This window comes from Sphaerotilus sp. (genome assembly GCF_034519685.1).
Taxonomy (GTDB): Bacteria; Pseudomonadota; Gammaproteobacteria; order Burkholderiales; family Burkholderiaceae_C; genus Sphaerotilus.
Genome location: NZ_JAXHOF010000006.1, coordinates 1,593,778 through 1,823,716, shown reverse-complemented (window position 1 = coordinate 1,823,716; position 229,939 = coordinate 1,593,778). Strand labels below are relative to the sequence as shown.

General features: G+C 68.8%; 193 protein-coding genes, 2 tRNA genes, 2 pseudogenes and 2 riboswitches (2 of these 199 running past the window's edge). Of the genes and pseudogenes, 89 read left to right on the top strand and 108 right to left on the bottom strand.

Features of this window, described 5'->3' with window-relative positions; all coding sequences use genetic code 11:
- A protein-coding gene (locus U5O44_RS19225; protein ID WP_322590005.1) for an NADH-quinone oxidoreductase subunit B family protein crosses the window boundary here: on the top strand, positions 1-446 show its 3' end. It extends 562 nt beyond the left edge of the window; 446 of the gene's 1,008 nt are visible here — the last part of the coding sequence; its start codon lies off the left edge, out of view; it ends in the stop codon at positions 444-446.
- Here the strand turns inward: U5O44_RS19225 and U5O44_RS19220 are convergent.
- Entirely contained in the window at positions 439-1,005 is a 567-nt protein-coding gene (locus tag U5O44_RS19220; protein ID WP_322590004.1) for a PadR family transcriptional regulator, read from the bottom strand. The genes U5O44_RS19225 and U5O44_RS19220 overlap by 8 nt on opposite strands.
- Positions 1,006-1,113: 108 nt before the next feature.
- On the opposite strand from U5O44_RS19220, the pseudogene U5O44_RS19215 reads away from it, so the two are divergent.
- The 5 genes and pseudogenes from U5O44_RS19215 to gcvP form a co-directional block, all read left to right on the top strand.
- Positions 1,114-3,132, top strand: a pseudogene (locus tag U5O44_RS19215) (oxidoreductase); the annotation flags it as partial.
- Between the two features lie 111 nt (positions 3,133-3,243).
- Positions 3,244-3,630, top strand: a complete 387-nt coding sequence (locus U5O44_RS23085) for a nuclear transport factor 2 family protein (RefSeq protein WP_416222224.1) — start codon at positions 3,244-3,246, stop codon at positions 3,628-3,630.
- Positions 3,631-3,652: 22 nt separating this feature from the next.
- A riboswitch (glycine riboswitch) is annotated at positions 3,653-3,758 on the top strand.
- A 10-nt stretch (positions 3,759-3,768) separates the two neighbouring features.
- A riboswitch (glycine riboswitch) is annotated at positions 3,769-3,904 on the top strand.
- Positions 3,905-3,961: 57 nt separating this feature from the next.
- Entirely contained in the window at positions 3,962-5,101 is a 1,140-nt protein-coding gene (gene gcvT / locus U5O44_RS19210) for a glycine cleavage system aminomethyltransferase GcvT (RefSeq protein ID WP_322590003.1), read from the top strand.
- 68 nt (positions 5,102-5,169) lie between these two features.
- Positions 5,170-5,541 (top strand): glycine cleavage system protein GcvH, encoded by a 372-nt coding sequence (gcvH, locus tag U5O44_RS19205; RefSeq protein ID WP_322590002.1) that lies wholly within the window; start codon positions 5,170-5,172, stop codon positions 5,539-5,541.
- Between the two features lie 113 nt (positions 5,542-5,654).
- Positions 5,655-8,567: an aminomethyl-transferring glycine dehydrogenase gene (gcvP, locus tag U5O44_RS19200; protein ID WP_322590001.1), complete on the top strand. Its 2,913-nt coding sequence runs from the start codon at positions 5,655-5,657 to the stop codon at positions 8,565-8,567.
- Here gcvP and U5O44_RS19195 read toward each other — a convergent pair.
- The 3 genes from U5O44_RS19195 to U5O44_RS19185 are packed head-to-tail and all read right to left on the bottom strand — an operon-like array spanning position 8,507 to position 10,422.
- On the bottom strand, positions 8,507-9,424 hold the full coding sequence (locus U5O44_RS19195; RefSeq protein ID WP_322590000.1) for an anti-sigma factor family protein: 918 nt from the start codon (positions 9,422-9,424) through the stop codon (positions 8,507-8,509). The genes gcvP and U5O44_RS19195 overlap by 61 nt on opposite strands.
- 2 nt (positions 9,425-9,426) lie before the next feature.
- Entirely contained in the window at positions 9,427-9,996 is a 570-nt protein-coding gene (locus U5O44_RS19190; RefSeq protein ID WP_322589999.1) for an RNA polymerase sigma factor, read from the bottom strand.
- Positions 9,997-10,017: 21 nt separating this feature from the next.
- Positions 10,018-10,422, bottom strand: coding sequence for a COG4315 family predicted lipoprotein (locus U5O44_RS19185; protein WP_416222198.1), 405 nt, complete (start codon positions 10,420-10,422; stop codon positions 10,018-10,020).
- Positions 10,423-10,578: 156 nt separating this feature from the next.
- Here U5O44_RS19185 and U5O44_RS19180 point away from each other — a divergent pair, with 156 nt between their 5' ends.
- The 5 genes from U5O44_RS19180 to U5O44_RS19160 all read left to right on the top strand — a co-directional run bounded on the left by U5O44_RS19180 (position 10,579) and on the right by U5O44_RS19160 (position 14,036).
- Positions 10,579-11,658, top strand: a complete 1,080-nt coding sequence (locus tag U5O44_RS19180; RefSeq protein ID WP_322589998.1) for a threonine aldolase family protein — start codon at positions 10,579-10,581, stop codon at positions 11,656-11,658.
- A gap of 40 nt (positions 11,659-11,698) precedes the next feature.
- Positions 11,699-12,397 (top strand): esterase, encoded by a 699-nt coding sequence (gene ypfH / locus U5O44_RS19175; protein WP_322589997.1) that lies wholly within the window; start codon positions 11,699-11,701, stop codon positions 12,395-12,397.
- Positions 12,398-12,508: 111 nt separating this feature from the next.
- Positions 12,509-13,375, top strand: a complete 867-nt coding sequence (locus U5O44_RS19170; RefSeq protein ID WP_322589996.1) for an HlyD family secretion protein — start codon at positions 12,509-12,511, stop codon at positions 13,373-13,375.
- Between the two features lie 20 nt (positions 13,376-13,395).
- Positions 13,396-13,785: a response regulator gene (locus U5O44_RS19165; protein WP_322589995.1), complete on the top strand. Its 390-nt coding sequence runs from the start codon at positions 13,396-13,398 to the stop codon at positions 13,783-13,785.
- Complete coding sequence (locus U5O44_RS19160; RefSeq protein ID WP_322589994.1) at positions 13,776-14,036, top strand: STAS domain-containing protein; 261 nt, start codon at positions 13,776-13,778, stop codon at positions 14,034-14,036. The genes U5O44_RS19165 and U5O44_RS19160 overlap by 10 nt, the downstream gene beginning before the upstream one ends.
- A gap of 26 nt (positions 14,037-14,062) precedes the next feature.
- Here the strand turns inward: U5O44_RS19160 and aroC are convergent, their stop codons facing one another.
- On the bottom strand, positions 14,063-15,172 hold the full coding sequence (gene aroC, locus U5O44_RS19155) for a chorismate synthase (protein WP_322589993.1): 1,110 nt from the start codon (positions 15,170-15,172) through the stop codon (positions 14,063-14,065).
- Positions 15,173-15,445: 273 nt separating this feature from the next.
- On the opposite strand from aroC, the gene U5O44_RS19150 reads away from it, so the two are divergent.
- Positions 15,446-15,922: a chemotaxis protein CheW gene (locus tag U5O44_RS19150; RefSeq protein WP_322590532.1), complete on the top strand. Its 477-nt coding sequence runs from the start codon at positions 15,446-15,448 to the stop codon at positions 15,920-15,922.
- 157 nt (positions 15,923-16,079) lie between these two features.
- Complete coding sequence (locus U5O44_RS19145) at positions 16,080-16,640, top strand: HAMP domain-containing protein (RefSeq protein ID WP_322589992.1); 561 nt, start codon at positions 16,080-16,082, stop codon at positions 16,638-16,640.
- Here the strand turns inward: U5O44_RS19145 and U5O44_RS19140 are convergent.
- Positions 16,631-17,110, bottom strand: a complete 480-nt coding sequence (locus U5O44_RS19140) for a CBS domain-containing protein (protein ID WP_322589991.1) — start codon at positions 17,108-17,110, stop codon at positions 16,631-16,633. The two genes, U5O44_RS19145 and U5O44_RS19140, sit on opposite strands and share 10 nt — an antisense overlap.
- 137 nt (positions 17,111-17,247) lie before the next feature.
- Between U5O44_RS19140 and U5O44_RS19135 the strand changes: the two genes are divergently transcribed.
- Positions 17,248-18,558: an O-acetylhomoserine aminocarboxypropyltransferase gene (locus U5O44_RS19135; RefSeq protein ID WP_322589990.1), complete on the top strand. Its 1,311-nt coding sequence runs from the start codon at positions 17,248-17,250 to the stop codon at positions 18,556-18,558.
- Positions 18,559-18,562: 4 nt separating this feature from the next.
- Complete coding sequence (locus tag U5O44_RS19130) at positions 18,563-19,405, top strand: alpha/beta fold hydrolase (protein WP_322589989.1); 843 nt, start codon at positions 18,563-18,565, stop codon at positions 19,403-19,405.
- Here the strand turns inward: U5O44_RS19130 and U5O44_RS19125 are convergent, their stop codons facing one another.
- Both U5O44_RS19125 and U5O44_RS19120 read right to left on the bottom strand, forming a co-directional pair.
- On the bottom strand, positions 19,406-21,046 hold the full coding sequence (locus U5O44_RS19125; protein WP_322589988.1) for a methyl-accepting chemotaxis protein: 1,641 nt from the start codon (positions 21,044-21,046) through the stop codon (positions 19,406-19,408).
- Positions 21,047-21,193: 147 nt separating this feature from the next.
- A complete protein-coding gene (locus tag U5O44_RS19120; protein ID WP_322589987.1) occupies positions 21,194-22,417 on the bottom strand; it encodes a YihY family inner membrane protein in 1,224 nt (407 codons plus the stop codon).
- A gap of 37 nt (positions 22,418-22,454) precedes the next feature.
- On the opposite strand from U5O44_RS19120, the gene U5O44_RS19115 reads away from it, so the two are divergent.
- Both U5O44_RS19115 and U5O44_RS19110 read left to right on the top strand, forming a co-directional pair.
- Positions 22,455-22,856 carry a DUF2069 domain-containing protein gene (locus U5O44_RS19115; protein ID WP_322589986.1) on the top strand — a complete coding sequence of 134 codons (402 nt, stop codon included), beginning with the start codon at positions 22,455-22,457 and terminating at the stop codon, positions 22,854-22,856.
- Positions 22,857-22,914: 58 nt separating this feature from the next.
- On the top strand, positions 22,915-24,375 hold the full coding sequence (locus U5O44_RS19110; protein ID WP_322589985.1) for an FAD-binding oxidoreductase: 1,461 nt from the start codon (positions 22,915-22,917) through the stop codon (positions 24,373-24,375).
- Here U5O44_RS19110 and U5O44_RS19105 read toward each other — a convergent pair.
- The 28 genes from U5O44_RS19105 to U5O44_RS18970 all read right to left on the bottom strand — a co-directional run bounded on the left by U5O44_RS19105 (position 24,356) and on the right by U5O44_RS18970 (position 50,732).
- Positions 24,356-24,862: a DUF1178 family protein gene (locus U5O44_RS19105; protein WP_322589984.1), complete on the bottom strand. Its 507-nt coding sequence runs from the start codon at positions 24,860-24,862 to the stop codon at positions 24,356-24,358. The genes U5O44_RS19110 and U5O44_RS19105 overlap by 20 nt on opposite strands.
- Before the next feature lie 10 nt (positions 24,863-24,872).
- Positions 24,873-25,496: an NUDIX hydrolase gene (locus U5O44_RS19100; protein WP_322589983.1), complete on the bottom strand. Its 624-nt coding sequence runs from the start codon at positions 25,494-25,496 to the stop codon at positions 24,873-24,875.
- 52 nt (positions 25,497-25,548) lie between these two features.
- The gene (locus U5O44_RS19095) at positions 25,549-25,848 is read right to left on the bottom strand and encodes a DUF2818 family protein (protein ID WP_322589982.1); all 300 of its coding nucleotides are present in this window, start codon (positions 25,846-25,848) and stop codon (positions 25,549-25,551) included.
- Complete coding sequence (gene nuoN, locus U5O44_RS19090; RefSeq protein ID WP_322589981.1) at positions 25,848-27,329, bottom strand: NADH-quinone oxidoreductase subunit NuoN; 1,482 nt, start codon at positions 27,327-27,329, stop codon at positions 25,848-25,850. The genes U5O44_RS19095 and nuoN overlap by 1 nt, the downstream gene beginning before the upstream one ends.
- A 19-nt stretch (positions 27,330-27,348) precedes the next feature.
- Positions 27,349-28,821, bottom strand: a complete 1,473-nt coding sequence (locus tag U5O44_RS19085) for an NADH-quinone oxidoreductase subunit M (RefSeq protein WP_322589980.1) — start codon at positions 28,819-28,821, stop codon at positions 27,349-27,351.
- Positions 28,822-28,837: 16 nt separating this feature from the next.
- On the bottom strand, positions 28,838-30,862 hold the full coding sequence (gene nuoL / locus U5O44_RS19080) for an NADH-quinone oxidoreductase subunit L (RefSeq protein ID WP_322589979.1): 2,025 nt from the start codon (positions 30,860-30,862) through the stop codon (positions 28,838-28,840).
- Between the two features lie 21 nt (positions 30,863-30,883).
- The gene (gene nuoK / locus U5O44_RS19075; RefSeq protein ID WP_179634872.1) at positions 30,884-31,189 is read right to left on the bottom strand and encodes an NADH-quinone oxidoreductase subunit NuoK; all 306 of its coding nucleotides are present in this window, start codon (positions 31,187-31,189) and stop codon (positions 30,884-30,886) included.
- Positions 31,186-31,842, bottom strand: coding sequence for an NADH-quinone oxidoreductase subunit J (locus U5O44_RS19070; protein WP_322589978.1), 657 nt, complete (start codon positions 31,840-31,842; stop codon positions 31,186-31,188). Before U5O44_RS19070 ends, nuoK begins: the two co-directional genes overlap by 4 nt.
- An 84-nt stretch (positions 31,843-31,926) precedes the next feature.
- Positions 31,927-32,424, bottom strand: a complete 498-nt coding sequence (gene nuoI / locus U5O44_RS19065) for an NADH-quinone oxidoreductase subunit NuoI (protein ID WP_322589977.1) — start codon at positions 32,422-32,424, stop codon at positions 31,927-31,929.
- A gap of 24 nt (positions 32,425-32,448) precedes the next feature.
- Entirely contained in the window at positions 32,449-33,510 is a 1,062-nt protein-coding gene (gene nuoH, locus U5O44_RS19060) for an NADH-quinone oxidoreductase subunit NuoH (RefSeq protein WP_322589976.1), read from the bottom strand.
- 19 nt (positions 33,511-33,529) lie between these two features.
- The gene (gene nuoG / locus U5O44_RS19055; RefSeq protein WP_322589975.1) at positions 33,530-35,845 is read right to left on the bottom strand and encodes an NADH-quinone oxidoreductase subunit NuoG; all 2,316 of its coding nucleotides are present in this window, start codon (positions 35,843-35,845) and stop codon (positions 33,530-33,532) included.
- Positions 35,838-37,190: an NADH-quinone oxidoreductase subunit NuoF gene (gene nuoF / locus U5O44_RS19050; RefSeq protein WP_322589974.1), complete on the bottom strand. Its 1,353-nt coding sequence runs from the start codon at positions 37,188-37,190 to the stop codon at positions 35,838-35,840. The genes nuoG and nuoF overlap by 8 nt, the downstream gene beginning before the upstream one ends.
- Before the next feature lie 20 nt (positions 37,191-37,210).
- Positions 37,211-37,708 (bottom strand): NADH-quinone oxidoreductase subunit NuoE, encoded by a 498-nt coding sequence (nuoE, locus tag U5O44_RS19045; protein WP_322589973.1) that lies wholly within the window; start codon positions 37,706-37,708, stop codon positions 37,211-37,213.
- A gap of 32 nt (positions 37,709-37,740) precedes the next feature.
- A complete protein-coding gene (locus U5O44_RS19040) occupies positions 37,741-38,994 on the bottom strand; it encodes an NADH-quinone oxidoreductase subunit D (protein WP_322589972.1) in 1,254 nt (417 codons plus the stop codon).
- 31 nt (positions 38,995-39,025) lie between these two features.
- Positions 39,026-39,625, bottom strand: coding sequence for an NADH-quinone oxidoreductase subunit C (locus U5O44_RS19035; RefSeq protein WP_322589971.1), 600 nt, complete (start codon positions 39,623-39,625; stop codon positions 39,026-39,028).
- A gap of 13 nt (positions 39,626-39,638) precedes the next feature.
- Entirely contained in the window at positions 39,639-40,115 is a 477-nt protein-coding gene (locus U5O44_RS19030; protein ID WP_012346532.1) for a NuoB/complex I 20 kDa subunit family protein, read from the bottom strand.
- Positions 40,116-40,151: 36 nt separating this feature from the next.
- On the bottom strand, positions 40,152-40,511 hold the full coding sequence (locus U5O44_RS19025) for an NADH-quinone oxidoreductase subunit A (protein ID WP_322589970.1): 360 nt from the start codon (positions 40,509-40,511) through the stop codon (positions 40,152-40,154).
- A gap of 169 nt (positions 40,512-40,680) precedes the next feature.
- Positions 40,681-40,765: transfer RNA gene (locus U5O44_RS19020), tRNA-Leu, on the bottom strand.
- A gap of 168 nt (positions 40,766-40,933) precedes the next feature.
- Complete coding sequence (secG, locus tag U5O44_RS19015; protein ID WP_322589969.1) at positions 40,934-41,332, bottom strand: preprotein translocase subunit SecG; 399 nt, start codon at positions 41,330-41,332, stop codon at positions 40,934-40,936.
- Between the two features lie 16 nt (positions 41,333-41,348).
- Positions 41,349-42,095: a triose-phosphate isomerase gene (gene tpiA, locus U5O44_RS19010; RefSeq protein WP_322589968.1), complete on the bottom strand. Its 747-nt coding sequence runs from the start codon at positions 42,093-42,095 to the stop codon at positions 41,349-41,351.
- 66 nt (positions 42,096-42,161) lie between these two features.
- On the bottom strand, positions 42,162-43,148 hold the full coding sequence (locus tag U5O44_RS19005) for an NAD(P)H-quinone oxidoreductase (protein WP_322589967.1): 987 nt from the start codon (positions 43,146-43,148) through the stop codon (positions 42,162-42,164).
- A 27-nt stretch (positions 43,149-43,175) separates the two neighbouring features.
- Positions 43,176-45,461, bottom strand: a complete 2,286-nt coding sequence (gene pnp / locus U5O44_RS19000; RefSeq protein WP_322589966.1) for a polyribonucleotide nucleotidyltransferase — start codon at positions 45,459-45,461, stop codon at positions 43,176-43,178.
- Positions 45,462-45,652: 191 nt separating this feature from the next.
- Positions 45,653-45,922, bottom strand: a complete 270-nt coding sequence (gene rpsO / locus U5O44_RS18995) for a 30S ribosomal protein S15 (RefSeq protein ID WP_322590531.1) — start codon at positions 45,920-45,922, stop codon at positions 45,653-45,655.
- Between the two features lie 108 nt (positions 45,923-46,030).
- Entirely contained in the window at positions 46,031-47,200 is a 1,170-nt protein-coding gene (locus U5O44_RS18990) for a pyridoxal phosphate-dependent aminotransferase (protein WP_322589965.1), read from the bottom strand.
- A gap of 31 nt (positions 47,201-47,231) precedes the next feature.
- Positions 47,232-48,509, bottom strand: a complete 1,278-nt coding sequence (locus U5O44_RS18985; RefSeq protein WP_322589964.1) for a branched-chain amino acid ABC transporter substrate-binding protein — start codon at positions 48,507-48,509, stop codon at positions 47,232-47,234.
- Positions 48,506-49,588 carry a tRNA (adenosine(37)-N6)-threonylcarbamoyltransferase complex transferase subunit TsaD gene (gene tsaD, locus U5O44_RS18980; protein WP_322589963.1) on the bottom strand — a complete coding sequence of 361 codons (1,083 nt, stop codon included), beginning with the start codon at positions 49,586-49,588 and terminating at the stop codon, positions 48,506-48,508. The genes U5O44_RS18985 and tsaD overlap by 4 nt, the downstream gene beginning before the upstream one ends.
- Positions 49,585-50,406, bottom strand: a complete 822-nt coding sequence (lgt, locus tag U5O44_RS18975; RefSeq protein ID WP_322589962.1) for a prolipoprotein diacylglyceryl transferase — start codon at positions 50,404-50,406, stop codon at positions 49,585-49,587. Before lgt ends, tsaD begins: the two co-directional genes overlap by 4 nt.
- 77 nt (positions 50,407-50,483) lie before the next feature.
- A complete protein-coding gene (locus tag U5O44_RS18970) occupies positions 50,484-50,732 on the bottom strand; it encodes a TIGR04438 family Trp-rich protein (protein WP_322589961.1) in 249 nt (82 codons plus the stop codon).
- A 180-nt stretch (positions 50,733-50,912) separates the two neighbouring features.
- Between U5O44_RS18970 and U5O44_RS18965 the strand changes: the two genes are divergently transcribed.
- Complete coding sequence (locus U5O44_RS18965; RefSeq protein ID WP_322589960.1) at positions 50,913-51,218, top strand: c-type cytochrome; 306 nt, start codon at positions 50,913-50,915, stop codon at positions 51,216-51,218.
- Positions 51,219-51,227: 9 nt separating this feature from the next.
- Here U5O44_RS18965 and hpaI read toward each other — a convergent pair whose 3' ends face one another.
- The 3 genes from hpaI to U5O44_RS18950 form a co-directional block, all read right to left on the bottom strand.
- Positions 51,228-52,028, bottom strand: coding sequence for a 4-hydroxy-2-oxoheptanedioate aldolase (hpaI, locus tag U5O44_RS18960; protein ID WP_322589959.1), 801 nt, complete (start codon positions 52,026-52,028; stop codon positions 51,228-51,230).
- Complete coding sequence (hpaH, locus tag U5O44_RS18955; RefSeq protein WP_322589958.1) at positions 52,028-52,831, bottom strand: 2-oxo-hept-4-ene-1,7-dioate hydratase; 804 nt, start codon at positions 52,829-52,831, stop codon at positions 52,028-52,030. The genes hpaI and hpaH overlap by 1 nt, the downstream gene beginning before the upstream one ends.
- Positions 52,832-52,955: 124 nt before the next feature.
- On the bottom strand, positions 52,956-53,657 hold the full coding sequence (locus U5O44_RS18950; protein ID WP_322589957.1) for a GntR family transcriptional regulator: 702 nt from the start codon (positions 53,655-53,657) through the stop codon (positions 52,956-52,958).
- A gap of 136 nt (positions 53,658-53,793) precedes the next feature.
- Between U5O44_RS18950 and U5O44_RS18945 the strand changes: the two genes are divergently transcribed.
- From U5O44_RS18945 to U5O44_RS18925, 5 genes are all read left to right on the top strand, one after another.
- The gene (locus U5O44_RS18945) at positions 53,794-54,654 is read left to right on the top strand and encodes a fumarylacetoacetate hydrolase family protein (RefSeq protein WP_322589956.1); all 861 of its coding nucleotides are present in this window, start codon (positions 53,794-53,796) and stop codon (positions 54,652-54,654) included.
- Between the two features lie 68 nt (positions 54,655-54,722).
- The gene (locus U5O44_RS18940) at positions 54,723-55,685 is read left to right on the top strand and encodes a tripartite tricarboxylate transporter substrate binding protein (RefSeq protein WP_322589955.1); all 963 of its coding nucleotides are present in this window, start codon (positions 54,723-54,725) and stop codon (positions 55,683-55,685) included.
- Positions 55,686-55,726: 41 nt separating this feature from the next.
- Positions 55,727-56,311: an amino acid synthesis family protein gene (locus tag U5O44_RS18935; protein WP_322589954.1), complete on the top strand. Its 585-nt coding sequence runs from the start codon at positions 55,727-55,729 to the stop codon at positions 56,309-56,311.
- Positions 56,308-57,300 (top strand): zinc-dependent alcohol dehydrogenase family protein, encoded by a 993-nt coding sequence (locus U5O44_RS18930; protein ID WP_322589953.1) that lies wholly within the window; start codon positions 56,308-56,310, stop codon positions 57,298-57,300. Before U5O44_RS18935 ends, U5O44_RS18930 begins: the two co-directional genes overlap by 4 nt.
- 14 nt (positions 57,301-57,314) lie before the next feature.
- Entirely contained in the window at positions 57,315-57,866 is a 552-nt protein-coding gene (locus tag U5O44_RS18925; protein WP_322589952.1) for a VOC family protein, read from the top strand.
- On the opposite strand, the gene U5O44_RS18920 is transcribed toward U5O44_RS18925, so the two are convergent.
- The 9 genes from U5O44_RS18920 to U5O44_RS18880 are packed head-to-tail and all read right to left on the bottom strand — an operon-like array spanning position 57,855 to position 67,792.
- Positions 57,855-58,802: an electron transfer flavoprotein subunit alpha/FixB family protein gene (locus tag U5O44_RS18920; RefSeq protein ID WP_322589951.1), complete on the bottom strand. Its 948-nt coding sequence runs from the start codon at positions 58,800-58,802 to the stop codon at positions 57,855-57,857. The two genes, U5O44_RS18925 and U5O44_RS18920, sit on opposite strands and share 12 nt — an antisense overlap.
- A 1-nt stretch (position 58,803) precedes the next feature.
- The gene (locus U5O44_RS18915) at positions 58,804-59,553 is read right to left on the bottom strand and encodes an electron transfer flavoprotein subunit beta/FixA family protein (RefSeq protein WP_322589950.1); all 750 of its coding nucleotides are present in this window, start codon (positions 59,551-59,553) and stop codon (positions 58,804-58,806) included.
- A 14-nt stretch (positions 59,554-59,567) separates the two neighbouring features.
- Entirely contained in the window at positions 59,568-61,013 is a 1,446-nt protein-coding gene (locus U5O44_RS18910) for an aldehyde dehydrogenase family protein (RefSeq protein WP_322589949.1), read from the bottom strand.
- Positions 61,010-61,972, bottom strand: coding sequence for a fumarylacetoacetate hydrolase family protein (locus U5O44_RS18905; RefSeq protein ID WP_322589948.1), 963 nt, complete (start codon positions 61,970-61,972; stop codon positions 61,010-61,012). The genes U5O44_RS18910 and U5O44_RS18905 overlap by 4 nt, the downstream gene beginning before the upstream one ends.
- Positions 61,969-62,904 carry a DODA-type extradiol aromatic ring-opening family dioxygenase gene (locus tag U5O44_RS18900; RefSeq protein WP_322589947.1) on the bottom strand — a complete coding sequence of 312 codons (936 nt, stop codon included), beginning with the start codon at positions 62,902-62,904 and terminating at the stop codon, positions 61,969-61,971. The genes U5O44_RS18905 and U5O44_RS18900 overlap by 4 nt, the downstream gene beginning before the upstream one ends.
- 23 nt (positions 62,905-62,927) lie before the next feature.
- Positions 62,928-64,403: an aldehyde dehydrogenase family protein gene (locus U5O44_RS18895; protein WP_322589946.1), complete on the bottom strand. Its 1,476-nt coding sequence runs from the start codon at positions 64,401-64,403 to the stop codon at positions 62,928-62,930.
- Positions 64,404-64,416: 13 nt separating this feature from the next.
- Positions 64,417-65,403, bottom strand: a complete 987-nt coding sequence (locus U5O44_RS18890) for a Bug family tripartite tricarboxylate transporter substrate binding protein (RefSeq protein WP_322589945.1) — start codon at positions 65,401-65,403, stop codon at positions 64,417-64,419.
- Complete coding sequence (locus U5O44_RS18885; protein ID WP_322589944.1) at positions 65,400-66,851, bottom strand: FAD-binding oxidoreductase; 1,452 nt, start codon at positions 66,849-66,851, stop codon at positions 65,400-65,402. The genes U5O44_RS18890 and U5O44_RS18885 overlap by 4 nt, the downstream gene beginning before the upstream one ends.
- A gap of 2 nt (positions 66,852-66,853) precedes the next feature.
- On the bottom strand, positions 66,854-67,792 hold the full coding sequence (locus U5O44_RS18880) for an MBL fold metallo-hydrolase (RefSeq protein WP_322589943.1): 939 nt from the start codon (positions 67,790-67,792) through the stop codon (positions 66,854-66,856).
- Between the two features lie 142 nt (positions 67,793-67,934).
- On the opposite strand from U5O44_RS18880, the gene U5O44_RS18875 reads away from it, so the two are divergent.
- Positions 67,935-68,852 carry a LysR family transcriptional regulator gene (locus U5O44_RS18875; protein WP_322589942.1) on the top strand — a complete coding sequence of 306 codons (918 nt, stop codon included), beginning with the start codon at positions 67,935-67,937 and terminating at the stop codon, positions 68,850-68,852.
- Between the two features lie 98 nt (positions 68,853-68,950).
- Here the strand turns inward: U5O44_RS18875 and acs are convergent, their stop codons facing one another.
- Positions 68,951-70,936, bottom strand: coding sequence for an acetate--CoA ligase (gene acs, locus U5O44_RS18870; RefSeq protein ID WP_322589941.1), 1,986 nt, complete (start codon positions 70,934-70,936; stop codon positions 68,951-68,953).
- Positions 70,937-71,164: 228 nt separating this feature from the next.
- On the opposite strand from acs, the gene U5O44_RS18865 reads away from it, so the two are divergent.
- The gene (locus U5O44_RS18865) at positions 71,165-71,800 is read left to right on the top strand and encodes a TIGR00645 family protein (protein WP_322589940.1); all 636 of its coding nucleotides are present in this window, start codon (positions 71,165-71,167) and stop codon (positions 71,798-71,800) included.
- A gap of 31 nt (positions 71,801-71,831) precedes the next feature.
- On the opposite strand, the gene U5O44_RS18860 is transcribed toward U5O44_RS18865, so the two are convergent.
- A complete protein-coding gene (locus tag U5O44_RS18860) occupies positions 71,832-74,993 on the bottom strand; it encodes a transglycosylase domain-containing protein (protein ID WP_322589939.1) in 3,162 nt (1,053 codons plus the stop codon).
- Between the two features lie 332 nt (positions 74,994-75,325).
- Here U5O44_RS18860 and U5O44_RS18855 point away from each other — a divergent pair, with 332 nt between their 5' ends.
- The gene (locus U5O44_RS18855; protein WP_322589938.1) at positions 75,326-76,849 is read left to right on the top strand and encodes a fumarate hydratase; all 1,524 of its coding nucleotides are present in this window, start codon (positions 75,326-75,328) and stop codon (positions 76,847-76,849) included.
- A gap of 120 nt (positions 76,850-76,969) precedes the next feature.
- Here U5O44_RS18855 and U5O44_RS18850 read toward each other — a convergent pair whose 3' ends face one another.
- Positions 76,970-77,527, bottom strand: coding sequence for a DUF2062 domain-containing protein (locus tag U5O44_RS18850; RefSeq protein ID WP_322589937.1), 558 nt, complete (start codon positions 77,525-77,527; stop codon positions 76,970-76,972).
- 91 nt (positions 77,528-77,618) lie between these two features.
- On the opposite strand from U5O44_RS18850, the gene U5O44_RS18845 reads away from it, so the two are divergent.
- Positions 77,619-77,861 (top strand): cysteine-rich CWC family protein, encoded by a 243-nt coding sequence (locus U5O44_RS18845; RefSeq protein WP_322589936.1) that lies wholly within the window; start codon positions 77,619-77,621, stop codon positions 77,859-77,861.
- On the opposite strand, the gene U5O44_RS18840 is transcribed toward U5O44_RS18845, so the two are convergent.
- The gene (locus U5O44_RS18840) at positions 77,834-80,698 is read right to left on the bottom strand and encodes a putative bifunctional diguanylate cyclase/phosphodiesterase (protein WP_322589935.1); all 2,865 of its coding nucleotides are present in this window, start codon (positions 80,696-80,698) and stop codon (positions 77,834-77,836) included. The two genes, U5O44_RS18845 and U5O44_RS18840, sit on opposite strands and share 28 nt — an antisense overlap.
- Positions 80,699-80,940: 242 nt before the next feature.
- Between U5O44_RS18840 and U5O44_RS18835 the strand changes: the two genes are divergently transcribed.
- Positions 80,941-83,142, top strand: coding sequence for a GGDEF/EAL domain-containing response regulator (locus U5O44_RS18835; protein WP_322589934.1), 2,202 nt, complete (start codon positions 80,941-80,943; stop codon positions 83,140-83,142).
- 29 nt (positions 83,143-83,171) lie between these two features.
- On the top strand, positions 83,172-85,025 hold the full coding sequence (locus U5O44_RS18830) for a sensor histidine kinase (RefSeq protein WP_322589933.1): 1,854 nt from the start codon (positions 83,172-83,174) through the stop codon (positions 85,023-85,025).
- Here the strand turns inward: U5O44_RS18830 and U5O44_RS18825 are convergent.
- Positions 84,994-86,325: a mechanosensitive ion channel family protein gene (locus tag U5O44_RS18825; RefSeq protein WP_322589932.1), complete on the bottom strand. Its 1,332-nt coding sequence runs from the start codon at positions 86,323-86,325 to the stop codon at positions 84,994-84,996. The two genes, U5O44_RS18830 and U5O44_RS18825, sit on opposite strands and share 32 nt — an antisense overlap.
- An 89-nt stretch (positions 86,326-86,414) precedes the next feature.
- On the opposite strand from U5O44_RS18825, the gene U5O44_RS18820 reads away from it, so the two are divergent.
- Positions 86,415-87,074, top strand: a complete 660-nt coding sequence (locus tag U5O44_RS18820) for an RluA family pseudouridine synthase (protein WP_322589931.1) — start codon at positions 86,415-86,417, stop codon at positions 87,072-87,074.
- A gap of 28 nt (positions 87,075-87,102) precedes the next feature.
- Here U5O44_RS18820 and U5O44_RS18815 read toward each other — a convergent pair whose 3' ends face one another.
- From U5O44_RS18815 to U5O44_RS18805, 3 genes are all read right to left on the bottom strand, one after another.
- On the bottom strand, positions 87,103-87,270 hold the full coding sequence (locus tag U5O44_RS18815) for a DUF3149 domain-containing protein (protein ID WP_322589930.1): 168 nt from the start codon (positions 87,268-87,270) through the stop codon (positions 87,103-87,105).
- A gap of 298 nt (positions 87,271-87,568) precedes the next feature.
- Positions 87,569-88,075, bottom strand: a complete 507-nt coding sequence (locus tag U5O44_RS23080; RefSeq protein ID WP_416222197.1) for a serine acetyltransferase — start codon at positions 88,073-88,075, stop codon at positions 87,569-87,571.
- Positions 88,076-88,087: 12 nt separating this feature from the next.
- On the bottom strand, positions 88,088-89,293 hold the full coding sequence (locus U5O44_RS18805; protein WP_322589929.1) for a glycosyltransferase: 1,206 nt from the start codon (positions 89,291-89,293) through the stop codon (positions 88,088-88,090).
- 254 nt (positions 89,294-89,547) lie between these two features.
- Here U5O44_RS18805 and U5O44_RS18800 point away from each other — a divergent pair, with 254 nt between their 5' ends.
- The 5 genes from U5O44_RS18800 to U5O44_RS18780 all read left to right on the top strand — a co-directional run bounded on the left by U5O44_RS18800 (position 89,548) and on the right by U5O44_RS18780 (position 95,643).
- Complete coding sequence (locus U5O44_RS18800; RefSeq protein WP_322589928.1) at positions 89,548-90,924, top strand: O-antigen ligase family protein; 1,377 nt, start codon at positions 89,548-89,550, stop codon at positions 90,922-90,924.
- Between the two features lie 132 nt (positions 90,925-91,056).
- Complete coding sequence (locus tag U5O44_RS18795; RefSeq protein WP_322589927.1) at positions 91,057-92,244, top strand: hypothetical protein; 1,188 nt, start codon at positions 91,057-91,059, stop codon at positions 92,242-92,244.
- A gap of 4 nt (positions 92,245-92,248) precedes the next feature.
- Positions 92,249-93,460, top strand: coding sequence for a glycosyltransferase family 2 protein (locus U5O44_RS18790; RefSeq protein ID WP_322589926.1), 1,212 nt, complete (start codon positions 92,249-92,251; stop codon positions 93,458-93,460).
- 78 nt (positions 93,461-93,538) lie between these two features.
- The gene (locus U5O44_RS18785) at positions 93,539-94,636 is read left to right on the top strand and encodes a Gfo/Idh/MocA family protein (RefSeq protein WP_322589925.1); all 1,098 of its coding nucleotides are present in this window, start codon (positions 93,539-93,541) and stop codon (positions 94,634-94,636) included.
- Complete coding sequence (locus U5O44_RS18780; protein WP_322589924.1) at positions 94,633-95,643, top strand: NAD-dependent epimerase/dehydratase family protein; 1,011 nt, start codon at positions 94,633-94,635, stop codon at positions 95,641-95,643. Before U5O44_RS18785 ends, U5O44_RS18780 begins: the two co-directional genes overlap by 4 nt.
- 15 nt (positions 95,644-95,658) lie before the next feature.
- On the opposite strand, the gene U5O44_RS18775 is transcribed toward U5O44_RS18780, so the two are convergent.
- The 5 genes from U5O44_RS18775 to U5O44_RS18755 all read right to left on the bottom strand — a co-directional run bounded on the left by U5O44_RS18775 (position 95,659) and on the right by U5O44_RS18755 (position 100,022).
- Positions 95,659-96,165 carry a hypothetical protein gene (locus U5O44_RS18775; RefSeq protein WP_322589923.1) on the bottom strand — a complete coding sequence of 169 codons (507 nt, stop codon included), beginning with the start codon at positions 96,163-96,165 and terminating at the stop codon, positions 95,659-95,661.
- A complete protein-coding gene (locus tag U5O44_RS18770; RefSeq protein ID WP_322589922.1) occupies positions 96,162-96,431 on the bottom strand; it encodes a hypothetical protein in 270 nt (89 codons plus the stop codon). The genes U5O44_RS18775 and U5O44_RS18770 overlap by 4 nt, the downstream gene beginning before the upstream one ends.
- 252 nt (positions 96,432-96,683) lie before the next feature.
- Positions 96,684-98,528: a ferrous iron transporter B gene (gene feoB / locus U5O44_RS18765; RefSeq protein ID WP_322589921.1), complete on the bottom strand. Its 1,845-nt coding sequence runs from the start codon at positions 98,526-98,528 to the stop codon at positions 96,684-96,686.
- Positions 98,525-98,806, bottom strand: coding sequence for a FeoA family protein (locus U5O44_RS18760; protein WP_322589920.1), 282 nt, complete (start codon positions 98,804-98,806; stop codon positions 98,525-98,527). The genes feoB and U5O44_RS18760 overlap by 4 nt, the downstream gene beginning before the upstream one ends.
- Positions 98,807-98,900: 94 nt before the next feature.
- Positions 98,901-100,022: a glycosyltransferase gene (locus U5O44_RS18755; protein WP_322589919.1), complete on the bottom strand. Its 1,122-nt coding sequence runs from the start codon at positions 100,020-100,022 to the stop codon at positions 98,901-98,903.
- 72 nt (positions 100,023-100,094) lie between these two features.
- On the opposite strand from U5O44_RS18755, the gene U5O44_RS18750 reads away from it, so the two are divergent.
- From U5O44_RS18750 to U5O44_RS18740, 3 genes are all read left to right on the top strand, one after another.
- A complete protein-coding gene (locus U5O44_RS18750) occupies positions 100,095-101,789 on the top strand; it encodes a right-handed parallel beta-helix repeat-containing protein (protein ID WP_322589918.1) in 1,695 nt (564 codons plus the stop codon).
- 150 nt (positions 101,790-101,939) lie between these two features.
- Positions 101,940-103,607 (top strand): right-handed parallel beta-helix repeat-containing protein, encoded by a 1,668-nt coding sequence (locus U5O44_RS18745; RefSeq protein WP_322589917.1) that lies wholly within the window; start codon positions 101,940-101,942, stop codon positions 103,605-103,607.
- 376 nt (positions 103,608-103,983) lie between these two features.
- On the top strand, positions 103,984-105,762 hold the full coding sequence (locus tag U5O44_RS18740) for a right-handed parallel beta-helix repeat-containing protein (protein WP_322589916.1): 1,779 nt from the start codon (positions 103,984-103,986) through the stop codon (positions 105,760-105,762).
- A gap of 12 nt (positions 105,763-105,774) precedes the next feature.
- On the opposite strand, the gene chrA is transcribed toward U5O44_RS18740, so the two are convergent.
- From chrA to U5O44_RS18720, 4 genes are all read right to left on the bottom strand, one after another.
- A complete protein-coding gene (chrA, locus tag U5O44_RS18735) occupies positions 105,775-107,115 on the bottom strand; it encodes a chromate efflux transporter (RefSeq protein WP_322589915.1) in 1,341 nt (446 codons plus the stop codon).
- Positions 107,099-107,593 carry a hypothetical protein gene (locus tag U5O44_RS18730; protein ID WP_322589914.1) on the bottom strand — a complete coding sequence of 165 codons (495 nt, stop codon included), beginning with the start codon at positions 107,591-107,593 and terminating at the stop codon, positions 107,099-107,101. The genes chrA and U5O44_RS18730 overlap by 17 nt, the downstream gene beginning before the upstream one ends.
- 162 nt (positions 107,594-107,755) lie before the next feature.
- Positions 107,756-108,523, bottom strand: coding sequence for a LytR/AlgR family response regulator transcription factor (locus tag U5O44_RS18725; RefSeq protein ID WP_322589913.1), 768 nt, complete (start codon positions 108,521-108,523; stop codon positions 107,756-107,758).
- Between the two features lie 24 nt (positions 108,524-108,547).
- Positions 108,548-109,576: a sensor histidine kinase gene (locus U5O44_RS18720; protein WP_322589912.1), complete on the bottom strand. Its 1,029-nt coding sequence runs from the start codon at positions 109,574-109,576 to the stop codon at positions 108,548-108,550.
- Between the two features lie 74 nt (positions 109,577-109,650).
- On the opposite strand from U5O44_RS18720, the gene argH reads away from it, so the two are divergent.
- The 15 genes from argH to U5O44_RS18645 all read left to right on the top strand — a co-directional run bounded on the left by argH (position 109,651) and on the right by U5O44_RS18645 (position 125,244).
- Positions 109,651-111,081 (top strand): argininosuccinate lyase, encoded by a 1,431-nt coding sequence (gene argH, locus U5O44_RS18715; RefSeq protein WP_322589911.1) that lies wholly within the window; start codon positions 109,651-109,653, stop codon positions 111,079-111,081.
- 105 nt (positions 111,082-111,186) lie between these two features.
- On the top strand, positions 111,187-112,125 hold the full coding sequence (locus U5O44_RS18710; protein ID WP_322589910.1) for a hypothetical protein: 939 nt from the start codon (positions 111,187-111,189) through the stop codon (positions 112,123-112,125).
- A 17-nt stretch (positions 112,126-112,142) separates the two neighbouring features.
- Positions 112,143-112,763 (top strand): PilN domain-containing protein, encoded by a 621-nt coding sequence (locus U5O44_RS18705; RefSeq protein ID WP_322589909.1) that lies wholly within the window; start codon positions 112,143-112,145, stop codon positions 112,761-112,763.
- Positions 112,760-113,413 (top strand): hypothetical protein, encoded by a 654-nt coding sequence (locus tag U5O44_RS18700; protein WP_322589908.1) that lies wholly within the window; start codon positions 112,760-112,762, stop codon positions 113,411-113,413. Before U5O44_RS18705 ends, U5O44_RS18700 begins: the two co-directional genes overlap by 4 nt.
- Entirely contained in the window at positions 113,413-113,949 is a 537-nt protein-coding gene (locus tag U5O44_RS18695) for a hypothetical protein (protein ID WP_322589907.1), read from the top strand. The genes U5O44_RS18700 and U5O44_RS18695 overlap by 1 nt, the downstream gene beginning before the upstream one ends.
- Entirely contained in the window at positions 113,949-115,637 is a 1,689-nt protein-coding gene (gene mshL, locus U5O44_RS18690) for a pilus (MSHA type) biogenesis protein MshL (protein ID WP_322589906.1), read from the top strand. Before U5O44_RS18695 ends, mshL begins: the two co-directional genes overlap by 1 nt.
- 15 nt (positions 115,638-115,652) lie before the next feature.
- Positions 115,653-117,374: a GspE/PulE family protein gene (locus U5O44_RS18685; protein WP_322589905.1), complete on the top strand. Its 1,722-nt coding sequence runs from the start codon at positions 115,653-115,655 to the stop codon at positions 117,372-117,374.
- Between the two features lie 7 nt (positions 117,375-117,381).
- The gene (locus tag U5O44_RS18680) at positions 117,382-118,659 is read left to right on the top strand and encodes a type II secretion system F family protein (protein WP_322589904.1); all 1,278 of its coding nucleotides are present in this window, start codon (positions 117,382-117,384) and stop codon (positions 118,657-118,659) included.
- 140 nt (positions 118,660-118,799) lie between these two features.
- On the top strand, positions 118,800-119,189 hold the full coding sequence (locus U5O44_RS18675; RefSeq protein ID WP_322589903.1) for a type II secretion system protein: 390 nt from the start codon (positions 118,800-118,802) through the stop codon (positions 119,187-119,189).
- A gap of 35 nt (positions 119,190-119,224) precedes the next feature.
- Positions 119,225-122,560, top strand: coding sequence for a LamG domain-containing protein (locus tag U5O44_RS18670; RefSeq protein WP_322589902.1), 3,336 nt, complete (start codon positions 119,225-119,227; stop codon positions 122,558-122,560).
- A 24-nt stretch (positions 122,561-122,584) separates the two neighbouring features.
- Positions 122,585-123,073 carry a pilus assembly FimT family protein gene (locus U5O44_RS18665; protein ID WP_322589901.1) on the top strand — a complete coding sequence of 163 codons (489 nt, stop codon included), beginning with the start codon at positions 122,585-122,587 and terminating at the stop codon, positions 123,071-123,073.
- A 10-nt stretch (positions 123,074-123,083) separates the two neighbouring features.
- Positions 123,084-123,533: a type IV pilus modification PilV family protein gene (locus U5O44_RS18660; RefSeq protein ID WP_322589900.1), complete on the top strand. Its 450-nt coding sequence runs from the start codon at positions 123,084-123,086 to the stop codon at positions 123,531-123,533.
- The gene (locus tag U5O44_RS18655) at positions 123,523-124,422 is read left to right on the top strand and encodes a type II secretion system protein (RefSeq protein WP_322589899.1); all 900 of its coding nucleotides are present in this window, start codon (positions 123,523-123,525) and stop codon (positions 124,420-124,422) included. Before U5O44_RS18660 ends, U5O44_RS18655 begins: the two co-directional genes overlap by 11 nt.
- Positions 124,419-124,874: an MSHA biogenesis protein MshP gene (locus U5O44_RS18650; RefSeq protein WP_322589898.1), complete on the top strand. Its 456-nt coding sequence runs from the start codon at positions 124,419-124,421 to the stop codon at positions 124,872-124,874. Before U5O44_RS18655 ends, U5O44_RS18650 begins: the two co-directional genes overlap by 4 nt.
- Before the next feature lie 34 nt (positions 124,875-124,908).
- Entirely contained in the window at positions 124,909-125,244 is a 336-nt protein-coding gene (locus U5O44_RS18645; protein ID WP_322589897.1) for a YkgJ family cysteine cluster protein, read from the top strand.
- A 30-nt stretch (positions 125,245-125,274) separates the two neighbouring features.
- On the opposite strand, the gene U5O44_RS18640 is transcribed toward U5O44_RS18645, so the two are convergent.
- The 4 genes from U5O44_RS18640 to U5O44_RS18625 are packed head-to-tail and all read right to left on the bottom strand — an operon-like array spanning position 125,275 to position 127,764.
- Positions 125,275-125,631 (bottom strand): translation initiation factor Sui1, encoded by a 357-nt coding sequence (locus U5O44_RS18640; RefSeq protein WP_322589896.1) that lies wholly within the window; start codon positions 125,629-125,631, stop codon positions 125,275-125,277.
- A gap of 5 nt (positions 125,632-125,636) precedes the next feature.
- Entirely contained in the window at positions 125,637-126,464 is an 828-nt protein-coding gene (locus U5O44_RS18635; RefSeq protein WP_322589895.1) for a peptidoglycan DD-metalloendopeptidase family protein, read from the bottom strand.
- A complete protein-coding gene (locus U5O44_RS18630) occupies positions 126,461-127,030 on the bottom strand; it encodes a hemerythrin domain-containing protein (RefSeq protein ID WP_322589894.1) in 570 nt (189 codons plus the stop codon). Before U5O44_RS18630 ends, U5O44_RS18635 begins: the two co-directional genes overlap by 4 nt.
- A complete protein-coding gene (locus U5O44_RS18625) occupies positions 127,027-127,764 on the bottom strand; it encodes a hypothetical protein (protein ID WP_322589893.1) in 738 nt (245 codons plus the stop codon). The genes U5O44_RS18630 and U5O44_RS18625 overlap by 4 nt, the downstream gene beginning before the upstream one ends.
- A gap of 150 nt (positions 127,765-127,914) precedes the next feature.
- Between U5O44_RS18625 and U5O44_RS18620 the strand changes: the two genes are divergently transcribed.
- Positions 127,915-128,769 (top strand): AAA family ATPase, encoded by an 855-nt coding sequence (locus tag U5O44_RS18620; RefSeq protein ID WP_322589892.1) that lies wholly within the window; start codon positions 127,915-127,917, stop codon positions 128,767-128,769.
- Positions 128,770-128,785: 16 nt separating this feature from the next.
- A complete protein-coding gene (locus U5O44_RS18615; RefSeq protein WP_322589891.1) occupies positions 128,786-129,382 on the top strand; it encodes a GNAT family N-acetyltransferase in 597 nt (198 codons plus the stop codon).
- 13 nt (positions 129,383-129,395) lie between these two features.
- On the opposite strand, the gene U5O44_RS18610 is transcribed toward U5O44_RS18615, so the two are convergent.
- Genes U5O44_RS18610 through U5O44_RS18580 form a run of 7 tightly spaced genes read right to left on the bottom strand, consistent with a single transcriptional unit; the run spans position 129,396 to position 135,840 of the window.
- Entirely contained in the window at positions 129,396-129,812 is a 417-nt protein-coding gene (locus U5O44_RS18610) for a type IV pilin protein (protein ID WP_322589890.1), read from the bottom strand.
- Positions 129,809-130,177: a hypothetical protein gene (locus tag U5O44_RS18605; protein ID WP_322589889.1), complete on the bottom strand. Its 369-nt coding sequence runs from the start codon at positions 130,175-130,177 to the stop codon at positions 129,809-129,811. Before U5O44_RS18605 ends, U5O44_RS18610 begins: the two co-directional genes overlap by 4 nt.
- 5 nt (positions 130,178-130,182) lie before the next feature.
- Entirely contained in the window at positions 130,183-133,176 is a 2,994-nt protein-coding gene (locus tag U5O44_RS18600) for a pilus assembly protein (RefSeq protein ID WP_322589888.1), read from the bottom strand.
- A gap of 7 nt (positions 133,177-133,183) precedes the next feature.
- Positions 133,184-133,741 (bottom strand): pilus assembly PilX family protein, encoded by a 558-nt coding sequence (locus tag U5O44_RS18595; RefSeq protein ID WP_322589887.1) that lies wholly within the window; start codon positions 133,739-133,741, stop codon positions 133,184-133,186.
- Positions 133,728-134,801, bottom strand: a complete 1,074-nt coding sequence (locus U5O44_RS18590; protein WP_322589886.1) for a PilW family protein — start codon at positions 134,799-134,801, stop codon at positions 133,728-133,730. The genes U5O44_RS18595 and U5O44_RS18590 overlap by 14 nt, the downstream gene beginning before the upstream one ends.
- Positions 134,798-135,331, bottom strand: a complete 534-nt coding sequence (gene pilV / locus U5O44_RS18585) for a type IV pilus modification protein PilV (RefSeq protein ID WP_322589885.1) — start codon at positions 135,329-135,331, stop codon at positions 134,798-134,800. The genes U5O44_RS18590 and pilV overlap by 4 nt, the downstream gene beginning before the upstream one ends.
- Positions 135,322-135,840, bottom strand: coding sequence for a GspH/FimT family pseudopilin (locus U5O44_RS18580; protein WP_322589884.1), 519 nt, complete (start codon positions 135,838-135,840; stop codon positions 135,322-135,324). Before U5O44_RS18580 ends, pilV begins: the two co-directional genes overlap by 10 nt.
- A gap of 183 nt (positions 135,841-136,023) precedes the next feature.
- On the opposite strand from U5O44_RS18580, the gene U5O44_RS18575 reads away from it, so the two are divergent.
- From U5O44_RS18575 to U5O44_RS18545, 7 genes are all read left to right on the top strand, one after another.
- Positions 136,024-137,205, top strand: coding sequence for a vWA domain-containing protein (locus U5O44_RS18575; protein WP_322589883.1), 1,182 nt, complete (start codon positions 136,024-136,026; stop codon positions 137,203-137,205).
- On the top strand, positions 137,202-139,079 hold the full coding sequence (locus tag U5O44_RS18570; RefSeq protein WP_322589882.1) for an autotransporter assembly complex protein TamA: 1,878 nt from the start codon (positions 137,202-137,204) through the stop codon (positions 139,077-139,079). The genes U5O44_RS18575 and U5O44_RS18570 overlap by 4 nt, the downstream gene beginning before the upstream one ends.
- Before the next feature lie 56 nt (positions 139,080-139,135).
- Positions 139,136-143,353 carry a translocation/assembly module TamB domain-containing protein gene (locus U5O44_RS18565; protein WP_322589881.1) on the top strand — a complete coding sequence of 1,406 codons (4,218 nt, stop codon included), beginning with the start codon at positions 139,136-139,138 and terminating at the stop codon, positions 143,351-143,353.
- Positions 143,344-143,418: transfer RNA gene (locus tag U5O44_RS18560), tRNA-Arg, on the top strand. The genes U5O44_RS18565 and U5O44_RS18560 overlap by 10 nt, the downstream gene beginning before the upstream one ends.
- Before the next feature lie 87 nt (positions 143,419-143,505).
- Positions 143,506-144,165, top strand: a complete 660-nt coding sequence (locus U5O44_RS18555; protein WP_322589880.1) for a tyrosine-type recombinase/integrase — start codon at positions 143,506-143,508, stop codon at positions 144,163-144,165.
- A gap of 156 nt (positions 144,166-144,321) precedes the next feature.
- On the top strand, positions 144,322-144,501 hold the full coding sequence (locus U5O44_RS18550; RefSeq protein ID WP_322589565.1) for a type II toxin-antitoxin system HicA family toxin: 180 nt from the start codon (positions 144,322-144,324) through the stop codon (positions 144,499-144,501).
- A 21-nt stretch (positions 144,502-144,522) separates the two neighbouring features.
- Positions 144,523-144,918 carry a type II toxin-antitoxin system HicB family antitoxin gene (locus tag U5O44_RS18545; protein WP_322589879.1) on the top strand — a complete coding sequence of 132 codons (396 nt, stop codon included), beginning with the start codon at positions 144,523-144,525 and terminating at the stop codon, positions 144,916-144,918.
- 48 nt (positions 144,919-144,966) lie between these two features.
- Here U5O44_RS18545 and U5O44_RS18540 read toward each other — a convergent pair whose 3' ends face one another.
- From U5O44_RS18540 to U5O44_RS18525, 4 genes and pseudogenes are all read right to left on the bottom strand, one after another.
- Entirely contained in the window at positions 144,967-145,119 is a 153-nt protein-coding gene (locus U5O44_RS18540) for an integrase core domain-containing protein (RefSeq protein WP_322590530.1), read from the bottom strand.
- 47 nt (positions 145,120-145,166) lie between these two features.
- Positions 145,167-145,316 (bottom strand): annotated as a pseudogene (locus tag U5O44_RS18535) (transposase); the annotation flags it as partial.
- A 274-nt stretch (positions 145,317-145,590) separates the two neighbouring features.
- Positions 145,591-146,916: an IS4 family transposase gene (locus U5O44_RS18530; protein ID WP_322588457.1), complete on the bottom strand. Its 1,326-nt coding sequence runs from the start codon at positions 146,914-146,916 to the stop codon at positions 145,591-145,593.
- 103 nt (positions 146,917-147,019) lie between these two features.
- Positions 147,020-147,838, bottom strand: a complete 819-nt coding sequence (locus tag U5O44_RS18525) for a LysR family transcriptional regulator (RefSeq protein WP_322589878.1) — start codon at positions 147,836-147,838, stop codon at positions 147,020-147,022.
- 101 nt (positions 147,839-147,939) lie between these two features.
- Between U5O44_RS18525 and U5O44_RS18520 the strand changes: the two genes are divergently transcribed.
- The 3 genes from U5O44_RS18520 (at position 147,940) to U5O44_RS18510 (ending at position 150,421) form a co-directional block, all read left to right on the top strand.
- Complete coding sequence (locus U5O44_RS18520) at positions 147,940-148,710, top strand: type 1 glutamine amidotransferase domain-containing protein (protein ID WP_322589877.1); 771 nt, start codon at positions 147,940-147,942, stop codon at positions 148,708-148,710.
- A gap of 78 nt (positions 148,711-148,788) precedes the next feature.
- Entirely contained in the window at positions 148,789-149,433 is a 645-nt protein-coding gene (locus U5O44_RS18515; protein WP_416222223.1) for an NADPH-dependent F420 reductase, read from the top strand.
- Between the two features lie 10 nt (positions 149,434-149,443).
- The gene (locus U5O44_RS18510; protein WP_322589875.1) at positions 149,444-150,421 is read left to right on the top strand and encodes a low temperature requirement protein A; all 978 of its coding nucleotides are present in this window, start codon (positions 149,444-149,446) and stop codon (positions 150,419-150,421) included.
- A gap of 47 nt (positions 150,422-150,468) precedes the next feature.
- Here the strand turns inward: U5O44_RS18510 and U5O44_RS18505 are convergent, their stop codons facing one another.
- From U5O44_RS18505 to U5O44_RS18475, 7 genes are all read right to left on the bottom strand, one after another.
- Positions 150,469-151,824: a GGDEF domain-containing protein gene (locus tag U5O44_RS18505; protein ID WP_322589874.1), complete on the bottom strand. Its 1,356-nt coding sequence runs from the start codon at positions 151,822-151,824 to the stop codon at positions 150,469-150,471.
- A gap of 83 nt (positions 151,825-151,907) precedes the next feature.
- Positions 151,908-153,008 (bottom strand): OmpA family protein, encoded by a 1,101-nt coding sequence (locus U5O44_RS18500; protein ID WP_322589873.1) that lies wholly within the window; start codon positions 153,006-153,008, stop codon positions 151,908-151,910.
- Between the two features lie 5 nt (positions 153,009-153,013).
- Positions 153,014-156,361: a TonB-dependent receptor gene (locus U5O44_RS18495; protein ID WP_322589872.1), complete on the bottom strand. Its 3,348-nt coding sequence runs from the start codon at positions 156,359-156,361 to the stop codon at positions 153,014-153,016.
- Positions 156,358-163,461, bottom strand: coding sequence for an SdrD B-like domain-containing protein (locus tag U5O44_RS18490; RefSeq protein WP_322589871.1), 7,104 nt, complete (start codon positions 163,459-163,461; stop codon positions 156,358-156,360). The genes U5O44_RS18495 and U5O44_RS18490 overlap by 4 nt, the downstream gene beginning before the upstream one ends.
- 394 nt (positions 163,462-163,855) lie before the next feature.
- Positions 163,856-164,464 carry an SCO family protein gene (locus U5O44_RS18485; protein WP_322589870.1) on the bottom strand — a complete coding sequence of 203 codons (609 nt, stop codon included), beginning with the start codon at positions 164,462-164,464 and terminating at the stop codon, positions 163,856-163,858.
- 4 nt (positions 164,465-164,468) lie between these two features.
- Positions 164,469-164,924 carry a hypothetical protein gene (locus tag U5O44_RS18480; protein ID WP_322589869.1) on the bottom strand — a complete coding sequence of 152 codons (456 nt, stop codon included), beginning with the start codon at positions 164,922-164,924 and terminating at the stop codon, positions 164,469-164,471.
- A complete protein-coding gene (locus U5O44_RS18475) occupies positions 164,921-170,266 on the bottom strand; it encodes a discoidin domain-containing protein (protein WP_322589868.1) in 5,346 nt (1,781 codons plus the stop codon). Before U5O44_RS18475 ends, U5O44_RS18480 begins: the two co-directional genes overlap by 4 nt.
- Before the next feature lie 153 nt (positions 170,267-170,419).
- Between U5O44_RS18475 and U5O44_RS18470 the strand changes: the two genes are divergently transcribed.
- Positions 170,420-172,822, top strand: a complete 2,403-nt coding sequence (locus tag U5O44_RS18470) for a UvrD-helicase domain-containing protein (protein ID WP_322589867.1) — start codon at positions 170,420-170,422, stop codon at positions 172,820-172,822.
- A gap of 18 nt (positions 172,823-172,840) precedes the next feature.
- Here U5O44_RS18470 and U5O44_RS18465 read toward each other — a convergent pair whose 3' ends face one another.
- Positions 172,841-174,409 (bottom strand): methyl-accepting chemotaxis protein, encoded by a 1,569-nt coding sequence (locus U5O44_RS18465; protein ID WP_322589866.1) that lies wholly within the window; start codon positions 174,407-174,409, stop codon positions 172,841-172,843.
- Positions 174,410-174,459: 50 nt separating this feature from the next.
- Entirely contained in the window at positions 174,460-174,927 is a 468-nt protein-coding gene (locus U5O44_RS18460; protein ID WP_322589865.1) for a cache domain-containing protein, read from the bottom strand.
- A 546-nt stretch (positions 174,928-175,473) separates the two neighbouring features.
- On the opposite strand from U5O44_RS18460, the gene U5O44_RS18455 reads away from it, so the two are divergent.
- Positions 175,474-176,067: an HNH endonuclease gene (locus tag U5O44_RS18455; RefSeq protein WP_322589864.1), complete on the top strand. Its 594-nt coding sequence runs from the start codon at positions 175,474-175,476 to the stop codon at positions 176,065-176,067.
- A 10-nt stretch (positions 176,068-176,077) separates the two neighbouring features.
- Here U5O44_RS18455 and U5O44_RS18450 read toward each other — a convergent pair whose 3' ends face one another.
- A complete protein-coding gene (locus tag U5O44_RS18450; protein ID WP_322589863.1) occupies positions 176,078-176,284 on the bottom strand; it encodes a hypothetical protein in 207 nt (68 codons plus the stop codon).
- A 156-nt stretch (positions 176,285-176,440) separates the two neighbouring features.
- Here U5O44_RS18450 and U5O44_RS18445 point away from each other — a divergent pair, with 156 nt between their 5' ends.
- The 7 genes from U5O44_RS18445 to U5O44_RS18415 all read left to right on the top strand — a co-directional run bounded on the left by U5O44_RS18445 (position 176,441) and on the right by U5O44_RS18415 (position 189,562).
- Complete coding sequence (locus U5O44_RS18445; RefSeq protein ID WP_322589862.1) at positions 176,441-178,672, top strand: PhoX family protein; 2,232 nt, start codon at positions 176,441-176,443, stop codon at positions 178,670-178,672.
- A gap of 148 nt (positions 178,673-178,820) precedes the next feature.
- On the top strand, positions 178,821-180,278 hold the full coding sequence (locus U5O44_RS18440) for an efflux RND transporter periplasmic adaptor subunit (protein WP_322589861.1): 1,458 nt from the start codon (positions 178,821-178,823) through the stop codon (positions 180,276-180,278).
- Positions 180,279-180,292: 14 nt separating this feature from the next.
- Positions 180,293-182,473 carry a PqqD family peptide modification chaperone gene (locus tag U5O44_RS18435; protein WP_322589860.1) on the top strand — a complete coding sequence of 727 codons (2,181 nt, stop codon included), beginning with the start codon at positions 180,293-180,295 and terminating at the stop codon, positions 182,471-182,473.
- A gap of 12 nt (positions 182,474-182,485) precedes the next feature.
- On the top strand, positions 182,486-184,231 hold the full coding sequence (locus tag U5O44_RS18430; RefSeq protein WP_322589859.1) for a preprotein translocase subunit SecA: 1,746 nt from the start codon (positions 182,486-182,488) through the stop codon (positions 184,229-184,231).
- Positions 184,228-185,067, top strand: coding sequence for an efflux RND transporter periplasmic adaptor subunit (locus tag U5O44_RS18425; RefSeq protein ID WP_322589858.1), 840 nt, complete (start codon positions 184,228-184,230; stop codon positions 185,065-185,067). Before U5O44_RS18430 ends, U5O44_RS18425 begins: the two co-directional genes overlap by 4 nt.
- On the top strand, positions 185,064-187,967 hold the full coding sequence (locus U5O44_RS18420) for a cadherin-like domain-containing protein (RefSeq protein ID WP_322589857.1): 2,904 nt from the start codon (positions 185,064-185,066) through the stop codon (positions 187,965-187,967). Before U5O44_RS18425 ends, U5O44_RS18420 begins: the two co-directional genes overlap by 4 nt.
- Positions 187,964-189,562, top strand: coding sequence for a GGDEF domain-containing protein (locus U5O44_RS18415; RefSeq protein WP_322589856.1), 1,599 nt, complete (start codon positions 187,964-187,966; stop codon positions 189,560-189,562). The genes U5O44_RS18420 and U5O44_RS18415 overlap by 4 nt, the downstream gene beginning before the upstream one ends.
- On the opposite strand, the gene U5O44_RS18410 is transcribed toward U5O44_RS18415, so the two are convergent.
- Together U5O44_RS18410 and U5O44_RS18405 are read right to left on the bottom strand one after the other, a co-directional pair.
- On the bottom strand, positions 189,542-190,180 hold the full coding sequence (locus U5O44_RS18410; protein WP_322589855.1) for a glutaredoxin domain-containing protein: 639 nt from the start codon (positions 190,178-190,180) through the stop codon (positions 189,542-189,544). The genes U5O44_RS18415 and U5O44_RS18410 overlap by 21 nt on opposite strands.
- Before the next feature lie 42 nt (positions 190,181-190,222).
- The gene (locus U5O44_RS18405) at positions 190,223-190,921 is read right to left on the bottom strand and encodes a retropepsin-like aspartic protease family protein (protein ID WP_322589854.1); all 699 of its coding nucleotides are present in this window, start codon (positions 190,919-190,921) and stop codon (positions 190,223-190,225) included.
- Positions 190,922-191,142: 221 nt separating this feature from the next.
- On the opposite strand from U5O44_RS18405, the gene U5O44_RS18400 reads away from it, so the two are divergent.
- Positions 191,143-191,511: a tetratricopeptide repeat protein gene (locus U5O44_RS18400; RefSeq protein WP_322589853.1), complete on the top strand. Its 369-nt coding sequence runs from the start codon at positions 191,143-191,145 to the stop codon at positions 191,509-191,511.
- A gap of 12 nt (positions 191,512-191,523) precedes the next feature.
- Here the strand turns inward: U5O44_RS18400 and U5O44_RS18395 are convergent, their stop codons facing one another.
- The 7 genes from U5O44_RS18395 to U5O44_RS18365 form a co-directional block, all read right to left on the bottom strand.
- The gene (locus tag U5O44_RS18395) at positions 191,524-192,720 is read right to left on the bottom strand and encodes a toxic anion resistance protein (protein ID WP_322589852.1); all 1,197 of its coding nucleotides are present in this window, start codon (positions 192,718-192,720) and stop codon (positions 191,524-191,526) included.
- Complete coding sequence (locus U5O44_RS18390; RefSeq protein ID WP_322589851.1) at positions 192,717-193,424, bottom strand: hypothetical protein; 708 nt, start codon at positions 193,422-193,424, stop codon at positions 192,717-192,719. The genes U5O44_RS18395 and U5O44_RS18390 overlap by 4 nt, the downstream gene beginning before the upstream one ends.
- A gap of 8 nt (positions 193,425-193,432) precedes the next feature.
- Positions 193,433-195,091, bottom strand: coding sequence for a vWA domain-containing protein (locus tag U5O44_RS18385; RefSeq protein ID WP_322589850.1), 1,659 nt, complete (start codon positions 195,089-195,091; stop codon positions 193,433-193,435).
- Complete coding sequence (locus U5O44_RS18380; RefSeq protein ID WP_322589849.1) at positions 195,088-196,221, bottom strand: substrate-binding domain-containing protein; 1,134 nt, start codon at positions 196,219-196,221, stop codon at positions 195,088-195,090. The genes U5O44_RS18385 and U5O44_RS18380 overlap by 4 nt, the downstream gene beginning before the upstream one ends.
- Before the next feature lie 118 nt (positions 196,222-196,339).
- On the bottom strand, positions 196,340-197,137 hold the full coding sequence (locus U5O44_RS18375; RefSeq protein WP_322589848.1) for a LamB/YcsF family protein: 798 nt from the start codon (positions 197,135-197,137) through the stop codon (positions 196,340-196,342).
- A 17-nt stretch (positions 197,138-197,154) separates the two neighbouring features.
- Positions 197,155-198,195: a 5-oxoprolinase subunit C family protein gene (locus U5O44_RS18370; protein WP_322589847.1), complete on the bottom strand. Its 1,041-nt coding sequence runs from the start codon at positions 198,193-198,195 to the stop codon at positions 197,155-197,157.
- On the bottom strand, positions 198,180-198,998 hold the full coding sequence (locus U5O44_RS18365; RefSeq protein ID WP_322589846.1) for a 5-oxoprolinase subunit B family protein: 819 nt from the start codon (positions 198,996-198,998) through the stop codon (positions 198,180-198,182). The genes U5O44_RS18370 and U5O44_RS18365 overlap by 16 nt, the downstream gene beginning before the upstream one ends.
- A 72-nt stretch (positions 198,999-199,070) precedes the next feature.
- Here U5O44_RS18365 and U5O44_RS18360 point away from each other — a divergent pair, with 72 nt between their 5' ends.
- Positions 199,071-200,168, top strand: coding sequence for an MBL fold metallo-hydrolase (locus tag U5O44_RS18360; protein WP_322589845.1), 1,098 nt, complete (start codon positions 199,071-199,073; stop codon positions 200,166-200,168).
- A gap of 109 nt (positions 200,169-200,277) precedes the next feature.
- Here the strand turns inward: U5O44_RS18360 and acnB are convergent, their stop codons facing one another.
- The 4 genes from acnB to U5O44_RS18340 form a co-directional block, all read right to left on the bottom strand.
- A complete protein-coding gene (acnB, locus tag U5O44_RS18355; RefSeq protein ID WP_322589844.1) occupies positions 200,278-202,872 on the bottom strand; it encodes a bifunctional aconitate hydratase 2/2-methylisocitrate dehydratase in 2,595 nt (864 codons plus the stop codon).
- A 180-nt stretch (positions 202,873-203,052) separates the two neighbouring features.
- Positions 203,053-203,481 carry a hypothetical protein gene (locus tag U5O44_RS18350; protein ID WP_322589843.1) on the bottom strand — a complete coding sequence of 143 codons (429 nt, stop codon included), beginning with the start codon at positions 203,479-203,481 and terminating at the stop codon, positions 203,053-203,055.
- A 157-nt stretch (positions 203,482-203,638) separates the two neighbouring features.
- Positions 203,639-204,667, bottom strand: a complete 1,029-nt coding sequence (locus U5O44_RS18345; RefSeq protein WP_322589842.1) for an HpcH/HpaI aldolase/citrate lyase family protein — start codon at positions 204,665-204,667, stop codon at positions 203,639-203,641.
- A 147-nt stretch (positions 204,668-204,814) separates the two neighbouring features.
- The gene (locus tag U5O44_RS18340) at positions 204,815-205,801 is read right to left on the bottom strand and encodes a malate dehydrogenase (RefSeq protein WP_322589841.1); all 987 of its coding nucleotides are present in this window, start codon (positions 205,799-205,801) and stop codon (positions 204,815-204,817) included.
- Positions 205,802-205,973: 172 nt separating this feature from the next.
- Between U5O44_RS18340 and U5O44_RS18335 the strand changes: the two genes are divergently transcribed.
- The 9 genes from U5O44_RS18335 (at position 205,974) to U5O44_RS18295 (ending at position 214,732) form a co-directional block, all read left to right on the top strand.
- Positions 205,974-206,753, top strand: a complete 780-nt coding sequence (locus tag U5O44_RS18335; protein WP_322589840.1) for a GntR family transcriptional regulator — start codon at positions 205,974-205,976, stop codon at positions 206,751-206,753.
- A 92-nt stretch (positions 206,754-206,845) separates the two neighbouring features.
- The gene (gene sdhC / locus U5O44_RS18330; protein WP_322589839.1) at positions 206,846-207,268 is read left to right on the top strand and encodes a succinate dehydrogenase, cytochrome b556 subunit; all 423 of its coding nucleotides are present in this window, start codon (positions 206,846-206,848) and stop codon (positions 207,266-207,268) included.
- Between the two features lie 61 nt (positions 207,269-207,329).
- On the top strand, positions 207,330-207,695 hold the full coding sequence (gene sdhD / locus U5O44_RS18325; RefSeq protein WP_322589838.1) for a succinate dehydrogenase, hydrophobic membrane anchor protein: 366 nt from the start codon (positions 207,330-207,332) through the stop codon (positions 207,693-207,695).
- Positions 207,695-209,521 (top strand): succinate dehydrogenase flavoprotein subunit, encoded by a 1,827-nt coding sequence (gene sdhA / locus U5O44_RS18320; RefSeq protein ID WP_322589837.1) that lies wholly within the window; start codon positions 207,695-207,697, stop codon positions 209,519-209,521. The genes sdhD and sdhA overlap by 1 nt, the downstream gene beginning before the upstream one ends.
- Before the next feature lie 36 nt (positions 209,522-209,557).
- The gene (locus U5O44_RS18315) at positions 209,558-210,262 is read left to right on the top strand and encodes a succinate dehydrogenase iron-sulfur subunit (protein WP_322589836.1); all 705 of its coding nucleotides are present in this window, start codon (positions 209,558-209,560) and stop codon (positions 210,260-210,262) included.
- Between the two features lie 53 nt (positions 210,263-210,315).
- On the top strand, positions 210,316-210,582 hold the full coding sequence (locus tag U5O44_RS18310) for an FAD assembly factor SdhE (protein ID WP_322589835.1): 267 nt from the start codon (positions 210,316-210,318) through the stop codon (positions 210,580-210,582).
- A gap of 68 nt (positions 210,583-210,650) precedes the next feature.
- Positions 210,651-211,961: a citrate synthase gene (gene gltA, locus U5O44_RS18305; protein WP_322590529.1), complete on the top strand. Its 1,311-nt coding sequence runs from the start codon at positions 210,651-210,653 to the stop codon at positions 211,959-211,961.
- A 197-nt stretch (positions 211,962-212,158) separates the two neighbouring features.
- A complete protein-coding gene (locus U5O44_RS18300) occupies positions 212,159-212,917 on the top strand; it encodes a 3-hydroxyacyl-CoA dehydrogenase (protein ID WP_322589834.1) in 759 nt (252 codons plus the stop codon).
- Positions 212,918-212,929: 12 nt separating this feature from the next.
- Entirely contained in the window at positions 212,930-214,732 is a 1,803-nt protein-coding gene (locus tag U5O44_RS18295; protein ID WP_416222196.1) for a gamma-glutamyltransferase family protein, read from the top strand.
- Positions 214,733-214,742: 10 nt separating this feature from the next.
- On the opposite strand, the gene U5O44_RS18290 is transcribed toward U5O44_RS18295, so the two are convergent.
- Genes U5O44_RS18290 through U5O44_RS18280 form a run of 3 tightly spaced genes read right to left on the bottom strand, consistent with a single transcriptional unit; the run spans position 214,743 to position 218,221 of the window.
- On the bottom strand, positions 214,743-215,801 hold the full coding sequence (locus tag U5O44_RS18290) for a ParA family protein (RefSeq protein WP_322589832.1): 1,059 nt from the start codon (positions 215,799-215,801) through the stop codon (positions 214,743-214,745).
- Positions 215,798-216,982 (bottom strand): RNA-binding domain-containing protein, encoded by a 1,185-nt coding sequence (locus U5O44_RS18285; protein ID WP_322589831.1) that lies wholly within the window; start codon positions 216,980-216,982, stop codon positions 215,798-215,800. The genes U5O44_RS18290 and U5O44_RS18285 overlap by 4 nt, the downstream gene beginning before the upstream one ends.
- 45 nt (positions 216,983-217,027) lie before the next feature.
- Positions 217,028-218,221 carry an anion transporter gene (locus tag U5O44_RS18280; protein ID WP_322589830.1) on the bottom strand — a complete coding sequence of 398 codons (1,194 nt, stop codon included), beginning with the start codon at positions 218,219-218,221 and terminating at the stop codon, positions 217,028-217,030.
- A gap of 171 nt (positions 218,222-218,392) precedes the next feature.
- On the opposite strand from U5O44_RS18280, the gene U5O44_RS18275 reads away from it, so the two are divergent.
- The 4 genes from U5O44_RS18275 to U5O44_RS18260 all read left to right on the top strand — a co-directional run bounded on the left by U5O44_RS18275 (position 218,393) and on the right by U5O44_RS18260 (position 225,688).
- Positions 218,393-219,976 (top strand): ATP-binding protein, encoded by a 1,584-nt coding sequence (locus U5O44_RS18275; protein WP_322589829.1) that lies wholly within the window; start codon positions 218,393-218,395, stop codon positions 219,974-219,976.
- On the top strand, positions 219,973-222,039 hold the full coding sequence (gene dnaG, locus U5O44_RS18270; protein ID WP_322589828.1) for a DNA primase: 2,067 nt from the start codon (positions 219,973-219,975) through the stop codon (positions 222,037-222,039). The genes U5O44_RS18275 and dnaG overlap by 4 nt, the downstream gene beginning before the upstream one ends.
- A gap of 235 nt (positions 222,040-222,274) precedes the next feature.
- On the top strand, positions 222,275-224,617 hold the full coding sequence (gene rpoD, locus U5O44_RS18265; protein WP_322589827.1) for an RNA polymerase sigma factor RpoD: 2,343 nt from the start codon (positions 222,275-222,277) through the stop codon (positions 224,615-224,617).
- 135 nt (positions 224,618-224,752) lie between these two features.
- Positions 224,753-225,688, top strand: a complete 936-nt coding sequence (locus tag U5O44_RS18260) for an adenylate/guanylate cyclase domain-containing protein (RefSeq protein ID WP_322589826.1) — start codon at positions 224,753-224,755, stop codon at positions 225,686-225,688.
- A 15-nt stretch (positions 225,689-225,703) separates the two neighbouring features.
- On the opposite strand, the gene U5O44_RS18255 is transcribed toward U5O44_RS18260, so the two are convergent.
- Together U5O44_RS18255 and U5O44_RS18250 are read right to left on the bottom strand one after the other, a co-directional pair.
- Entirely contained in the window at positions 225,704-227,248 is a 1,545-nt protein-coding gene (locus U5O44_RS18255; protein ID WP_322589825.1) for a sensor domain-containing diguanylate cyclase, read from the bottom strand.
- A gap of 35 nt (positions 227,249-227,283) precedes the next feature.
- Positions 227,284-229,939: the end of a cadherin domain-containing protein gene (locus U5O44_RS18250; RefSeq protein ID WP_322589824.1), read on the bottom strand. Its footprint extends 17,045 nt past the window's final position; only the last 2,656 of its 19,701 coding nucleotides appear in the window; its start codon lies beyond the right edge, outside the window — the gene reads right to left on this strand; it ends in the stop codon at positions 227,284-227,286.

Below are 229,939 nucleotides of genomic sequence, written 5' to 3'. Positions count from 1 at the left end.
ACGACCTCGACCCGCTCGGCCGCCCGCGCTTCTATGCCGACCAGCTCGTCCACCACGGCTGCACGCGCAACGAGTTCTACGAGTTCAAGGCCAGCGCCGAGAAGCCCTCGGACCTCGGCTGCATGATGGAGCACCTGGGCTGCAAGGGCACGCAGGCCCACGCCGACTGCAACACCCGGCTGTGGAACGGCGACGGCAGTTGCACACGCGGCGGCTACGCCTGCATCAGTTGCACCGAACCGGGGTTTCAGGATCCAGGCCACGCCTTCCACGCCACGCCCAAGATCGCCGGCATCCCGATCGGCCTGCCGACCGACATGCCCAAGGCGTGGTTCGTGGCGCTGGCCTCGCTGTCCAAGAGCGCGACGCCGAAGCGCGTGCGCCAGAACGCCACCGCCGACCACCTCGTCGTGGCGCCGCAGGTCAAGCGCACGCGGCTCAAGTGAGCGGCGGGCGGTCCGCGGTGTCCGCCGGGGTGTCGAGCAGCGCCAGCACCTCCTCGCACCAGCGCAGGCTGCCCTCCTCGTAGCGCAGGCCTTTCTGCAGGATCATGTGCTGCAGCGCCGCCGCCCGACCGAGCGGGCGGCCCGGCGGAAAGTCGCGCTGCGCCAGCATGCGGTAGAGGTCGAGCCGCTCGGCATGGCTGGCGATGCGCTGGCGCAGTTCGGCGCGCAGGTCGATCTCGCCGAGTGCGGCCTCCGCTCGCAGCTTGACCGAGAAGTCGTCGCGCAGGTCCGGCGGCGGTGTCGACTCGGCCGCCCAGCGCGCCAGCTCGGCACGCCCCGCCGGCAACACCTCGTACAGCCGCTTGCGCGTCAGGCCCGCGTCGGGCGCGGGCTGCGACACGATCCAGCCGGCCGCCTCCATGCGCGCGAGTTCGCGGTAGATCTGCTGGTGCGTGGCGTGCCAGAAGTAGCCGATGGACTTGTCGAAGCGCCGGGCAAGGTCGTAGCCGGACGAGGCCTTCTCGATCAGCGAAGTGAGCACGGCGTGGGACAGGGACATGCGGCGCAGTCTACGGGCCCCGGGAAAACCATGCAACCCGTTGCATAGTCACGGCGGCCTGCCTACACTGCGCCATCCATGCAACTGGTTGCATAGCAAGGACACGCCATGACGACGACCACCGCCTATCCCCACCTGCTCGCCCCACTCGACCTCGGATTCACCGCGCTGAAGAACCGCGTGCTCATGGGTTCCATGCACATCGGGCTGGAGGAGGCCAAGGACGGCTTCGCCCGCATGGCGGCGTTCTACGCCGAGCGCGCCCGTGGTGGCGTCGGCCTGATCGTCACCGGCGGCATCGCGCCGAACGACGCTGGCCGGCCGATGCCCGGCGGCGCCTGCATGACGACGCAGGCCGAGGCCGACAAGCACAAGGTCGTGACCCAGGCCGTGCACGACGCGGGCGGCAAGATCGCGATGCAGATCCTGCACTTCGGCCGCTACGCCTACCACCCCGAGCTGGTCGCGCCCAGCGCGCTGAAGGCGCCGATCAGCCCCTTCCGTCCGCGCGCCCTGACCGGCGAGGAGATCGAGCAGACCATCGAGGACTATGTCCGCGCCGCAGCGCTGGCCCAGAGCGCCGGCTACGACGGCGTGGAGATCATGGGCTCCGAGGGCTACCTCATCAACGAGTTCATCGCCGCGCAGACCAACCAGCGCGACGACGAATGGGGCGGCGCCTATGAAAACCGCATCCGCTTCGCGCTGGAGATCGTGCGCCGCACGCGGGCGCGGGTGGGTGCCGCGTTCATCCTGATCTTCCGGCTGTCGATGCTGGACCTGGTCGAAGGCGGCTCGACGCAGGACGAGGTCGTGCAGCTCGCGCAGGCGCTGGAAGCGGCCGGCGCCACCCTCCTCAACACCGGCATCGGCTGGCACGAGGCGCGCATCCCGACCATCGCCACCAAGGTGCCGCGCGCTGCCTTCGCCTGGGTGACCCAGGGGCTCAAGGGCAAGGTCGGCATCCCGCTGATCACCACCAACCGCATCAACACGCCCGAGGTCGCCGAGCGGGTGCTGGCCGATGGCATGGCGGACATGGTGTCGATGGCGCGGCCCTTCCTCGCCGACGCCGACTTCGTGCGCAAGGCCGCCGAGGGCCGCGCCGACGAGATCAACACCTGCATCGGCTGCAACCAGGCCTGCCTCGACCACACCTTCGGCGGCAAGATCACCTCCTGTCTGGTGAACCCGCGGGCCTGCCACGAGACGCTCCTGATCGAGCGCCCGGCCACGGCGAAGGCGCGGGTGGCGGTGGTCGGCGCGGGGCCGGCGGGGCTGGCGTTCGCGACGACGGCGGCGCGGCGCGGCTTCGACGTGACGCTGTTCGACGCGGGCCGCGAGATCGGCGGGCAGTTCAACATCGCCAAGCAGGTGCCGGGCAAGGAAGAGTTCTACGAAACCTTGCGCTACTTCGGCAAGCAGATCGCGCTGACCGGCGTGACGCTGAAGCTGAACCAGCGCGTCGCGGCGCAGGATCTGGTGGACGCTGGCTTCCAGCATGTCGTGCTCGCCACCGGCGTCACGCCGCGCACGCCCGACATCCCCGGCATCGACCACCCGAAGGTCGTCGGCTACCTCGACGTGCTGCGCGACCACTGCGCCGTGGGGCAGCGTGTGGCGATCATCGGCGCGGGCGGCATCGGCTTCGACGTGGCCGAATACCTGCTGCACGCGGGCACCAGCCCGAGCCTCGACAAGGCCAAGTTCTTCGCCGAATGGGGCGTGGACACGGCCTACGCCCAGCGCGGCGGCCTGACCCCGGCGCAGATCGAGCCGAGCCCGCGCCAGGTGACGCTGCTGCAGCGCAAGGCGAGCAAGGTCGGCGACGGCCTGGGCAAGACGACCGGCTGGATCCACCGCACCTCGCTGAAGAACCGGCAGGTCGAGATGGTGCCCGGCGTGACCTACCGGCGCATCGACGACGAGGGCCTGCACCTCACGGTCGGCGACCGTGAGATGACACTGCCGGTGGACACCGTCGTGGTGTGCGCGGGGCAGGATCCGCAGCGCGAACTGCAGGCCGCGCTGCAGGCGGCGGGCTGCAGCGTCCACCTGATCGGCGGCGCCGACGTGGCCGCCGAGCTGGACGCCAAGCGCGCCATCAAGCAGGGCACCGAGCTGGCGCTGGGCTTCGATCCCGCCGCCGCCGAGGCCCGCGTGCAGGCGGCGCCGGTCGCCACGCTGACCGAGCGCCTGCCGGCCGCCGTGGCGAAGAGCCTCGCGCACTGGCACACGATGGTGGCCCAGGGCGACCTGAGCGAACTCGGCGCGATCCTGCACCGCAAGGCGGTGTTCCGCTCGCCGATGGCGCACACGCCCTACCCCGGCGCGCAGGTGGTGCAACTGATCCTGTCCACCGTGGCCAAGGTGTTCGAGGACTTCACCTACCACCGCGAGATGGCCAGCGCCGACGGCCTGAGCGTGATGCTGGAGTTCAGCGCCAGCGTCAACGGCAAGTCGCTCAAGGGCGTGGACGTGATCCAGTTCGACGCCGAGGGCCGGATCACCGAGTTCGAGGTGATGGTGCGGCCGATGAGCGGGCTGCAGGCGCTGGGCGACGAGATGGGGCAGCGGCTGGCGCCGTACCTGGCCGCTTACAAAGCCGCAAAACCCGCGCCCTGAAACCGCGCAAGTGCGGTTAAACTGCACGCCGCCAGGAGAGAGCCGCGCCCCCGAGCCGGCCGCCGAAGGCGCAGAGGCCCCGTGAAACCGGGTTTCGAACGCTCAGGCAAAAGGACTGGCAAACGCCCCCGCAAGGGGCGTCACCTCACTGGAGAGAGGCCGCGCGGCGCTGGAGTCCATCCACACCGATCGTGGTCCACCGAAGGGGCAAGCGCGCCACCGGCACCACCGGGTTCGCGTCAATCTCTCAGGTAAAGCGGACAGCGAGGGCACCACCACCGTCATCGGTGGACCGATCCGTTCAAGATCCGTTGCCTTCGAGAGCCTGCCCATGTCCGCTGACACCCTGTCCACCACGCCGTCCCCGCTGCTGCAGACGCCGCTGCACGAACTCCATCTGGAACTGGGCGCCCGCATGGTGCCGTTCGCTGGCTACGCGATGCCGGTGCAGTACCCCGCCGGGATCATCGCCGAGCACCGCCAGTGCCGCGGGTCGGCCGCGCTGTTCGACGTGTCGCACATGGGACAGTTGCGCCTGGTCGGCCCGGACGCCGCCGCCGCGCTGGAAACGCTGGTGCCGCAGGACATGGTCGATCTGGGCCTGCTGAAGCAGCGCTACGCCTTCTTCACGAACGACCAGGGCGGCCTGCTCGACGACCTGATGGTCACGCGCCGCCCGGACGACCTGTTCGTCGTCGTCAACGCCGGCTGCAAGGACGCCGACACCCGCCACCTGATCGAGCGCATCGGCGCGCGCTGCGAGGTGATCCCGATGCCGGACCACGCGCTGCTGGCGCTGCAAGGCCCGAAGGCGGTCTTCGCACTGGAACGGCTGAACAAGGGCGTAGCGGCGCTGACCTTCATGAGCGGCGGCGCCTTCACGCTGGCCGGCGCCGACTGCTTCGTCACCCGCTCGGGCTACACCGGCGAGGACGGTTTCGAGATTTCCGTGCCGGCCGCGCAGGCCATCGCACTGGCGCGCGCGCTGCTGGCCGAACCGGAAGTCGCGCCCGCCGGTCTGGGCGCGCGCGACACGCTGCGCCTGGAAGCCGGGCTGTGCCTCTACAGCCACGACATCCACGAGCTGACCACGCCGGTCGAGGCCGGCCTGACCTGGGCGATCCAGAAGGTGCGCCGCCCCGGAGGCGCCCGCGCGGACGGCTACCCCGGCGCGGCGGTGATCGGCGCGCAGCTCGGCCAGGGCGCAGCGACGAAGCGCGTCGGCCTGACCGGGCGCGAGCGCACGCCGGTGCGCGAAGGCGCGGTGCTGGTCGATGGCCAGGGGCAGCCCGTCGGCCGCGTCACCAGCGGCACGGTCGGCCCCACCGTCGGCCAGCCCATCGCCATGGGCTACGTCGCGGCGACACTGGCCGTCACCGGCACTGAACTCTTTGCCGAAGTGCGCGGCAAGCGCGTGCCGATGCAGGTCGCGCCGATGCCCTTCGCACCTCACCGATACTTCCGCGGCTGAGGCGCTTGCGCTGCAACCGCCCCGCCTTTGATTTCAATCTTGATTGCCTTTCCCCAGGAGCCCTGACCATGTCCCTCAAGTTCACCGCCGACCACGAATGGATCAACGCCGACGACACCGCTGCGGCCGTGGTCGGCATCACGGTCCACGCCCAGGACGCCCTCGGTGACGTGGTGTTCGTCGACCTGCCCGCCGTCGGCGTCAGCTTCGCCCAGGGCGATGTCGCCGGCGTGGTCGAGTCGGTCAAGGCCGCCGCCGATGTCTACGCCCCGCTGTCGGGCGAAGTCGTCGAGGTCAACGAAGCGCTGCGCGACGATCCGTCGCTGGCCAACACCGACCCATTGGGCGCCGGCTGGTTCTTCAAGATGAAGCTCTCGGACGTGTCGCAGCTCGACGCGCTGATGGACACCACCGCCTACGACGCCCTCACCCAGGGCTGATCCACCACCGGTCTCACCCGGTCCCACCCCGATGCCCACGCCTGTGGCCGCGCGAAACCCGCCCGGCCCAGGCTGCGCCTTTGCCTGAACCGCCGCTCCGACACACCGCCGCCATGCCCCACACCGCCCTGCCCCGCCTCGCCGAGCTGGAGAACGCCAGCGAATTCACCGCCCGCCACATCGGTCCGGACGCGGCCGACGAGGCGCGCATGCTGGCGGCCATCGGCCCGGCCAGCCGCCGCGCGCTGATCGACGCCATCATCCCGCGCTCGATCGCCCGCCCCGCGCCGATGGACCTGCCCGCCCCGCTGACCGAGGCGCAGGCGCTGGCGGAGCTGAAGGCGCTCGCGGCGCAGAACCGCGTGCTGACCAGCCACCTCGGCTGCGGCTACTTCGGCACGCTGACCCCCGGCGTCATCCTGCGCAACGTGCTCGAAAACCCCGCCTGGTACACCGCCTACACGCCCTACCAGGCCGAGATCAGCCAGGGCCGCATGGAGGCGCTGGTCAACTTCCAGACGATGGTGACCGACCTGACGGGTATGGCGATCGCCAACGCCTCGATGCTGGACGAAGCCACCGCCGCCGCCGAGGCGATGACGCTGGCCGCCCGCGTGGGCAAGTCCAAGGCCACCCGCTTCGTCGTCGCGCACGACGTGCTGCCGCAGTCGCTTGAAGTCATCCGCACCCGCGCCAAGCCGCTGGGCATCACGGTCGATCAGGTGCATGCCACCGAGATCGCCGCCTCGCTGGCCGCCGCACCCGCGTTTGCGGTGCTGCTGCAATACCCGGGCGTCAACGGCCAGATCCGTGATCTGAAGCCGATCATCGACGCCGCGCACGCCGCCGGCGCCCTGGCCATCGTCGGCGCGGACCTGCTGGCGCTGACGCTGCTGGTCTCGCCGGGCGAGCTGGGCGCCGACATCGCCTTCGGTTCGACGCAGCGCTTCGGCATGCCGGTGGGCGCCGGCGGCCCGCACGCCGCGTATCTGGCGACGCAGGATGCGTTCAAGCGCTCGCTGCCCGGCCGGCTGGTCGGCGTCAGCGTGGACAGCCACGGCGCGCCCGCCTACCGCCTCGCGCTGCAGACGCGCGAGCAGCACATCCGCCGCGAGAAGGCCACCTCGAACATCTGCACCGCGCAGGTGCTGCCCGCCGTCGTCGCCAGCCTGTACGCCGTCTACCACGGCCCCATCGGCCTGAAGCGGATCGCGCAGCGCGTGGCCGTGCTGACCGCCATCCTCGCGGAGGGGCTGAAGGCGCTGGGCTGGACGCTGCTGCACGACACGGCGTTCGACACGCTGCACGTGGCCGTCGGCGACCAGCGTGACGCGCTGATGGCCGCCGCCGTCGCGGCCGGCCGCAACCTGCGCGCCGCCAGCGCCGACACGCTCGGCATCAGCCTGGACGAGACCAGCACGCGCGCCGATGTCGAGGCGCTGTGGGCCGTCTTCGCACAGGGCAAGGCCACGCCGACCATCGACCAGTTCGCCGACACGATGACACCGATGATCCCGGCCACGCTGCAGCGCAGCAGCGATTACCTGACACACCCGGTCTTCAACGCCCACCACAGCGAGACCGAGATGCTGCGCTACATCCGCATGCTCTCGGACAAGGATCTGGCGCTCGATCGCAGCATGATCCCGCTGGGTTCCTGCACGATGAAGCTCAATGCGACCTCGGAGATGATCCCGATCACCTGGCCCGAGTTCGCGAACGTCCACCCCTTCGCGCCCGCCGAGCAGCTTGCTGGCTACGCCGCGCTGAACACGCAGCTCACCGGCTGGCTCGCCCAAGCCACCGGCTACAGCGGCATCAGCCTGCAGCCGAACGCCGGCTCACAGGGCGAATACGCCGGCCTGCTCGCCATCATGGGCTGGCACGCCTCGCGCGGCGACGCCCACCGCAGAATCTGCCTGATCCCCGAAAGCGCCCACGGCACCAACCCGGCCTCGGCGCAGATGGCCGGGATGCAGGTGGTCGTCGTCAAGTGCGAGGCGGGCGGCAACGTCGATCTGGACGACCTGCGCGCCAAGTGCGCCAAGCACGCCGCCGACCTGGCCGCGATCATGATCACCTACCCGTCCACCTACGGCGTGTTCGAGCCGCGGGTGCGCGAGCTGTGCGAGATCGTGCATGCGCACGGCGGGCGGGTCTACGTGGACGGCGCGAACATGAACGCGCTGGTGGGGCTGGCCGCACCGGGCGAGTTCGGCGGCGACGTGTCGCACCTGAACCTGCACAAGACCTTCTGCATCCCGCACGGTGGTGGCGGGCCGGGCGTCGGGCCGGTCTGCGTGGTCGAAGACCTGGTGCCGTTCCTGCCGGGTCATGCGACGGCCGGTGAAACCCGCCCCGGGGGTGTTGGCGCCGTGTCGGCCGCGCCGCTGGGCAACGCGGCGGTGCTGCCGATCTCGTGGATGTACATCCGCATGATGGGCGCGGACGGCCTGAAGTCGGCCACTGAAATCGCGATCCTGAGCGCCAACTACATCGCCGCCCGGCTGGCCGACCACTACGACATCCACTTCAGCGGCGGCATCGACGGCGTGAAGGGCGGCGGCGTGGCGCACGAGTGCATCCTCGACCTGCGCCCGCTGAAGGACTCGTCCGGCGTCAGCGCCGAGGACGTGGCCAAGCGCCTGATCGACTACGGCTTCCATGCCCCGACGCTGAGCTTCCCTGTGGCCGGCACGCTGATGGTGGAGCCGACCGAGAGCGAGCCGCTGGCCGAACTGGACCGCTTCTGCGACGCGATGATCGCCATCCGCGGCGAGATCGCGCAGGTCGAATCCGGCGCCTGGCCGCGCGAGGACAACCCGCTGAAGAACGCCCCGCACACGGCGGCCAGCCTGCTCGCCAACGACTGGGGCCACGCCTACGCCCGCGAGACCGCCGCCTACCCGCTGGCGAGCCTGCGGCGCGGCAAGTACTGGGCGCCGGTAGGCCGCGTGGACAACGTCTATGGCGATCGGAACCTGTTCTGCTCGTGCTTGCCGGTGGGGGAATACGCAGGCGAGTGAGCCGGGGGCGTGGTGGCGGTGAGCTGGTGGTAGACCCCCTCGGCCACCGCCTGCAGTTGCCGCCGCCCGACCCGACCGGACAGCGCGTAGCCAAAGCCGTCCTCGACCCAGTAGAAGACCTCGACATCGCCTTCCCGGGCGACCTGGAAGGCGGTCAGCGTCTCGGCCGGTTTCGCACTGGCGGGCGCATCGCGGCGCACGTAGAGCGTCAGCCGCACGCCGGCCGCGTCCTGGTACATGAACTGCGCGACCGGCCCTTCCCCGGCGGCGAGCAGGCGACCGCCGAGCAGCTCGTAGCCGAACGCGGCGAGCTGCGGTGCGTGCAGCGGCGTGCCGAGCCGCTTCGACAGCCAAGCGACGAGGTGGTCGGCCTGCCGGGCGTCCACCTCGACCGGGTGGCGCTGCTCGGGCGTGTAGACCGCGTGGGCCAGCGCCGCGTCACGCGCCAGCCTCGGCCCGGAGGGCGCAGCAGCGGCGGCGAGCCGCGCGGTCTGCTGCCCGTCCTGCTGCCCCAGCCGATACCCCGCGCCACCCGCCAGCAGCCCCACCACGCTGCACACCAGCGCCGCCGTGGCCCAGCCGGGCACGCCACGCCGCCGGACCGGCGGCACGGGCGGCGCAGCCGGCGTCGGGCGCACCGGCCCGCGCGCCGCCGCGACCAGATGCAGCGGCAGCGGCTCGTTGAGCACATCGTCGAACCCCAGGTGCAGCGCGCGGTTCAGCGCCTGCCAGTCGCCCACCTGCGCCGCCGCGTCCGGGTGTGCGGCCAGCCACGCCTGCACCGCCAGCCGGCGCTCGGCCGGCAGCCGGCCGTCGGCGTAGGCCTGCAGTTCGTCGGGATCAATCTCGGCGTCCATCGTCACTTCACCACCCTCAGGGCACTCACGGTTCCAGCGCGTGCAGCCGGGTTTGCCAGCGCATCGCGCATCGCCGCCCGGGCGCGCGACAGCCGGGACATCACGGTCCCCACCGGCACGTCCAGCACCGCCGCGGCCTCCGCATAGCTGAATTCTTCCAGGCCGACCAGCAGCAGCACCTCGCGCTGCGCGAACGGCAGCCGCGCCAGCGCCGCCTCCAGGTCGCGCAGGCCGAGCGACTCCAGTTGCCCGCCGCTGACGGGCTGCGCGGCGAGCCGGGCGCCGGGGCCGTCCTCGTCGTCCAGCGAGTCGATGGGCGGCAACTGCCGGCGGACATGGTTCAGGTGAACGTTGTGCATCAGCGTGAACAGCCAGGCCCGCAGCCGCTCGGACGGGTCCGCCGGATCGCCCTCGGCCGGGGCACGCCACTGGTGCAGCCGCGCCCAGGCGCGCTCCAGCGTGTCCTGCACCAGGTCGTCGGCGCTGGCTGGATCGCCCGTCAGCGCCCGCGCATACCGCCGCAGGCGCGGCAGGTGGGCGATCAGGTCCGGCGGGTCGGCGGGCACGGGCATCGCGGCTCAGGGCCGTTCAGCTCACGGGCGGGCGACGCGCCAGACGTTGTTGAAACCGTCGCCGGTGGTGTCACCCGCCTTCATGTCCTTGACCCAGGTGTAGAGCGGCTTGCCCTTGTAGGCCCACTGGCGGCTGCCGTCATCACGGGTCACGACGCTGTAGTCGGCGGGCGCCTTGGCGTCGGCGGCGGCCATGAGCGGCGGCCAGTTCTGGGCGCAGGGACCGTTGCAGGCGCTGCGGCCGGCGGCGTCCTTGTCGAAGGTGTAGAGCGTCATGCCGGCGGCGTTGGTCAGCACGCCGCCTGCAGTCATGGCCGGCGCCGGCGGCGCCATCATCGCGCAGGCGCCCAGCGCCAGCGTCGCCACGACAGTGGCGGCCAGGCCGGCACGGCGGAAGGACAGAGGGGAAACGGACATCGAGGTCATGGCACGGACTCCAGGGTCAAGGTCAGGGGTCAGGTTGAGCGGGCTTGCCTCAGGGTGAACACAGCATGGCCGGGTTTCATTCCCTGCAACGCCAAAAAAAGCGCGCGACAATCCCCAGCCGACTGCTCCAGCCGACCGCCCCAGGTGCCCACGCCCATGATCCCGACCCCCACCCCCTCGCCCACCCGACAGCACTTCGCCAGCGACAACTACGCCGGCATGTGCCCGAACGCCGCGCGCTGGTTCATGGAGGCGCAGACCAGCGGCCACGAGCCCGCCTACGGCGACGACCGCTGGACCCTGCAGGTCTCCGAGGCGCTGCGGGATCTGTTCCAGACCGACTGCGACGTCTACTTCGTCTTCAACGGCACGGCGGCCAACTCGCTGGCGCTGGCCTCGCTGTGCCAGAGCTACCACTCGGTGATCTGCACGCCGGTCGCGCACATCGAGACGGACGAATGCGGCGGGCCGGAGTTCTTCTCGAACGGCTCGAAGCTGCTGGTGGCCGAGAGCGACAGTGCGGCCGCCCGGCTCGGCAAGCTCACGCCGGACGCCGTCGAGACGCTGGTCACCAAGCGCAACGACCTGCACTACCCCAAGCCCAAGGTCGTCAGCCTCACCCAGGCCACCGAACTCGGCACCGTCTACAGCGTCGAGGAGGTGCGCGCCATCGCCGCCATCGCCAAGCGCCGCCACCTGAAGGTGCACATGGACGGCGCCCGTTTCGCCAACGCGGTCGCCACGCTGGGCTGCCACCCGAGCGACATCACCTGGCGCGCCGGGGTGGATGTACTGTGCTTCGGCGGCACGAAGAACGGGCTGCCGATCGGCGAAGCGGTCGTGTTCTTCGACCGCGCGCTGTCCGAGGACTTCGCCTACCGCGTCAAGCAGGCGGGGCAGCTCGCCTCGAAGATGCGCTTCATCTCGGCGCCGTGGCTCGGCCTGCTCGAACACGACACCTGGCTGGCCAACGCGCGCCACGCCAACGCGATGGCGCTGCGGCTGTACCGGGCGCTGGACGGCGTGCCCGGTGTCCAGCGGCTGCACGAGCCGCAGGCCAACGCCGTGTTCGCCCGACTGTCGCCCGCGGTCATCGCCCGGGTCCAGGCGCAGGGCTGGCGCTTCTACCAGTTCATCGCGGGCGGTGGCTGCCGCTTCATGTGCTCGTGGGACACGACGCCGGAGTCGGTCGATGCCTTTGCCGCCGACATCGCCCGGGCCAGCGTCGGCGCCTGAATCCCCGCCACCCCATCCTTCCCACATTCCGAGAACTGCCATGACCGCTCGACTGCTGCAGAGCCTGCCCGACGCGGGCGCCCCCGCTCAACTCTTCATCCTGCTGCACGGCGTGGGTGCCTCGGCCGATGATCTGGTGCCGCTGGCCAAGGTGCTGCGGCAGTCGTTCCCGCAGGCGGCGCTGCTGCTGCCGGACGGCTTCGAGCCTTTCGACGCGGCGCCCACTGCGGCGGGCCGGCAGTGGTTTTCCATCGCCGGGGTGACCGAGGAGAACCGCGCCGCGCGGGTGCAGGCGGTCGTGCCGGGGCTGATCGACTGGGTGCGCGGCCACCAGGCGCGGCTCGGTGTCGGCGCCGCCGCCACCGCGCTGGTCGGCTTCTCGCAGGGCAGCATCGTCTCGCTCGAAGCGGCGACGGCCGCGCCGGACCTGGTCGGGCGGGTGCTCGCCTTCTCCGGCCGCTTCGCGCAACTGCCCGCGTCCGCGCCCGAGCGCACCACCTTCCATTTCTTCCACGGCGGTCAGGATCCAGTCATCCCGGCGCAACTATCGACGGCTGCATTCGAGCATGTGGCGGGGCTGGACGGCGGTGACGCCACACTCGACATCGCCGACGAGGTGGGCCACGAACTGCATCCGGCGCTGCTGGAGCGGGCCATCTTCCGCCTGACCCACCATGTGCCGCCCCGGCTCTGGCGCGAGGCGCTGAGCCAGGCTGGCGCGCCCACCGGATCTGCGTGAGCGTGTCGACCCGGGACGAACTGCGCGTCAATCCGCACTGAATTTCGGAGATTGCGCAAGCGGGACAAACGCGACAGTGCGGGCTCTGCCCTCCACTTTTTCCGCCCGCCCATGCCGCTGCCCCCCCAGTCCGACCGCGATGGCACGCCCCAGCAAGGCCACGCCCTGCTGGCCGAAGGCCCGCGCATGATGGTCACCGAGGTGGTGCCCGTATGGCAGCGCCATGTCGAGGCGTCCCGGATCGCGGTGGAAAGTGGCGTCGGCGATCTGCTCGAATCGTTTGCACGCCTGTGCGATGGCGTGATGGCGGCCAGCCGGCGCGGCCCCGTCGTGTCGGGCCAGGGCCAGGGCCAGCTCCCCGAGCGTTCTGCTGCAAGCGAAGCCCACCGGGAGCAGGTGCTGGCGCAGCTGCTGGCGGCCGTCGACATCACCCACCAGCGCCGCGAACAGCTGCTGGCCCAGCTCGCCGAATCGCTGGTGCAGCTCGACGCGATCGAGGCCGATCTGCGTGGTGCCCTGCCGGAACACGCCCCGCCCCTGCAACGCCTGGACGACACCCGCTCGGCATTGGCCCTGCTGTCGCAGCAGGTGGCCGCGGACACGCGCAGCGACCATGCCCGGCAGGACCGGGCCCTCGCCCAGGCACGCCAGTCACTGGCCGAGCTGGGCGTGGAGCAGGTCGACCCTGACATCGCGGCCTGTGCGCTGCAGTCGCTGAGCGTGCGCATCGAGAAGGATCTGGAGCGGGTGCTGCTGGGCATGCAGTTCCAGGACCGGCTCGACCAGACCCTCACCAATGTCGCCCGCGACATGCAGCGTTTCACCGAGTGGATGCGCCGCAACGAACACGCCAGCCACGCCGACGCCATGCGCTGGCTGGCCGAACTCGAACGCTCCTACACGATGCAGGAGCAGCACACGCGCCACTGCGGTCTGCCTGAAGGACCGACCCAGGCTGGCAGCGTCGAGTTTTTCTGAACACGACCGAGGCCTTGCCCATGACCACGCCCCACACCCTGCCGCCTGGCAAGACCATCCTGGTGATCGACGATTCGAGCAGTTTCCGCACGGTCGTCAAGCTGGCGCTGCAGAAGGCCGGCTACTCGGTGGTGGAAGCCGTGGACGGCGAAGACGCCGTCGCCAGGCTGGACACCCACCCGCCGGCGCTGATCGTCTGTGACGTCAACATGCCGCGCATGGACGGATTGAGCTTTGCCCGCCACGTCAAGACCACCGCCCACCACCGCTTCACCCCCATCATCATGCTGACCACCGAGTCGCAGGAGGCGAAGAAGGCCGAAGGACGCGCGGCCGGCGTGCGGGCCTGGATCACCAAGCCGTTCCAGCCCTCGCAGCTGGTGGACGCGGTGGCGCGGCTGTGCCCGTGATCGACGGCGACCTGACCATTCGCCACGCCGCCAGGCGTCAGGCGCAGCTGCTCGACTGGCTGGCACTCGCCGGCCCGGACGACACGCTGGATGTGTCGCAGGTCGGCGCCTGCGACACCTCGGGGCTGCAGCTGCTGCTGGCACTGCGCCGCAGCCGCATCGAGCAGGGCCGCGGCCTGCGGTTGCGTCAACCTTCAGCGGCGATGTCCGAGGTGCTGCAGCGCAGCGGTCTGGGCGATCTGCTGCGCTAGACGCCCCCCTGACGACCCGAACGGTTTCAGTCTGCCGCAGGCGTGCTGCCTGGCAGTGGCCCGATCGGCAGCACCACATCGCCGCACTGCGCCCGGTGCCGCAGCACATGGTCCATCACCACCAGCGCCAGCATCGCCTCGGCGATCGGCGTGGCCCGGATGCCGACGCAGGGGTCGTGGCGGCCGAAGGTCTCCACCGTGGTCGGCTCGCCAGCCCGGTTGACCGAGTCGCGCGGGGTGCGGATCGAGCTGGTCGGCTTGATGGCGATCGACACCACGAGATCCTGCCCGGTCGACAGGCCACCGAGCACGCCGCCGGCGTTGTTGCTGCGAAAACCCGCGGGGGTCATCTCGTCACCGTGCTCGGTGCCACGCTGGGCCACCGACGCGAAACCGGCACCGATCTCGACGCCCTTGACCGCATTGATGCCCATCATGGCGTAGGCCACGTCCGCATCAAGCTTGTCGAACAGCGGATCGCCCAGCCCGACCGGCATGCCGCGTGCGACGACCTGGATGCGCGCGCCGCAGGAGTCGCCCGCACGGCGCAGCTCGTCCATGTAGGTCTCCAGCGCCTCGATCTGCGAGATGCCGGGGGCGAAGAAGGGGTTCTGCGGGATCTGCGCCTCGTCCTCGAAGGGGATCTCGATCGGGCCGAGCTGGCTCATCCAGCCGAGGAAGGTCGTGCCGTGCTGCGCCTGCAGCCATTTCTTGGCCACCGCACCGGCCGCCACCATCGGCGCCGTCAGCCGTGCCGACGACCGCCCGCCGCCACGCGGATCACGCAGGCCGTACTTGCGCCAGTAGGTGTAGTCGGCGTGGCCCGGACGGAAGGTGTCGAGGATGTTGCCGTAGTCCTTGCTGCGCTGGTCGGTGTTGCGGATCAGCAGGGCGATCGGCGTGCCGGTGGTCAGCCCCTCGTAGACGCCGGAGAGGATCTCGACCTGGTCGGGCTCGTTGCGCTGGGTGACGTGGCGGCTAGTGCCGGGACGGCGGCGGTCCAGGTCGGGCTGGATGTCGGCCTCGGACAGCGCCAGTCCAGGCGGGCAGCCGTCGATGACGCAGCCGATGGCCGGGCCGTGGCTTTCGCCGAAATTGGTGACGCGAAACAGGAGGCCGAAGGTGCTGCCGGACATGGTGCGAGGGGGTGCGATGGGGGGATGACAGCTCCCGCGAGGGGAACGAAGCGAACGAGACGAACGGCTGGATTGTAGGCGGCGGTCTGCGCTGCGAACTACGCCCCCTATCCCCCGCTGCTTCAGCCATTGCACGCGCTGCAGCCCGTGAGAATTCAAGCAAATCGCACATCAAGGACCAAGATGAGCACGACCCTTCAGCACCAGACCCCCTCCCGCACCGCGGCCAGCGCCAGCAATGCCCCCACGCAACGCCCCGGAGCGGCTGGCCAGATGGCCGCCGACACCAGCCACCTGCGAGGCGAGTACCTGACATTCCGCCTGGGACAGGAGGAATACGGCATCGACATCCTCAAGGTCCAGGAAATCCGCTCCTACGAGGCGCCGACCCGCATCGCCAACGCAGCGTCCTGCTTCAAGGGCGTGGTGAACCTGCGCGGCGTGATCGTGCCGATCGTCGACCTGCGCATCAAGTTCGGCTGCGAGAGCGCCGAGTACAACGGCTTCACGGTGGTGATCGTGCTGAACATCCGCGGGCGGGTGGTCGGTGCCGTGGTGGACTCGGTGTCCGATGTGCTGGAGCTGCCCGGCGAAGCCGTGCGCCCCGCTCCGGACATGGACACCCGGCAGGACACCAGCTTCATCACCGGCATCGCCAGTCTGCAGGACCGGATGCTGATCCTGCTCGACATCGAACGCCTCATGGGCAGCGCCGACCTGGGCCTGAGTTCCTCGGTGTCCGACATGTGAGCCTGCCCCACCGATTCCAGCCGCGGGTCCGCCAGTGACCCGTTTCAGGCACGCGCCCTTAAGGGTTGCGTGCCTTTTTTGTGGCATGGTGCAAATCAAACATTTTGTTACTTCGCACCCTACGGGAGGCGCAAGGAACCAACGGAGGAATCGCACCATGGAACACCACTTTCGGCAGATGTCCATCCGCGCTCGGCTTGCCTTCGGCACCATGCTACCGCTGGCGCTGGCCACTGGGGCGCTGATGCTGGCCTGGGCGGCAATCGGTGAGGGCCCTGCGGCGAGCAAGAGCTTCGCGCTGCTGTCAGGCGCCTTGATGTGCCTGGCGATCGGCAGCGGATGCGTCTTGCACCACATCAATGCCCGCAGCGTGCTCCGGCCACTGGACAAGGCACGCCAGCTGACACAGGCACTGGTCCGCGGTCAGTACGGCGAACGTGTGCGCATCGACCGGCTGGACGAGGCAGGGCGCCTGCTGGTGGCGCTGGAGGAGCTGGGCGACTATCTGGCCGTGGTGCTGCCGGAAGAGTCGACCCGCAGCGCCAGCCCGTCCCAGCCTTCGCGCAACGTCCCCCGGGACTCGCTGGAGCGCATCGCCGAGCAACTTCGCCAGAGCGGCGAAGCCTTCGCTGCCCATGCCGAACTGCAGACCACGGGCAGCGCACCAGCACAGCCCCGTGCCGGCACGCACCTGCGTCTGGTGGTCCGTCAGGCCTGATCGCGCACCGGGTCGGTGGCCGTCGGCTCGGTCGCATCGGCTGGCCAGTCGCGGATGTAGGCCTTGAGCATGCGGTTCTCGAAGTCCTGGCTGTCGACCACGGCCTTGGCCACGTCGTAGAACGAGATCACGCCCATCAGCATGCGCGCGCTCATCACGGGCATGTAGCGCGCATGCCGCTCCAGCATCATGCGGCGCACTTCGTCGATCTCGGTCCCGGGGGTGCAGGTCAGCGGATGGTCGTCCATCACGCCACGCACCAGCATCTTGCCCACCACGCCGCCATTGCGCACGATGGCCTGGATCACTTCGCGGAAGGTCAGCATCCCGGCCAGATCGCCATGCTCCATCACGACCAGCGAACCGATGTCGTTCTCGGCCATCGCCGTGATCGCTTCGGCCAGCGGGTGGTCCGGGGTGACGGTGAAGAGCGTGTTGCCCTTCACGCGCAGGATGTCGCTGACTTTCATGGTGACCTCTTGATCTTGAATCTGGATGCTGCAGGGAAAACTGGAACCTGGAATGCCGCAACGGATGCAGGCATGACAGGAGTTGTTGCGTCAATATAGCCCACAATGCGCGCAAAAATCACCCTGAGGAGCCCCTGATGGCCGGATACGCCGCCCCCGGATTCGACACGCTTGCCCTGCATGCCGGCAGTGCCCCCGACCCGGCCACCGGTGCGCGGGCGGTCCCGCTGCACCTGAGCACCTCCTTCGTCTTCGAATCGGCCGAACACGCCGCCTCGCTGTTCAACCTGGAGCGACCGGGCCACGTCTACAGCCGCCTCTCCAACCCGACCACGGCGGTGCTGGAGGAGCGCATCGCCGCGCTGGACGGTGGTGTCGGCGCGCTGGCCACCGCCAGCGGGCAGGCGGCGCTGGTGCTGGCCATTACCACCTTGGCTGGCGCGGGGGACCACATCGTCGCCAGCAGCGCGCTCTATGGCGGCTCGCACAACCTGCTGCACTACACCCTGCCGCGGCTGGGCATCCAGACCACCTTCGTGCGGCCGGGTGACCACGACGCCTGGCGCGCAGCGATCCGGCCCGAGACGAAGCTGCTCTTCGGCGAAACGCTGGGCAACCCGGGGCTGGATGTGCTGGACATTCCCACGCTGGCCCAGCTCGGCCGCGACCACGGCCTGCCGCTGCTGGTGGACGCCACGCTGGCCACGCCCTGGCTGCAGCGCCCGATCGCGCTGGGCGCGGCGCTGGTGCTGCATTCGGCGACCAAGTTTCTCTGCGGCCACGGCACGGTCGTCGGCGGGCTGCTGGTCGATGGCGGCAACGTTGACTGGGACGCCGCGCATGCTCAGCACGGCCGCGCCGCGACGCTGTGCACCCCCTACGACGGCTTCCACGGCATGGTGTTCACCGAGGAAAGCTCCGTCGGCGCCTTCGGGCTGCGCGCCCGGCGCGAGGGGCTGCGCGATCTGGGTGCTTGCATGAGCCCGCACACCGCCTGGCTGATCCTGCAGGGCATCGAGACACTGCCGCTGCGCATGGCGCGCCATGTCGAGAACACCCGGCAGATCGTCGAGTTCCTGGCCACCCAGCCGATGGTGGGCACCATCCGCCACCCCTCGCGCCCCGACCATCCCGACCACGCCCTGGCCAGTCGCTTGCTGCCGCGTGGCTGCGGCGCGGTGTTCAGCTTCGATCTGCAAGGCTCGCGCCGACAGGGGCAGGCCTTCATCGAGGCGCTGGAGCTGTTCTCGCATCTGGCCAATGTGGGCGATGCCCGCTCGCTGGTGATCCACCCGGCCTCGACCACCCATTTCCGCATGGACGACGCGGCGCTTGCGGCCGCTGGCATCGGCCCAGGCACGGTGCGGCTATCGATCGGCCTGGAAGATCCCGCCGACCTCATCGACGACCTCCAGCGTGCGCTCAAGGCCGCACAGAAAGCCGCGTGACGCCATGACCACGCCACTGACCATGACCCCGCACGCGCCGCTGTACGCCTACACCGGCGGTCGGCCCTTCGACCCTGCCCTGCCCTGCATCGTCTTCGTGCATGGCGCCCTGAACGACCACAGCGTCTGGACCCTGGCCGCACGCTGGTTCGCGCACCACGGCCACGGCGTGCTGGCCATCGACTTGCCCGGACACGGCCGCAGCGCCGGCCCGGTGCTGCCGGACGTCGAGTCGATGGCCGACGCCGTGCTGGCGCTGCTGGCCAAACACCAGGTGCAGCGCGCCGCACTGGTCGGCCACAGCATGGGTTCGCTGATCGCGCTGGAAGCCGCCAGCCGCGCCACACCCGGCGCCATCAGCCACCTCGTCATGGTGGGCACGGCCTACCCGATGCGCGTCTCCCCGGCCCTGCTGGAGCTGGCGGCCCGGACACCGCTGGCGGCCATCGACCAGGTGGTGACCTTCTCGCACGCCTCGATGGGGGCCAAGCCCTCGTACCCCGGTCCGGGCGCCTGGCTGCATGGCGCCAGTCAGGCGCTGATGCGCCAGGTGCTGGCGCGCGGCGAGGGGATCGCCGGCATCGAGCACAACCTGTTCCACCACGATTTCAGCGCCTGTGACCGCTACGCCCATGGTCTGGGGGCGGCGGCGCAGCTGCGTGCCGCCTCCAGCACACGCTGCAGCCTGGTGCTGGGTGGCCGGGACCGCATGACCGTGCCGCGGCAGGCCCTAGCCATGGCGCAGGCGCTGCAAGCCGAGGTGCACACGCTGCCGAAGGCCGGCCATGCGCTGATGCAGGAAGACCCGGACGGGCTGCTCGCCGCCCTGCGCCGCGCGCTGGCCTGATCAGTGCGCCGGGGCCGACTGCGCCTGCTTCATCCGGCGGCGCAAGGCAACGGCAGAGGTGTCCGCCGCATGCGCATGCGCATGTGCGTCGAGGCGGAAGATGCGCACGGCCTCGGACACCATCTCCGCCTGCGTGCCGACCGAGTGGGCCGCGCCCGTCAGCTCCTGCACCAGCGTGGCGTTCTGCTGGGTCAGTGTTTCCATGTTGGCCACAGCCTCGTTGATCTGCGAGATGCCCACCAGCTGCTCGGCGGCGCCTGAGCCGATGCCGCCCACCAGCTGGCTCATCTGGCGCACGGCGGCGAGGGTCTCGTCCATCGTGGTGCAGGCCAGATCGGTCTGGGCCGTACCGGTCTCGACCTTGGCGGCGGCTTCCTCGATCAGCTGCTTGATCTCCTGCGCGGCGACCGAGGTGCGCTTGGCCAGCTGGCGCACTTCGCCCGCGACCACGGCGAATCCGCGCCCTTGCTCTCCGGCACGCGCCGCTTCCACCGCCGCGTTCAAGGCCAGCAGATTGGTCTGCAGGGCGATGCCGTCGATGACCTGCACGATCTCCTGGATGCGCTGCGAGGACTGGCGGATCGTCTGCATCGTGTCGGTGACACGGTGGACGGCCGCCGTGCTGCGCGAGGTGATCTCGGCTGCCTGCAGGGCCATACCGGCCACACCGTGCGCACTGTCGGCACTCTGGCGGACGGTGCCGGTGATCTGGGTCATGGAAGCGGAGGTCTCGACCAGGCTGGACGCCTGGGATTCCGTGCGCCCGGCGAGGTCCAGATTGCCGCGGGCCAGTTCGCTCGCCGTGCCGCGCAAGGCCTCCACACCCGCCCGCGTGTCGCCGACGATGGCCAGCAGATTGACGGACAGCTGGTTCAGCGCGCGCTCCAGCTGTCCGGCCAGCCCGGCCTGGTCGGCGGGCAGGCGGTGGCGCAGATCTCCCGCGGCCATGCGGTTGGCGAACTGCAGCAGCCGCGCCATCGGCTCCAGGCTGCTGCTGCGGATGCGCCAGGTGGCCCAGGCGGCCGACCCGGCGAGCAAGGTGGCAGCGGCCAGTCCGCCCGCCAGCCCGGAGTCGCCCGACAGCCCCTGTCCGGCACCAGCCCCGACCACCGCACAGCCCAGGCAGAGCAGGAACAGCCGCTTCGACGGCGACACCGCCAGCCGGCGCTGGACACGCGCCCAGGCGGTGTTGCGCTCGACGCGGCCGCTCTGCAGGCGGTGCAACAGCGCGCCGCCGGCTTCCTGTTCAGCGCGCATGGTCGCGTAGAGCTGCTCGGCAGCCTCGATCTGCGCGCGGCTGGCCTCGGTGCGGACCGACATGTAGCCGATGGGCTGATCCCCGTCGAGCAGCGGCGTGACATTGGCCATGACCCAGTAATGGTCGCCATTCTTGCGGCGGTTCTTCACCAGCCCGGACCACGGCGCCCCTGCGGCGATCGTCTCCCACATGTCCCGGAAGGCTTCCTCGGGCATGTCGGGGTGCCGGATCAGGTTGTGGGGCTGCCCCAGCAGTTCCTCGCGCACGAACCCGCTGACTTCGATGAATGCGGGATTGCAGTAAAGCAGACGGCCCTGCAGATCCGTGGTCGAGACCAGCGCCCGTCCGCTCGGGAACGGATATTCGGACTGGGTGACAGGCAAGTTGACGCGCATTCGATACCCCCCGGTACTGCACTTCGGTGAATTCCGCCAGACGACGGACAAGCGAGAGGGTAGAGGGCCACGGGCGCGCCGAACTGCGCAATACCGCCGGGGATACGCCGCTGTTCGGAAGCAGTTCCAGCGGTTTCAGGCGCCAGGGGCGGCGCGAAGGTCGAGCGCATCGGCCAGCCGCATCTGCGAAAGACCGGTGTTCTGCCAGAAAGGCTCGTCCTCGCTCCGCACCGACAACAGCAGCGCCTGCACCAGCGGCGCCACAGGTGTATGCGCCGGGTCGACCAGCAGCACATGGCGCGCCAGTCCCGGCTCCTGCAGCACGCCAACCCAGTCCAGCCGCTGCAGCTGCGCCAGCACCGGCTCGACCTGCAGGGGATCGAGCCGCAGCCGCTCGCACAGCTCGACCACCGCGACGCCCCGTGCCGGCCCCTGTCGGGCTTGCGCCAGCTCGCGCAGCAGCGTGAGGGCGAACAGGAAACGCCAGCCCGGCGTGACCGCCTGGCGCACCACGCGCATCTGCAGGCTGGGTGCGTAGGCCGCGATCACGGCCCCCAGCAGCACGATCACCCAGCCCAGATAGATCCAGCTCAGCAGGATCGGCACCGTGGCAAAGGCGCCATAGATCGTCGTGTAGGTCGGCGCCAGCCCGAGGTACCAGGCCAGACCCCGCTTGGCCATCTCGAACCCGATCGCCACGAACACCCCGCCCAGCGCGGCATGGCTCCAGCGCACCTGAGTGTTGGGCACGAACTTGAACAGCGCGGACACGCCAAACGCCATCAGCCCCAGCTCGACCAGCCCGAGCAGCAGCGACACGCCCCCCGGCAAGGCCTCGTTCAGATCGCTGGAGACCGACACCGCGTACGAGGTGGTCAGCGACAGGCTCACGCCGAGCACCAAGGGCGCCAGCGTCGCCGTGGCCCAGTACACCAGCACCCGCTGGGCAAGCGACCGGGTCTGGCGGACACGCCAGATGGCGTTCAGCGAGCGGTCGATGGTCAGCAGCAGCGCGATCGCGGTGAGCACCAGCACGACCAGCCCCACGGCGCCCACCTGGCTGGCCTTGCTGGCAAAGAGCGTGAGCTGCTTGAACACGGGCCGGGCGATGGCGTCGGGCACCAGGTTCTGCAGGAAATACACCTCCAGCGCCTTGCGGAAACTCGCGAACATCGGAAACGCCGTGAACAGTGCGAAGGTGACCGTCAACAGCGGCACCAGGGAGACCATGGTGGTGAAGGTGAGGCTGCCAGCCGTGACGCCGAGCCGGTCTTCCCGGAAGCGCTGGCGCAGGGTGCGCAGGGTGTCGAGCCAGGGCCAGGCCTGAAAGGCCGCCCATCGACTGCTGAATAGGTGCATGTGGCTATCATGCCAAAGCTGAAACGATTGCCCCGAGATGACCGAAGCCCACGCCACCACCGTCCCCACCCCCGCCGTGCAACGCAGCCGCTGGCTCGCCTTCGGCTCCTGTCTGGCGCTGGCGGTGCTGGGCCTGCTCTGGGAGCTGCACCTGGCGCCGACGGGCTCCGGTTCGCTGGCGATCAAGGTCATCCCCCTGCTGCTGGCGCTGCCGGGCCTGTGGCGCATGAAGCTCTACACCTACCGCTGGATGAGTCTGGCCGTGTGGCTCTACGCCGCCGAAGGTGCTGTGCGCGTCAACAGCGCGCCCGGACCGGAGGTGACGCTGGCCGCCATCGAGCTGGTGCTGTCGGTGCTGTTGTTCTCGGCGTGCGCCTGGCATGTCCGGGCTCGGCTGGCTGCAGGCCGGCAGGCGACGGCCATCACCAGCGCGGCTTGAGCGCATCCGCTGTCCTGGCCCAGGTTTCCCATCCCATTCCAATCCCGTCTAGATCACCATGAACCCTGTCGCCGACCACGCCCCAGTGCTGGCAGACCTGCGCGCCGCCATCGGCGCCAGCCACGTGCTGCAGGACGGTGACCTCAGCGCCTACGAGCGCGACTGGCGCAAGCGCTGGCACGGCAAGGCCCTGGCCGTGGTGCGCCCCGGCAGCACGGCCGAAGTCGCCGCGGTGATGCGCGTGTGTGCCCGCCACGGGGTCGCCGTGGTGCCACAAGGCGGCAACACCAGTCTGGTGGGAGGCTCGGTGCCGGACGGCTCCGGCACACAAGTGCTGCTCAGTCTGGGCCGGCTGAACCGGGTGCGGGCCATTGACGTGGCCAACCTGACGATGACGGCGGAGGCCGGTTGCGTGCTGCAGGCGGCGCAGCACGCCGCCGAGGAAGCCGGTCTGCTGCTGCCCTTGAGCCTGGCGGCGGAAGGCAGCTGCACCCTCGGCGGCAACCTGGCGACCAATGCAGGTGGCACGCAGGTGCTGCGCTTCGGCAATGCGCGCGAACTCTGCCTCGGGCTGGAGGTGGTGACGCCGGACGGCGAGATCTGGGAAGGCCTGAGCGGGCTGCGCAAGGACAACACCGGCTATGACCTGCGCCACCTCTACATCGGCAGCGAAGGCACGCTCGGCGTCATCACCGCCGCCGTGATGCGCCTGTATCCGCAGCCCGCGGCGTCGATGACCGCGCTGGCCGCCTGCGCATCGGTCACGCAGTGCGTGGCGCTGCTGCAACTGGCGCAGACCCGCGCCGCGGCGTCGCTGACCGGTTTCGAAGTGATGGGGGCATGCGCACTGTCGCTGGTGCGCAAGCATTTTCCGCAGATCCCCCAGCCCTTGCCGCCGTCACCGTGGACCGTGCTGCTGGAAGTGTCTGACGCGGAAAGCACGGAGCACGCCCGCACGGTCTTCGAAGGTCTGCTGGAAGCCGCACTGGAGGCTGGCCTCCTCACGGACGCGGTGGTCGCGAACTCGGTGGCCCAGTCTCGTGCGATGTGGCACCTGCGCGAATCGATCTCGATGGCCCAGGCCGAAGAAGGCCTGAACATCAAGCACGACATCGCCCTGCCCGTCTCCCGGATTCCCGCCTTCGTGGCCAGCACCGATGCCGCGCTGGAGCGGGCATTCCCGGGTGCTCGGCTGGTGAACTTCGGTCACCTGGGGGACGGGAATCTGCACTACAACGTGCAGGTGCCGCCGGGCGGCTCGGCCGCCGACTTCCTCAGGGAACACGAACACGCGGTCAACACACTGGTCTACGACGCGGTGCAGGCCCATGGCGGGTCGATCTCCGCCGAGCATGGCATCGGTGCGCTGAAGCGGGAGGAGCTGGCACAGCGCAAGTCACCCGTGGCACTGGGACTGATGCGCGCCATCAAGCAAGCACTCGATCCGGCACGGCGCATGAACCCTGGCCGCCTGCTCGATGCCGACGCGCCGGCACGGCCTACTGCAGCGGCCCCTTGAGTGCGTCGGGAATCGGCAGCCGCAACACCTCGATCCCCTCGTCGCGCAAGGACTCGGCCTCGGCCGGGCTGGCCTCGTCGCGGATGTTGCGCGGCTCGGCCTCGCCGTAGTGCATGCGCCGGACCTCCTCCACGAATGCCGGACCGACATCCTCCGTGCTGGCGAGGACATGGCGCATGGCCTGCAGCAGGACGGCCTCGGCTTGCGCGCGCTCCGGCGTCAGCCGGACGGGTGGCCGGGCAGACGGCGGCCGCTGCGCACCGGCCGGTGCTGCCGTCGGTGCAGTGGAAACGGGGGATGGTCCTGCAGGGGCTTTGGCGCCCGACAGGTTCAGGCGCGGCGCGGACGGCAAGCGTGCCACCTCGGCATGGCCACACAGCGGGCAGACCAGCAGCCCGCGGGCCTGCTGCGACAGGTAATCGTCTTCAGAGCCGAACCACCCTTCGAAGGCATGGCCGACCGCACACTGCAGGTTGAGTACTTTCATGGCCGACCGATTATCGGTCGCAGCCCCAGGCTTCCGCAGGTTTCCAGGTCAAAGCCCAACGGCCTGCACGCCATTGCTGCAGCCAGAGCAAGGCGATCATGGTCTTGGCATCGGTGACGGAACCGTCGGCCACCCAGCCCGCCAGCTCGTCCTCGGAAGCCGCGAACACATCGAGGAACTCGCCAGCGTCCAGCTGGCGTGTACCCGCCACCAGACCACGCGCGAACCAGACCTCGATGCGCTCGCTGGAGTAGGCAATCGCGTTGTGCAGCTCGCCGGCGTAGGCCCACTCCACCGCACGGAACCCGGTCTCTTCGAACAGCTCCCGCACACCGCAGACGATGCCCGGCTCGCCAGACTCAAGCTTTCCAGCAGGAAACTCCAGATAGGCGCGGTGTGTCGGATAGCGGTATTGCCGCTCCATCACCAACCGGCCGTCGTCCAGCACAGGCACCACCATCACCGCACCGGGATGGACGATGTACTCGCGGTACGAGACGCTGCCATCGGGCAGGGACACATCGTCCTGGCGAACCTGAAGGAAACGGCCCCGGTAGGCCTCGCGCGACTGCACACACACCTCGCGCAGATGCGCATCGTCGGAGGGCAACTGGTGGAGTTCGGGCAGGGCCATGGCGGCGGGATGGCTGGACGGCTGAAACGGGTGGGAACGGGGCTGGATGCGCTCAGTGCCGGCGGCGCAGATAGCGCCACACGAACCCCGGAAAAGCCAGCGTCAGCATGACACAGCCCACCACCGCATAGAACTGCCAGCCCTGGTCCGCGATCTGGCTGTTGCGGCCTTCCAGCCAGCGCCCGACACCGATGGTCAGCGCGGTGTACAGCAGCAACTCCAGCAGGCGCACGGCAAAGCCCTTGTGCGCCCGGGCCGGACCGACGGCGAAGACCCGTTCATTGAAGAAGGGCAGATTGGCCAGTACCACTGCGCACAGCAGCACCAGCCAGACCGATGCAGACGAGGACATCAGGTACCCAGCGCCTTGACGATGGCCTGCGCGCACATGGCCATCAGACCGCCGGGCAGGATACCCAGCACCAGCACCGCTGCACCATTGAGCGACAGCACCGTGCGGGCGCCGGTCGGGGTGACGATCGGCGAGGTGTCGGTCGGCTCGTCGAAGTACATCACCTTGACGATGCGCAGGTAATAGAAGGCGCCGATCAGCGACATCACCACGGCGAAGATCGCCAGGTACAGATGCAGCGAGTCATTGGTCGAGATCAGCGCCTGCAACACCGCCAGCTTGGCGTAGAAACCCACCATCGGCGGCACACCGGCCAGCGAGAACATGAAGATGCCCATCACGGCGGCCAGCACCGGGCTGCGGCGGTGCAGACCCGCCAGGTCGGTGATGTTCTCCGCTTCATGTCCGGCACGGGCCATCAGCATGATCAGACCGAAGGTGCCCAGCGTCGTCACCACATAGGTGATGACGTAGAACATCGCCGAACTGTAGGCGTTGGCAGCCGACAGCGTGTTGCCGTTGACCACGCCCGCCAGCAGGCCGAGCAGCAGGAAGCCCATCTGCGCGATGGTCGAGTACGCCAGCATGCGCTTGAGGTTGGTCTGCGCGATGGCGGCCAGGTTGCCGACCAGCAGCGAACACACCGCCAGCACGATGAACATCTGCTGCCAGTCCACGGCCAGACCGAGCATGCCATCGACGAGCAAGCGGATGGTCATGCCGAAGGCAGCGATCTTCGGAGCGCCCGCGATCAGCAAGGTGGCCGCGGTGGGCGCACCCTGGTACACGTCCGGCAGCCACATGTGGAAGGGCACGGCCCCCAGCTTGAACGCCAGTCCCGAGACGATGAACACCAGACCGAACACCAGCACCTGGCGGTTGACTTCACCCTTGCCGATGGCTTCGAAGATCCGTCCCAGGTCGAGCGAGCCGGTCGCGCCGTACATCATGGACATGCCGTAGAGCAGGAAACCCGAGGCCAGCGCACCCAGCACGAAGTACTTCATCGCGGCTTCGGTCGACTGCGCATGGTCCCGGCGCAGCGCCACCAGCGAGTACAGCGACAGGCTCATCACCTCCAGGCCGAGGTACAGCGTCAGCAGGTTGTTGCCCGACACCATGATCGAGATGCCGAGCAGCGAGAACAGGCTGAGCGAATACAGCTCGCCCTTGAGCATCTCGCGGCTCTCGGCGTAGGGGCGGGCATAGACCAGCGTCACAGCCACCGCGATGGTCGCGAACAGGGCCAGCAGATGCCCCATCGGGTCGGTGACCACCATGCGGTTCATCGCATAGTAGGTCTGGCCCTCGTGGAAGGACACCCAGTGCATGCCCGCCAGCGCAACCAGCGTCAGCAGGGTGAGCACATGCGTGGGCGTGCGCTTCGGGTCGGTCACGAACAGGTCGGCCAGCGCAACGACGCAGGCCATCACCAGCAGGAAGATCTCGGGATACACCGCGAGCCAATTCATTGCAGTCATGGGGTGCAGCGCTCCAGGATCACAGTTTCGACACGCCGACGTGGCGGATCAGCTCCGTCACCGACACGTGCATCACATCGGTGAAGGGCTTCGGATAGAGGCCCATCGCCAGCGTGCAGACCGCCAGCACAGCCAGCAGCATGAACTCGCGGGGATTGATGTCGCTCAATTCGCGCACATGCTCATTGGCGACTTCGCCGAAGTAGACGCGCTTGACCATCCAGAGCGTGTAGGCCGCACCGAAGATCAGCGCCGTCGCGGCCAGCAGACCGATCCAGAAGTTGTACTGGACAGCCCCCAGGATCACCATCCACTCGCCGATGAAGCCAGCCGTGCCGGGCAAGCCCGCATTGGCCATGCCGAAGAACACGGCGAAGGCGGCGAACTTGGGCATGGTGTTGGCCACGCCACCGTAGGAGGCGATTTCACGCGAGTGCACACGGTCGTAGAGGACACCGATCGACAGGAACATCGCGCCCGAGACAAAACCGTGCGAGATCATCTGCACCAGACCGCCCGAGATGCCCAGTTCGCTGAAGAAGAAGAAGCCCAGCGTGACGAAGCCCATGTGCGCGATGGACGAATACGCCACCAGCTTCTTCATGTCGGTCTGCACCATCGCGACCAGACCGATGTAGATCACCGCGACCAGCGACAGCGTGATCAGCAGGCCCGACCACTCATGCGAGGCGTCCGGCGCGATCGGCAGCGAGAAGCGCAGGAAGCCATAGGCACCAAGCTTCAGCATGATCGCCGCCAGCACGATGGAGCCCCCCGTGGGCGCCTCGACGTGGGCATCCGGCAGCCAGGTGTGGACCGGCCACATCGGCACCTTCACCGCAAACGCAGCGAGGAAGGCGAAGAACAGCATCGTCTGCGCACCGATCGGCAGCGGCAGCTTGTGCCAGGTCTGGATGTCGAAACTGCCACCCGACTTGTAGTACAGAAAGATGAGCGCGAGCAGCAGCAGCAGCGAGCCGGCCAGCGTGTACAGGAAGAACTTGATCGCGGCGTAGACGCGGCGCGGTCCGCCCCAGATGCCGATGATGATGTACATCGGGATCAGGGTCGCTTCGAAGAACACGTAGAACAGCATGCCGTCGGCGGCCGAGAACACGCCGACCGTCAGGCCGGACATGATCAGGAAGGCACCGATGTACTGGTGGGCACGGTCGGTGATGACTTCCCAGCCGGCCAGCACGACGATGATCGAGATGAAGGCCGTCAGCAGGACGAACCACACCGAGATGCCATCGACGCCCAGGTGGTAGCGGATGTTGAACCGCGGAATCCAGGCGAAGTTTTCCTGGAACTGCAGCGCAGCGGTGGTGGTGTCGAAGCCGGTGATCAGCGGCAGCGTCACCGCGAAGCCGATCAGCGCACCGATCAGCCCGATCCATCGGGCTGCCTGGGGCTGGTCATCCCGTCCGATGGCCAGCAGCAGCACGCCGAAGGCAATCGGAATCCAGATCGCAAGAGAGAGGTAAGCCATGTTGTCGTCCCTCCGCTCAGCGGTACTGCCACACGAACCACGACATCAGCGCGAAGACGCCGACGAGCATGACCAGTGCGTAGTGGTAGATGTAGCCGGTCTGGAACAGCCGCACGAGCGACCCGATCCAGCCCACCAGACGTGCAGAGCCATTGACAGCCAGACCGTCAATGATCGTCACGTCGCCGATCTTCCACAGACCGCGGCCCAGCAGGCGAGCGCCTGCCGCGAAGATGTTCTCGTTGATCCAGTCCATGTAGTACTTGTTTTCCATCACGGTCACCAGCGGTGCCAGCGCACGGCCGAAGAAGGCCGGGACCGCCGGAACCAGCATGTAGAACACGTAGGCGGTGACCACGCCTGCGACCGCCAGCCACAGCGGCAGCGTCTGCAGCGAGTGCATGGCCATGGCGGCAGCACCGTGGAAGTGCTCGCCAAGCTGGGCCATCGCCGGATGGCGCGCGGCATCGACGAAGATCGCGTCTTTCAGGAAATCACCGAACAGCAGCGGCTGGATCGTCAGGTAGCCGATCACGACCGAGGGAATCGCCAGCAGCAGCAGCGGCACGGTCACGACCCAGGGAGACTCGTGCGGCGTGTGCGCATGGGCATGGCCGTGGTCGTCTTCGTCGTGGTGGTCATGCTCGCCCGGGAAGGGCTTGTGGTGGAAATGCTCCTTGCCGTGGAAGACCAGGAAATACATCCGGAACGAGTAGAAGGCGGTCACGAAGACACCCACCACCGCCGCCGTCAGGGCGATCGGTGCAGCCGACAGGTTGCTGGCGCCCAGGGCCAGGATGATCGAGTCCTTCGAGTAGAAACCCGAGAAGAACGGCGTGCCGATCAGCGCGAGCGAGCCCAGCAGCGACGTGATCCAGGTGATCGGCATGTACTTGCGCAGGCCGCCCATGTTGCGGATGTCCTGGTCATGGTGCATGCCCATGATGACCGAGCCGGCACCCAGGAACAGCAGCGCCTTGAAGAACGCGTGCGTCATCAGGTGGAACACCGCGACCGAGTAGGCCGACGCACCGAGCGCGATCGTCATGTAACCCAGCTGCGACAGCGTCGAGTAGGCGACCACCCGCTTGATGTCGTTCTGGATGATGCCCAGGAAGCCCATGAACAGCGCCGTGATGGAGCCGATGATCAGGATGAAGTTCAGCGCGGTGTCCGACAGCTCGAACAGCGGCGACATGCGCGCCACCATGAAGATGCCCGCGGTCACCATCGTCGCCGCGTGGATCAGCGCCGAGATCGGGGTCGGGCCTTCCATCGAGTCCGGCAGCCAGACGTGCAGCGGGAACTGCGCCGACTTGCCCATCGCGCCGATGAACAGACAGATGCAGATCACGGTGATCAGCATCCAGTCGCCGCCCCAGGTGTCATACGGGAAGACGATCTTCGAGAGTTCGTCCGCCTTGGCGAAGGTTTCGGTGTAGCTCAGCGTGCCAGCGTAGGCGGCGATCAGGCCAATGCCCAGGATGAAGCCGAAGTCACCGACCCGGTTGACCAGGAACGCCTTCATGTTGGCGAACACCGCCGTCGGCTTCTTGAACCAGAAACCGATCAGCAGGTAGGACACCAGACCCACCGCTTCCCAGCCGAAGAACAGTTGCAGGAAGTTGTTGCTCATGACGAGCATCAGCATCGAGAACGTGAACAGCGAGATGTAGGAGAAGAAGCGGTTGTAGCCGGGATCCTCTTCCATGTAGCCGATGGTGTAGAGGTGGACCATCAGCGACACGAAGGTGACGACGCACATCATCATCGCGGTCAGGCCGTCGACCATGAAGCCGACTTCCATCTTCAGTCCGCCGAGCACCATCCATTCATAGAGGGTCTCGTTGAAGCGGGCGCCGTCCAGGGCAACCGCCTTGAGCGTGATGACCGACAGGATGAAGGCGATCAGCACGCCCAGGATGGTGGCGACATGCGAACCTGTCCGTCCGATGGACTTGCCGAAGAAACCCGCCAGCACGGCGCCTGCGAGGGGCGCGAGCGGCACGGCCAACAGCATCGATTGCGAGAGCTGAGACATTTTCTGTTGTTCCCCTTGGCGTCAGCCCTTCAGCGAGTCCAGCTCATCGACATTGATCGTGGCACGGTTGCGGAACAGCACGACCAGGATGGCCAGACCGATCGCAGACTCGGCCGCCGCCACTGTCAGGATGAAGAACACGAACACCTGGCCGGCCATGTCCCCCAGGTAATGGGAGAAGGCCACGAAATTCAGATTGACCGCCAGCAGCATCAACTCGATGGCCATCAGCAGCACGATCAGATTCTTGCGGTTCAGGAAGATACCCACCACGGAAATCGCGAACAGGATCGCGCCCAGCGTCAGATAGTGTCCGAGCGAGATCATGCTTTTCCTTTCGGGGCGGTGTCGGCTGCAGCAGCCGGGGCCACGGGCTGGGATGGCTGCTCGCGCACGGCGTCCATCTTCACGATGCGCAGGCGATCAGCCTTCTTGGCCTTGACCTGCTCTGCCGGATTCTGGCCACGCACGTCCTTGCGGCGACGCAGCGTCAGGGCGATCGCGGAGATGATCGCCACCAGCAGCAGGACGGCAGCCACTTCCAGCGGGTACAGATAGTCGGTGTAGATCTCGATGCCCAGCAGCTTCGTGTTGGGCATGCCAGCGGTGCCTTCCATCGGCTTGGCCACGGTGGTGTTGAAGCCACGCTGCAGCACCCAGGCCATCTCCAGCGCGATGACCACACCCACCAGCGCAGCCACAGGGAAGTGTTTCCAGAAACCCTGTTTCAACTGTGCGATGTTGATGTCGAGCATCATCACGACAAACAAGAACAGCACCATGACAGCGCCGACATACACCAGTACCAGCGAAATCGCCAGGAACTCGGCATGCAGCATCATCCAGATGCACGAAGCGCTGAAAAAGGCCAGCACCAGGAACAGCGCGGAGTGAACCGGGCTGTTGGCCGTGATGACTCGGAACGCCGAGAGCAGCAGCACGGCGGAAAAGACGTAGAAGAGCGCGGTGGTCGTGTCCATGTCGTAGTCGGGTACGCGGTTGTTGCAAGCCCGAACCCGCAGAACAGTCAGGAAGACTGCGGCCGCGAGTGTGAGCGCCTTGCCTTACCGGTACTTGGCGTCCGCCTCCTTGTTGGCTGCAATCTCTTTTTCGTAGCGATCGCCGACGGCCAGCAACATGTCCTTCGTGAAGTACAGGTCACCGCGTTTTTCGCCGTGGTATTCGAAAATGTGCGTCTCGACGATCGAATCGACCGGGCAGCTTTCTTCGCAAAAGCCGCAGAAGATGCACTTGGTGAGGTCGATGTCGTAGCGCGTCGTGCGGCGGCTGCCGTCGGCGCGCACATCCGATTCGATGGTGATCGCCATCGCCGGACACACTGCCTCGCACAGCTTGCAGGCGATGCAGCGCTCTTCACCGTTCTCGTAACGGCGCAGGGCATGCAGACCGCGGAAACGCGGCGACAACGGCGTCTTCTCTTCCGGGAACTGCACAGTCACGCTGCGCTGGAAGAAGTGACGCCCCGTCAGCTTCATGCCCTTGAGCAACTCAAGCAGCATGAAACTGGAGACAAAATCCTTGACACTGGCCACGGCGGACATGGTTTCTTTCCTCGCTCGCTCGGGTTATTTCCAGATGTTCCAGGGCGACTGGATCCACAGACCCACCACCACCAGCCACACCAGCGTGATCGGGATGAAGATCTTCCAGCCCAGGCGCATGATCTGGTCATAGCGGTAGCGCGGGAAGGTGGCGCGCACCCACAGGAACATCGTCGCGACACAGAAGGTCTTCAGGCCCAGCCAGATCCAGCCCGGCAGGAAGGACAGCGCGGCAATCGGCGCATCCCAGCCACCAAGGAACAGCAGCACCGCCAGCATCGACACCAGGATCATGTTGGCGTATTCGGCCAGGAAGAACATGGCGAACGACATGCCCGAATACTCGATCATGTGCCCGGCCACGATTTCCGCTTCGCCTTCCACCACGTCGAACGGGTGGCGGTTGGTCTCGGCCAGACCGGAGATGAAATAGACGATGAAGATCGGAAACAGCGGCAACCAGTTCCACGACAGGAAATTCAGCCCCATGTCGGCGAACTGCCCCTTGGTCTGGCTGACCACGATGTCCGTCATGTTCAGGCTGCCGGCCACCATCAGCACGACGACGAAGCAGAAGCCCATCGCGATTTCGTAGCTGACCATCTGAGCCGACGCGCGCATGGCGCCGAGGAAGGCGTACTTCGAGTTGGAGGCCCAGCCGGCGATGATCACGCCGTAGACTTCCATCGAGGTGATCGCCATCAGGAACAGCAGGCCGGCGTTGACGTTGGCCAGCGCGACTTCCGGTCCGAACGGCACGACCGCCCAGGCGGCCAGCGCCGGCATGATCGTCATGATCGGACCCAGGAAGAACAGGCCCTTGTTCGCGGCGGTCGGGGCGATGATCTCCTTGAAGATCAGCTTGACGGCGTCGGCGATCGGGGTCAGCAGGCCCCACGGACCCACCCGGTTCGGGCCGGGTCGGATCTGGGTCCAGCCGATGGCCTTGCGTTCCCAGAGCGTCAGGTAGGCGACGCAGCCAAGCAGCGGCAGCAGCACGACCACGATCTTGAGCAGCGTCCAGACCACGGTCCAGGCGGTCGGGCCCAGCGTGGAAGCGCCGACGGTTTGCAGGGTGTCCAGCATCATCAGGTCCTTCTGCGGCTCAGGCGCGTTCGATGCTCAGGGCACCGAACACGGCGCCCAGTGCAGCGGTGGAGGGGTGCCCGGCGCTCACGCGCACGGTGTTGGCCGCCAGCGAAGCATCCAGCGCAGCGGGCAACACGACGCTGCCTTCGCTCTGCTTGACGCGCACCTTGGCGCCGTCCTGCAAGCCCAGCTGGGCCCAGAGCGCGGCGTTCAGCGCCACCAGCGGCGCGTTGGCGTCGGCCGTCTGCTGCAGCGACGGGGCACGGCGCACGACCGAATCCGTGGCGTAGACCGGCACGTTGGCAATGCGCTGCAGCCCGGCCGGCGCGGCCACGATCTGCGGCGCGGCGCTGCTGCGGTTGGACAGGCGCGCATTCACCTTGGCGGCATCGTTCAGGCCAGCCGCCGCGCGAACGTCCTCGACCGATTCCTGCGCGAAACCATTCAAGCCCAGCAGGTTGCCCAGCACGCGCAGCACCTTCCAGCCCGGACGGGTGTCGCCCAGCGGACGCACGACACCGTGGAACGACTGCACGCGGCCGTCGGCGTTGACGAAGCTGCCACCGGTTTCGGTGAACGGCGCGATCGGCAGCATCACGTCGGCGAACTCGACATTCGCCTGGAACGGACTGAAGGCGATGACCATCTCGGCCGCTGCCAGCGACTTGGCTGCTTGAGCAGCGTTGGCCGCGTCCAGCACCGGCTCGGTGTTGAACAGCAGGTAGGCCTTGAGCGGCTTGGCCAGCATCTGGGCGGCATCGAGACCGCCCTGCCCTGGCTGCGCGCCGACGAGCTGTGCGCCGACGCCGTTGCCCGAGTCACCCAGGTAACCGCAGCGGGCACCAGCCTGCTCGGCAATCCAGTTGGCGATGGCCAGCAGCTCGGCCGCCTGCGGGTGTGCTGCTGCGGCATTGCCCAGCAGCACCGCCTTGCGCTCACCCGAAAGCAGCGCGTTGGCGATGGCCTGCGCCTGCTCGCCCGGCGTCACCGACAGCGGCGCGGTCACGCCCTTGGCGGTGGCCACGGCAGCAGCGACTTCGATCAGCACCGACAGCCAGTCCGACGGTGCGGCGACGATCTCGCCCGCGACGTTCATCGCCCAGTCGTCCGACTGCGCGCCAATGCGCATCACCTTGGCACCACGGCGGCTCGCCTGACGCAGGCGCTGCGCGAACAGAGGATGGTCCTTGCGCAGGAAGGAGCCGATCACCAGCGCGCGGTCCAGCGTGGACAGCTCGGCGATCGGCAGGCCCAGCCAGCGCACGGCACCGGCTTCGGTGCGGAAATCGCTGTGGCGCAGGCGGTGATCGACGTTCTGGCTGCCGAGGCCGCGCATGAACTCGCCCAGCAGGAACAGCTCTTCGCTGGTGCTCATGGCCGAGGCCAGCGCACCGATCGAGGCCGCGCCGTGCTGCGTCTTGATCTGCTTCAGGCCGTTGGCGACGTATTCGAGCGCCGTGGTCCAGTCCACCGGCTTCCACTGGCCGCCCTGCTTGAGCATCGGCTGCGTCAGGCGGGCGTCGCTGTTGAGTGCTTCGTAGCTGAAGCGGTCGCGGTCGGCGATCCAGCATTCATTGACGGCGTCGTTTTCCAGCGGCACCGCGCGCAGCACCTTGTGGTTCTTGACCTGCACGATCAGGTTGGCACCGGTCGAGTCGTGCGGGCTGACGCTCTTGCGGCGCGACAGCTCCCAGGTGCGGGCGCTGTAGCGGAAGGGCTTGCTGGTGAGCGCACCGACCGGGCAGATGTCGATCATGTTGCCCGACAGCTCCGAGTCGATCGTGCGGCCGACAAAGGTCGTGATCTCGGAATGCTCGCCGCGCTGGAGCATGCCCAGCTCCATCTGGCCGGCGATTTCCTGGCCGAAACGGACACAGCGCGTGCAGTGGATGCAGCGGCTCATTTCTTCCATGGAGATCAGCGGGCCGACCTCCTTGTGGAAGACAACGCGCTTTTCTTCCTCGTAGCGCGAGGCCGACTTGCCGTAGCCCACGGCCAGATCCTGCAACTGGCACTCGCCGCCCTGGTCGCAGATCGGGCAGTCCAGCGGGTGGTTGATCAGGAGGAACTCCATCACCGACTGCTGGGCCTTCAGCGCCTTGTCGCTCTTGGTGCGCACGATCATGCCTTGCGTCACCGGCGTCGCGCAGGCGGGCATCGGCTTGGGCGCCTTTTCCACGTCCACGAGGCACATGCGGCAGTTCGCCGCAATGGAGAGCTTCTTGTGGTAGCAGAAGTGCGGAATGTAGGTCCCCGCTGCTTCGGCCGCATGCATCACCATGCTGCCTTCAAGCACGGACACCTTCTTGCCGTCGAGTTCGATTTCAACCATGTTGGTTCGTCCCGGCCATGCAGGTCTTGTGTTCGATGTGGTGGACGAATTCGTGGCGGAAATGCTTGAGCATGCCGCGCACCGGCATCGCTGCCGCGTCCCCCAGCGCACAGATGGTGCGGCCCATGATGTTCTCGGCCACGTTGTCGAGCAGCGCCAGATCGTCCGGACGACCGTGACCGGTCTCGATGCGATCGACCATCTTCGACAGCCAACCGGTGCCTTCACGGCACGGCGTGCACTGGCCGCACGATTCGTGGGCATAGAAGTAGGACAGGCGCTGCAGGCTCTTGACCATGCAGCGGGTCTCGTCCATCACGATGACGGCGCCCGAGCCGAGCATGGAGCCCGCCTTGCTGATGGAGTCATAGTCCATCGTGCAGGCCATCATCACGTCCGCCGGCAGCACCGGCGACGACGATCCGCCCGGGATCACCGCCTTGAGCTTCTTGCCACCCTTGACGCCGCCAGCCAGTTCCAGCAGCTTGGAGAACGGCGTGCCCATCGGGATCTCGTAGTTGCCGGGACGCTCCACGTCGCCGACCATCGAGAAGATCTTGGTGCCGCCGTTGTTCGGCTTGCCACATTCGAGGTAGGCCTGACCACCGTTGCGGATGATCCAGGGCACGGCCGCGAAGGTTTCGGTGTTGTTGATCGTCGTCGGGCGACCGTACAGACCGAAGCTGGCAGGGAACGGTGGCTTGAAGCGCGGCTGGCCCTTCTTGCCTTCGAGCGACTCCAGAAGCGCGGTCTCTTCACCGCAGATGTAGGCGCCGAAGCCGTGGAAGGCATGGAGCTGGAAGCTGTGTTTGCTGCCCAGGATGTTGGCCCCGAGGTAGCCAGCAGCACGGGCTTCTTCCAAGGCCTCCTCGAAGCGCTCGTAGGCTTCGAAGATTTCACCGTGGATGTAGTTGTAGCCGACCGAGATGCCCATCGCGTAGGCGGCGATGATCATGCCCTCGATGACGATGTGCGGGTTGAAGCGCAGGATCTCGCGGTCCTTGCACGTCCCCGGCTCGCCCTCGTCCGAGTTGCACACCAGGTACTTCTGCACCGGCAGCGCACGCGGCATGAAGCTCCACTTCAGGCCCGTCGGGAAACCCGCACCGCCTCGTCCGCGCAGACCCGAGGCCTTGACGTCGGCGACCACCTGGTCGGGCGTCATGCCTTCGCCCTCGACCTGGGACAGGATCTTGCGCAGCGCCTGGTAACCACCACGGGCTTCGTAGTCCTTCAGACGCCAGTTGCTGCCATTCAGGCCGGCCAGAATCTGCGGACCGATGTGGCGGTCATGGAAACAGGTTTCAAAACCCGTCGCCTGGAATTTGGAGAGATCAAGAGTCATGTGCTTGTCCGCCCCTGGGGTCAGTTGGCCGCGGCCTTGGCCTGCGACTTGAGCATGGTGACCAGCTCATCGAGGCGGTCGTTGCTCATGTAGCTGATCATCTGGCGGTCATTGACCAGCATCACCGGCGCATCGGCGCAGGCCCCCAGGCACTCGCACTTCTGCACGGTGAACAGCCCGTCGGCCGTGGTGCCACCGTCCTCGACGCCCAGCTTCTTGCACAGGTAGTCCATCGCCTGCTGACCGTTGCGCAACTGGCACGGCAGGTTGGTGCAGACGTTCAGCTTGAACCGGGCAACCGGACGCTGGTTGTACATGTTGTAGAAGGTCGTGACCTCGCGCACCGCAACCGGCGCCATGCCGAGCACGCCCGCAATGGCTTCTTCAGCCTCGGGCGAAACCCAGCCCAGCTCCTGCTGGGCAATCGACAGACAGGCCATCACGGCCGACTGCTTCTGGTCGGCCGGGTACTTGGCAACTTCGCGCGCAAAACGCGCCAGGGTGGCTTCACTGAACATGGGGTTCGTCGCTTCCGGATAGCAGCGGTCGGTCAGCGGTCGATCTCGCCGAACACGACGTCCATCGTGCCGATGATGGCCACGGCGTCCGCGATCATGTGGCCGCGCGACATCTCGTCGAGACCGGCCAGATGCACGTAGCCGGGCGGGCGGATCTTCATGCGGTAAGGCTTGTTGGCACCGTCGCTGATCAGGTAGATGCCAAATTCGCCCTTTGGATGCTCGACGGCGGCGTAGGCCTCGCCTTCGGGCACGTGGAAACCTTCGGTGAAGAGCTTGAAGTGGTGGATCAGCTCTTCCATCGAGGTCTTCATCTCGACGCGCGACGGCGGCGCCACCTTGTGGTTGTCGGTGATGACCGGGCCGGGGTTCTTGCGCAGCCAATCCACACACTGCTGGATGATGCGGTTGGACTGGCGCATTTCCTCGACACGCACCAGGTAGCGGTCGTAGGTGTCGCCGTTCACGCCCACCGGGATGTCGAAGTCCATGCGGTCATAGACTTCATACGGCTGGTTCTTGCGCAAATCCCAGGCAATGCCCGAGCCGCGCAGCATCGCGCCGGTGAAGCCCAGGTTCAGCGCACGCTCCGGTGTGACCACGCCGATGCCGACGGTGCGCTGCTTCCAGATGCGGTTGTCGGTGAGCAGCGTCTCGTACTCGTCGATCAGCGTCGGGAAGCGGGTCGCGAAGTCTTCGATGAAGTCCAGCAGCGAGCCCTGGCGGTTCTCGTTCAGACGCGCCATCGCCTTGGCGTTGCGGATCTTGCTGTGCTTGTACTGCGGCATCGTGTCTGGCAGGTCGCGGTAGACGCCGCCCGGACGGAAATAGGCCGCGTGCATGCGCGCACCCGACACCGCTTCGTACATGTCGAACAGGTCTTCCCGCTCGCGGAAGCAATAGATCAGCATGTTCATCGCGCCGCAGTCCATGCCGTGGCAACCCAGCCACAGCAGGTGGTTCAGCAGGCGGGTGATCTCGCTGAACAGCACGCGGATGTACTGCGCCCGGATCGGCACGTCGACACCGAGCAGCTTCTCGATCGCCAGGCAGTAGGCATGCTCGTTGGCCATCATCGACACATAGTCGAGACGGTCCATGTAGGGCAGCGACTGGATGAAGGTCTTGCTTTCGGCCAGCTTCTCGGTGGCGCGGTGCAGCAGGCCGATGTGCGGATCGGCGCGCTGGATGACTTCGCCGTCCAGCTCCAGCACCAGGCGCAGCACGCCGTGCGCGGCCGGGTGCTGCGGACCGAAGTTCAGGGTGTAGTTCTTGATTTCAGCCATGGATCAACCTCAGGTTGGGCGCTGCGCCAGCTCAGTGCAGGCCGCCGTAGTTGTCTTCGCGGATGATGCGCGGCGTGATCTCGCGCGGCTCGATCGTGACCGGCTGGTAGATGACGCGCTTCTGCTCGGGGTCGTAGCGCATCTCGACGTGGCCGGTGACGGGGAAGTCCTTGCGCATCGGGTGGCCGATGAAGCCGTAGTCGGTCAGGATGCGACGCAGGTCGTCGTGGCCATCGAAGACGATGCCATACAGGTCGAAGGCTTCGCGCTCGAACCAGTTGGCAGCCGACCACAGCGGAGTCAATGCCGGCACCACCGGGAAATCGTCGTCGGCCGCGAACACCTTCAGCCGCAGGCGCCAGTTCAGGCGCACCGACAGCAGGTGCGTGACCACCGCGTAGCGCAGACCCTCGTACTGGCCGTCCTTGTAGTCGCTGTAATCGACGCCACACAGGTCGATCAGCTGCTCGAAGCCCAGGTCGGGGTGATCACGCAGCGTCTTGGCAACGGACAGGGAGTCAGCGGCCTTGACGGTGATCGTGATCTCGCCACGGGCACGCACCAAGCTCACCAGCCGGTCAGCAAACACCCGCTCCAGCGCGGACTGCAAGGTATCGAGTTTCTGGGTCATGCGGTCTACCTGCTCAGCGGGCGATGGTGTTTTCGCGACGGATCTTGGCCTGCAGTTGCAGGATGCCGTAGAGCAGCGCCTCGGCCGTGGGCGGGCAGCCCGGCACATAGACGTCCACCGGCACGACACGGTCACAACCGCGAACAACCGAATAGCTGTAGTGGTAGTAGCCACCACCGTTGGCACAGGACCCCATGCTCAGCACCCAGCGCGGCTCGGCCATCTGGTCATAGACCTTGCGCAGTGCGGGCGCCATCTTGTTGCACAGCGTGCCGGCCACGATCATCAGATCGGACTGCCGCGGACTCGGCCGGAACAGCATGCCGAACCGGTCGATGTCATACCGGGACGCCCCGGCATGCATCATCTCGACCGCGCAGCACGCCAGACCGAAGGTCATCGGCCACAGCGACCCGGTCTTCGACCAGTTGATCAGGGTATCGACACTGGTCGTGACGAAACCTTCCTTCAATACGCCTTCAATGCCCATGGTGTGCTTCCGTGGCTCTCGTGGTTTGGATCGAATTCATTCCCAATCGAGGGCGCCCTTTTTCCATTCGTAGACAAATCCGACCACCAGGATGCCCAGGAAGATCATCATCGCCCAGAAACCTGTCGCCCCGATTTCACGCAGCGACACCGCCCACGGAAACAGGAATGCAATTTCCAGATCGAACAGAATGAAGAGAATCGCCACCAGGTAGTAGCGCACATCGAACTTCATGCGCGCATCCTCGAATGCCTCGAAGCCGCACTCGTAAGGGGAATTCTTGGCCGGATCCGGACGATGAGGCCCCAGCAACGCGCCCAGCAACTGGGGAGCCACGCCGACTCCGATGCCAACCAGAATGAACAGAATGACGGGGAGGTAGGATTCCAGATTCATGTCAATCGCCTCATCAGCCGATCATGCGGCAAAAATAAAGCGCGCCGCGCGCGGAAGCACCAAAATGCCCAACCGCGTGCCTAGCGCGCCCACCTGTCCCTGCGCCTAAGTATTTGCCAGGGCGCCAGACCAGTCACTTGAAAGCTTCCGATCTGCATGTCATTTTGCATGGTGCCGACGGCGAGACTCGAACTCGCACAGCTTTCGCCACTACCCCCTCAAGATAGCGTGTCTACCAATTTCACCACGTCGGCACGTGAAAACCTATTTTACGACCAGAACAAACGCCGCATCCCTGCAGATGACCACACATGACGCAATGTTTGCACTGATCTGCTACAGGTATTACCTTGCAGCACAGCCTTGAATTCTAAGGCCAATGAGGGTTTGCCTCAAGTACCAAGCCAGCTTTTTCGCGCAAATCAGCGCGATGCAGGCACCGAAGCAGCGACCGCAGCGCCAGACGCAGCGGGGGCCTGAACCAGCCCCGGGATCTGCGCAGCCACCGGTCCGCTGGAGGCCGCAGGGGCAGCAGGCGTTGCGGCACGGTCCAGAATGCTGCCGCCAGCAGCATCAGCACTCGGGAGATTGCCGAAGTAGGCCAAGGCCAGAGTGCAGACAAAAAACAACGTTGCAGCAACTGCGGTCGACCGAGACAGGAAGTTCGCACTTCCTGTTGCGCCAAACAGACTACCGGACGAGCCACCACCAAAGGCAGCCCCCATGTCGGCACCCTTGCCCTGCTGCATCAGCACCAGCCCGATCATGGCGACGGCCGCCGCCAGCTGCAGCAGCAGCACCAGGTTCATCATCACTTGCATGGAAAACTCCGTAGATTCAACCCGCCGCGCGGGCCACGGCGACAAAATCTGCCGCTTTGAGGGCCGCACCGCCGATCAGGCCACCGTCAATGTCGGCCTGTGAAAAAAGAACAGCCGCATTGTCCGGCTTGACGCTGCCGCCATACAGCAGCTTCATGTCGGCCGCACGGGGCGTGGCCGCTGCCAGCTGGGCGCGCAGCACAGCATGCACCGCCTGCGCCTGCTCCGGCGAAGCCGTCCGGCCAGTGCCGATCGCCCACACCGGCTCATACGCCACGACCACTTCGCCAATGCACTGACCGAGGGTGTGGATCACCGCCGAAAGCTGGCGTTTGACGACCGCTTCGGTTTCGCCTGCTTCACGCTGCTCCAGCGTCTCGCCGACACAGACGATCGGCGTGATGCCCTTGGCCAGCGCGGCCTTGGCCTTGTCGGCGACCAGCTGATCCGACTCGCCGTGGTAGGCGCGGCGCTCCGAGTGGCCGACGATCGCGAACCGGCAGCCGAACTCGGCCAGCATTGCCGCCGACACTTCGCCGGTGTAAGCGCCATGCGCGTGCGCCGAGACGTCCTGCGAGCCCCAGGCCACGCTGCTGTTGGCCAGCGTCACCGCCACTTCCGACAGGTAAGGAAACGGCACGCACACCGCCACCTCGCCCACGAAGGGACGCGCGGCCAGCACACCCTGCAGCAACTCGGCGTTGGCCGCGTGGCTGCCATGCATCTTCCAGTTACCCACCACCAGCTTGCGACGTGTCGTCATGATGAAAACTCTCTGATCAAGTTGAACAAATACTGTCAGGTACAAGGCGGGCGTCGGACGGCACCCTCACCAGGTCAGCACGATCTTGCCGACGTGCTGGTTGGACTCCATCAGCGCATGGGCCTGCGCGGCCTGCGTTGCCGGCAGCACGCTGTGCAGCACCGGGCGGATGCGCCCTGCGGCGATCAGCGGCCAGACCCGCTCGCGCAGGGCGGCAGCGACAGCCCCCTTGAACGCCACCGGGCGCGGGCGCAGCGTCGAGCCGGTCACGGTCAGGCGGCGACGCAGCACGAGGCCGGCGTCGAACTGCGCCTTCACGCCGCCCTGCACCGCGATGATGACCAGCCGGCCATCCTCCGCCAGCGCCGCCACCTCGCGGGCCACATAGTCACCGGCGACCATGTCGAGGATCACGTCCACGCCCCGCCCGCCCGTGAGCCGACGCGCCTCCTCGGCGAAATCGGCCGTGCGGTAGTGGATGGCATGGTCGGCACCAAGGTCGAGGCACGCCTGGCACTTGGCATCGCTACCGGCCGTGGCGATCACGGTCGCGCCCAGCGCCTTGGCCATCTGGATCGCGGTGACCCCGATGCCGCTGGTGCCGCCCTGGATCAGCAGCGTCTCGCCCGGCTGCAGCCCGGCGCGCATGAACACGTTGGACCACACCGTGAAGCAGGTCTCGGGCAGGCTCGCCGCCTCGATGTCGCTCAGACCGTCCGGCACCGGCAGGCACTGCACGGCCGGCGTCACACACAGCTCGGCATACCCGCCCCCCGGCGTCAGTGCGCAGACACGCTGTCCGATCGACAGCCCGGCCGTCGCCATCGCTTCGGCATCGCCCGCCACGATGACACCAGCCACTTCCAGCCCGGGCAGGTCGGAAGCGCCCGGCGGCGGCGGATAGGCGCCCATGCGCTGCAGCACATCCGGGCGGTTGATGCCGCTGGCGGTGACACGGATCAGCACCTCACCAGCGCCGTGCACCGGATCCGCGCGGTCGACCAGCGTCAGCACGTCCGGGGCACCCGGGCGAGAGATTTCAATGGCTTTCATGCACGGACTCCTACGGATGCACAGGGATCAGGACTGCGACGGCTCCGAACCGGCTTCCGGTGCAGCCACCGGAGCGGCCGATTCCGGCGCAGCAGCAGGCTGCTCGCTGCGCGGCGGGCGCTCGCTGCGCTCACGGCGCGGACCGCGGTCGCCGCGGTCATTGCGGTCCCCGAACTCGCGGCGCGGCGCGCGCTCGAAGCGCTCTTCTTCCATGCCCTCCGGACGATCCAGCAGCGCCTTCATCGACAGCTTGATGCGACCCTTCTCGTCCGTCTCCAGCACCTTGACCTTGACGATTTGGCCTTCGGTCAGGAAGTCGGTGACCTTCTCGACACGCTGGTGGGCGATCTGGCTGATGTGCAGCAGGCCATCCTTGCCCGGCAGCACGTTGACCAGCGCACCGAAGTCCAGGATCTTGACGACCGGGCCTTCGTAGACCTTGCCGATCTCGGCTTCGGCGGTGATGTCGGCGATGCGCTTCTTGGCGACATCGGCCTTGGCGCTGTCGGTCGAGGCGATCGTGATGGTGCCGTCTTCGTCGATGTTGATCTGGCAGCCGGTCTCTTCGGTCAGTGCACGGATGACCGAGCCACCCTTGCCGATGACGTCACGGATCTTTTCCGGGTTGATCTTCATCGTGTACAGGCGCGGTGCGAAGTCGGAGACCTCGGTGTTGGCCGTGCCCATCGCGTCCACCATCTTGCCCAGGATGTGCAGACGCGCTTCCTTGGCCTGCGCCAGCGCGACCTGCATGATTTCCTTGGTGATGCCCTGGATCTTGATGTCCATCTGCAGAGCGGTCACGCCGGTGGTCGTGCCGGCCACCTTGAAGTCCATGTCGCCGAGGTGATCCTCGTCACCCAGGATGTCGGTCAGCACGGCGAATCGGTTGCCGTCCTTGATCAGGCCCATGGCGATGCCAGCGACATGCGCCTTCATCGGCACGCCGGCGTCCATCATGGCCAGGCAGCCGCCGCAGACGGAGGCCATCGACGACGAACCGTTGGACTCGGTGATCTCGGAGACGACACGGATCGTGTAGGCGAAGTCCTCGCGGTTCGGCAGCAGCGGCACGAGCGCGCGCTTGGCCAGGCGGCCGTGGCCGGTCTCGCGACGCTTGGGCGTGCCCATGCGGCCGGCTTCGCCAGTGGCGAAGGGAGGCATGTTGTAGTGGAACAGGAAGGTGTCGCGGAAATCGCCGGCCAGCGCGTCGATGCGCTGGGCGTCCTGGTCGGTGCCAAGGGTGGCGACGACCAGAGCCTGCGTTTCACCACGGGTGAACAGCGCCGAGCCGTGGGTGCGCGGCAGCACGCCAGTGCGGATCTCGATCGGGCGCACGGTGCGGGTGTCGCGGCCGTCGATGCGCGGCTCGCCGGCGAGGATCTGGCCACGCACGGTCTTGGCTTCGATCTCGAACAGCAGGTTGTCGACTTCCACGCCGTCGAACTCGACGCCATCGGCCTTCAGCGCGGCCTTGACTTCAGCGTAGGCGGTACGGCAGGCGTCGGTGCGGGCCTGCTTGGAGCGGATCTGGTAGGCCGCTTCGATCTTGGCCAGGCCGAACTCGGCGACCTTGGCGATCAGCGGCTCGTTCTTGGCCGGTGCCTGCCAGTCCCATTCCGGCTTGCCGGCGTCGCGCACGAGGTCGTTGATCGCGGCAATGGCGGCCTTGGCCTGCTCGTGGCCGTAGACCACAGCACCCAGCATGACCTCTTCGGTCAACTGGTCGGCTTCGGACTCGACCATCAGCACGGCGGCTTCGGTACCGGCGACGACGAGGTCCATCTGCGACGACTTGAGCTGCGTCGGGCCGGGGTTGAGCACGTACTCGCCGTTGACATAGCCCACGCGGGCCGCACCCACCGGGCCGTTGAACGGGATGCCGGAAATGGCCAGCGCGGCGCTGGAGCCGATCAGCGCGGCGATGTCGGCCGAGGCTTCCGGGTTCAGCGACAGGACGTGGATCACGACCTGGACTTCGTTGTAGAAGCCTTCCGGGAACAGCGGACGCAGCGGGCGGTCGATCAGGCGGCTGGTCAGCACCTCCGACTCGCTCGGCTTGGCTTCACGCTTGAAGAAGCTGCCCGGGATCTTGCCAGCGGCGTAGGTCTTCTCGATGTAGTCGACCGTCAGCGGGAAGAAGTCCTGGCCGGGCTTGGCTTCCTTGCGGGCCACCACGGTGGCGAGCACCACGGTGTCATCCATGTTGACGATCACCGCACCACTGGCTTGCCGGGCGACTTCACCGGTTTCGAGCGTGACGGTGTGCTGACCCCATTGGAAGGTCTTGGTGACTTTGTTGAACAGACTCATGGTTTTTCTTTCTTCGAGGTGGCCGGTCACCGCGGCGGGATGCCATTCCATCCGGACCCGCGACACGGGGACCGGCCCAGGAAATCAGGATGGAATGACACAGCAGCGCCCACGCGTGGCCGTCAAGACAAAGAGCCTGTGCTGGAGGGTCCAGACAGGCTCTTCACAGGCATGCCGAGATGGCGTGCGAATTACTTGCGCAGACCCAGCTTCTGGATCAGCGAGGTGTAGCGGTCGGCGTCCTTGGCCTTCAGGTAGTCGAGCAGCTTGCGACGGCGGCTGACCATGCGCAGCAGACCGCGACGACCATGGTGGTCCTTCTTGTGGGTCTTGAAGTGCGGGGTCAGGTGGTTGATGCGGGCGGTCAGCAGGGCGACCTGCACTTCCGGCGAGCCGGTGTCGCCAGCGGAGCGGGCATTCGAGGCGACGACGTCGGCCTTGTTGATTTCGGACATGACAATTTCCTTGGGGTTTCGGGGTTCACTTGCGGTCGTGGGGGAAACCGCCCCGCGCCGTGTACGCGCCCATGCGCGTGTCATCGCCACCAGAAACAGCGGCGAAGCCCGCGATTATAGCGCCAAGGCGTGCGCCAGCCGCTCCGCCCCCTGGAGGAGCCGCTGCGGCTGGCGTGACGCAAAGCACCAGCGCAGCCAGCCCTCGGCCTCATCACCGAAGGCGGCCCCCGGCGCAAGACCGAGTCCGTGGTCGGTCACCAGCCGCTTGGCCAGCGCCAGCGAGTCGCCTTCGCCCTCGATGCGCAGGAACGCATACATCGCCCCGGGTGGCATCGCCAGCTCGACCCGTGGCAGCGCCTGCAGCGCGCCGACCAGCGTGTCCCGACACACCCGCAGCCGCGCCTGCAGCGCGGGCACCGACACCGGCGCATCGGACAGCGCCGCCAGCCCCGCCCGCTGCACGAACACGGGCGCGCACGAGGTGTTGAACTCGATCAGCTTGCCGAGCTGCTCGGTGAGCGCAGCGGGTGCCACCAGATTGCCCAGGCGCCAGCCCGTCATCAGGAAGGACTTCGAGAAGCTGTGGACCACCGCTACCCGATCGTCCGGATCGGCCAGATCGAGGAAGCTGGGCGCACACACGCCCTGCCCCGGCAGCGGCGCGGGATCGGGGTAGTACAGCCGCTCGTAGACCTCATCGGACACGATCCAGGTGCCGGTGCGGCGGCAGTGGTCGAGGATCACCTGCTGCTCGGCGCAGGTCAGCGTCCAGCCGGTCGGGTTGTTCGGCGAGTTGAGCACCAGCACCCGCGTGGCCGATGTCACCGCTGCCAGCAGCTCGTCCATGTCCAGCCGCCAAGCGCCCGCGCCAGCCCGCAGGCTCACGCGGCGCACCCGCGCGCCCATGATCGCCGGCTGCGCCGTCAGGTTCGGCCAGACCGGCACGACCACCACCACCTCGTCGCCCGCGTCCACCAGCGCCTGCTGCGCCAGCATCAGCGCATTCACGCCGGATGAGGTGACCGCGATCCGCTCCACGCCCACCGGGCGGTGCAGCGACGAGATGTAGCCCGACATGGCCTCGCGCAGGACCGGCAGGCCGAGGTTGTGGGCATAGAAGGTCTCCCCCGCCTCGATCGACGTCACCGCCGCATCGCGCACCGGCACCGGCGTGATCTCGTCGCTCTCGCCGAACCAGAAGGCCAGCACGTCGCTGCGCCCCAGGCCGGCGTTGGCCACTTCACGAATGCGAGACGCCGACAGATCGGCAATCACCTGACGCATGAACACCCCACTCAGAACAGATCCGCAAGGATCAGAGGGGGGCCATCTTGCACGAATGTGGCTGCGTCGTCTGCTCGGCGGTCAGATAACGGACGGTGCGGAACCCGTAGCCCGAGCCCTCGACATCGAAGCGCACGCCGTCCGTGCCGGCCTTCTGCATCGTGCTGACGTAGAGCGGCTGGATGAACTGGTGGTCCCCCGCGCGCATCAGGCCGGCGCCGAGCCCGCCCAGCGCCCGGCCGTCGTAGCGTGCGCCCGACAGCGCCTTGGCCACCGCCGTGGCCTCGGTGCTGCGGGCGCGCTCCATCGCCTGCGCCAGCATCTCGACCATCACCTGCATGCGCACATGGAGATAGTCATCCTCGGGGCGGGGAAAACGCTGGCGGAAGCTGGACACGAATGCCTCGGTCGCCTTGCCGCCTGCATTGGGATGCCACTCGGCCACCGCCACGACACGCCCCACGCCGGCATCGCCCAGCGCGCCCGGCACGCCCAGCGCATTGCCATAGAAGGTGTAGAACTTGCCCTCGAAGCCGACATCCCGCGCCGCCTTGACCAGCAGCGTCAGGTCATTGCCCCAGTTGCCGGTGACCACCGCCTGCGCGCCACTGGCCTTGATCTTGGTCGCGTAGGGCAGGAAGTCCTTGACGCGGCCGACCGGGTGCAGCTCCTCGCCGACGAACTGGATGTCCGGGCGCTTGGCCGCGATCATCGCCCTGCCCTGGCGCACGACGTGCTGGCCGAAGCTGTAGTCCTGGCCGATCAGGTAGACACGCTTGATCGCGCTGTCCTGCTGCAGCACATCGGTGAGGGCCGCCAGACGCATGTCGGCGTGGGCGTCGAAGCGGAAATGCCATGGGCTGCACTTCTCGTTGGTCAACGAGGGCTCGACCGCGGAGTAGTTGAGGAACAGGGCGCGGCGCTTCGGCTCGCGGTCGTTGTGCTTGTTGAGGGCGTCGATCAGTGCGGAGGCAGTGGCCGAGCTGTTGCCCTGCAGCACGACCGGAATCGACTGGTCGGTAGCGCTTTTCAGCACAGACAGGGCTTCTTCGGTGTTGCCCTTGCTGTCCATGCGGACCAGTTCGAGCGGCCGGTTGCCACCAGGCAGCTTCACGCCGCCGCGGGCATTCACGCGCTCGATCGCCCAGGTGATGTTGCGGGCCACCGCTTCGCCTGCATTGGCGAAGGGGCCGGACAGACCCTCGATCAGCGCGATGCGGATGGGCTCGGCCGCCTGGGCTGCAGATGCACCGAACGCAAAAGCGCCCGCCAAGGCGAGCGCAGGAAAGGAAGTGGGATGTGTTTTCATGGATTTTGAATTATGCATTGCGCACCACAAAGATCCCACCTCGGCCGGACATCAAAGGCATAGTCCCGGCTCGGCTCGGCCTGACCGCTCTGCAGCCGCATCGCGCCGGCCAGCGCGATCATGGCGCCGTTGTCGGTGCACAGGTGCAGCTCCGGATAGTGGACCCGCACACCACGCCGGCGGCACTGCGCGTCCAGCTGCGCCCGCAGCCGCCGGTTCGCCCCGACGCCGCCCGCCACGACCAGCCGCTGCAGACCCGTCTGCTTCAGTGCCAGCAGCGACTTCGCCACCAGCACATCCACGATCGCCGCCTGGGTCGAGGCGGCGAGATCCGCCCGCGCCTGCGCGGCGTTCGGCGCAGCGGCGTCGAGCTTGTTCAGCTGCGTCCAGACGGCCGTCTTCAGCCCGGCGAAGGAGAAATCCAGCAACTCGCCGCGCAGCAGCGGTCGGGGCAGCTTGAACGCCGTGTCATCGCCCTGCTCCGCCAGACCCGCCAGCGCCGGGCCGCCCGGATAGCCCAGGCCGAGCATCTTGGCGGTCTTGTCGAAGGCTTCGCCGGCCGCATCGTCGATGGTCTCGCCGAGCATCGTGTAACGCCCGACCCCATCGACCCGCATGAGCTGCGTATGCCCGCCCGACACCAGCAGCGCGACGAAGGGGAACTCCGGCGGATCGGCCGACAGGAACGGCGACAGCAGATGCCCCTCCAGGTGGTGCACGCCCAGCACCGGCCGGTCCAGCGCCATGCCCAGCGCGCAGGCCATGCCGGTGCCGACCAGCAGCGCGCCCGCCAGCCCCGGCCCGCGCGTGTAGGCGACGACATCCACTGCGTCCAGCGCCAGCCCCGCACCCGCCAGCGTCTCGCGCAGCAGCGGCACGGCGCGGCGGATGTGGTCCCGCGAGGCCAGCTCGGGCACCACGCCGCCATAGGCTTGGTGCATGTCGATCTGGCTGTGCAGCGTCTGCGCCAGCAGCCGCGGCGGCGCAGACCCACCCACGCCTTCGGGCAGCTCGACCAGCGCGACGCCGGTCTCGTCGCACGAGGACTCAATGCCCAGCACCCGCAGCGGCCCGCTCATGCGCGTCTCCCCGCCCAGGCCCAGAGGCCCATGCCCGCGAGCACCATCGGCACGCACAGCCACTGCCCCATGCTCAGGTTCAGCGCCAGCAGGCCCAGGAAGCTGTCCGGCTCGCGGAAATACTCGGCGATGAAGCGGAACGCCCCATAGCCGATCAGGAACATGCCCGACACACGGCCCCAGACCGGCGTGCCGTCCGCCCGGTGGTGGGCCGAGCGGGACTTGCCGTAGAACCACAGCAGCACGAACAGCAGCAGCCCCTCCAGCAGGAACTGGTAGAGCTGCGACGGATGGCGCGCGATCTCGGTCCCCGACTGCGGGAACAGCATCGCCCACGGCACGCTGGCATCCGCGGCGCGGCCCCAAAGTTCGCCGTTGATGAAGTTGCCGAGCCGCCCGCAGGCCAGTCCGGTCGGCACACACGGCGCCACCAGGTCGGTGACTTCGAAGAAGCGCTTGTTGCGCATCCGGGCGAACACCGCCATCGCCACGATCACGCCCAGCAAGCCGCCGTGGAAGGCCATGCCCCCTTGCCATACGGCCAGGATCTCGGCCGGATTCTGCAGGTAATAGGCGGGCTTGTAGAACAGCACATAGCCGAGCCGGCCGCCCAGGATCACGCCCACGACGCCGTAGAACAGCAGGTCTTCGACTTCGCGCGGGGTCCAGCCACCGCCGGCATACGGCGCCTGCTGGATCCGGCGGGTGGCGAGCCAGTAGAACAGGCCGAAGGCGGCCAGATAGGTCAGGCCATACCAATGGATCTGGATGAAACCCAGGTTGAGTGCAACCGGGTCGAATTGGGGATGCACGAGCATCGGCAGCACTCCGTGGGAGAGGGGAACAGGGGAAGAGGGGCTGGATTGTCGCCGTTGCGGCGAACAGCCCTGCCGCATCAGCGGCGTCTGGGCAGCGGCGTCTTGCGGCCGAGCGACTCGACGGTATTGCGCCGGCGCTGTTCGCGACGCACATCCTCGCGTTTCTGGCGGGCCCGGGCCGTGAACCCCATGGCGTCAGAAAAGGCCCACCACACCACCGCCACCAGAAACGGCGACAGCACCGCCCACCACGACCACTGGGCGACCGGGCCGATCTCCAGCCCTTTCAGCACCAGGGCGAGCACACCCAACCAGACGAATGCCATGCGAACTCCTCCATGCAGCAGCTGTGCAGCATACCGCCAGGAAGGCGACATTCCGCACGCCAGCAGACCGCCACGGAGTCAACGGCAGCGCTTCTACAATCGTTGCGCGTTGCGGACATGCGCGCGGCGACCTCGCCGCCAGGTGCCCCGATGCCCAACCGACCCAACGGAAACCACTCCATGAAAACCCTGTTCGCGCTGGCCGCCCTGGCCATCACCACCCTCTCCAGCCCCGTGTTCGCCAATGCCGAACTGGCCCAGAAGAAGAACTGCATGGCCTGCCACGCCGTGGACAAGAAGCTGGTCGGCCCGGCTTACAAGGACATCGCCGCCAAGTACGCCGGCCAGAAGGACGCGGTCGCCAAGCTGTCCGAGAAGGTCATCAAGGGGGGTGTCGGCGCCTGGGGACAGATCCCGATGCCGGCCAATGCCGTGACGCCGGATGAGGCGAAGACGCTGGTGACGTGGGTGCTGGCGCAGAAGTGAGCCAGCGGATCAGTACGAACCGCCTCCCGCCGTCCCCTCGCGCGGCCCCTTGAACCGCCCCGCCAGCTCCCGGGTCACCCGCGCCAGCATCGTCGCCTCAACCCCCACCGCCACGAACCGCGCCCCCAAAGCGATGTAGTGGCGGGCCAGGGTCTCGTCGACCGACAGGATGCCCGGCGCCTTGCCGGCGGCCAGGATGCGCGCAATGCCGCTGTCGATCGCGGCCTGCACATCCGGGTGACCCGGATTGCCGAGGTGGCCCATCGACGCCGACAGGTCGGCCGGCCCGATGAACACGCCGTCCACCCCGTCCACGGCGGCGATCTCGTCGAGCTGCGCCAGCGCCGAGGCGGTCTCCACCTGCACCAGCAGGCAGATGCCGTCATCGGCTTCGTGCAGATAGCGCGGGTAATCGCTCCAGCGCGATGACCTCGCCAGACCGCTGCCCACCCCTCGGACACCCCGCGGCGGGTAGCGCGTCGCGGCCACCAGCGCCCGCGCCTGCTCCGCCGTCTCCACCATCGGCACCAGCAGCGTCGTGGCGCCGATCTCCAGCACCTGCTTGATCAGCGCGGCGTCACCCTGCGGAATGCGCAGCACCGGGTGGGCGGGGTACGGCGCGACCGCCTGCAGACTGCCGAGCATGGAGCGCAGGTCGTTCGGGCCGTGCTCGCCGTCGATCAGCAGCCAGTCGAAGCCTGCGGTCGCACAGAGTTCTGCCGCGTACGGATCGGCCAGACCGAGCCACAGACCAATCTGGGCGCCCGGCGACGCGATGGCTTGCTTGAAGGCATTGGCGGGTGTCTTCATCAGATGAACCTCAAGGAAATCGAACCGAGCGGGCCGTAGTCTGCGTGGAAAGTATCGCCCGCGGCGCAGGCCACCGGACGGGTGAAACTCCCCCCCAGCACGATCTCGCCCGCGGCCAGGCTTTCTCCGTAAGGAGCGAGCTTGTTGGCCAGCCACGCCACGCCGTTGCCAGGGTGGTTCAGCACCGCCGCCCCCAGCCCCGACTCCTCGATCACGCCGTTCTTGAACAGCAGCGCGCCCGCCCAGCGCCAGTCCACCGCGTCGGGGCGCATCGGCCGGCCGCCCAGCACGATGCCGGCGTTGGCCGCGTTGTCGGCGATGGTGTCGAGCACCTTGCGCGGCGCCTTGGTGTGGCGGTCGAACTGCTCGATGCGGGCGTCGATGAGTTCGAGCGCGGGCACGACGTAGTCGGTGGCATTGAGCACATCGAACAAGGTGACGCCCGGACCAGACAGGGGACGCGCCAGGATGAACGCGAACTCCACCTCCAGCCGCGGCAGGATGAAGCGCGCCGCCTCCACCTCGCTGCCGTCGCGCAGCACCATGCTGTCGAGCAGCGTGCCGTAGTCGGGTTCGGTGATCTGCGACGAGATCTGCATCGCGCGCGAGGTCAGGCCGATCTTGTGGCCCACCACCTGCCGGCCGGCTTCCCGCTGCAAGCGCACCCATTCACGCTGGATCGCGTAGCTGTCGGCGATCGTCATCTCGGGGAAGCGGCGCGAGAACTGTTCGACCTGCACGCGGGTGCGCTCGGATGTATCCAGCTCGTGTGCGAGCGCCGTGTGTTGGCTTGTCTCCAGCATGGTGTTTCGATCCTCGGGTGGCAAAACAAGGCGCCGAGTCTGGTCGCGGCGATTGGTGGCGACAAGCAATGGATTCGGCACCACCATCAAGCCAGGCTTGACAACGAACCCCGCAGCGACGCCGTCATTGCAGGCCGTTGGCCGCCTTGTTGACCAGCGCCGCCGCCACCAGCTGCTCGGTGTGCAGGATGTGCCGCCGCAGCAGCTCGGCCGCACGCTCCGCGTCGCGCGAGAGGGCGGCATCGAGCAGTTGCTGGTGCTCATCGTGCTTGCGCCGTGGTGTCTGGCGCCAGCGGGCAGCCCAGCGGCGGTAGCGCTCGGCGTTGTCGAACAACACATCCGCCATGTCCAGCAGCAGCGGCGACGTGCACCCGGCGTACAGGCCCAGGTGGAAGGCGCGGTGGCGGGCGGACCAGTCGTCGTCCAGTGTCTGGGGCTTGTCACCCAGGCGGCGCTCGGCCAGCCCCAGCGCATGCCCCGCCGCCACGGCCTGCGACTCCCAGGCATCCGAGCCATGGACGATCGCGTCCCGCAAGGCTTCGCATTCGACCAGCGTGCGCACACGGGCCAGATCGCTGACCCCCGCCGCCGTCAGCGGTGCCACGCGGAAGCCGCGGTTCTCCAGCGCACGCACAAGGCCCTGCTCGGACAGACGGTTCAGCGCCTCGCGCACGGGGCTGCTGCTCACCGAAAAACGCCGGCTGATGTCCTCGACGCGCAGCCGCTCGCCGGGCTCGAACTCGCAGCGCACGATGGCCTGCCGCAAGGCGCGATAGGCGCGCTCGGCCACCGGGGTCTCTGGGCTGTCATCAAGGTCTGGGGTCACGCGGAAATTATGCCTCCACGCCAGACCACCCTTTTCCGGGTTTGTGCCCATATCCTGTTTTATGCATAAAAGACAGTATTGTGCCCATCACTGACCTCGACACGGGCACCCACCCCGCCACTGCACGGAGATCCACATGAAACTCTTGTCCTACCTTCAAGACGGCCGCGAAACCTGGGGCACCGTCGTCGGCGATGGCGTCGTGTCGCTGGCCGCACGGACCGGCCACGCGACGCTGGCCGACTTCCTGGGCAGCCCCGATTTCGATCGGCGCGATGCGCTGGTGCAAGGCCTGACCGCCGAATTGCCGCTGGAGGGGCTGCACTTTCTGCCGGTCATCCCGCGGGCCGAGAAGATCGTCTGCGCCGTGCGCAACTACATGGACCACCACCAGGAGGTGATCGCCGCCGGCATGCAGCGCGAGCTGTCGGACGAGCCACCGATCTTCCTGCGCGTGTGGCGCTCCCAGGTCGGCCACGGACAGCCGGTGGTCTTTCCGCGTGTGTCCGACACGCTGGACTGGGAGGGCGAACTGGCGGTGATCATCGGCAAGCCCGGCCGCGACATCCCCGCCGAGCAGGCCTACGAACACGTCGCCGGCTACTCGGTCTACAACGACGTGAGCGTGCGCGAGTGGCAGTTCCACGCCAAGCAGATCGCCTCCGGCAAGAACTTCGAGGGCACTGGCCCCTTCGGCCCGTGGATGGTCACCGCCGACGAGATCGCACCGGGCCGCAACCTGAAGCTGGTCACCCGGCTGAACGGCGAGACGGTCCAGGACAGCCACACCGGCCACATGATCTTCTCGATCCCGCGCCTGATCGCCTACGCCTCGACCATCTTCACGCTGGTGCCTGGCGACGTGATCGCCACCGGCACGCCGGCCGGGGTGGGCTGGAGCCGCCGGCCGCAGCGCTTCATGAAACCGGGCGATGTGGTCGAGGTCGAGATCGAAGGCATCGGCCTGCTGCGCAATCCGGTGGTGGCCCAGGTCTGACGCGACACGACATGACGTGACCTGAACCGCCCGACCTTCCCCACCCGAAGTACGAAGGAGACAACCCCATGCAACGTCGCCACTTCACGCTCGCCGCGCTCGGCGCGGTCTGCCTGCCGCATGCGCAGGCCCAATCCTGGCCGCAGCGGCCCGTCAAGGTGCTGCAGGGCTTCGCGGCCGGCGGCAACGCGGACGCCATCGCCCGGCTCGTGGGCACCGAGATGAGCAAGGGCCTGGGCCAGCCCTTCGTGGTCGAGGCGCTGGCGGGGGCTGGCGGCACGCTGGCGTCCGGGGCCGTCGCGCGGGCCGCCTCCGACGGCTACACGATGCTGCTGGCCACCGGCGGCCACGCGGTCGCGGGCGCCTTGTACGAGAAGCTGCCCTACCAGACGGTCACCAGCTTCCAGATGGTGTCCACCATCACCTTCTTCCCCTTCCTCCTCGTCACCCAGGCCGACAGCAAGTACCGCACCCTGCGCGATGTGCTGACCGCCGCCAAGGCCACCAAGGGCGGCATCGCTTACGGCAGCGCCGGCGTCGGCTCGACCCACCACCTGGTGGGCGAGCTGCTGGCGAAGATGGCCGGGGTCGAGTTCCTGCATGTGCCTTTCCGTGGCGATTCGGCCTCCATCACCGCTCTGCTGGGCGGCGAGATCCCGTTCATCGTCGCGCCCCCGACGGCCGTGCTGGGCCAGTTGAAGGCCGGCAAGCTGCGGGCGCTGGCGGTCACGGGCGCGCAGCGCTGGACCGGCATGCCCGAGGTGCCCACCGTCGCCGAGCAGAGTGTCGCCGGCTTTGATGTGCGGTCCTGGGCCGGCTGGATGCTGCCCGCAGGCACGCCGCGCACCATCGTCGAGCACCTGCACGCCGAGACGCAGAAGGCGCTGCAGGTGCCCGCCGTCAAGGCCCGGCTGGAAGAGATGGGCGGCGAGGTGCGCGGCAGCACGCCGCAGGAAATGACCGCCATGGTCGCCGCAGAACTGCAGAAGTGGACCCAGGTGGTCGCCGACGCCAAGATCCCGCGCCTTTGAACATCGCCAAGCACCTTCAAGGCACCTCCAGGAGTTTCCCCATGTCCACATCGATGATCCAGGTCCGCAAGCGACAGCTCACGGTCGAAACCATCCACCACGAGGGCGGGCCCGTCGCGGCCGTGCCGCTGCGCATGGCCGCCGCGCTGGCCGTCGTCCGCAACCCGTTCGCTGGTCGCTATGAAGCCGACCTGCTGCCCTTCATGGCCGAGCTGCGCACGCTCGGCACCGAGCTGGCCGAAGAGCTGGTCGGCGTGCTCGGCAAGGACCGCGTCGAAGCCTATGGCAAGGCGGCCATCGTCGGCGTCAACGGCGAGCTGGAGCACGGCGCCGTGTGGCACGAGGCCGGTGGCTGGGCGATGCGCGCCGCGCTCGGCGAGCCCAAGGCCATCGTGCCGGCGGGCAAGGCGGTCGCGAACGCGGGCTACCGACTGATGGTGCCGCTGCACTACATCCACGCGGCCTATGTGCGCAGCCATTTCAACAGCATGGAAGTGGGCGTGCAGGACGGCCCGCGCCCGGACGAGATCGTCTTCGCCCTGGTGATGGCGGACGGCGGCCGTGTCCATGCGCGCCTGGGCGGCCTGCGCAAGGACCAGGTCCAGGTCGGCGACGGTCAGCGATGAGAGCCGTCCTGGTCCGAACGCCCGGCGGCGTTGACGCGCTGGAAGTCGCCGAGGTCGCCCATCCTGTCCCCGGTCCGGGCGAGGCCCGTGTGCGCGCCGTGGCCATCGGCGTCGGCCGGCCCGATGTGCTGATCCGCCAGGGCAGCTACAAGTGGATGCCGCCGCTGCCCGCCATCCCGGGCAACGAGGTGGCCGGTGTCGTCGATGCGGTCGGCCCGGGGGTGAGCGCGGTGCAGGTCGGCGACCGTGTGCTGCTGAGCGCACGCGAGCTGCCGCAGCGCGGTGGCGGGTACGCGGAGTTCGCCTGCGCGCCGGCCGAGGCGCTGTACGCGCTGCCCGACAGCCTCGACTTCGACGCCGCCGTGAGCCTGCCCAACTTCCAGCTCGCGCAGGCGCTGCTGTTCGGTGGCGGCAGCGCGGTGCCGCTGCAGTCGGTGTTGGTCACCGCGGCGGCCGGAGGCGTCGCGTCTGCCGTGGTGCAGACGGCACGGGCCCACGGGCTGAACGTCATCGCCACCGCCAGCACCGAAGACAAGCGCCGCTTCGTGCTGGACAACGGCGCCCGCGCGGCCCTCGATCCGCGTGACCCCACGCTGGTCGAGCAGGTGAAGGCCCTGACCGACGGCCGCGGCGTGGAGCTGGCGCTCGACCCCACGGGCGGGGCGCTGTTCATCGCCTGCCTGCACGCGCTGGCCCCGCTGGGCATGGCGATGTCCTACAACATCCTGGGTGGCCCGCCGAGCGCGGACGTCTTCACCGAACTGCGCAAGCTGCTCGGGCGCAGCCTGGCCGTGCGCACCTTCTCGATGCACAGCTTCGATGCCGACACGACCCGGCGCCGCGCGCTGATGCAGGCTGCGATCGACCTGATGGCCCGCGGCGCGGTGCAGGCGCCCACCGCCACCGTGCTGCCGTTGTCAGAGGCGCGCCGTGCCCACGAGCTGCTCGACGCCCCGTCCTTCATGGGCAAACTTGTCCTTCACCCTTGACCGGGAAACTGACCATGTCTCTTGCTTCCCAGACTTCCCAGACCACGCCGCAGTTGTCGCACTTCGGCATCTTCGTGCAGGACGTCGAAGCCATGACGCGCTTCTACACCCGCGTCTTCAGCCTGCGCCTCACCGACCGCGGCGTCGGACGCAACTTCAAGGTGCCGCTGCATTTCCTGAGCGGCTCGGCGGACCAGCACCACCAGCTGGTGCTGGCCGGCGGGCGCGCGCCCGACTCGCCGAGCACGGTGATGCAGCTGTCGTTCAAGGTGCCCACGATCGACGACCTGCGCCGCGTCCGAGCACTGGCGCTGGCCGAAGGCGCCAGCCAGATGCGCGGCATGAACCACGGCAATGCGCTGTCGATCTATTTCTCGGACATCGAGGGCAACACGGTCGAGGTCTATCTGGACACGCCGTGGTACGTGCCGCAGCCGCATGGCGATCCGCTGGATCTGGACCGCCCGGACGAGGAGATCTGGGCTGAGACGGAGGCGATCTGCCGAGCCGACCCGGGCTTCGTGCCCTTGGCCGACTGGCAGGCCCGGTTCACTTCAGCCCATTGAACCCAGCGCCTCGACCAGCTCAGGCACGGCCTCGAACAGATCCGCTTCGAGGCCGTAGTCCGCAACGCTGAAGATCGGGGCTTCGGGATCCTTGTTGATCGCGACGATCACCTTGGAATCCTTCATGCCCGCCAGGTGCTGGATCGCACCCGAGATGCCGCAGGCCACATACAGCTGCGGCGCGACGATCTTGCCGGTCTGCCCGACCTGCCAGTCGTTGGGCGCGTAGCCCGCGTCCACCGCCGCGCGGCTGGCGCCCAGTGCCGCGCCCAGCTTGTCCGCCAGCGGGATCAGCACTTCATTGAACTTGTCGCTGGAGCCCAGCGCGCGGCCACCGGAGACGATGATCTTCGCGGCGGTGAGTTCCGGGCGGTCGCTCTTCGTCACCTCGCGGCCCACAAAAGCGCTCTTGCCGGAGTCGGCTGCAGCCGCGACCGTCTCCACCACGGCGCTGCCGCCGGTGGCCGCCGCAGCGCCGAAGCCGGTGGCGCGCACGGTGATGACCTTGACCGCGTCCAGGCTCTGCACGGTGGCGACCGCGTTGCCGGCGTAGATCGGGCGCTCGAAGGTGTCGGCGCTGATGACCTTGGTGATGTCGGTCACCTGGGCCACGTCGAGCTTGGCAGCGACGCGCGGCGCGACATTCTTGCCGCTGGCGGTCGCCGGGAACAGCAGGTGGCTGTAGCCACCGGCCACGGCCAGCACCTGCGCCGCGAGGTTCTCGGCCAGACCGTCGGCGAGGCTCGCACCGTCGGCGTGCAGCACCTTGGTGACGCCGGCGATCTGCGCAGCCGCAGCCGCAGCCGCACCGGCGTTCGCGCCCGCGACCAGCACATGCACGTCGCCGATCTGCGCCGCAGCGGTCACGGTGTTGAGCGTGGCACCCTTGATGGAGGCGCAGTCGTGTTCAGCAATGACAAGTACGGATGTAGCCATCTCAGATCACCTTCGCTTCGTTCTTCAGCTTGGCGACCAGCGCCGCCACATCCGCCACCTTGATGCCCGCGCTGCGCTTGGCCGGCTCGGCCACCTGCAGCGTCTTGATGCGCGGCGCCACGTCCACGCCCAGCGCCTCCGGCTTGACCGTCTCCAGCGGCTTCTTCTTCGCCTTCATGATGTTCGGCAGCGTCACGTACCGCGGCTCGTTCAGGCGCAGGTCGATCGTCACGATCGCCGGCAGCGACACCGACACCGTCTCCAGGCCACCGTCCACCTCGCGGGTCACCACGGCGCGGCCGTCGGCGACCTCGACCTTCGAGGCGAACGTCGCTTGCGGCAGGTCCGCCAGCGCGGCCAGCATCTGGCCGGTCTGGTTGCAGTCATCGTCGATCGCCTGCTTGCCCAGGATCACCAGGCCCGGCTGTTCGCGGTCCACCAGCGCCTTCAGCAGCTTGGCCACCGCCAGCGGCTGCAGCTCCGCATCCGTCTCGACCAGGATGCCGCGATCGGCACCGATCGCCATCGCCGTGCGCAGCGTGTCCTGGCACTGGCTCACGCCGCACGACACCGCCACGATCTCCGTGACGATGCCCTTCTCCTTCAGCCGCACCGCTTCCTCGACGGCAATCTCGTCGAAGGGGTTCATGCTCATCTTCACGTTGGCGATGTCCACCCCGATGCCATCAGACTTGACGCGGACCTTGACGTTGTAGTCGACCACCCGCTTCACACAGACAAGAGCTTTCATATTTCCTTCTTCCTTCAGGGCGCCACGTAGGTCGTCTTGACGGTCGTGTAGAACTCGGCGGCGTGGCGGCCCTGCTCCCGCGGCCCGTGGCTGGAGCCCTTGCGCCCGCCGAAGGGCACATGCGGATCGACGCCCGCCGTCGGCGCGTTGACCATCACCATGCCGGCCTGCAGGTGGCGCTTGAAATGCGCGGCGAGTTTCAAGGAGGTCGTGCAGACGCCGGAGGACAGGCCGAACTCGGTGTCGTTCGCCGTCGCCAGCGCCTCCTCGGCGTCGCGCACCCGGATCACCGACGCCACCGGGCCGAAGATCTCCTCGCGGTTGATGCGCATGCCGTTGTGCGTGTCCACGAACAGCGCCGGCTGCAGGTAGAAGCCGGGCTTGCCGTGCATCGTCTCGCGCACGTCGCCACCGAAGGCCAGCCGAGCGCCTTCACGCCGGCCGATGTCGATGTAGTCGGTGTCCTGCTGCAGCTGCACCGCGTCGACCACCGGGCCGATCGAAGTGCGGGCGTCACGGGCGTCACCGACCACCAGCGTCTTCATCCGTTCCACCACCGCCGCGACGAACCGGTCGTGGATGCCCTCCGTGACGATGAGCCGGGACGAGGCCGTGCAGCGCTGGCCGGTGGAGAAGAACGCCCCGTTGATGGCGCAATTCACCGCCACCTCTAGGTCCGCATCGTCGAGCACCACCAGCGGATTCTTGCCGCCCATCTCCAGCTGGAACTTGGCCATCGGACCGGGGCGGCCGATGCAGGCCTGCGCCACCTTGCGGCCGGTGGCTTCCGAGCCGGTGAAGGTCACCGCGGACACCCGGGCATCGTTCAGCAGCGCCTCGCCCACGTCACGCCCGCGCCCCATCACGAGGTTGAACGTGCCCGCGGGCAGGCGGGCGCGGCTGAGGATCTCCGCCAGCGCCCAGGCGCTGGCGGGCACGTTCTCGGCGGGCTTGAAGACCACCGCGTTGCCGTGGGCCAGCGCGGGCGCGATCTTCCAGGCGGGAATCGCGATCGGGAAGTTCCACGGCGTGATGATGCCGACCACGCCCACCGGCTCGCGGGTGATTTCCACGGACATGCCCGGCCGTGTCGACGGGAGCAGCTCGCCGCCAGTCCGCAGCGTCTCGCCCGCGAAGAACTTGAAGATCTGTCCCGCGCGCACGACCTCGCCGACCGCCTCGGCGAGCGTCTTGCCTTCCTCGCGCGCCAGCAGGTCGCCCAGCTCGTCACGGCGCGCCAGGATCTCGCTGCCGACGGCATCGAGCGCATCGAAGCGCTGCTGCGGGGTGGACGCGGCCCAGAGGGGCTGGGCGGCATGGGCCGCCGCGATCGCCTCGGCGGCCTGTCCGGCGTCGGCGCGGGCGTACAGCCCGACGACGTCGCGCGTGTCCGAGGGATTGATGTTGTCGGCGGCCGTGGCGCCGTCCACCCATGCACCGGCGATGTGGTTGCGCTTCATGTCGGGGCCGTGGTCGAGGTCGGGAGCGAAGGCTGGCGGGCCTGGCGCAGGTTCTCCTTGAACCGCTCGGGCACCCGCTCGTCGAAGCCCAGCGCCACGCGCCGCACCTCCGGCGTGTCGGTCGGCGCGTGGCCCACGCCAAGCGCCGCCGCGCGCGGCGCGTCGATGGCCACCACCGTGCCGCCCACCCGGCCGATGCCGGTGATCTCGCACTCGACGAAGTGGCCGGGATCGACGCTGCGCGAATGGCAGGGCGTGCCCATCAGGATCACGTCGCCGGGCACCAGCGTGATGTGGCGCGCGATGTCGGCGATCACGTAGTGCGGGCCCCAGATCGTCTCCTCGCCGATGTGCGCTTCCTGCACGACCCGCCCGTCCACGAAGGTGCGCAGCGTCTGCTCGAACAGGTTCACGCCGCGCACGATGCCGGGACCGATGGGCAGCAGCGTGTCGGCGCCCTTGACGCGCAGCATCGAGCCCTGGTCGGTGTCGCGGAAGTCCTGCAGCCCCATGTCCAGCGCCGGACAGAAGCCTTCGATGCAGTCCCAGGCCTCGTCGGGCGTGACGTTGCGGCAGGTCTTGCCGATGACGACCGCGTACTCGCCCTCGTAGTTGAGGTACTTGCAGTCGGCGGGCTTCAGGATCTGCCCGCCGTGGCCGTTCAGCGAGGTCGGCGGCTTGGTGAAGTAGGTCGGCGTCTCGGTCGGCTTGGGGCGGTTGCGGGTCTCGACGCTGCGCGAGCTGTACGAGATGTGGACCGCGATGATCTTGCTCGGGTTCACCGGCGGCAGGTAGCTGGCCCCCGCCGCCTCGACGGTGCGGCCATCGTCCAGCACCAGCGTGGTGTCGTCCCGCATCGTGCCCCAGAACGCGCTGCCACCGATCAGCACGCGGCGCCGCTCGACGCGCGGGCCGCGCATCACGGCCGGGAGTTCGGTGAAGGGAAACTCGAAGTTCATGCCTGCGCTCCCTGGGTGTCAATCGCTTCGAGCGCGCCGAGCACGTCGAACCAGATGTGGATGTTGCCGGTGCCCCGGGCGTTTTCGTAGGCCGACAGCGGCTCGCCCCGCGCCTGGCAGTCCCGCCCGCCCATGGCGCCGACCATCTGCAGGTAGTGCGCGCCGAACGCCTCCCAGGGCATCCGCCGGTACTCGTCGTCCCAGCGGTCGATCACCTCGCCGTGGCGCCCCTGGCGGAACAGCGCGATGGCGCCCTTGTCGCTCTCGATGTTCTCGGGGCGGGACACGTTGGTCTCGTGGAAGATGCGCGGGTGGTTCGGCTTCCAGTCGATCGCGTTGAACTTGTGGCTGAGCGCCCCGGAGGCCAGCAGCACGACGCGCAATCCACTGCGGCGGATCGCCTCGCCAATGGCCTCACCAGAGTTCAGGAAATGCGGCCAGTCACAGTTCTGGCACGAGCTGACCGTGACCACCGGCAGGTCTGCGTCCTCCAGGCGCAGCTGCTTGACGAGGTTGATGGTGGCGTACTGGCGGCCCAGATCGGGGTGGGCGATGACCCGGTTGTAGCCACCACGCTCGCGGGACACCGCCTCGATCTGCCGCGCCAGCGCAGGGTGTCCGCGGTAGTCATAGGGCACGCCATGCAGGTACCACGGCATCTCGTCGGAGATGTAGCGGCCGCTGTAGCGCCGGCCGCCATCCACCAGGTGATAGCCGGTGGTGAACCAGTGCGAGTCGAAGATCATCACCACATCGGGTGCGGCTTGCGCGATCTTTTCGCGCAAGCGGGCGTAGCCGGAGATGAGGTCGGAGTCGGCACCCGCGCCCTGCAGCACGCGGAACTCCTCGCACTGCATCAGCCCGGGGTGGTGGGACACGACGGCCGCGCCGACGATCTGTCCGTGCTGGGTGTCGTTCTTGGTGTCATGCATGGAACACGCTCTTTCTCAACGTCTCAACGGTGACTGAAGCTCGGACGGAAGGGCTTCTTCGGCACCACCACATCCTTCACGTCACAGAAAAACTCGAAGCTCCAGTCCCCGCCCTCGCGGCCGATGCCGCTGCGCTTGATGCCGCCGAACGGAGCCTGGAGGTCGCGGATGCCGAAGCTGTTGACCCAGATGAAGCCGGTGCGCACCCGGTCGGCGATGGCGATGGCGTGCGCCGTGTCGCCGTAGCACACCCCCCCCAGCCCGTAGTCGGTGCCATTGGCCATCGCCACCGCCTCGTCGTCGCTGGCGAAGCTCTGCAGCGTCAGCACCGGGCCGAAGACCTCGTTCTGCACGATCTCGTCGTCCTGCGAGAGGCCGGTGAGCATCGTCGGCTGCACGTACTGCGCCCCGAAGGGATGCGGCTGGCCGCCCCACAGCACCTGCGCGCCGCCCGCGACCGCCCGGTCGATGAAGCCGAGCACACGCTCGACCTGACGCGGGTGGATGATCGGGCCGACCTCGGTGGCCTCGTCGCGCGGATCGCCGACGCACAAGCCGTCGACCGTGGTCCGCATGGCGGCGATGAAGCGCTCGGCCACCCGCTCATGCACCAGGAAGCGGGTGCCCGCCAGACAGACCTGCCCCGCGTTGCGGTACATCAGCGCACCGGTCGCGGCGGCGGCGTCGATGTCGGCGTCTTCCAGCACGATGAACGGGCTCTTGCCACCGAGTTCCAGGCTGCACGGCACCAGGTTGGCACCGGCCGCCTGGGCGATGCGCTTGGCTGTCGGCACACTGCCGGTGAACGAGACGCGGGCAATGCGCGGATCGGCCACCAACTGCGCGCCGGTCGTGGCGCCGATGCCCTGCACCACGTTGAACACGCCGGGCGGCAGACCCACGGCATGGGCCGCGTCCGCCAGCAGCGAGCAGGTCAGCGGCGCCCACTCCGGCGGTTTCAGGATGCAGGTGTTGCCCGCCGCCAGCGCAGGGCCGAGCTTCCAGGTCGACAGCATCAGCGGCGCGTTCCACGGCGTGATGATGACCACCACGCCGGCTGGGTCGTGGCGCACGCGGTGGTGCGCCTGCTCGGTATCGATCGGCCGCTCCTGCAGGCCGAGCGCGTGCTCGGCGAACCAGCGGAGGTTGAGCATCGCGCGCGGCACGACGCCGTGCCGCATGCGCGACAGCAGCACCCCCGCGTCGTTGCTTTCGAGGGTGCAGAAGGCGTCGGCACGCCGACCGATCTCCTCGGCGAAGCGGTCGAGGTAGGGCAGGCGCTCGGCCGCGGTCATCGCCGACCAGGCGGGGAAGGCACGTTGCGCAGCGGCAATCGCCTGCTCCACGTGCACCGGCTGGCCAGCCGCCACCTGCCCCAGCAAACGCTGGTCGATGGGACTGAACAGCTCGAAACGTTCCTCGGACGGGACGCGCTCGCCGTCGATGTAGTGATCCGGCGAGACGAGGACGCCCGCCACTTCCAGCATGGAGGTGCTCATGGAGGTGCGCATGTCAGGAATCCGCCGTGAACCCGATGGTCTTGATCAGCGGCGCCCAGCGCTCGCTGTCCTTCTTCAGCAGCGCGGCCAGCTCCGCCGGGGACGACGGGCGCGCTTCCAGGCCCATCTGCGCCAGCGCTTCGACCATGTCCGGCGCATTCAGCGCATTGCGGATGGCGGTGGCAGCCCGGTTGAGCGCGTCGGCGGGCACCTTGGCCGGCATGTAGAAGCCGAACCACTCGTCGAACACGATGTCCTTGAAGCCCTGTTCGGCATAGGTGGCCACGCCGGGGGCGAACTTGCTGCGCGCCGCACCCGAGGTGGCGAGCAGGCGGACCTTGCCGGCCGGGAGGTGCTGCAGGAACTCGCCCACCGGGCCGGACACCGACGCCACCTGCCCCCCGATCAGGTCGGCAATCGCGGGCTGGGTGCCCCGATACGGCACGTGCTTCAGGTCCACGCCCGCGGCGCGTCCGAACAGCTCGGCGACGAAATGCGGGACCGAGCCGGCCGCCGGGCTGCCGAAGTTCGCGTCCTTCGGGTTCGCCTTGCACCAGCCCACGAAGTCGGCCAGCGTCTTCACGCTGGCGGGCACCATCGGCCCGACCGCGAAGCCGAAGTCGAAGCGCACGGCCTGCGACACCGGCTGGAAATCGGCCACGGGGTCGTAGGGCAGCTTCTTGTAGGTGTGCGGATAGATGCCGAGCATCGACATCGGCGTCACCAGCAAGGTCAGGCCATCGGCGGGGGCGATCTTCAGCGCCGACAGCGCGATCTGGCCGCCGGCACCGGTGCGGTTTTCCACCACGACCGACTTGGCCAGCACCTCGCGCAGCTTGTCAGCGACCCGGCGCCCCGTGACATCGACCGTGCCGCCAGGGGCGAAGCCGGCGAAGATGCGAGCGCTGTCGGGAAGACCTTGTGCATGACCCAGCGGGTGGGCCAGCGCGAGGCCGGTGGCGGCGGCGGTCAGGATGAAATGTCGACGTTGGCTGTTCATGTTCGTGTCTCCGAGGCGTTGTGGGGGATCGTGTCCGGCGTGCCGAGCAATTTGCCCGGGTTCATCAGGTTCAAGGGGTCCAGCGCCTGCTTGATGGCCCGCATCAGGCGCTGCTCGACGGCGGGCTTGTACCGGGCGGCCTCGTCACGGCGCAGCACGCCCAGCCCATGCTCGGCCGAGATCGAGCCGCCCGCGGCGTCGACCGCGTCATGCACCAGTCGGTTGATCGGCGCCTCCAGCGCGAGGAAGTCGGCCTTGGCCATCCCGCCCGCGGGGGGCGAGACGTTGTAGTGCAGGTTGCCGTCCCCGAGGTGGCCGAACACCACGAGCCGCAGGCCGGGGAAGTACCTCGCCAGGGCCGCGTCGGTGTGCGCGATGAAGTCCGGGATGCGCGTGATGGGCAGCGCGATGTCGTGCTTGATGGTCGGCCCTTCGGCGCTCTGCGACTCCGAAATGTCCTCCCGCAGCGCCCAGAGGCTGCGGAACTGCGCGACGCTGGCCGAGAGCGCGGCGTCGCTGGCATGGCCGGCCTCCAGCGCGACTTCGAGCAGGGCCTCGATGGCCTCCGCCGCCGCGGACTCCCCGATGGCACTGCTCACCTCCAGCAGCACGTACCACGGCGACGGCTCGGCCAGCGGGCGGCGCGCGGCGTCCACATGCTTCTCGACCAATTGCAGGCAGGTCTCGCTGACGAGTTCGAAGGCGGTGAGGTCGGCCGCCAGCCGCTGCTGCGCCAGCGACATCAACGCCAGCGCAGCCGAAGGCGACGGCACCGCGACGAAGGCGACGACCTGGGCGGCGGGCAGCGGGAACAGCTTCAGCACGGCCGCGGTGATGACGCCCAGCGTGCCCTCGCTGCCGATGTAGAGATCGCGCAGCGCATAGCCCGTGTTGTCCTTGCGCAGCGGCCGCAAGCCGTTCCACAGCTCGCCCTCGGCGGTCACGACCTCCAGGCCCAGGCACAGCTCGCGGGCGTTGCCATAGCGCAGCACCTGCACCCCGCCCGCGTTGGTGGCGAGGTTGCCGCCGATGGTGCAGGTGCCTTGTGCCGCCAGGCTGAGCGGGAAGAGGCGCCCGGCGTCCCGCGCTGCGTCCTGCACCTGCTGCAGCGTGACACCCGCCTCGACGGTGATGGTCTGTCCCACCGGGTCGAGCGCGCGGATGCGTTGCAGACGGGCCGTGGACAACACCAGGCTGCGGCCTTCGGAACGGGGCGTGGCACCGCCGGACAGGCCGGTGTTGCCCCCTTGCGGCACCACGGCAACCCCGTGCGCCCGGCACCAGCGCAGCACCGCAGCCACGCCTTCGGCGGTGTCGGGCTGCGCCACGGCGAGGGCGCGGCCGGTCCACTTGCGGCGCCAGTCGGTCAGGAACGGCGCCACGGCGTCGGGGTCTTCCAGCAGGCGCCCGGCAAAAGCAGCGCGCAGGTCAGAGAGGTCGGTGCTCAATTTCAATTCGCCTTCTTGTCACGTTCAGCCACCAGACGCCGCTCGGCGCCCGACTGAAGTTCATCGAGTTGCGCGCGAAAGCCGGTCGGATCCACCAGCGGATGTGGATCACCGGGCCGGCGCCCCTTGAGCAGTTCCTTGCTCTCGGTCAGCCCGTTCGAGAAGGCATGGGTGGTCAGGTGGGTGGTGACCGGATCGCTGGACGCCTCGGTCAGCGCCCGGATGCGCCGGAGGCTGGCGATGAAGGCCTCGACTTGCTCCGGACCCTTGATGGCGTTGAGCCCCAGGCCGCCCACGGTGAACGCCCGGTGCCGCCGACCGCCGTCGAATGCATCGAAGGCGAAGGACGCCGTGCCCATCGTGTGGCCCGGTGTCTCGAACGCCTGCAGGCGGATGTCACCGACCTGGAGCACCTGTCCGTCGGTGAGCACCATGTCCGGGTCGATCATGGTCCAGGCGTTGGGCCGGCCGGTTGACTCGGCCGCCGACTGCGCCGCCTCGCGCCAGCCCTCGGCGGTCATCGCGAAGCGCGCTGCGGGCAACGCAGCCTTCAGCGTCGCCGCGCCACCGGCGTGGTCGAAATGGCCGTGGGTGAGCACGACTTGCCGGATGTCCTTCGGGTCGAACCCGAGCTTGTGGATGTTGTCCAGCATCGGCTGGGTGTACGGGCCATACAGCGCATCGACCAGCACATGGCCTTTGGGCGACGTGATCAGCCAGGCCGACACCCAGCAGATGCCCACGTAATGCACGTTGTCGAACGCCTGGTAGGGCTCGACCTTCTGCAGTGCGGCGCTCTGCAGGAAGCGGCCCAGGTCGGGCGGCATGCGGCCGGTGTCCCCAAAGACCTTGAACAGCGCCGCGATCGGCGCCGACTCGCAGCGTGTCGTGAGCGAGTCCTGTGCCGCCACATGCGCCGCACCGGATGCGAAGGCACACATCAGCAGAGCGCTTCGGAACAATCGGGCCGGAAAAGTCATGGTGCGGACTCCTGAGATCAGGGCCGGAGTGTCGGTGCGCAGGCCACCCGATCACAACCAATGCTTCTTGGTCAATTGTCAATCATGGGTTGATAATCCCGCGATGCCATTGACCCGCTTCACCCTGCGCCAGATCGAGGCCTTCATCGCCGTCGCCGAGGCCCACAGCTTCACGGTCGCCGCCTCGCGCCTGGGCCTCACCGCCCAGGCGGTCAGCCAGCTGATCGCCGAACTGGAGACCCTGCTCGGCTTTCGCCTGTTCGACCGCACGACACGCAAGGTCGCCTTGTCGAGTGCCGGGCGGGATTTCCTGGGCTCCGCTGCGACGCTGCTTCGCCATGTGCGGGCGGCCGACAGCGCCGCCGATGATGTGCGCAACCGGGCCAGCGGCGTGGTGCGGGTGGGCGCGCCGCTGGTGCTGGCCTCCACGGCGCTGCCGATGGCGATGCGTGACTACCAGAAGCTCAAGCCCAAGGTGGTGGTGCGTGTGCGCGATGTCCCGGTCGATCACCTCGTCGACCGTGTGGCCGAGGGCGATGTGGACCTGGCGATCGGCCCTGACCGCCACACCGGCGAGGCGGTGGCGTCGACCCCGCTGTTCGACAGCGCATGGGTGCTGTGGTGCGCAGCCGACCACCCGCTGACGCAGCACCAGCGCGCGGTGCGCTGGTCGGAACTCGCCGGCGTGGCCATCGTCTCCGCCGGACGCGACCATGAGCACAACGTCGCGCAGATGCACCAGGACGTTCCCGCCGGCACGCGGGTGACGCCGGTGGACGTCGTGGACAACATCTCGACAGCGCTCGGCATCGCCGCCCAGGGTCTCGCGGTCACGCTGGCGCCGGCCTATGTCGGCGTGCTGGCCAGACCATTCGGGCTGGTCATGCGGCGCGTCGTGGAGCCAGAGTCGGTGCGCAAGGTCTGCCTGTACACCCCGGCCGCCCGCGCCCTGTCACCCGCAGCGGAAGGGTTCGCCGAGTTCCTGGGCGATTGGGTCCGGCGCTGGTCGGTCGATCAATGAAAAGCGCATGAAAAAGCCGCCTGGGGCAGACCCCGAGGCGGCTTTCGGTGCTCACTTCATGCGCACCCTGCGGTGCGCTTCGGTGCAAGCGGTGTGGCTCAGTAGGCCTGGCCGAGCTGGCTCAGGATGGCCGGGTTCTCCAGCGTGCTGGTGTCCTGGGTGATGGCTTCACCCTTGGCCAGCGAGCGCAGCAGGCGGCGCATGATCTTGCCCGAGCGGGTCTTCGGCAGGTTCTCGCCGAAACGGATGTCCTTGGGCTTGGCGATCGGGCCGATTTCCTTGCCGACGTGGTCGCGCAGCTGCTTGGCGATCGCCTTGGCTTCGTCACCCACCGGCAGCGGGCGCTTGAGCACGACGAACGCGCACACGGCTTCACCCGTCGTGTCGTCCGGACGACCGACCACGGCAGCTTCGGCCACCAGCTCGGTGCAGCTCACCAGCGCGGACTCGATTTCCATCGTGCCCATGCGGTGGCCCGAGACGTTCAGCACGTCGTCGATGCGGCCGGTGATGGTGAAGTAGCCGGTCTTGGCGTCGCGGATCGCACCGTCGCCCGCCAGGTAGAGCTGGCCCTTGAAGTCTTCCGGGTAGTAGGACTTCTTGAAGCGCTCCGGGTCACCCCAGATGTTGCGGATCATCGACGGCCACGGCTTCTTGCAGACCAGGATGCCGCCCTTGCCCCACGGCATGTCGTTGCCGACTTCGTCCACCACGGCGAACTGGATGCCGGGGAACGGCAGCGTGCAGGAGCCCGGCACCATCGGCGTGGCACCCGGCAGCGGGGTGATCATGTGGCCGCCGGTTTCGGTCTGCCAGAAGGTGTCCACGATCGGGCAGCGGCTGCCACCGACGTGCTTGTAGTACCACTCCCAGGCAGCCGGGTTGATCGGCTCGCCGACGGAGCCCAGCAGACGCAGGCTCGACAGGTCGTAGCTCTTCGGATGCACGGCGTCGTTGGCTTCGGCGGCCTTGATCAGCGAGCGGATCGCGGTCGGCGCGGTGTAGAAGATCGAGACCTTGTGGTCCTGGATCATCTTCCAGAAGCGGCCGGCGTCCGGGTAGGTCGGCACGCCTTCGAACACGATCTCGGTGCCGCCGAGGGCGAGCGGGCCGTAGGTGATGTAGGTGTGGCCCGTGACCCAGCCGATGTCGGCGGTGCACCAGAACACGTCGTCGGCCTTCAGGTCGAAGGTCCACTTGGTGGTCAGCGCGGCGTGCAGCAGGTAGCCGCCGGTGGAGTGCTGGACGCCCTTGGGCTTGCCGGTGGAGCCCGACGTGTACAGCAGGAACAGCGGGTGTTCGGCGCTGACCCATTCCGGCTCGCAGGTGGTGGCCTGGCCAGCGGTGAGGTCGTGCATCCACACGTCGCGGCCTTCGACCATCGTGACCGGCGCATCGGCGCGGTTGACGACCAGCACCTTCTCGATCTTCTCGCAGCCGGGCATGGCCAGCGCTTCATCGACGATGCCCTTCAGTGCCAGCTTCTTGCCACCGCGGACCTGGCAGTCGGCGGTGATGACGGCCTTGGCGCCGGTGTCCTCGATGCGGTCGCGCAGCGACTGGGCCGAGAAGCCGCCGAACACCACCGAGTGCGTCGCGCCGATGCGGGCGCAGGCCTGCATCGCGGCCACGCCGTCGATGGACATGGAGATGTAGATGATGACGCGGTCACCCTTGCCGATGCCGACCGAGCGCAGGCCGTTGGCGATCTGGCAGGTCTTGGCCAGCAGTTCGCTGTAGGTGATCTTGGTGACTTCGCCGCCGTCGGCCTCGAAGATGATGGCGGTCTTGTCGCCCAGACCGCGCTCGACGTTGCGGTCCAGGCAGTTGTAGGAAGCGTTCAGCGTGCCGTCGGCGAACCACTTGAAGAACGGCGCGTCGCTGGCGTCGAGCGTCTGGGTGAACGGCGTCTTCCAGGTGATCAGCTCACGGGCGAGGTCCGCCCAGTAACCTTCGTAGTCGGTGTCGGCCTTGGCGCACAGGGCCTCGTAGGCGGCCATGCCAGAAACGGCAGCGTTCGCGACGAAGTCGTCGGAAGGCAGATAGGTTTTCAGTTCTTGGGGGGTGGTTTCGGCTTGGGTCACACTTGTCTCCTGCGATGGATTGCTGTCAAAAACTGCTGCCCCCCACATTAGGGAGAGGCTCTTACGAACCCCTTACTTCGCAAATTTCATTCCAGTGGGGGTATCAGCTGGATCAAGGAAACGCGCGTCATCCTGACACGATCGTCCCACTAGAATCCGCTGGTTTTCCCTGTCTGCTTCCTGGCAGATGTTCCGAATCTGCTCGCTGAGCTGCTCGTCGACTCGCCCATGCCCCATACCCCGAACACTTCCTCCTCACACCTTTCCGCCTCCCCTCTTTCGCCGCTGTCGAAGATCATCTTCGCCAGCCGCTGGCTGCAATTGCCGCTCTATCTGGGTCTGATCCTGGCCCAGGGCGTCTACGTGCTGCAGTTCTGGAAAGAGCTGGTCCACCTCATCGAAGCCGCCATGGGAGATCAGAACGCGCTGCAGCTCCTGGTGTCCAGCATCGGCTACAAGAGCGCCACCCCGATCGCCGCACTCAACGAGACGGTGATCATGCTGGTGGTGCTGGGGCTCATCGACGTGGTGATGATCTCCAACCTGCTGATCATGGTGATCGTGGGGGGTTACGAAACCTTCGTGTCACGCCTGAACCTGGACGGCCACCCGGACCAGCCGGAATGGCTGAGCCACGTCAACGCCTCGGTGCTGAAGGTCAAGCTGGGCACGGCCATCATCGGCATCAGCTCGATCCACCTGCTCAAGACCTTCATCAACGCGGACAACTACACCGAGAAGACGCTGCTGTGGCAGACCCTGATCCACATGGCCTTCCTTGCCTCGGCCATCGCCATCGCCTGGGCGGACCGGATCATGCACCCGATGCCCGCCGTCCACTACCCCCCCAGCGCCAAGCATTGAGATGGAGGCAGCGGGCGCCCGGAACCGTCGCTCAGGACGCCGGACAGGCCGACGCCGACACCCCGGACAGCGTCGGCTTGAGCAAGGGGGCCATGTGCTTCAGGATCTGCGTGGACAGCGCACTGGTGAACTTGTAGCCCCCCGCTTCCGGACCCAGAACGAAGGCGGTCAGGGTGCCGAAATGGCGCGGCCCCAGGTAGAACACGAAGGTCGCGGTGCGGCTGGTGACCTTGGAGGCCAGCAGACCGCCGCCGCGGGTGTAGGTGTTGAGCCGGTTGTCGCCGGTACCGGTCTTGCCACCGATGACCAGCGCGGGCTGGCCGGGCTCGTCCAGCGTGCCCCGCAGCCGGCGCGCCGTGCCATCGCTCACCACCAGCGCCAGCGCCTTGCGTGCGGTGGCCGCCACCTCGGGGGCCAGCACCTGCTCGCCCGCCGCAGCCTGCTTCTTCAGCGTCACCTCATAGGGTGAACCGGCTGCGAACTGCAGCGTGTCCACCATCGTCACCGGCAGACGTCGCCCGTCGTTGACCAGAATCCCCATCAGCTCGGCCAGCGCTGCCGGCCGGTCACCGGAGCTGCCGATGGATGTGGCATAGGACGGTACCAGCGTGTCGAAGGGAAACCCCACGCGCTTCCACTGTGCATGGATCTTGGCAAAGGCCTCGATCTCCAGCAGCTGCAGGATGCGGCTGTTCTGCCCGCGCCGCGCCTTGTTGCGCAGCAGCCATTGATAGGACTCTTCGCGCTCGACGGCCCCCGCATCCAGCACCTGCTCCAGCGGGGCGGTGGGGTGCTGGAGCAGGTAGTGCGCCACCCAGAGTTCCAGCGGATGCAGCCGCGCCAGATAGCCCCGGTCGGCCAGCGAGTAATTGCCCGGCGCGTGCCGGTCGTAGAGTTTCTGCAGGTAGGCCGAGGGCAAGGCCACGCCCGGCAACTGGCGGACGATGTAGGCACTGAAGTCCTCGAACGCGCCCTGCGGGTGCACGGACCGGTAGATCACCGCCAGCCGCGGTGCCGTCTTGTAGACGCTCCCCGCCATGCGCTCCAGCACGGCCTCGACCGGCTTGTCGCGGTGGCGCTGGTAGAACTTGCGCATGAACTGCCGCCCCTCCTTGTTGATGAAGAGCTTGAGCAGTTCCATGCGGCGCGGATGGTCCTCGTCCTCCAGGATGTCGGCGGCCGGGTTGTCGGCGTTGTAGAGGTGGTGGTAGACGATCTCGCGCATCAGCCGGATGAAGGGCAGGTTCAGCGAATCGCGCAAGGACTCGTAGAGCGTGGCCATGCGCCCGTTGTCGGCGGCATTGAAGTTGGAGAACACATGCGCACCGCCGCCGGTGAAGAAGCTCTCGCCAGGGCTGGCGGAGAACTTGCGCAGCATCGCCGCCTCCAGCATGGCCGACAAGGTCCGGTCCTTGGACGTCATCAGCCAGTCGACTGCCCAGCGGCTCAGGCGGTCCTTGGGGCCGACCTCCCGCGCAGCGAGTGCCTTCGGGTCCAGCGCCGAGAGTTCCTGGTGCAGCGTGGCGACCAGCTCCAGATAGGTCACCAGCGTGCGCAGCTTGGCGGTGGAACCAAGTTCGAGCTTGGCGCTGCCGTTGATGTCGAAGGGCTGGTCGAGGTTGTCGGTCTGCACGCGCACGCGGTTGACGCCCTCGCCGCGCTCATAGAGGGTGAAGCTGTAGAGCAGCTTGGCCGGGTCACCCTTCTCCAGCAGCTGGAAGCCGAGCAGGCCGGCCTCCTTGGCGACCTGCGGGTCGCGCAGGCGGTTGAGCAGGTCCGTGATCTCGGTCTGCAGGCGTCCGTCCAGGTGGCTGCGGGCGCTGAGGTCGAAACGGTCCAGCTCGTACAGGCGCGGCGTGTTCAGCATCGACGAGAGCTGCACCCGCAGCAGCGTCGACGCATTGCGTTCCCCGAACTCCATGCCCGCGGCCGGGCCGGTGTAGCCGTGGCGCACCTGCAGCGGTGCGGCCAGCGCGGCGTCCCGCAGGGCCGGGCCGATGATGCCTTCCTGGGCCAGCAGGCGGATGTAGCTGGCCGTCATGTTCACGAGCTGCGGATGGCCCGACCCGAAGTAATGGCCGGGCCGCCGCTGGGCGATCATCAGGCTGAGCATCTGGCGAAAGGCCAGCCCGCGCTCGGCCAGACCCTCGGCCTGCTCCCCCGGTTCGCGCAGGCGCTGGTTCGCCGCTGCCACATCGACGCCATACCAGGCCGCCAGCCCGTCATTGACTCCATGCACTTCGCCCCAGCCCCGCTGGGCTCCGAGCGGCAGGCTGTTGAGGTAGTCCTGCAGGATGCGGCGTCGTGCGGCGACGGTGTTCTCGCCGTCGCGGTAGGCGCGCACGGAGGCCGAGACCATCTGCAGGTACTTGTCCTTGGCCGATGCGGTGCGACCGTCGGGGGAATGGCGGAACTTCTCGGTCTGGGTGGCGAGCGTGCTGCCACCCGCCGCCGCGTGGTCCTCGTCAGCCACGGCCACGGCCTGGTCCACCACGGCCTTGCCAAGGCGGGTCCACTCGATGGCCGGGTTGTGCTTCGGCTCGCGCAGGTCGAGCACTTCACGGTTCTCGATGAAGCCCAGCGTCTGCGCCACCAGCGTGGGCAGTTCCTGCGCGCCCTCGTAGATGTGGATCGGGAAACGCGAGCGGAACAGCGGCTCGCCGCGACAGTCCTGCAGCGTCAGCCCGCTCTGGACCTTTTCCGGATAGGGCGGAAAGAAGCCGCGGTCCATGAAGTCCTGCAGCGCCGCGGACTGCTGGGCCTGCGAGACCACCCGGTAACCGCGGCCGGTCAGGCTGGTCAGGAAATCGGGCAGGCGCGTGTAGCCCATGCGCTCGTCGCTGGGGCCGGCCTTGGGATAGCGGCTGCCAGCGGCGGGCTGCGGCTGGACGGTGTGGACCAGTCCGGCGGCCCAGTCGGAGAAAAAGCGCGCCTGCAGGGCCGAGCCTTGCATCTCGACATGCGCCAGATACGCCCCCCCCGCCACGACGGCCAGCCCGGTGGACCATTTCGCCAGCGTGAGCGGCCAGCGCCGGCGAGGCGACGGAGCACCGGCTTGCGGCGTGTCGGGCGTGGGCGCAGAGGTGGGCTCGGGTTCCGGCACTTCGGCACCCGGATCGGACGCAGCGGGAGCGGAGTTCGCGTCGAGGGCGCTTGCAGCCGGCGGACGGTTTCCGGTGTCACCTGGAGTCATGGAGGGCACGTACCTGGACGTTTTCTTCTGGATTCCCGGGGCAAGCACCCGGACTGCAATGGTCCTGCCGTCTGACATGGACCTTGGTGAAGCTTATCGTACGGATCCGCCGCGACTGAAACTGAAAAGCTGGTGAATGGCCCTGCATGAACCGATTGCGCCACGCGGCTTGCGGCCGACACGCGCCTGTGGCAGGAAGGAACACCCCCTTGAGTAAACTCGGAGCAAGTCGATGCGCGCAGCATTGCGGATTCGCCTCCGCATGAGCCGTTCACGGACCCATCACGTACCCGTTCAATCCGCCCGCCGGGCGATCCGTCGAGAGACCCGTCATGACCACCATTCGCCAAGCCGATCTGGTTGAAAGCGTCGCCGCTGCGCTGCAGTACATCAGCTACTACCACCCGGCCGACTACATCGCCCACCTCGCCCGCGCCTACGAGCGCGAGGAGTCGCCCGCCGCCAAGGACGCGATCGCCCAGATCCTGACCAACAGCCGCATGTGCGCCGAAGGCCGTCGCCCGATCTGCCAGGACACCGGCATCGTCAACGTGTTCCTGAAGATCGGGATGGACGTGAAGTGGGAAGGCTTCACCGGCTCGATCGCCGACGCCGTGAACATGGGCGTGCGCCAGGGCTACCTGAACCCGGACAATGTGCTGCGCGCCTCGGTGCTGGACGACCCGATCTTCGCCCGCAAGAACACCAAGGACAACACGCCGGCCGTGGTCCACATGGAAGTCGTGCCAGGCAACACCGTGGACGTGATCGTCGCGGCCAAGGGCGGCGGCAGCGAGAACAAGTCCAAGATGTACATGCTCAACCCGGGCGACAACATCGTGGACTGGGTGCTCAAGACGGTGCCGACGATGGGCGCGGGCTGGTGCCCGCCGGGCATGCTGGGCATCGGCGTCGGCGGCACCGCCGAGAAGGCCGTGATGATGGCCAAGGAAGCGCTGATGGAGGACATCGACATGTATGAACTCCTGGAGCGCGGCCCGCAGAACAAGCTCGAAGAGATGCGCATCGAGCTGTACGAGAAGGTCAACGCGCTGGGCATCGGCGCGCAGGGCCTGGGTGGCCTGACCACCGTGCTGGACGTGAAGATCAAGACCTTCCCGACCCACGCCGCCTCCAAGCCGATCGCGATGATCCCGAACTGCGCCGCCACCCGCCACGGCCACTTCGTGCTGGACGGCTCCGGCCCGGCCTACATGGAGCCGCCGAGCCTGGACCTGTGGCCGGACGTGCACTGGGCGCCCGACTACAACAAGAGCAAGCGCGTCGACCTGAACACGCTGACCAAGGCCGAGGTGGCGAGCTGGAAGCCGGGCGACACGCTGCTGCTGAACGGCAAGATGCTCACCGGCCGCGACGCCGCGCACAAGCGCATCAGCGACATGCTGGCCAAGGGCGAGCCGCTGCCGGTGGACTTCACCAACCGCGTCATCTACTACGTCGGCCCGGTCGATCCGGTGCGCGACGAAGTCGTCGGCCCGGCCGGCCCGACCACGGCGACTCGCATGGACGGCTTCACCCGCATGATGCTGGAGAAGACCGGCCTGATCTCGATGGTCGGCAAGGCCGAGCGCGGCCCGGTCGCCATCCAGGCGATCAAGGACAACCAGTCGGCCTACCTGATGGCGGTCGGCGGCTCGGCCTACCTCGTCTCCAAGGCGATCAAGGCGGCCAAGGTCGTCGGTTTCGCGGACCTCGGGATGGAGGCGATCTACGAGTTCGACGTGGTCGACATGCCCGTGACGGTCGCCGTGGACGCGGGCGGCACCAGCGCCCACATCACCGGCCCGAAGCTCTGGCAGGCGAAGATCGGCAAGATTCCCGTGGTCGAAGCTTGACCATGGGCTGATCGGGTCCGCGGGGGCTCGGGGCGGGAACCAGCCAGCACGCACCCGCAACATCGTCTGCCGCACCAGCGCCTGACCCATGCCTCAGACCGACCCGGATCACGGGTCGGCTCAGGCACGGCAAGCCGCAGAACCGCTGGCCAGGCGCCGACGCCGCTTGGCATAGACCCGCCACTGCCAGACCCAGCCGACGACCAGGTACACCAGCAGGCCGAAACCGCAAGCAAAAATCGACAGCCCCAGCAGCAGCGGTTTGCCGACGCCGGTGATGCGGTCCCAGGTACCCGCCAGGCCATCCCGCTGGGGAGTTGCCTCCGGGGCCGCCGAGGGGGCTCCCTTCTGCGCAGGATCTTCCGACAACAGCCAGCCGCCGACCTGCCAGGCCGCGTAGTACACCGGCGGAAAGGTGATCGGGTTGGTCACCAGCGTGCTGGCCATCGCGCTGGGCACATTGGCCCGCAGCGCCACCGCCACCGCAGCCGACACCGGGATCTGCGCGATCGGGATCAGGAACCCGAAGAACACCCCGATCGCCGCGCCGAGCGCCACCCCGCGCCGGCTCATCCGCCACAGAAAGGGATGGTGCAGAGCCGGGCCCAGCCAGCGCAGCCAGCGGTTGGAGGCCACAGCATCGGCAGTGGGAAGCAGACGGCGCAGACGATCGATCATGGGCGGAGGGCGGGCGTTGGATGAATCAGTGCACGGGGCGGGAACACGGCGCTAAGCTGCCGTCAGAATGTCTGACCACAGGAAAGTTCACATGGCACATGATTGTCCTCTGCCGGCATGCCACTGTCCGCTGTGCGGAGGGCCGAACGGCTGCGCGCCCGCGCTGTCCGGCACGTTCGACAGTCCCTGCTGGTGCACCACCGTCGAAATGCCGGCCAAGGTGCTGGCGCGGCTGCCGGCGGCGCAGCGCGGGCAGGCCTGCATCTGCCGCGCCTGCGCCGAAGCAGGTGCGGGCCAGGCCCTGACTCAGGCGGACAGCGCCACCGGCGGCTGAACCGAGAAGCGGCACAGCGCCGCGAATTCAGCCGCAGGCACCGCCGGACTGAACAGGAAGCCCTGGAACTCGTCGCAGCCGAGCTGGCGCAGGAGATCGGCCTGGGCCTGGGTCTCGATGCCCTCGGCCACGGTGTGCTTGCCCAGGGACTGCGCCAGCGTGAGGATGGCCCGTGTCACGGCCAGCGCGGACGGATCCTCGCTCAGATCCTGCACGAAAGCGCGGTCCACCTTCATCACGTCGATCGGCAGGTTGCGCAGCGTCGCCATCGACGAGTAGCCGGTGCCGAAATCGTCCAGCGCGATCAGCACGCCCCGCTCCCGCAGCCGGTGCAGCTGTTCGCTGGCCGAGCGGGCATCCCCCACCAGCAGGCTTTCGGTCACCTCCAGCTCCAGCATGTTCCACGGCACACCGTGCTGGACGAGCGCGGCCTCGACCTCCTCCATCAGCCGGCCGGACTGCAGCTGGCGCGGCGACACATTGACGGACAGGCGCCGCAGCGGCACGCCATCGCGCCGCCAGCGCGCCAGCTGCGCGCACGCCGCCTGGATCACCCACAAGCCGATGGCCTCGATCAGCTCCGATTCCTCGGCCAACGGGATGAACACGCCCGGTGCCACCAGGCCACGGGTCGGATGGCGCCAGCGGATCAGCGCCTCGGCGGACACGATGCTGCCGTCGGCCACGCAGACCCGCGGCTGGTAATGCAGGACCAGCTCCTTGCGCGCCACGGCCTGCCGCAGATCGGCCAGCAGCGCACTGCGCTCCAGCAGGCGGGCGTCGAGCGGCTCCTCGAACATGGCGTGTCGGCCACGGCCGGCGTCCTTGGCGGTGTACATCGCCATGTCGGCGTGGCGCAGCAGATCGGTGCGGTTGTCCCCGTGGACCGGCGCCAGCGCGATGCCGATGCTGGCGCCCAGGAAATGCTCCTTGCCCCCCAGGGAAAACGGCACGGCCATGCGCCGGCACACCGCGCGCGCCACCGTGATGGCCGCCACATCGTCCGCCTCGGGCAACACCAGCACGAACTCGTCCCCCCCGGGCCGCGCCACCACCGCACGGGTCGGCGCGCAGGCTTCGAGGCGTTCGGCCGCCTGGCGCAGCAGTTCGTCACCCAGGCCGTGGCCCAGGTTGTCGTTGACAGTCTTGAAGTGGTCCAGGTCGATGAACAGCACGGCCAGGGCCGTGCCCCCCGGGCGCGATTCCGTCCGCACGGCGCAATCCTGTGCCGCGGCGGGCGCCAGCAAGGCATCCAGCTCCTGGTGCAGACCGTTGCGGTTCAGCAGCCCCGTCAGGTCGTCATGGCGGGCTTGCCAGGTCAGCTCCAGCTCGCGCTGGTGGGCCGCCAGCGCCACCGACAGCCGGTCGCGCAGCTCGGCGGCCTCGCGCAGGCGCTGCAGGGGCGGCTCCGCAGTCCAGCCCAGCAGCAGCAGGCCGTGGGTGCGGTCCTGCCAGCGCAGCGGCAAGGCCTGCAAGGCGCTGTCCTTGTCCTGGCGCATCGGGGCACACCAGGGCGCCGACAGGTTGCCCTCGCCGGGCAGCCACACGCCATCGCCCGTCACGCCCAGCAGCGCCTGGGCTTCCTGCGGCGTCATCGCCCGCACGCTGCGCCGCACCTTGTGGACAAACGCCTTGTCGTTCCATTGCAGATGCAGACGCGGCACCCGCGCCGACTCCACCCGCGCCAGGCCCATCACGCTCGCCCCCAGACCCGGCAGCGCCTGCACCAGCACCCTGCGGAACACCTCGTCCACCGCGCGGTGGGCAACGATGTCCCGGTCGATGGAAGCCAGCAGCTCCAGCGACTGGAACTGGGTGTCGACGGCCGTGGCCATCTGGTTGAAGGCGCGCGCCAGGGCACCGAACTCGTCGTCGGACGCGATCTCGACCCGCACACCCGGCGCGCGCTGTTCCAGCTGGCGGGTGCCGCGCTCCAGGTTCTGCAGCGGGCCCAGCGTGCGGCGGATCAGCACACCGCTGGCCAGCAGCACACCGAACAGCGCGCACAGCAGCCCGCCCACCAGCGGCCCGGTCAGGGCCGGCCCCAGCACCGCGGACGGGCCGCGTACCTGCACCATGTCGAACTGCCAGTCGCCGGCCCCGAACTCGGCCTCCAGGGGCAGTGTCCAGCCCACGTGCACACGGTCCGCGATGGCCGTGCCCACCAGGCCTGGCGGGTCGCCTGCGGTGGCGGGTGCCGGACAGTGCAGACGCACGCCCTGGGCGTTCTGCACGCACCAGTAGGTCGACACATCCCCCGACGCCACCGACTGCCACAAGGCCTGCGGCGACAGCTCGACCAGCCAGCGCGCACCATCGGCCCGCTGCGCCTGGGCGAGCACCAGCTGGGGCTGGCCGTTGCGCTCCTGCGCCAGCAGCTGGCTGCGGCCGAGGCCCGACGTGGGCAAGGCGGTCGCCGCTTCGGCCAGCGGCCCGGGCCAGCCACCGGTGGACCAGCGCAGGCGCCCATCCGCGCCGAGCAGCGCCGCCTGCAGGAACTGCTGCCCCAGACCGGGCAGCCGCAGACGCACGTCGGGATCCTGCGGCGCCACCCCGGGCTCAGCGGCCGGTGGCTCGACAGGCCAGGCGGCCAGCAGTGCACGGGCATCGCCCAGACGGATGCCGACCTGCTGCGCCACGGTCTTCACCTGCACCAGACGCTCGCGCGAGGCGAAGCGCCGGTCCAGCGACTCCAGCACCTGCCCGCCCAGCACCGCCAGCACCGCCAGCGGCAAGGCCACCGCCAGCAGCACGCTCAAGGCGATGCGACGGGCCAGCCGGCTGTGCAGGACCCGGCGGAGCGTCAGGCCACGCGTGGAGGAGGAATCGACCGACATGGAAAACCAGGAAACCAGTTGTTTCCCATATCGGCGGCGTCGCATCAGCCTTGAGTAATTGCCAAGTCCGCACGCCTGAGACAGACTCCACGCGGGAGGGGCACACGGCCCTGCCTGCGCTGCCAGACCAGCGGCCTTGCCCGGAGTCGCACTTGACATTGACGTTTCCTGTTTCCCCGCCCGATTCGACCTTGCCTCGGCCGGCCGCTGCGGTAGAGGATGACGGACTGAAAGTGCTGACCGTGGACGACGACGCCGTCTTCCGGCGCTCCATGGCCTTCGCGCTGGAGGGCTACCGCTTCCAGGGACGCGACATCACGCTGCTGCAGGCCGGCAGTGCCGCGCAGGCCCGCGCGCTGCTGGTGGCACACCCGGACATCGCGCTGCTGCTGCTGGATGTGGTCATGGAGCACGACGACGACGGTCTGCTGCTGGTGCGGCATGTGCGCGAGGTCATGGGACGGCGCGACATCCGCATCGTGCTGCTGACCGGCCAGCCCGGCCTGGCGCCGATGCGCGACGTGATGCGCAACCTCGACATCAACGAGTACTGGCACAAGCCCGACCTGGGCAGTGACCGGCTGGAGGCCATCCTCAACGCCAACCTGCGCAGCCACCAGTTCATCCGCGAGGCACTGCACACCCGGCGCCAGCTCGAACACCTGCTCGCCGCGGTCGACAGTGCCAGCCATGTGCCGGACCTGACCCGCCTGAGCCAGACCCTGCTGGAGGACGTGGCCCGCCTGCTCGGCCTGCCGGGCGCAGGTCTGGTGGCGATGTGGCCTGCCCACACGACGGCACCGCTGGTCATCGGGGCCACCGGCCGTTTCGCCGAACTGCAGGGGCGTCCGCTCGATGCGCTGAACGATCCGGCGCAGGTCCAGCGCATCGAGCTGGCGCTCACCCACCAGCTCGGCGCCCCCGTGCCAGCCGAGCATGCGCTGGACCTGCTCGTGCCGCTGCACCCGTCCACGGCCTTGCGCCCGGTGGTCAGCGCGGTGCAGGGCCATGGGGTGGATCTGGCCACGGCGTTTGCGCTGTGGATGCCCCGGCGCCAGCCACCCGCCCCCAACGAGACCGAGATGGTGCAGCTGCTGGTGGCCAACGTCGGGGCCCAGATGCACCGGCTGGAGCTGATCGCCAAGCTGGACCGGCTGGCCTACGAAGATCCGCTGACCGAGCTGCCCAACCGCAACGGCCTGCTGCGCATGATGCACGCCGCGGGCGAGCGGCTGTCGACCATGGTGCTGCAGTTCGAGGACGTGGACCAGTTCTCCAACCTCAACCTGATGCTCGGCTTCGAGACCACCAACCGGCTGCTGCAGGCACTCGCGCAGCGGCTGCGGGACCAGGCGGGGCCCGAGGTGCTGGTCGCACGGGTCGACAACGACACCTTCGCGCTGCTGGGGCCGCCCGACAAGCTCGACACGCCGCTGCACCGCCACCGCAGCGAGGGCATCACCGTCAGCGACGGGCATTTCTCGGCCGTGCTGCACCTGAGCGGGGCGCGGGTCGATCTGGCGCTGTTCCAGGGCTCGCCCGAAGAGATCCTGTCCACGGCGCGCTACCTGCTCAACGATGCCAAGCGGCGCGGCTGGGGCCAGGAAGTCGCCTACCGCCCCGGCATGGAGGCCGCCGCGCGTGACAACTACCGGCTCGGCCAGGCACTGCATGAAGCCTTGCGGGCCGGCGAGATCCGCATTGCGCTGCAGCCCCAGGTCTGGCTGCGCGACGGCAGCCTGAAAGGCTTCGAAGCGCTGGCCCGCTGGACGGACCGCAGGGGGCAGGAGGTCTCCCCCGTCACCTTCATCGCGCTGGCGGAGGCCTCCGGCCACATCACGGCGCTGTTCACGCAGGTGCTGCGCCAGTCCTGCCATGCCTGGCGGGTGCTGGAGGCGCTCGGGCTGGGCCACCTGCGCATCGCGGTCAACCTGTCGGCGCTGCAGCTGGCCACGCCGAACCTGGCGCAGGACATCGCCAGCCAGTGCGCCGAACAGGGCGTGCCACCCGACGCCATCGAGCTGGAGGTGACCGAAAGCGCCGTGATGCTCGACCCGGACGGCGCTGCCGCACAGCTCACCGGGCTGCGGCGGTTCGGATTCGAAGTGGCGCTGGACGATTTCGGGACCGGTTTTTCCTCGCTGGCACGGCTGCGCAGCTTCGATCTGGACTGGGTCAAGATCGACCGGGCCTTCCTCGGCGAGATCGGCCAGCGCCCGGACCATGAAACCCTGCCCGACATGATCGTCACGCTGTCGCGCCAGCTCGGCCTGAAGTCGCTGGCCGAAGGCGTCGAGACCGAAGCCCAGCGCCTGTGGCTGGCACGCAGCGGCTGTCTGGCGGCCCAGGGGCGGCACATCGGCGAGCCGATGCCGGTGGCTGCGCTGCCGGACTGGCTGCGCCGCCACGGCCACCTGCCCCTCCAGCCGACTGCGGCCGATTGAACGCCGCGCCCCTGCCTGCGGCTGCGCCCGTGACAGCGCCAGCGCCGAGCGCCCTGTGGAGGCGCGAAGTCCGGGTGCTCGGCCTGCGCCTGCTGCCCTGGGTGATCGTCGTGTGCCTGGCCGGCGCGCTGGGCTATCTGCGTCTGCTGGATCTGCGCCTGACGCCGCTGCGCAATGCCGCGCGCCTGCTGATCGAGCAGAGCATCGCGCTCACCGGCAGCGAGCTGTCCAACCTCTCGCGCGATGCGCTGGTGCTCGGCCAGAACCCGGCGCTGACCTCGGCCATCAGCGCCGACAACCTGGGCGCGGCCGGCACGGCGCTGCTCACCTTCGCCCGCGCCTCCCGCCCGTATGCCCGCATCGCCTGGGTCGACGAAACCGGTCGCGAACGCAGCCGTGTCGACAACACCGATGGCATCGCCACGCTGGTGGAGGCTGCGCGGCTGCGCCGCAGCGGCGTCGAGCCCTGGGCGCAGACCTTGTCCGATCTGCTCCCCACGGAAGCGCGCTTCACGCCGCTGGACTTCCGCGATGGCACGGTGCGCCTGCGTGCGGCCTCTCCGGTCTACGACGGCCGCGGGCGCCAGCGCGGCATGGTGGTCGTCACGCTCGACCTGCGCCGGCTGCTGACACAGATCCAGGCGCTGGAGGCCGCCGGCATCGAGGCGATCCGGCTGTTCGGGCCGGACGGGCGGCTGGTCGAAGCCGGCTCCGTCACCCCCGGACTGCCCCACACCGATCCGGCGCTCTGGCAGCTGATGCAGGAACAGGGCCGCGGCCGACGCGAAGGCGCCGAGGGCATGTGGCATTTCCAGGACTTCCTGCCCACCGAACCCGGACCGGGCCGGCTGGCCGCCGCCACCTGGTACTTCATGGCCCAGGTACCGGCCGACACCGTCGGCCATCTGCGCAGCACCAGCGCCTGGCAGAGCGGCGGGACCAGCGCGCTGCTGCTGCTGCTGGCGGCCTGGGCCACCTGGCGCCGGCGCCAGATCGAGTGCGAACGCGAGCGTCTGCTGGCCGATCTGCAGACCAACCACCAGGCACTGGCGGCGGCCAAGGCCGAGTCGGAAGCCTCGCTGGAGCGCCTGCAGCACCTCCAGGCCGAGCTGGTGCAGGCGGAAAAGCTGGCCTCGCTGGGTCTGTTGGTGGCCGGTGTGGCGCATGAGCTGAACACGCCGCTGGGCAGTGCCAAGGTCACCGCCTCGACGATGACCCGACGGCTGGACGACGCCCTGCAGAGCGCGAACAACGGCACCCTCAGCGCGGCACAGGTGCGCGCCGTGCTCGACAACCAGCGCGCCGGGCTGGACATCGTCGACCACAGCCTGGGCCGGGCCGGTCAGGTGATCCGCCTGTTCAAGCAGCTGGCCGTGGACCGGGGCACGGTGGAGCGCCGGGTGTTCGCGCTCGACGACGTGCTGAGCGATGTGCAGCGCCTGCTCGCGGCGCGCCAGCTGGCACCCCAGATCCCGCTGCACATCGACTCGGCGGCCGGCCTGTTCCTCGACAGCTACCCCGGACCACTGGGGCAGGTGGTCGAGAACCTGGTCGGCAATGCACAGCTGCACGCCTTCGACCCGGATGGTGCATCGCCAGAGCGCACCGTGCCCGCCGAAATTCGTGTCAGCAGCCAGCTGGACCCCCACAGCGGCCTGCTCCACATTGTCGTCAGCGACAACGGCTGCGGCATCGATGCGGCCGTGCTGCCCCGCATCTTCGACCCCTTCTTCACCACCCGGCGCGGCCGTGGCGGCACCGGCATCGGGCTGCACCTGTGCCACCACTTCTGCACCCAGGTGCTGGGCGGACGGGTCACCGTGAGCACCAGCCCGGGTCAGGGGAGCCAGTTCACCGTGCAGATCCCGCTGAAAGCCCCGTAGTCGCCGCCGCCGGAACGGCCTGCGCATCGCGCCCCTCCGGCCAGTGGACCACCCTCTGCGGATACGGAATGCAGATCCCTTCGCGCCGCAACAGGTCGAGCACGGCCAGGTTGACAGCCGAGCGCACATTGCCCTGGCCATTCTCCGGGTCCGAGATCCAGAACAGCAGGGTCAGCTCCAGCCCGTCTGCGCCGAACGCCGAGAGCTGCACCGCAGGCCCGGGCATCTCCAGCACGCGGGGGATGGCTGCGATGGTCGCCACCAGGCGCGGACTGAGCACGGCAATGTCGGTGGTGTAGTCGACGCCGACCACGGTGCTCAGGAGCACATTCCGGTCGGTCATCGACAGGGTCTGCACCGTCGTGGTGATGAGGGTCTCGTTGGGCACGATGGCCTCGCGGCCGGACGGCGCACGGATCACGGTGTAGCGGGTCGTGATGTCGGTGATGACGCCCTCGAAATCGGCCACCCGGACCATGTCCCCGATCCGCAGCGCCCGCTCGGCGAGGATCACGAAGCCGCTGACGTAGTTGGCGGCGAGCTTCTGCAGGCCCAGGCCGATGCCCACGCCCAGCGCACCGCCGAGCACCGACAGGGCCGTCAGGTCGATCCCCACCGCCGACATCGCCAGCAGCAGCCCGATGGTCAGCAGTGCAGCCCGCAGTGCATTGGCCGCCACCTTGCGCAGCGAGAGCTGGGCACCGACCGCGCCAGCCAGCAGTCGGGCCTCCAGCGCCGCAGAGATCCACAGCGCCACCATCAGCACGAAGCCGGCCGACAGCGCGCCCTCCAGAAGCGTGCGCAGGGTGATCGGGTGCGCACCGACCTTCCACTGGATCTGGTCGAGTTCGTCCAGCACGGCGGGCAACACGCCCGTCACCCATGCCGCCACGCCCAGCCACGCGAACCACGAGATGGTGCGCTCGGCCGCTTTCACCAGCGCAGACCCCGGAAACGCCAGACGCAGCACCCGCACGCTCAGCCGGATCAGCGCCAGCGACAGCAAGACCGGAATGGCCACCCGGAAGACGGCCAGCGGGTGCCCCAGGTCCAGCAGCACCCGCCGGCTGGCATAGGCCAGCGCCAGGGCCAGCACCGGAAACAGCACGCCATCGACCACATGGGCACCGAACCAGATCGAGCGCGGGTCTGGCTCTTCCTGGACACCGCGCCGCAGCCCCCACACGATCAGCCAGGTCACCAGCAGCACGGAGGCCAGCACCCCCAGCTCGACCAGCGACGACGGCCGCGCCAGGGACGCCAGCAGGGTGGACAGATCGGCGACAGGAAACATCGGCATGGCGAGCGGTCGGGCAGTGGCAACAGGACAGGGATTCTGACGCCTGGCCCATGAACCTGCCGTGTCGGGGTGTACGCGACAATCCCGCCATGCATGTTCCGTCCGACGATCCAGGTGCCGCAGGCGACATCGACCTTCTCCACGTCGACGAGGCGCTGATCGTGGTGCGCAAGCCGCCGGGGTTGCTGTCCGTGCCGGGCCGCGGCCCGGAGCGGGCCGACTGCGTCTCGGCGCGGGTCCAGCAGCGACTGCCGGAGGCACGGGTGGTGCACCGGCTGGACATGGCCACCTCGGGACTGCTGCTGATGGCCCGCGGCGCCGAGGCCCAGCGCAGGCTCAGCGCCGCGTTCGCCGAGCGGCGGGTCGCCAAGCGCTACACGGCCGTGGTGGCCGGATGGATCGAGGCAGACCGCGGGGAAGTGAACCTGCCGCTGGTCTGCGACTGGCCGAACCGGCCGCGCCAGATGGTGGACCATGTACTGGGCAAGCCAGCCCTCACCCGCTGGCAGGTCGTGTCACGGCACGAGACCATGACCACGCGGGTCGAGCTGGAGCCTGTCACCGGACGCTCGCACCAGCTGCGGGTCCACCTGCAGTCGATCGGCCACCCGATCGTCGGTGACGAACTCTATGCCCCGGCGGTGTGGCAGCAAGGCTCCACCCGCCTGCTGCTGCACGCCTGCGCACTGCAGCTGGAGCACCCGACCAGCGGGCAGTGGCTGACGTTCAGCGATCCGGCGGCCTTCTGACCGGCCTTCTGAGCGGCCGGCCGTCCGATCAGACGGGCCGCCCCTCGCGCGCCGCGCGCTCTGCGGCCGCAGCGTCTTCACGGATGTTGCGCATGAAGAACCGGTAGAAAAAGACGCCCATGCCGATGGTGATGGCTAGGCCGATGGCGCTCATGAGGCCATAGTCGGTCGAGAAAAAGTCTTGAAGGGCATGCATGGTCGGCTCCTTTTGTCTGGACCAGGCCACCATCACAACGCCGGCACGGCCGATGCACGTTGCGGTGAATCAAACGGCAGGGGGCACCGGCCCGGAGTCGGCAAAAAAAATGCCCCCGGGTTGATCCAACCAGGGGGCAAATGCTCTGATGCGCCGACCAGCAAGGCCGTGAAACCATCGATCGACAGGGCAAGACTATCGCGGCAGCGGCCGGTACGCACTAGGGAATGCGTTGATGCAGATCCGGGGGGTCTGTGGATGCGTGCAATCCTGACGCAATCGCCCACCGATCGGCCGACTAGCGCGGCGGCCGGTTGCGCGCCGGGATGCCCAAGGCCGTGTGACCGGCCGGAACGTCCTTCAGCACGACGGCATTGGCCCCCACGCGCACGCCATCGCCCACCTGCACGCCACCGATGATCTTCGCGCCCGAGCCGACGAAGATGTCGTCGCCCAGCCGGGGAAAGGCGCCCCGGTTCTCGCCGATGACCACGCCGCTCTCCAGCCACACATTGCGCCCGCCGCGCACGCTGGAGTTGATGACCACGCCCACCGGATGGATCAGCACGAAGCCCGGTCCGAACTGCGCCTTCACCCCGATCACGCAGCCGTTGAGCCACTTGTTGACGATGTGCGGCAGCAATGCCAGCGGCGCCAGGCCGAGGCGCGCCAGCCAGGCCTGCAGCCGGTAGAGCGCGTTGGCCAGCGTGCCGTCGGCCAGCACCACCTTGAGCAGCGAGACGGGCGGGCCGCCCTCGCCATAGAGCACCTGCTTGGCCCGCAGGTCGGACAGCAGCAGTTTCATCGCCGGCGCACCTCAGTTGTCCTTGACCTGGGTGCGGAAGTCGACCAGCGCCAGGATGTTGTGGCGCCACTGGCGCTCGCGGGCGATGTAGGCGCGCGCGGCCTGGCCGACCCGCTGCAGCGCGGGCAGGTCGCGGCTGCGCTGCAGCACCATGCCGACCGCGCTTTCCAGATCGCCCGCCTTGAACAGCCAGCCGGTCTCGTTTTCCTTGACCACTTCCTTGATGGGAATGAAGTCCGGCGCGATCGGCGCGATGCCGCAGGCCATGAACTCGAACAGCTTGACCGGCGAGGTGTAGTCGCCCGCACTCGGCAGCACGGCCATGTCCATCGCCGCCAGCAGACCCGGCACCTCGTCGTGCGAGACGCGGCCGGTCAGGATCACCTGCTGCTCCAGGCCGTTCTTCGTCACGAAGTCCTGCACGGTCGGGAAGGTCGCGCCGTCGCCGACCAGCAGCAGCTTCAGGTGCGGATTGGCCTTCAGGCGGTCGGCGATCTTGTAGACGAACTGGTCGATCGCATGCCACGGCACGAAGGCGCCCAGGTAGCCGCACACCACTTCGCCGTCCTTCAGCCCCCATTTGGCGCGGGTCTCGGCGCGCTGCGCGGGTGTGAAGCTGAACTTGTCGATGTTGGCTGCGTTGTGCGAGACCAGCGAGGGCGCGATGTGGCCGTGCGCCTTGGTCACCCGGTCACGGAAGGCACCGGACACGAACACCAGCCCGTTGGCCCGGCGGAACACCCAGCGCTCGATCATCGTCGCCAGCTTCAGGAAGAACAGCGGGCGCACGCGGTAGACGGTGGCCGAGTCGTTGACCTCCAGGATCACCGGAATCTTGCGCGCCCGGCCGATCATCACGGCCACGAACATGTAGAGCGAGTAGCGCTCGTAGATCAGGTCCACGTCCTTGTAGGCGTTCAGGTACTCGCGGATGCGGAAACCCGCCATCAGGTTGTAGCCCAGCTCGACCAGCTCGAACAGGGGTTCCGGCAGGCTCGTCACCCACTTCATCCAGGGGCGCGCCTGCTTGGTCGGGCTGAGTGCCTTGGGGCTGGCGTAGGGGTCGGCGCCCGGCAGCGAAATGATGTCGACGGTCACGCCCTCGGCGCGCAGTGCGTCGGTGATGCCACGGATGTGGACGCCTTCGACGGCCTTGCCCTGGGTGCGGTGGTGGTAGAGCACGCGGCGCAAGGGAGGAAGGACTGCAGGCTTGTTCATGGAAGGAAGTGGGTTTGCATGGTCACGCGTGTACGCTCATCGGCACGCGGCCCGTGATGGTAAGCGCGTAACTCGCTGTCACCATCCGCCGAACAGCGGTGCTGCGATGTTTGTGCAACAGCACGCGGTACCCACTAATTCCAATTTAAGACCTCCAGTGCCGCCGACCCGCGGGTCCGTGCCGGGGCGTCACATGCCGGACCGGCAGAAGCCGGTACGATCGAGCCTTTGCGCAAGAACAACGGTCTTCGACAATGAGCTTCGCGGTTTTCCTGCTGTATGTGTTCCTGAGCTTTTTCAGGCCGATCGAGCTGTTCGCCCCTGATCTGGCCGAACTGCGCCCGATGCTGGTGCTCTGGACCATCGCATTCGTGCTGGCAGCGGGCCGAGCGATGGCGCGCAAGGAAATCGCGGCCCGCGGCACGGACTTCAAGCTCCTGTTCGCATTCATGCTGTTCCTGGGCGTGACGGTGGCGCTGAATGGCTGGGCCGGCGGGGCGTTCACGGCCATCAACCAGTTCTCCACTTCGTCGATGCTGTTCGTGCTGGTGGCGCTGAACGTGACGACACTGAAGCGGCTCAAGTTGACCTGCGCGGCCGTCGTGCTGTCGATGCTGGTGGCGGCACTGTTCGGCATCCAGGCCTTCCACACGGGCAGCTACGCGGAACAGCTGGTTCTGCGCCAGAACGCTCCGCTGGCGGATGACATCGACCCGACACGCATCTCCGCTGCAGTCGCGGCGCAAGCCATCCCCGCCCAGGACAAGACCGGCTGGTTCCTGTGGCGGGTGCGTGGCCAGGGCTTCCTGAGCGATCCGAACGACTTCTCGCAGGTGCTGGTGATGTGCCTGCCCCTGCTGTGGGCGCTCTGGCACAAGGGCAGATGGCTGCGCAATCTGCTCTACGTGTTGGCGCCGGCGTCGGTGATGGGCTATGCGATCTACCTGAGCCAGTCGCGCGGGGCCTTGCTGGGGGCAGCGTCGCTGCTGTTCTTCGTGGTGCGCGACTGGCTGGGCACGACCAGGACGACGGTGCTGGGCGCACTGGGCGGAACGGCGTTCCTCGCGGTCAGCGCCGTCGGCGGGCGCGGATTTTCCTCACAGGAACAATCCGCGGGTGAACGCATCGAGGCCTGGTCCGTGGGCCTGGAGCTGCTGAAATGGCGCCCGATATTCGGTGCGGGATATGGCAATTTCACCGACCACCACCACCTGACGGCACACAATTCCTTCGTGCTGTGTTTCGCCGAACTGGGCTTGATCGGCTATTTCCTGTGGATCGGCATGATTGTGCTGACCTACAAGAGCCTGTCCGTCGTCATCGACTGCATGCCAACCCGCAATCCCAACCGGCAGATGGCGGAGCTTCTGCGCAATTCGCTGGTCGGTTTTCTGGTGTGCGCCTGGTTCCTGTCGCGTACCTACCAGCCCGTGCTGTATTTCCTGCTGGCGCTGTGCGTGTCCGCCTGGTACTGCGCCACACAGTCTCCCGGCATGACCGACCGCGATTCACCCAGCTACGCCCGGACACACGACATCAAGTGGGTCAAGAGCACCCTGCTGATGATGGTTTTCACAATATTCGCAGTTAAGGCCTTTGTGGTTTCTCACAGCTTCGGCCGCGGCGGATGAGCTTCAGCAAATGGGGGTCTTCCCGGACCCGCAGGCGATGCTAGAGTTCGGCCGGTCTGGTTTTCCCGGACATTCGCCATCCGTTCGTGCGTTGGGCACCGGCGCGGATTCTCACCCAATCAAAAGGCTCCGATGAGTGTCCTGCTTGTCCTTCTAATGCTGCTGGCGGCCATCGCCGGCATCGTGGCGATGTTCATCCGCCAGCGCAACATCCAGACCTGGCTGGCCAGTTACCTGAAGCAGGATTGGCGGGCTCCGGCCCCTGCCGGCGTGACGAAGCACGTGATGTTCTGCTTCGTCGACCACTACGAGCCGATGTGGAAGCAGCCCGACTACGCCACCGAATGCAAGCGCGTGGCCCGCTGGCGCCAGGAGTATCCCGCCCTGTGCGCGCCGTTCAAGGACGCCGATGGCCGTGGCCCGATCCACAGCTTCTTCTATCCTGAAGAAGAATACCGCCCCGAGCACCTCGACCAGCTGGTGGAGATCTGCCGCATGGGCCTGGGCGAGATCGAGATCCACCTGCACCACGACAAGGACACGGAAGCCGGCCTGCGCGAGAAGCTGCGCCGCTTCACGCAGCTGCTGGTCGATCGCCACGATGCGCTGCCGGTCGATCCGGTGACGAAACAGCCGCGCTGGGCCTTCATCCACGGCAACTGGGCGCTCGACAACTCGCACCCGCACGGCTTCGGCTGCGGCGTCGACAACGAGCTGATCGTGCTGCGGGAGGAAGGCTGCTACGTCGACTACACCTTCCCCGCTTCGCCGGACCCCTGCCAGACCTCGACCATCAACAAGATCTACTACGCCAAGGACGACCCGCACGCCTGCAAGTCGCACGACACCGGCGTGCGCGTGAAGGTGGGCGGCCAGCCCTCGGGCGACCTGATGCTGATCCAGGGGCCGCTGGGCTTCAAGTGGAGCGACCGCAAGTTCGGCATCATCCCGCGCATCGAGAACTCCGACATCCGCACAAGCTGCCCCCCGACACCCGACCGCGTGGACACCTGGATCGAGACCGGCATCCACGTCGAAGGCAAGCCGGAATGGGTCTTCGTCAAGATCCACACCCACGGCACGCAGGAGCGCGACATGGACACGCTGCTGGGCGAGCCGATGCGCCGTTGCTACGAACACCTGCACGCGCACTACAACGATGGCAAGGACTGGAAGCTGCATTACGTCAGCGCCCGCGAGATGTACAACATCGTCAAGGCCGCCGAGCAGAACCTGCCAGGCGAGCCGGGCCAGTACCGCGATCTGGTGATCCCGCGGCCCGGCTACCGCGACACGACCCCCACCCCCACGAAGGCCTGACCCGGTGCTGCACACGCTGCTGGCCGCCGTCGCCATCGGGGGCGTCATCGCGGTCCTCTACTCCTATGCGCTCTACCCGGTGGTGCTGTTTGTCATCGGGTCGATCAACCAGGGTCTGCGCGATGTGGGCTTCGTGTTCCGCAAGGGCGACCGCCGCATCGACGCCGGCCACGCCGAGACGGATCCCGACTGGCCGCCGGTGGCCGTGGTGATCTCGGCGTACAACGAAGAGACGCACATCGTCGCGCGCATCGAGAACCTGCTGGCGCTCGATTACCCGGCCGACCGCCTGCGCGCCTACATCGGCTCCGACGGCAGCCGCGACCGCACGGCCGCGCTGATGGCGCAGTTCCAGGACGAGCCACGTGTCGTCGCCTTGCCCTTCGAGGTCAACCGCGGCAAGGCCAGCGTGCTCAACGACCTGGTGTCGCGCACGGTCGAGCCGATCGTCGTCTTCTCGGACGCCAACACCTATTTCGAGCGCAGTGCGCTGAAGCGGCTGGTGACGCGCTTCCAGGATCCGAAGGTGGGCGGGGTCACGGGCGAGCTGCGCCTGATGGGCAACGATGGTGACAACCAGGACAGCCTGTACTGGCGCATCGAGCAGTTCCTGAAGTTCTTCGAGGCCCGCATCGGCGCGCTGCTCGGGGCCAACGGCGCGATCTACGCCATCCGCCGCGAACTCTGGCAGCCGCTGCGGCCAGACACGATCTGCGACGACTTCTGTGTGGCGATGAACGTCTCGGCCGCTGGGCACCGCCTCGTCTACGAGCCGAAGGCCTGGGCCGAGGAAGACACACCCGAGCAGATCGGCGAAGAGGTCAAGCGCCGCATCCGCATCGGCATCGGCAACTTCCAGGCGCTCGCCCGCCACCCGCAGTACCTGACACGCACGTCGCTGGCCACCGCCTTCGCCTATGTCTCGCACAAGGTGCTGCGCTGGACCGCGCCGCACCTGCTGCTGCTGGCACTGGCGGCGTCCGTGGCGCTGGCGGCGCTGCAGGGCTCGGCGGGCTGGGCGCTCTACGCGGCAGCGCAAGCGCTGGCCTACAGCGCGGCGTGGGCCGGCTGGCGGCTGACGAGCCGGGGGGTGAAGCTGCCGACGCTGGTCAAGCTTGCGGCCTTCCTGTTCGCGCTGAACTGGGCCTTCCTCGTGGCGTCGTGGCGCTTCGCGACCGGCCGCTACGCCGGCAGTTGGGGTCGCACCCAGCGCTGACCCGCCCGCTTCTGCGCTTCTGCGCTTCTGCCTTGGCAGGATTGTTTTTCCAGGTTTGCATTTCCAGGAGTCCATACCGTGCTACGGGTAGGCATCATCGGCTGCGGCAAGATTGCTGACGGCCACGTTGAACAGATCCGCGCCATCGGGCGCGGCGAGGTGGTCGCCGTGTGCGACCGCGAACCACTGATGGCGGAACAACTGGCCGTGCGCCTGAAGATCCCCGGCCGCTACGACGACGCGGCCGAGATGTTCGCCAAGGAGCGGCTCGACGTCGTCCACATCGCCACGCCGCCGGACTCGCACCTCTTCCTGGCGAAGATGGCCTTCGCCGCCGGCTGCCATGTGTTCATGGAAAAGCCGTTTGCGCTGACCGCCGCGCAGACGCGCGAGATCCTGGCGCTGGCCGCGCAGGCCGGGCGCAAGGCGGGGGTGAACTACCTCTACAACTACGAGACGCCGGGGCTGGAGCTGGAGGAACTCGTCCAGCAGGGCTCGCTCGGCGAGATCGTCCACCTCGACACCAGCTACGGCTACAACCTCGCCGGCGACTACGGCCTGGCCGTGATGACCGACCCGGGCCACTGGGTGCATCGCCTGCCGGGCAAGCTGTTCCACAACGTGCTCGACCACGTGCTGGCCAAGGTCATCCCCTTCCTCGGCGACGAGATCGACACCCGCGTGCTGGCCTTCCGCCGCCGCGGTCCGACCGGCTCGGCCATCGTGGACGCGATGCCGGACGAGCTGCGCTTCCTGCTGCGCAGCGGTGGCGTCACCGTCAGCGGCAACGTCAGCGCCCACGGCCGCCCGGTGCCGCACACGCTGAAGGTGGTCGGCACGAACGACTCGGTCGAACTCGACTACACCGCGCGCACGCTGATCCAGGCCTCGCGCTGGTCGGCGCCGAGCGCGCTGGGCCGCCAGTTCATGGCGTGGACGCAGGCCAGGCAGCTCGCCGCCAACGGTCGCCGCAACCTCACGCGCTTCCGCAAGTACGAGTTCCACTACTTCCAGTGCATGCGCGTGCTGCTGGACCGCTTCTACGACGCTGTCGAAGGCAAGGGCCCGGACCCGATCCCGCCCGAGCAGATCCTGCGCGTGTGCCGCGTGATCGACCAGATCGTCGTGGGTGTGGATGCCTGCATGGCCGAGCAGAACGCGAAGGAGGTCGCATGAAGATCCTCGTCACCGGCGCCGGCGGTTTCCTCGGCAAGCAGATCGCCCGCAGCCTGCTGATGCAGGGCCAGAACAACTTGCGGCTGCATTTCCGCAACAAGGCGCCAGCCGGCTTCATCGAATCGCTGCTGAAGGAGTTTCCGCAGGCGCAGATCGAGACGGCAGCCGCCAACCTGCTCGCCCGCGGCTCGTTCGACGCGATGCTGCAGGGCGTGGACGGCGTGATCCACGCGGCGGCCGGCATGAAGGGCGCAGCGGCCGACATGTTCGCCAACACCGTCATGGGCAGCCGCAACGTCTTCGAGGCGTGTGGCAAGACCGGCATCCAGCGCATCACGCTGATCAGCTCGTTTGCGGTCTACAAGACCGACGGGATGAAGCCGGGCGACACGCTGGGCGAGGACACCCCGATCGAGCCGGTCGGCGTGGACAAGGGCCCCTACGGCTACGCCAAGACGCGCCAGGAACACATGTTCATGGAGTTCGCGGCGCAGTACGGCTTCGAGACCGTGATCCTGCGCCCCGGCGTGATCTACGGCCCCGGCGGCGGGGCGCTGTCGCCGCGGGTCGGGCTGAAGGCGATGGGGCTGTTCGCGAGCCTGGGCAATGGCGCGCTGCTGCCGCTGACCTATGTCGAGAACTGCGCGGACGCGGTGGCGCGGGCGGCGGTGCATGCGCCGAGTGGCAGCGCGTTTGCCGTCACCGACGACAACATCCCGACCTGCCGCCAGTACCTCGACGGCTACCTGAAGCACGTGCAGAAGATGCGCGTCATTCCGCTGTCGTTCGGCGTGTTCATGTGGCTGTCGAAGAAGCTGGTCGCGTACAACCAGAAGTCCAAGGGCCAGATGCCCGCGGTCTTCACGCCTTACGTCGTCAAGTCGATGTACACGCCGATCCGCTACAGCAACGACGGGCTGAAGAAGATCGGCTGGACGCAGCGCGTGCCGACCGCCGAAGGACTCAGCCGGACGTACGCCTGGTTGAAGGCGCAGCCACCACGCTGAGCCAGCCCCGGCCTGTCAGCGCTTCCAGGCTTTGCCCAGCAAAAGGGCTGACAGAAATACCTTGGCGTTGTGGGTGCCGGCCACACGCTCCCAGGCTTGAAATGCGTCCTCGACCTTGGTGATCAACATGTCCACACCAATGCGGGTGAAACCGGCGGAAAGATCGTAGTCCGCGCGGTGCCGCTGGTCCTGCAATTCAACGAATGCTGTCGCGATCAGGCGCAAATCCGCTTCTACAGGCGTCGCGAGCAAAGCCGACAGGTGTGGGGGCGGTGTCCCCAGTGCCAAGTGCTTGCAAGCGGCCAGCATGTCGCCATGCGAGTAGGCCCGTGCCATCAGCCTGCGCAACGCCATCGGACTGCGGCTGCCGAAATGCGCAACGGAGGCCTCGATCAACAAGTGGAAGAGTGCGTAGTAGGCGGACGACACCGCTCGCCGCAGGCTCGCCTGTTTGGGACGTTTGCGCTCACGCCCACACAGAAAGGACGCCTGCTCCAGCAGATCCCGGGCCAACCCGGTCATGCAGCATCCACCACCGACAGATAGGGCCAGGCATGAATGTGTCGGCTCAGCAGACGCTGGCGAATCCGGTCGCTGAAATCGACCAGATGCCGGACCTCGTGCCGGGAAGGTTTGAGCTGATCCGCGACGTTCAGCACAATGAACACGGCGTCTTCCCCCGCTGCATCGGTATCAAAGCGATGTGACAACGAGCGGACCGAATCGGGCATTTCACGCCGGAACTCCGTCAGTACCGATTCGACAAGGGCTTCGTCAGTGTGGGTCATGGAGGCGTCCGGGCTTTGGAAGCGGTGCGTGAAATTCTAGCGTCGAACGGGGTGTGGCACAGGCAGCAGCCGGGCCACCGGCACCAGCACTGCATCCGCCACAGCCGCCCCCGCATCCGCCTGCAGCCGAGGCCGCCGCCCCCGCGCGGCGCCCGAGTTTCAGCTTGAGCACCCGCGTGGCGGTGTGCCACAGCGTCCAGCCGCAGGCCGCGGCGATCACGGTGGCTTCGAAGGCAGCGTAGATCGTCGTCGTCATGTCAGGGCCTTGGCGATGTGGAAGGTCAGGAACGCCGCGCCATAGGCCAGCGCGGTCAGGTAGGCGGCCGACAGCCACATCGTGCGCGCCGAGTTGGTCTCGCGGCGGATGACGGCCAGCGTCGAGATGCACTGCGGCGCGAACACGAACCACGCCAGCAGCGACAGCGCCGTCGGCAGCCCCCACTGCGCGCCGATCAGGCCGGCAAGCTGCTGCGTGGCGGCCTCGCTGGTGTCCGACAGCGCATAGACGGTGGCCAGCGCACCGACGACCACCTCGCGCGCCGCCATGCCCGGCACCAGCGCGATGCAGATCTGCCAGTTGAAGCCGAGCGGCGCGAACACCAGCTCCAGCGCGTGGCCGATCATGCCGGCGAAGCTGTAGGAGATCGCCGCCCCCGTGGCGCCCTCCGGCGGCGCGGGAAAGCTGCCCAGCCCCCACAGCAGCACGGTCAGCGACAGGATGATCGTGCCGACGCGGCGGATGAAGATGCGCGCCCGCTCCAGCAGGCCGATCGCCAGATCACGCGGGTTCGGCAGGCGGTAGGCCGGCAGCTCCAGCAGCAGCGGCTGCTCGGTGTCCTGCTGCGCGGAGAACCACCGCTTGAGCACCATCGACACCGCCACCGCGCTGGCGATGCCCGCGACGTACAGCGCGAACAGCACCAGCCCCTGCAGGTTGAACACCCCGCCGACGGTCGTGTCGGGGATGAAGGCGCCGATCAGCAGCGCGTACACCGGCAGCCGCGCCGAGCAAGTCATCAGCGGCGCCACCAGAATGGTGATGAGGCGGTCGCGCAGGTGCTGGATGCTGCGCGTGGCCATGATGCCCGGCACTGCGCAGGCAAAGCTCGACAGCAGCGGAATGAACGAGCGCCCCGACAGCCCCGCGCCGACCATCACCCGGTCGAGCAGGAAGGCCGCGCGCGGCAGGTAGCCCGACTCTTCGAGCGCCAGGATGAACAGGAACAGGATCAGGATCTGCGGCAGGAACACCAGCACGCCACCCGCGCCGGCGATCACGCCATCGGTCAGCAGGCCGCGCAGCGGCCCCTCCGGCAGCACGCCGTTCACCAGCCCCGTGAGCCAATCCATGCCCGCCTTGATGCCCTCCATCAGCGGCCCCGCCCACGAGAACACCGCCTGGAACATCAGGAACAGCACCGCTGCCAGCACCAGCGGCCCCCAGACCGGGTGCAGCAGCACGGCGTCCAGCCGCTCGTCGCGCAGGCTGACCGTGTCGTTGAAGGTGACAGCCCGGGCGAGCAGGCGCGAAGTCTCGGCGTGCAGGTCGCCGGGCGTGGCGACCGTCGGCCGCACCGGCACGCCGCGGTCCAGCAGGTCGACCAGCGCCTGCGCGCCGTCGTGCTGCACGGCGATCGCCTCGACCACCGGCACTCCCAGCTCGCGGGCCAGCGCCTCGCGGTCGATCTGCATGCCCAGGCGGCGCGCCTCATCCATCATGTTGAGCACCAGCACCATCGGCCGCCCCAGCGCCTGCACCTCCAGCGCGAAGCGCAGGTGCAGCCGCAGGTTGGTGGCGGACACCACGGCGATCAGCACGTCCGGCAGCGGCTCGCTGGCCAGTTCGCCCAGGCAGACGGCGCGGGTCACCGCCTCGTCCGGGCTCTTGGGCTGCAGGCTGTAGGCGCCGGGCAGGTCGAGCAGGCGGAACCGGCGCCCGGACGGCCCGGCGAAGCGCCCTTCCTTGCGCTCGACCGTGACGCCGGTGTAGTTGGCGACCTTCTGGCGGCTGCCGGTCAAGCGGTTGAACAGCGCGGTCTTGCCGCAGTTCGGGTTGCCCACCAGCGCCAGGTGGGTCACGGCGAGCGCGGTGTTCATGCCCGGACACCCGGTGCGACCGAGGCGACCTCCAGCATCACGCGCTCCGCCTCTGCCCGCCGCAGCGCGAACCGGGTGAAGCCGAGCTGCACGGCGATCGGCTCGGCGCCCAGCGGGCCGTGGGCGATCACCCGCACCCGCTCACCCGGCACGAACCCCAGTTCTTCGAGTCGCTGCGCCACCCGGTCATCGCCCGAGCGGGGCACCACGGCGGCGATGCGGGCGCTGGACTGGCGGGGCAGGTCGCGCAAGGACAGGAGGAGGGGAGCGGAGGTCATGCACCCATCCTAAACGAGAATCGTTTGCAACAAGACACGGGCCGCCCAGGCTCACCAGCAAAATCGCAGGCAAATCGCCCGGACTTGATCCAGATCAGCGGCTTCGGGCGGTGTCGTAGAACTGCTGGCAGGTGCGGCCGAGGTGGTCGATCGACCCGTGGGCGCGCACCCAGTCGCACGCCGCCTGCCCCATGCGCTCGCGCAGCGCCGTGTCCCCGAGCAGCGTGTCCAGCGCCTGCAGCAGCGGCCCGCCCTCGCCCGGCGGCACCAGCAGCCCGCTCTCGCCGTGGCGCACGATCTCCGGATTGCCGCCCACCGCCGTGGCGACGATCGCCAGCCGGGTCGCTGCCGCCTCCAGCAGCGCGATCGACAGGCCCTCGGTCAGCGACGGCATGGCGAAGATGTCGAAGCCGGGCGTCAGGTCGGACACGTCCTTGCGCTGCCCGGTGAACAGGATCCGGTCGCCGACCCCGCTGGCCTGCGCCTTCGCCCGCAGATCCGCTTCGAGCGGCCCGCTGCCGACCAGCGCCAGCCGCAGCGACGGGTGGTGCTGCAGCAACGCTGGCATCAGCGCGATCAGCAGCGCGTGGTTCTTCAGCCCGACCTGTCGCCCGACCGCGCCGACCAGCAGCGCGTCCTGCGGCACCCCCAGCCGCTCGCGCGCCACACGCCGCCGCTCGGGCGTCCAGCGAAAACGGTCGACCGGGATGCCGTTCAGCACCGTCGTCGCCAGCGCCGCCGGCACCATGCCGCTGCCCACGTAGCGGCCGTGGACCTGCGAGCCGACCATCGCAAAACCCTGCGTGCGGCCGATCGACCAGGTGAAGAAGCGGCGCAGGCGCGGCTCGCGGTCCAGTCGCAGGCCCATGTCGTGCAGGCTGCACACCAGCGTCGGCCGGCGCCACTGGCCCCAGGTGGCCGCGGCGGCGTGGTAGTTGGGCACGAAGTTGTGCGCGTGGATCACCTCGATGCGGCGCGCGGCGATGGCGCGGCGCAGCCGGCCGATCAGCGCCAGATCGAGCCCGTCGCGCTTGCCGCCGACGATGACCTCGATGCCGGCGGCTTCGAGTTCGGGTTTCAGCCCTTCCGTGTGGAGCAGGCTGAACACGCAGACCTGGTCGCCGCGGCGCTTCTGTTCGATGGCGAGGTCGGTGACCACCCGTTCGAGGCCTCCGAATTCGAGCGAATCGACAATGTGCATCAGGCGCATGGACATGGAGAGAATCGGGCAGTCGAGAATGGCGGGCATGCTAGCGCAGCCGCCCGCTCGCCCATCGGAGAACCCGCCATGCCCCATCCCAGACCCCCTCGCCCAGCCGCCTTCGCCTTGCAGATCGCCTCGCTGGTCGGCCTGTGCCTGCCCGCCACGCCCGTGCAGGCGCAACGGGTCGTCGTGCCGACATCGAACAGCGGCGTGCAGACCTCGGGAGGCCCGAGCGCAGAGTCGGGCCAGTTCCTCGGAGAACTCGGTGTGCCCGCAGCCGAGGCGCCAGCCAGCCCAGGCAAGCCGGGTGACTCCCCCGCTTCGGTGCCGGCGGCAAGCCCTGCGCCCTGGCCTCCGGCGCCCGTCGAGCCCGCCAGCGCAGATGGCTGCTCCAGACCGCTGACCGGCTCGGGCACGACCTACCATGTCGGCCCTGGCCAGCCGATCACGGAGCTGACGGATGTGCCCTGGCTGTCGCTGCGCGCCGGGGATGTGGTCAACATCTACCACCGCGCCGAGCCCTACCGCACCAAGATCGGCCTGCGCGCCCAGGGCACGGCCGACGCGCCGGTGGTCCTCCACGGCGTGACCGACGCGAAGTGCAACCGCCCGGTCATCAGCGGCCAGAACGCCGTCACCGCCCGGGATGCCGTGGCGGCGGGTTTCTTCAACAAGCAGTACACCGAGCCCTACGGGCTGATCTTCCTCTACAAGTCGCGCGAGCAGGCCTGGGGCAGCCGCCCGAAGCACATCCGCATCGCCAACCTCAAGCTCACCGGCGCCCACAAGGACAACCGCTACACCGCCCAGGACGGCAGCACCGGCACCTACGTCGGCGGCGCGGCCGCCATCTACGCCGTCGTCGTCGAAGACCTGACGATCGAGAACTGCGAGATCACCCGCAACGGCAACGGCGTCTTCGTCAACAGCAAGTCCGAGGACGAGGCCAGCCGCGGTGTCTTCATCCGCCACAACCGGATCTGGGACAACGGCAATGTCGGCAGCTGGTTCGAGCACAACCTCTACATCCAGACCGCCCGCGCGCTCTACGAGGGCAACCACATCGGCCAGCTCATCCCGGGCGCCCGCGGCTCGTCGATGAAGGACCGCTCCAGCGCCACCGTCGTGCGCTACAACCACATCGTCGCCTCGGCCCGTGCCATCGACCTGGTCGAGATCGAAGGCGGGGTGCGGCAGGTGCTCAAGGATCCGCTCTACCCGGATGCCTGGGTCTACGGCAACCTGATCGTCAACGACTTCCGCAACCTGGGCCAGTCGTCGGTGAAGCTGATCCACTGGGGTGGCGACAACGACGAGCGCTATTTCCGCCAGGGCACGCTGCACTTCTACAACAACACCGTGCTGCACACGAGCACGCAGGCGCAGGCCTGGTACATGGCGCTGTTCGACATGCCGACCGGGCAGCACAAGGTCGATGCCCGCGCCAATGTCTTCGTCAACCAGGGCACGACGCAGATGCGCGTCGGCCATGAAGCCGGGACCATCGAGTTCAACGGCACCAACTGGATCAGCCGCGACTGGGCCGAAGCCGGGCCGACCTCGCTGGTCAGGATCGCCATCAAGGGCAAGCTGCTGAGCCAGCCCGCGGCGGGTCTCGGCCCCGACGGCCGGCCGCGCGCCGGGGCTGCCGGCACCGACCTGGCCGAGAGCGTAGACGACCTGCCCGCAGTGGGCCACCAGTTCGCCGAACCGGCGGGCATCGTGCGCCGGACCCGCACCGGTCGGGCGATGGACCTGGGTGCCTTCGAACTGAAATAAGAAACTGAAACAAGAAATAGCCGGCGAACCCCCTCCAGTTCCCGCGGGCACCGCCGATAGCCCCTGAGCCGAGGTCCGGACGACAGCACATCAAGTTCCGATGTGCGCCCGGACCGTGTGGACTCCACACCAGGCCCAGGAGGTTGTCTCATGTCCTGCCACCATCCCGTCCGGTCTGTTTTCCTCGCCCACGGCGCGGCCTTGCTCGGTGCCACGCTCCTGGTGGGCACCGGCCAGGCACAAGGGGTGCGCGCCACCACGGGCGCCGTGCGCCCGACCACCACGACCGCCCCCGCGCCGCGGATCGTGACCGTGCGTCCGCCAGTGCCCAGCCAGGCAGCGACACTGCCCACCCCGAGCGCCCTCGGCCTCAGCCCCTGCGTGGCCTCGGGCCGCGGCACCGACTATGCGGTCGGCCCGGGTCTGCCCTATGCCAGCCTGGACGCGGTCCCGTGGGAGTCGCTGCGCGCAGGCGACACCGTGCGCATCCACCACCGCGACACCCCCTACCGGAGCAAGTTCCTGCTGGCCGGGCAGGGCACGGCCGAAGCGCCGATCCGTGTCTGCGGCGTGCGCGGGCCGAACGGCGAGCGCCCGGTCATCGACGGCAGCGGCGCCACCACCCGCGCGACGCTCGGCCCGCTCTACAGCCACACCCCCTACTACAGCCATGTCCACCAGGACCGCACCGTCATCGCCATCAAGACGCTGGCCACCGACGCCTGGACCGCCTACCCGCGCCACCTGCAGATCGACGGGCTGAAGATCACCCGCGGGCATCCGAGCTACCGCTACCGGACGGCCGCCGGGGTCGAGCGCGCCTACGCCCCCTTCGGCGCCTGCATCTGGATCGACCGCGGCCAGCACATCACCATCGCCGACAACGAGATCACCGACTGCCAGATGGGCATCTTCAGCAAGTCGACCGAGGATGGCGAGTTCGCCGTGACGCGCCACCTGCGCATCGCCGGCAACCGCTTCGCCGGCCACGGCATCGCGGGCGACTGGCATGAACACAGCGTCTATCTGCAGAGCGTCGGCACGGTGGTCGAGTTCAACGACTTCGCGCCCTTGCGCCCTGGCGCACCGGGCAACGCCATCAAGGACCGCTCGGTCGGCACCGTCATCCGCTACAACCGCATCGAGGAAGGCGCCCACGCGATCGACCTGGTCGAGGCGGAAGACTTCCCCGGCGTGGCACTGAAACTGCCGGCCTACCGGGAAACCCATGTCTACGGCAACCAGATCGTCAAGACGGGCGACACCGGCAGCGTCATCCACTACGGCGGCGACCACTTCGGCAGCGCACCGGGAGCCAACTGGGGCGAGCCGCTGTTCCGCAAGGGCACCCTCTATTTCTGGAACAACACCCTGCTGCTCAAGGGCACGCAGGCCTGGGTGTTCCAGATCTCGACCACCGAAGAGCGGGTCGAGGCTTGGAACAACGTCATCCACTTCGCGCCGTCCGTGGTCCAGCGCAACCTGCGCATGAACCAGGAAGTGGCGCCGCCGTGGGAGGGCGGGGGCGTGCTGAACCTGGGCGTCAACTGGATCAGTTCGGGCTGGCAGGACATCGACATCTGGCACCGCGTCGGTGGCTCGGTCAGCGGCACCCACCAGTTCATCACCGGCGGCGACCTGCCAGTCGACGCCACGACGCTGCAACCGCTGGCGGGCTCGACCCTGATCGACCGGGCCGCCACTGCGCTGCCAGCGGTCTCGGCACACCCGCTGCTGTGGCAGCTCGATGCCCACCGACGCCCCATGACACGCCCCGTCCACGGCGTCGGACGTGATCTCGGCGCGGTCGAGCGCTGAAACCCGCTGCGCAGCGGCGAATGCACCGTCCGTGCCGGTGCCGCAGACGATGCAAACCGACATCGTCTGCAACGGGAGGTGTGGAGTTGCGGCAATCCAGGGCAACGCCGGTCAGACGGGCCGACTACGCCCTGTGACCGCTGGTTGCAGCCTGCGCCACATCCAAGCCGATGCGCGTGACACAGCACACGATCCGGGGGCGAAATCTGATTTTCCTGCCCCCGCGAATAAGTGGAAAATTTACAAAACACAGGCAAATCACGAACATTTGTTGCGCAATTGACCTGGTTACAGTAAAGAAAATTGCTTACTGGCGCATCCAGGGTGCCCACCTATCTTCGCTGCCATCCCTGCAGCAACCCCGAAGAAGGACCCGATGGACCAGACCAGAACAGCACATGTGCGCACCCTGTGGATCGCAGCCGGCTTGGCGCTGACCGGCGGACTCACCGCCTGTGGCGGCGGGGAATCGGGCACCGTGCTCGACGTCAGCGGCGCACCGGCACCCGTGGCAGCACCCAGTCCGAAGCCCATCGCTTCACCTGCACCTTCGCCGGTCGCCGCTCCCATTCCGAAACCCGTGGCCACGCCGGCACCGACGCCAGCGCCGGCGCCAACCCCCGTTGCGTCTCCCAGTCCGACGCCCGTTGCTGCGCCGACCCCTGCGCCGACCCCGGCACCGCCGGTGGACGGCCTCGCGCTGACCGCCTGTGTGGCCTCCGGCAAGGGCGTCGATTACCAGGTCGGTCCGGGCAAGCCCTACACCACGCTGGATGCCGTGCCGTGGGAAAGCCTCAAGGCCGGCGACACGGTGCGCATCTTCTATACGGCCACGCCCTACAAGGGCAAGTTCATGGTCGCGGCGAAGGGCACGCAAGCCGCCCCGGTCCGCATCTGCGGCGTGCGCGGCCCGAACAACGAACGCCCGATCATCGACGGCAACGGCGCCACCACCCGCACCGCACTGGGCACCGCCTACGGCAACACGACGGAAACCCGCGACATCCACCAGGGCCGCACCATCATCGCCATCAAGGCCCATGCCAGCGGCACCTACGCCGACTATCCGACCTGGATCACGATCGACGGCCTGAACATCCGCGCCGGCCATCCCAACTACAGCTTCAAGAACGCCGCTGGCGCCACCAAGACCTACGATCCCTTCGGCGCCTGCATCTGGGTCGACCGTGGCCACAACATCCTGATCGCCGACAACGAGATCAGCGACTGCCAGATGGGCATCTTCACCAAGTCCAATGACGAAGGCGCCTTCGCCCAGACCCGCGACATCCGCATCGCCGGCAACTACCTGTGGGGCCACGGCATCGTCGGCGACGACCACATGCACTCCACCTACACCCAGAGCCTGGGCATGGTGATCGAGTTCAACCGCTACGGCCCGCTGCGTGCCGGCTCGCTGGGCAACTCGGCCAAGGACCGCTCGGCGGGTCTGGTCGTGCGCTACAACCGCATCGAGGGCGGCGCCCGGGCCATCGACATGGTCGAGGCGGAAGACTTCCCCGTCACCGCGCTGGCCACGCCCGCCTACCGGACCACCTTCGTCTACGGCAACCAGATCAAGAAGAACGGCGACGAGGGCAGCTTCTTCCACTACGGCGGCGACCATTTCGGCGCACCGGCCGGGGCGAACTGGGGCGAATCGCTGTTCCGCAAGGGCACGCTGTATTTCTTCAACAACACGGTCCACGGCACCGGCAAGGGCGCGCGCATCTTCCAGATCTCGACCACTGAAGAGACGGTGGAGGCCTGGAACAACGTGTTCTGGTTCGATGGCACGGTGACGGAGCTGAACCTGCGCCAGGCCGAGAACGACTCGCTGGCCAAGACCTACACGCCGGACGGCATCCTGAACCTCGGCGTCAACTGGATCCGCACCGGCTGGACCGACACCACACAGTGGAAGACGCTCAAGGGCCAGGTCAAGGGCACCGCCAACCTGATCGCTGGCAGCACCCTGCCGTTTGATGCGGCGACCTTCATGCCGCTGGCGGGCACGGCACTCCTCGACGCCGGTCAGGCAGCCCCGGCGGGCGCCGCCGCCCACCCGCTGACCTACCAGCTCGGCAGCAACTTCCTGCCGCAGGCCCGGACCGTCAAGGGCAGCAAGGTCGACCTCGGGGCGGTCGAACGCTGATGCGCCAGCGCATCAGACCAGACTCCGCAGCAGCCCCACCCCGGCGCAGACCGCGAGCACCGTCATGACGTCCTGCCGGTAGCGCCACAGCGCCACGAAGGCGCCTACCGCCAAGGCGGCCGAGAACACCGCGATGCCCCCCGAGAACGGTGCCTCGGCCGTCGCCCTCGGCCAGACGACATGCCAGCCGAAAAACACCGCGAGGTTCAGGATCACGCCGACCACCGCCGCCGTGATGCCGGTCAGCGGTGCGGTGAACTTCAGGTTGCCGCGGGTCGATTCGACCAGCGGCGCTCCCGCCAGGATGAAGACGAAGCTCGGCAGGAAGGTGAAGAAAGTCGCGACCGCAGCCCCCGCCAGCCCGGCCACCGCCAGCGCTTCCGGACCGAAGACCTCCTTGGTCCAGGCGCCGACAAAGCCGACGAAGGCCACCACCATGATCAGCGGCCCCGGCGTGCTCTCGCCCAGCGCCAGCCCGTCCATCATCTGCGGGCCGGTCAGCCAGCCGTGGGTCTCGACGCCGCCCTGGTAGACATAGGGCAGTACCGCATAGGCGCCGCCGAAGGTCAGCAAGGCCGCCTTGGTGAAGAAGATCCCCATGTCGTGCAGCACCGGCTGGCCGAGCAGCAAGGCCACCATCCCGACCCACAGCCCGAGCGCCACGCCCAGCAGCAGCAGCAGATAGCCCCAGCGGAACCGCGCGTGTGGTGGGGCAGGCGTGTCGTCGTCGATCAGTGCAGGACCGTGGCGCGGCTTCGCGGCGCCCTGCCCGCCGCCGCCGGTCTGGAAATACTGCGGCGCGATCCGTCCGCCGACCCAACCGATCAGCCCCGCCGCCAGCACGATGGCGGGAAACGGCACGCCGAAGCCGAACAGCGCGACGAAGGACAGCACCGCCATCGCCTGCAGCACCCGGTTCTTCAAGGCCCGCGCGCCGATCCGCCACGCCGCGAAGACCACGATGGCGACCACGGCCGGCTTGATGCCCTCGAAGATCCCCTTCACGGCCGGGACATCGCCGAACACCAGATAGACCCAGGTCAGCGCCGCCAGGAGGAACAGCGACGGCAGCACGAACAGCGTGCCCGCGACGATGCCGCCCCAGGTGCGGTGCAGCAGCCAGCCGAGGTAGATGGCGAGCTGCTGCGCCTCGGGGCCGGGCAGGACCATGCAGTAGTTCAGCGCGTGCAGGAAGCGCTGTTCGCTGATCCAGCGGCGCTTGTCCACCAGCTCGGCGTGCATCAACGCGATCTGTCCGGCGGGGCCGCCAAAACTGATGCAGCCGAGCTGCAGCCAATAGAAGAAGGCTTCCCGAAAGGTCGGGGGGGCAGGACGATCAGGAGACGGTGGCATGACAGTCTCGTTGCAAATGGGCGAGCAAGGCGCGGAACTCGATCGCATCCGGCCAGCTCCCCTGGTCATGCAGCACGGTGCCCGGGCCCTGGGGCTCCCCCTGTCCGGCCACCTGGCGCAATCCGACCACACGGTACAGCTCCGGCCCCTCTTCCAGCGCCTCTTCCAGCCCCTCGATCCGGATCTCGGTCCCGGACAGCGGAACCCGCACCACCTGGCTGCGGGCAAACCAGCGCCGCTCCTGGTATTCCATCTGCAGCCGGCATCCGGCGTCCAGCGTGTAATGCCAGCGCAGATGCGGACTGGTGTCCATGCCCATCTCATTGAGGCGCTGCATGCGCTGCGCCTGAGTCATGTCGACGGAACTTGGGGGAAAGTCAGCGTCATCGGGGCTGTTGGTCGGATACCCATCCAGGCAACCGACCAGCAAACAGACCAGCCCGAGCAGCCCGGGCGTGTGCCAGCGCATCCAGTTCATGGAGCGGCCCTCCCGCTTGCGGCGTCCAGTCCAGGGACATTGGGGTGCCGGAGCAATCCGGAAAATATGGAAATTTCCATGGCAAGACGTGGTAACCCCGAAAACAGCGATCCATGTTGGCCGCATGGTGGCGCGCAGTGTAAAGGTCATGGGGTGATGCCGTTACAAGCCCTCCGCGGCCAGCATCTCGCGCACCGCGACCAGCTGCCGACGCGACACCGCCAGCCACTCGTCGGTCAGCGCGATGCGCACGGCCCAGCCTTCGGCTCCCTCGCCGTCGTCGCGCCGCTCCAATGCCACCACGGCGTTGCGCGCCACCAGCGCGTTGCGGTGGATGCGCAGGAAACGCTCGCCGACCCGCTCCTCCAGCTCCGCCAGCGACTCGTCCAGCAGCAGCGCCCGCCGCGCGGTGCGCAGGGTGACGTATTTCAGTTCGGCCTTCAGGTAGAGCACCTCGGCCAGCGGCACCCGCAGCAGCTCGCCCCGCTCGTGCACGACGATCACCGGCGTGTGCACCGCAGGGTCCAGCGGCGCCGGCGCACTGGCCACAAAACCCTGCTGCCGCTGGGCCACCCGCAGCAGCGCCGCCTGCAGACGCTGGCGCCGCACGGGCTTGGTCAGGTAGTCGACGGCCTCGACCTCGAAGGCCGCCAGCGCGTGTTCGGAATGGGCCGTGACGAAGATGACCGCCGGCGCACGCGGCAGATCCTGCAGGCGAGCCGCGAGCTGCAGGCCGTCCATGCCGGGCATGTGGATGTCGAGCAGCACGACATCCGCCTGGTGCAGGGTCAGCCAGTGCAGTGCGGCCGGCGCAGAGCTGGCCTCGCCGGCCACCACGCAGGCCGGGTCCACGCAGTCGCCCAGCAGCGTGCGCAGGCGCAGGCGCGACAGGGCCTCATCGTCGACCAGCAACACACGCAGCACACTCATCGTCCAGTCCTCATGTCGCCGGCCTCATGGCGCTGTCCCGCGGCCCAGCGGAATCATCAGCCGCACCCGGAAACGCCCGCCCTCGATCGGTCCGGCCTCGAAGCGCATGTCCAGGTCGTGCAGCAGCGCCAGGCGCTCCCGCACGTTGTGCAGCGCCATGCCGTGGCCCTTGCGCGGCTTGCCTTCGGGCACGGTGTTGGTGATGGTGACCAGCGCCCGGCCGTGGTGGGCCTGGGCGCGGATACGGATGTCGCCGCCCGTGGGCGAAGGCTCGACGCCATGCTTGACCGCGTTCTCCACCAGCGGCTGCAGCAGCAGGGACGGCACCCGGGCACTGGCCACCAGCGGGTCGATCTTCCAGCGCACCTGGAGCCGCTCGCCGAAACGCACCTGCTCGATGGCCAGATAGCGCTGCGCCAGCTCGACCTCCTCGCCCAGCGTCACCCGCTCGCCCGAGCCGACCAGCGCCGCACGGAACAGCTCCGACAGGTCTTCCAGCACCGCCTCGGCCTGCGCCGGATCGACCCGCACCAGCGCGATCGCGCTGTTGAGCGCGTTGAAGAGGAAATGCGGCCGGATGCGCGACTGCAGCTCGGCCAGCCGCGCCTGCGTGCCGGCGGGCAGGCGCAGCCGGGTGCGCTGGCGCAGCCAGTGGAACACCGCAGCGGACAGCGCCGCGCCGCTGCCCAGCGTGGCGATGGCGCCGGGCCAGTCCTCGCCCATCTGGTCGAGCACGACCAGCAGCACCCAGGCCATCGCCCCACAGGCCAGCCCCAGCCCGCACACCGCCAGCCACTGCACCCCCAGCGCCACGCCCCCCCGCGCCACCCGGCCCAGCGCACACACGGCCAGCAACCACACCAGCGTCGCCGGCAGCACCGCCGCGACGACCACCGACACATCCACCAGCCACTGGCGCAGCGAATCCGCCCGGAACCCCAGCCCCAGCGCCGCCACGCCATGCACGAACAGCAGCGTGCGCAGCACCACCCCGGCCTGGCAGACATCGTCGGGCAGCACGGAGGCGTCGGAAGGAACAGGTTCAGCGGGCACGGTCAGGGTCGGTCTCTACAATCCGGGCAGATTCCGCGATTGTCCCCTCCCCGAGCCTCTGCCGAACCCTCCCGATGAGCACCCACCAACTCGACAAGAAGTCGCAAGCCTGGTCCGCCCTGTTCTCCGAACCGATGAGCGAGCTGGTCAAGCGCTACACCTCCAGCGTCACCTTCGACAAGCGCCTCTGGCGCGCTGACATTGAGGGCAGCCTGGCCCACGCCGAGATGCTGGCCGCCCAGGGCATCATCGCCCCGCAGGATCTGGAGGACATCCAGCGCGGCATGGCGCAGATCCACGCCGAGATCAAGGCCGGCACCTTCGAGTGGAAGCTCGACCTCGAAGACGTCCACCTCAACATCGAGGCCCGCCTGACCACGCTGGTGGGCGACGCCGGCAAGCGGCTGCACACCGGCCGCAGCCGCAACGACCAGGTCGCCACCGACGTGCGCCTGTGGCTGCGCGACGAGATCGACGCCACCGCCGCGCTGCTCGACGACATGCAGCGCGCGCTCGTCCATGTCGCAGCGCAGAACGTCGAGGTGATCCTGCCCGGCTTCACGCACCTGCAGGTCGCGCAGCCCGTGAGCTTCGCGCACCATCTGCTGGCCTATGTCGAGATGTTCTCGCGCGACGCCGAGCGGCTCGCCGACCTTCGACGCCGCGTCAACCGCCTGCCGCTGGGCGCCGCCGCACTCGCCGGCACCAGCTACCCGCTCGACCGCGAGCGCGTGGCGCGCACGCTGGGCTTCGACGGCGTCTGCCAGAACAGCCTGGACGCCGTGAGCGACCGCGACTTCGCCATCGAGTTCACGTCGTTCGCGACGCTGGTGATGGTGCATGTGTCGCGGCTGGCCGAGGAGATCGTGGTCTGGATGAGCCAGAACTTCGGCTTCATCAACCTGTCGGACCGCTACTGCACCGGCTCGTCGATCATGCCGCAGAAGCGCAACCCGGATGTCGCCGAGCTGGCACGCGGCAAGTCCGGCCGGGTCGTCGGGCACCTGATGGGCCTCATCACGCTGATGAAGGGCCAGCCGCTGGCCTACAACAAGGACAACCAGGAAGACAAGGAGCCGCTGTTCGACACCGTGGACACGGTCAAGGACACGCTGCGCATCATGGCCGAGATGATCGGTGGCGAGGTCGCAGCGGACGGCGTGCGGGCGGGCGGCCTGTCGGTGAAGAAGGACGCGATGGAACGTGCCGCGCTGCGCGGCTACGCCACCGCCACCGACCTGGCCGATTACCTGGTGAAGAAGGGCCTGCCGTTCCGCGACGCGCACGAGGTCGTCGCCCACGCGGTGAAGACCGCGATCGCACTGGGCCAGGACCTGTCGGAGCTGCCGCTGGCGACGCTGCAGGGCTTTGACGTCCGCATCGGCGAGGACGTGTTCGAGGTGCTCAGCCTCACCGGCTCGCTCAACGCCCGCAATGTGCTGGGCGGCACGGCGCCGGTGCAGGTCCGCGCGCAGATCGAACGGCACCGCGCACGCCTGGGCTGACCCCTCCGAGCCCCTGAAGACGCGGCCCCTTGTGGCCGCGTTTTGCATCGCTTTTCCGGCTCTGGCACGGACTACGGCGCAGGCAGCATCGCCCCATCCTTTCTGATGGAGCGAAATTCCGTGTTCTCCTGGCTGCAACGACCCCGGCTGGACGGCTGGGTGACCGTGGTTCCCCACGGCACCACGGCCCAGGCGCTCTACCTGCAGTGGCCGGTGGACGGCCGGCCGCAAGTGCGCTGGGCCTGCCGTCTGGACTGGGCCAAGCCCCTGGACAGCCTGAGAACGCTCCGTCGCCAGCGCACGCTGCAGCGCCACCATCGGCTGCTGGTGCTGCAGCGCCACCAGTACCAGCTCCTGCCGACCGAAGCGCCCGAAGTGCCGCGCGAACACTGGCCGGACGCCGTGCGCTGGCAGCTGCGCGACCTGGTGAGCTTCCCCGTGGCCGATGCGCAGATCGACCTGCTGGAGATTCCCGCCGAGACCAACCAGCGCGGGCGCCCTTCGGTGCTGGCCGCACTGGCGCCGCGGCAGGAGATCGCGCCCATCGCCGAGACCGCCTTGCGCGCCCGGGCCCCCTGGAAGGTGATGGATCTGCCGGAAACCGCGCTGCGCAACCTCGCCGCGCTGCTGGAGGAGCCGGGCCGCGGCGTCGCGCTGCTGCTGATCGACGACGACCATTGCACGCTGGTGATCACCGCCAGCGGCGAGCTGCTGCAGTCGCGCCACATCGACGTGACCGCAGCGCAGATCGCCGACGCGGATGACACGCTGCGCCAGCAGGCCTTCGACCGCGCAGGCCTGGAGCTGCAGCGCACGCTCGACAGCTTCGAGCGCCTGTTCAGCCGTGTCACGCTGTCGCGGCTGGTGGTGGCCAACGACCGCTCGGACGCCTTCGCCGACTATGTGCGCGATCTGCTCTATGTGCCCGTCGTGCGCCTGCGCATCGAGGACTGCATCGACTTCGGTGGCGCCGATCTCGACAGCGGACTGACCCCGGACACCGTGTCGCCCATCGCCATCGGCGCGGCGCTGCGCCGCCTCTGATCCGCCGGCCCTCCGCCATGCCGCAGCAACTCAACCTCTACGCCCGCAGCCTCTGCCAGAGCCAGCAGCCCAATGCGCTCGGGACGCTGCTGCTCTGGCAGGGTGCGCTGATCGCCGTGGCGTTGGCCGCCGGCGCCGCACTGCAGTGGAACACCCGCCAGATCCACGGTGACACGCTCCAGCTCGTGGCGCAGACGGACGCCAGACGGGCCAGCCTGCTGCCGGGTGCCGCCAGCAGCACCGAGCAGGAGGCACAGGCACGACTTCAGCGCCTGCGCGACCGCGAGTCGGCGGTCCAGCGCCTGCAGGGGCTGCTGGCCAATGGCAGCGCCGGGCGGCGCGAGGGCTATGCGGACCATCTGGAAGCCCTGGCCCGCCAGGCCCACCCGGCGGTCTGGATCACCGGCTTGACGCTGCAGGGCAGCGACGACGCCATCGAGATCCGCGGTCGCATGACCGACCCCGCGGCATTGCCCGACTACCTGCGCGGCCTGCAGGCCGAGCCGCAGTTCAAGGGACGCCCGTTCGCCACGCTACAGATCCGCCGCGGCGACATCCCGGCCCCCGAGTTCAGTGAATTCACACTGTCCAGCCAGCCCCCCCGTGGCGGCGATACCCCCTCCGCCAACAAGCCATGACACCCACCCTCCCCCCCTCCGGCGCCGCCGCCCGATGGCAGTCGCTGGACCGGCGCTACCAGGCGCTCAACAAGCGTGAACGCGCGCTGGTGGCCTTGTGCTGCACCGTGGTGCTGGGCATGGCGGTCGACAGCCTGTGGGTCACCCCGGCCTGGAAGGCCTGGCAGCAGGCGCGTCAGCTGCGCCAGCAGTCCGCACAGACGCTGCAGGCCCTGGACACCAGCATCGCCACCCTGCAGCAGCGCAAGGAACTCGACAGCCGCCAGATCCAGGCCGAACTCGCCGCCCTGCAGGCCCGCAATGCCCAGGCCGACGCCGAGGGCCGCACCAGCGACCTGGTGGGTCCGGCCGAGATGCTGCCGCTGCTGGAGCAGCTGCTCGGCCGCCACGCGGGTCTGCAGCTGCGCAGCCTGCAGTCGCTGGGCCGCGTCCCGCTCGGCCAGGGCACACCGGCGCTGTACCGCCACGGCGTGGAGCTGACGGTGGAAGGCCGCTACGCCGATCTGCTGGCCTACCTCCGGACGCTGGAAGCCTCGCCGCAGCGCCTGCTGTGGGGCAGCCTGCAGCTGAAGGTGCTCCAGCATCCCCAGGTGCTGCTCACGCTGCGCCTGCACACGCTGAGCACCGACGCCCACTGGGTGGAGATCTGATGACCATGACGGCCCAGGCTCGCCTGCTGATGTTCGCCCCGCTGCTGTCCGCCCTGCTGTCGGCGGTGCTGTGGGTCTTGCTGTCGGGCGGCGCGGCGCAGGCGGCCCTGCCCGATCCGACCCGCCCGCCCGCCGGACTGGCCAGCGCCCTGCCCGACGCGGCGCCACCGCCCGTGCGCATGGGCATCGTGGCGCCCGTCGAGGGCTCGGCTGCGGCGGCACGTCCACAGCGGCCGGCGCCGGCCGTGGCCGTTGCGGTGCCGCGGGTCCAGGCCCTGCAGTTCCCCAGCGACACACGCTCCGGCAGCCCGAGCGCCTTGATCGACGGGCGGCTGGTGCGCACCGGCGACCGCCTCGGCGACGCCACCGTGCAGGAAATCCGCCCCGACGGCGTCTGGCTGCGTCTGTCGCGCGGCGGCACGCAGTGGCTGGGGCTGTTCACCCTGGTCGAAGCGCCGGCCGCCGACCCGCTGACGGCGAACGCGCACGGGAACACGACGGCGCCTGGGCAGAACGCCCCACGCAAGGAACCTTGATGGCCACGACTGCACCTCTCCGCCTGAGCGGCTTGATCCGCCCGATCCGACCAGCACTCGCCGCCACCGTGGTCCTGGGCGGCCTGTTCGGGCTGGCCGGTCCGGCACGCTCGGCTCCGGCCACCCCTCCGGCCATCACCGTCGCCACCACCCCGGCGACCGTGCCCCCCCCGGCCTCGGCCGAAAACCGCTTCGACCTGTCCGTCAACCAGGCCCCCGCAGGCCAGGTGTTCCTGCAGATCGCAGCGGGTTCTGCCTGGCAAGTCCTGCTGTCGCCGGAGGTGACGGGCTCGGTCTCGCTCAGCCTGCGCGACACCACGGTGATGGAGGCGCTGGACGCCATGCGCGAGCTGTACGGTTTCCATTACCGCATCAGCGGGCGGCGCATCTTCGTGCAGCCCAATACCGTGCAGACCCGGGTCTTCCGCGTCAACTACCTGCCCGGCCGGCGCCAGGGCACCAGCGACATCCGCGTCACCTCCAGCTCGATCGGGCAGGTGGGCGGCGGCGGCGCAGGACAGGTGGCCAACGCCAATGGCGGCAACAACGGCAATGGCAACGGCAGCAGCGGTGGCGGGAACAACGGCCCCGTGCCGGGCAGCCGCCAGGACGACACCGCCCATGTCCGCACCAGCTCGGACACCGACTTCTGGCGCGACGTACAGAACTCGCTCACCGCCCTGCTGCCCACCGAGGTGAGCGGCAGCCAGCGGCGCCAGGTCATCGTCAATGCCGCGGCTGGCGTCGTCGTGGTGCGGGCCACGCCGCTGGAGCTGCGCCAGATCACGCAGTACCTGGACGCGGTGCAGCTCAGTGTCGACCGCCAGGTGATGCTCGAAGCCAAGATCCTCGAAGTCGAGCTGAGCAAGGACGCGCAGACCGGCGTGAACTGGAGCGCCTTCGGCAATTTCCTCAACGGCGCCCTCAACCTGACCGCGCTGGCCCCCGGCATCACCTTGTCCGGCACGGGCCAGATCGACGTGTCGGCTGCCACGACCTCGGCCGCCACCGCCGGCAAAGCCTTCTACGGCGTGGCCTTCCAGCGCGCGAACTTTTCCACCCTGCTGACCTTCCTGGAGACGCAGGGCAAGGTGCAGGTGCTCTCCAGCCCGCGCATCGCCACCATCAACAACCAGAAGGCCGTGCTCAAGGTCGGCTCGGACGAGCTGTATGTCACCGGCGTGTCCTCGACGATCAGCTCCACAGGATCCTCCACCACCTCGGTGCCGTCGGTGACGCTGCAGCCCTTCTTCTCGGGCATCGCGCTCGACGTGACGCCGCAGATCGACAAGGACGGCATGGTGATGCTGCATGTCCATCCCTCGATCAGCACCGTCACCGAGAAGCAGAAGTCGATCAACCTCGGCTCGCTGGGCTCCTACAAGCTGCCGCTGGCGGCCAGCACGATCAGCGAGACGGACTCCATCGTGCGGGTCCGGGACGGCCAGATCGTCGCCATCGGCGGCCTGATGCAGCAGGAGCAGCGCGAGGAGAGCAGCCAGGTGCCGGGCCTGGGCGACACGCCCGTCGTCGGCGGCCTGTTCCGCCAGAAGTCGACCGTGATGCGCAAGCGCGAGCTGGTCATCCTGATGAAGACCACCGTGATCCAGGAAGACAGTGCCTGGCCGGAGGCGGATGCCCGCGTCCCGAACGCCAGCATCACACCCTTCCCTGCCCCCGCACGCTGACAGGACGGCCCCCGCATGGCACGACCGGAACGCATTCGACTCGGTGACCTGCTGGTCCAGCAGGGCCTGATCACCGCCGAGCAGCTCACCGAGGCGCTGACCTCGCAGCGCAGCTCGGGGCGCAAGCTCGGCCGCGTCTTCATCGACAGCGGCTGGGTCAACGAAGTGCAGATCGCGCAGGCGCTGGCACGGCAGCTGCGCGCGCCTTACCTCGATCTGGCCAAACGCTCGGTGCGCCCGGAAGTCGCCCGGCTGCTGCCCGAAGTGCAGGCACGCCGGCTGCGCGCCATGGTGCTGGACGAAACCACCACGGGCGTGCGCATCGGCATGGCCGACCCGACCGACCTGACCGCCTACGACGAGATCAGCCGCATCGTCCGGCGTGACATCGAGCTGATCGTCGTCGCCGAAAGCCAGCTGCTGGGGGCCATCGACCGCTCTTACCGCAACACCGAGGCCATCGCCGGCCTGGCGCAGGAGCTGACCACCGAGCTGCGCAGCGTCGAGGACAGCCTGGGCGACCTGCTCGGCCTGAACACCGCCAGCGCCGAGGACGCGCCGGTCGTGCGGCTGCTGTATTCGGTGTTCGAGGAGGCGCTGCGTGTGCGGGCTTCGGACATCCACATCGAGCCGCAGCAAGGCTCGCTGCGCATCCGCTTCCGCATCGACGGCGTGCTGCATGTGCAGACCGAGGCCGATGCCAAGATCGCCGCCGCGGTGGCGCTGCGGCTGAAGCTGATGTCGGGGCTGGACATCTCCGAGCGCCGGCTGCCGCAGGACGGCCGCTTCGCGGTGACGCTGCGCAGCGGCGCGATCGACGTGCGCATCTCGACCATGCCGACGCAGCACGGCGAGTCGATCGTGATGCGGCTGCTGAACCAGAGTTCGGGCCTGCTGTCGATCGACCACCTGAACCTGCCGCCGCGGGTGGCCGAGGCGCTGCGCCGCGCCATCGCCAAGCCCAACGGCATGGTGCTCGTCACCGGCCCGACCGGCAGCGGCAAGACCACCACGCTCTACGCCGCCCTGAACGCACTCAACAACAGCGAGCGCAAGATCATCACCGTGGAAGATCCGGTCGAGTACCGCCTGCCGGGTCTGAACCAGGTGCAGGTCCACGACAAGATCGACCTCGACTTCGCCCGCGTGCTGCGCGCCGCGCTGCGGCAGGATCCGGACGTGATCCTCGTCGGCGAGATGCGCGACCAGGCCACCGCCGAGATCGGCCTGCGCGCCGCCCTCACCGGCCACCTGGTGCTCTCGACGCTGCACACCAACGACGCCATGTCCACGCCCACCCGGCTGATCGACATGGGCGTGCCGCGCTACATGGTGGCGATGTCGCTGCAGATGGTGCTGGCGCAGCGGCTGGTGCGGGTGATCTGTCCGCACTGCGCCGAGGTCCACAGGCCCGACGCCCATGAGCTGGCGTGGCTGGAGACGCAGTGCGGCCGCGCCGTCGATGCCGCGCCGCTGCGCCGTGGCGCCGGTTGCAATGAATGCAGCCACACCGGCTTCAGCGGGCGCACCGGCGTCTACGAGATCCTGGAGATGACCCGCGAGCTGGTCGAGGCCATGAACCATGGCGATCCGCTGACCTTCGCGCAGGTCGCGAGGCGACAGATGGCGGGCCACACCCTCGGCCACGATGCGGCACGGCTGGTGCTAGCCGGCAAGACCACGGTCGCGGAAGCCATGCGCGTGAGCCACCAGATGGCGGAAGGACCGGCGGGGTGAGGCCGTGATGCAGCGTTTCGCCTGGACCGGGCACTCCTCGCAGGGTACGACCAGCGGCACGATCGAGGCCAGCCATGCCTCGGCCGCCGCGGAAGCCCTGATCGGCCGCGGCATCACGCCGCTGACCATCCGCGCCGCCAGCCCGTCCGGCGACGCGGGTGGCGGTGGCGCGGGCAGCGGCAGTGGTGGCGGCGACGCCATGACCACCCTGCGCAGCTGGCTGCCGGCCGACCTGTTCGACAAGAAGGTGGACCCGGTCGATCTGCTGGTCTTCAGCCGCCAGCTGAACACCCTGCTGCGCGCGGGCGTGCCGATCCTGCGGGCGCTGATGGGTCTGCAGGAGACGGCCACCAGCGACAAGATGAAGACGACGCTGGCGGAGGTGCGCCGCAGCCTGGAGTCCGGCATCGCGCTGTCGATGTCGCTGGCGCAGCACCCGCGGGTGTTCGACAACTTCTACATCGCGCTGGTCCGCGTCGGCGAGATGACCGGCCGGCTCGACGAGATCTTCCTACGCCTGTTCCACCACCAGGAGTTCGAGCTGTTCATGCGCCAGCAGGTCAAGTCGGCGCTGCGCTACCCGAGCTTCGTGGTCAGCGCCATGGTGGCGGCCATCGTGGTGATCAACGTGATGGTGATCCCGGCATTCGCCACCGTGTTCCAGAACGCGGGCGTCACCCTGCCGCTGGCCACCCGCATCCTGCTGGCCACCTCGCGGTTCACGCTGGACTACGGCGCCTTCCTGCTGCTCGGGGCTGGCGCCGCCGTCGTGGTCCTGCGGGCGTGGATCGCCACCCCCGAGGGCCGCCTGCGCTGGGACGGCTGGATGCTGCGCATTCCCGTGGCCGGCAAGATCGTGCGCAAGGCGATGCTGGCGCGTTTCGCCCGCAGCTTCTCGCTGTCGCTGAAGAGCGGCGTGCCGATCTCGCAGGCGCTGACCGTCGTCGCCCAGACCGTGGACAACCAGCACATCGCCCGCCGCATCGACGGCATGCGCGAGAGCGTGGAGCGCGGCGAGTCCGTGCTGCGCGCCGCCGCCGTCACCGGCATCTTCACGCCGGTGGTGCTGCAGATGCTGGCCGTCGGCGAGGAGACCGGCGCCATCGACGAGCTGCTCGAAGAGGTCTGCGATCTCTACAACAACGAGGTCCAGTACGAGCTGAAGACGCTCAGCGCGCAGCTGGAGCCGATCCTGATCGTCTTCCTCGGCGTGCTGGTGCTGATCCTGGCGCTCGGCGTGTTCCTGCCGGTCTGGGATCTGGGCCGCACGGCATTTGCCAAATGAAGCGAACAGGTGCCAGTTCAAGCACGCCTCGGCCCTCAAGTCAAGGCCCACCTTTGCCGAAATGGGCAGGCATGGGCACCCCAAGGCCTGCACAGCGCACCACATCCGACCACGACCCGAACATACCCAGGAGCACCTCCATGAAATCACGTCAAGCCGGCTTCACGATGATCGAGTTGATCGTCGTCATCGTCATCCTCGGTGTGCTCGCGGCCACTGCACTGCCGAAGTTCATCGACATGAAGTCCGACGCCCAGGCGGCCAGCACGGCAGGGGTCGCCGGCGCTGCGGCGTCGGCGATGAACCTGAACTACGCCGGCTGCATGCTCATGAACAATGTCGTCACGGCCAACAAGTGCGTCGCGGTCAGCACCTGCGCCCATGCCTCCAGCCTGCTGCAAGGCGGCCTGCCGACAGGCTACACCCTGGGCGGCACCGACCCGGGCACCACCAACGGCAGCACCTCGACCTGCACGGTGACGGCCGGCGGACAGACGGCCAACTTCACCGCGATCGCCGCGGGCAACTGAGCCTGACGGACCGAGCGGGCCGGCGGCAGCACACCGTGGCGGGACTTCTGTGGCGCCTGCTGAGGCAGCGGTCATGGCCGCTGTGGTGGCTGTGCCTGCTGCCGGGCCTGGTCCACGCCGGCACCTATGCCCCCCGCAGCGACACCTACGCCTGGGAATCGACCGCCAACGCGGTGACCTGGTCCCGTGCCTGCACCGACTACCCGGTAGACGATGACCAGATGACCATCAGCTTCACGGGTGGATTCCGGTTCAGGCTGGCGGGCACCAACTACACCAGCGTGCGCATCCTCTCGAATGGCATGCTGCAGTTCGGCACCGACAACGGTCTGTTCCGCATCTTCACGAACACCACGCTGCCAGCGGGTGCCGTGGCGGCCCGCACCGGCTGCACCTCGGGCGCCACCGCCAACACCCTGATGGCGTACTGGACGGACCTGAATCCGGCGGAAGGCGGAACCGTCACCTGGGAGCAAAAGGGAACAGCACCGAACCGGTATTTCGTGGTGTCCTGGAACGACGTGTTCCAGTACAACACCAGCACGCCGTACACCTTCCAGATCATCCTGTACGAAAACGGCGAGTTCAAATACCAGTACGCCAACGACAACGCCACGGGCTCGAACGCCACCATCGGCGTGCAGATCAGCAGCACCGACTACACGCTCTACGCCTACAACACCGGCTACAACAGCAGCGGCAGCGCCATCCGCTGGTACATCCCGAGCACCCTGCCCTACCTGGTCGCGGACTTCCGCTTCGATGAATCGAGCTGGGCGGGTCTGGTCGGCGAGGTGAAGGACAGCACCGGCAACAGCAACCATGGCGTGCGTGTCGGTGCGGCCAGCAACACCGCCAGCGGCAAGATCTGCCGGGCCCTCTCGGTGCCGGCCAACACCGGGGCGACGATCGATGGGGTGGACTCCTCGGTGCAGGTCAGCTCCGTGCTCGGCTCCAAGGGCACGCTGTCGTTCTGGTACGCCGGCAACACCACCTGGGCGGGCACCACCGGTGTGCTGATGGATGCCACCACCCGCGCCAACCGGCCCTTCCACCTGTCGGTCCAGGCCGGTGTGCTGAAGTTCATGGTGTCCGACAGCGCTGGCAACATCCTCACCGCCAGCAGCCCGGCCCAGACGGTCGCCGCCAACACCTGGACCCACATCACCGCGATCTGGTCGCTCACAGGGGTGGCCGCCCAGAGCACGCTGACACTGCTGGTCAACGGCAGCCAGGTCGCCACCGTGTCCGGCACCACCAACGGCCTGATCGACGCATCGATCGGCACGCTGATGCTGGGCGACAACCGCAGCGCGGTGACTTCCACCGGCGGCACGCTGAACTCCGCCAACGGCCGGCTCGACGAGGTCCGGCTCTACAACTACGCCCTCACGCCGGTCCAGGCGCTGGCCGATGTCAACCAGACCCATGCCTGCCCGACCTCGCTCGACCACCTCGAACTCCGCCACGCCAGCGGCACCGGCGTGACCTGTGCTCCGTCGACGCTGACGGTGGTGGCCTGCCAGGACGCCAGCTGCAGCACGCCCTACACCGGCGGCGTCTCGGCCACGCTGTCCGCCAGTGCCAGTGCCGGTGTCGTCTGGCCCGACGGCATGGTCGTCAACATCGCCAGCGGCAGCAGCGCGGCCGATGTCCGGGTCCAGTACACCACGGCGGGCAGCACCGTCCTGTCCGCCACCGCCAGCGCCCCCACGGCCAGCCGCGCCACCAGCTGCAACTTCGGCAGCCCCGCCTGCACCTACACCGCCAGCGCCAGCGGCCTGCTGCTCAGTGCCCCGAACCACCTCGCCGAGAGCAGCGGCAACCTGCTGACCGTGCGGGCCGTGCGCGCGTCGGACAACAGCAACCAGTGCGTGCCAGCGTTCACTGGCACCAAGTCGATCCGGCTGCAGTACGCCTACCAGAATCCGGCCACCGGGACCGCGCCCGTGCGCATCGGCGGCACGGCCCTGAGCCCGGGCGGCAGCGACACGGCACTGACCTTCGACGCCACCGGAACCGCCACCGCGGCCCTGGCCTACGCCGACGTCGGCCAGGTTCAGCTTACCGGCACCTACACCGGCAGCGCCGCCAGCAACGACACGGGCCTGTCGATGACCGGCAGCACCAGCTTCATCGCCGCGCCGGCCTCGTTCGAGTTCACCAGCGTGCCGACCGGCACCACCAAGGCCGGCAACGCCTTCTCGGCCACGCTGCGCGCCCGCAACAGCGCCGGCAACACGACGCCCAACTTCGGCCGCGAGTCCCCCGCGCAGACCCCGACCCTCAGCCACATCAAGGCCGCGCCCACCGGCACGGGCAGCAGCAGCGGCACCTTCACCGGCAGCCTCGGCGCCTTCAGCAGCGGCAGCGCCACCGCCAGCAGCCTCGTCTGGAGCGAAGTCGGTCGCCTCGACCTGAAGGCCGACCTCGCCAGCTACCTCGGCACCGGCACCGCCGTCACCGGCACGACCGGCAGCGCCGGCACCGCCCTCGGCCGCTTCATCCCGCACCACTTTGACGTCAGCGCCACGCCCGCCTGCGGCAGCTTCAGCTACGCCGGCCAGCCCTTCACCATCTCCGTCATCGCCATGAACGGCCTGAGCACGCCCACCCGCACCGTCAACTACGACGGCAGCGGTGCACTCAGCCCCGCATTCGCCCAGAGCGTGACCCTCTCGGACGCGGCCGGTCTGGCCCTCGGCAGCTTCGGCAGCACAGCCACGCTCGCCGCCAGCCGGTTCAGCGCCGGTGTCGGCTCGACGACCAGCCTCGCCTACACCTACACCGACAAGCTCGGCGCACCCGGCAGCCTCACGCTGCGCGCGACCGATGCCGACAGCGTGTCCTCCAGCGGCTACCTGGAGCCGGCCATGCCGCTGCGCAGCGGGCGGCTGTGGCTGTCGAACGTCTTCGGCTCGGAAAAGGCCGCGCTGCAACTGCCCGTGCAGGCGCAGTACTGGACCGGCCGCGCCTGGGTACTCAACAGCGCCGACAGTTGCACCAGCGTGCTCGCCACGGCGGTCGTGCCCAGCGGCTACCTGAACTACAAGGGCAGCGCCACGGCATCCTGGACCACCACCCCCGGCGCCCTGACCATCCTCGGCGGCAACGGCACGATCAGCCTGTCCGCCCCCAGCCCGGCCGGCAGCACCGGCAGCGTGGACCTCGCCCTGAACCTCGGCAGCACGACGACCGACGCGAGTTGCCTGGCCAGCCACCCGGCCAGCACCGGCGCCGGCCTGCCCTGGCTGCGCGGACGCAACGGCAGCTGCGCGAGCACCTGGGACCGCGACCCCTCCGCCCGCGCCAGCTTCGGCATCGCCACGCCCGAGACACGCAAGACCGTGCATGTGCGCGAGCTGTACTGAGCCGCACCACCCCGTGCCGACCCGATGAGACCCCTCCGCCGCACAGCGCACCCACCGGCCGCCGGCTTCACGCTGCCCGAACTGCTCGGCGTGATCGTGCTCACCTCCGTGCTGGCGGTGTTCGCGATGCCGAGCCTGGACGGCGTGCTCGGCTTTCGTGACGAGGCGTGGCGCGGCGAGCTGATCGCGGCATTGCGCAACGGACGCCAGACCGCCGTCGCCCACCGCCGGCTCGTCTGCGTGACCATCGGCACCGGCGGGGTCAGCCTGCGCATCGCCGCGACCAACCCGGCCACTGCCTGCACCCACGCCCTCGTCGGTCCGGACGGACAGAGCGTCTACGCCGCCGGCAGTGGCACCACCACCACCCTCTCCCCCGCCGGCACCGTCTACTTCCAGCCCAGCGGCCGCGCCACCACCGACGCCGCCGGCACCACCACCGCCACCTGGCAGATCGGCATCACCGGCCAGACCGCCATCACGCTGCTCGGGGAGACCGGCCATGTCGAGTAGGCGGCACGGCATGCGTGACATGCGCGGCATGACGCTGATCGAGCTGGTGATCGCCATCCTGGTCCTCGGGGTCGGGCTGGCGGGCGTGATGCTCGCGTACTCGACCGTCACGCGCGGCGCGTCCGACCCGGTGGTCCACAAGCAGTTGCTGTCGATCGCCGAGGAAATGCTCGAAGAGATCCAGCTCAAGCCCTACGCCGCCGCCGCCAACGCCGCACCCGGCGGCTGCGCGCGCACCACCTGGAACGACCTGCAGGACTACCACGGCTACAGCACCACCAACCAGATCTGCACGATCGACGGCACCCCGATCAGCGCGCTGGCCGGCTACTCGGTCAGCGTCACCGTGCAGGCGGCCACGCTCGGCGGCATCTCGGCGGCACGGCGCATCGACGTGACCGTCCGCCGAGGCAACGACCGGCTGACCCTCACCGGCTGGCGGCTGGACTATGCGAGCTGAGGCACGCGCCGGCCGCGGTCCGCGTGGCTTCACGCTGCTGGAGCTGGTGCTGGTGATCGTCATCGGCGGCGTGATGGCGGCGTCGCTCACGGTGTTCTTCCGCCCGGCCTTCGACAGCTACCTGGCGACCCGCAACCGCGCCGATCTCTCCGCACAAGCCGATGCCGCGCTGCGCCGGCTGGTCGGCGAGGTGCGGCTGGCGGTGCCGAACTCGCTGCGCAGTCCGGACAGCCAGTGTGTCGAGCTGGTGCCGACGGTGGCCGGCGGCCGGCTGCGCATGGCCGCCGACACGGTCAACGACAGCGGCCCGGGCTGCGCGCCGTCGGCCACCTGCTCTGCGCCGCTGGACACCACGGCGCTGACCAGCACGCTCGATGTGCTCACGCCGCTGTCCACACTGCCGGCCGTCGGCGACTGGCTGGTCGTCGGCAACCAGTCGCCCAACGATGTCTACAGCGGCAGCACCCGCGCCGCCATCACCTCGCTCACCACCCCGACCGCCGCCTTCGGCCAGCACCGCATCGGCATCACGCCCACCCAGTTCCCGCTCGGCTACGACGGTGGCCGCTTCAGCGTGGTCAGCGCCAGCCAGCAGGCGGTGTTCTACGTCTGCAGCGGTGCCGACGGCTCGCTCGACGCCAGCGGCACCGCCCGCGGCACGCTGGTGCGCCTGTCCGGCTACGGCTTCAACACCGGCTACCCGGCCGCTTGCCCATCGGTCGCGGGCGGCCAGACCGTGCTCACCGGCCTGAGCCGCTGCACCATCACCTACGACCCCAACCAGGGCGCGACGCAGCAGAACGGCTTCGTCTACCTCCAGCTCGAACTGACCCGTCGCAATGAAAGCGTGACGCTGGTCGTCGGGGCCCATGTATCGAACGTGCCATGAAACAGTCGAATCGCCGTCCATCTGCAGGCTTCGGCGCGATCGCGGCCATCTTCGTGCTGGTGGTGCTGGCGAGCCTGGCGGCGGCCATCGTACGGCTCGGACAATCGACCCAGACCGGCTCGGCGCAGGACATCCTCGGCGCACGCGCCTGGACGGCTGCACGCGCCGGAACCGAGTGGGGCCTGTACCAGGCACTCAAGGGCAGCTGGAGCACCTGCAGCGGCGTCAGCCAGACGCTCGACCTGCGCGCCGACACCGGGGTGCGCGTCACGGTGCGCTGCTCGTCCAGCATCTACCAAGAGGGCCAGGACAGCACGGGGGCGGCCCAGACCGTGCGCCTCTACACGATCGACGCCGTCGCCTGCAACAGCACCAGCGCCTGCCCGGACAACGCCCGCGCTGTGCAGCCCGGCTACATCGAGCGCCGCCGGCAGGTGCAGGCGACGCAGTGAGCGCAGCGCGCGATCCGCTATCGTCACGCCCACGATGAGCGATGCCCCCAATCCCTGCCTGCGCTGCGGCGCCTGCTGCGCCAGTTTCCGCGTGGATTTCTCGACCCAGGAGCTGCAGTCCTGCGGCGGCTGCGTGCCCGACGGCCTCACCGTCGAAGTGAACGACGGCACCGCCCGCATGCGCGGCACCGACCATGCCCAGCCGCGCTGTGCCGCGCTGGTCGGCACCGTGGGCGTGCAGGCCGGCTGCGGGATCTACGAGTGGCGGCCGGGGCCGTGCCGCGAGTTCGGGATGCTGGCGCCGCTGGGGCGCGGGGACGATGCCTGCGCGCGGGCACGGCGGCGGCACGGGATGGCGCCGCTGGACTGATACCGACGCCGGCGCAGGCAGCCTCCGCGCTCAGCCACCGGCGCGCTTGACCTTCCAGCCCTTGGCTGCGAGCCAGGCGATGACCTTGTCGCAGTGGTCGCCCTGCACCTCGACCACACCATCCTTGACCGTGCCACCACTGCCGCAGGTCGCCTTGAGCGCCTTGGCCAGCGCGGTCAGCGCATCGCCCTCCAGCCCCAGCCCCTTCACCAGCGTCACGCCCTTGCCGGCGCGGCCCTTGGTCTCGCGCGACACGCGCACGATGCCGTCCGTGGACACCGACACCGCGGCCGGGCGGGAACACAGACACTGCAGCACCGGCTGGCGGCAATCGGGGCAGATGCGGCCAGCCTCGGTGGAGTAGACCAGTCGGGTGGAGGTCGGCATGGCGGTCAGAGTCCCAGGAACAGCGCCGGATCCACCATCACCCGGTTCAGGCTGACCGACCAATGCAGGTGCGGTCCGGTGACGCGGCCGGTGGCGCCGACGTCGGCGATGCGGTCCCCGGCGCGCACGAGGTCGCCGACCTTCACATGCACGGCCGAGAGGTGGCAGTACATCGTCAGGAAGCCGCCGCCGTGGTCGAGCCAGACCGTGCCGCCGTTGAAGAAGTAGTCGCCGACATCGGCCACCCGGCCCGCCGCGGGCGCCACCACGGGCGTGCCGGTCGGGGCGGCGATGTCCATGCCGCTGTGCGGGTTGCGCGACTGGCCATTGAAGACGCGGCGCAGCCCGAAGGAGCTGGAGCGCGCGCCCGGCACCGGCTGGCGCAGGCGCAGCGTGGCCGGCAGCGGCTCGCTGAAGGTGGCGATGACCTCGGCCTGGTGGGCGCGCTCGCGCTCGTGGCGGGCGAGGTTCTCGGCGCTGAGTTCGACGTGCTTCGGCGCCACGCTCAGGCGCTGCTCGGCATAGCGCATCGGTGCGATCGCGAAGGACTGGCGCCTGGCCGGCGCGCCCTCGCGCTGCACGGTGACCTCGTCCGCCCCCGCCTTGGCGCCCAGCGGCAGGCCGAGCACCGCGGTCCACTCGATCGGATCGCCCACCACCAGCACCGGCACGCCGGCGTGGCGCACCTGCGGCGGCTGGCTCGACGGCCCGAGCGACAAGGTGACCACACCGCCGGGCACGGCACGCGAGGTCGGCAGATCGGGCCCGGCCTCGGCCAGCCACGGCGCCAGGAGCGCGGCGGCCAGCACGGCCGCAGACAAGGAGGAGTTCATGTCGGCATCATGCCGCAGCGTCCGGGGCGGCGGCGGGCTGCCATCTCGGCGCCCATCGCCGCCAGCGTCGCGGTGTCCAGCACGGCCAGGACGAGCGGGTAGGCGCGCCCCTCCTCGCGGGCGATGTGGTCGGCGTAGAGCGCCGTGAACTCGGCCAGCGCCTGGGGTTGCGCAAACGCGGTCGCGGTCGCGGTCGGCTGCGCCTCGGCCCACTGCTGCAGCGGACCGCGCACCACGGCCCAGAGCATCTCCATCCGGCGGTGGTCGGCGATGAGCTGCTCGGCCAGCGCGCGCTGGGCAGCGTCCTTGCTGGCCAGCAGCGGCGGCAGGACATGCCGCTCCTCGTCCTGGTGGTGGTGTGGCGCGGCGAGGTCGAAGTAGCGCAGCACGTCGCGCGCCGCGCTGCGGGAGTCCTCGCAGTGGCCGTGGTCGCGCACATGCGCCACCAGCCGCGCCAGCAGCGACAGCGTGCGCTCGACGCGGTCGTGGCAGGCGTGCAGCATCTCGAACGGCTGGTCGAAGCCGACCGCGGGCGAGGCAAAACCGGGGAGCGCCGCGGTGCTCACGCCCACCTGCCTGGACGGTGGTCGCGGTCCAGTGCCATGGCCTGGTGCGCATTCAGTTCGGCCACCCACTGGTCGAACTGGTACGCATCCACCACCCTGCCCTCGCGCGGATCCTCGCGCCCGCAGTCGAGCACCACCTCGTCCGGCGCCCAGTGCAGCAGCTGCCGCAGGTGGGCGCGGCGCGGCGCGGCCATCAGCCCGACCTGCACGCCCATGCGCCGCAGACCGTCGAAGGCCCCCAGCAGGCGCCCCGGGGAGACGCGCTGCTGCCAGAGGTCGGCGCCCTGCGCGTCCGTGCCACGGGCGTCCAGCAGCACGCTGGCAAAGCCCAGCTGCGTCACCAGGCTCAGGCGCTGCACCCAGGCCGCGCCATCACCACGGTCGAGCGGCACCCGCAACATCGGTGTCACCGGCACACCTTCGCGGGCGAGTTGCCCAAGCTGGGTCAGCAGCAGCACGGAGGAAGGCCGCGCCGGCGCCGGCACCGGCACCCGCACCCGGTCCACACCGCAATCGGCCACCAGCCGCACGCGCAAGCGCACGGCGGACGGCGTCAGCGCCGCCAGCGGGCCGATGCCGGCGCCGACCACCACCCCATCACGCAGCAGCCGCAGCCGCGTCACCACCGCCCGGATCACCTCCGGCGCAGGCGACATCACTTCGACGCCCGCTGCCCCGGCCCGGACAGCCCGGGCCGCTTCGGCGGGATCGCGCACGCACAGTTGAAGGTTCATGGTCTTGTTACCCCGGATTCCCTGATTTCTCGGCCCGGATTGTCCACGACCCCAGGGCGGCTCGTCACCACACGCGCCGATATACTGATTCCGTAGAACCCGCCCTCCCGCCCCCGCCCACGCAGCACGGCTTCCAGACCCGAGACCCGCATGAAATTCACCGGCTCCTCCCAGTACGTCGCCACCCAGGACCTGATGCTCGCGGTCAACGCCGCCATCACGCTGCAGCGCCCGCTGCTGGTCAAGGGAGAACCCGGCACCGGCAAGACCATGCTGGCCGAAGAGGTGGCCGCCGCGCTCGGCATGCCGCTGATGCAGTGGCACATCAAGAGCACCACCAAGGCGCAGCAAGGCCTCTACGAGTACGACGCCGTCAGCCGCCTGCGCGACAGCCAGCTCTCCGACCCCGAGAGCGCCGAGAAGGTGCGCGACATCCGCAACTACATCGTCAAGGGCACGCTGTGGCAGGCGTTCACGGCCGATCAGCCGGTGGCGCTGCTGATCGACGAGATCGACAAGGCCGACATCGAGTTCCCGAACGACCTGCTGCGCGAGATCGACCGGATGGAGTTCTACGTCTACGAGACACGCGAGCTGATCCGGGCGAAGCACCGGCCGCTGGTCTTCATCACGTCGAACAACGAGAAGGAACTGCCCGACGCCTTCCTGCGCCGCTGCTTCTTCCACTACATCAAGTTCCCCGAGGCCGAGACGATGCGCCAGATCGTCGAGGTGCATTTCCCGGGGCTGAAGAAGGAGCTGCTGGCCGCGGCGATGAAGAACTTCTACGACGTGCGCAACCTGCCGGGGCTGAAGAAGAAGCCGTCCACGTCCGAGCTGCTCGACTGGCTGAAGCTGCTGGTCGCGGAAGACATCTCGGCCGAAGCGCTGCACAGCGCCGACCAGAAGGTGGCGATCCCGCCGCTGGTGGGCGCGCTGCTGAAGAACGAGCAGGATCTGACGCTGTTCGAGAAGCTGGTGTTCATGCAGAGCCGCAACCGCTGACGCCGAGGGCATGGCGATGACCCCGTGGCCCGCACCCGTCACGCTCCAGGGCAGCCATGTCCGGCTGGAGCCGCTGCACCCTGACCACGCCCCGGCGCTGGCCGAGGCCGTGCGCGAGGGTGAACTCTGGAACACCTGGACCACCGTGGTGCCGACGCCGGATGGCATGGCCACTGAAATCGACCGCCGACTCGGACTGCAGTCCGCCGGATCCATGCTGCCGTTCGCGGTGCTGGACGCCAACGGCGTGCCCGTCGGCATGACGACCTACATGCACATCGACGCGCGTTTCCGGCGGGTGGAGATCGGCTCGACCTGGCTGGCGCGGCGGGTGCAGCGCACGGCCTTGAACACCGAGGCGAAATGGCTGCTGCTGCGCCATGCCTTCGAGACGCTGGACTGCATCGCGGTCGAGTTCCGCACCCACCGCTTCAACCAGCAGAGCCGCCGCGCCATCGAGCGCCTCGGCGCGCAGCTCGACGGCATCCTGCGCCACCACCAGCGCACGGCCGACGGCAGCCTGCGCGACACCTGCGTCTACAGCATCACCGCGCCGGAGTGGCCGACGGTGGCCATGCACTTGCGCGCCCGGCTCGACCAGCCGCAGCGCTGAACATCACCCGCCATTACCAGCACTTCGCGACGGTGTAGCCCGTGGAAGCCGAGGCCACACCCTTCGCACCGGCCTGGTTGTAGGTGTAGTTGCCACATTTGTCGCCGACCTGTGCGCCACTGCGCGTGGCCAGCAGGCTGAAGCCGTCGGCATCCTGGCTGACGATCGTCAGCGCGTAGTAGCCCTGGGGTGAACTGCTCGGGTAGAGGCCCGTCGCGCCCAGCGTGGCCCCCACATAGGTACCGCGCTCGGTGTAGTGGCGCTCCATGGCCTGGGCTGCGGCGAGCAAGGCGGTCTTGGCATCGGTACGTCGGGACGAGGCCACATGCTCACGGTAGGACGGCACAGCCACACTGGCCAGGATGGCCACCACCGCCACCGCGATGACCAGTTCCACCAGCGTGAAGCCACGGACAGAGCGGTGTGTCATGGCTGCCCCTGCACATCCTGCACATACAGGGTCACGATGCGCAGCACCGCCCCGGCCCGTTTTCCCATCGGCTCCAGCGCATAGCGCACCCGCATGCCACTGCGCAGCCGCGCCAGGGGTACCGGCTTGCCGGTCAGCTCGTGCAGCACCTGCAGACGCTCGGGATCCCATTGCAGGGTCTGCCCATGGATCTGCAGGCTCTGGCGGGAAGGATCGATCGCACCGATCACGCCGCTGTGCTGGTCGATGTCCAGTCCGCGCGGTGGCACAGCCTGGGCCCAGGCGGCGCCACCGGCAGCCGCCAGGCACGCAGCCAGGGACGCAGCCAGCAGCCCCGGCCGCAGCCGGTCGAGGAAAGTGGGCATTGCATTCATTGGATCTGCTCCCAGCCGGCACGGCCCGAGGCACGGGTGCCACCGGCCTCCCGAACCCGCACCATCGTGCCGTCCGAGGTGTTGACGAGCTTGTCATCGAGCTTGCGGTCCTTGGCCCGGATGAAGCTCGGTGCCGAGGGAATCGCGCCCAGCCGCACGCCGGACACCGAGGTCTTGGCGGCCACCCAGGTCAGCAGGTCCGCCGCATCGACCTGGTTGTCGGCGTTGGTGTCGAGGGCGGGCAGGTCCGAGCGGTTGCCGGTCACCGCGTCCACTTCCATGATCCAGCCATCTCCGCCGCCCTGGCAGTTCACGGTCCCCGGCACCATGGTCGAGAAGATCGCCTTGCCGTAGCGCACGGTGGCGTGCGACACGACCCGCTCGCCCGCCGTCGGCAGCTCCAGCTTCCAGCCGCGCTTCTCGGTGATGTAGAGGCTGGATGTGATGCTCTTGTCGCCCGTGTACACGGTGGCTGGCGTGCCGACTGCGTAGGTCGTGAAACGGTAATCACGGCTGTCCGGCCCCTTCGTGGTGCCGAGCACGCTCTGGGTGACCAGCTGGCTGGCCGTCACCGGCGCGCCCTTGTCCCAGATGCCGTAGAGCGCCTGCGTGGCCGTGCTCGACGTGTCCGCGCTGGCCAGGTACATGCCGGTGCCGAAGGTGACAAGGTAGCCGCCTTCTGGATGCAGGGTCACATCCGGGCGCGCGGTGATGGGCTGGCCGCTGGCGGTGGTGAACAGCGGTGCCGGAGCCGCTGCAGTGCCGTAGGCGACCTTCCAGCTGGTCGGGTCGGTGGCCGACAGGTCGAACTTCCAGAGATTGCCCTGCTGGTCGGTGCCGTAGACCAGATCGACCACGCCGTTGTTGCCGCTGCTCAGCCCGACCAGGCCGGTCAGGCCGTTGGGCGTGGTGGCGCTGCCGGCGCCGGTGCTGAGGTTGACGGACTGTCCCGTCTCCACATCGATGGCCATCAGAACCGCCACGCCGTTGCTGCTGTTGTAGCCATTGCCGACCAGCGCACGCCATTTGCCGTCGCGGGTGCGGGTCAGCAGGGGGGCTTGCAGGATGTGGCCGACCGTGGCGTTCGAGCCATCCAGCTCCCAGCGGGCGACCTTGTTGGCCTGGGACTCGGTGAAATTGGCGGGGTTGCTCACGTCCAGCGCATAGAGTCCCTTGCCCCCTGCGCCGAGGCTGCCGATCAGCACCGTCTTCCAGCCCCCGCCGTAGTAGACATCGCCGCCGACCAGCGGACCGTCCACGCTGTAGTGGTGTCCATAGCCCTGCTCCGGCAGGGCGGCCAGACGGTCTGCGGCAATGGCCGGCACGTAGGCAAAGACTTCGTCGCCCGTGCTGGCGTTGAATCCGTGCAGCATGCCGTCGTTGGCACCGACGTAGACCATCGGGGGCATCGCGGCGCGTGCCGTGCGGTAGGTGGCATAGGCGGTGGCTTCGGCACCATCGCGGACGTAGCGGCCGCCGCTGGCGAGGTAGAGCGGCGTCGAGTTGATGATGTCGCCCAGCACCGTGGTCGGGCGGTTGCGGAAGGGCGCCGGGCCGGTGCAGGTCGCGCAGTTGCGCAGCTCGCGGCTGGTGTCGCCCCGCAGGTACTGCAGGCGGGCCGCGCCGGCCGTGTCCGCCGTGCCCGCACCATTGCGGTTGAGCGCCGTGACCATGGCGGCGGGGATTTCGGTGGCCGTCGTGCTCGCGGGATTGGCGGGCCAGCGGAAGGCGACACCGCGGCTGCCGAGGGCGGACGACGGGCGGTAGCTGAGGATCTGGCGGCCGGTGCTCCAGTGCTGCAGCTTGAGGCGCTGGGCGGCGTCCCAGAGCGGAGTTGTCGCGGTGGCCCCGGAGGCCAGCAGCGAGTACGCCTGAAGCTGCCCCGACCAGTCACCCGAGTTGAATCGCGCCAGGTACGCCACCGAGCCATTGCTCCAGGCCCCCGCGTTCAACGCCACGCTCGCCGAGGACGCCGTGCGGGCCGTGATGTCGGCATTGATGGCGGCGAACGCCGCCGTCAGCGAAGCGCGGTCATTGGCGAGATAGGCCGCGCCGGTGCCCCCGACTGCAGCCATGCGGTTCATGCCGGCCACCGAGCTTTCGTTCTCGAAGGCCGATCCCATGCCAACGATGTAGGTCTGCACGTCATAGGTGCCGTTCACCGCAGCCAGATTGTTCACCGTGGTGGCCCGCAACTTCTGGATCTCGTCGATCACTTCGACCGTGGCGGGGCTGTAGGTCCAGGTGCCATCGGCCTTCTTGGTGTTGCGCAGCTCGGCGTCCGTGCTGTAGCGGTAGGCACCCTTGCTGTAATTGGGATCGCCGTCGGTGGCGAGCACCACGAACTGGCGCTGGCAGCTCTTGTCGGTGATCGGGGTCGGCGTGGCATTGAGCTTGTTGCCGAAATACTTGCCGGCCGTCTCGATCGCACCGGCCAGCGGTGTTGCCCAGGTCGAGTTCTTGACCTCGGTGGTCGCGGCATTGGCCGTGTGGTTCGCCAGCAGGCTGTTCAGGGTGGCCAGGTGTGCCGCCGAGGTGGTCTGCACCGGCTGGCGGATGCTGCCCAGACCGGTCACCTTGTCCGAGTAGTACAGGATCATCGGCGGCGGGTAGCCGTACTGGCTGTAGTCCAGGACGTAGGGCGTGGTCGCGTCGAAGGTGGCCAGGCCCCAGCGGAAGCTGTTCTGGTAGGCCGCGATGCTGTCGCGCAGCACCTGCCGGGCGATGTTGCCCCGGGTGTTGACATCGACGAAGGTCGTGCGGTTGCCGCCGGGCATCACCGCCTCCATCGACTGCGAGTTGTCGTAGATGACCAGCAGGTTCGGCTGCACGCCGGTGGAGAGGTAGGGCGGCTTCTGCGCGAAGCTGATGGTCTGGGCCGGCGCGGTGAGGGGCACGCACCCGAGCAGCAGCAGGCACCATGCGCGCCGACCGGCGTGCGTCAGCACCCTCGGATCGCCTGGGTTGACAGCCAATGCAGTGGGGTTCATGGACAGCTCATTGCTTGATGTAGGTGGACTGGAGCACGACGACCGTCGAGGCCCGCACGCCGACCCCCCGTGCCGTGATGCGGAAGGCCTGCGGCGCGTCATCGACCGACTGCGCCAGGCTGGCGGACTGACCCGCCGGGGGGGGCAGCGGTGGCAGCTGTTCGATGAAGTAGCGCGGCTGGCTGGCCACGCCGGGCAAGGCCGTGGCCCCGGTGACGCTGCCGTAGGCGCGGGTCTTGCCCGCCGAGGCCCCCCAGTCGATGGTCTGCCAGAGCGGGCGGGACGTGGGAGAAGCCGAAGTCATCGACGGCGGACGACACAGCCCGCCGGTGCAGCTGGCCACAAAGGCCGAATCCATGCCGAGGTTCGCCTCGACATCGGCCTCGGCATCGCGCAGCGCCGCCTCGGCGGCCTGCAGCGCGATGTTGCGGTCGCGGGCATTGCCGGCCATGCGCTCCTGCACCAGGCTGGAGTTCATGCCGGCCAGCGCCAGCGATGCCAGCACCACCAGCATCATCAGGATGGTGAGGAGCGAGAAGCCGCCTTCGCGGTCAGCGCAGCGCATTGCGTACCTGCACGGTTGTCGACACCACCGTGCGCAGGCGCCGGTCGGTCGGGGTGACGGTCGTTCCATCGAAGGTGTAGGGCTGGGGGGCACTGCTGATGTTGTCCTCGGTGCTGGCCAGCAGCAGCTCGGTCTGCGCGGTCACCACCTGGCGCCAGTCGGTGACCTCGGCCGGCCGCACATAGGCATCGGCAGCCCCATCGTCATTGCTGTCCAGCCCCAGCGTCACCCGCAGGGCCTCGACCCCGGTCACCAGCTCCTGCGGCTGCACCGTGCCGTCGTAGGCCGGCGTGGTGTAGGACCACAGGGCACGCTGTCCGGTCTTGCCGGGACGGGCGCTGGCGGCGAGGTAGTAGGTGACCGTGGTCAGGCGATAGACCATCGCATCCTGCAGGAACACCCGGCCCAGGCTGCCAGTGCTCACGCCCGGCGTGGCGGTGACGCTGGCGCTGTGCTCGATCGAGCCGTCCAGTCCGGGGCTGTTGTTGGTGGCCTGGAAGACGACCGCCCCGGCACAGTCGGACACGAGCAGCAGGTCACGGCCCGTGATGGCGCCGGTCGGGGTCACGCTCAGCGCGGCGGTGGGGCTGGCCATCTCGGCGGTCAGCGCCCAGCCGGGGCCGGTGGTGCGCCGCACGGTCAGCACATCGCCGGCACTGTCCGGCGCCGGCACCAGCGCCGGGCTGCGGATCGCCGCATCCAGCGCGGGCACCCAGGCAGATCCGCTGTGGCGAGAAGCCCAGAGACCCGCCCCGAAGTTGTAGAGGAAGTCGGTCGGCGTGTTGAGCACATTGCCCACCGGCGTGGCCGCGCCTGTGCCGCGACAGCCACGGAAGCCCGACATGCGCAGGTCGGTCGCCAGCGTGTCCACCGTGAAACGCGCGCTCTCCTGCAGGCGCGAGACATGGTTCTGCGCCTGGAAGGTGCCCTTGCTGCCCAGAAAGACCATGCCCATCACGCCGACGAGGAACAGCCCCAGCACCATCGCCACCATCAGCTCGACCAGCGTCACGCCACGCGGGCGGCGCACCAGACTCCTGCGGGGTAGGCGTCGCGTCATGGCCGCACCACGTTGACGAAGCGGGAGGCCACGCCACGCTCGCTCCAGAACACCTTGATCGCGATCTGGCCGCCGCTGCCGTCGCAGGCGGGGGAGGCCGTCGTGCCGTCGTCGGGCGAGCTGTCGAGGCAGATCACGCCGGAGCCGCCCGGCAGGGCCGAGCCCACCGCAGTGCGCCACTGGGCAAAGTCGCGCGCCGCCATCTGGGCCGCGCTGCAGACATTGGTCAGCGTGCAGGCGGAGGTCGTGGCCGGGTTGAGCAGGTTGTTGTACTGACCGGCCGCAGCACCGGGTGCGTTGGCGCGCACGCGGTCGGCCGCCTCATAGGCCAGCACGGTCGCCTTGCTGCGCCACATGGCGCTGGAATTGGTCGACAGGCCCCGCAACTGCAGCGCCGCATAGCCCAGCGCCGCCACCGCCAGCACCACGACCGTCACCAGCACCTCGACCAGCGCAAAGCCAGAACGGCGCCGTGCTGGCGAACGCACACGCATGCTCAGGTTCACGCTCAGGTTCACGCTCAGGTGCATGTGGTGATCCTCGCCACATCGGCCAGACCGTTCGGCGGCACGGTGATCTGCACGCCATCGGGCAGACCCGCACTCGGACAGAGCTTGAACTCCACCGCGGCCGCCGGTGTCAGGTAGCCGAGCGCGGTGAAGCGGATCGCCGACGTGCCCTGCAGCTTCAGCGCGGCGGGCAGCGCAGGATAGGTGCGCAGCAGGGTGTCGCCGGTGTCGGCGGTGCCGTTGCCGTTGCGGTCCAGGTACAGGTTCCAGCCCTGGGCAAATTCATTGCCGGTCACTCCGCCATCGGCCGGCAGCACCAACACGGACAGGCCCGCCCGCGCCGCCTCGGTGCGCGCCAGTGCCAGCGAGGACACGAAATCGGACGACAGCGCCGAGACCCGGTTGCGCGCCGAGAACGCGCTCAGAGATGGCAGTGCGACCATGCCCAGGATGCTCAACACGGCCACCGTCACCAGCATTTCGACCAAGGTGAAGCCCCGCGGGAAGGCCGCGGGCGGAGTGTTCGACATGGACAGATTCGGCAGAAGGGGATGATGCTGCTGACTGTAGGCAGCTCTGCAGGCGGTGCAGGCGGCGATGAGCCTGACAAAGGCTGCGCATTTCGACCTGAATCGGTCCCGAACGGCGCGGCTGTCCTAGACTTGCCAGTCGGGCACGCCTGCGGTGCCTGCAGTGCCTGCGGAGACTCCACCATGCTGATCGACTTCTTCTACACCCTGCGGGCCGCCAAGCTGCCGGTCTCGATCCGCGAGTACCTGACCCTGCTCGAAGCGCTGCAGGCCGGCGTGATCGACGACGACGGTGGCCCGTCGGTGGACAAGTTCTACTACCTGGCGCGCACCACGCTGGTCAAGGACGAGGTCCAGTTCGACAAGTTCGACCGCGCCTTCTCGGCCTACTTCAAGGGCGTGGAGATGCTGACCGACTTCACGCAGGAGGTGCCGCTGGACTGGCTGCGCAAGACGCTGGAGGTGGAGCTGAGCCCCGAGGAGAAGGCCAAGATCGAGAAGATGGGCTGGGACGAGCTGATGGAGACGCTCAAGAAGCGCTTCGAGGAGCAGAAGGAGCGCCACGCCGGCGGCTCGAAGTGGATCGGCACCGGCGGCACCAGCCCCTTCGGTCATGGCGGCACCAACCCGCAGGGCATCCGCATCGGCGGCGCCGGCAAGAACAAGAACGCCGTCAAGGTCTGGGACCAGCGCGCCTTCCGCGACTACGACGACAACCTCGAACTCGGCACCCGCAACATCAAGGTGGCCCTTCGACGCCTGCGCCGCTTCGCCCGCGAAGGCGCGGCCGAAGAGCTTGATCTCGACGACACCATCCACTGCACCGCCGCCAACGCCGGCCTGCTCGACATCAAGCTCGTGCCCGAGCGCCACAACAAGGTCAAGGTGCTGCTGCTGATGGACGTGGGCGGCACGATGGACGAGCACATCCACCGCGTGGAGGAACTCTTCAGCGCCGCCAAGACCGAGTTCAAGCACCTGGAGTTCTATTACTTCCACAACTGCGTCTACGACTTCGTCTGGAAGAACAACCGCCGCCGCTACACCGAGAAGTTCCCGACCTGGGACATCATTCGCAAGTACAACAAGGACTACAAGCTGATCTTCATCGGCGACGCGACGATGAGCCCCTACGAGATCGTGCAGCGCGGCGGCAGCGTCGAGTACAACAACGAGGAGCCGGGCGCCGAATGGCTGCAGCGCCTGACCCACGCCTTCCCGAAGTTCGCCTGGATCAACCCGGAGCCGCCCGGCGTCTGGGAATACCGCCAGAGCATCGCGATGATCCAGCAGCTGATGAGCCAGCGCATGTTCCCGCTGTCGCTGGCGGGGCTGGAACAGGCCATGCGGCTGCTGTCGAAATGAATGCAGGACCGGGATGGCGCGGGCCCCTGCTGCTGGCGACACTGCTCGCCACCGGCGCTCCAGCCCTGGCCCAGGATGCCGCATCGCCCGGGGCCACCACCGCCGACCCGGCACCCGTCGCCGCCGCGGAAGACGAGGTCGACACGCGCGACGTCACCTGGACACTCGACATCGCCGCCCCCGCGGAGCTGCGCGCGCTGCTGTCGCGCTACCTCGACCTCTCGCGCTACCTCGCCACACCCGACACCGCCCGTGTGCCCCGCGGCGAGCTGATGCGGCTGCGCCAGGCCGCCCCTGCCCAGGCCCGCGCCCTGCTCGAAACCGTCGGCCACTTCAACGCCAAGGTCAGCACCCAGGCCCGTGACGATGGCCAGGTGATCGCGCTGCGGCTGCTGGTCGAGCCGGGACCGCTGACACGGGTGGCGCAGGCGCGGCTGGAATTCGAAGGGCCGCTGTCGGTCAGCGCCGAGGCCGGTGATGCCGACGCGGCGCAGCTCGTGGCCCGCGCCCGCCTGCGCTGGTCGCTGCCCGCGGACGAGGTCTACACACAGGACCGCTGGGGCAGCGCCAAGAGCCAAGTGCTCGCGCTGCTGCGCGCCGAAGGCTATGCCACCTCCGCCTGGAGCGGCACGGTGGCCCAGGTGCGCACCGCCGACGACCGTGCCACGCTGTTCCTCGTGGCCGACAGCGGACCGCTCTACCGCTTCGGCGCGGTGGAGGTCAGCGGGCTGGACCATGTGGACGCCGACACGGTGCGTGCGCTGCAGACCTTCACCGCCGGCGAGCCGCTGCGCGAGCAGGCATTGCTCGACTACCAGGACCGGCTGGTCAAGTCGGCGCTGTTCGACAGCGTGGCCATCGAGATGGAGCCGGACCCGGCCCAGGCGGGTGCGATGCCGGTGGTGGTCCGGGTGCGCGAGCGTTCGCTGCAGCAGGCCACGCTGGGGCTGGGTGTGTCCGACAACACGGGGCCGCGGGTCACGCTCGAACACCTGCACCAGCGTTTCCTCGGCTTTGCCTGGCAGGCCAAGAGCAAGTTCCAGCTCGGCCGCACCGATCAGCAGGCCGCGATCGACCTCACCTCCCACCCGCTGCCCGGCCCCTACCGCAACCTGCTGTCGGCATCGGTCAGCCGGACCGAGGCCAGCGGGCTCGATGTCACCAGCCAGCGTGCCCGCCTCGGCCGCAGCAAGGACGACCAGCGGCTGGAGCGCCTGTATTACCTGGAGTGGCAGCGCTCGCTCACCCGCAGCCTGGCCACCGGCCTGCGGGTGGACGACACCTCGGCCGTCAGCGGCAACTACCAGTGGATCTGGCGCCAGCTCGACCACCCGCTGCTGCCGACCCAGGGCCTGAGCCTGTCGCTCGACACGGCGCTCGGCCGCTCCTTCGCCACGGTGCAGCGCGGCGGCGTGTTCGGCCGGGTCAACGGACGCCTGACGCACTACACCACGCTCAGTCAGAACTGGTACAGCACCAGCCGGCTGCAGATCGGCCAGATCTTCTCTGCCGCCGACGTGGCGGTGCCCTACTCCTTGCTGTTCCGCACCGGCGGGGACGACGCGGTGCGCGGCTATGCCTACCAGAGCCTCGGCCCGCTGGACGCCACGGGGGCGGCGGTGGGCGGCCGGGTGGCGGTGGTCGGCAGCGTGGAGCTGGCGCGGCCGTTCCTGCGCAGCATGCCGGCGCTGTGGGGCGCCACCTTCGTGGACGTCGGCAATGCCGCAGCCAGCTGGAACACGCTCAACGCCGCGCTGGGCTACGGCGTCGGCCTGCGCTGGCGCAGCCCCGTCGGCGCCCTGCGCATGGACCTGGCGTACGGGCAGCAGGTGCGCAAGGTGCGGCTGCATTTCAGTGTCGGCATCACGTTCTGACGATGGATCCGGTCCGCCCTCCCCCGCCTCCCCCGCCTGCTCCCCCGGCCGGTGCTGTGCGCTGGTCCCGCTGGTTCTGGTCGCCGCTGGTGCTGCTGGTGCTGCTCGTCTGTGGACTGGCGGCAGGGCTGTACGCCGCGCTGGGCTCTGAAGCCGGAAGCCGCTGGCTGCTCGGCCTGGTGCCGGGGCTGGAGAGCCGCGGCGTGCGCGGCTGCCTGCTCGACGATTTCGATGCCGATCAGCTCCGCTACCGGCTGAACGACCGGCAGGTGCTGCAGATCGACCAGCTCCGCTGGCGCGGCGTGCAGCTGCGCTGGCCGGACGGCAAGGCGCCGCTGCTGGGCCTGGCGCAGCTCTCCATCGGCCACCTCGACCTGCAGGGCAGCGCCGGCAGCGACGCCCCGCCCGTGCTGCCCACGGCACTGAACCTGCCGATCGCCGTGCAGATCGGCAAGGTCCGCATCGACCGGCTGAGTGTGGATGCCCTGCGGGACCGCCCGGTGCGCGGACTGAGCGCCGCGCTGAGCCTGCAGGCCGGCCGTGGCGGGGTCCACCGGGTGGATGCGCTGCAGCTGCGCTGGGACCGCCTGGCGCTGCACGGACTGGCCAGCGTGGGCGCCGATGCGCCGATGCCGCTGGAGATGCGGCTGGTGCTGACGCCGGACGCGGCGGCCCAGGCCGCGGCGACACCGACCCCGCTGGCGCAGGACTGGCGCGTCGACCTGCGCGCCCACGGCCCGCTGCGGCAGATCGCCGTCGACACCCGGCTCGTCGGACGCGGCCAGTCGCTCGACCTGCAAGCCGAGATCCGCCTCGAACAACCGCAGCCCCTGAGCCACCTGCAGGCCCGGCTGCAGGCGCTCGACCTGGCGCCCTTCGCCAGTGGTCTGCCCAGGACCGCACTGACCGGCCAGATCGACGCCCACCTCGACCAGCGCCCCCGCACCGGCACGGTCCAGCAGCGCCTGCAGCTGCAGGTCGATCTGCAGAACCTGCGTCCCGGCCCCTGGACACAGCGTCTGGTGCCGCTCGACACCGTCAAGCTCACCGCCAGCGGTGAGCTGCGCAACCCGGACACCGGCACGCTCGACGCACTGCTCGTCAGCCTGCACGACGGCAGCGCACCCGCGGGCACCGTGCTGGGCAGCGGCCGCTGGACCCTGAGCGGCGCAGGCGGCCAGCGCCGCCTCGACGCCGCCCTGAGCAGCACCTGGCAGGATCTGCAGCCCGCGCGGCTCGACACCCGCGCCCCTGCGGTGCAGGTGAGCGGCCCCCTCACGCTGACCTATGGCCAGTCGCTCGGTGACAACCCCGACGCAGGCCGCCGGCTCACGCTGGACACCGACCTGCGCGGGCAGCTGGTCGGCGCCGGACTGCCCGAGGTGCGGCTGCTGCTACAGGCCCAGGCCACGCCCCAGCGCATCGACCTGGCGCAGCTGCAGGCCCGCAGCGGCGCGGCCCGACTCGACGCCAGCGGCCATGCCGAGCAGGTCGATGCCCACTGGCTGGTCCAGCTCAAGAGCGAGCTGGAGGCCTTCGATCCCGGCCTGTGGTGGCCGGGCGAGACCCCGTCGCTCGGGCCACGCGGCAGCCACCGGCTGGGCGGTCGACTCGACGCCGACCTGCGCCTGCCCACCCTCCCCGCAGCGGGCGTGGCCGGACTGGCCCAGATCACCGGCCGAGCCGATCTGCAGCTCGCGCCAAGTCTGGTCGCAGGGGTTCCGCTGGCAGGTCAGTTCAAGCTTCAGACCCGCACCAGCACGGGCAATGCCCCGCAGTCCCCGCAATGGAGCCTCGATCTCAAGGCCACCGCCGGCGCCGCCGCTGGCGCACCCGACGCCACCGAACTGCACCTGGCAGGCGATCTCACCCAGAACCCGGCCGAAGACCACTGGACCCTGCAGTGGAACAGCACGGCCCCCGAGCGCCTCGACCCGTGGTGGAAACTCGCCGGCTCGACCACCCAGCTTAGCGGCGACAGCCAGGGCACGCTGGAGCTGCGCGGGCGCTGGCCGCAGGTGCGCAGCACCGGCCAGCTGCGCAGCACCCGCCTGCGCCTGCCGCAAGCCGAGCTGCAGGGGCTGGACGCACGCTGGAAGCTCGGCACCCTGCCCGGGGATGCGGTCGATCTCGTGGCCGATGTCGGCACGCTGCAGGCGGGCGGCCAGACGCTGACCGCGCTCGCCCTGCGCACCCAGGGCACTGCGGCCAGCCACCAGCTCCAGCTGCGCAGCCAGCTGGAGGCACGTCCCCGCGCCGACCAGCCCGTCCGCCGCCTGCAGGCGCTGCTCGCACTCGACGGCGGTCTGGGCGATGACCTCGGCGCGGCGCTGGCCAGACGCGTGGACGGCCTGCGCTGGAGTGGCAAGCTCGCGCAGATGGACGTGCGTGAACTGCCAGCGTCCACGGGCTCTGTGCCCTCCGTGCCCGCCGCTCCGCTGCTGCAGCTGGAATCGGCACCGCTCAGCCTCGTGCAGGACAGCAGCGGCCTGGCCGTCCAGCTCGGAGCCAGCCGGCTGACGCTGCTGGATGCCCAGTTCCTGCTCGACGGCGCCGACTGGCGCGGCGGCAGCGCGCCGCAGATGGGCCTGCGCGGCCGGCTCGTGCCGCTGCGGGTGGCGCCGCTGCTGGCGCGGGCACAGCCCGAGTTCGGCTGGGGCGGCGACCTGACACTGGGCGGGCGCATCGCGCTGCAGTCCACGCCGGAGCAGTTCACCGCCGACATCGCCCTGCAGCGCGACAGTGGCGACCTCAGCGTCGAAGACCCCGACCTCAACACCGGCCCGCGCCGTCTCGGCCTGGCCGACCTGCAGCTGCGCCTGAACGCCGCCGACGGCGTCTGGCAGCTCACCCAGCGCGTGTCCGGCGGCAACCTCGGCAGCCTGAACGGCCAGCAGACCGTGCGCACGGAGCGCAACGCGCTCTGGCCTGCAGCCGACGCCCCGGTCGCCGGCCAGATCGACCTGCAGATCGCCCAGCTGGGCAACTGGGGCCGCTGGCTGCCCCCGGGCTGGCGCCTGTCCGGGCAACTCGCCACGCAGGCACGGGTCGGCGGCCGCTTCGGCTCCCCCGCCTTCAGCGGCGAGCTGAACGGCAGCCAGATCGCCGTGCGCAACACGCTCCAGGGGGTCGACTGGGCCGACGCCCGGCTGAAGGTGCGGCTGGACGGCGACGCAGCGCGCATCGACGAGTTCAGCGTGCGCGCCGGCGCCGGCACGCTGGCGGCCCGCGGCGAAGCCACGCTCGGCACAGCGCCGCGCCTGGCGCTGAAGGTCACCGCCGAGCGTTTCGCGGCCCTGCAGCGGGTGGACCGCAAGCTCGTCGTCAGCGGCGAGGCCGACCTCGTGCTCGACGCCCAGCGCACGCAGCTGAAGGGGCGTGTGCGGGCCGACGAAGGCCGCTTCGATTTCACGCAGAGCGACGCGCCGGCCCTGGCCGACGATGTCGACGTGGACCGCGGCCGCGGCGACCCGCGCAGTCGTGAGACCGCCAGCGCCAGCCGCCGCACCACCACGCTCGACCTGCGCGCCGACCTGGGCGAGGCTTTCATGCTGCGCGGACGTGGCCTGAGCACCCGCCTGGCCGGCGAGCTGCGGCTGACCAGCCCCGCCAACCGGCTGGCCATCCACGGCAACATCCGCGCCGTCGACGGCACCTACGCCGCCTACGGCCAGAAGCTGCGCATCGAGCGCTCGGTGATCGCCTTCACCGGCGTCGCGGAAAACCCGCGGCTCGACATCGAGGCGATCCGGCCCGACCTGGAGGACATGCGCGTCGGGGTCACCGTCACCGGCACGGCGCAGAACCCGCGCATCCGCCTGTTCAGCGAACCGGCCATGACCGACACCGACCGGCTGTCCTGGCTGATCCTCGGCCGCGCCTCCGACGGCCTCGGCCGCACCGACCTGGCCCTGCTGCAGCGCGCCGCCTATGCGCTGATCGCGGGGGAAAGCGACAGCCCGGGCCTGGTGGAGCGCATCGGACTGGACCAGCTCTCGGTGCGCCAGGACGGCGAAGGCGACACGCGCGAAACCGTGGTCACGCTGGGCAAGCAGATCAGCCGGCGCTGGTACGTCGGCTACGAGCGCAGCCTGAACGCCGCCAGCGGCACCTGGCAGCTCATCTACCGCGCGGCGCAGCGCTTCACGCTGCGGGCACAGTCCGGCGCGGAAAACGCGCTCGACCTGATCTGGACGTGGAAGTGGGGGTCGCAGGCTACAATGCCCGGCTCCGAGACGCGCCCCGCCGTCGCGCCTTCCCCCGCCTCCCCGTAGTTCAATGGATAGAACGGGCGCCTCCTAAGCGCCAGATACAGGTTCGATTCCTGTCGGGGGGACCAAACCAGCGACGCACGACCGATCACGACGACGCTTCACAGCGCATGGCAAGCGGGGGAACATCCGGGGGAACAAAGGTACCGTTCCCCATGCTGACCGATCCCGCCTGCCGCAATGCCACCTGCCCGACCGACAAGCTTCGGACCCGTCTGGCGGACGCCGGGGGGCTGTACTTGGACGTGAGCCTGAAAGCTGCGCGCGATGGCCGGGACCGGGCGCGCAAGACCCGCGATGCCGGCACGGATCCGGTGCAGGCGCGCAGGGTCGAGAAGGCCATCAGCAGCGCCAGCACGGCCACCACCTTCGAGCTGGTGGCGCGAGAGTTCCACGCCACCAAGGTGGACGGGTGGAGCGAGAACCACGCCGCGCAGTGGCTGCGCTGCAGCGAGAAGGATCTGTTCCCCTGGATCGGCGCCCTACCGCTGGCGGATGTGTCGGCACCGCTGCTGCTGGACACGCTGCGCAAGGTCGAGGCACGGGGGGCGCTGCTGCGCGATATCGACGGGTACGCCGGCCAGCCACTGACCCGGGCCGCGCTGCGCCGCATGGGCTACGGCAACGAGGACATGACCGCCCACGGCTTCCGAGCGATGGCGCGCACGCTGATCATCGAGCGCCTGCCGGGCATCAGCCCCGACGTGATCGAGGCGCAGCTGGCGCACGGCAAGTCCGTGCCGCTGGGCATGGCCCATGACCGGGCCGAGTTCATGGAGCAGCGTCGGCAGATGATGCAGACGTGGGCGGACTAGCTGGACCGGCTGCGGGACGGGGCGCAGGTGATCCCGATCCGGGCCGCGTGACGCCTGCGCACATCGGCTGAAACAGGGGTCGCCACCCAGGCCGAAACGACAGCACTGAGAGCACTCACAGCACTTCATCGTGTGTATCGTTGTGTATGATGAGGCATGAAAAGCGCCGACATCATCAAGCGACTGAAGGCCGATGGCTGGTTCTTGGTGCATGTCGTCGGCTCGCATCACCAGTTCAAGCACCCCAGCAAGCCCGGAAAGGTGACGGTGCCACATCCGAAGAAGGATCTTCCGATGCCCACCGTGCGCAGCATCCTGGCACAGGCCGGGCTGTGAACCCCTTCTCAAGGAGCCTCCATGCTGTACCCCGTCTACGTCCACATGGGTGACGCCGAACACGCCCACGGCGTCACCTTCCCCGACTTCCCCGGCTGCTTCGCGGCGGCCGACGAGTGGGAAGGGTTGCCCGCTGCGGTGCAGGAGGCGGTGCAGGCGCATTTTCACGGCGAGCCTGACGCTGTACCGGCGCCGACCCCGATGGAGCGGCTGGCGCAAGACCCGCAGTACCGGGACGGCGTCTGGTTGCTGGTGGACCTCGACCTGAGCCGCATCGAGGGCCGTGCCGTGCGGCTGAACGTGAGCCTGCCCGCCAACCTGGTGAAGCGGATCGACGCATGGGTAGCGGCGCACCACATGACCCGTTCTGGCTTCCTGGCGCGTGCGGCGCAGCAGGCGATGCAGCAGCAGGCGTGACGGACGCAGAACTGACCTTGCCCCGGGATTCCGTATCCCATAGCTGGACTACGCACTGGCTTGCCGGGGTTGGCCGGCGAGCCAGTTTTCTTCGAACTGCATCGGGCTGACATAGGCCAGCGTCGAGTGCAATCGCACCCGGTTGTACCAGAGCATCCAGGCCATGATTTCATCCTTGGCCTGGCGCCCGCTTTCGTCCAGGTCCGCGGCCAGCCGTAGCCACCGCGCGTCTGGGCGTGCATCGGCTTGGCCTTGACCCAGTTGAACAAGGTCTGATCGACCACGCCCAGCGTACGGGCCGCCGCCACGATGCTCTGCCCGCCCTCGACCAGGCGCACCGCTTCCTGCTTGAACTCCAACGTGTAGCGCGCCCTTGGCGCAGTCTTCGGCTTCGTCATTTCCGTTCTCCTTGCTGACATTGCATCACTCAGCATGGGAGACGGTTTCCGAGGGCAAGGTCAGAGCGTCTCACACGGCATCAGGCCCTGTGCAAATCAACGACTTGGGATCCTCTTCTTGGCTTTGTCAGTCGCTCTCATCAACGGTGTTCGACGAATTCTTGGTCACATCGGCAAAGGCAGTCACGGCGAGGTCTATGAAGGCTCTGACCTTGGGGGTCAGGTAGCGGGCGCTGGCGAACACCCCATGCACTGGCGCTGAAGGCCATCCCTTTCAAGGTGATCGCCCGGAAGCCTTGAGAAGTCGAGCGGTGGAGAAATGAGATCGGGCAGTTCGGCCATCGACCCAACCCTTGGAGGCGGCCACCTTGGGCCCGCGCTTGGCCGTGGCGAGCTTCTTGGCCGGCAGGTGCATGGCCAGCTCCAGCAGGCGCCGCGCCAGGCGTTCGGGCGAAGGCTCGGCCCGATCGGACCAGCACTGGGCCGGCACCGCCACGAGCAGGCCCTCGAAGCCCTGCTTGACGTGCTGCGCCAGATGGAAGGTGGAGACCTCCAGCTCGGGCAGGGCGGGCCGGTGCGCCTGCTCGATCACCGCCTGCAGCAGCGCCAGGACGTTGTAGGCCAGCACCGCCACGGTGAACCCGAGCAGCGCCGCGCGCGGGTGCCCCAGGGTCTTGATCTCGCTGTCGAGCACCGACTCCAGCCGCCCGAACAGGCCCTCGATGCGCCAGCGCTTGCGGTACAGCGCAGCGATCGTGGTCGCCTCCACCGTCGCGGGCAGATTGCTCCACAGCCTCAGTGTCGTGCGGCCCGACTCGGTGGGCTCGTCCAGCTCGATCTCGATGCAGCGCCACGGCGTGCAGGGCTGTGCCTGCCCGCGCACGGCCCGCAGCGTGATGGCGCACTCCCGCACACAGCCCGTGTCCATGCGCACCGCCTCGCTCCACGCCCCGCGTTCGCCCACCCTCGGGTGGCGCCCATGCTCACGCACGATGAAGCTCGCCGCCGCGTCCTGCCAGCCCTGCAGCAGTGCGCGCGTGCAGAAGTGGCTGTCGGCCACCCACAGATCCCCGGGCTCGGCCCCCGCCACCAGCGGCATCACCCCCACCCGCTCGCTCTCGTACGCGTCTTCGCACGCCACCAGATCCCGCACCAGCGCCTCGTCCGGGTCGTACACCACCAGCGCGTGCCCCGGCAGCGCCGCGCCACGCCGACCACGCAACACCCCCAGCCTCTTCTCGCTGCGCCCCAGGTGGTTGCCGTCCACCACCCTCAGCCTCCACCCCGGCAAACTCCTCGGCCTGTCCAGGCTGCCCATCACCGGCCCCAGCCGCTGCGCGCTGCCCTGCACCAGCGCCCTGAGCAACTCCGGCCTCGTCCCGCTGACCTTCCCGTACAGCGCCGCCAGCGACACCGGCAAACTTCGGCTCTGCATGGCCGCCGCGTGCAGCGACGGCCTCAGCCCCAGCGTCACCAGTGTCATCAACTCCACCACCGTCGAGAACATCAGCGTCCTGGCGTACTGCTGCCCGCGGTGCGCCTCGAACACCTCGTCGATCCACTGCGCCGGCAGCGCCTCCTCCAGAACCATGCGCGCCATCACGCTCGCCGGCGTCTGCTGCTCGAACCGCTCAATCACCGCTTCCCAGATCTCAGTCTCCTGTTGGCCTTTCCTTCCTGCAGCTTACCGACTCTGGGGGGACTCACCTTGAAAGGGATGGCGCTGAAGGCAGTTGCCAACTGGCCAAGACCGGATGCAACAGGCCTGCTGCCACCGAGGGAGCAGCCAATAACCATGGCAGTTGGCCGATGCCCAGACCATCGATGGCGGCGTCTCGGACCGCGAAGCTGTTGTTGGCGTTTAAGCGGGCAGCAGGTTCGATTCGCCGTACCTCGGTTCCCCGGGTGAAGACCCAGACCAGGCGCTGGCGGGAGCCCGAAAAGCGTATCAGCGCGTGCTGCGCCAGGTCTTGCGGGACTACGGGCCGAGGCTGTCGCCGCAAATAACCGGGAGCGGCGAACAGCCCATACTTCAGGTCGCCCAGCTTGCGCACAGCGAGGGAAGAGTCGGTCAGCGGGCCCACCCGAATCGCGAGATCGAAGCCCTCGTGCACGATGTCCACAACCCGCCCGGTCATCTCCATGTCCACGTTCACGCTGGGGTGCTTCCGCAGGTAGTCGCGTACCCAGCCATTGACCGCGAGCATCCCGAATTCGACGCCACAAGTCAGGCGCAGCGTGCCGCGCGGTTCGCCCTGCGCCTGCTGCACCGCGCGCCGTGCGTCCTCGGCCGCCCCCAGAATGCCTACCGCGCGTTCGAAGAACTCACGCCCAACCTCGGTCAGCGAGAGCGAGCGTGTGGTGCGCTCCAGCAGGCGCACGCCCAAGTCGGCCTCAAGTTGGCTGACCACACGCGATACATGGGCCTTCTGGCTGTGCAGCTGTTCAGCCGCACGGGTGAAGCTGCCGGTCTGAACAACCTTCACGAAGATGTCGAGGTGGCCAAGTTCCATTGTTGTCATTGCAGGCAACAGAAAGTCATATTCTGCTGGATTTATCCAGTCGGCGAAACGTCGGAGACTCCATCCCGATCACTCCCTTTCATCCTTTCCCGGAGATCGCCATGAGCCTCAGAGACCCCAACACGCTGAACCCGAACGCCCGCAAGCGTGTCGCCATCGTCATCGCCAACCCCGCCGTCTCTACCACCACCGGCTGGCCGGTGGGCTTCTGGTGGAGCGAGCTGACCCACCCGTACCACGTGTTCACCGAAGCCGGCTACGCAGTCGAGGTGTTCAGCCCCACCGGCGGCAAGTGCCAGGCAGACGGCATGAGCGACCCCAGCGACGCCAGCGGCTACTCCAGGACCGACCTGATCAGCCAGGGCTTCATTCACACACCCGAATTGAAGGCTCTGGTGGACAACACGAAGAAGGCGGCCGACATTGACATCGCGGCCTTCGACGCCATCGTGGTGGCCGGTGGCCAGGCGCCGATGTTCAACTTCGAGCAGGCGACCGACCTGCATGCCAAGTTCTCTGCCTTCCACAGCGCGGGCAAGGTTGCAGCCGCGCTGTGCCATGGCGTGGCCGTGTTGGCCTACGCCAAGGGCCCGGACGGCGAGCTGATCGCCAAGGGCAAGACCGTGACCGGCTTTGCCAATTGCGAGGAGGACTTCGCTGACAACGCAGTGTGGAGCTACAACATGCTCCCGCACGGCACCCACATCATGCCCTGGCGCATTGAAGATCGACTCAAGCAACTGGGTGCGAATTACGTGCAAGGCGGCCTGTGGCGCGGGTTCGCGGTGCGCGATGGCAACCTCATTACCGGCCAGCAGAACTTTTCGGGCGAGGAGACCGCACGACTGGTGGTTGAGGCGCTGGGGCGTTGAAGCGCTCCACCAGGCCGCTGCTCACGTGGCGGCTGGCGCTCTGGATCTAACCACAGCGACACACGACATGCCGTTCACATCCGGGAGAAAGACATGAGCATTTCCATCATTGGCGCGGGCAACGTCGGCGTGGCGCTAGGCCAGGCCTTGACCCGTCGCGGCGAAACCGTCGTATTCGGCGTACCGGAACCGCAGAAGTACGCTGCGGCCGTCGCGGCATTGGGCGACAAGGCGCACCTGACCAGTACGGCAGAGGCCATCGCGGCCAGCGACCTGCTCATCCTGGCCGTTCCCCACACGGCCACGGCGGGCATCGCGCAGAGCGTGCCCGACTGGCAGGGCAAGGTGCTGGTGGACGCGACCAACCCGCTGGCGCCGGGCCTGACCGGGCTGACACTGGGCACCAGCACCTCGGGTGCCGAGGTGCTGGCGCAGCAGGCCAGGGGCGCGCGGGTGGTCAAGGCCTTCAACAGCACCGGTGCCGACAACATGGCCGACGCGGCCTACGCGGGCGGGCTGCCCATGATGCCCATCTGTGGGGACGACGCCGACGCACGCCATCGCGTGATGGCATTGGCCACGTTGATCGGCTTCGAGGCAGTGGACATGGGCCCGCTCATGGCCGCCCGCTACCTGGAGCCGTTCGCCATGACCTGGATCCACATGGCGCTCCGCCAGGGGATGGGCCGGCGCTTTGCCTTCGGACTGCTGCGCCGGAGCTGAGGGGCTACCGATGACGAACTACGACGATCTGCCCCGGCACGCCGAAGGCCGCAAGGCCACCTGGTTCGAGCTCTTCTTTGATCTGGTGTTCGTGGTCGCGGTGGCACAACTCTCAAGCGCCTACGCGCACCACTACGACCTGGGCGGAGCGCTGGTGTTCGCGCTGGCCTTCCTGGCAATGTGGTGGTGCTGGCTCGGCCACACCTTCCACGCCACGCGCTTCGACAACGACAGCGGGCGGCAGCGCGGGCTGGGCTTCCTGCAGATCGTGGCCGTGGCACTGATCGGCTACGGTGTGTCGGATCCGCTGGGCAACCGTGCCTGGGCCTTCGGCGGCGGTATCGGTGCATTCAAGGTGCTGCTCATGCTGGCCTACCTGGGCGAGCTGCGTTGGCGCGGGGCCGCTGGGCTGATCAGGGTGTACGCCGTGCTGTACGCGGTGCAGGCGCTGCTGTGGCTGACAGGTGCCGCAGCCGAGGCGCTGCGCTGGGCGGCTTGGGGTCTGGCGCTGGGGATGGACCTGGCGTCGCCATGGCTGGTTGCGCGGCAGACCGCGGCGGTGCCACCGCATCCGGAGCACCTGCCAGAGCGATTCGGCTTGTTCACAATCATCTTGTTGGGCGAGGGGATGGCCGCGGTGGTGCATGCACTGGACCACGGCGAGCATCTGCACCTGTCGTCGGCGGTGGCCGCGCTGGTGGGGGCGGCGCTGAGCTTCGGACTGTGGTTGCTGTACTTTCACCGTGTCAAGGGCCAGGGCGAACGCCACATCTCCGACGCGGTAGGTGGGCGGCGCCTGCGGCTCTGGGCCTACGGCCATGTGCCGCTGTACATGGGCACCGCCAGCCTGGCCGCCGGCACCGTGGCGCTATCGGCACCCGGCGCACTCACCGCCAACTCAGGCGCCATCTACCTTGGCGGACTGACGCTGGCAGTCGTCGGACTCAGCCTGTTGAACTGGGCCAGACAGCCTAGCGAGCACGCGTAAGACCCGTCACAAAGAATCGATTCTTGTCGGAGAACCAGACCCCACCCTCACCGCGCCCGACACACCCGGTTGCGCCCCGTCAGCTTGGCCTCGTAGAGCGCCGCATCGGCGCGGCGCAGCAGCTGCACCTCGTCGTCCCCCGCATGGCCCTGGAAGGCCGCGACGCCGAAACTGGCGGTGACGACCTCGGCCACCGGCGAGGCCGCATGGGGCAGTGCCTCGCGCGCCAGCCGCAGCAGCAGCCGCTCCGTGAGGTTCAGCGCCCCCTCGACACCCGTGCCCGGCAGCAGCATGGCGAACTCCTCGCCACCGTAGCGGGCGACGACATCCAGCTCGCGGGCGAAGATCGACTTCAGGATGAGCGCGAACTGGCGCAGGCAGTCGTCGCCGGCAGCGTGTCCGTAGTGGTCGTTGTAGGGCTTGAAGGCATCGATGTCGGCCATCACCAGCGTCAGCGGCTCGCCCGAGCGGCGCGCACGCTGCACCTCCAGCCGGAACTGCTCGTCGAACTCGCGGCGGTTGTCCAGCCCGGTCAGTGCGTCGGTGGAGGCCAGGTGGCGCAGGCGCTTCTGGGCTTCGTGCAAGTCGGTGGCGTCGGTCAGGCTGATGACGACACCGTCCTTCAGCGGCCGCAGCTGGATGTCCAGGTAACGCAGCTCGTTCTGGCTCGTCAGCAGCACCCGGGTCACCGAGCGGTGGCCGCGCGAGTGCATGGTCAGCAGGCACTCGGCCTCGATGTTGAGCGCGGCCCAGTCCGCCAGTGCCTCGTGCACCAGAAAGCCGACCAGCGCCGCACGCGAAACACCGAACATGTCCATGAACGGTGGATTGCACACCAGCACCATCCAGCCCAGGTCGGTGCCGTCCGCTCCGCCCACGCGGCGCAGCGCCAGCAGCGCATCGCTGGTGGCATCGAGCACGGATTCGAGCAGCTGGTGGCGCGTCTGCAGCGGGTGGCCGTAGACCAGCAGCCAGTCCTCGCCATCCGGGCTGTGCAGCGGCAGGACCAGGCGCTCCCAGGTGAAGACGGTCAGCGAGCGGTCCGAGACATGGACCGTGTAGAGCGGCTGGTGCGAGTCCAGCGCCTCGACATAGCAGGCATGGAAGAAGCTGGTCAGCCGTCCACCGAAGTCGGACACCCGCCGGCCGGTCATGTCGCCCTGCGAGTACCGGGCGATCTCGGCGCCGTAATGGCCGTAGACGAACTCGTCGCCTTCGCGCCGCAGCAGCATCATCTTCGGATACAGCTCCGACCAGCGTCCGGCGTGGAACATCGCCATCGACGCCCGCGGACGGTCCTGGCGGGAGGCCACCCAGTGGCGCAGCAATTCGAGGACATGCGGGTTTTCCGTCGCGCCCTCAATGCCTTGCCGGACCACCTGGTGCCAGATCTGGGTTGTCATCCTTGAACCGCCATGTCAGAACGTCGCAGTACGTCGAAAATGGTACTCGATCGTTCTGAAGCATAACGGCTTTCCCGGAGGATTCAGCGCGGCACACCCGTGATGCTGATCTCCACCCGCCGGTTCGGCTGGAGGCATTTCGCCAGCAGGGCCAGGCTGCGCTGTGTGCAGGTGACATGCGGCAGCGGTTCGGCGGCCCCGCGGCCCTGCGCCACGATGTCCACCTTCACGCCCTGCTGCTGCAGATAGGCCTTGACCGTCTCGGCGCGGTCCGTGGACAGCCGGGCGTTGTAGGCCTCGGTGCCGAGCCGGTCGGTGTGGCCCACCAGCTCCAGCCGGTCGACCCGGGCGTAGACGCTGTTCAGGCGGGCGACCAGCTGGTCGAGCTGGCCGCGGCCCTCGGGCAGCAGGTCGGCCAGACCACGCCGGTCGAAGGCGAACAGCACATTGGCGCTCAGGACGATCCGTTCCTGCACCACCACGGCGGGCGGCGGCACCGGCACCACGGGCGGAGCCGGCGGCGGATCCACCGGCTTGGACACGACCGGCGGCACCGGAACAGGCAGCGGCGGACAGGCCTCGGCGGCCAGGCGGGCGTCACCGATCAGGTCTTCGGCGATCTGGACATAGGGCTTGGCGTGGCGCCAGCCTTGCTGGCGGTGCTCGTTGCCGGCGTGCACGAGTTCGACCTCGCCGCAGGCCACCAGCCGCTCGGCGCAGCGCCAGCCGGCGTGGGTCTTGAGTGTGCCGGCCTGGGCCCAGAGGTCTTCGCGCAGGCGCAGCGCGTCGTTGACCAGCGGCGTCTGCTGCGCGGGATTCTCGGCTGCGCCGGGCGCACCGCCGCGGGCGAGGAAGTCGGTGATCGCGCGCGAGGCGTCGAATGCGCCTTGCGGGAAGGCCGAGCGGTCGTTGCGCGTGTATTCGTGGAAGCTCACATCCAGCCAGCACTGCGCCTTGGCCAGCGGGTAGCTGGCCAGGCGGTGGCGGCCGGTGTCGTTGAGGGCCTGGATCGCGTCCTGCTGGGCCTTGTAGCCCTGGTGGTCGGCCATCAGCGCGCCATCGGTGGCGGCATCGGCCTGCACAAGCGGTGCTGCCGCCAGCAGGCCGAGGGCCAGCACCAGGGGACGCAGCGCCATGCGGGGGAAGACGGTGGAGGTGTTGTTCTTCATGTGCGTCAACTTCATCGCGTTCACCGCGGCAGGCTGCGGTTGATGTCGGGGTTGTTGCCGGCCCAGAGATCGGCATCGAACTTGTAGCGCAGGCGCAGGTAGACGCCCCGGGCGGTGTAGTCGCTCGACAGGTCGCGGTCGCTGAAACCCGCCCAGTTGTAGCCGGCCGACAGCCACAGGTTGGTGCTGACGAGGTAGCCGGCCTCGACGCCGAGCGACTTCTGCAGCGACACGCCGTTCTGCCCGTCGGCCTTGCCGCGCATCACCGTCGCCTGCACGCCCAGATCCCAGTGTTCGGTCACGTCATAGACCAGGCGCCCGCCGAGCAGCCACGCCTGGTAGCGGTCGTCGCCACCGCCCTGCGTGCTCGGAAAGCGCTCGCGCACGTCCTTGGCCGCCACCCGGCCCGAGGCCCACCAGACGCGGCTCGGGTGCAGATTGGCCTGCAGCGCGCCGACGTGGACGCGGCGCGCCTCGTCGGTGGCGTTGATGTTGTCCTCGGTCTTGTATTCATACTTGCCGAGCACATCGAGCCGGTTGTGGTCCACCGGCCGGTAGGCGAAGCCGATCTGGAAGCGGTCCTGCCAGCCATCCGGGCGGGCGCCATGGTTGTCGGTGGCGAGGTAGTAGTTGCGGGCCAGCGCGGTCCAGTCGCGGTCGAGCTTGCGCACCAGCGTCAGCGTGGACAGCCACGAATCCTGCGTCACGTTCGTGGACACGGCGTCCAGCCGACGCCACTCCAGCCGCCCCGACGCCTTCCACCATTCGCTGGCGGTGTAGTCGGCCCCCAGGGCTGCGGCGGTGGCGTTCTGGCCGGTGCCGTCGAGGATCTTCAGCCGCTCCAGCCCGGTGGTCAGCGCCAGGCCTTCACGGACATGCCAGACATTGCGCACGCCGGTCGCCACCTGCGAGGCACGGCCGTCGCTGGCGTCGCGCAGCCGGTATTCGCTGAAGACGTTGCCGCCTTCCATGTAGCTGCCGTCGATGCCGAATGCGATGGCGTTGCTGTGCGCCGCGCTGTCGAGCGCGTACTGCGAGGACAGCCCGGTCTGCGACTCGCCGCGCAGGTACAGCCGCGTCCGCTCGGCCAGCTGGTAACTGGCGCCGAGTTCGACGCGGTGGCGCTCGTCGCCGGTCACGTCGGCCTCGGCCAGCGCGCGCAGCGTGAGCCGGTCGGTGGCCTTGAACGACGCGGTGACGAAGGCGGTGGTCGCCTCCAGATCCGGCACCGTGCCCGGCGCGGCGCCGGTGGTGGCCAGCGCATTGTTGAGGTTGAACAGCGTGCTGCTGCCCGCGCCGCTGAAGCCGCCTTCCGAGCCGGGGGTGAAGTAGCTGCCCGCACTCGGGTTGGCGCCGAGCGTGGCGAGCGCGCCGCTGATGCGGCCACGTTCCTCGATCCGGCGCAGGCCGCCGCCGAGCGTCAGCGCCGGGGTCACCGCGACCTCGGCGCCGACGGTCAGGCCGGTGCGGCGGGCGTCGTTGCCGGTGTCGTCGGTGCGCTGGGCATCGGCCTTCAGGGTCACGGTGTCGGTGGCCTTGAGGGCCGCCGATGCGCCGACCTGCTGGCTGCCGGGCTGCACGCCGGCCGCCGTGTTGGCAAAACCGGCGCCAGTGCGGCTGGCGTAGACCTTGGCGGTGAGCGTGTCGCTGCGGTGGGCCAGTTCGATGCGGCCGGCGCGGCCGATCGTCGTCTCGCCACCGGGCAGCGGTGTCTCGCCCGCCGCGCTCAGCGTCGGGCGCAGCGCCGCGAGGTCCGCGTCCGTGAACGCCAGCTCGGCGATCAGGCTGGTCTGCGCGCTCAACTTGACGCCGGCGTTGACGCTGGCGAGCCGGAAGCGGGCGTTGGGGTTGCGGTCCTCGACGGCGCTGCCGCCGACGGTGAGCCGATCGCCGAGGTTGACCTGCGCGTCGGCGCCGGCCAGCCAGAAGGCCGCCCCGCCCTGGTCGATCTCGTAGTGGATGCGCAGCGAGACCGGGTTGCCGTCGGCGTCCAGGCTCGGTACCGGGCGGGTCAGCAGGATCCGGCCGCTGAACGGCTCGAAGCTGTAGTCGTTGAGCCGCACCAGCGTCGTCACCGACAGCACGCTGTCGCGGTTGTTGCGGTCGCGCACGACGAGCTGCACCTGCTCGCTGTTCTCCAGCGCCTGCGTGCCGCTGACGGCGAAGGGGCCGCTGGTGCCGTTGGCCTGGACCTCCTCGACGACGTGGCGCAATGTGTCACGGCTGGCGTAGGCGTTGGCCACGCCGGTCGGCGTTTCCCAGTGGCCGCGCACGCCGGTCATCACCCGGTTGTAGGCGCCGAGCTGGCGCATCCGGTTGCCGGCCACGACGCCGCCGCCAGCCGACGCGGTGTAGGCGTCGCCAGTCGAGAAGTCGCCGTACAACAGGAAATGGCGGTCCTTGTCGAGGCGCACGAACAGCTTGGACGAACTCTTCGCCTCGAAGCCCTTGACGCTCGCATCGCCGTAGATGGGGTAGAACTCCTCCGGCTTGATGTCGTTGAGCAGCCGCGCGCGGGTGTCCTTGTCGCTGTCGTAGGCCATCGTCAGCAGCATGTCGCCGCAGACCTTGCCCTTCAGGAACAGCGCTGCCCGTGCCGCCACCTGGCCGCGGCCGTTATCGAACCCACGGCTCCACTGGCGCAACTCGGCCTCGAAACCGTCGTCGACGCGGGCTGGGGCGATGGCGTTGTCGTAGCGGCGGCGGGTGCTGCCGATCACGCCCTCGACCAGGCCGGCGGCGATCATCTCGCGCAGGTCGGGCGAGAAGCCGATCAGGCCGGACACCTCCGCCTCGCCCGCGGTCAGGCGCAGCAGCACGTCCTCGGGCTGGCTGGGCGCGATCAGCTCGAAGCTCGCCGTGCCGCCGACCACCTTCAACTGGGTACCGGGCACGCGGCGGTCGGCGTCCTTGCGGCTCGGGCCGAACTCGTCGGTGGCCGTGCCCTGCATCTGCAGGCGGGCGGTGCCGCTGTGCTCGATGGTGACGAGCACGGGCTCCTGGAGCAATGCGCCGTCGCGGTCGTGCACCGTCACGGTGATGCTGACCGGCGTGACGCCATCGGCCGTGGCACCGGCCCCGCGCACCTCGACCTTGAGCTGCCCGACACGGGCATTGGCGGCGTACTGGCCATCGAGCACGATGGCCGGGGCGGTGGTGCTGGCAACCGGGGCGAACAGCGGCTGGTAGCGGGTCGTGGCAGCGGCCGGGTCCGCGCGCTGCGCCAAGGCCGAACCGGCCCCGACCAGCAGCACCGCCGCAGCGACCGCGCGCAGGGCCAGGGGCCGCGGGAGAGTCTGAACTTGCATCGTCTTGGGGCTCTGGTGCGGACTCGGGATCCAGGAAAGGGACAGCGGAGGGCGGCTCATGGCGCACCTGCCTCGGTCTGGCGCGGCTTGACCGTGCCGCCGCGCTGGCGGGCGCTGTCGGTGGCCTGGGCCGGCGCGGCGACCGGCTTGCCGTCGAAGCGCAGCACCTGACCGCGTTTTTCGGTGTCCACGCCCTGCGTCTCGCCACGGGCGCGGCGGGCCTTGACCTGCTCCAGCACACGGTTCGAGCAGCTGCCCTCGACCACATCGGCCCGGTGCAGTTCGCCGTTCTTCAGGTCGAGGAACAGGCTGCCCGCATCACCGGCATTGCGGCTGGACGTCGTGGTCAGGCGGCTGCCGCGCGGCAGCGTGGTCTGGTCGACCACCAGCACCTGCGTGCGCGGTGCCAGACCGCAGACGCTGTACTTGCCTTCCACGTCGCTGACCAAGCTGGTGCCGTCGGTGAGGTACATGCGCACCCCGGGGATGCCCAGCTCTTCGCCGTCCTGCACATGGTTGTTGTTGCAGTCGACGAAGACCTTGCCGGTCACGCAGGCCTCGGCCGCGAACACGCCCCCGGTGACCCGGACGCGGAACTGGCTGACGTTGGAGCACAGCGCGTCCGGCGTCGTGCCGCAGGTGGCGCCGGGGGTGCCGGTGGCCTGCGCGCTGTTGATGCCGGTGCCCTGCAGCGCGCCGACGCCGAGCCGGACACGGTAGGTCAGCGTCACCGTGCTGCCCGAGGCCATCGCGCCGAGCGAGAAGCGCAGCGCCGGGCCGGGCTTGCCGACCGGATCGGCGGTGCTGACACCGTTGACCTGCGCCGTGCCGTCGATGTAGCGGAAACCGGCGGGCAGCGTGTCCACCACTTCCAGCGCCGGCAGCAGCGCGCGTCCGCTGTCCGAGCGCTTGATGACCACGGTGTAGCGCACCGAGTCACCGAGTTCCGCCTGGACGCGGTCGCCGGTCTTGATGACCAGCAGCGCCGGCACCACGGACGGATCGAGCGGGATGTGGTTGTTCACCACGTCCGGGCCGGCGGCCGGATCCAGGCGCAGCGCGGCATACCAGGTGGTGGGCTCGGTGCCGGTCGGCGCTGCGTTCTGCGCCTGCACGGTGCAGATGCCGCCGGCCGCGCCGTTGCTGCAGCCCACCGGCGGCGTCAGCGTGCCCGCTTCGGCCGGCAGCGTGCGGCTGACGACGTAGTCGCTCGTCGGCGTGATGCGCAGCTGGTAGGCCGCCGCACCCGGGCAGCCGGCGGGCACCGGATTGTTCAGCAGGAAGCTGTAGCCCCCCGCCAAGGCGCCCGCGCCGGAGGTGACCACGCTGTTCGCCCCGCCGACCACGCACGCCGCCGACACGGCGGTGCCGGTGGCGTCCAGCAGGTCGACGCGGACACCGCCCACGGGGGTGCGGGTATCGGTGCCGTAGACGATGCCGCTCGGATCCAGCGGCAGGCTCTGGTTGATGCGGGCGCGCTGGCCGGACGGCACGCTGAGGTTGCGGATCGTGCCGCTGCTCACCACGCCGGTGCCGCTGGCGGCGGTCGGATCGTTGCCGCCGGCCGGGTCGTTGGAGACCGGGCGGCCGTAGTAGGCGCCGCTGACCGGATCGCGGAAGCGCACGGCGAAGCCGGTGCCCGGGACCAGTCCGTCGATGCGGTAGTCGCCCAGCGCATCGGTCGTGGCGGTGCCGACGACCGTGCCGTCAGCGTCCAGCACCTCGACCGCCATGCTCGCCACCCCCGACTCGCTGCCAGACTGCACGCGGTCGTGGTTGGTGTCGCCCCAGACACGGCCGCTGATGGCGCCGGCCTGCTGCACCGGGGTCGGGTCGGTGCCGGTGTTGTTGTCGGCCGTGCCACCGGCGCCGGACTCGCCGCCGCCGCTGATGCGGACGTGGTTCACCAGCGCCGTGCCAGCCGCCACCGAGCACAGCCCGTTGGCATCCGGCGTGGCGCAGGCGCCTGCGGCCACGTTCACGACCAGCGTGATGGGCGCCGCCACCGCGCCGGCCGCGATCGGCGTCGACGCGGCGCAGGTGGCGCTGGAGGCGCCGATGACGGTGGTGCTGCAGTCCCAGCCGCTGCCGGTGGGCACCGCAGCGACGGTCATGCCGGCCGGCAGCGTGTCCACCACCGTGTACGGCAGGCTGGTCGCGAAGCCGCCGGTGTTGCGCGCCACGATGGTGTAGGTGCCGGTGTGGCGTTCGGTGAAGACCGCCGGGCTGTGGGTCTTGCTGATCTGCAGGTCCGGCTGGCCGAGCACGTTGACGGTGGCGGTCGCCGTGTCGCAGGCGGCCGGGGTGCTGGCCGGGTTGACGCAGATCTGGTAGGTCAGCGTGTAGGCGCCGGGGGTCGTGTTGGCCGGCACCGTGAGGCGGCCTTGCGGGTCGAGGGTCGCGCCGGTCAGGCCGCCCGGGCTGGTCAGCGTCACCGTCAGCTGCGCCGGCGTGACCGGGGAGCCGCCGAGGGTGTCGTTCACCAGCAGGTCGACCGTGCTGCCCGTCGCCGGCACGGTGGCCGGGCCGTCGTTGACCGCGTCGATCACGGGCAGCGAGGCGCTGGTGCTGTTGTTGCCACCGGGGCCGGTGCCACCTTGGGTGTCGTTGGTGGCGCCAGTCAGACCGGTCAGGGTGACGAGGCCATTGGCGGGTGCCGTGGCGGTGATGGCGCAGACGATGGCGCTGCCCACAGGCAGACTCGCCACCGGCAGCGTGACCGCGACGCCGCCGACCGTGCAGGCGCCGACCGTGGCGCCCGTGGCCGAGCAGGTCGCCTGGACCGCGGCGCCGGGGCCGCTGTTGGCGCAGGTCAGCGTGCCGGTGACGGTGATGCCCGGCGAGGCGGCCGTGGGCAGGCCGCTGAAGCTCGGCACCATGTCGGCCCCTTGCACGGTGACCTGCACCGTCGCCTGGTCACAGACCGTGGCCGAGCCGGCCGCGCAGAGCTGGTACGTCAGGGTGTAGGTGCCGGGGATGGCACCAGCCGGCACGACGAGTTCGCCGGTCGCGGGGTCCACGCTGGCACCGATCAGGCTGCTGGTGTCGACCAGCGTCGGCACGACCTGGGCCGCACCAACGGGACTGCCGCCCAGGGTGTCGTTGCTGTAGAGCGGCACACGGGCACCGACGCTTGGCACCGTGGCCGGGCCGTCGTTGACGGCGTCGATCACGGCGGCCGTGCTGCTGACGCTGTTGTTGCCGCCGGTGGTCAAGCCGCCGTTGCCGTCGTTGCTGGCGCCCGTCGTGCCGGTGAAGACCACCGACACCGCCGGTTCACGCGCCCCGCCAGGAGTGCCGGGTGCCGTGTAGCCGAAGGAGCAGACGATGGCCGCGCCATCGGCGACGGTACCGCCGGTGGGGGGTGTGCACTGCAGGTCGGTGATGACACCGACCGACACGCTCGGCTGGCACAGCGCGCCCGTGGCAGCGGCGAGACCCGCCGTGTTGCGGCAGGTCAGGCTCAGCCCGTTCAGCGTCTGGCCCGGGCGAACCGCGGTCGGCAGGCCCGAGAAGGTCGGGACCATGTCGGAGGAGTTGACCGTGACGGTGAGGGTCGCAGTGTCGCAGGACGCGGCGTCCGGCGCAGGCGCGCAGACCTGGTACAGCACCGTGCAGGCGCCGCTGGCCGGCATGTCGTAGGTGGCCAGTCCGGTCGGGCCCATGCTGGCGAAGGCGCAGGTGCCGCCGGTGCGGGTGAAGACGCTGCCGGCGGGGTACTGGTCGTTCTCGGCGACGTTCGTGGTCTGGCCGGTCAGGCCGGCCGGTCGGGCGTCGGTGTCGTCCAGCGCGTCGACCAGCGCAGCCGAGGCGAGCGTCAGGTTGTTGCCGTTGGCGCTGGTGCCGCCGTTGCTGTCGTTGAGCGCGCCGGTCTGGCCGCGGAACACGACATCGGTCACCGGCTCGTCGGCGCCGCCGCGCACGCCAGGTGCCGTGTAGGAGAAGGCACAGGCGATCGCCGAGCCCGCCGGCAGTTCGGCGCCAGGCGCGGGCGTGCAGAGCAGATCACCGACCGTGCCAGCCGAGACCGTGGGCACGCAGCTCGGCGATGTGGCCGCCGCGCCGCCAGCGGTGTTGGTGCAGGTCAGCGCGAGGCCGGTGTAGCGCTGACCCGGGCCGACGACCCGCGGCAGGCCGCTGAAGACCGGCGACAGATCGGCGGCGCCGGCCGTGACGGTCAGCGTCGCGAGGTCGCAGGTCGTCTGCTCAGGCGCCGGGGCGCAGAGCTGGTAGGTCACCGTGCAGCTGCCGCTGGCGGGCACGTCGTAGGTCGCCACGCCGGCAGCGCTGACGCTGGCGTTGGCGCAGCTGCCGCCGGTGCCGGTGAAGGTGCTGCCGGTGGGGAACTGGTCGTTCGGGTTCAGCGGCGTCGTGCGGCCGGTGGTGCCGCCGGGCTGGCCGACGCTGTCGTCGACCGCATCGACCACCACCGCGGTGGCCTGCACGACGTTGTTGGCCGGATTGCTGTCGTTGGTGGCGCCGGTCGTGCCGGTGAAGACCACCGACAGCGTGGGCTCGTCCGCCCCGCCCTGCACACCCGGCGCGGTGTAGCTGAAGCTGCAGGCAATGGCCGCCCCCGCCGCTACCGCGCCACCCGCGGCCGGACTGCAGACCACGGCCGACACCGTGCCCGCACTGACCGTCGGCACACAGGTGGCGGCTGTGGCCGCGCCCGTGGCGGCGATGTTGGTGCAGCTCAGGCCCAGGCCGGTGAGCGTCTGGCCGGGGCGCAGCGTCGTCGGCAGGCCGCTGAAGCTCGCGGCCATGTCCGCGCTGCTGGCGGTGACGGTGAGGGTCGCGGTGTCGCAGGCGCTCGTGTCCGGCGCGGGGGCGCAGACCTGGTAGGCCACGGTGCAGCTGCCGCTGGCGGGCACGTCGTAGGTCGCCAGTCCGGTGCTGCCGACCGTGCTGTTGGCGCAGGTGCCGCTGGGACGCGCGCTGAAGACGCTGCCGACCGGGAACTGGTCATTGGCATCGAGCGGGCTGGTCTGGCCGCTCAGGCCTCCGGGCAGGGTGGCGGTGTCGTCGAGCGCGTCGATGACGACAGCAGCGCTGGTGGTCTGGTTGTTGCCGCCCGTGGTCACGCCGCCATTGAGGTCATTGGCCGCGCCCGTGGTGCCGGTGAAGGTGACGGCGGTGGTCGGCTCGTCGGTGCCGCCCTGGATGCCGGGGGCCTGGTAGGTGAAGGTGCAGGACAGGACCGCGCCGCTGGCGACATCGGTGCCGACCAGCGGCGTGCAGACGGTGTCGCTGACCGTGCCGACGCTGGCTTGCGGCTGGCAGAGCGTGCCGCGGGCCGTCGCCGCGCTGGTGCCGCCGGCGACGTTGCTGCAGTTCAGGGTCAGCCCGGTGTAGCGCTGGCCCGGATGGACCACCCGGGGCAGTGCGCCGAAGGTCGGCACCATGTCGGCACCGGGGCCGACCACGATGGTGGCAGTGGCGGTGTCGCAGACAGCCGGCGTCAGCGCCGGGTTGGCGCAGAGCTGGTAGCCCACCGTGTAGATGCCCGGCGGGGTCGTGGCGCTGGTGCTGAACACGCCGCTCGACACGTCGAAGATCGCGCCCGGCGTGGCCGGCGTGAGGACGGTCAGCGTCACGGTGCTGAAGGTGCCGGCGGCCGTGCCACGGGTGTCATTGCTCAGCACGGCCAGGGAGGCGGCTGTCCCGTACGGCGTCGTGGTGGATTCGTCGAGGGCGTCGATCAGTGCGACCGCCGCCGTGGTCGTGTTGTTGGCGGCATTGCTTTCGTTGGTGGCGCTGGTCGTGCCGGTGAAGGTGACGGTGGTGTCCGGCGTGTCGCTGCCGCCGGCGGTGCCGGGTGCGGTGAAGTCGAAGGTGCAGGCGATGCTGGCACCGGCGGCCACGGTCGCGGGCGTGGTCGGCACACAGTTCACCGCGCTGACCACCCCGGCGGACGCCGTGGGCACGCAGCTGGCGGCCAGCGCATCAGCGCCCCCGGCCGCGTTGGCGCAGCGCAGTGTCAGGCCGGTGTAGCGCACACCCGGGCTGAGCAGGGCCGGCAGATTGCCCAGCACGGGCGTCATGTCCGAGGTGGTCGGCGCCGTCACGGCCAGGCTGCCCGTGCTCGGGTTGTTGCCGGCCGTTGGCAGCGCGCCGCCGTTGGTGTCGTTGACAGCCCCCGTGCCGCCGGTCAGGGCGAGCGTGCCCGCCGTGGTGGGCGTGAAGCTGATGCTGCAGGCGCGGCTGCTGCCGCTGGTGAGCAGGCCGGTGAACGGGCCGCAGCCGGCGCTGCGCACCGCGCCGGCCGGCACTGCGCCGGTGAAGTCGCAGGACGGGTCGATGGCGACATCGGGGCCGTTGTTGGTGCAGGTCAGCGAGCAGGTGGCCGGCGTGCCGGCACCGACCGAGGCGGGGGTGCAGGTGATGGGCGTGGGCACCATGTCCGCATCCGGCACGCCCCCGGCGATGCCGTACTGGCGGAAGACTTCGCGCACCGAGCCCGGGCCGACCGGCGCGACCTCCAGTCCGAAGGCGAAGTCGATGTTGCCGATCAGGCCGGAATAGACCGCGATGGCCGCGACATTGGGGGTCGTGTTCAGCAGGGAATAGAAGACATAGTTGCCGACGCCGCCGTAGTTGCTGTCGTTGCAGCCCACATCCGTGCCATTGGCACAGACCACCGGCGAATAGGCCACGCCACCTTCCAGCGGAGCGGTCGGCTCCAGCTGCGGCCCGGTGACGACGCTGGCGCCGGGCGTGATGACCTCGAAGCGCTCGCGGTAGCCGCCGGAGACGGCGTTCTGCATGCCATCGGTGTCCAGGCTGGTGAAGTAGACGGGGCCGGGCAGCGGGTTGTCGGTGGTGGTGCCGGGATTGACGAAACGCAGCCGGAACCGCACCTGCGAGACCGCGCCCGCGGTCAGGTTGGTGCCGACCTTGCCATCGATGTACGAGGTGCCGCCCGAGGCGGAGCCGGTGGCGGCCTCGTAGACGCTGGCGCCGTTGGTGGTGGAGATGACCTCCAGCAGGATGTCGCGCGGGTTGGCCCCGGTCACCGCGCCGGAAAAGCGGGTGATGCCGCCGACCTGGGTGCACGGCGTGGCGCTGATGCAGGACGAGGACGACCAGTTGAACGAGGCCGCCGATGCGGCCGGTGCCCACAGACTGCCCGACAGCAGCAAGGCCAGAAACGCAAGCATCGGTGCCCGCTGGGCGAGTCGGTGCAGGCGAGCCAGGAAACAGCGGTCACCAGCGGTGTACGAGGACATATCCAGCCTTGATTTTCTTGTTGGGCGAGCGTGCATGCGGTTCTTGCCGCGGCGCAACAGCGCCAGCACTGTTCCACCCTGGAGAACCCCGAAATTCAGTCGTCAGACTCAGTGCGCGAGCCACCGGACCGCCATTTCGGCTCCGAGAAGGCTACCTGCAAGTGGTAACACGGCGCACCTGCTTGGCAAACTTTAGCCAAGAATTCATATAAAAATTCACAGGACGTTGACCATTATTTGGAACTAAATGTGACGATAAATACGTTTTATCATTTGTATGCCTTGAATGGTTACTGAAATTTTTCCCGAATTGAAGTAAGCGAAACTAACTCCGCGACGGACCACGGATCTGGCGCAGCACCTGAGCCACTGCCGTGGCCGAAGCCAGCTCGGCACAGCGGTAGACCAGCCGCCCGGCGCCGTCCACGATGAAGACCTGGGCGCTGTGGCGGTCCACCCCGGTGGAGCGGCCACGCAGCGTGTCCAGCAGCCGGTCGACCTCCGCCAGATCCGGCACTCCGGCCCGCCAGTCGGCGTCTGCCCCAAACTGCGCGCGCCAGCGGGCCAGCGCTGGCGCGTCGTCGCCGAGCGCGTCGATGCTGATCGACAGCAATTGCGGCATCGGTGCGCGGCCGGCCGCCTCCCGGCGCAGCAGCCCCTGCAGTTCGGCGAACACGGCGCCCTGCACCGGACAGACCGAGCTGCACCCGGTGAACATCAGCTGCAGCGCCGTCAGCCGCCCCCGCAGCACGGCGGCCAGTGGCAGACGCCGGCCATCGTGCAGCGTCACCGCCAGCGCGGGCAGCGGCAGCGCTGGCGTGACCGGGCCGAGCAGGCCGTGTGCGGACACGCCGCCAGCCGTGCGCAGCAGCGCCAGCGCGGCCACGCCTTTCAGCACATCGCGTCTCGACGCGGAGCAGGTCAGGGATTGCATGGGATTACCTCGACGCGGACACCAGGTGACGCCACAGCGCAGCGCAGTCCGCATCGCCGATCTCGTAGCGCGGCATGTGGCGCGGCAGCAGCACCGCGGCCGGGTCCAGCCCGGTGCGCAGCAAGGTGCAGAAGCTGGTCTCGTCGAAACGCGATGGCGGCCCCCCGCGCCGGGACACCGCCTCGCGCAAGTGGCCCGCAGTCAGCAAGGGGGCGGCCTGGGTGGTGTCACGCGGCGGGGTCGCGGCGCCGTGGCAGTTGATGCAGCGTGCCGCCTCGGATGGCAGCGCGCGGTCGTGGCCCGCGATGCGGCCGACCAGCGGCTGCTCGCCCCGCCACAGCGCCGCCCCCCGTGCGTCCGCGACCGGCGGCTCGACCGGCGGCACCAGCCAGAACCGCAGCTCCGCGAGCACCAGCGTCAGGACCGCCAGCGCGGCCAGCAAGCCGCCTTTGCGCTTCATGGCAGATACAGCCGGTTGGCCGGGATGGGCGTGAACACGGTCGTCCCGGGCAAGCGCCAGCGCAGCGCCATCACCGCCCGGCCGCCGCGTTCGTAGTATTCGACGACGATGCGCAGTCGCTGCCCGGCGGTCATGGAGATGGCCACGCTGGTGTCATCGGTCGCGCCGTGGTCGGACCAGTTGTTGATGACCTGGACCCCGTTCACCCACACGCGCACGCCGTCATCCGAGCGGGTCTGGAACACGATGCCTCCCGTCGCTGGCGCCTCGACCCAGCCGCTCCAGCGCACCGAGAAGTTGTCGACCGGTACGCCCGCCGCCGGTGAGCCACGGTCCCAGTTGAAGTCGACCGCTTCGGTCGTCGAGCGCAGCGGCGTGCCGGCCAGCGCGGTGCCGGCGAAGTATTCGCCGCGCAAGCCCGATCCGGCCCCCGTCACGGCGGGTGCGGCCGTTTCCTCTCGGCCGATCTGGCGCACGTAGGCGCTCACCTGCGCCACCTCGGCTGCGGTCAGCGCGGGCGACAGCGTGGTGTGGGCCTGCACGGCAGCCTCGACAGTGGCGGCCGAGCCGTCGTGCAGATACGGCGCCGTGGCCCAGGCGTCGCGCAGCGTCGGCGTGTCCAGCCCGGGCAGTGTGGCGCCGAGGCGCTGGCCGCTGGCGGGCTTGAGCGTGCCGACATTGCGCAGCACGCCCAGCGCGCTGTCGGTGAAGTCCGCCCCGCTGTGGCAGCTAGCGCACTGGCCGGCGAACACGGCACGACCCGCGATCGCGTCGACCGTGAGCGCACCATCGGCCTGGCGGTACGGCGTCGGCGCATGGCTGGACAGCGAGGCGACGTAGGCCGCCAGCGCGTCCAGGTCCGCGCTCGCGCCAGCCTTGGCGTCGCCCAGCGGCTGGCTGCGTGTGCCGGTGGCGAACTGGGCGTCGGTCATCAGGCCGGTGCCTTGCTGCAGGTTGCGGATCTGGCCCTCGAAGTCCTGCACCTCGTCGAAGTTGGCGCTCCAGTGCAGCCGCCCCTGCCCGCCGGCCCGGCCGCGCAGGCTGAGGGTGTTGCGCAGGCCTTCGCCCTGGCCGGTGAAGTCCCAGGTGCGGCCATCGTGCCCGCCGTCGTGGTGGCAGGCGGCGCAGCTCATGTAGCCGTCGCGCGCCAGCCGCGGGTCGCGGGCGTCGTAGAACAGCTGCTTGCCGCGCAGCACCGCCGCCGGCAGCACCTCGCTGGCCGTGGCCGCCAGCGTCGCCTGCACCGGCGCCGACGCCTCGCCACGCTGCAGCAGCGGGCGCAGGTCGTGCACGCCGATGCTGCGGTCCATGAAGTGGTGGACATAGAGCGTGAAGCCATCGGCCGACACCGCCACCCCTTGCGGCGCGCGGCCCACGTCCAGGCGGAACAGCTCACGCCGCCCGACCGGATCGACCACCGCGACGTGCCGGCTGGCCTCCAGCGCGACGAACAGGAACGCGCCCGTCGGGTGGAAGGCCGCCGCGCTGGCCACGCCGGCGTTGTCGTGGTCGACACGCGCGGCGGTGGCTTCGGTCAGCGTGCCAAGGTCGACCACCGAGCTGACGGCGCGCACCGTGGTCTCGAAGGTCAGCCCCTGCCCGTTGCGCAGCGCGCCGCGCTGCACGTTGTCCTGCTTGGACGGCACCCAGGCGCTGCGGCCATCGGGTGCGATCACCGGCGCGCCGAGGTAGTTCGGGATGCCACGTCCGCCGATGGTCGTGTCCGGCCGCTCGCTGTGCTGCAGCACCACGGTGGACTGGCGCGCCAGCGTCACCGGATCGAGCACCAGCAGCTCGCCGCCCTTCGGCGCTCCACCTGCGCTGGTCTGCACCACGGCCGTGCCTTCACCGGGCAGCGGCGGCGTGATGAAGCGGGTCGCCAGCAGGCGGTTGCCCGCGGCGTTCAGCGCCAGATGGCGCACGCTCGGCCCGACATCGACACTGTTGCCGACCACACCAGCCGCCGACACCCGGGCGATCCGTCCGCTGGCCTCCAGCGAGACCAGCGCCGTGCCATCGGCCGCGACCAGCACGCCGTAGGGCTGCGAGGCCCGCGGCAGCAGCACGGTCTGCACGACAGTCAGCGTGCTCGGCGAGACGATGCTCAGCGAAGCGCTTTCCTGGTTGGCCACCCAGATGCGGCCGTCCGGCGCCAGCGCCAGCGTGCGCGGCTGGGCACCGACCGGGATGAGCGCCACGCGGGTGTTCATCGCCAGGTCAAAGACGCTGACGCTGCCGTGGTCGGGGTTGACATTCCACAGGCGCGGCGTGGCGCCGGCGCGGTTCTCGACCAGCACCGCGGCGGTCGCCCGACCGCCCTGCCCTGTGGCGCCCTGCACCACCTGCCAGAACGAGCGGGTCGTCGTGCGGCCATCGGTGGTGCGCAGCGTGACGGTGACGGTGTAGACACCGGCGGCGGCGTAGGCGCGGCTCGCGCTGGGCGAAGCGGACCAGGCGGTCGCGGGCGAGCCGTCCCCGAAATCCCACTGGTAGGTGTAGCTGCCCGCGACCGAGGGCGCGGCGGTCCACGGCACCGTGCCGCCTACCGCCACCGGCGCCACCGTCATCGGCTGCAGGCTCGGCAGCGTCACGGGCGGCGGCGTGTCGGCGGCCGGGCGGCCATGGACCTCGACCTCGGCGAGCTGCAGGAAGTTCGTGCCCGCCAGCTGCACCCGCACGTAGCGGCCACGCGCACCCAGTGCGTCCAGCCGCAGCGCCCGCGGCGCGGTGGTGGCCACGCTGCGGCGCCAGACGGTGGTGTCGGCCAGCAGCGCGGCCAGCGTGCGCCCGGCCATCGGCGTGTCCGAGGCGAAGACGTGGAAGTTCGTCAGGCGGTCGGCGCAGCAGTCGGTGCGGTTCCACAGCCGCACGGCGTGCAGGTCGTGGGCGCGGCCGAGGTCGACCTCCCACCAGGCGCCGGCTTCGGACTGCGTGTGGGTGACCGAGTTGCCGGCCCAGGCGCCATCGGTGTTGCCGTCGACCGCACGCGCGGCGACGGCGGCCTCGAACTGCGAGGACTGGCTGGCGGTCCGTCCGCGGGCGACGTTGTCGAAATGGATGACCTTCTCGGCCGTGGCATTCGGGTCGAGCTGCGTGAAGTCGCCGCTGGCCACCGGCGCGCCCCAGTTGACGCCGTCGGCGCTGAGGAAGACGCGGTACTGGCGGACCGTGCCGTTGGGCATGTTGCTGCGCGGCAGGTAGCGCAGGCCGGTGACCTCGGCGGCGCGCTGCATGTCGAGCACGATCCAGTGCGGCATCGGCGCGGTGGAGGCACTCCAGGTGGTGTGCCAGAGCGTCGCCGGGTTGCCGTCGAGCACGTTGGCGGCACTGCCGTTTTCGCCCGCGGTCTCGGCGCTGTCGGCGGTGGCGGTCCAGCCGGTGCGGGGCAGCGGGCGGCCATCGGTGCCGAGCAGCTCGATCTCGGCGGCCGAGGACCACGGATTGCCGTTGACCTCGGACAGCGCCTCCAGCCGCACATAGCGGGTGGCGCCCGGGTTGCTGATGTTCCAGACGAAGTCGGTCGAGACGGTGCGCCCGCCAGCGCTGACGAAGACCGTGATGCGGAAGGTGCCGGCCGCCGTGGGCGTGCCGCTGATGCGGCCGGTGACCGGGTCGATGGTGGTGCCCGCGGGCAGGCCGGTGGCGCGCCAGGTGGCGACCGTGCCCGCCGGCAGGGTGACTTGCGGCGTGAAGCCGACCGGGCCGGCGACGGTGGAGGCCTGGTCGGCGACCGGCGCGAGCTGCGGACTGCCGTCGAGCGTCAGGCGCAGCAGCGTGGAGACCGAGGGCGTGCCGGCCGCGTTCAGCGCGAACAGCATCCACTGCCCCGGCAGCGCCAGCCCGCCGTTGGTCGGCAGGTCCACGGCGTAGCGGTTGCCGCCCAGCGCCCGGAAGGCCAGCGGCAGGCGGCGCTGGTCGTTGTTGACGGTGTGCGTGGTCGACGACTGGCGCACGACCGCGAAGGCCGTCACCGCGCTGTCGGTCGTCACCTCGATGGTCTGGCCATGGCCGGCGACGGTCGGGGCGGCGGTGATGACCGGGCGGACGGCGGGCGTGCCGTCGGCGTTGGAGAGGTACGGCGGACTCAGGATCTGCAGATCCGGGTGGTTGGCGGCACATCCGGCGCCGCACAGCCCGCCGCCGGCCGACAGCACCCGGCCATCCGGCAGCAGCAGCGCGATGCTGTGGTAGTTGCGCGGCACGGACATCGCCGGGAGCGTCGTGAACGTCTCCGTCTCCGGATCCCAGAGTTCCGGCGCGAGCACCGCGTTGGCGTCCGAGAAGCCGACCGCGAAGGTCTGCCCGCCGATGATCACCACCTGTCCGTTCGGCAGCACGACGCTGTTGTGGAAGGCGCGCCGGTAGGCCATCGGCTGCAGCTTGCGCACCGCGACGCCGCCGTTCAGGTCGATGACGTAGCTGTTGGCATTGGCCTGTGCGCTGTCGTAGGCCGGCGCGCCGCCGGTCTTGAGCACCTTGCCGGCGTCGTACATCACCGTGTTGCCGCTGACGCTGAACTCGTCGTCGCCACGCCGGCCGGCGGGCGTGACCGCGCCGGTGCCGCGGGCGTCGATCCAGTGCATGTTGACGCCCGGGCCGGCGTGGAAGACGCGGCCGTTGCCGGCAGGGATCAGCCAGAAATGCGAGTCGCCGCCGAAGTTGCGCGACGGATCGGGCGACAGGAAGGAGTCGATCGGCACACCACTCAGGCGCCGCCAGCCCCCTGCTTCGGTCCAGACTTCCCCGTGCTTGTTGCCGACCCCGCCGCTCCACGAGCCGCCCAGCGTCAGCACGCCGCCGTCCGGCAGCAGCGTGTTGGCCTGGTAGCCACGCGGGATGTTCATCAGCGCGCCTGTGGTCCAGACGCCGGTGGCCGGGTTGTAGAGCGAGGTCTTGGCGGAATCGAGCCCGCCATTGACCAGGATGCGCCCATCGGCGAGGTTGGTCGTGCCCGGGCAGAACATGTCGTGGCCGGTCTCGTTGACCAGCCGCTCGGACACCGCCTGGGTGATCGGGTCGAAGGTCAGGCTGTAGGTGCGACCTGAGCCGCCGAAGCTGAATTTTTCCTCCGCCGACCACATCAGGATGCGCCCGTCCGGCAGGTTCGCCGCCGACACCGGCACCAGCGGCAGCGTCTTCACCGGCGACCAGCGCGCCAGGTTCGGCTGCACCACGGCCAGCGCGCGGCGACGGTCAGTGCTGGCCGTGTCGACTGCCTGGGTTGTGGCGGTCGAGGCGCCAGCTTCTTCGTCGCTGCCACAACCCGCCAAGCCACCCAGCAGGCCAGCCAGACCCGCCATCCCTGCGAAGGACCACACACGCCGAGCAAGAACACGATTCATGTCATCCAGACCGTTCAGGTTGTTTCTATTTGTTTCCAATGATACTTAAGGATTCATTCGCCAACTTCCACACAGTCCCCCATATCCAGAGGACAACCGTCCGCCCCGTTCGCACAAAATCCCGCGCCCGGACGCCCCACGTAGAATTTCCCGATGCACGAATCCCCGGAACGTCCGATGCCCCACGACCCCACCGCGCCGGTGTCGTCCCGCCTGCTCGCCAACCTCAACCCCGAACAGCTCGCCGCCGTCACGCTGCCGCCCGAGCCGGGGCTGATCCTTGCGGGCGCTGGTTCGGGCAAGACCCGCGTGCTGACCACCCGCATCGCCTGGCTGCTGCAGACCGGGCAGGTCTCGCCGGGCGGGCTGATGGCGGTGACCTTCACGAACAAGGCTGCCAAGGAGATGCTCACGCGGCTCGGCGCGATGCTGCCGTTCAATGTGCGCGGCATGTGGATCGGCACCTTCCACGGCCTGTGCAACCGCTTCCTGCGCGCGCACTGGAAACAGGCCGGGCTGCCACAGAGCTTCCAGATCCTCGACAGCGGCGACTCGCTCAGCGCCGTCAAGCGTGTCATCAAGGCGATGAAACTCGACGAGGAACGCTTCGTGCCCAAGCAGGTCGCCTGGTTCATCGCCGGCGCCAAGGAAGAAGGCAAGCGCCCGAAGGACGTGGACGTCCACGACCCGCACAGCCAGAAGCTCGCCGAGGTCTACCAAGCCTATGAAGACCAGTGCCAGCGCGAGGGCGTGGTCGATTTTGCGGAGCTGATGCTGCGCAGTTACGAGCTGATGCGCGACGATGCCGCGCTGCGCCAGCACTACCGCCACCGCTTCCAGCACATCCTGGTCGACGAGTTCCAGGACACCAACCGGCTGCAGTACGCCTGGCTGAAGATGTTCGCGGGCGATCCGGCGCAGGGTGACGTGCCGAGCGCGGTGTTCGCGGTGGGCGACGACGACCAGAGCATCTACGCCTTCCGCGGCGCCCGCGTGGGCAACATGGCCGACTTCGAGCGCGAGTTCCGGGTCGCCCGGCTCATCAAGCTGGAGCGCAACTACCGCAGCTTCGGCAACATCCTCGACTCGGCCAACGCGCTGATCTCGCGCAACACGGGGCGCCTGGGCAAGAACCTGCGCACCGAGGCCGGGCCGGGCGAGCCGGTGCGCGTCTACGAGGCCACCAGCGATTTCGCGGAAGCCGCGTGGCTGCTGGAGGAGCTGCAGCAACTGCACCGCGGCGGCCTGGCGCGCTCGGAATGCGCCATCCTGTACCGCAGCAATGCGCAGTCGCGGGTGATCGAGTCGGCGCTGTTCAATGCGGGCGTGCCGTACCGGGTGTACGGGGGCCTGCGCTTCTTCGAGCGGGCCGAGGTGAAACACGCGCTGGCCTACCTGCGGCTGATCGAGAACCCGAACGACGACACCAGCTTCCTGCGCGTCGTCAACTTCCCCGCCCGCGGCATCGGCACGCGCTCGGTCGAGCAGTTGCAGGAGGTCGCCCGCGCCAGCGGCCGCAGCCTGTACCAGGCGGTGAGCGGCCTGAGCGGCGCGGCCGGCGTCAAGCTCGCTGGTTTCAGCCGCCTGATCGACGGGCTGCGCGACGGCACCCAGGGCCGCACGCTGCGGGTCATCATCGAGCAGATGCTGGCCACCAGCGGCCTGATCGACTTCTACCGCACCGAGAAGGAAGGCCAGGACCGCATCGAGAACCTGGAGGAACTCGTCAACGCGGCCGAAGCGTTTGTCACCATCGAAGGCTTCGGCAAGGACGCGGTGGCGCTGCCGGTGGACGAGATGGGGGCGTCCGGGCCGACGGCGGCGGCGGCCGAGCTGCTGCCGGATGCGGAGACGGGCGAGATCCTGTCGCCGCTGGCCGCCTTCCTGACCCACGCCGCGCTCGAAGCCGGCGACAACCAGGCGCAGGCCGGGCAGGACGCCGTGCAGATGATGACCGTCCACGCCGCCAAGGGGCTGGAGTTCGACGCCGTCTTCATCACCGGGCTGGAGGAAGGCCTGTTCCCGCACGAGAACGCCGCCACCGAGGCGGACGGGCTGGAGGAGGAGCGGCGCCTGATGTACGTGGCGATCACCCGGGCGCGCCAGCGGCTCTACATCAGCCACAGCCAGACGCGGATGCTGCACGGGCAGACGCGCTACAACGTGAAGAGCCGTTTCCTGGACGAACTGCCCGAGGAGGCGCTGAAGTGGCTCACACCGAAGCGGCAGAGCTTCGGGGCCGGGTCGGGCAGCGGGTTCGGTGGTGGGTTTGGCGGCGGCGGCTACGGCGCGCCGTCACGGCCCGCGTGGACGCCAGCCCCCGCGCCTCCGCCGTCCTGGGCCGCCCCGGTGCCCGCCGCGATGGCGCGCAGCGCGGCGGACTCGGCCGGACACGGACTGCGGCCGAAGCAGGCGGTGTTCCACAACAAGTTCGGCGAGGGCGTGATCCTGACGCTCGAAGGCAAGGGGCCGGATGCCCGCGCGCAGGTCAGCTTCGGCCGCCACGGCACGAAGTGGCTGGCGCTCAGCGTTGCCAAGCTGACGCCGATCGACTGACCGACTGACCAACGGCGCTCAGGCTGGCTGGGCCTCGCGCAGGCGGAACACCGCCAGCGTCTGCATCAGGTCTTCGGCTTGCTGCTGCAGCGACTGCGTGGCCGCCACGCTCTGCTCCACCATCGCCGCGTTCTGCTGGGTGGCATCGTCCATGTCGGCCACCACGCCGTTGACTTCCGACACGCCGAGGGCCTGCATGGTGCTGGCCTGGGCCATTTCGGAGACGAGGCGCAGGATCTCGTGGACCGCCGTGACCACGTCTGTCACCGTCTCGCTGGCCGCCTGCACCTTGGTGCTGCCGTCTTTCGCGCTGGCGACCGACGTGCCGATCAGGGTGCGGATTTCCTTGGAGGCCGCCGCGCTGCGCCCCGCCAGGGCGCGCACTTCCTGCGCCACCACGGCAAAGCCCCGCCCCTGTTCACCGGCCCGTGCCGCTTCCACCGCCGCGTTCAGCGCGAGGATGTTGGTCTGGAAGGCGATGCCGTCGATCACGCTGATGATGTCGCCAATGCGCAGCGCCTGGGCATTGATGTGCTGCATGGCATGCACCAGCTCGGCCACCTGGTCTCCCCCGCGGCGGGCGACATCGGCCGCTCCGCTGGCCAGCCGGCAGGCCGCCGCGGCATTGCGGCTGTTCTCGTCGGTCTGTCCCGCCAGCGCCTGCACCGTGCCGGACGTCTGCTGCAGCGAACCGGCGGCCTGCTCGGTGCGGCGCGACAGGTCGTTGTTGGCCGAGGCGATCTCGCTGGAGGCGGCCTCGATCTGCTCTGCCGCCCGCTGCACCTGTCCCATCATGCCGCTCAGCCGCTCGCTCACGCGCGCCATGGCCTGCAGCACCTGGCCGGTCTCGTCGCGGCGGTCAGAGTCCACCACTGCGGTCAGGTCACCGTCGGCCATCCGCTGGGCTATGTGGACGGCCTCGCGCAGCGGCTGGGTGATCAGGCGCACGCAGACCCAGATCACCAGCACCGACAGCGCCACCGCGAGCCCCACGGTGACCGCGGAGAGCGTGTCCCCGCGGGCGAGGGCGGCGAGGGAGGTCGCCGCCGCGGCCTGGCCACGCTGCTGCACGGCCGCCACCTGCTCGTCGACCCGCGTCGAGAGCAGCGCGTATTCCTTCTCGGCCGAGTTCATCAGCATGGCCGCCGCCGACAGGCCGCCCGACTTGAGGTCCAGCGTCTCCAGCGACCGGCTGCGGAACCGGGCCAGCGACTGCTCGATCTCGCCCAGGCGTGCCGCGTCGTCCGGGTGGGCAGCCGCCTTGAGGCGAGCCACGTCGGCCACCACCTCGCCGAAGCGCCGGACGACATCCTTGTCCACCTGCTCGATGCGCGTGGCCTTCATGCCCGCGCCTTCGTAGGCGAGGCTGCGCATGACCAGCGTCTCCAGCTCGGCGGTGTGCTGCTTCAGGCGCTGCGCATCGACCACGGCCGGCAGGGCCTCCTGGCCAATGGCCTGCAGCGCCTGGGCGCTGCTGTGCGAGGCCATCCGCGCCACACCAGCCAGCAGCAGCAGGCACAACAGCACCACCACTGGCGCCAGCGCCACCTTCACCGCGATCGACTGGTGGCTCAACAGCTTGCTCATGTTCATGTCGGCTCTGCTCATGCGCCACCCGAGGGGCGGCAGTCAAGGGTTCAGCGGTAGATGCCAACACCCACGAACAGCTCGGCGCCGGGCACACGCTGGATGTAGGCCGTCTTGTCCTCGATCTTCTTGGTCACCGGGTGGTTCCACTCATAGTCCACCCAGCCCGCCGCCTTGGCAGACTTGGCCACCGACAGCATTTCCTTGGCGAACTCCTTGCCCGAGGCATCCTTCACATCCATGAAGTTCTTGCCAATCATCTTGTCGTTGAGATGGAAGCGCATGACGCCGCTGAACTCCTGCACGAACGGGTACAGGTCCTTGGGCATCCACCGGGCCTTGTCCGTAGCGAAGTCTTTTGCGGCCTGGTCTGGCCCCACCTTCTTGATGTGGGCGACCGCGGCCTCGTTGAGCACCTTGGCTTCGTCCCGGGAGGCACGCTCCTGGGCGAGCACGGGCAAGGCCATCATGGCAGACAGCGCGAGAACTGCGGCAAAGCGGCGGCGAATGAGCGGCATGGGCGATCTCCGGTGGGGTGTGACGACAGGTCGGATCCATTCGGATATCGGTGCCGCCTCGGAGAACTGAACCGGGTCAGAACATCACTGCGCCGGGTCGGAAGTCGGGCTGGACGGCGTCACCCCGTCGATCGTCTTCTCGATGACCTTGCCAGCGCCTCAGGCCAGTGTCGCGTCAACGACCGACTGTCGCCCCCCAAGCGCCGTCATCCTCGCGAATGCGAGGATCTACACCCGCCAAATACGGTCATTTCCATGCGTGGGTGCCCGCTTTCGCGGGCATGACGGGAGGTGTTCGCGCGAGCTGTCCGTCAAGTCAGCTGTGACACGACACCAGCCGTCTGGACAGACGGTGGCTGACTCTCAGCCTGGCGAAGCTGCCGCCGATCCACTGAACTAAACTGAACTAATCGGCCCGATCGGCCAGCGAAAGCGCCACGGCATCGCGTTCAAACACACAAGAAAGAGCAGGGGAAGACAGTGGCAAAGGGATGGAGTCGAGAAGAGTTGCAGGCCTCGGTCGTGGCGTACTTGGAGATGTTGGACATGACCCGCCACGGGCGGCCGTTCAGCAAAAAGGACTACTACACCACCCTGTCGGCGCAATTCGACCGCAGTACAAAGGCGTTCGAGTACCGCATGCAGAACATTTCCCATGTCATGGCACTGACCGGCCGCGACTGGGTACCGGGGCTGAAGCCGGCCAAAAATGTGGGTGCGAATGTCATCGCCGAGATTCAGGCTATCTTGGCTGAACTGGAGTCCAAGCACGCACTGAAAGAGGAGCCGCTGCAGCCGTATGAGGTGAAGCCCTTGGCCCCCGCTGAAGGGCCAGCGCAAGAGGCGCGTTGGACAGAAGTCCAGCGATTCGCCCGTAGCCAATGGGTGCGTGAGCAAGTGCTAACGATGGCAAACGGGCGTTGTGAAGCGTGCGGCAGCCCCGCCCCATTTCTCGGGGCCAACAACCAACCGTTCCTGGAAGTTCACCATGTCAAACCGATGGCACAACAAGGCTCAGATTCGGTCGGCAATACGGTAGCGCTGTGTCCGAACTGCCACCGCGAGGTGCACCACAGCAAACATGCGCAGGCGTTGATCGAATGCCTGTACCAGCGGATCGGGCGTTTGGTCCGCGAGTGAATCTCAGGCTTTACTGCGACGGATCCGGCGCCGACGGCGTCACCACATCAATCGTCTTCTCGATGACCTTGCCGGTGACCTTGACCCCCGTGGAGACGACCGCACCGGCCACCGAGATCGCCGCGCCGGCCGTGGCACCCGCCACCGCCATCACGCCGCAGCCGCTCAGGCTGGCCGCCAGCCCCGCACACACAACAAACCGGAACACTGCATTCATGGTCAAGGCCCTGGACAGGTAGAAGAAGAAAGATAGCGGCATTGTCAATCGGCCCGGGTGTCACCGATCCGACTTGATGCTGTCACGGTGGTTTCACAGTCGGCGTGGACGATGCGAAAAGTCACGATTTCTGCCACCCGCCAAGGACGCCGCCCGATGAACAAGCCCACCGACCTCAGCCACCTGGCCGCCCGCGCCGAGGAAGACAGCAACACCAGCGCCAACCCGCATTTCGACACGGTGCTCAGCGCGCGGCTGAGCCGCCGTGGCCTGCTGCGTGGCAGCGTCGGCACCGCCGCCACCGCCGTGTTCGGCAGCCTCGGTCTGGCCGCCTGCGGAGGCGGGGACGACGCCGTGGCCACGCCGGTGGCCGACACCGGATCCCTCTCGAAGCTGGGCTTCAATGCCGTGGCCAAGAGCATTGCCGACCAGGTCGCGCTAGCCACCGGCTACACCGCGGCAGTCGTCTACGCGCTCGGCGATCCGCTGACCGCCACGACCCCCGCCTACAAGAACGACGGCACCGACACCGACTACGGCAACCGCGCGGGTGACCACCACGACGGCATGGAATGGTTCGGCCTGGGCAGCGACGGCTCGGCCTCGACCAGCAGCAACGACCGTGGCCTGATCGCCATCAACCACGAAGCCACGACCGATGAAACCCGGTCGTCGTTCTTCCTCCACGCCGACGGCGGCACCGCCATCCTGCCCCGCCCCGCCACCGAAGTGGACAAGGAAACCGCGATCCACGGCGTCTCGGTCGTCGAGATGAAGAAGACCGGCAGCACCTGGGCCTATGTGCAGAACTCGGCCTTCAACCGCCGCATCACCGCGCTGACCGAAGTCGACATCTCCGGCCCGGCCAAGGGCCATGCGCTGATGAAGACCAAGTACTCGATCGACGGCACCCGCACCCGCGGCACGCTGAACAACTGCGGCACCGGCAAGACGCCGTGGGGCAGCTTCCTGAGCGGCGAAGAGAACTGGTTCGGCTACTTCACACGCCCGGTCGGCGATAACCTGGCCCGCGCCAACGACAAGTCGGTCGCCGCGCTGAACCGCTACGGCCGCGCCGAAGGCGCCGCGTCGCGCCACGGCTGGGAATCCGCCGGCACCGCCGACATCTATGCCCGCTGGATCAACGCCAAGACCGGCACCTCGACCGATGGCACCGACGACTACCGCAACGAGATGAACGGCATGGGCTACATCGTCGAGATGGACCCCTACAAGGCCACGAGCCGCATGGTCAAGCGCACCGGCCTGGGCCGCTTCGCGCACGAAAGCGCCGCGTTCTCGCTGCCGAAGGCGGGCGAGAAGCTGGCCGTCTACATGGGCGACGACGCGCGCAACGAGTACATCTACAAGTTCGTCTCCGACACCGCCTGGGTGGCCGCCGACGCCAACCCGAGCGACCGACTGGCCACCGGCGCCAAGTACCTCGACAACGGCAAGCTCTACGTCGCCAAGTTCGCCGCCGACGGCACCGGCCAGTGGATCGAGCTGAACAAGGCCGCGATCCCGACCACCTACACCGCCTACGCCTTCGCCGACGAGGCCGATATCCGCGTGCACTGCCGTCTGGCCGCCGACGCCGTGGGCGCGACGAAGATGGACCGCCCGGAGTGGTGCGCGACGCACCCGACGACCGGCGAGGTCTACTTCACGCTGACCAACAACAGCAACCGCCGTGTCGCCCCGACCGCCGGCAGCGCCACGCAGCTCCCCCCGGACAGCGCCAACCCGCGCGTCTACACCGACATGAAGGGCACGACCGCCCAGCAAGGCAACCCGAACGGCCACATCCTGCGCCTCAAGGAGGCCGCCGGCAGCGCTGCCGCCGCCACCTTCACCTGGGACGTGTATGTGTTCGGCGCCCAGTCGGACGCGGACACCGGCCTGGTGAACCTGTCGAACCTGACCGCCGACCAGGACTTCTCCAGCCCGGACGGCCTCGTGTTCAGCCAGTCCACCGGCATCTGCTGGATCCAGACCGACGACGGCGCCTACACCGACGTGACCAACTGCATGATGCTGGCCGGCATCCCGGGCAAGGTCGGCGACGGTGCGAAGAAGACGCTCCCGCTCAGCGCAACCGTGAGCGTGGACACCTTCATCGGCAAGGCCCCGACCGCCGACACGCTCAAGCGTTTCCTGGTCGGCCCGAGGGACTGCGAGATCACCGGCCTGGTCGAGACGCCGGACGGCAAGACGATGTTCATCAACATCCAGCACCCGGGCGAGAACACCAAGATGGCCGACATCGCCGACCCGACGAAGTACACCAGCCAGTGGCCGTCGAACGCCGGCTACGGTGCGGGCAAGCGGCCGCGCTCGGCCACCATCGTCATCACCAAGAACGACGGCGGTCGCATCGGCACCTGAGCGCGGAGATCGGGCGAGCGCCTGGCGAAGCGGTTCGAACCGGTTTCGCAAGGCAACGCAAAGGTTGTGACGGATTTCACAGCTTTACAATGGGCTCGCCCGATTTTTCGCACTTTTCAACCGCCGGGCACCGACCCGGCGGTTTGCCATGACGAGTTCCCTGCCCGACTTCAGAACGACAACGGCACACGAATCCGCGAAATCCGACAGCCCGCCCGCACTGGCCCAGCTGGTCAGCTGGCAGGCTGCGCTGATGTCGCAGGACAGCTTCGGCCCTGCGGCACGGCAGCTGGTCTCCGATCTGGCCACCGGCCTCGGCTGCGCCCAGGCCGCGATCGGCTGGCACCGGCAAGACCGCTGCCAGCTGCTGGCCACCGCCTTCCCGATGACAGCGGGCGAAGACCCGGACGCGGTGCGCACCACCCGGGCCTTCGAGGCCGCGATGGACGAATGCCTGGACCAGGACCATCCGGTGCGCTTCCCCGAGCCGGTCGGCGCACGTCCGCGCATCACCCTGGCCCACGCCGCGCTGGTGCAGCCACCCGGTGGCGATGCGCTGGCGGTGGTCAGTCTGCCGCTGCGTGCACGCGGCAGCGCCGTGGGCGCGCTGACGCTGTGCTGGCGTGACCCGGCGGCACTGGCCCGCTTCGACCCCGACCGGCTCGGCCACCAGCTGGCCCTGATGACCCCCTGGCTGGACCTGCTGCACCGCCATGCGCAGCCGCTCTGGCGGCGGGCGGGCGCGGACCTGGCGCAGCGCTGGCGCCAGTCGGGTGCGCTGCGCCGCGGGCTGGTCGCGGGACTGTCGCTGCTGGCGGCGGGCTGGCTGCTGTGGCCGGTCGCGCAGGAAGTGGGCGGGCGCTCGCGTCTGGAGGGCCGCCAGGAGCGCAGCCTCACCGCCCCGACCGACGGCTTCCTGCAGGCGGTGCACGCCCGGCCGGGCGACCGGGTCCGCGCCGGCCAGGCCCTGCTGGAGCTGGCACCGCAGGATCTGGAGCTGGACGCCCGCCGCCTGGAGAGCGAACGCGCGCAGCACCAGAACGCCTACATGGCCGCCCTGGCCCGCTCGGACCGGGCGCAGATGGGCCTGCACCTGGCACGCAGCGACGAGGTGGCAGCGCGCCTGCAGCTGGTGCAGCGCGAACTCGGCCGCACCCGCATCAGCGCTCCGATGGACGCGCTGGTGCTCGACGGCGACCTGAGCCGCTCGGTGGGCATGCCGGTGCGGCGCGGCGACACGCTGATGCGCCTGACGCCGGACCAGGCGCCGCGCGTGGTGATCGAGGTCGACGAGCGCGACATCGACGCCGTGCGGCCGGGACAGTCGGCGCGCCTGGCGCTGTCGGCCTTGCCCTGGGACACGCTGGCGCTGCAGGTCGAGCGGGTGCAGCCCGCAGCGCGCTCGGTGGACGGGGCCAATGTGTTCGAGGTCGAGGCGCGGCTGCAGGACGACACGTCCGCCGGCACACCGACGACCGCCACCGCCCTGCGTCCCGGGCTGACGGGGGTGGCCCGCATCGAGGTCGGTCGGCAGAGCCGGCTGGTGACGCTGGCCAGCCGGACGGTCGACTGGCTGCGCCTGCAGTGGTGGCGCTGGACGGGTTGACCGGAGCCCATGCCATGACCGCCACCGCCCTGCCTGCCGACACGCTGCTGCATCCGCACTGGTACCGGGTCGCAGCCCTGCAACCCCGCCTGCGCGGCCACCTGCGCGTGCAACGCCAGATCACCCGCGGCGAACGCTGGATGCTGCTCACCGACGGTCTGACCCAGCGCACCCACCGCCTGGACGCCGCCGCCTGGGCGCTGATCGGGCGCTGCAACGGGGAGCGCACGGTGCAGCAGCTCTGGGAGACGCTGCTCGACGAACAGGGCGAGGACGCGCCGACCCAGGGCGAGGTGATCGACCTGCTCGCGCATCTGCAGCAGGCCGGGCTGCTGCAGGCCCCCATCAACGCCGCCACCGGCCAGCCCGCCCGCCCCGACCACGACTGGCCGGCGCAGCGGCCGCGTGCGCTGGTCCATGCCGCCAATCCGCTGTATTTCCAGGTGACGCTCGGCGATCCGTCCGCGCTGGTGCGGTGGCTGGAGCGGGGCCTGCGCCCGCTGCTGCAGCCGGCCCTGCTGGTGCTGTGGGCGCTGGCGGTCGGTGCCGCCGGGCTGGCGGCGCTGGCGGACTGGCCCGCCCTGTCCGCCCACGCCCGCCACTGGCTCGGCCACCCGCACCACCTCGGCCTGCTGTGGGCGGTCTACCCGGTGATGAAGCTGCTGCATGAGCTGGCCCATGCGGTGGCCATCCACCGCTTCGGCGGCGAGGTGCGCGCCTTCGGGCTGACGATGCTGCTGTTCACGCCGGTGCCGCATGTGGACGCCCGCGCCGCCAGCGCGATGGTCGGGCGCGGACAGCGGCTCATCGTCAGCCTGGCGGGGATCATGGCGGAGCTGGCCATGGCCGCCGGCGCACTGCTGGTCTGGCAGCACACCCAGAACGGCCTGCTGCACGACCTGGCCTTTGTCGTGATGTTCCTGGGCGCGGCCTCCAGCCTGCTGGTCAACGGCAACCCGCTGCTGCGCATGGACGGCTACCACGCGCTGTGCGATGCACTCGACCTGCCGAACCTGGCCTCGCGTTCGCGGCGCTGGTGGCTGCGGGTGGGCAGCCGGCTGGTCAATGGCGCCGGCCATGTCGCGCCCGCACCCGCCTGTGCCCCGGGCGAACGCGGCTGGCTGATCGCCTACGCGCCGCTGTCGTGGGCCTACCGGGCGCTGCTGTGCCTGGTGATCGTGCGCTGGCTGGGCGGCGTGCATGCGGGGCTGGGGCTGGTGGCCGCGGTGGTGCTCGGCGGCTTGGTGCTGGGCCAGCCGCTGCTGGGGCTGTGGCGGCAGCTGCAGGCGCCGATGCTGGCCGCTGCGGTGCGCCGGGCGGCGTGGCTGCGGGTGGGGCTGGTCGCGGTGGTCGTGGTCGGGCTGTGCGGCTTCTGGCCGTTGCCACATGCCACCACGGTGCAGGGCGTGGTCTGGCTGCCCGAATCGGCCTGGCTGCGGCCACAGACCGACGGGCTGGTCGGCACGCTCGTGCGCCCGGCAGGCGCCACGGTCGCGGCCGGCGAGGCCGTGCTGACCCTGGACAACGAGCGCCTGCAGGCCCGCCGCGCCGCGCTGGACGAACAGCTGGCGGGGCTGGAGGCCCGCCGCTTCGAGGCCCTCGCCCGCGACGCTGGTCAAGCCGCGGCGCTGCAGCAGCAGGCCGCCGCCCTGCGCGCCCAGCGGCAGCAGCTCGACACGGAACTCGCCGGGCTCACGGTGCGCGCCCCGCTGGCCGGCACGCTGGTGCTGGACGCACCCGGTCGCCTCGGCGGGCGCTGGCTGCAGCGTGGTGACACGCTCGGCCATGTGCGCCCGCACGACAACCGCACCGTGCAGGTGGTGCTGCCCCACGGCGATGCACTGCTGGTGCAGCAGGCGCTGCAGGGCATCACGCTGCGGCTGCAGGAACGCCCGGATGTGGTGATGGACGCGCACCTGCGCACCGGCACGCTCCCATCGGCCACGCGGCAACTGCCGGCGCGCAGCCTGGGCGACACCGGCGGCGGCGCGGTCATCACCGACCCGGCCGATCCGCAGGGCCTCACCGCCCGCGACCCGGTGACGGTGCTCGAACTGGTCAGCGCCCAGCCGCTGGGCGAGCGGATCGGCGGCCGGGTCTGGGTGCGCTTCGCCTTCGCATCGCAGCCGCTGGCCTGGCAGGTCGGGCGCTGGCTGCGGCAGACCTTCCTCGGCCAGTTCCGGGCCGACACCTGAGGCAACGTCTGCATGCCCATGCCCACGCCCATGCCCACGCTGACCGACCGCCTGGAGGCCGCCTGCCGCGACGCGCTGGGCCTGCAGCCGCGGGCCAACCAGTGGCAGGCAGCCCGGGCGATGGTCGACGGCCGTCTGGCCGAACTCGCCACCGGCGAAGGCAAGACGCTGGCGCTGGCGCTGGCCGCCGCCCAGCTCGCGCTGCGTGGCCGCAGCGTGCACCTGCTCACCGCCAACGACTACCTCGCCGCGCGCGACGCCGAGCAGCTGCGCGGCTGGTACGCACAGCTCGGGCTGCGCGTGGCCGCCATCGGCGCTGACCAAGACAGTGCCCAGCGCGCCGCGGCCTACCGGGCCGACGTGGTCTACGTCAGCGCGCGGGAGCTGGTCTTCGACAGCCTGCGCGACGAGGTCGCCGGCCGCTCCGCCTGGTCGGGCAGCCGGCGCGATGCCCACTTGAGCGAACACGCCCGCGCACTGACCCAGACCCCGGCCGACGACGACCGCGCGACAGTGCCGGCCTTCGACGTCGCCCTGGTCGACGAGGCCGACAGCATCCTGCTCGACGAGGCGCTGCTGCCGCTGGTGCTGGCCCGGCCCGGTGCGCCCGGCGAGCGTCTGGCGCAGCTCGGCCTGGCGCTCGACCTGGCCGCCCGGCTGCAGCCCGGACGGGATTTCGAACTGCAGCCGGTCGCCCGCGACAGCCTGCTCACCCCCGAAGGGGCGCAGCGGCTGGAGGGACTCTGCAAGGGCCTGCCGCGCCTGTGGCAGCACCGGCTGCACCGGGAGGAGCTGGTCCGGCTGGCGCTGGTCGCGCTGCACCTGCTGCAGCCGCAGCGCGACTACCTTGTCCGCCAGGCGCAGGTGCAGCTGATCGACCCGGTGACCGGCCGCATCGCGCACGGGCGCATGTGGTCGAACGGGCTGCAGGCGCTGGTCTGCCTGAAGGAAGCCTGCCCGCCCCCGCCCCCCACCGAAACCGTGGCGCGCACCACCTACAGCCATTTCCTGCGCCGCTACCGCCTGCTCGGTGGCACCAGCGCCACGCTGCACGACCCGCGACAGGAATTGCGCCGGCTCTACGGACTGGCCGTGACCCGCGTGCCGCCGCATGCCCCGTCGCGCCGCGAACGGGGACCGAACCGCTGGTTCGCCGACGAGACGGCGCGCGACCAGGCCGTGGTCGCACGCGCGCTGGCGCTGGCGGCGGCGGGGCGGCCGGTGCTGATCGGCACGGATGGGGTGCCGCAGTCGCTGCGGCTGGTCGCGGCCTTCGAATCGGCCTGCGCGGCGGGGGCCGTGGCGCCGCGCCTGCAATGCCTCGACGCCCGCCAGGATGCGCAGGAAGCCGCCCGCATCGCCGAGGCCGGCCAGCCCGGCTGCATCACGGTGGCCACCCGCATGGCCGGCCGCGGCGTGGACATCCGCCTGCACCCGGCGGCAGCCCGCGCCGGCGGCCTGCATGTGCTGAACTGCCAGGACAACCCGGCGCGGCGCCTGGACGAGCAGCTCTTCGGCCGCAGCGGCCGGCAGGGTGATCCGGGCAGCGTCGAGCACTGGCGCATCGGCCCGGCGCGCACGCTCTGTGCCATCCGCGTGCCGGGGGCCTGGCGCGACCTGGCCTGGCGGCTGCGCCAGCGCGCCAGCGAAGCCCGCGCCGCCGACGAACGGCATCGGCTGCTCCTGGGCGACACCTTGCTGCACCAGCACCTCGACCGCCTCGACCCCCTCGCCCCCCACTGCCCCACCGCCCCATGACGCCCCTGCACCACCTCCTGTTCCGATGCCGACTGTCCGCGGGCCTGCTGCTCGGGCTGTGCGGGCTGATGCCGGGCACACCGGCGTCCGCGCTGACGCTGGGTTGCCTCATCACGCCAGCGCGGGTGGCCGAGATCGGCACGCCGCAGGCCGGCGTGGTCGAGCGCATGCTGGTCGACCGCGGCGACACGGTGCGCCGGGGCCAGCCGCTGGCGCTGCTGCAGTCGGCGGGCGAGCGGGCCTCGCTGCGCACCGCCGAGGCCCGCGCCCAGGCCCAGGCCGCCGTCAGTGCCGCACAGGCCACCCTGTCGCTGGCCCAGCAGAAACTGCGGCGGGCTGAATCGCTGCACACCGAGCAGTTCATCTCCGACATCGCCCTCGACCAGGCCCGCACCGAACTCAGCGTGGCCACGCAGGCGCTGAAACAGGCCGAAGACCAGCGCGCGGTCTACCGGGCGGAGTCGGCCCAGGCCCAGGCGCAGCTGCACCAGCGGTCCCTGCGCAGCCCCTTCGACGGCGTCGTCACCGACCGGATGGCCCACCCCGGCGAGCGGGTGGAGCTGCAGCCGCTGCTGCGCGTGGCGGACGTGGCGCAGCTGCGGGTGGAGGTGGTGGTGCCAGCGAGCCAGTTCGGGCAGGTGCGCAGCGGCGCCCGCCACGCCGTGCAGGCCGAGGTGCCGGGCGTGCCGGCCCGCGAGGCGACGGTCACGCAGGTCGACCAGGTGATCGACGCGGCCAGCAACACCTTCCGCGTCCGGCTGGCGCTGGACAACGCCGACCGGGCGGTGCCGGCCGGTGCGCGTTGCCAGATCGACCTCGGGCTGAAGTCGCCATGAGCCGCCCGCCCCGCCGCCGCTGGCAGTGCGAGGAGCTGGAGCCGCGCATCCTCTACGCCGCCGACACCGCCGCCCTCACCGGCCTGGCCAGCCTGGGCGACATCGGCAGCACCTTCCTCGTCAGCACCACGGCCGACAGCGGCCCGGGTTCGCTGCGCGAAGCGATCACGCAGGCCAACCAGAACCCCGGCGCCGACACGATCCGCTTCGACATCCGTGACCCGCTGGTCAACGGCGCCCACACCCTCACGCCCCGCAGCGCCCTGCCCGTCATCACCGACACCGTCTGGCTCGACGCCAGCCGCGAGCCGGATGCGCTGGCGCTCGGGCGGCCGGTGGTCGAGCTGGTCGGCTCCGACGCGGGGGGCAGCAGCTCGGCGCTGGTGCTGGCCGATGGCAGCGACGGCAGCCTGGTGCGCGGGCTGGCCATCCACCAGTTCGGCGGCGCGGCCATCCGGGTGCTGGCGGGGGCGGATGGCGTGGCGCTGGCCGGCCTGCGCATCGGCACCGATGTCACCGGAATGTTCGCCCCGGGCAACGGCGGCAACGCGGTCGAGACCAGCGCGGCGGGTACCCTGGTCGGCGGCACCCAGGCGGCCGACCGCAACCTGCTGTCCGGCAACAACGCGGGCGTGCAGGTGATCGGCACCGCGGCCACCGGCGCCCGCATCGAAGGCAACTTCATCGGCACCGATACCCGCGGCGAGTCGGCACTGGGCAACCGGACGGTCGGGGTCTACCTGGCCGCGCCCGGCGCCACCGTGGTCGGCAATCTGGTCAGCGGCAACGGCTACGAGGGGGTGTACCTGCTGGCAGGCGCCACCGGGGCGACCCTCCAGGGCAACCTGATCGGCACCGACCTCAGCGGCACACGCGCCCTCGGCAACGGCAGCTTCGGCGTCTATGTGGAGAACACCCGCGACGTGCTGATCGGCGGCACCGCAGCCGGCGACGGCAACCGGATCGCCTGGCAGAAGTCGGGCGCCGGCGTGTCCATCGTCGGGACAGCCGGGGCGGTGTCGGTGCTCGGCAACGCCATCCACGACAACACGGGGCTGGGCATCGACCTCGGCGCCGCCGGGGTCAACGGCAACCGCGACGCCGACACCGACGGCGGCCCGAACAACCTGCTGAACTACCCCGTGCTCGGCAGCGTCACGGCGGCGGGCGACAGCACCCGTGTCCTGGGCGATCTGCGGACCACAGCCGGCACGGCACTGCGCATCGAGTTCTTCGCCAGCCCGGACGCCGATCCGCTGGGGTATGGCGAAGGGCAGACCTTCCTGGGCAGCACGCTGGTGACGGCCGACGCCAACGGCCTGGCGCAGATCGACACCACGCTGGCTGGCGTGCGGCTGGAGGCGGGCCAGCGGGTGTCGGCGACCGCCACGGTGCAGCTCGCGGGCGCCGCGGCCGCAGCCTCCGCGAAACCCTGGGGCGACAGCTCCGAATTTGGCAACGCGGTGGCGGTCCAGGTCCGGCCAAGCGCACCGGTGGTCGAGGCGGGCCAGACGCTGCGGATCGCCGAACACAGCCCCGCCGGCACCGCCATCGGCACGCTGCGCGCCAGCGACGCCGACCCCGGCAGCACCCTGTCCGGCTGGACGCTGACCGGCAGCACCGCGCTGGCCGTCGACGCCAGCACCGGCACCCTGCGGGTGGTCGACCCCGACGCGCTCGACCATGAGCGCAGCAGCGCCATCACCTTCACGGTCACGGTCAGCGACGGCGGACTGACCAGTGCGCCGCAGACGGTCACCGTGCAGATCGACGACGTGAACGAAGCCCCGGTGCTGACCCTGGCGCCCTGGACGATCCAGACCGGCACGCCCCTGACGCTCGGCCCCGGCGTGCTGACGGCGCAGGATCCGGATGCCACGCCGGTGGTGCTGCAGGTCGAGGTCGGTGTCGTCACGGGCGGGCGGTTCGAGGCGGTGGACGCGCCCGGCGTGGCGATCGAGCGCTTCAGCGTGGCCGCGCTGCAGGCCGGCCAGATCCGCTTCGTGGCGACGGCCGTGGACCAGGCGCCGAGCGTCAGCCTGCGCGTCAGCGACGGCAGCATCCGCAGCGACTGGACCACGGTCGGCGTGGACTGGTCTCCCGCCGCGCCTGCTCCCAGCCCGCCGCCGGCACCCGAGCCCGCGCTGCAGCCGCCCCCCACCCTGTCGGTGGCCTCGCCGACGCGCGACGAGCCCCGCGCGGCCGACCGTGCGGCGCTGAACACCCCCGCGTTGTCCGGTGACCGCGTGCCCTTGTCGCGCGAGGTGCGTGCCGTGGCGGCGGAGCAGTGGCTGTCGCAGGTACAGGCCACCAGTTCCGCCGAGATCGCGGCCCTGAGCGCACAGGCCGGCCAGCGACCGGCAGGACAGACCGCGCCACCGCACGCCGACGGGGTGGTGGCGCCGCCGGATCTGCTGGCGCTGGTGCTGCCGGACACCCCGCTGGCCGCCTTGCAGGCCGGCTACGACCTCCCCGCGGCCCTGGCGCCCGGCAGTGGGCTGCCCACGCTCGGCGACGACGGCCTGGGCCTGCTGCGCACCGAGCTGGCCGAGGAAGCCAGCCGCCTGCAGTCGGCCATCGACCCGATCGAGGCCTCCGGGCTGGCGCTGACGGTCGGGCTGGTGTGGTGGACCGTGCGGCTGGGCGGGGTGGCCGGCTCGCTGCTGGTGTCGGTGCCGACCTGGCAGTTCTTTGATCCGCTGCCGGTGCTGACCCGGCCGCCCGTCCCCTTGCGGCCCTCCACCGAAGATCCGGACCCGGCCGCCACCGAGCTGCAGAACGAGGAAGCCTCCGCGGCCGAAGTGCTGGGACGCGACCGCAGCACCGCCGTCGGCGAAGCCACCGAAGCCGATGACCGGGTCGACACCCCGGCCGCCACCGGCAAGGCAGGCCGCCGATGAGCCGCCGCACCCTGCCTGCCTGGTGGCCGCGTCCGGGGGTCGAGCTGCGCCTGTCGCTGGGACTGGTGGCGATCTTCCTGGCCGTGATCTTCCTGCTCGACGTGCTGTTCGGTCTGGTGCCCGACCGCGCCCGCACCGAGCTGGTGGCCCGCCAGACCACCAGCACGGCCCTCGCGCTGCTGGTCACGCAGGGCGTGGAGCAAGGCGGCCGTCTGCCCCACGGCGCCGTGCGCCAGCTGGTGGCGCAGGATCCGGAGGTGCTGTCGGTGGCCCTGCAGCAGCGGGGCCGTGCGCGGACCACGCTGGTCGGTGACCACGCCGCGCACTGGACATTGCCCCCCGGCGAGCGCTCGACGCTGACGCAGGTGCGCGTGGCGATCCAGGACGCACAGCGCCAGCCCTGGGGAACATTGGAAATCGCCTTCCGCCCGATCTATCCGACGACGCTGGCGGGCGTGCTCGCCTCGCCGGTCGTGCGGGCCTTGCTGGCGATCGCGCTGCTGAGCGGGTTGGCGATCTGGCTCTACCTGCGCCGGGTACTGCAGCACCTGGACCCGGGTCAGGTGATCCCGGAGCGGGTGCGCGATGCCTTCGACGTGCTCGACGAGGGCATCGTGATCCTCGATCCGCAGGCCCGCGTGATGATGGCCAACGAGGCCTTCCGCCGGCTCGCCCCGCTGCGGGCGGCCGGCCAGCCGCCACCCGGGGTGACCATCGGCCAGCCGGTCACGCAGCTGGACTGGCTGTGCGACGCCCTGACGCACCTGCAGCAGGACGGCAGCCCCGAGACCGCACAGCCCTGGACCACGGCCACCCGCACGGCCGCCCCGTCAGAGGAACGCGAGATCCGCATCACGCAGGCGTCCGATGCGGCGCAGGCCCGCGAGGTGCTGGTCAAGTGCACACCGATCCTCGACCCGGGCGGACAGGTGCGCGGCAGCATGCTGCGGCTGCGCGATGTCAGCGCGCTGCACCAGCTCAACCGTGCGCTGCAGGCCTCGCAGCAGACGCTGCGCGAGCGCAACGACGAACTCAGCCGCCTGGCCACCCGCGACCCGATGACCGGCTGCCTGAACCGGCGCGCCTTCTTCGAGCAGGCGACACGGCTGTTCGAGCTGGCGCGCCAGCGCGGCGAGGGCCTCGTCTGCGTGATGGCCGACATCGACCACTTCAAGCAGTTCAACGACCACCATGGCCACGCCACCGGCGACCAGGTCATCCAGGCGGTGGCGGCCATCCTGTCGGGTGGCGTGCGGGGCACGGACCTGGTGTGCCGCTACGGCGGCGAGGAGTTCTGCCTGCTGCTGCCGCAGCGCGAGGCGGCGGATGTGCAGTCGCTGGCGGAGCGCCTGCGCCGCGAGATCGAGGACACGGCCGGCCAGCAGGTCGACTCGGTGGCAGGCCTGCGGATCACGTCCAGCTTCGGGATGGCGCTGTTCGAGCCGGGCCTCGCCAGCCTGGTCGAACTGGTGGACCGGGCCGACCAGGCGCTCTACCAGTCCAAGCGCAGCGGCCGCAACCGTGTCAGCCGCTGGCCGGTCGTCGCCGAGACAGAAGCGACGTCAGCAGCGACATCAGAAACGAAAACTGCCTGACGCAGCAGGCAGCACCGGCAAGACGGCAGGAGCGACTGAACCGGCAGAACCGGGCCTCAGCCCGTCGGCGCTGCGCGGAGTCGGCTCGGCCTCGACCGGCACGAGGGGCTGCGCCGGCTCGGCACGCCAGTTCGGGGGCAGCTGGGACGTGCGGGGATAGCCGGCGGCATCGAGCGTCGCCTGCCAGTCGCCCGGCTCGAATCCCTGCAGCTGCTGGGCGCCGAGGCGCAGGATCGGCAGCTCCAGCCGCCCCTCGCGGCGCTGCAGCTCGGCAAGGTCTTCGGCGCGGTCGATGGTGCGTTCACGCACCGGAATGCCGCGCTGGCGCAGCAGCGTGCGCGCGCTGTCGCAGGGCGCGCAGTCCGGGGCGGTGTAGAGCGTGGCCGGGTAACGGGCAGCGGCCTGGCGCACGGCGTAGGGCAGCTCTGCGATGGGGGTCGGACGCTGCGATGCACCAGGCAGCGGGGCCACCGCACCGACCGGAGGTCGGTCGGTGTAGGTGACGCGGCCGTCCGGGCCGACCACCTTGTATTGCGCCGACGCGGCACCCGCCACCACCATCAGCGTTGCCAGCAGCCACGCCCGTTGTCCGCCTCCCGGTGATGCCAAGCCTGTCATGGTCGCGCTCCTGCTGTGCTGCACCCTGGCGATGGTATCGGTTCAGGGCGTCAGCGAGAGCCGACCCTGTTCCCACTGCAGACGGAAGCCGCGCAGGAAGCTGTTGCCGTACAGCACGAAGGGCATGTCGCTGTCGATCACCACGGCCTCGACATCGCGCGCCTGCAGAGGTCCGAGGCTGACCTGTGCCAGGCGCACCCGGCGCCCGACGCTGCGGCCGGACGCCGTCTGCACCTGCACCTGCGCCGTGGTGCCCGCCTGCCAGTCCACGCCCAGCCGGCGCGCGGCCTGCGTGGACAGCACGACGACCGACGCACCGGTGTCCACGACACCCTGCACCGCCTGGCCATTGATCTCGCCGTCGGCATGGAACAGCTGGTCACGGCCCGCCTGCAGCACGAGCTTGCGCGCCACGCCACGGCCACCAGCCGCCGGACCGACCGCCACCGGCGCCGCGCCAACCACCAGCTCCTGTCGCCCGCCACCGGAGTCCAGCACCACGGACTGCGCACCCGAACCCCGCTGGACCCGCAGACCGTCCACCGTCTCGCCGACCGTCATCACGCGGGTGCGGCCATCGATCACCAGCACCACCTTGTCCCCCATGGTGCCGGCCAGCACCACTGTCGAGGCGTTGGCCGCCAGCACGCGGCCCGGCGCACTGCACGACAGCGCCAGCAGCAGCAGCGACACCGGCGCCAGCCCCGGCAACCACCCACGGCAGGGCCTGCGGTCCGACATGACAACACTCCGTTACAAAACGGTCTCCAGACTACGGCCCACCTCCCCTGCGCAGACGCGGAAAAAGACAGGCGTTTCGGCGGGCTGGCCGAAAGTCGGGGAGCTGAAGTGCCAAGAAGTGGCCAAATCATCCCCATGTTTCTGGCATGTTTCTGGCGCGTTTCCAACGGTCGTGCATTGCGCCCTTGAAGTACGGGATAGTACCTATCAGCATACCTGCCATGCCTACCCTCCACACCCCTTCCCTGCGCCACGGCTTCAGCGTGCTCCTGCTGGCCTGCCTGCCGATGACCGCCGCCTGGGCCGGCTATGACGACGGCGTCGCGGCCTACCAGCGCGGCCAGCATGGCGTGGCTCTGAAGGAGTTTTCGGACGCCGCCGCCCGGGGCGATGCCCGCGCCCAGCGCAGCCTCGGCCTGATGCACGAGCGTGGTGACGGCGTGCCGCGCGACCCCGCGCTGGCCGCCGAGTGGTACCGCAAGGCCATCGCCCAAGGCCTGCCGGGTGCGCAGTACAACCTGGCGTTTGTCACCCAGGCGCCCACTGCTGGTGCACCCGCACCGGTCCAGGTCGCGACCTCGCACCCCTGAACCCGCCCGGGTTCAGAGCTTCACCGGCCCGCCGGTGGCCACCACCGCCGAGGCCGCCTCACGGGCCTGCTGCTGGCGGGTCCGGTCCACATACCCATCCGCCCTGGCCAGCTGATCGCGGATCATCGCGTTGTTCTGGCCCATCACCTCAATGGCCTTGGTGCGGAAGTTGTCCATCGTGTCCATGGCCTGGAAGGTCTGGTCGAACATCTCCTTCATCTTCTCGATGCCGAGCATCGGGTTCTGCGCGAACTGGGTGGTCTGGTCGACATGCTGGTTGAGCTGGCGGCCGGTCTCACTGATGAGATTGCCGATCGTGGCATTGACCCCCTGCAGCATCTCCATCACCCGGATCTGGTTGCCCGTCGCGCGCGCCACCGTCTGCGCCACCGCCAGCGCGCTCATGCCGGTGGTCGCCACGCGGGTGCAGCCGTTGATCATCTCGCGGCCGGTCTTCTTCAGCACATCGAGCGCCAGGTAGCCGTTGACGCACACCGCCTGCTGGGTCTGGATGTCCTGCAGGTTCTGGCGGGCGTAGAACAGCACCTCCTGCCGCAGCGCCTGTGCCCGCTGCGGATCGGTCGGCTCCAGCGCGCGCACGCGCTCGTCGAGTTGGGTGTCGAGCTGCGTGGCAAAACGCGCCGCCGCCGCCAGCTTGGTCATCGCCTCCCACAGCTTGGCCCGAGTGGACTCGATGGCGATCACGTCCTTCTGCATGTCGTCGCGGGCGGCATAGAGCTGGCCCATCGAGGTCTTGAGCTGCTCGGCTGCGCTCTGGTACTTGCGGAAATAGGCCTCCAGCTTGTTGCCGAACGGAATCAGGCCGAGCAATTTGCGCGGCTGCATCAGGTCGCCGTCGTTGCCTGGATTCAGGTCGTCGAGCTGGGCGCGGATGTCCTGCAGCGCCTTGAAGGCGGGGCTGCTTTCCACGCCGACGAAGTTGGCCTGCATGAAGCGGCCTTGCATCAGGCTGGAGGCGTTGGAAATCTCTTCCTTGCCCAAGGCGAACGCGCTGTCGAGCCGTGCCTTGAAGGTGTCGGAGTGGATGTCCTCGGTGGCCAGCGCGTCGATGAAGCGCAGCACCTGGTCATCGACCTGCTGGCGCAGCGCCGGCTGCAGCGGCACCGCCTCGCGGGCGGCTTCGACCGGCACCGGGGCCAGCACTTCGGGTGGCGTCAGCGTGAAAGCCGGGGTAGCGGGTTGGTTCATGTCGAAGCGTCCTTCCGTGGGTTCGGGGAAATCGAGGGATTCGGCGGGAGGTTGAGCGCGGGCGCGTCCAGTCCTTGCGGCGCGAACTTCTGGTTTAGGAAACGGGAGTGTTCGAGGAAGGCCTGCGCATCCTGACCGGCCAGGTCGGCGCGCAACTGGCGGACCTTGGTCTCCAGTTCGGCCAGCGTCGCCTGGAAGGTCTCGACCGCCGTCTGGCCGTTGTCGAGCCGCTGCGTGGCGGCGAACTCGGCCGGGATCGACAGGTAGGTGTTGAGCATCTCGGGCAGGTAGCGGATGGCGATGTGGCGGGCATGGAAGCTGTCCTGCAGCGACAGCGTGCCCTTCGAGCCCTCCCACTGCGCCAGCAGCGCGTCGAGCGACTGGCACAGCGCCAGCACCCGCGTCTTCAGCGCCGCCGGGATGCGCTGGCCCGGGTTCTGATCGACGAGCCGCCGCACGCCGGTCAGCGCCCGCTCCATCGCCTCGCGCGTGTTGCCCTCGTCGCTGAATTCGAGCGCTTCCCACGCTGGCTCCCGGTTCGACGGAAACCCGAACCACAGCCCGCCGACCACGAAGCCCGCGCCATAGCCGAGCACCGCCATGCCCAGCCCGAGCGAGCCAAGCAGCCCCGCGCCCTTCAGCCCGAGCACGACACTCGCCAGCCCCAGCCCGCACCAGTTCGCTGGTGAGGCCAACCACCGCATCACGCCCTTCATTGGTAGGCCCGGATGTCCTTGAACACGCTGTACAGCGGCGTCTTGCGGGCGTCGAACACACGCCCGCCGGTGAGCTGCGCGAGTTCCTTCAGCGCCGCCTCGTTGGCCTCGCCGAACAGCACCCAGAACACCGGGATGCCGCGCACGTCCTCGGGCAATGCGGCGTAGTCGCGCTTGAAGTCCTCCAGCGTGCGGCCCTTGTTGTTCTCGCCGTCGGTGAGGGCGACGACCGAATACTGGAACTTCGGATTCTTCTGGCGCTCGGCGAGCATGTGGGTGAGCGCCTCGAACACGGCGTCGTACACCGCGGTGCCGCCCTGCATCTGCAACTGGTCCGCCGCGCCGCGCACGTCGGCCAGCACCTGCCGCTTGGCGTCGCTGTCCGCCTGTTCCGCGACTCCCTTGGCCGTCGCCGCCCCGGCCGGCACCTCGAACGCCTTCCGCCCGTAAGGCGTCTCCGAGAACGGCTGCAGCCAGATCCGCTCGCGGTTGGTCAGCTTGGCGATGCGGCCGGTGAGCGAGGTGTCGGCGCCCGCGATGTAGTCGATGGCCTGGATGAGCTGGCGGCGGCGCTCGCCCTGCATGCTGCCGCTGGTGTCGAGCACGAAGGTGCTGGCGATCGGCGTGCGGAACTCGTTCAGGTAGGCGGCGATCAGGCCGTCCGCCAGCGCCCGGTCCGGTGAGAACGGCAGCTCCACCTGCAGGCCCTGCTTCGGCAACAGGTCTTCGACACGCGCTGCCACGTCCTGCTTGATCGGCCGGCGCAGCGTCTGGCGCGCCAGCCAGGTCTGCGCCTCGTCGCCCTTCAGGTACTCGACCACCTTCAGGTAGTCGGCGCGCTTGCCCTCGTCGAGCAGCATGAACGGGTAGTCCGCCGTGCTCACGCCCTCAAAGGGGTAGATCAGCCGCAGCTTCTCGCGCAGCTTGCCGCTGGCGTTCAGGCTCAGCAGCCAGCTCTCGTAGTTGATGAAGGCGTTGACGCGTGTGCCCTGCTGCAGGATGAACTGCTCGGAGAGGTAGGTCGAGTTGTCGCCCGGCAGCTTGTAGCCCTTGAGGAAATCGGCGATCGCCCCACGGTCCACGTCCGCTGCCGACAAGGCTTCCGCCTTGCCGCTGGCGGCGGCCACCACGCCCATCAGCGCCATGAAACCCTGGTTCGACGTGGCCGGGTTGGACAGCGCGTAGGTCAGCTTGCCGGCCTTGGCGGCGGCGGCGATGTCCTTCCAGGTCAGCTTCAGGTCGGGCTTGTCCCAGCCGTATCGCTGGGCGTCCGACTCGCTCACGCCGACCGCGATCGGCGACAGCATGATCTTCTCCTGCAGCTTCACCCGCGCCTGCCCCTGCGGGTTCGACAGCAGGTAGCGCGCATTGGCGAACCACGCCGCGTCCGCCTTCGCCTCGCCGGTCAGCACCGCCTCCGTGCTCTCCATCGTGCCGCCGAAGCGGAACTTCAGCTTCACGCCGGTGGCCTTGTCCACCATCTGCTCCAGCGGCTGGATGTCGCGCAGGTCGCTGGTGGCCAGCACGGTGAACTCGGGCGTCGGCGTGGCGGCGGCGATCGGGACGGGTTCGTCCGCCTTCTTCCCACAGGCGGCCACCAGCAGCACCAGCGCCGTGGCCGCCAGGCGGCGAAACATCCTCATCGTGCGGTTCATTGCGTCATCTCCCTGGCAACGGTGTCGATCATCTCGGTCATGACCTCGGGGGACGGTGGATCGACGAGCTGCGTCACCCGCGGCTCCACCGCCAGTCCGGTCGGCTTCACGGCGGCCACGAAGCGCTCGGTGTCGGCAATGCGGAAACCGTATTCGACCGCAATGCCCTGCAGTTCGGCATCGCTGGCCAGCAGCTCGCCCAGCGCCTTCGCCCGCTCGTTCAGCGAGACAAAGACTTCCTTGTTGACGATGGTCGGCTGCGGGTACATCAGCACCATGTCGGCGCCGATGCCCTTCTTCTGCAGCGCGTGGCGCACGATCTGGAATTCATAGAGGAAGGCCATCGGCGTCTTGCCGATGCCGATCGAGACGTAGTCGTCGAAGTTGCCATCGACATAGTTTTCCTGGTAGCCCTGGCGCTTGAACAGTTCGGTGAGCTGCAGCGCGAGCTTCTGGCCGGTGGCGCGGTCGGTGACCACGTCGCCGTTCAGCGCCGCGCTGGTCAGCGCGAGGTAGAGCGCGCCGGAGTTGCTGCGCCGCAGGTCGGTGGTCGAGACCAGCACGCTGCGCGAGACGTCGTAGCCGCCGCTGTCCTTCAGGTCTTTCCAGCGCTTGCGGGCGAGCATCAGCTTGGTGAGCTGCTCGGTGTCCACGCTGTAGACCTTGGGCGAGACCGCCTTGGCCAGCCCGTTGGCGACCAGGATCTTGGCGATCGGCTCCCACGAGGCGATGACCAGCGGCGAGTGGAACGGCGCCACCTGCACGGCGGGCAGGTTCGCCTTGCGCGCCGCCTCGACGATCTGGTTGGCGGAGACGACGCCCGCGGTGAAGAAAAAATCCGGTGCCGATCCGGCCACCACCCGGGAGGCCATCTCGCGGCTGCCCACGCGCACCACCTCGACCGGCAGCCGCTGCGCCGCCAGCCGCTTCTGCACCCGGGGATCCTTGAAATAGCCCTCGACATCGAGCGAGATCACGCCGCGCAGCACGGTGGCCGAGGCGACCTCCTGCTGCTCAATCTGCGCGGCTTGCTCCTGCTGCTGGCCGCGCAAGGCGAAATACAGCGCGCCGCCGAACGCGGCGGTGACCAGCACGGTGATCGCGGCGCGCCTGCCGGGTGAAAGGGCCATCAAGGTGCTCCTGGTTGAATCGACCATCGACTGCGGGGAGTGTGCCGCCACAAGATAGCGCCGATCGCTTGAATTCTCTACCGAGGGTGACCCATAGACGTTGCGCCTGCTCAGCCGCTCAGGCGCTCAATGGCGCAAGCCGCGCCAGTTGCGGCAGCGGCACCACCGCGAACCCGGCGCCCGCCAGCCCGCTGCGGATCGCCCGCGCCGTCGCCACTGCGTCGGCGCCGTCGCCATGCACGCAGACGCTGTCGATCGCGGTCGGCAGACGCCGGCCGGTGACGCTCACCAGCGCGCGGGCGTCCAGCAGGCGCTGCACATGCTGCCAGCACGCCTCGGCGCCGTGCAGCACCGCGCCGGGCTGGGCGCGCGGCACGAGCTGGCCGTCGTCCTGGTACGCCCGGTCGGCGAACACCTCCAGCGCGACACGCAGGCCCGCCCGCTCACCCGCCTGCGCCAATGCCGAATGCGCCGGGGCGAGCAGGATCAGCGCCCGGTCCACGGCCCGCACCGCCCGCGCCACCGTTTCCGCCAGCGCCGCGTCGGCGCACGCCATGTTGCTCAGCGCGCCATGTGGCTTCACATGCGTCACCCACCCGCCTTCCGCCGCGGCCATGCCCTGCAGCGCACCGATCTGGTAGACCAGCACCGCCTCCAGCTCCGCCGGCGACAGGTCCATGCGGCGCCGGCCGAAGCCCTGCAGGTCGGGGAACGACGGGTGCGCGCCGAGACTGACCCCGCGCGCCAGGGCCGAGCGTACGGTCTGGCGCATCACCAGCGGATCGCCAGCGTGGAAGCCGCAGGCGATGTTGGCGCTCGTCACCACGTCGAGCAGGGCCGGGTCATCGCCCATCGACCAGGCGCCGAAGCTTTCGCCGAGGTCGGCGTTGAGGTTGATCGTGTCAAGGCTGGACAAGGCGGACTCCGGCAGGTTCAAGGTTCGGCCCGCAGCATGCCACTGACGAGGTTGCTGCTGTAGAGCGCTGCTTCATCGAGCCAGCCCTCGGGGGCACAGGGCACCAGCGCCGCCGCCCATGCCTGACCTTCGGCCACCACCTGCCGCAAAGCTTGCCGCGCAGCGGACGCCTCCACCGCCACAAAGCGCACCGTGCAGCCCGGGGGCACCAGCGCCAGCCGCGGCAGGTCGGCCCGGATCACCGTGACGATCTTCGGATACCCGCCCACCGTCTGCCCGTCCGCCAGCAGCACGATCGGCAGGCCGTTGGCCGGCACCTGGATGGCCCCGGGCACGACGCCGTCCGAGACGATGTCGGCCGCCGCGGCGCTGAGGTGCGCCAGCGGCGGTCCGGCCAGGCGCATGCCCATGCGGTCCTGCTCGGGTGTGACGCGCCAGTCGGTGTCGAGGAACTGCGCGCGGGCCGCGGGCGTGAAATGGTCGTCCTGCGGCCCCCAGAGCACGCGGATCGGACCGTCGGCGAACGGGTACGGCGCACGGGCCATGCGCTCGCCCGCGCCACCCTCCGCCCGGCGGTCACACGGCAGCCGATCACCGGGCCGCAACATTCGCCCCTCGACGCCACCCAGGCGCGTGCGGACATGCGTGGACCGGCTGCCCAGCACCAGCGGCACCTGCACCCCGCCGCCCAGCGCGAGGTAAGCGCAGCCACCGGCGACCGCCCCGAGCTGCAGCCGATCGCCCTCGCACAGCGTCGCGCTGCACCATTCGGGCAGCAGGCGCCATGGCCCGTCGCCCCGCGACACTTCCGCGCGCACCCGCCCCGCCACCGCCACCCGCACGGGTCCGCGCACCACCCGCACCACGAACCCAAGGCCACGCCACTCCAGACACGCCGACCCGGCCGGATTCCCGACGAGCGCATTCGCTGCGTCCGCCAGCGGCGGCACGAGGAAACCGGCCAGCGCAATGCCGCCGTGGCGCTGGCCGAAGCGCCCGGCGTCCTGCACCGTGCAGCCCACCCCGCCAGACACCACCTCGATCAGACCGCCGGACATGGCCCGCCCTCGGTGTCGAGAAAGTCCTGCCGCGTCAGCACACCCCGCGCCCAGTCGGCCGCCAGCCGGTCATGCCCGGCCCGGTCCACCGCCGTCCAGCGCACCGCGTCACCTGCGGCCAGCCAGGCCGGCGCCTCCGTCTGCGCCAGCTCGAACAGCGGCAGCGGCATGTGCCCGAGCAGCCGCCACCCGCCAGGGCTTTCCCACGGGTACACGCAGCACATCGCCCCCGCCACCGCCAGCGACCCGGCCGGCACCGCCGAGCGCGGCGTGGCTAGTCGGGGCATCGACAGCTCGGGCGGCAGCCCGGTCAGGTAGGGAAATCCGGGCATGAAACCGATCATGCCGACCCGGAACCGCGCCCGCGTCAGGCACCGCACCACCGCCTCGGCCGACAGCCCCGTCGCGGCGCACACCAGCGCGAGGTCGGGCGCCATCACCGGCTCAAAGCACACTGGCAGTCGCCAATGGCGCACCGGCTGCATGCCGGTGTCGTCAGGGGTGGTGCTCAGCCGCAGCAAGTGCGCGCCGAGTGCCTCGGGCTCGGTGCGCAGCGGATCGAACAGCACGGTGAGCGAGCGAAACGTCGGCACCACGTCCAGCACCCCGTGCAGCGCGGGATCACGGCGCAGCCCGGCCTGCACCAGACGCGCCAGCCGCAGCACCCGCGCGTTGGCCGACGGCGCCAGCGTGCGGCCGAACTCCACCGTCCAGGCTCCGTCGCCCAGCGGCAACAGCCTAGGCAACCGCTCGGGCTCGCCGCAGTCACCCGGGTCATCCACGCCCACCCCGTCACCTTGCATCACCCCACCTCTGTCCGCCGATGCCACCGCTGCCATGATGCCAGTGCCTGTCTTCGCCCGACGAGCCGACCGTTGACCACCACCGCCCACCGCCACACCCCACGACACCGGACGCTGCCCTGGCTGGCGCTGGTCCTGTCCAGCCTGCTGAGCATCGGCTGCGCCAACAGCAGCAGCCCGACGGCCGCGGGTCAAGACCGCCCGCCCCACCACACCGCCGACGGCTTCCGCAATCGGGACGGCAGCACGATGGACAAGTCGCTGTGGGAAGTCTGGCGATGGCAACTCACGCGCAAGGATCCCCCGCGCCCCGACCCACCCCTTCCGGCGGCCAGCCCGGACCTCGCCGCGCCGGAACCCAACGTGACCTGGCTCGGCCACTCGACCGTGCTGGCCCGGCTGGGTGGCCTTTCGGTGATCACGGATCCGCATTTTTCGCCCCGCGCTTCGCCGGTGTCCTGGGCGGGGCCACGGCGCGTCTACCCACCGCCGCTGACGCCGGCGCAACTGCCGCGCATCGACGTGGTGCTGGTCTCGCACAACCACTACGACCACCTGGACGAGGCATCGGTCCTCGCGCTCCAGGCCCAGACCGGTGGCCCGCCGCTGTTCATCGTGCCGCTGAAGCTCAAGACCTGGTTCACCGACCGGGGCATCATGCGTGTCGTCGAGCTGGACTGGTGGCAGTCGCACACCGAGCAGGGCGTCGAGTTCGTGTTCACCCCGGCGAAACACTGGTCCAGCCGCACGCCCTTCGACCGGCTGCAGACCCTGTGGGGCGGCTTCGCGGTGTTCGCGCCGAACGTCCACCTGATCTACACCGGCGACACCGGCTACAGCCGCGACTTCGCCGACATCCGCCAGCACTTTGCCGCGCGTGGGGCGGGCCGCGACGGGTTCGATCTGGCGCTGATCCCGGTGGGCTGCTACGAGCCACGCGACTTCATGCGCACGCAGCACGTCAACCCGCTCGACGCCGCCCAGATTCACCTTGACCTCGGTGCCAAGCGCTCGATCGGCGTGCATTGGGGGACGTTCGAGGGGCTGTGCGACGAGCCGCTGGACCGGGCGCCGCGCGATCTGGCAGCGGCGCGGCAGCGGCTCGGCCTCGCCGACACGGCCTTCATGGTGCTGAGGCGCGGAGAAACGCAGCCTGTTGCACCTCGCTGACCACGGCGACCCGCAAAAAAGCCCGCCAAGGTTGCGCTTGGCGGGCTTTTTCATGGAACTCCGGCAACCCAGGGGCTTGGTGCCACCCAGGTCACCAGTTCAAGGCATTTCAGGCGGTCACGCCCTTGGCCACGTCCGCATACTCCTCGATCTTGTCGAAGTTCAGGTACGTGTAGATCTTGCTGCTGTCCTTGTTGATGACACCCATGTCAGCGGCGTATTCGGCCACCGTCGGGATGCGGCCCAGCTTGGACGCGATGGCCGCCAGTTCGGCCGAGGCGAGGTACACGAAGGTGTTCTTGCCCAGGCGGTTCGGGAAGTTGCGGGTCGAGGTCGAGACCACGGTCGCGCCTTCACGCACCTGCGCCTGGTTGCCCATGCACAGCGAGCAGCCCGGCATTTCGGTGCGCGCACCGGCCGCGCCGAACACGCCGTAGTGGCCTTCCTTGGTCAGCTCGCTGGCGTCCATCTTGGTCGGCGGGGCCACCCACAGCTTCACCGGGATGTCGCGCTTGCCTTCGAGCAGCTTGGAAGCAGCACGGAAGTGACCGATGTTGGTCATGCAGGAGCCGATGAACACTTCGTCGATCTTGGCGCCAGCGACTTCGCTCAGCAGCTTGGCGTCGTCCGGGTCGTTCGGGCAGCACAGCACCGGCTCGGTCAGCTCGTTCAGGTCGATCTCGATCACGGCCGCGTATTCGGCGTCCTTGTCGGCTTCGAGCAGGTTCGGGTTGGCCAGCCAGGCTTCGACCTTCTCGATGCGGCGGGCCAGCGTGCGGGCGTCGGCATAACCGTCGGCGATCATGTTCTTCATCAGCACGACGTTGCTGGTGAGGTATTCCTTGATCGGCTCGGGGTTCAGCTTGACCGTGCAGCCGGCGGCCGAGCGCTCAGCCGACGCGTCGCTCAGCTCGAATGCCTGTTCGACCTTCAGATCCGGCAGACCTTCGATTTCGAGGATGCGGCCCGAGAACACGTTCTTCTTGCCAGCCTTGGCGACCGTCAGCAGACCGGCGCGGATGGCGTACAGCGGGATCGCATGCACGAGGTCGCGCAGCGTGATGCCCGGCTGCATCTGGCCCTTGAAGCGCACCAGCACCGATTCCGGCATGTCCAGCGGCATCACGCCGGTGGCGGCGCCGAAGGCGACCAGACCGGAGCCCGCGGGGAAGCTGATGCCGATCGGGAAACGGGTGTGCGAGTCGCCACCGGTGCCGACGGTGTCGGGCAGCAGCAGGCGGTTCAGCCATGAGTGGATCACGCCGTCACCCGGGCGCAGCGAGACACCGCCGCGGCTGGAGATGAACTTGGGCAGCTCGCGGTGGGTCTTGACATCGACCGGCTTCGGATAGGCGGCGGTGTGGCAGAACGACTGCATCACCAGATCCGCCGAGAAGCCCAGGCAGGCCAGATCCTTCAGCTCGTCGCGGGTCATCGGGCCGGTGGTGTCCTGCGACCCCACGGTGGTCATCTTCGGCTCGCAGTAGGTGCCGGGGCGCACGCCCTGGCCTTCCGGCAGACCGACGGCGCGGCCGACCATCTTCTGCGCCAGCGTGAAGCCGGCGTTGGTGGCGGTCGGGACCGAGGGCAGGCGGAACAGCGTGGACGCGGGCAGGCCCAGGAACTCGCGCGCCTTGGCGGTCAGCGAACGGCCGATGATCAGGTTGATGCGGCCGCCGGCGCGCACTTCGTCGAACAGCACGTCGCTCTTGAGCTTGAACTCGACGACGGTCTCGCCGTTGCGCACGATCTTGCCGTCATACGGGCGCACATCGACCACGTCGCCCATTTCGAGCTTCGTGACATCGACTTCGATCGGCAGCGAGCCGGAGTCTTCCTGCGTGTTGAAGAAGATCGGGGCGATCTTGCCGCCGAGGGTCACGCCGCCGAAGCGCTTGTTCGGCACGAACGGGATGTCCTGGCCCGTGGCCCAGATCACCGAGTTGGTGGCCGACTTGCGGCTGGAACCCGTGCCGACCACGTCGCCGACGTAGGCGACGAGGTTGCCCTTCTTCTTCAGGTCCTCGATGAACTGCATCGGGCCGCGCTTGCCGTCTTCCTCGGGCTTGAACGCCGCGCCTTCGCGGGTGTTCTTCAGCATCGCGAGGTAGTGCAGCGGGATGTCCGGACGGCTCCAGGCGTCGGGCGCGGGCGACAGGTCGTCGGTGTTGGTTTCGCCGGGCACCTTGAACACGGTCACGGTGATCGACTGCGGCACTTCCGGACGGGTGGTGAACCACTCGGCGTCGGCCCACGACTGCATGACTTCCTGCGCCTTGGCGTTGCCGGCCTTGGCCTTCTCGGCGACGTCATTGAAGAAGTCGAACATCAGCAGGGTCTTCTTCAGACCTTCGGCTGCCACGGCGGCGACATCGGCGTCGGCGTCCAGCAGCTCGATCAGCGGGTGCACGTTGTAGCCGCCCACCATGGTGCCGAGCAGTTCGGTGGCCTTGGCCTTGGAGATCAGCGCGACCGCCAGATCACCGTGTGCCACCGCCGCCAGGAACGACGCCTTGACCTTGGCCGCATCGTCCACGCCCGGGGGCACGCGGTGCGTCAGCAGGTCCAGCAGGAACGCTTCCTCGCCAGCCGGCGGGTTCTTGATCAGCTCGATCAGGTCGGCGACCTGCTTGGCGTCCAGCGGCAGCGGCGGGATGCCGAGGGCAGCGCGTTCGGCGGCGTGTTCACGATAGGCTTGCAGCATGAGAGGGCTCCGTGCGGGTGACTGGGGTTAGTCCCGTATTTTATGTCTTATATAAGACTTGCCAAGGGAAAGTACGCACTGGCCGTGGTGATCTCGCCATGCAGACCTGTCACAGCCCCCGTGCGCCTGTCCCACATCAGCGCGGTGTCAGATCAGTCTCAGATCTATTTCAGTCCTATTTCAGATCTGTTGTGTCGGATGGATGCACTCATCGACCATGCGCTGTCCGATCTTGGCATTCATCAACATCGACTTGTTGGCGATCTGCAGCCAGACCACGCCGGCCTTCTTGTCTTCCAGACGGACCGCACCGGTGGTGGTCGGCTCCGGCACCAGCAGGTATTTCTTGCCCTTGTGCTGGATGCGGAAGTACCCCGCCTTCTCGGGCACGCTCTCGACCTTGATCGTCTGCTTGAACTCGCATTGCTGAGGCCCCGTGAGCACACGCTCGGCGTTGGCGATCTGCTCCTCGCTCAGGTCGGCCAGCGGTGCGGGCGGCGGCGCCTTCCGGGCAGCGAGGGCTGAGCCGGCGCTCAGCGCGCAGGAGGCACCGATCAGGGCGGCGATCAGCGCGCGCGCGGCGGTGGCAGTGGTGGCGATGTGGGACATCATGGACTCCAGGGAAATACGGACGGATGCGAACCATACGGGCACACCCGAGGGACGCGCGGAACACCAGGGGCGCCGCGGCCATCGCGGTTCGCAAGGCCGTGCAGTCTGACGCAGCTTCCTTCGGCCACTGTTGCCGGGCGTAGCAGACAGTGTCTCAATGCGCGGAGAAAAACGCCATGCGGACTTCACCCGGCAGTTGCTCCGCCCCGGCCACCGAGGTGCGGTGTGCCCGCTCCAGCACATGCCAGAAATAGCGGTAGCTGGCGCGGTCGTGCAGCGTGTCCTGCCCATGGTGGCGGTGGCGGATCGGCCCCCAGCCTGCAGCCTGCGCAGCCACGAGGATCTCGGCCGCCTGGTCGACTTCGGCCGTGGTCGGGGAGAAGGCGTCCACGATGGGGCGGATCTGGTCCGGGTGGATGCTCCACATGCGGGTGTAGCCGAGCTGGCGGCAGGCCCGGGTTGCGGCCTCTTGCAATGCTGACATGTGCTTGAACTCGGTCACCACACAATGCGAGGGCACCTTGCCCCAGCCGTGGCAGGCCGCGGCGATCTCCAGCTTGGCGCGCATCACCAGCGGGTGCTCGAACTGGCCCTTGGCGCTCATGCCACTCTGGGGAATGGCGCCCCGGTGGTCGGACACGAAGTCCATCAACCCGAACGACAGCGACTCGATGCGCGGGTGGGCGGCCAGCACCTGCACCTCGCGCAGCGCGCCGTGCGTCTCGACCAGCGCATGCACGGGGATCTGGCGCGACACGCCGTGGCGGGAGATCGCCTCGTCGATGACCCCGACCGCACGCTCCAGATCGGCCAGACCCCGCGGCTTGGGCACCATGAGGTAGGCAACCCGCTCACCCGCCTGGCCCACGACGACATCGACCATGCGCTCGAACGCCGGGTGATCGACGGTCTGCACCCGGGCGCCGACACGGCCGAAGCGGTTCTGCGGCGAATTGACGAGTTCAGCGATCAGGTGGGCGTGTTCGACCTCGCCGCCCACCGGGGAACCATCTTCGCCGTCGAGCGTGATGTCGAAGACGGGGCCAAGCTCGCCCTGCATCTCCAGGCTCTTGCGCATGCGGACTTCGACGCCAGCGTAGTGGTCGCACACCGGGAGTTCAGGCACCGGCGCGTCGGCGGCGTCGAACAGGGCGTCGCGGGGATGGACTTTGTCTTTGTGCATGGAATCAGCCCTCGAAAAAACCAGGAGCCAAGCAGGAGCCAAGAAAAAAGGCCGGCGCTTGTGGCGACCGGCCTTCCATTGTGGACCTGCTGGATCAGCAGGACCGCGCTGTCATCTCAATGGGAGACCACAGCAGAACACGTCGGATCACAGCAGGTGCTTGACGCCGTCCTTTTCGCCTTCCAGCTCGGCCAGCGTCTTGTTGATGCACTCTTGCGAGAACGCATCGATCGGCAGGCCTTCGACGATCTTGTACTCGCCACCTTCGCAGGTGACCGGGTAGCCGAACATCGTTTCCGCCGGGATGCCGTATTCGCCATTCGACGGCACACCCATCGTGACCCAGGCGCCGTTGGTGCCCAGAGCCCAGTCGCGCATGTGGTCGATCGCGGCGTTGGCAGCCGAGGCGGCCGACGACACGCCACGGGCGGCGATGATCGCGGCACCGCGCTTGCCGACGGTCGGCAGGAACACGTCCTTGTTCCAGACGGCGTCGTTGATCATGTCCTTGACCGACTCGCCGCCGATGGTGGCGAAACGGTAGTCGGCGTACATGGTGGGCGAGTGGTTGCCCCACACGGCCAGCTTCTGGATGTCGGCCACGGCCTTGCCGGTCTTGGCAGCGATCTGCGAAGCGGCGCGGTTGTGGTCCAGGCGCAGCATGGCGGTGAAGTTCTTGGCCGGCAGGTCCGGGGCCGACTTCATGGCGATGTAGGCGTTGGTGTTGGCGGGGTTGCCGACGACCAGCACGCGCACGTCACGGGAAGCGACGGCGTTCAGTGCCTTGCCTTGGGCCGTGAAGATCTGGGCGTTGGCGGCCAGCAGGTCGGCACGCTCCATGCCCGGGCCACGCGGACGGGCGCCGACCAGCAGCGCGTAGTCGGTGTCCTTGAAGGCGGTCATCGGGTCGCTGTGGGCTTCGATGCCGGCCAGCAGCGGGAACGCGCAGTCTTCCAGCTCCATGATCACGCCCTTGAGCGCTTCCTGGGCCTTTTCCATCGGCACTTCGAGCAGTTGCAGGATGACCGGCTGGTCCTTGCCGAGCATTTCGCCCGAGGCAATGCGGAACAGCAGGGCGTAACCGATCTGACCAGCAGCGCCGGTAACGGCAACACGGACGGGCTTCTTGCTCATGGGCGAGGCTCCTGAAATGGAAGAGTGCAGCGAGGTGGGGTCGACGAAAACTCGGAAAACGGCGGCCAGTCTAGGGAGCGACCCCAATGCTGTCAATCATCTTATGTCTTATATAAGACATCTTGTAGAACAGCGTTGCCGGCCGACACACCGTTGTGCTGCAATCTCGACCATGCCGCCTTCCGCGTCCACGCCAGCGCAGTCCCTGCCAGCCGAACCGGCCGGAGAAAACACGCCTGCCTTCAGCCCGCTCTACCAGCAGATCAAGACATTGATCATGCGCGGCCTGCAGTCGGGCGAGTGGAAGCCGGGCGAAGCGATCCCGAGCGAGCTGGAGCTGGCGGCCCGCTTTCGGGTCAGCCAAGGCACCGTGCGTAAGGCTATCGACGAGTTGGCAGCCGAGAATCTGCTGGTTCGACGCCAAGGCAAAGGCACCTTCGTGGCCACCCACAGCGAAGAGAAAATCCAGTATCGGTTTCTGAGGCTGCAGCCCGAAGGTGGCGCCGACGCCGTGCCGATGCAGCGCCAGTTCCTGGACTGCAGACGCATCCCGGCGCCAGTGGACGTGGCGAAAGCCCTGTCGCTGCGACCTGGCGAGATGGCGGTGGAAATCCGCCGCACGCTCTCGCAGAGCGGCACCCCCATCGTGCTGGACGATATCTGGCTGCCGGCCCAGCTCTTCACCGGGCTGACCGCACAGCGCATGGGCGACTACAAGGGGCCGCTGTACGGCCTGTTCGAATCCGAGTTCGGGGTCCGCATGATCCGGGCCGAGGAGAAGATCAGGGCCATGGCAGCGGACGCGGAAGTTGCCACTGTGCTGGGGGTCGATGCCGGCAGTCCGCTGCTGAGCGTCGAGCGTCTGTCGTTCACTTACGGCGACAAGCCGGTGGAGTTGCGCCGAGGCTTCTACAACACCTCGACACACCACTACCGCAATGAGCTGAGTTGAAAAGAAGTGGGCCCAGACCCCCAGCCCGGGTGTGCGGCCTGTTGCATTGCAATAAAATTCGTCGGTTTCTTCGTCATTACAAAAGGCATCTCATGGCAGACACCCTCAAGCAGCGACCAGGCCCGATGCGCCTGATCGACGCCACCCAGTACCGGCTTCCCGTCGCGGCCCAGCTGTCCATCCTCCACCGGGCCAGCGGCATCGTGATGTTCCTGCTGCTGCCGTTCATCGTCTGGATGTTCGACACCAGCATCAGCTCGGAAGTCTCCTACGACACCTTCACTTCGGTGTTCACGGCGGGCTGGGGTGTGCTGCCGGGCTGGTTCGTCAAGCTGGTGGTGCTGGCCCTGATCTGGTCCTACCTGCACCACTTCACCGCTGGCGTGCGCCACCTGTGGATGGACGCCACCCACAGCGTCTCCAAGGAACAAGGCCGCTCGTCCGCCATCGTCTGCTTCGTGCTGAGCCTGCTGCTGACGGCCGCTCTGGGCGCCAAGCTGTTCGGGCTGTTCTGAGCGGCCAAGACTGAAAAGACCAGACAAGCCCTGACAAGAGACCCAAGAGGCAACCCCCACCATGTCCACGAATTACGGTTCAAAGCGCATCGTCACCGGTGCGCACTACGGCCTGCGCGACTGGCTCGCGCAGCGCATCACCGCGGTGCTGATGGCGCTGTTCACCATCGCCCTGCTCGCGCAGGTGCTCTTCGGCGGCCCGCTGGGCTATGACCGCTGGTCGGCGATCTTCTCGTCGCAGTGGATGAAGACGCTGACCTTCGTGCTGATCGTCTCGCTGGCGTGGCACGCCTGGGTCGGCATGCGCGACATCTTCATGGACTACGTGACCCGCTCGCTCGGGCTGCGGCTCGCGCTGCAGGTGTTCACGCTGGTCTGGCTCGTCGGCTGTGCCGGCTGGGCGGTGCAAGTTCTCTGGAGACTCTGATGGCGTCCATCGCTACTGCTGCCAGCTACGCTGGCTCCCTGCCGCGTCGCAAGTTTGATGTGGTCATCGTCGGCGCCGGCGGCTCGGGCATGCGTGCCTCGCTGCAACTGGCGCGCGCCGGCCTGAACGTGGCCGTGCTGTCCAAGGTCTTCCCGACCCGCTCGCACACCGTCGCCGCCCAGGGTGGCGTCGGTGCCAGCTTGGGCAACATGTCGGAAGACAACTGGCACTACCACTTCTACGACACCGTCAAGGGCTCCGACTGGCTGGGTGACCAGGACGCCATCGAGTTCATGTGCCGCGAGGCACCGAAGGTGGTCTACGAGCTGGAACACTTCGGCATGCCGTTCGACCGCAACGCCGACGGCACCATCTACCAGCGCCCCTTCGGCGGCCACACCGCCAACTATGGCGAGAAGCCCGTCCAGCGTGCCTGCGCCGCCGCCGACCGCACCGGTCACGCGATGCTCCACACGCTCTACCAGCAGAACGTCAAGTCGCGCACCCAGTTCTTCGTCGAGTGGATGGCCCTCGACCTGATCCGCGACGCCGAAGGCGATGTGGTGGGCGTGACCGCGCTGGAGATGGAGACGGGCGACGTCTACATCATGGAAGCCAAGAGCGTGCTGCTGGCCACCGGGGGTGCCGGCCGCATCTTCGCCGCCTCGACGAACGCCTTCATCAACACCGGCGACGGTCTGGGCATGGCGGCACGCGCCGGCATTCCGCTGCAGGACATGGAGTTCTGGCAGTTCCACCCGACCGGCGTGTCCGGCGCGGGCGTGCTGCTGACCGAAGGCTGCCGCGGCGAAGGCGCGATCCTGCGCAACGTCAATGGCGAGCGTTTCATGGAACGCTATGCCCCGACGCTGAAGGATCTGGCCCCGCGCGACTTCGTGTCGCGTTGCATGGACCAGGAGATCAAGGAAGGTCGCGGCTGTGGTCCGAACAAGGACTACATCAACCTCGACATGACCCACCTGGGTGGTGACACCATCCTGAAGCGTCTGCCGTCGGTGTTCGAGATCGGCCACAACTTCGCCAACGTCGACATCACGAAGGAGCCGATCCCCGTGGTGCCGACCATCCACTACCAGATGGGCGGCATCCCGACCGGCATCACCGGTCAGGTCGTGACGACGAAGAACAATGTCAACACGATCGTCAACGGCCTGTACGCCGTGGGCGAGTGCTCCTGCGTGTCGGTGCACGGCGCCAACCGCCTGGGCACCAACTCGCTGCTCGACCTGCTGGTGTTCGGCAAGGCCGCCGGCAACCACATCATCGAGTCGTTCAAGGCTGCGCCGAAGTCGCACAAGGATCTGCCGAAGGACGCCGCCGACCGCTCGCTGGCCCGCCTGGCCCGCCTGGACAGCAGCAGCTCCGGCGAATACGCGCAGGACGTCGCCAACGACATGCGCGCCGCGATGCAGCAGCACGCCAGCGTCTTCCGCACGCAGAAGATCATGGACGAGGGTGTCGTCAAGATCAACGCGCTGCGCGAGCGTGTGGCCAGCATCGTGCTGAAGGACAAGTCCAAGGTCTTCAACACCGCCCGCATCGAAGCGCTGGAGGTCGACAACCTGATGGAAGCCGCCCAGGCCACGATGACCTCGGCTGCAGCCCGCCACGAATGCCGTGGCGCGCACACGGTCAAGGACTACGAGCGCAGCGCCGATGACGCGCAGTTCCCGCTGGGCCGCAACGACAAGGAATGGATGAAGCACACCCTCTGGGACAGCGCCACCAACTCCCTGACGTACAAGCCCGTCAACCTCAAGCCGCTGACGGTGGATTCGGTTCCGCCCAAGGTCCGCACCTTCTAAGACGCCCAGCGAAGTCAGCCGACAAGAGAACACACCATGGCCAAGCGCACATTCCAGATCTACCGCTACGACCCCGACAAGGACGCCAAGCCCTACATGCAGTCGATCGACGTCGAACTCGACGGCAACGAGCGCATGCTGCTGGACGCCCTGAACAAGCTCAAGGCGGTCGATCCCTCGCTGAGCTTCCGCCGTTCGTGCCGCGAAGGCGTGTGCGGCTCGGACGCGATGAACATCAACGGCAAGAACGGTCTGGCATGCCTCACCAACATGCGTGACCTGCCGGGCGTCGTCGTCCTGAAGCCGCTGCCGGGGCTGCCGGTCATCCGCGACCTGATCGTGGACATGACGCAGTTCTTCAAGCAGTACAACTCGATCAAGCCCTACCTCGTCAACGACAACCCGCCGCCCGACAAGGAGCGTCTGCAGTCGCCCGAGGAACGTGACGAGCTGAACGGCCTGTACGAGTGCATCCTGTGCGCGAGCTGCTCGACGAGCTGCCCGAGCTTCTGGTGGAACCCGGACAAGTTCGTCGGCCCGGCCGGTCTGCTGCAGGCCTACCGCTTCATCGCCGACAGCCGCGACCAGGACACCAGCGCCCGCCTGGACAACCTGGAAGACCCGTACCGCCTGTTCCGCTGCCACACGATCATGAACTGTGTGGATGTGTGTCCGAAGGGCCTGAACCCGACCAAGGCCATCGGCAAGATCAAGGAATTGATGATTCGCCGGGCTGTCTGACCCCCTGGTGCGCCATGCCGGTGCACCACGGTCAGACCACTGAAAGTTGCGCAATGGACACTTTGCTCGATGAGCGAGCCCTCAGCAAACTGCACTGGCGCTGCCGGCGCGGCCTGCTGGAAAACGATCTGTTCATTGAACGGTTCTTCGGGCGTTACGAATCCAGCCTGACTGTCCGACAGGCCCGCGGACTGGAAGCTTTGATGGATCTTGCCGATAACGATCTGCTGGATCTGCTGTTGTGCCGACGCGAGCCCGAAGGCGATCTGGCCCAGCCAGACGTCAAGGCAGTGCTGGAAATGCTGCGACAACGTCCGTGAGAGCGGTCGGGATCGCTGCGAGTCAGACCCGATACAGACCCTATTGACCTACCGAGGAAACAGCCATGATGACCCCCTCCGACGTGAAGGCCACCCTATCGTTCTCCGATGGCAGCGCCGCGATGGACCTGCCGATCTACAAGGGCACGATCGGCCCGGATGTCATCGACATCCGCAAGCTGTATGCGCAGACCGGCAAGTTCACCTACGACCCCGGCTTCCTGTCGACCGCTTCGTGCAACTCGACCATCACCTACATCGACGGTGACAAGGGTGAGCTGCTGTACCGCGGCTACCCGATCGAGCAGCTCGCCGTCAACTGCGACTTCCTCGACACCTGCCACCTGCTGCTGTACGGAGATCTGCCGGACGCCGCCCAGCGCAGCGATTTCCATGGCCGTGTGACCAACCACACGATGGTCAACGAGCAGATGCAGTTCTTCCTGCGCGGTTTCCGCCGGGACGCGCATCCGATGGCCATCCTGACCGGCCTGGTCGGCGCCCTGTCGGCCTTCTACCACGACAGCACGGACATCAACAATCCGCAGCACCGTGACATCGCCGCGATCCGCCTGATCGCCAAGATGCCGACGCTGGTGGCGATGGCGTACAAGTACACCGTGGGCCAGCCCTACATGTACCCGCAGAACAATCTGTCGTACGCCGGCAACTTCATGCGCATGATGTTCGCCACGCCGTGCGAGGACTACAAGGTGAACCCGGTCATCGAGCGCGCGCTCGACCGCATCTTCATCCTGCACGCGGACCACGAGCAGAACGCTTCGACCTCCACGGTGCGCCTGTGCGGCTCGTCGGGCACCAACCCGTTCGCCGCCATCGCGGCCGGTGTCGCCTGCCTGTGGGGTCCGTCGCATGGTGGTGCCAACGAGGCCTGCCTGAACATGCTCGGCGACATCCAGAAGATGGGCGGCGTGGCCAAGGTCGGCGAGTTCATGAACCAGGTGAAGGACAAGAACTCCGGCGTCAAGCTGATGGGCTTCGGTCACCGTGTCTACAAGAACTACGACCCGCGCGCCAAGCTGATGCGCGAGACCTGCCACGAAGTGCTGGGCGAACTCGGTCTGCAGAACGACCCGCTGTTCAAGCTGGCGATGGAACTCGAGAAGATCGCGCTGGAAGACGACTACTTCGTCGCCCGCAAGCTCTACCCGAACGTCGACTTCTACTCAGGCATCGTGCAGCGCGCCATCGGCATCCCGGTGCCGCTGTTCACCGCGATCTTCGCGCTGGCCCGCACCGTCGGCTGGATCGCGCAGCTCAACGAGATGATCGGCGACCCGGAGTACAAGATCGGCCGTCCGCGCCAGCTCTTCGTCGGCGCCGCCCGCCGCGACGTGCCGCCGCTGTCGGCACGCTGATCCGGATCCGGCACCTTCAGGGTGCCGTTTCAGGGCCACAGCCCAACAAAGCCCCTTCATGGGAAAAGCCAGTCAGCCGAGCGCTGACTGGCTTTTTTTTGATGGGTACGGGACATGGCCCGCGGCAAAGTTGACGTTTACGTCAACGTCAATCATCATTCCTCGATTTTTCGAATCGACTGCATCAGGAGACACCCATGGACATCGCAGGCAAGGTTTTCATCGTCACCGGCGCCGCCTCCGGGCTGGGAGAAGGCGCGGCGCGCATGCTGGCGCGCGAGGGCGCCAAGGTCGTCATCGCCGACCTGCAGGAAGAACGCGGCACGGCGGTCGCTGCAGAACTGGGCGGCGCCTACGTCAAGTGCGACGTCTCGAACGAGGACGACGGCCGCGCCGTGGTGGCACAGGCGGTGTCGATGGGCAAGCTGGTGGGTCTGGTGAGCTGCGCCGGCATCGCCCCGGCCAGCCGCACCGTCGGCCGCGACGGCGCCCACCCGCTCGGCCTGTTCAGCAAGGTCATCTCGGTCAACCTGGTCGGCACCTTCAACATGATCCGCCTGGCCGCCGAGGCCATGTGCAAGAACGAGCCCGAGCCCACCGGCGAGCGCGGCGTGCTCATCAACACCGCCAGCGTCGCCGCCTTTGACGGCCAGATCGGCCAGGCGGCCTACGCCGCGAGCAAGGGCGGCGTGGTCGGCATGACGCTGCCGATCGCGCGCGACCTGTCGAAGAACGGCATCCGCTGCATGACCATCGCGCCGGGCATCTTCGGCACGCCGATGCTGTTCGGCATGCCGCAGGAGGTGCAGGACGCGCTGGCCGCGGGCGTCCCGTTCCCGAGCCGGCTGGGTACACCCGCCGACTACGCCAAGCTGGTCCACCAGATCGTCACCAACGAGATGCTCAACGGCGAAGTCATCCGCCTGGACGGCGCAATCCGGCTGGCGCCGCGCTGAATCCGTGCCACGATGGCGGGCATGGAACACCCTGCCCGCCTGCTGTCCGTCGTCGCCGCAGCCTTGCTCGCGGCCTGCCAGTCCACCCCGCCGCCAGCCGAGCCACAGGCCCCGGAAGCCGGCTCTGGCCTGAAGGCCAAACCGGGCTGGACCTTCTCCCGCCACGCGGTCGCCGCCGCCAATCCGCTGGCGACCGAGGCCGGCCAGCAGATGCTCGACGCCGGCGGCAGTGCCCTCGACGCGGCCATTGCCGTGCAGATGGTGCTGACGCTGGTCGAGCCGCAGTCCAGCGGCCTCGGAGGCGGTGCCTTCCTGATGCACTGGGACGGCCAGCGCGTGCGCGCCTACGACGGCCGCGAGACGGCACCGGCCGCAGCGGATGGGCGGCTGTTCCTTGATCCCGACGGCAAGCCCCCGGCGGCGTTCCACGACGCGGTGGTCGGCGGGCGCTCGGTTGGCGTGCCGGGCACCGTGCGGATGCTGGAGATGGCGCACGCCCGGCACGGCCGGCTGCCGTGGTCGGCCCTGTTCGAGCCGGCGATCCGGCTGGCGCAGGACGGCTTCCCCGTCAGCGCGCGCCTGCACACGCTGCTGAAGGCCGAGGTCCACCTGCAGAAAGACCCGACCGCCGCCGCCTATTTCTACCAGCCGGACGGTTCCCCCTGGCCAGTCGGGCATGTGCTGAAGAACCCGGCGCTGGCCGACACGCTGCGCCGCCTCGCCCGCGACGGCGCCCGCGCGCTGCACGAAGGGGACATCGCCGAGGCGATCGTCGCCAAGGTCCGCCAGCACCCGGTCCACCCCGGTCGCCTGAGCCTGCCGGACCTGGCGGGCTACCAGCCGAAGGAACGCACGCCGCTGTGCCACGACCACGCGGCCGGCGGGCGGACATGGCGGCTGTGCGGCTTCCCGCCGCCAAGTTCCGGCGCGATCGCGGTCGGCCAGATCCTCGGGATGCTCGGGGCGACCGAGGCGGGGCGGTGGCCGCTGACGGAGACGGGGCTGCCGTCGGCCGCGTGGCTGCACACCTACGCCGAAGCGTCGCGGCTGGCGTTTGCCGACCGGGCGCAGTACGTCGCCGATCCCGACTTCGTGGCCGCGCCGGGCGGCGACTGGCGCACCCTGCTCGACCCCGCCTACCTGCAGGCCCGCGCCGCACTGATCGGCCCGACCCGCAGGCCGAGCGCCCCGGCCGGCACGCCCGGCGGCGTGCGCACCAGCCTCGCGCCCATGCCCGAACAGACCGAATACGGCACCAGCCACATCAGCATCGTCGATGCCGCCGGCCACGCCGTCTCGATGACCACGACCATCGAGGACGCCTTCGGTGCGCGCCAGATGGTGCGAGGCTTTCTGCTGAACAACGAGCTGACCGACTTCAGCTTCCTGCCCGCCGACGCCGCCGGCCGCCCCATCGCCAACCGCGTCGAGCCGGGCAAGCGGCCGCGCTCGTCGATGTCACCGACACTGGTGTTCGACGACCAGGGCGCGCTGGCGATGACCGGCGGCAGCCCGGGCGGTGCGCTCATCATCCACTACACGGCGAAGACGCTGCACGGTGTGCTGCAGTGGGGTCTGACGCCGCAGCGGGCGATCGACCTGCCGAACTTCGGGACGACCGGCGGGCCGGTGCTGCTGGAGCAGGGGCGGTTTCCAGCGGTGGTGGTCGAGGCGCTGAAGGGGCGCGGACACGAGGTGCGGGAGGTGGAGATGACGAGCGGGCTGCAGGCGATCAGCCGCGGGCGCGACGCGGGGCGGGAGGTCTGGCGGGGTGGCGCGGATCCGCGACGCGAAGGCATCGTGCTGGGTGAATGAGCATTCGTTGTCAGCGCATCATCACGCCGGCATTGGCCGCGATCTTTCTCGCCAACGCCTCGAAATCCTGGTAACAGGCGCGCACGGCATCGATGTGAGAACCGATCGCACCGTCGGCCGGCTTGAGGAAGAACATCGGCTTGTGCGCGTCCATCGCCATCGGCATCAGGCTGCGGTAGTGGCGCAGCAGCGCCAGCATGTAAGGGTCATTCGCAGGATCGGGAATGGGCAAGCCTGATGCATCCAATCCTTCCCTGTCACCCGTACGGGTGACAGCCTCGCCCAGCACCGACTCTCGGTAGACCACTGGCACACGATCCACCCATGCCTGATACGCCTTCACCGGCCGGCTCTCGCGCACGCTGTGCTGCATCACGACATAGCCCGCGGGTTGCATGGCACCGGACGGCATCTCGATGGCAGCGCCCTGCGGCAACTCGTCGGCGCGCTTGTGCCAACCCTTGCGCCATTCGCGTAGCGTCGGACCAAGGTTGCGCATCCCCTGCAAGGAAAACAGGTCTGGCGCCAGAGGCAGGACCACCTGCTCAGCGGCGATCAATGCCGCGCGATTGATGGCACCAAGGTTGGGCCCGACGTCGATCAGCACCAGATCGGCGTCCATCTGGCGTGCGCCCGACAGGATGATCCGATGAAACGCCGTCATGACCCGAAAGGCGGCTTCCTGACCATCCAGACATTTGGGCCAGTTCTCGGACAGCAGATCCTCGAACCGGGACAAGCCCAGATGCCCCGGAATCAAGCCCAGTGTCGGCTGCAGTCGCTCGACGACAGGCGCCAGGATGTCGCCCTGGCGGGACATCAGGGGGCGCAGACAGTCGCGGATGGTACGCGGCTCACCGTCGTCGCTCCACAGTGACACCAGCCGGTCTTCGTCCAGGAACATCGAGGTCAGGTTGGCCTGCGGGTCCAGATCGGCCACCAGCACCTTCAGGCCATGGTCGGCATACATCCACGCCAGGTGATAGACCAGCGAAGTCTTGCCAACACCGCCCTTGTTGTTGAAGAACGCAATGGATTTCATCGTCGCCGTCGTGGAGGGGGCGGTCATGGCAGGTGCCCCCTCACCGTCACGGCGAACACCCGGTCGTCGATCTCGAACTCCAGCGGCGGATGGCCCCCGTCCTGCATCAGTTGCTCGGCACGCTGCAGCCCATAGCCGAACTTGTTGACGTAATCCATGGCCTTGAGTGCCTCGGCGAGCACAGGGTTGCGGTAGGCGTTGCGGCGGGTCAGCGTGTCGCGGGTGACGGTGCCGTACAGACCGCCGGGATTCTGGACCTCGATGCGGTCGCTGAACCAGTAGAACCGGATCGGGCTGGTGGAGGCGTAGTCCCGGTGCATCACCGCGTTCAGCAGCAGCTCCCGCAGCGCCCACTCCGGATAGGCCGACCGAGGACGGTCGCGGAAGCCCGCGCCCTCCCCGAGCGCCACGGCGTTGTGCGCGTCGATGCGTCCGCGCAGGGCTTCGACGACGGTGCGCAGGTCGCCGTCGATCTCCTTCTGGTCGATCGGCCGCTCGGTCATCGCCGTGCCCGGAAACCGGATGAACTGGACGTAGGCCCCGGGCAGGAAGTAACGCGGGTTCTTGCCGAACAGCAGGATGCCCGCGACGGTCGGACAGCGGGCGATCAGGTCAAAACAGCGCAGCGAGGCGTATTTCTCTTCGGTGCTGCGGTGGTTGGCTGCGATGACATCGGGGTTGACGGTGCTGGCGCGGTAGTCGTCGAACAGGCGCTGGCTGAGGTCGTCGGCCACGGCCTCACGCACCGGGTGGATGTCGAAGGTGCTGACCAAGGCGGAACGGCGCTCGGACAGGACGCGCTCTTCCTGCTCGTTGGCCACCGCCTTGCGCGGCCCCACCCGGATGTGGACCTTGCCCTTGTAGCGCACCGGCGGGACGCTGGACGGCATCACCTCGACCACGGCCACATCACCACCGGGCAGGCTGAACTTGGCGACGCTCATCGCGGGCGGCGGCAGGACATTGCCGTCCGCGCGGATGCCGGCGAGGTTGCGCAGCAGCAGATCCGTCACCTGCAGGCCATCGAGCGCGCCGTCGTCCCGCACGCCGATCAGCAGGTAACCCGGCTGGCGGTGGTTCGGGTAGTCGTTGGCGAAGGCGCAGATGGCTTCGGCGAACTTGTCGGTGTTGCTGGTGGATGTGGTGCGCTCGACCCGGTCGGATTCGAGGTCGGTCAGCAGCACTTGAATCTCATCGGCGTTCAGCATGTCTTGGGGGCTCCGTGAGCAGAGTCTATGTCCAACAGCATCACTTCAGCCGTGTCGGACGGCCAGCCACCCCGCCACGATCCCCAGCGTCACCACCGCCACCGGCGCCCCCGTGCGCGCATGCCGCCGCCAGTCGATCACGATGCCGCAGCGCCGCGCTGCGTCCACCACGATGAGGTTGGCGATCGAGCCGACGATCAGCAGGTTGCCCGCCATCGTGCTGACCAGCGCCAGCGTCACGCCGACGTGGTCGCCTGAGCCAGTATTCGCCAGCGGCATCAGCACCATCACCGCCGGCACGTTCGACACCAGGTTGCTCAACCCCAGGGTCGTGAAGAACAGCGTCACCGGCTGCGCGAGATCGATGCCCTGCGCGGTGAGCCAGGCGACGAGGCGGGGCGTCAGGCCGGTGAGTTCGAGCGCATGGTTGACGACGAACAGCCCCATGAACAGGATCAGCAGCTCCCAGTCGATCAGGCCCATGACCTTCGACGAGTGAAACCGCTGGCTCAGCAGCAGCACCCCGGCCCCGACCAGCGCCGCCACGTCGCGCGGCCAGTCGGTGAACAGGAACATCCCCACCAGCGCCAGCGCGACCAGCAGACCCTTGGCGGTCTGCCAGCGGTCGAACGGCGGCACCTCGGCTGCGATCGCGGCGAGCTGCGCCGGGTCCGGCTCGGCCACCGGCGGCGTGCGGCGCATCTGCCACGCCAGCAGCGCCCACAGCGCCACCAGCCCCGCGCCGACCGGCCCGATCGCCTCGGCCGTGTACGCCGCAAACGGCAGCCGCAGCACCTCGCCGATCAGCATGTTCTGCGGATTGCCGATCAGCGTGGCCGCCGAGCCGATATTGCTCGCGCAGGCCAGCCCGAGCAGGAACGGCACCGGGTCCAGCCGCCGCCGCAGGCACGCCTCGGCCAGCACCGGCGCCACCGCCAGGCACACGATGTCGTTCGAGAACACCGCCGACAGCGCCGCCGCCACCGCGATGACCACGCCCATCAGCGCCGCCGGCCCGACCTGCAGCGCCACGATGCGCCGGGTGATCGCGCTGTAGAAACCGCCGAGCCGCATCTGCGCCGAGATCACCATGAAGGAGAACAGCAGCAGGATGGTCGGGAGATGAATGGACTTGGCCGCATCTTCGGGTGACATGACCCCACCCCCGACGACGGCGAAGACCGTCAGGACATAGGCGTCGTGCAGGCCGTCGGGAGCAACGAATGTCGAAAGCGTCATGGGTCGCAGTGTCTCCTCGATTTCGGCCGACCCGCCATTGATGCCGGACAGCTTGTCAACACCCTCCCTCGCAAGGTCACAAGGATTTCGCGAATCCAGCGCCCAGCGGACCACATCAGGAACATCTCATGGACTGCGTCGCAACACGCCCACCACGCCTACACTGACCCCATGGACACCGCCTTTCTGCCCCGCCGCAAGCTGCCCATCGGCCTCCAGACCCTGCGCGAGCTGCGCGAGGACGGCTACTACTACGTGGACAAGACGGGCATGGCCTGTGACCTCGTCGCCTCCGGCAAAGCCTTCTTCCTCAGCCGCCCACGCCGCTTCGGCAAGAGCGTGTTCGTCGATACCCTCAAGGAACTCTTCGAGGCCAACCGGGCGCTCTTCGCCGGCTTGGCCGCCGAGGCGCGCTGGAACTGGTCGCAGCGCCACCCCGTCATCCGCATCGACTTCGGCCAGGGCGAGGTCCACAGCCGCGCCGAACTCGACCAGCGCCTGCACGAACTGCTCGATGCCCACGCACGTCGCCTGGGCATCACCTTCCACGCTCAATCGATCAGCGGTCGCTTCGCCGAGCTGATCAGCGAAGCCACCCGACTCGCCGGCCAGCGCACCGTCGTGCTCATCGACGAGTACGACAAGCCCATCCTCGACAACCTCGCTGACCGCGAGGTCGCCACCGCCATGCGCGACGGCCTGCGCAGCTTCTATTCAGTCCTCAAGAGCGCCGACGCCGACTTGAAGTTCGTCTTCCTCACAGGCGTGTCCAAGTTCAGCAAGGTCAGCCTGTTCTCGGGCTTGAACCACTTGCAGGACATCACCGTCGATCCCGCGTGGAGCGCCTTGTGCGGCTACACCGACGAGGACGTGGACACCGTGTTCGCGCCCGAGTTGCCGGGACTGGACCGCGAACAGATCCGCCGCTGGTACAACGGCTACAACTGGCGCGGCACCAGCGTCTACAACCCCTTCGACTTGCTGCTGCTGTTCAAGAAGCGCGAATTCCAGCCCTACTGGTTCCAGACCGGCACGCCGACCTTCCTCGTCGCGCTGCTGGCCGAGCGCCAGCTCTTCACCCCGGACCTCAGCCGCCTGCACAGCAGCGAGTCCCTGCTGTCGAGCTTCGATGTCGGCCAGATCTCGCCCGAGGCGCTGCTGTTCCAGACCGGCTACCTGACCATCCACGGGGTCAGCGAGCCGGTGCCCGGCAAATGGCTGTACCGGCTGGGTTATCCGAACCGCGAGGTCGAGACCAGTCTCAACGAGGCGTTGCTGCCGGCCCTCGGGGTGCCGGCCGAGGTGGTGGTGCCATCGCAGATGCGTCTCATCGATCTGCTCAAGCGCGGCGACCTGCCCGCGCTCGAAGGTGTCCTGCACACCCTGTTCGCCAGCATCCCGCACGACTGGTACCGCAACAACCCGCTCGCCCGCTTCGAGGGCCATTACGCCAGCGTCTTCTACAGCCACTTCGCCGCCCTCGGCCTGGACCTCCGGCTAGAGGACTCGACCAACCATGGCCGCATCGACATGGCCTTGCTGTTCCACGGGCAGGTCTTCGTCTTCGAGTTCAAGGTCATCGACGGCCTGAACGCCACCGGCGAGGCGCTGCGCCAGATCGAGGCCACGGGCTACGCCGACAAGTACCTCAGCCGGGGCGAGCCGGTGCACCTGGTCGGCATCGAGTTCAGCCGGGCTGCGCGCAATGTCGTCGGTTTTTCCGCTCGCACGATCCCGCTGCACTCCCGCGCATGATCCCCCAAGGCTTCATCCAGGACCTGCTCGCCCGCGCCGACATCGTCGACGTGGTGGGCCGCGCCGTGCAGCTCAAGAAAGCCGGCATCAACTACAAGGGCCTGTGCCCCTTCCACGGCGAGAAGTCGCCGAGCTTCATCGTCAGCCCGTCGCGCCAGACCTACCACTGCTTCGGCTGCGGCGTCCACGGCAACGCGGTCGGCTTCCTGATGGAGCACAGCGGGCTGGGCTTCGTCGAGGCGGTGAAGGACCTGGCGCAGGACGTGGGCATGACCGTGCCCGACGACGACAACAGCCCGGAGGAGCGCGCCCGCGCCGCCAAGGTCCGCGAACACCAGATCACGCTCGGCGACGTTCTGTTGAAAGCCAGTGACCACTACCGCGCCCAGCTCAAGGACAGCCAGCGGGCGGTGGCCTACCTGAAGGGCCGCGGCCTGACGGGCGAGATCGCCAGGCATTTCGCCCTCGGCTATGCACCGGGCGGCTGGCACGGGCTGTCGAGCGCGTTTGGCAAGTACGACGACCCGCTGCTGGTCGAGTCCGGCCTCGTGATCCTGCAGGGCGACGACGCGGCCGAGCAGCGCCGCTACGACCGCTTCCGCGACCGGATCATGTTCCCGATCCGCAACCCCAAGGGGGAGGTGATCGGCTTCGGCGGACGGGTGCTGGACCAGGGCGAGCCGAAGTACCTGAACTCGCCCGAGACGCCGGTGTTCAGCAAGGGCCGCGAGCTGTACGGCCTGTTCGAAGCCCGCGCCGCGATCCGCCAGAAGGGCTACATCCTCGTCACCGAGGGCTACATGGATGTCGTGGCGCTGGCACAGCTCGGCTTCGGCAACGCGGTGGCCACGCTGGGGACGGCCTGCACCGGCGACCACATCACCAAGCTGCTGCGGTTTTCCGAGCAGATCGTCTTCAGCTTCGATGGCGACGCGGCCGGGCGGCGGGCGGCGGCGCGGGCGCTGGAGGCCGTGCTGCCGCATGCGAGCGACACGCGCAGCTTCCGCTTCCTGTTCCTGCCGGCCGAGCACGACCCGGATTCCTTCATCCGAGAGCGCGGGCCGGAGGCGTTCGAGGCCTGCATCCACGAGGCGTTCACGCTGTCGCGGCAGTTGCTGGCGGTGGCCGGGGACGGCTGCGACATGGCAACGCCCGAGGGCCGCGCGCGCATGCTGGCGCAGGCGCGGCCGCTGTACGAACTGCTGCCGGAAGGCTTGCTGAAGGCGCAGTTGTTGGCGGAGCTGGCACGCGACGGCGGCTTGACGGCTGACGTGCTGCTGCACCACTGGGCGGCTGCGGGCGCACGCCGAGGCGATCGCCGACGCACCGAGCCCGACCACGCGGAACGCCCGCAGCCCGTCCACCCGCGCCACCACGACGAGCCGGACTGGGACCACGCGCCGCCGCCCGACGAGGCGCCGCCGGAAGCCGATCCGAACGACCTCGGCTACGACCCGATGGACGACGGCACGCCCGAACACGCCAAGGACTGGCGCAGCCGGCGGGGCAAGGATTTCGGTGGGCGCGGGGGAAAGCGCCGTGATGGCAACGCGCCCCCGCCCTGGGCGCGCCGTGGTGGCAGCGTGGCCATGGCGTCGCCAAGGCGACCACCGCCACGCACCGTTTCACTGCTCGATCAAGCCGCCTGGCTCCTGACACACGATGCCCAGCTCTGGCTGGACCAGCCTGGGGAAACACACGATCTGCTGGTGCGCCAGCCAGCACCGCACGGGCTGTACTTCTCCGCACTGGAGCGACTGCTGAACGACCAGGGTCCGCTGCCCATGGCCACGATCCTGCTGGACATCGCGACCGACGCCGACGAGGCCGGCCTCGGCCCGCTGATCGGGCGCATTCGCCGTCTCCAGGAACTCGGCGGAGATTCCCCGCTCACCAGCGAACTGCCAAGGCTGCTGGACCGGCTGCGGCTGGAGCAGGTCATGGATGAATCCAATCTCCTGTACGAATCAGGCGATCTGTCCGAAGAGGCCAGGCAGCGCGGGTACGCCCTGTCCGCCCTTCGCTCCGAACTCAAAGCCCGTCTGACGAACAGCCGCGTATAATCTAAGGTTGGTTTCGATGCGGCAAGAGTGACAGCAGCGCCTGCCGGCCCCGGCCACCCGCGACACGGGTCATTTCAGGCCACCTCCCCCGCCAGCGCTGCACCTTCAGGGATGTTCACGCCAGCTTGCCCGCCTGAGGAACGGTTCGTCCGCGAGCGCCTGCCGTGCGCCGCCCGAACCTTGTGATCCAGGCTCAAAGCCCCACCGTATCCGAGCACCCCAGCCGAGGAATCGCATGCCCGCGAAAAAGAGCGCCCCTGAGCAATCCCCTGAAACCAGCACCACTGCCGCACCGGTCGCCCCTGTCGCAGGCAAGACCGTGCGTGTCGTGAAGGCCGTGAAGGCGGTCAAGGCCGAAGTCCCGGCCGCCACCGAGGCGGTCGCCGCGGTGCCGGTGGCACCAGCAGAAGGCGCCGTGCCCGTTGTGGTCAAGCGCGGTCGCAAGGCCAAGGCACCTGCGGCCGACACCGAGACAGCGGTCACGGCAGAAAAGACAGAAAAGGCCGAGAAGAAGATCGAGAAGAAGGCCGAGAAGCCCACGCTGGACGCTGACGAGGACTTTGCCGATCTGGACGCCGAAATCGACGTCGAAGCCGAAGTGGACGCCGAAACCGAGGTGACGACCGAAGGGGAAGTCGAGGTCGAAGCCGACAAGCCCAAGGCCAAGCCGCTGCGCATGAAGGTCAGCCGGGCCAAGGAGCGCGCGCTGATGCGCGAGTTCGGTCTGGACGAGACCACGCTCACCGAAGAGGAAGTCGCCAAGCGCCGTCAGGAGCTGAAGACCCTCATCAAGATGGGCAAGACGCGTGGCTACCTCACGCACCAGGAAATCAACGACCACTTGCCCGAGAAGCTGGTCGAGAACGAGATCCTGGAAGCCATCATCTCGATGCTCAACGACATGGGCATCGCGGTCTACGAGCAGGCGCCTGACGCCGCCACGCTGCTGATCGCCGGCGGTGGCACGACCACCTCGACCGAAGAAGAGGCCGAGGAAGCCGCCGAGGCCGCGCTGTCCACGGTGGACTCCGAGTTCGGCCGCACCACCGACCCAGTGCGCATGTACATGCGCGAGATGGGCACGGTCGAGCTGCTGACGCGCGAAGGCGAGATCGAGATCGCCAAGCGCATCGAAGGCGGCCTGCAGGCCATGATGCTGGCCATCTCGGCCTCGCCCGCCACGATCGAGGAAATCCTCGCCATGGCGGACAAGATCCGCGCCGGCGAGTCGCAGATCTCGGAAGTGGTCGACGGTTTCGTCTCTTCCGAAGAAGCCGATGACTACGTCGCCGAAGAAGACTTCGACGAGTTCGACGAGGACGAGGAAGAAGGCGGCACCTCCAAGGCGCTGACCAAGAAGCTCGAAGAGCTGAAGAACCAGGCCCTATCGCGCTTCGACTCGATGCGCGCCGAGTTCGTCAAGATGCGCGCGGCCTACGCCAGCCACGGCTACAAGTCGGCCCCCTACAACGCCGCCCAGACGGCCATCAGCAACCAGCTGATGACGATCCGCTTCACGGTCAAGACGATCGAGAAGCTGTGCGACCTGCTGCGCTCGCAGGTGGACGACGTACGCCGCTACGAGCGCGAGCTGCGCAAGATCGTGGTCGACCGCTGCGGCATGCCGCAGGAGCAGTTCATCAAGGTCTTCCCGCCGAACATCCTGAACCTGGCCTGGGCCGAGGGCGAGATCGCCGCCGGCAAGCCCTACAGCGCCGTCATGGGCCGCAACCTGCCTCCGATCCAGGAGCTGCAGCAGAAACTGATCGACCTGCAGACCAAGGCCGTCGTGCCGATCGACGATCTGAAGGCGATCAACAAGCGCATGAACGAGGGCGAGGCCAACTCGCGTGAAGCCAAGCGCGAGATGATCGAGGCCAACCTGCGCCTGGTGATCTCGATCGCCAAGAAGTACACCAACCGCGGCCTGCAGTTCCTCGACCTGATCCAGGAAGGCAACATCGGCCTGATGAAGGCGGTGGACAAGTTCGAATACCGGCGCGGCTACAAGTTCTCGACCTACGCCACGTGGTGGATCCGCCAAGCCATCACCCGCTCGATCGCCGACCAGGCCCGCACCATCCGCATCCCGGTTCACATGATCGAGACGATCAACAAGATGAACCGGATCTCGCGCCAGCACCTGCAGGAATTCGGCTTCGAGCCGGACGCCCCGTCGCTGGCCGAGAAGATGGAGATGCCCGAGGACAAGATCCGCAAGATCATGAAGATCGCGAAAGAACCGATCTCCATGGAAACGCCGATCGGGGACGACGACGACAGCCACCTGGGCGACTTCATCGAGGACACCAACAACACCGCGCCGATCGAGGCCGCGATGCAGTCGGGTCTGCGCGATGTCGTGCGCGACATCCTCGACAGCCTGACGCCGCGCGAGGCCAAGGTGCTGCGCATGCGCTTCGGCATCGAGATGTCCACCGACCACACGCTGGAAGAAGTCGGCAAGCAGTTCGACGTGACCCGCGAGCGCATCCGCCAGATCGAGGCCAAGGCGATCCGCAAGCTCAAGCACCCGAGCCGCTCGGACAAGCTGCGGACCTACCTCGACAATCTGTAAGAATCGCGCAGAATCCAGCTTGACAAAGGGGGATTGAATCCCCTCTTGAACGTGGCCCCGCATCTGTGGGGCCATTTCACTTCTGCGATCTCTGGCTGCGCACTGCTTCACGAAACGACAAGGTAAACTGCGCGCATGCCGCAGACTGTCACTTGCACCGTTCTTTTTGCCGATCTGCGCGGCAGCACGTCCCTTTACGAAAGCTTGGGTAATGCTGAAGCCGCGTCCGTCGTCACGCACAGCGTGGCGGTGGTCGCCCGCATCATGGAAGGCCAGGGCGGACGGGTCATCAAGACCCTGGGCGACGGGCTGATGGCGGTGTTCCCGCACCCCGTCGGTGCGGTCCGCGCGGCCGAGGAAGTGCACGATTCGCTGGAGCGGGTCATGGGCGCGGCACGCCCTTCGCGCAGCCCGGTCATGCGGGTACAGATCGCGATGGCCCATGGGGAAGTGATCGAGGTCGCGGGGGACTGCTTCGGCGATGCCGTGAACGTGTCGGCCCGTCTGCTCGACCATGCCGGCGACAACGAGACCCTGGTGACCTCGCAGACCCTGGGCGTGCTGCCACCGGATGTCCGCGAGCGCTTCCGCCGGCTGGAGCGGTTGCACCTGCGCGGCCGGGTCGAGCCCGTGGAGGTCTGGCGCTTCGAGGCGCGGCGCTCCGGACCGGACCCGCTGTCCACGATGTTCGGTGATGCGGCGCCCACGACCGTGCCAGAAGGCATCCGCCTGGTCAGCGAAGGGGTGTCGCGCATCCACACGGTGCGCAACCTGCCCGCCATCCTGGGCCGCAGCCATGAGGCGGCGTATTGTCTGGACGACAGCCGCGTCTCGCGCATGCACGCCCGCATCGAGTGGCACAGCGGCAACTTCCAGCTCACCGACCTCAGCTCCAACGGCACCTATGTGCGTTTCGGCCGCCAGTCCGAGGTGGTCACGCTGCGCCGCGGGGCCTGCACGCTGCATGGCCGCGGCGTGATCTGCCTGGGCGTCAGCCCCAACATCATCAACGCTCCGACCGTCAGCTTCGAAGTCCTGCGCTTCGACGACACCGACCCGCTACCACTCTGACAGCAGGTCACGTCGTCATGCCGTCGCGTCGGCGATGGCGATGGCGGCATCCGCTGGCGTAGGGTCGAACAAGGTGCAGCGGTTGCGCCCCGCCCGCTTGGACTGGTAGAGCGCCTGGTCGGCCTGGTCGATGAGCTGCTCCAGCGGCAGCCTTGGCGAGCGGGTCACGGCCACCCCGAAACTGGACGTGATGCTGAGCCGAGGCTCGTAGTCGATGCCATCGCCAGCGGTGTCCTGGACCTGCTTGCGCAGCATCTCGGCGAACACCCCCGCCTGCACTTCGTCGTAGCCAGGCAACATCACGCAGAACTCTTCCCCGCCGTAACGGCAAGCCAGTCCGACCGCGTCCGCCGCACCGTTGTAGATGCCGGCGACGGCCTTGATCACCTCGTCGCCGATGGCATGGCCATAGCGGTCATTGAACGACTTGAAGTGGTCGATGTCGCACATGATGACCGCCACCGGCTGTCCCGCGAGGTTGCACTGGTCCTTCTGGGCACCGCCGGCTTCGAAGAAAGCCCGTCGGTTGAGGCAGTTGGTCATGGGGTCGCGGGTGGCCAGGCGGAACAGCTCGGCGTTCTTTTTCTTGATCTCGTCGTTGGCGGACTGGAGCTGGCTGGTCGTCAGGCGCAGGCTTTCGTTGTTGCGCTCGATGTGGGTCTGGTCTGTGATGACCACCAAACACCCAAGTGTTTTTTTCGAGAAACCGATGATCGGAATGCAGGTCACTAGCGTGACCCGTACCTCATTGCCCAAAAACAGCTTCATCGGTGAACGGCCGGATGTAATCGCATCCTCCAGAGTCAGTGCCCACGGATAACCGCGGCTTCCGTCGAACTGCGCAGCTTCACGCAACCACGACTGCTCCTCCAGACGCTGTCCGAGAACGACACTGCGCTGCCCGATCAGGGTGCGGCAGGCATCGTTGACCAGAACGACTCGTCCGATCGCATCGAGTATCACGATCGAATCCGACATGGCGTTGTAGGCACTGATCACACGATCGGGAACCACCGTGCTCGGATCAAGCTGGCACAGCACCTTGCCCAGGTAGAGCCGCAGCAACACCATCAGCCCCAGGAAGCTCATCATCGGCCACAGCGCCTGCGGCGTCAGCAGCAGACCCGGAAACGACTCCGCCGCGATCGGTGACCAGTTCAGCTCCAGGGCGCCCCAGGGCTGGCCTTGCAGCATCACCGGCACGCGCACGTGGGTGGACGTGCTGTGGAAATCCCCCCCGGTCACGCGCGGGGGAGCGATGCCCGTCACCGACACCACCTCGCCGGCCGACGAGCGCAAGGCCATGCCGAGCAGCTTCGGCTCGTTGCGGCGCGAGCCGTAGAGGATCTGATGCACATCCTGCGCCCCCAGTCGGGTCGCCACCAGCGCGATCTGGTCCGCCATCAACTGGCTCGCCGCCTGGCGCCGGTCGATCTCCACCCGGACCGGGTTCGGCACCAGCCCGAACGCATAGTCGAGCCCCATCAGGCACAGCACCACCAAGGCCGCGATGCCCACGGCGATGCGTGAAATCGTGTCTGGTGGCCAGGGTAGACGCATGAGCAATGGGGTCTATCGCGTTCAGCGGTCAGTGTTCAGGTTCGGTGGTCCAGCATGTCTTCCGCCAGATCGGCCAGCGATCCCGGGATATCGGTGTCCAGCCACTCAACTTCAGTCCCTTCGGGTTGACGCGGCGCATGGACGCTCAGGACTGGCAGCGGATCGAACTGGCGCCACGGCGGCGCCACGGCGGCCAGACTCGCGATCAACCCGCTGGCCCGCGTCGCCCAGAACACCAGCCCGACCGACAACGCCATGCCACCGGCCTGCACGGTGTCGCCGCTGTCCCAGCGCAAGGCAGGGGTCTGGTCACGGCCCTGCTGCTGCTGGGCCGATTCGACAGCCGCCCGCGAACGCTCCTCCAGCGAGGCCCACTGCAGCAGTGCCATGCGCTCCTGCAGGAAACCGCTCAGGTCGATCGGCACGTCCAGCATCACCAGCAGGTCACTGGCCGGCAACCGTGAGAGGTCCGGGACCACCGAAGAGGACTCGGCGTCGGCATACGGCGTGGCGCGCGCGCCCGGCAGCAGGTCGGGCATCGGGCCGATGCGGCGCGCCGGGCCGGCAGTGGTGGAGGTCACCGGCGTGGTGGTGGGCGTGGACTGCGTGGCGGCGATCACCGGGCTGTCGCTGCTCGCCACGTCCTCGCTGACCGCAGGGGCCAAGCGCCCATTGCCTGCGATCTCGATCATGATCTGGTCCAGCCGCACCCGGCTGTCCGCCGCCCCGGTCAGCGGCTCGTCGATGCGGTTGCTGTCCTGCACGGGCACGATGAATGCAGCCTCCAGCACGGGAGGCAACTCGGTGACCGGTGTCGGCACGGGAGCCGCCGGCTGCACCTGGACGGACACCCGCCGGGGACCGACCGTCCAGCCACCATCCGACACCGTCAGGTCAAAGCGGGTGGCATCGGGGCCTGCGCCCGACTGGACAAACACCACCTTGCCGGCCAGCACCTCGGCCTGGGTGAAACGGTCGATGGCCTGATCCGGCGCGGCGACACGGACAAACGCGCCAGACTGGACGTCGCTCACGGTGTAGACCAGTGCAGTGGCGTCAGTGTCAGGGTCAGTGCTGGTCAGCATGCTGGCGTCCAGCGTCACCCGTCCGCCCTGCCCCACCGACACCTGACTGGCCAGCAGCACCGGGGCTTCGTTGACGTTGGCGATCAACAGCGTGAGGGTGCGGCGCACGGTGAACTCGCCATCGCCCACGGTGATCTCCACTTCGTAGGCGTTGTCCTGGTCAGCATCCTGCGGCGACTCGGCATCGGCGATCGGCCGGAATCCGAGCAGTCCAGTGACCGGATCAAGCTCGAACAGTGCGGCATCCGCACCACCGCTGATGTCAAAGCGCAGCCCCTGCGCCGGCAGATCGGCATCGGCCACGGACACGGCGGCCGACCAGCGCTCACCCTCGGGCGTCATGATCGACACATCGGGCGTCGCCCAGTCGGACGTGAACCGCGGCGCGTTGTCGTTGACTGCAGTGACTGTCACGGCGATCGCCTGCGAACTCGTCAGGCTGCCGTCGCTGACCTGCACGGTCACGTCATAGATGTTGTCGGCGTTGGCGTCGCTCGGCACTTCGTGGTCCGGTGCGGCCAGGAAGCTCAGCACGCCCGTGGCTGCGTCGATCGTGAACCGGTCGCCATCAGCGCCCCCGGTGATGCTGAACATCAGCGTCTGCGCGGGTAGATCCGAATCTGTGGCCGTCACCGTCGTCACGGCCGTCGTGTTCTCGGACACGCTGACTGCGCTGCCCGAGGTGATCGCCGGCGTGTTGTCGTTGACCGCGGTGACCATCACGGCGATCGCCTGCGAGCTCGTCAGGCCGCCGTCGCTGACCTGCACCGTCACGTCATAGACGTTGTCGGCATTGGCGTCGCCCGACGCTTCGTAGTCCGGCGCGACGAGGAAGCTCAGCGCGCCTGTGGCTGCATCGATCGTGAACCGAGCAGCGTCCGCGCCGCCGGTGATGCTGAACATCAGCGTCTGCGCGGGTAGATCCGAATCTGTGGCCGTCACCGTCGTCACGGCGGTCGTGTTCTCGGCCACGCTGACTACGCTGCCTGATGTGATGGCTGGCGTGTTGTCGTTGACTGCAGTGACCGTCACGGCGATCGCCTGCGAGGTCGTCAGGCTGCCATCGCTGACCTGCACCGTCACGTCATAGACGTTGTCGGCGTTGGCATCGCTCGGTGCTTCATGGTCCGGTGCGGCGAGGAAGCTCAGTACACCCGTAGCCGCATCGATCGTGAACCGGGCAGCGTCGGCACCGCCAATGATGCTGAACGTCAGCGTCTGCGCCGACAGATCGGCATCCGTCGCCGTCACCGTCGTCACGGCCGTCGTGTTCTCGGCCACGCTGACCGCGCTGCCCGAGGTGATCGCCGGCGTGTTGTCGTTGACCGCAGTGACCGTCACCGCGATCGCATGCAAAGCGGTCAGGCTGCCATCGCTGACCTGCACCGTCACGTCGTAGACGTTGTCCGCGTTGGCATCGCTCGGCGCTTCGTGGTCCGGTGCGGCGAGGAAGCTCAGCACGCCCGTGGCTGCGTCGATCGTGAACCGGGCAGCGTCGGCACCGCCAATGATGCTGAACGTCAGCGTCTGCGCCGGCAGATCGGCATCCGTCGCCGTCACTGTCGTCACGGCCGTCGTGTTCTCGGCCACGCTGACTACGCTGCCC

Excerpts from the sequence above, each read along its gene's own strand:
- U5O44_RS18825 (WP_322589932.1), bottom strand. The coding sequence starts at position 86,325 with ATGCCGATGTTTCCTGTCGCCGATCTGTCCACCCTGCTGGCGTCCCTG.
- U5O44_RS18405 (WP_322589854.1), bottom strand. The coding sequence starts at position 190,921 with ATGTCGGACCGCAGGCCCTGCCGTGGGTGGTTGCCGGGGCTGGCGCCG.
- U5O44_RS18430 (WP_322589859.1), top strand. The coding sequence starts at position 182,486 with ATGCCCATGCCCACGCCCATGCCCACGCTGACCGACCGCCTGGAGGCC.
- gltA (WP_322590529.1), top strand. The coding sequence starts at position 210,651 with ATGACCCCCTCCGACGTGAAGGCCACCCTATCGTTCTCCGATGGCAGC.
- U5O44_RS18775 (WP_322589923.1), bottom strand. The coding sequence starts at position 96,165 with ATGACCGGGTTGGCCCGGGATCTGCTGGAGCAGGCGTCCTTTCTGTGT.
- argH (WP_322589911.1), top strand. The coding sequence starts at position 109,651 with ATGAGCACCCACCAACTCGACAAGAAGTCGCAAGCCTGGTCCGCCCTG.
- U5O44_RS18620 (WP_322589892.1), top strand. The coding sequence starts at position 127,915 with ATGAAATTCACCGGCTCCTCCCAGTACGTCGCCACCCAGGACCTGATG.
- U5O44_RS19185 (WP_416222198.1), bottom strand. The coding sequence starts at position 10,422 with ATGACCTCGATGTCCGTTTCCCCTCTGTCCTTCCGCCGTGCCGGCCTG.
- U5O44_RS18610 (WP_322589890.1), bottom strand. The coding sequence starts at position 129,812 with ATGACACACCGCTCTGTCCGTGGCTTCACGCTGGTGGAACTGGTCATC.
- U5O44_RS18680 (WP_322589904.1), top strand. The coding sequence starts at position 117,382 with ATGCAGCGTTTCGCCTGGACCGGGCACTCCTCGCAGGGTACGACCAGC.
- pnp (WP_322589966.1), bottom strand. The coding sequence starts at position 45,461 with ATGAGTCTGTTCAACAAAGTCACCAAGACCTTCCAATGGGGTCAGCAC.
- U5O44_RS19035 (WP_322589971.1), bottom strand. The coding sequence starts at position 39,625 with ATGACCCAGAAACTCGATACCTTGCAGTCCGCGCTGGAGCGGGTGTTT.
- U5O44_RS18755 (WP_322589919.1), bottom strand. The coding sequence starts at position 100,022 with ATGTCCATGCGCCTGATGCACATTGTCGATTCGCTCGAATTCGGAGGC.
- sdhA (WP_322589837.1), top strand. The coding sequence starts at position 207,695 with ATGGCGTCCATCGCTACTGCTGCCAGCTACGCTGGCTCCCTGCCGCGT.
- U5O44_RS18805 (WP_322589929.1), bottom strand. The coding sequence starts at position 89,293 with ATGAACAAGCCTGCAGTCCTTCCTCCCTTGCGCCGCGTGCTCTACCAC.
- U5O44_RS19070 (WP_322589978.1), bottom strand. The coding sequence starts at position 31,842 with ATGGACACGACCACCGCGCTCTTCTACGTCTTTTCCGCCGTGCTGCTG.
- U5O44_RS18530 (WP_322588457.1), bottom strand. The coding sequence starts at position 146,916 with ATGGCGCGCATGGTTCTGGAGGAGGCGCTGCCGGCGCAGTGGATCGAC.
- mshL (WP_322589906.1), top strand. The coding sequence starts at position 113,949 with ATGGCCACGACTGCACCTCTCCGCCTGAGCGGCTTGATCCGCCCGATC.
- U5O44_RS19140 (WP_322589991.1), bottom strand. The coding sequence starts at position 17,110 with ATGAAAGTCAGCGACATCCTGCGCGTGAAGGGCAACACGCTCTTCACC.
- U5O44_RS19115 (WP_322589986.1), top strand. The coding sequence starts at position 22,455 with ATGACCGAAGCCCACGCCACCACCGTCCCCACCCCCGCCGTGCAACGC.
- U5O44_RS18855 (WP_322589938.1), top strand. The coding sequence starts at position 75,326 with ATGACCACCATTCGCCAAGCCGATCTGGTTGAAAGCGTCGCCGCTGCG.
- U5O44_RS19165 (WP_322589995.1), top strand. The coding sequence starts at position 13,396 with ATGACCACGCCCCACACCCTGCCGCCTGGCAAGACCATCCTGGTGATC.
- U5O44_RS18470 (WP_322589867.1), top strand. The coding sequence starts at position 170,420 with ATGCACGAATCCCCGGAACGTCCGATGCCCCACGACCCCACCGCGCCG.
- U5O44_RS18310 (WP_322589835.1), top strand. The coding sequence starts at position 210,316 with ATGGACACTTTGCTCGATGAGCGAGCCCTCAGCAAACTGCACTGGCGC.
- U5O44_RS18505 (WP_322589874.1), bottom strand. The coding sequence starts at position 151,824 with ATGACAACCCAGATCTGGCACCAGGTGGTCCGGCAAGGCATTGAGGGC.
- U5O44_RS19120 (WP_322589987.1), bottom strand. The coding sequence starts at position 22,417 with ATGCACCTATTCAGCAGTCGATGGGCGGCCTTTCAGGCCTGGCCCTGG.
- U5O44_RS18370 (WP_322589847.1), bottom strand. The coding sequence starts at position 198,195 with ATGTCCGGCGGTCTGATCGAGGTGGTGTCTGGCGGGGTGGGCTGCACG.
- U5O44_RS18965 (WP_322589960.1), top strand. The coding sequence starts at position 50,913 with ATGAAAACCCTGTTCGCGCTGGCCGCCCTGGCCATCACCACCCTCTCC.
- U5O44_RS18460 (WP_322589865.1), bottom strand. The coding sequence starts at position 174,927 with ATGCCGCTCATTCGCCGCCGCTTTGCCGCAGTTCTCGCGCTGTCTGCC.
- U5O44_RS18290 (WP_322589832.1), bottom strand. The coding sequence starts at position 215,801 with ATGACCGCCCCCTCCACGACGGCGACGATGAAATCCATTGCGTTCTTC.
- hpaI (WP_322589959.1), bottom strand. The coding sequence starts at position 52,028 with ATGAAGACACCCGCCAATGCCTTCAAGCAAGCCATCGCGTCGCCGGGC.
- U5O44_RS18510 (WP_322589875.1), top strand. The coding sequence starts at position 149,444 with ATGACGAACTACGACGATCTGCCCCGGCACGCCGAAGGCCGCAAGGCC.
- U5O44_RS18590 (WP_322589886.1), bottom strand. The coding sequence starts at position 134,801 with ATGACGCGACGCCTACCCCGCAGGAGTCTGGTGCGCCGCCCGCGTGGC.
- U5O44_RS18385 (WP_322589850.1), bottom strand. The coding sequence starts at position 195,091 with ATGAACCGCACGATGAGGATGTTTCGCCGCCTGGCGGCCACGGCGCTG.
- U5O44_RS18635 (WP_322589895.1), bottom strand. The coding sequence starts at position 126,464 with ATGAACTCCTCCTTGTCTGCGGCCGTGCTGGCCGCCGCGCTCCTGGCG.
- U5O44_RS19085 (WP_322589980.1), bottom strand. The coding sequence starts at position 28,821 with ATGGCTTACCTCTCTCTTGCGATCTGGATTCCGATTGCCTTCGGCGTG.
- U5O44_RS18655 (WP_322589899.1), top strand. The coding sequence starts at position 123,523 with ATGCGAGCTGAGGCACGCGCCGGCCGCGGTCCGCGTGGCTTCACGCTG.
- U5O44_RS18440 (WP_322589861.1), top strand. The coding sequence starts at position 178,821 with ATGACGAGTTCCCTGCCCGACTTCAGAACGACAACGGCACACGAATCC.
- U5O44_RS18685 (WP_322589905.1), top strand. The coding sequence starts at position 115,653 with ATGGCACGACCGGAACGCATTCGACTCGGTGACCTGCTGGTCCAGCAG.
- U5O44_RS19190 (WP_322589999.1), bottom strand. The coding sequence starts at position 9,996 with ATGCCCGTGCCCGCCGACCCGCCGGACCTGATCGCCCACCTGCCGCGC.
- U5O44_RS18500 (WP_322589873.1), bottom strand. The coding sequence starts at position 153,008 with ATGAAGTTGACGCACATGAAGAACAACACCTCCACCGTCTTCCCCCGC.
- U5O44_RS18665 (WP_322589901.1), top strand. The coding sequence starts at position 122,585 with ATGAGACCCCTCCGCCGCACAGCGCACCCACCGGCCGCCGGCTTCACG.
- chrA (WP_322589915.1), bottom strand. The coding sequence starts at position 107,115 with ATGCCACCGTCTCCTGATCGTCCTGCCCCCCCGACCTTTCGGGAAGCC.
- U5O44_RS18900 (WP_322589947.1), bottom strand. The coding sequence starts at position 62,904 with ATGCATGACACCAAGAACGACACCCAGCACGGACAGATCGTCGGCGCG.
- U5O44_RS18890 (WP_322589945.1), bottom strand. The coding sequence starts at position 65,403 with ATGAACAGCCAACGTCGACATTTCATCCTGACCGCCGCCGCCACCGGC.
- U5O44_RS18410 (WP_322589855.1), bottom strand. The coding sequence starts at position 190,180 with ATGACAGGCTTGGCATCACCGGGAGGCGGACAACGGGCGTGGCTGCTG.
- U5O44_RS18400 (WP_322589853.1), top strand. The coding sequence starts at position 191,143 with ATGCCTACCCTCCACACCCCTTCCCTGCGCCACGGCTTCAGCGTGCTC.
- U5O44_RS18705 (WP_322589909.1), top strand. The coding sequence starts at position 112,143 with ATGCCGCAGCAACTCAACCTCTACGCCCGCAGCCTCTGCCAGAGCCAG.
- hpaH (WP_322589958.1), bottom strand. The coding sequence starts at position 52,831 with ATGCTGGAGACAAGCCAACACACGGCGCTCGCACACGAGCTGGATACA.
- U5O44_RS19095 (WP_322589982.1), bottom strand. The coding sequence starts at position 25,848 with ATGTCCTCGTCTGCATCGGTCTGGCTGGTGCTGCTGTGCGCAGTGGTA.
- U5O44_RS18745 (WP_322589917.1), top strand. The coding sequence starts at position 101,940 with ATGTCCTGCCACCATCCCGTCCGGTCTGTTTTCCTCGCCCACGGCGCG.
- U5O44_RS18580 (WP_322589884.1), bottom strand. The coding sequence starts at position 135,840 with ATGTCGAACACTCCGCCCGCGGCCTTCCCGCGGGGCTTCACCTTGGTC.
- U5O44_RS18600 (WP_322589888.1), bottom strand. The coding sequence starts at position 133,176 with ATGAACCCCACTGCATTGGCTGTCAACCCAGGCGATCCGAGGGTGCTG.
- sdhD (WP_322589838.1), top strand. The coding sequence starts at position 207,330 with ATGTCCACGAATTACGGTTCAAAGCGCATCGTCACCGGTGCGCACTAC.
- feoB (WP_322589921.1), bottom strand. The coding sequence starts at position 98,528 with ATGAACACCGCGCTCGCCGTGACCCACCTGGCGCTGGTGGGCAACCCG.
- nuoG (WP_322589975.1), bottom strand. The coding sequence starts at position 35,845 with ATGGTTGAAATCGAACTCGACGGCAAGAAGGTGTCCGTGCTTGAAGGC.
- U5O44_RS18445 (WP_322589862.1), top strand. The coding sequence starts at position 176,441 with ATGAACAAGCCCACCGACCTCAGCCACCTGGCCGCCCGCGCCGAGGAA.
- gcvH (WP_322590002.1), top strand. The coding sequence starts at position 5,170 with ATGTCCCTCAAGTTCACCGCCGACCACGAATGGATCAACGCCGACGAC.
- U5O44_RS18880 (WP_322589943.1), bottom strand. The coding sequence starts at position 67,792 with ATGTGTGCCTTCGCATCCGGTGCGGCGCATGTGGCGGCACAGGACTCG.
- aroC (WP_322589993.1), bottom strand. The coding sequence starts at position 15,172 with ATGTCCGGCAGCACCTTCGGCCTCCTGTTTCGCGTCACCAATTTCGGC.
- U5O44_RS18675 (WP_322589903.1), top strand. The coding sequence starts at position 118,800 with ATGAAATCACGTCAAGCCGGCTTCACGATGATCGAGTTGATCGTCGTC.
- dnaG (WP_322589828.1), top strand. The coding sequence starts at position 219,973 with ATGATCCCCCAAGGCTTCATCCAGGACCTGCTCGCCCGCGCCGACATC.
- U5O44_RS18365 (WP_322589846.1), bottom strand. The coding sequence starts at position 198,998 with ATGCAAGGTGACGGGGTGGGCGTGGATGACCCGGGTGACTGCGGCGAG.
- ypfH (WP_322589997.1), top strand. The coding sequence starts at position 11,699 with ATGACCGCTCGACTGCTGCAGAGCCTGCCCGACGCGGGCGCCCCCGCT.
- U5O44_RS19220 (WP_322590004.1), bottom strand. The coding sequence starts at position 1,005 with ATGTCCCTGTCCCACGCCGTGCTCACTTCGCTGATCGAGAAGGCCTCG.
- U5O44_RS18490 (WP_322589871.1), bottom strand. The coding sequence starts at position 163,461 with ATGCTTGCGTTTCTGGCCTTGCTGCTGTCGGGCAGTCTGTGGGCACCG.
- U5O44_RS18985 (WP_322589964.1), bottom strand. The coding sequence starts at position 48,509 with ATGAAAACACATCCCACTTCCTTTCCTGCGCTCGCCTTGGCGGGCGCT.
- U5O44_RS18710 (WP_322589910.1), top strand. The coding sequence starts at position 111,187 with ATGGAGCGAAATTCCGTGTTCTCCTGGCTGCAACGACCCCGGCTGGAC.
- nuoE (WP_322589973.1), bottom strand. The coding sequence starts at position 37,708 with ATGTTCAGTGAAGCCACCCTGGCGCGTTTTGCGCGCGAAGTTGCCAAG.
- U5O44_RS18970 (WP_322589961.1), bottom strand. The coding sequence starts at position 50,732 with ATGGCATTCGTCTGGTTGGGTGTGCTCGCCCTGGTGCTGAAAGGGCTG.
- U5O44_RS18840 (WP_322589935.1), bottom strand. The coding sequence starts at position 80,698 with ATGTCGGTCGATTCCTCCTCCACGCGTGGCCTGACGCTCCGCCGGGTC.
- U5O44_RS18380 (WP_322589849.1), bottom strand. The coding sequence starts at position 196,221 with ATGGCCCTTTCACCCGGCAGGCGCGCCGCGATCACCGTGCTGGTCACC.
- U5O44_RS18475 (WP_322589868.1), bottom strand. The coding sequence starts at position 170,266 with ATGAATCGTGTTCTTGCTCGGCGTGTGTGGTCCTTCGCAGGGATGGCG.
- U5O44_RS18315 (WP_322589836.1), top strand. The coding sequence starts at position 209,558 with ATGGCCAAGCGCACATTCCAGATCTACCGCTACGACCCCGACAAGGAC.
- U5O44_RS18875 (WP_322589942.1), top strand. The coding sequence starts at position 67,935 with ATGCCATTGACCCGCTTCACCCTGCGCCAGATCGAGGCCTTCATCGCC.
- U5O44_RS18520 (WP_322589877.1), top strand. The coding sequence starts at position 147,940 with ATGAGCCTCAGAGACCCCAACACGCTGAACCCGAACGCCCGCAAGCGT.
- U5O44_RS18465 (WP_322589866.1), bottom strand. The coding sequence starts at position 174,409 with ATGAGCAAGCTGTTGAGCCACCAGTCGATCGCGGTGAAGGTGGCGCTG.
- U5O44_RS18865 (WP_322589940.1), top strand. The coding sequence starts at position 71,165 with ATGCCCCATACCCCGAACACTTCCTCCTCACACCTTTCCGCCTCCCCT.
- U5O44_RS18660 (WP_322589900.1), top strand. The coding sequence starts at position 123,084 with ATGCGTGACATGCGCGGCATGACGCTGATCGAGCTGGTGATCGCCATC.
- U5O44_RS18390 (WP_322589851.1), bottom strand. The coding sequence starts at position 193,424 with ATGCGGTGGTTGGCCTCACCAGCGAACTGGTGCGGGCTGGGGCTGGCG.
- U5O44_RS18395 (WP_322589852.1), bottom strand. The coding sequence starts at position 192,720 with ATGAACCAACCCGCTACCCCGGCTTTCACGCTGACGCCACCCGAAGTG.
- U5O44_RS18935 (WP_322589954.1), top strand. The coding sequence starts at position 55,727 with ATGTCCACATCGATGATCCAGGTCCGCAAGCGACAGCTCACGGTCGAA.
- U5O44_RS18845 (WP_322589936.1), top strand. The coding sequence starts at position 77,619 with ATGGCACATGATTGTCCTCTGCCGGCATGCCACTGTCCGCTGTGCGGA.
- nuoI (WP_322589977.1), bottom strand. The coding sequence starts at position 32,424 with ATGTCCGCCGTGGCCAGTGTCAAGGATTTTGTCTCCAGTTTCATGCTG.
- U5O44_RS18255 (WP_322589825.1), bottom strand. The coding sequence starts at position 227,248 with ATGCGTCTACCCTGGCCACCAGACACGATTTCACGCATCGCCGTGGGC.
- U5O44_RS18725 (WP_322589913.1), bottom strand. The coding sequence starts at position 108,523 with ATGAGTGTGCTGCGTGTGTTGCTGGTCGACGATGAGGCCCTGTCGCGC.
- tsaD (WP_322589963.1), bottom strand. The coding sequence starts at position 49,588 with ATGAGCGGGCCGCTGCGGGTGCTGGGCATTGAGTCCTCGTGCGACGAG.
- lgt (WP_322589962.1), bottom strand. The coding sequence starts at position 50,406 with ATGCTCGTGCATCCCCAATTCGACCCGGTTGCACTCAACCTGGGTTTC.
- U5O44_RS18525 (WP_322589878.1), bottom strand. The coding sequence starts at position 147,838 with ATGACAACAATGGAACTTGGCCACCTCGACATCTTCGTGAAGGTTGTT.
- U5O44_RS18920 (WP_322589951.1), bottom strand. The coding sequence starts at position 58,802 with ATGGCTACATCCGTACTTGTCATTGCTGAACACGACTGCGCCTCCATC.
- U5O44_RS18625 (WP_322589893.1), bottom strand. The coding sequence starts at position 127,764 with ATGAACCTTCAACTGTGCGTGCGCGATCCCGCCGAAGCGGCCCGGGCT.
- U5O44_RS19040 (WP_322589972.1), bottom strand. The coding sequence starts at position 38,994 with ATGGCTGAAATCAAGAACTACACCCTGAACTTCGGTCCGCAGCACCCG.
- U5O44_RS18615 (WP_322589891.1), top strand. The coding sequence starts at position 128,786 with ATGACCCCGTGGCCCGCACCCGTCACGCTCCAGGGCAGCCATGTCCGG.
- nuoL (WP_322589979.1), bottom strand. The coding sequence starts at position 30,862 with ATGTCTCAGCTCTCGCAATCGATGCTGTTGGCCGTGCCGCTCGCGCCC.
- U5O44_RS18700 (WP_322589908.1), top strand. The coding sequence starts at position 112,760 with ATGACACCCACCCTCCCCCCCTCCGGCGCCGCCGCCCGATGGCAGTCG.
- nuoF (WP_322589974.1), bottom strand. The coding sequence starts at position 37,190 with ATGACTCTTGATCTCTCCAAATTCCAGGCGACGGGTTTTGAAACCTGT.
- acnB (WP_322589844.1), bottom strand. The coding sequence starts at position 202,872 with ATGCTGCAAGCCTATCGTGAACACGCCGCCGAACGCGCTGCCCTCGGC.
- U5O44_RS18895 (WP_322589946.1), bottom strand. The coding sequence starts at position 64,403 with ATGAGCACCTCCATGCTGGAAGTGGCGGGCGTCCTCGTCTCGCCGGAT.
- U5O44_RS18815 (WP_322589930.1), bottom strand. The coding sequence starts at position 87,270 with ATGCATGCCCTTCAAGACTTTTTCTCGACCGACTATGGCCTCATGAGC.
- U5O44_RS19180 (WP_322589998.1), top strand. The coding sequence starts at position 10,579 with ATGATCCCGACCCCCACCCCCTCGCCCACCCGACAGCACTTCGCCAGC.
- U5O44_RS18545 (WP_322589879.1), top strand. The coding sequence starts at position 144,523 with ATGCTGTACCCCGTCTACGTCCACATGGGTGACGCCGAACACGCCCAC.
- gcvP (WP_322590001.1), top strand. The coding sequence starts at position 5,655 with ATGCCCCACACCGCCCTGCCCCGCCTCGCCGAGCTGGAGAACGCCAGC.
- U5O44_RS18820 (WP_322589931.1), top strand. The coding sequence starts at position 86,415 with ATGCATGTTCCGTCCGACGATCCAGGTGCCGCAGGCGACATCGACCTT.
- U5O44_RS18455 (WP_322589864.1), top strand. The coding sequence starts at position 175,474 with ATGACCCGCCACGGGCGGCCGTTCAGCAAAAAGGACTACTACACCACC.
- U5O44_RS18550 (WP_322589565.1), top strand. The coding sequence starts at position 144,322 with ATGAAAAGCGCCGACATCATCAAGCGACTGAAGGCCGATGGCTGGTTC.
- U5O44_RS18915 (WP_322589950.1), bottom strand. The coding sequence starts at position 59,553 with ATGAAAGCTCTTGTCTGTGTGAAGCGGGTGGTCGACTACAACGTCAAG.
- gcvT (WP_322590003.1), top strand. The coding sequence starts at position 3,962 with ATGTCCGCTGACACCCTGTCCACCACGCCGTCCCCGCTGCTGCAGACG.
- U5O44_RS18605 (WP_322589889.1), bottom strand. The coding sequence starts at position 130,177 with ATGCCCACTTTCCTCGACCGGCTGCGGCCGGGGCTGCTGGCTGCGTCC.
- U5O44_RS18695 (WP_322589907.1), top strand. The coding sequence starts at position 113,413 with ATGACCATGACGGCCCAGGCTCGCCTGCTGATGTTCGCCCCGCTGCTG.
- U5O44_RS18345 (WP_322589842.1), bottom strand. The coding sequence starts at position 204,667 with ATGCACAAAGACAAAGTCCATCCCCGCGACGCCCTGTTCGACGCCGCC.
- U5O44_RS18910 (WP_322589949.1), bottom strand. The coding sequence starts at position 61,013 with ATGAAGCGCAACCACATCGCCGGTGCATGGGTGGACGGCGCCACGGCC.
- U5O44_RS18280 (WP_322589830.1), bottom strand. The coding sequence starts at position 218,221 with ATGACGCTTTCGACATTCGTTGCTCCCGACGGCCTGCACGACGCCTAT.
- U5O44_RS18275 (WP_322589829.1), top strand. The coding sequence starts at position 218,393 with ATGGACACCGCCTTTCTGCCCCGCCGCAAGCTGCCCATCGGCCTCCAG.
- U5O44_RS23085 (WP_416222224.1), top strand. The coding sequence starts at position 3,244 with ATGGTGGCCCAGGGCGACCTGAGCGAACTCGGCGCGATCCTGCACCGC.
- U5O44_RS19025 (WP_322589970.1), bottom strand. The coding sequence starts at position 40,511 with ATGAATCTGGAATCCTACCTCCCCGTCATTCTGTTCATTCTGGTTGGC.
- U5O44_RS18435 (WP_322589860.1), top strand. The coding sequence starts at position 180,293 with ATGACCGCCACCGCCCTGCCTGCCGACACGCTGCTGCATCCGCACTGG.
- U5O44_RS18945 (WP_322589956.1), top strand. The coding sequence starts at position 53,794 with ATGAAACTCTTGTCCTACCTTCAAGACGGCCGCGAAACCTGGGGCACC.
- U5O44_RS18905 (WP_322589948.1), bottom strand. The coding sequence starts at position 61,972 with ATGAACTTCGAGTTTCCCTTCACCGAACTCCCGGCCGTGATGCGCGGC.
- U5O44_RS19195 (WP_322590000.1), bottom strand. The coding sequence starts at position 9,424 with ATGGACGCCGAGATTGATCCCGACGAACTGCAGGCCTACGCCGACGGC.
- U5O44_RS19135 (WP_322589990.1), top strand. The coding sequence starts at position 17,248 with ATGGCCGGATACGCCGCCCCCGGATTCGACACGCTTGCCCTGCATGCC.
- U5O44_RS19030 (WP_012346532.1), bottom strand. The coding sequence starts at position 40,115 with ATGGGCATTGAAGGCGTATTGAAGGAAGGTTTCGTCACGACCAGTGTC.
- U5O44_RS18340 (WP_322589841.1), bottom strand. The coding sequence starts at position 205,801 with ATGAGCAAGAAGCCCGTCCGTGTTGCCGTTACCGGCGCTGCTGGTCAG.
- U5O44_RS18495 (WP_322589872.1), bottom strand. The coding sequence starts at position 156,361 with ATGAGCCGCCCTCCGCTGTCCCTTTCCTGGATCCCGAGTCCGCACCAG.
- nuoN (WP_322589981.1), bottom strand. The coding sequence starts at position 27,329 with ATGACTGCAATGAATTGGCTCGCGGTGTATCCCGAGATCTTCCTGCTG.
- U5O44_RS18780 (WP_322589924.1), top strand. The coding sequence starts at position 94,633 with ATGAAGATCCTCGTCACCGGCGCCGGCGGTTTCCTCGGCAAGCAGATC.
- U5O44_RS18645 (WP_322589897.1), top strand. The coding sequence starts at position 124,909 with ATGAGCGATGCCCCCAATCCCTGCCTGCGCTGCGGCGCCTGCTGCGCC.
- U5O44_RS18730 (WP_322589914.1), bottom strand. The coding sequence starts at position 107,593 with ATGAACTGGATGCGCTGGCACACGCCCGGGCTGCTCGGGCTGGTCTGT.
- U5O44_RS18640 (WP_322589896.1), bottom strand. The coding sequence starts at position 125,631 with ATGCCGACCTCCACCCGACTGGTCTACTCCACCGAGGCTGGCCGCATC.
- pilV (WP_322589885.1), bottom strand. The coding sequence starts at position 135,331 with ATGCACCTGAGCGTGAACCTGAGCGTGAACCTGAGCATGCGTGTGCGT.
- U5O44_RS19110 (WP_322589985.1), top strand. The coding sequence starts at position 22,915 with ATGAACCCTGTCGCCGACCACGCCCCAGTGCTGGCAGACCTGCGCGCC.
- U5O44_RS18795 (WP_322589927.1), top strand. The coding sequence starts at position 91,057 with ATGAGTGTCCTGCTTGTCCTTCTAATGCTGCTGGCGGCCATCGCCGGC.
- secG (WP_322589969.1), bottom strand. The coding sequence starts at position 41,332 with ATGCAAGTGATGATGAACCTGGTGCTGCTGCTGCAGCTGGCGGCGGCC.
- U5O44_RS18595 (WP_322589887.1), bottom strand. The coding sequence starts at position 133,741 with ATGCGCTGCGCTGACCGCGAAGGCGGCTTCTCGCTCCTCACCATCCTG.
- U5O44_RS18860 (WP_322589939.1), bottom strand. The coding sequence starts at position 74,993 with ATGACTCCAGGTGACACCGGAAACCGTCCGCCGGCTGCAAGCGCCCTC.
- U5O44_RS18575 (WP_322589883.1), top strand. The coding sequence starts at position 136,024 with ATGCTGATCGACTTCTTCTACACCCTGCGGGCCGCCAAGCTGCCGGTC.
- U5O44_RS19170 (WP_322589996.1), top strand. The coding sequence starts at position 12,509 with ATGCCGCTGCCCCCCCAGTCCGACCGCGATGGCACGCCCCAGCAAGGC.
- U5O44_RS18800 (WP_322589928.1), top strand. The coding sequence starts at position 89,548 with ATGAGCTTCGCGGTTTTCCTGCTGTATGTGTTCCTGAGCTTTTTCAGG.
- U5O44_RS18285 (WP_322589831.1), bottom strand. The coding sequence starts at position 216,982 with ATGCTGAACGCCGATGAGATTCAAGTGCTGCTGACCGACCTCGAATCC.
- nuoK (WP_179634872.1), bottom strand. The coding sequence starts at position 31,189 with ATGATCTCGCTCGGACACTATCTGACGCTGGGCGCGATCCTGTTCGCG.
- U5O44_RS18650 (WP_322589898.1), top strand. The coding sequence starts at position 124,419 with ATGAAACAGTCGAATCGCCGTCCATCTGCAGGCTTCGGCGCGATCGCG.
- U5O44_RS18260 (WP_322589826.1), top strand. The coding sequence starts at position 224,753 with ATGCCGCAGACTGTCACTTGCACCGTTCTTTTTGCCGATCTGCGCGGC.
- U5O44_RS18750 (WP_322589918.1), top strand. The coding sequence starts at position 100,095 with ATGCCCCATCCCAGACCCCCTCGCCCAGCCGCCTTCGCCTTGCAGATC.
- U5O44_RS18555 (WP_322589880.1), top strand. The coding sequence starts at position 143,506 with ATGCTGACCGATCCCGCCTGCCGCAATGCCACCTGCCCGACCGACAAG.
- U5O44_RS18295 (WP_416222196.1), top strand. The coding sequence starts at position 212,930 with ATGGCGGGCATGGAACACCCTGCCCGCCTGCTGTCCGTCGTCGCCGCA.
- rpoD (WP_322589827.1), top strand. The coding sequence starts at position 222,275 with ATGCCCGCGAAAAAGAGCGCCCCTGAGCAATCCCCTGAAACCAGCACC.
- U5O44_RS19130 (WP_322589989.1), top strand. The coding sequence starts at position 18,563 with ATGACCACGCCACTGACCATGACCCCGCACGCGCCGCTGTACGCCTAC.
- nuoH (WP_322589976.1), bottom strand. The coding sequence starts at position 33,510 with ATGCTGGACACCCTGCAAACCGTCGGCGCTTCCACGCTGGGCCCGACC.
- U5O44_RS18770 (WP_322589922.1), bottom strand. The coding sequence starts at position 96,431 with ATGACCCACACTGACGAAGCCCTTGTCGAATCGGTACTGACGGAGTTC.
- U5O44_RS18480 (WP_322589869.1), bottom strand. The coding sequence starts at position 164,924 with ATGAAGCGCAAAGGCGGCTTGCTGGCCGCGCTGGCGGTCCTGACGCTG.
- U5O44_RS19005 (WP_322589967.1), bottom strand. The coding sequence starts at position 43,148 with ATGAAAGCCATTGAAATCTCTCGCCCGGGTGCCCCGGACGTGCTGACG.
- U5O44_RS18925 (WP_322589952.1), top strand. The coding sequence starts at position 57,315 with ATGTCTCTTGCTTCCCAGACTTCCCAGACCACGCCGCAGTTGTCGCAC.
- U5O44_RS19145 (WP_322589992.1), top strand. The coding sequence starts at position 16,080 with ATGGAACACCACTTTCGGCAGATGTCCATCCGCGCTCGGCTTGCCTTC.
- U5O44_RS18930 (WP_322589953.1), top strand. The coding sequence starts at position 56,308 with ATGAGAGCCGTCCTGGTCCGAACGCCCGGCGGCGTTGACGCGCTGGAA.
- U5O44_RS18300 (WP_322589834.1), top strand. The coding sequence starts at position 212,159 with ATGGACATCGCAGGCAAGGTTTTCATCGTCACCGGCGCCGCCTCCGGG.
- U5O44_RS23080 (WP_416222197.1), bottom strand. The coding sequence starts at position 88,075 with ATGAAACTGCTGCTGTCCGACCTGCGGGCCAAGCAGGTGCTCTATGGC.
- U5O44_RS18415 (WP_322589856.1), top strand. The coding sequence starts at position 187,964 with ATGAGCCGCCGCACCCTGCCTGCCTGGTGGCCGCGTCCGGGGGTCGAG.
- U5O44_RS19105 (WP_322589984.1), bottom strand. The coding sequence starts at position 24,862 with ATGAAAGTACTCAACCTGCAGTGTGCGGTCGGCCATGCCTTCGAAGGG.
- U5O44_RS18760 (WP_322589920.1), bottom strand. The coding sequence starts at position 98,806 with ATGACCTCCGCTCCCCTCCTCCTGTCCTTGCGCGACCTGCCCCGCCAG.
- U5O44_RS18350 (WP_322589843.1), bottom strand. The coding sequence starts at position 203,481 with ATGTCCCACATCGCCACCACTGCCACCGCCGCGCGCGCGCTGATCGCC.
- U5O44_RS18425 (WP_322589858.1), top strand. The coding sequence starts at position 184,228 with ATGACGCCCCTGCACCACCTCCTGTTCCGATGCCGACTGTCCGCGGGC.
- U5O44_RS18335 (WP_322589840.1), top strand. The coding sequence starts at position 205,974 with ATGCCGCCTTCCGCGTCCACGCCAGCGCAGTCCCTGCCAGCCGAACCG.
- U5O44_RS18420 (WP_322589857.1), top strand. The coding sequence starts at position 185,064 with ATGAGCCGCCCGCCCCGCCGCCGCTGGCAGTGCGAGGAGCTGGAGCCG.
- U5O44_RS19100 (WP_322589983.1), bottom strand. The coding sequence starts at position 25,496 with ATGGCCCTGCCCGAACTCCACCAGTTGCCCTCCGACGATGCGCATCTG.
- U5O44_RS18450 (WP_322589863.1), bottom strand. The coding sequence starts at position 176,284 with ATGAATGCAGTGTTCCGGTTTGTTGTGTGTGCGGGGCTGGCGGCCAGC.
- U5O44_RS18570 (WP_322589882.1), top strand. The coding sequence starts at position 137,202 with ATGAATGCAGGACCGGGATGGCGCGGGCCCCTGCTGCTGGCGACACTG.
- sdhC (WP_322589839.1), top strand. The coding sequence starts at position 206,846 with ATGGCAGACACCCTCAAGCAGCGACCAGGCCCGATGCGCCTGATCGAC.
- U5O44_RS18740 (WP_322589916.1), top strand. The coding sequence starts at position 103,984 with ATGGACCAGACCAGAACAGCACATGTGCGCACCCTGTGGATCGCAGCC.
- U5O44_RS19150 (WP_322590532.1), top strand. The coding sequence starts at position 15,446 with ATGGCCGCCGACACCAGCCACCTGCGAGGCGAGTACCTGACATTCCGC.
- tpiA (WP_322589968.1), bottom strand. The coding sequence starts at position 42,095 with ATGACGACACGTCGCAAGCTGGTGGTGGGTAACTGGAAGATGCATGGC.
- U5O44_RS18990 (WP_322589965.1), bottom strand. The coding sequence starts at position 47,200 with ATGCGTCAGGTGATTGCCGATCTGTCGGCGTCTCGCATTCGTGAAGTG.
- U5O44_RS18940 (WP_322589955.1), top strand. The coding sequence starts at position 54,723 with ATGCAACGTCGCCACTTCACGCTCGCCGCGCTCGGCGCGGTCTGCCTG.
- U5O44_RS18850 (WP_322589937.1), bottom strand. The coding sequence starts at position 77,527 with ATGATCGATCGTCTGCGCCGTCTGCTTCCCACTGCCGATGCTGTGGCC.
- U5O44_RS18485 (WP_322589870.1), bottom strand. The coding sequence starts at position 164,464 with ATGCAATCCCTGACCTGCTCCGCGTCGAGACGCGATGTGCTGAAAGGC.